General features: G+C 50.2%; 219 protein-coding genes, 2 tRNA genes, 3 rRNA genes, 1 other RNA gene, 2 pseudogenes, 2 riboswitches and 2 other annotated features (2 of these 231 only partly in view). Of the genes and pseudogenes, 37 read left to right on the top strand and 190 right to left on the bottom strand.

Annotation, left to right across the window (positions count from 1 at the left end; genetic code table 11):
• Both SLIP_RS04095 and SLIP_RS04090 read left to right on the top strand, forming a co-directional pair.
• Positions 1–4 carry the 3' end of a DUF169 domain-containing protein gene (locus tag SLIP_RS04095; RefSeq protein ID WP_013175013.1) on the top strand. The gene continues 788 nt to the left of window position 1, outside the view, so 4 of the gene's 792 nt are visible here — the last part of the coding sequence; its start codon lies beyond the left edge, outside the window; the stop codon is at positions 2–4.
• Positions 5–49: 45 nt separating this feature from the next.
• Positions 50–622 (top strand): nitroreductase family protein, encoded by a 573-nt coding sequence (locus SLIP_RS04090; RefSeq protein WP_013175012.1) that lies wholly within the window; start codon positions 50–52, stop codon positions 620–622.
• Between the two features lie 82 nt (positions 623–704).
• Here the strand turns inward: SLIP_RS04090 and SLIP_RS04085 are convergent, their stop codons facing one another.
• The 31 genes from SLIP_RS04085 to SLIP_RS03940 all read right to left on the bottom strand — a co-directional run bounded on the left by SLIP_RS04085 (position 705) and on the right by SLIP_RS03940 (position 31,345).
• Positions 705–2,072 (bottom strand): PFL family protein, encoded by a 1,368-nt coding sequence (locus SLIP_RS04085; RefSeq protein WP_041432700.1) that lies wholly within the window; start codon positions 2,070–2,072, stop codon positions 705–707.
• A gap of 254 nt (positions 2,073–2,326) precedes the next feature.
• Positions 2,327–2,611 (bottom strand): ACT domain-containing protein, encoded by a 285-nt coding sequence (locus SLIP_RS04080; protein WP_013175010.1) that lies wholly within the window; start codon positions 2,609–2,611, stop codon positions 2,327–2,329.
• A gap of 22 nt (positions 2,612–2,633) precedes the next feature.
• The gene (ileS, locus tag SLIP_RS04075; protein ID WP_049765082.1) at positions 2,634–5,360 is read right to left on the bottom strand and encodes an isoleucine--tRNA ligase; all 2,727 of its coding nucleotides are present in this window, start codon (positions 5,358–5,360) and stop codon (positions 2,634–2,636) included.
• 572 nt (positions 5,361–5,932) lie between these two features.
• Positions 5,933–7,651 carry a hypothetical protein gene (locus SLIP_RS04070; protein ID WP_013175008.1) on the bottom strand — a complete coding sequence of 573 codons (1,719 nt, stop codon included), beginning with the start codon at positions 7,649–7,651 and terminating at the stop codon, positions 5,933–5,935.
• Positions 7,635–8,312: an endonuclease III gene (nth, locus tag SLIP_RS04065; RefSeq protein WP_013175007.1), complete on the bottom strand. Its 678-nt coding sequence runs from the start codon at positions 8,310–8,312 to the stop codon at positions 7,635–7,637. The genes SLIP_RS04070 and nth overlap by 17 nt, the downstream gene beginning before the upstream one ends.
• Positions 8,313–8,362: 50 nt before the next feature.
• Positions 8,363–8,653, bottom strand: coding sequence for a DUF167 domain-containing protein (locus tag SLIP_RS04060; RefSeq protein WP_013175006.1), 291 nt, complete (start codon positions 8,651–8,653; stop codon positions 8,363–8,365).
• A complete protein-coding gene (locus SLIP_RS04055; protein WP_013175005.1) occupies positions 8,654–9,151 on the bottom strand; it encodes a DivIVA domain-containing protein in 498 nt (165 codons plus the stop codon).
• Between the two features lie 25 nt (positions 9,152–9,176).
• Positions 9,177–11,102, bottom strand: a complete 1,926-nt coding sequence (locus SLIP_RS04050; protein WP_013175004.1) for a peptidase U32 family protein — start codon at positions 11,100–11,102, stop codon at positions 9,177–9,179.
• Between the two features lie 34 nt (positions 11,103–11,136).
• Positions 11,137–11,412, bottom strand: coding sequence for a YggT family protein (locus tag SLIP_RS04045; protein WP_013175003.1), 276 nt, complete (start codon positions 11,410–11,412; stop codon positions 11,137–11,139).
• 31 nt (positions 11,413–11,443) lie between these two features.
• Positions 11,444–12,253, bottom strand: a complete 810-nt coding sequence (gene proC, locus SLIP_RS04040) for a pyrroline-5-carboxylate reductase (protein WP_013175002.1) — start codon at positions 12,251–12,253, stop codon at positions 11,444–11,446.
• Positions 12,253–12,693, bottom strand: coding sequence for a cell division protein SepF (locus SLIP_RS04035; RefSeq protein WP_013175001.1), 441 nt, complete (start codon positions 12,691–12,693; stop codon positions 12,253–12,255). The genes proC and SLIP_RS04035 overlap by 1 nt, the downstream gene beginning before the upstream one ends.
• Positions 12,694–12,704: 11 nt before the next feature.
• Positions 12,705–13,406 (bottom strand): YggS family pyridoxal phosphate-dependent enzyme, encoded by a 702-nt coding sequence (locus tag SLIP_RS04030; RefSeq protein WP_013175000.1) that lies wholly within the window; start codon positions 13,404–13,406, stop codon positions 12,705–12,707.
• Positions 13,403–14,353, bottom strand: coding sequence for an HlyD family efflux transporter periplasmic adaptor subunit (locus tag SLIP_RS04025; protein ID WP_013174999.1), 951 nt, complete (start codon positions 14,351–14,353; stop codon positions 13,403–13,405). Before SLIP_RS04025 ends, SLIP_RS04030 begins: the two co-directional genes overlap by 4 nt.
• 25 nt (positions 14,354–14,378) lie before the next feature.
• Positions 14,379–15,437 carry a two-component system histidine kinase PnpS gene (pnpS, locus tag SLIP_RS04020; protein ID WP_013174998.1) on the bottom strand — a complete coding sequence of 353 codons (1,059 nt, stop codon included), beginning with the start codon at positions 15,435–15,437 and terminating at the stop codon, positions 14,379–14,381.
• A gap of 68 nt (positions 15,438–15,505) precedes the next feature.
• Positions 15,506–16,219 (bottom strand): response regulator transcription factor, encoded by a 714-nt coding sequence (locus SLIP_RS04015; RefSeq protein ID WP_013174997.1) that lies wholly within the window; start codon positions 16,217–16,219, stop codon positions 15,506–15,508.
• A gap of 4 nt (positions 16,220–16,223) precedes the next feature.
• Entirely contained in the window at positions 16,224–17,045 is an 822-nt protein-coding gene (pgeF, locus tag SLIP_RS04010) for a peptidoglycan editing factor PgeF (protein WP_013174996.1), read from the bottom strand.
• Between the two features lie 202 nt (positions 17,046–17,247).
• Positions 17,248–17,739 carry an anaerobic ribonucleoside-triphosphate reductase activating protein gene (gene nrdG / locus SLIP_RS04005; RefSeq protein ID WP_013174995.1) on the bottom strand — a complete coding sequence of 164 codons (492 nt, stop codon included), beginning with the start codon at positions 17,737–17,739 and terminating at the stop codon, positions 17,248–17,250.
• Positions 17,740–18,094: 355 nt separating this feature from the next.
• Positions 18,095–20,110 (bottom strand): anaerobic ribonucleoside-triphosphate reductase, encoded by a 2,016-nt coding sequence (gene nrdD, locus SLIP_RS04000; RefSeq protein WP_013174994.1) that lies wholly within the window; start codon positions 20,108–20,110, stop codon positions 18,095–18,097.
• Positions 20,111–20,584 (bottom strand): transcriptional regulator NrdR, encoded by a 474-nt coding sequence (gene nrdR, locus SLIP_RS03995; RefSeq protein ID WP_013174993.1) that lies wholly within the window; start codon positions 20,582–20,584, stop codon positions 20,111–20,113.
• A gap of 196 nt (positions 20,585–20,780) precedes the next feature.
• Positions 20,781–21,029: a YlmC/YmxH family sporulation protein gene (locus SLIP_RS03990; protein WP_013174992.1), complete on the bottom strand. Its 249-nt coding sequence runs from the start codon at positions 21,027–21,029 to the stop codon at positions 20,781–20,783.
• Between the two features lie 161 nt (positions 21,030–21,190).
• Entirely contained in the window at positions 21,191–21,355 is a 165-nt protein-coding gene (locus SLIP_RS12710; RefSeq protein WP_013174991.1) for a hypothetical protein, read from the bottom strand.
• A gap of 26 nt (positions 21,356–21,381) precedes the next feature.
• Positions 21,382–22,152, bottom strand: a complete 771-nt coding sequence (sigG, locus tag SLIP_RS03985) for an RNA polymerase sporulation sigma factor SigG (RefSeq protein ID WP_013174990.1) — start codon at positions 22,150–22,152, stop codon at positions 21,382–21,384.
• A gap of 145 nt (positions 22,153–22,297) precedes the next feature.
• Positions 22,298–23,023, bottom strand: a complete 726-nt coding sequence (sigE, locus tag SLIP_RS03980) for an RNA polymerase sporulation sigma factor SigE (protein WP_013174989.1) — start codon at positions 23,021–23,023, stop codon at positions 22,298–22,300.
• 21 nt (positions 23,024–23,044) lie between these two features.
• Positions 23,045–23,923 carry a sigma-E processing peptidase SpoIIGA gene (locus SLIP_RS03975; RefSeq protein ID WP_013174988.1) on the bottom strand — a complete coding sequence of 293 codons (879 nt, stop codon included), beginning with the start codon at positions 23,921–23,923 and terminating at the stop codon, positions 23,045–23,047.
• Positions 23,924–24,237: 314 nt separating this feature from the next.
• Positions 24,238–25,293, bottom strand: coding sequence for a cell division protein FtsZ (gene ftsZ, locus SLIP_RS03970; RefSeq protein WP_041433387.1), 1,056 nt, complete (start codon positions 25,291–25,293; stop codon positions 24,238–24,240).
• Between the two features lie 14 nt (positions 25,294–25,307).
• Positions 25,308–26,549, bottom strand: coding sequence for a cell division protein FtsA (gene ftsA / locus SLIP_RS03965; RefSeq protein WP_013174986.1), 1,242 nt, complete (start codon positions 26,547–26,549; stop codon positions 25,308–25,310).
• A gap of 78 nt (positions 26,550–26,627) precedes the next feature.
• Positions 26,628–26,963, bottom strand: coding sequence for a small basic family protein (locus SLIP_RS03960; RefSeq protein WP_013174985.1), 336 nt, complete (start codon positions 26,961–26,963; stop codon positions 26,628–26,630).
• Between the two features lie 19 nt (positions 26,964–26,982).
• Positions 26,983–27,687, bottom strand: coding sequence for a DUF881 domain-containing protein (locus tag SLIP_RS03955; RefSeq protein ID WP_013174984.1), 705 nt, complete (start codon positions 27,685–27,687; stop codon positions 26,983–26,985).
• Positions 27,688–27,702: 15 nt separating this feature from the next.
• A complete protein-coding gene (locus SLIP_RS03950) occupies positions 27,703–28,437 on the bottom strand; it encodes a cell division protein FtsQ/DivIB (protein WP_013174983.1) in 735 nt (244 codons plus the stop codon).
• A gap of 101 nt (positions 28,438–28,538) precedes the next feature.
• Positions 28,539–30,917, bottom strand: coding sequence for a heavy metal translocating P-type ATPase (locus SLIP_RS03945; protein ID WP_013174982.1), 2,379 nt, complete (start codon positions 30,915–30,917; stop codon positions 28,539–28,541).
• 68 nt (positions 30,918–30,985) lie between these two features.
• A complete protein-coding gene (locus tag SLIP_RS03940) occupies positions 30,986–31,345 on the bottom strand; it encodes an ArsR/SmtB family transcription factor (RefSeq protein WP_013174981.1) in 360 nt (119 codons plus the stop codon).
• A 258-nt stretch (positions 31,346–31,603) separates the two neighbouring features.
• Between SLIP_RS03940 and SLIP_RS03935 the strand changes: the two genes are divergently transcribed.
• Positions 31,604–32,017 (top strand): arsenate reductase ArsC, encoded by a 414-nt coding sequence (locus SLIP_RS03935; protein ID WP_013174980.1) that lies wholly within the window; start codon positions 31,604–31,606, stop codon positions 32,015–32,017.
• Between the two features lie 71 nt (positions 32,018–32,088).
• On the opposite strand, the gene murA is transcribed toward SLIP_RS03935, so the two are convergent.
• The 12 genes from murA to mraZ form a co-directional block, all read right to left on the bottom strand.
• Positions 32,089–33,342, bottom strand: coding sequence for a UDP-N-acetylglucosamine 1-carboxyvinyltransferase (murA, locus tag SLIP_RS03930; RefSeq protein ID WP_013174979.1), 1,254 nt, complete (start codon positions 33,340–33,342; stop codon positions 32,089–32,091).
• A gap of 21 nt (positions 33,343–33,363) precedes the next feature.
• On the bottom strand, positions 33,364–34,749 hold the full coding sequence (gene murC, locus SLIP_RS03925; RefSeq protein WP_013174978.1) for a UDP-N-acetylmuramate--L-alanine ligase: 1,386 nt from the start codon (positions 34,747–34,749) through the stop codon (positions 33,364–33,366).
• A gap of 132 nt (positions 34,750–34,881) precedes the next feature.
• Positions 34,882–35,976, bottom strand: a complete 1,095-nt coding sequence (gene murG, locus SLIP_RS03920; protein ID WP_242649144.1) for an undecaprenyldiphospho-muramoylpentapeptide beta-N-acetylglucosaminyltransferase — start codon at positions 35,974–35,976, stop codon at positions 34,882–34,884.
• Positions 35,977–35,996: 20 nt separating this feature from the next.
• On the bottom strand, positions 35,997–37,091 hold the full coding sequence (gene ftsW / locus SLIP_RS03915; protein ID WP_013174976.1) for a putative lipid II flippase FtsW: 1,095 nt from the start codon (positions 37,089–37,091) through the stop codon (positions 35,997–35,999).
• Positions 37,088–38,458, bottom strand: coding sequence for a UDP-N-acetylmuramoyl-L-alanine--D-glutamate ligase (gene murD, locus SLIP_RS03910; RefSeq protein WP_013174975.1), 1,371 nt, complete (start codon positions 38,456–38,458; stop codon positions 37,088–37,090). The genes ftsW and murD overlap by 4 nt, the downstream gene beginning before the upstream one ends.
• A 15-nt stretch (positions 38,459–38,473) precedes the next feature.
• Positions 38,474–39,448, bottom strand: a complete 975-nt coding sequence (gene mraY / locus SLIP_RS03905; protein ID WP_013174974.1) for a phospho-N-acetylmuramoyl-pentapeptide-transferase — start codon at positions 39,446–39,448, stop codon at positions 38,474–38,476.
• Positions 39,449–39,486: 38 nt separating this feature from the next.
• Positions 39,487–40,866, bottom strand: a complete 1,380-nt coding sequence (locus SLIP_RS03900) for a UDP-N-acetylmuramoyl-tripeptide--D-alanyl-D-alanine ligase (RefSeq protein ID WP_013174973.1) — start codon at positions 40,864–40,866, stop codon at positions 39,487–39,489.
• Complete coding sequence (locus SLIP_RS03895; RefSeq protein ID WP_013174972.1) at positions 40,856–42,337, bottom strand: UDP-N-acetylmuramoyl-L-alanyl-D-glutamate--2,6-diaminopimelate ligase; 1,482 nt, start codon at positions 42,335–42,337, stop codon at positions 40,856–40,858. The genes SLIP_RS03900 and SLIP_RS03895 overlap by 11 nt, the downstream gene beginning before the upstream one ends.
• A gap of 61 nt (positions 42,338–42,398) precedes the next feature.
• Positions 42,399–44,510, bottom strand: a complete 2,112-nt coding sequence (locus SLIP_RS03890; RefSeq protein WP_013174971.1) for a stage V sporulation protein D — start codon at positions 44,508–44,510, stop codon at positions 42,399–42,401.
• A 72-nt stretch (positions 44,511–44,582) separates the two neighbouring features.
• Positions 44,583–45,083, bottom strand: a complete 501-nt coding sequence (ftsL, locus tag SLIP_RS11980; RefSeq protein WP_013174970.1) for a cell division protein FtsL — start codon at positions 45,081–45,083, stop codon at positions 44,583–44,585.
• 39 nt (positions 45,084–45,122) lie between these two features.
• Complete coding sequence (gene rsmH, locus SLIP_RS03880) at positions 45,123–46,046, bottom strand: 16S rRNA (cytosine(1402)-N(4))-methyltransferase RsmH (RefSeq protein WP_013174969.1); 924 nt, start codon at positions 46,044–46,046, stop codon at positions 45,123–45,125.
• Between the two features lie 17 nt (positions 46,047–46,063).
• Entirely contained in the window at positions 46,064–46,495 is a 432-nt protein-coding gene (gene mraZ, locus SLIP_RS03875) for a division/cell wall cluster transcriptional repressor MraZ (RefSeq protein ID WP_013174968.1), read from the bottom strand.
• 582 nt (positions 46,496–47,077) lie between these two features.
• On the opposite strand from mraZ, the gene SLIP_RS03870 reads away from it, so the two are divergent.
• From SLIP_RS03870 to SLIP_RS03855, 4 genes are read left to right on the top strand one after another with little or no spacing between them, the layout of a single operon-like run.
• A complete protein-coding gene (locus SLIP_RS03870) occupies positions 47,078–48,298 on the top strand; it encodes a GHMP family kinase ATP-binding protein (RefSeq protein ID WP_013174967.1) in 1,221 nt (406 codons plus the stop codon).
• A complete protein-coding gene (locus SLIP_RS03865) occupies positions 48,276–49,007 on the top strand; it encodes a phosphoribosylanthranilate isomerase (protein WP_013174966.1) in 732 nt (243 codons plus the stop codon). Before SLIP_RS03870 ends, SLIP_RS03865 begins: the two co-directional genes overlap by 23 nt.
• Positions 49,008–49,025: 18 nt before the next feature.
• Positions 49,026–50,057, top strand: a complete 1,032-nt coding sequence (locus tag SLIP_RS03860; protein WP_013174965.1) for a zinc-dependent dehydrogenase — start codon at positions 49,026–49,028, stop codon at positions 50,055–50,057.
• Positions 50,058–50,102: 45 nt separating this feature from the next.
• Positions 50,103–50,906: a class I fructose-bisphosphate aldolase gene (locus SLIP_RS03855; RefSeq protein WP_013174964.1), complete on the top strand. Its 804-nt coding sequence runs from the start codon at positions 50,103–50,105 to the stop codon at positions 50,904–50,906.
• Positions 50,907–51,046: 140 nt separating this feature from the next.
• Here SLIP_RS03855 and SLIP_RS03850 read toward each other — a convergent pair whose 3' ends face one another.
• From SLIP_RS03850 to SLIP_RS03765, 19 genes are all read right to left on the bottom strand, one after another.
• Positions 51,047–52,093: a CehA/McbA family metallohydrolase gene (locus SLIP_RS03850; RefSeq protein ID WP_013174963.1), complete on the bottom strand. Its 1,047-nt coding sequence runs from the start codon at positions 52,091–52,093 to the stop codon at positions 51,047–51,049.
• Between the two features lie 222 nt (positions 52,094–52,315).
• Positions 52,316–52,771, bottom strand: a complete 456-nt coding sequence (locus SLIP_RS03845) for a GyrI-like domain-containing protein (RefSeq protein WP_013174962.1) — start codon at positions 52,769–52,771, stop codon at positions 52,316–52,318.
• Between the two features lie 106 nt (positions 52,772–52,877).
• The gene (locus SLIP_RS03840; RefSeq protein ID WP_013174961.1) at positions 52,878–53,306 is read right to left on the bottom strand and encodes an ACT domain-containing protein; all 429 of its coding nucleotides are present in this window, start codon (positions 53,304–53,306) and stop codon (positions 52,878–52,880) included.
• A gap of 15 nt (positions 53,307–53,321) precedes the next feature.
• On the bottom strand, positions 53,322–54,620 hold the full coding sequence (locus SLIP_RS03835) for a phenylacetate--CoA ligase family protein (protein WP_013174960.1): 1,299 nt from the start codon (positions 54,618–54,620) through the stop codon (positions 53,322–53,324).
• Between the two features lie 59 nt (positions 54,621–54,679).
• Positions 54,680–54,901 (bottom strand): MoaD/ThiS family protein, encoded by a 222-nt coding sequence (locus SLIP_RS03830; RefSeq protein WP_148216509.1) that lies wholly within the window; start codon positions 54,899–54,901, stop codon positions 54,680–54,682.
• Positions 54,891–55,610 (bottom strand): tRNA threonylcarbamoyladenosine dehydratase, encoded by a 720-nt coding sequence (locus SLIP_RS03825; RefSeq protein WP_013174958.1) that lies wholly within the window; start codon positions 55,608–55,610, stop codon positions 54,891–54,893. Before SLIP_RS03825 ends, SLIP_RS03830 begins: the two co-directional genes overlap by 11 nt.
• Positions 55,611–55,637: 27 nt before the next feature.
• Positions 55,638–55,823, bottom strand: a non-coding RNA gene (gene ssrS, locus SLIP_RS12320) — 6S RNA.
• A gap of 87 nt (positions 55,824–55,910) precedes the next feature.
• Positions 55,911–57,689, bottom strand: coding sequence for an aspartate--tRNA ligase (aspS, locus tag SLIP_RS03820; protein WP_013174957.1), 1,779 nt, complete (start codon positions 57,687–57,689; stop codon positions 55,911–55,913).
• 16 nt (positions 57,690–57,705) lie between these two features.
• Positions 57,706–58,971: a histidine--tRNA ligase gene (hisS, locus tag SLIP_RS03815; RefSeq protein ID WP_013174956.1), complete on the bottom strand. Its 1,266-nt coding sequence runs from the start codon at positions 58,969–58,971 to the stop codon at positions 57,706–57,708.
• Between the two features lie 48 nt (positions 58,972–59,019).
• Positions 59,020–60,510: a coproporphyrinogen dehydrogenase HemZ gene (hemZ, locus tag SLIP_RS03810; RefSeq protein WP_013174955.1), complete on the bottom strand. Its 1,491-nt coding sequence runs from the start codon at positions 60,508–60,510 to the stop codon at positions 59,020–59,022.
• 111 nt (positions 60,511–60,621) lie between these two features.
• A complete protein-coding gene (locus SLIP_RS03805) occupies positions 60,622–61,179 on the bottom strand; it encodes a prephenate dehydratase domain-containing protein (protein WP_013174954.1) in 558 nt (185 codons plus the stop codon).
• A 1-nt stretch (position 61,180) separates the two neighbouring features.
• The gene (gene aroF / locus SLIP_RS03800) at positions 61,181–62,023 is read right to left on the bottom strand and encodes a 3-deoxy-7-phosphoheptulonate synthase (protein ID WP_013174953.1); all 843 of its coding nucleotides are present in this window, start codon (positions 62,021–62,023) and stop codon (positions 61,181–61,183) included.
• Between the two features lie 249 nt (positions 62,024–62,272).
• Positions 62,273–62,532, bottom strand: a binding site (T-box leader).
• 79 nt (positions 62,533–62,611) lie between these two features.
• Positions 62,612–63,232, bottom strand: coding sequence for an MBL fold metallo-hydrolase (locus SLIP_RS03795; protein ID WP_013174952.1), 621 nt, complete (start codon positions 63,230–63,232; stop codon positions 62,612–62,614).
• 12 nt (positions 63,233–63,244) lie between these two features.
• Complete coding sequence (gene dtd / locus SLIP_RS03790; protein WP_013174951.1) at positions 63,245–63,694, bottom strand: D-aminoacyl-tRNA deacylase; 450 nt, start codon at positions 63,692–63,694, stop codon at positions 63,245–63,247.
• Between the two features lie 86 nt (positions 63,695–63,780).
• Positions 63,781–65,955: a RelA/SpoT family protein gene (locus tag SLIP_RS03785; protein ID WP_013174950.1), complete on the bottom strand. Its 2,175-nt coding sequence runs from the start codon at positions 65,953–65,955 to the stop codon at positions 63,781–63,783.
• A complete protein-coding gene (recJ, locus tag SLIP_RS11975) occupies positions 65,955–68,810 on the bottom strand; it encodes a single-stranded-DNA-specific exonuclease RecJ (protein WP_013174949.1) in 2,856 nt (951 codons plus the stop codon). The genes SLIP_RS03785 and recJ overlap by 1 nt, the downstream gene beginning before the upstream one ends.
• A 162-nt stretch (positions 68,811–68,972) precedes the next feature.
• Positions 68,973–69,887, bottom strand: coding sequence for a cation diffusion facilitator family transporter (locus tag SLIP_RS03775; protein ID WP_013174948.1), 915 nt, complete (start codon positions 69,885–69,887; stop codon positions 68,973–68,975).
• Positions 69,888–70,078: 191 nt separating this feature from the next.
• Positions 70,079–71,458 carry a phosphomannomutase/phosphoglucomutase gene (locus tag SLIP_RS03770; protein ID WP_013174947.1) on the bottom strand — a complete coding sequence of 460 codons (1,380 nt, stop codon included), beginning with the start codon at positions 71,456–71,458 and terminating at the stop codon, positions 70,079–70,081.
• A gap of 200 nt (positions 71,459–71,658) precedes the next feature.
• The gene (locus SLIP_RS03765; protein WP_013174946.1) at positions 71,659–72,702 is read right to left on the bottom strand and encodes a mannose-1-phosphate guanylyltransferase; all 1,044 of its coding nucleotides are present in this window, start codon (positions 72,700–72,702) and stop codon (positions 71,659–71,661) included.
• Positions 72,703–72,922: 220 nt separating this feature from the next.
• On the opposite strand from SLIP_RS03765, the gene SLIP_RS03760 reads away from it, so the two are divergent.
• Positions 72,923–76,558, top strand: a complete 3,636-nt coding sequence (locus SLIP_RS03760) for a glycoside hydrolase family 130 protein (protein WP_013174945.1) — start codon at positions 72,923–72,925, stop codon at positions 76,556–76,558.
• Here SLIP_RS03760 and SLIP_RS03755 read toward each other — a convergent pair.
• From SLIP_RS03755 to SLIP_RS03580, 36 genes are all read right to left on the bottom strand, one after another.
• The gene (locus SLIP_RS03755) at positions 76,523–77,836 is read right to left on the bottom strand and encodes a glycosyltransferase (protein ID WP_049765080.1); all 1,314 of its coding nucleotides are present in this window, start codon (positions 77,834–77,836) and stop codon (positions 76,523–76,525) included. The two genes, SLIP_RS03760 and SLIP_RS03755, sit on opposite strands and share 36 nt — an antisense overlap.
• A gap of 23 nt (positions 77,837–77,859) precedes the next feature.
• On the bottom strand, positions 77,860–79,125 hold the full coding sequence (locus tag SLIP_RS03750; RefSeq protein ID WP_013174943.1) for a glycoside hydrolase 5 family protein: 1,266 nt from the start codon (positions 79,123–79,125) through the stop codon (positions 77,860–77,862).
• A 300-nt stretch (positions 79,126–79,425) separates the two neighbouring features.
• The gene (gene meaB / locus SLIP_RS03745) at positions 79,426–80,394 is read right to left on the bottom strand and encodes a methylmalonyl Co-A mutase-associated GTPase MeaB (protein WP_013174942.1); all 969 of its coding nucleotides are present in this window, start codon (positions 80,392–80,394) and stop codon (positions 79,426–79,428) included.
• Positions 80,395–80,399: 5 nt separating this feature from the next.
• On the bottom strand, positions 80,400–80,804 hold the full coding sequence (locus SLIP_RS03740; RefSeq protein ID WP_013174941.1) for a cobalamin B12-binding domain-containing protein: 405 nt from the start codon (positions 80,802–80,804) through the stop codon (positions 80,400–80,402).
• A gap of 26 nt (positions 80,805–80,830) precedes the next feature.
• On the bottom strand, positions 80,831–82,516 hold the full coding sequence (locus SLIP_RS03735) for a methylmalonyl-CoA mutase family protein (protein WP_013174940.1): 1,686 nt from the start codon (positions 82,514–82,516) through the stop codon (positions 80,831–80,833).
• A 308-nt stretch (positions 82,517–82,824) separates the two neighbouring features.
• A complete protein-coding gene (gene cobO, locus SLIP_RS03730; RefSeq protein WP_013174939.1) occupies positions 82,825–83,382 on the bottom strand; it encodes a cob(I)yrinic acid a,c-diamide adenosyltransferase in 558 nt (185 codons plus the stop codon).
• A 251-nt stretch (positions 83,383–83,633) separates the two neighbouring features.
• Positions 83,634–83,960, bottom strand: a complete 327-nt coding sequence (locus SLIP_RS03725) for a hypothetical protein (RefSeq protein ID WP_013174938.1) — start codon at positions 83,958–83,960, stop codon at positions 83,634–83,636.
• Between the two features lie 102 nt (positions 83,961–84,062).
• A complete protein-coding gene (locus SLIP_RS03720; protein WP_013174937.1) occupies positions 84,063–85,121 on the bottom strand; it encodes a hypothetical protein in 1,059 nt (352 codons plus the stop codon).
• A complete protein-coding gene (locus SLIP_RS03715) occupies positions 85,111–86,286 on the bottom strand; it encodes a glycosyltransferase family 4 protein (RefSeq protein WP_013174936.1) in 1,176 nt (391 codons plus the stop codon). The genes SLIP_RS03720 and SLIP_RS03715 overlap by 11 nt, the downstream gene beginning before the upstream one ends.
• A 470-nt stretch (positions 86,287–86,756) precedes the next feature.
• Positions 86,757–87,611: a protein translocase subunit SecF gene (gene secF, locus SLIP_RS03710; protein WP_013174935.1), complete on the bottom strand. Its 855-nt coding sequence runs from the start codon at positions 87,609–87,611 to the stop codon at positions 86,757–86,759.
• Positions 87,612–87,624: 13 nt separating this feature from the next.
• Positions 87,625–88,830 carry a protein translocase subunit SecD gene (secD, locus tag SLIP_RS03705; protein ID WP_013174934.1) on the bottom strand — a complete coding sequence of 402 codons (1,206 nt, stop codon included), beginning with the start codon at positions 88,828–88,830 and terminating at the stop codon, positions 87,625–87,627.
• 24 nt (positions 88,831–88,854) lie between these two features.
• Entirely contained in the window at positions 88,855–89,514 is a 660-nt protein-coding gene (locus tag SLIP_RS03700) for an HD domain-containing protein (RefSeq protein WP_041432688.1), read from the bottom strand.
• 21 nt (positions 89,515–89,535) lie between these two features.
• Entirely contained in the window at positions 89,536–89,793 is a 258-nt protein-coding gene (gene yajC, locus SLIP_RS03695; protein ID WP_013174932.1) for a preprotein translocase subunit YajC, read from the bottom strand.
• Between the two features lie 28 nt (positions 89,794–89,821).
• Entirely contained in the window at positions 89,822–90,940 is a 1,119-nt protein-coding gene (tgt, locus tag SLIP_RS03690; RefSeq protein WP_041432686.1) for a tRNA guanosine(34) transglycosylase Tgt, read from the bottom strand.
• Between the two features lie 131 nt (positions 90,941–91,071).
• Entirely contained in the window at positions 91,072–92,106 is a 1,035-nt protein-coding gene (queA, locus tag SLIP_RS03685) for a tRNA preQ1(34) S-adenosylmethionine ribosyltransferase-isomerase QueA (protein ID WP_013174930.1), read from the bottom strand.
• A gap of 198 nt (positions 92,107–92,304) precedes the next feature.
• Positions 92,305–92,886 (bottom strand): anti-sigma-I factor RsgI family protein, encoded by a 582-nt coding sequence (locus tag SLIP_RS03680; protein ID WP_013174929.1) that lies wholly within the window; start codon positions 92,884–92,886, stop codon positions 92,305–92,307.
• Positions 92,873–93,310, bottom strand: a complete 438-nt coding sequence (locus SLIP_RS03675; RefSeq protein ID WP_041432684.1) for a hypothetical protein — start codon at positions 93,308–93,310, stop codon at positions 92,873–92,875. The genes SLIP_RS03680 and SLIP_RS03675 overlap by 14 nt, the downstream gene beginning before the upstream one ends.
• A 123-nt stretch (positions 93,311–93,433) precedes the next feature.
• A complete protein-coding gene (locus SLIP_RS03670; protein WP_013174927.1) occupies positions 93,434–93,649 on the bottom strand; it encodes a DUF2905 domain-containing protein in 216 nt (71 codons plus the stop codon).
• On the bottom strand, positions 93,633–94,196 hold the full coding sequence (locus SLIP_RS03665; RefSeq protein WP_013174926.1) for an epoxyqueuosine reductase QueH: 564 nt from the start codon (positions 94,194–94,196) through the stop codon (positions 93,633–93,635). Before SLIP_RS03665 ends, SLIP_RS03670 begins: the two co-directional genes overlap by 17 nt.
• A 5-nt stretch (positions 94,197–94,201) precedes the next feature.
• The gene (gene ruvB, locus SLIP_RS03660) at positions 94,202–95,242 is read right to left on the bottom strand and encodes a Holliday junction branch migration DNA helicase RuvB (RefSeq protein ID WP_013174925.1); all 1,041 of its coding nucleotides are present in this window, start codon (positions 95,240–95,242) and stop codon (positions 94,202–94,204) included.
• Positions 95,243–95,268: 26 nt separating this feature from the next.
• Positions 95,269–95,874: a Holliday junction branch migration protein RuvA gene (gene ruvA, locus SLIP_RS03655; protein WP_013174924.1), complete on the bottom strand. Its 606-nt coding sequence runs from the start codon at positions 95,872–95,874 to the stop codon at positions 95,269–95,271.
• Positions 95,871–96,368 (bottom strand): crossover junction endodeoxyribonuclease RuvC, encoded by a 498-nt coding sequence (gene ruvC, locus SLIP_RS03650; protein WP_013174923.1) that lies wholly within the window; start codon positions 96,366–96,368, stop codon positions 95,871–95,873. The genes ruvA and ruvC overlap by 4 nt, the downstream gene beginning before the upstream one ends.
• An 84-nt stretch (positions 96,369–96,452) precedes the next feature.
• Complete coding sequence (locus SLIP_RS03645) at positions 96,453–97,019, bottom strand: BofC C-terminal domain-containing protein (RefSeq protein ID WP_013174922.1); 567 nt, start codon at positions 97,017–97,019, stop codon at positions 96,453–96,455.
• 150 nt (positions 97,020–97,169) lie between these two features.
• Entirely contained in the window at positions 97,170–97,931 is a 762-nt protein-coding gene (locus SLIP_RS03640) for a YebC/PmpR family DNA-binding transcriptional regulator (RefSeq protein ID WP_013174921.1), read from the bottom strand.
• 40 nt (positions 97,932–97,971) lie between these two features.
• Positions 97,972–98,694 (bottom strand): NAD(+) synthase, encoded by a 723-nt coding sequence (gene nadE / locus SLIP_RS03635; protein WP_013174920.1) that lies wholly within the window; start codon positions 98,692–98,694, stop codon positions 97,972–97,974.
• 31 nt (positions 98,695–98,725) lie between these two features.
• Entirely contained in the window at positions 98,726–99,496 is a 771-nt protein-coding gene (locus SLIP_RS03630; RefSeq protein WP_013174919.1) for a UPF0280 family protein, read from the bottom strand.
• 90 nt (positions 99,497–99,586) lie between these two features.
• Positions 99,587–100,006, bottom strand: a complete 420-nt coding sequence (locus SLIP_RS03625) for an NIL domain-containing protein (RefSeq protein WP_013174918.1) — start codon at positions 100,004–100,006, stop codon at positions 99,587–99,589.
• Between the two features lie 14 nt (positions 100,007–100,020).
• Positions 100,021–101,244: a homocysteine biosynthesis protein gene (locus tag SLIP_RS03620; protein WP_013174917.1), complete on the bottom strand. Its 1,224-nt coding sequence runs from the start codon at positions 101,242–101,244 to the stop codon at positions 100,021–100,023.
• 13 nt (positions 101,245–101,257) lie between these two features.
• Complete coding sequence (locus SLIP_RS03615) at positions 101,258–103,816, bottom strand: homocysteine S-methyltransferase family protein (RefSeq protein WP_013174916.1); 2,559 nt, start codon at positions 103,814–103,816, stop codon at positions 101,258–101,260.
• Positions 103,817–103,868: 52 nt separating this feature from the next.
• Positions 103,869–103,977: riboswitch (SAM riboswitch) on the bottom strand.
• A gap of 94 nt (positions 103,978–104,071) precedes the next feature.
• Positions 104,072–104,296: a Sec-independent protein translocase subunit TatA/TatB gene (locus SLIP_RS03610; protein WP_013174915.1), complete on the bottom strand. Its 225-nt coding sequence runs from the start codon at positions 104,294–104,296 to the stop codon at positions 104,072–104,074.
• A 117-nt stretch (positions 104,297–104,413) separates the two neighbouring features.
• Positions 104,414–106,411, bottom strand: coding sequence for an amylo-alpha-1,6-glucosidase (locus tag SLIP_RS03605; RefSeq protein ID WP_013174914.1), 1,998 nt, complete (start codon positions 106,409–106,411; stop codon positions 104,414–104,416).
• A 436-nt stretch (positions 106,412–106,847) separates the two neighbouring features.
• On the bottom strand, positions 106,848–107,405 hold the full coding sequence (locus tag SLIP_RS03600; protein WP_013174913.1) for a TetR/AcrR family transcriptional regulator: 558 nt from the start codon (positions 107,403–107,405) through the stop codon (positions 106,848–106,850).
• A 65-nt stretch (positions 107,406–107,470) separates the two neighbouring features.
• Positions 107,471–108,580, bottom strand: a complete 1,110-nt coding sequence (locus SLIP_RS03595) for an ABC transporter permease (RefSeq protein WP_013174912.1) — start codon at positions 108,578–108,580, stop codon at positions 107,471–107,473.
• Positions 108,577–109,497, bottom strand: coding sequence for an ABC transporter ATP-binding protein (locus SLIP_RS03590; RefSeq protein WP_013174911.1), 921 nt, complete (start codon positions 109,495–109,497; stop codon positions 108,577–108,579). The genes SLIP_RS03595 and SLIP_RS03590 overlap by 4 nt, the downstream gene beginning before the upstream one ends.
• Before the next feature lie 2 nt (positions 109,498–109,499).
• Complete coding sequence (locus SLIP_RS03585; protein WP_013174910.1) at positions 109,500–110,408, bottom strand: ABC transporter ATP-binding protein; 909 nt, start codon at positions 110,406–110,408, stop codon at positions 109,500–109,502.
• On the bottom strand, positions 110,401–111,396 hold the full coding sequence (locus SLIP_RS03580; protein ID WP_013174909.1) for an HlyD family secretion protein: 996 nt from the start codon (positions 111,394–111,396) through the stop codon (positions 110,401–110,403). The genes SLIP_RS03585 and SLIP_RS03580 overlap by 8 nt, the downstream gene beginning before the upstream one ends.
• A gap of 251 nt (positions 111,397–111,647) precedes the next feature.
• Between SLIP_RS03580 and flgG the strand changes: the two genes are divergently transcribed.
• Both flgG and SLIP_RS03570 read left to right on the top strand, forming a co-directional pair.
• The gene (flgG, locus tag SLIP_RS03575) at positions 111,648–112,433 is read left to right on the top strand and encodes a flagellar basal-body rod protein FlgG (RefSeq protein ID WP_013174908.1); all 786 of its coding nucleotides are present in this window, start codon (positions 111,648–111,650) and stop codon (positions 112,431–112,433) included.
• Positions 112,434–112,636: 203 nt separating this feature from the next.
• Positions 112,637–113,002, top strand: a complete 366-nt coding sequence (locus SLIP_RS03570) for a rod-binding protein (protein WP_013174907.1) — start codon at positions 112,637–112,639, stop codon at positions 113,000–113,002.
• A gap of 15 nt (positions 113,003–113,017) precedes the next feature.
• On the opposite strand, the gene SLIP_RS12545 is transcribed toward SLIP_RS03570, so the two are convergent.
• From SLIP_RS12545 to tyrS, 8 genes are all read right to left on the bottom strand, one after another.
• Positions 113,018–115,174: an HD domain-containing phosphohydrolase gene (locus tag SLIP_RS12545; RefSeq protein WP_013174906.1), complete on the bottom strand. Its 2,157-nt coding sequence runs from the start codon at positions 115,172–115,174 to the stop codon at positions 113,018–113,020.
• 173 nt (positions 115,175–115,347) lie between these two features.
• Positions 115,348–115,456: ribosomal RNA gene (gene rrf / locus SLIP_RS03560) — 5S ribosomal RNA — on the bottom strand.
• 272 nt (positions 115,457–115,728) lie between these two features.
• A 23S ribosomal RNA gene (locus SLIP_RS03555) occupies positions 115,729–119,646 on the bottom strand.
• A 224-nt stretch (positions 119,647–119,870) separates the two neighbouring features.
• Positions 119,871–119,945: transfer RNA gene (locus tag SLIP_RS03550), tRNA-Ala, on the bottom strand.
• 112 nt (positions 119,946–120,057) lie between these two features.
• Positions 120,058–120,134: transfer RNA gene (locus SLIP_RS03545), tRNA-Ile, on the bottom strand.
• Between the two features lie 310 nt (positions 120,135–120,444).
• Positions 120,445–122,178, bottom strand: a 16S ribosomal RNA gene (locus tag SLIP_RS03540).
• Together the 16S, 23S and 5S rRNA genes with 2 tRNA genes alongside form the textbook arrangement of a ribosomal RNA operon.
• 193 nt (positions 122,179–122,371) lie before the next feature.
• Positions 122,372–123,031, bottom strand: coding sequence for a sporulation protein YunB (yunB, locus tag SLIP_RS03535; RefSeq protein ID WP_013174905.1), 660 nt, complete (start codon positions 123,029–123,031; stop codon positions 122,372–122,374).
• Between the two features lie 64 nt (positions 123,032–123,095).
• Positions 123,096–124,289: a tyrosine--tRNA ligase gene (gene tyrS / locus SLIP_RS03530; protein WP_041433368.1), complete on the bottom strand. Its 1,194-nt coding sequence runs from the start codon at positions 124,287–124,289 to the stop codon at positions 123,096–123,098.
• 308 nt (positions 124,290–124,597) lie between these two features.
• Here tyrS and SLIP_RS03525 point away from each other — a divergent pair, with 308 nt between their 5' ends.
• From SLIP_RS03525 to SLIP_RS03515, 3 genes are all read left to right on the top strand, one after another.
• Entirely contained in the window at positions 124,598–126,991 is a 2,394-nt protein-coding gene (locus tag SLIP_RS03525) for a transglycosylase domain-containing protein (RefSeq protein ID WP_148216507.1), read from the top strand.
• A gap of 93 nt (positions 126,992–127,084) precedes the next feature.
• Positions 127,085–127,831 carry a guanylate kinase gene (locus tag SLIP_RS11965; RefSeq protein WP_013174902.1) on the top strand — a complete coding sequence of 249 codons (747 nt, stop codon included), beginning with the start codon at positions 127,085–127,087 and terminating at the stop codon, positions 127,829–127,831.
• 111 nt (positions 127,832–127,942) lie between these two features.
• Positions 127,943–128,137, top strand: a complete 195-nt coding sequence (locus SLIP_RS03515; RefSeq protein WP_013174901.1) for a hypothetical protein — start codon at positions 127,943–127,945, stop codon at positions 128,135–128,137.
• 221 nt (positions 128,138–128,358) lie between these two features.
• Here SLIP_RS03515 and SLIP_RS03510 read toward each other — a convergent pair whose 3' ends face one another.
• Positions 128,359–128,691, bottom strand: a complete 333-nt coding sequence (locus SLIP_RS03510; RefSeq protein WP_013174900.1) for a thioredoxin family protein — start codon at positions 128,689–128,691, stop codon at positions 128,359–128,361.
• A 39-nt stretch (positions 128,692–128,730) separates the two neighbouring features.
• Positions 128,731–129,228 (bottom strand): TIGR00725 family protein, encoded by a 498-nt coding sequence (locus SLIP_RS03505; protein ID WP_013174899.1) that lies wholly within the window; start codon positions 129,226–129,228, stop codon positions 128,731–128,733.
• 180 nt (positions 129,229–129,408) lie between these two features.
• On the opposite strand from SLIP_RS03505, the gene SLIP_RS03500 reads away from it, so the two are divergent.
• The 3 genes from SLIP_RS03500 to SLIP_RS03490 all read left to right on the top strand — a co-directional run bounded on the left by SLIP_RS03500 (position 129,409) and on the right by SLIP_RS03490 (position 132,224).
• A complete protein-coding gene (locus tag SLIP_RS03500; RefSeq protein ID WP_013174898.1) occupies positions 129,409–130,788 on the top strand; it encodes an ATP-binding protein in 1,380 nt (459 codons plus the stop codon).
• 177 nt (positions 130,789–130,965) lie between these two features.
• The gene (locus SLIP_RS03495) at positions 130,966–131,370 is read left to right on the top strand and encodes an NUDIX domain-containing protein (protein WP_013174897.1); all 405 of its coding nucleotides are present in this window, start codon (positions 130,966–130,968) and stop codon (positions 131,368–131,370) included.
• Complete coding sequence (locus SLIP_RS03490; RefSeq protein WP_013174896.1) at positions 131,367–132,224, top strand: eIF2B alpha/beta/delta subunit family protein; 858 nt, start codon at positions 131,367–131,369, stop codon at positions 132,222–132,224. The genes SLIP_RS03495 and SLIP_RS03490 overlap by 4 nt, the downstream gene beginning before the upstream one ends.
• A 32-nt stretch (positions 132,225–132,256) precedes the next feature.
• Here the strand turns inward: SLIP_RS03490 and SLIP_RS03485 are convergent, their stop codons facing one another.
• Entirely contained in the window at positions 132,257–133,081 is an 825-nt protein-coding gene (locus SLIP_RS03485) for a YkgJ family cysteine cluster protein (RefSeq protein ID WP_013174895.1), read from the bottom strand.
• A gap of 111 nt (positions 133,082–133,192) precedes the next feature.
• On the opposite strand from SLIP_RS03485, the gene SLIP_RS03480 reads away from it, so the two are divergent.
• Together SLIP_RS03480 and SLIP_RS03475 are read left to right on the top strand one after the other, a co-directional pair.
• The gene (locus SLIP_RS03480; RefSeq protein WP_013174894.1) at positions 133,193–133,603 is read left to right on the top strand and encodes a 4Fe-4S dicluster domain-containing protein; all 411 of its coding nucleotides are present in this window, start codon (positions 133,193–133,195) and stop codon (positions 133,601–133,603) included.
• The gene (locus SLIP_RS03475; RefSeq protein WP_013174893.1) at positions 133,603–135,381 is read left to right on the top strand and encodes an aldehyde ferredoxin oxidoreductase N-terminal domain-containing protein; all 1,779 of its coding nucleotides are present in this window, start codon (positions 133,603–133,605) and stop codon (positions 135,379–135,381) included. The genes SLIP_RS03480 and SLIP_RS03475 overlap by 1 nt, the downstream gene beginning before the upstream one ends.
• A gap of 101 nt (positions 135,382–135,482) precedes the next feature.
• Here SLIP_RS03475 and proB read toward each other — a convergent pair whose 3' ends face one another.
• The 19 genes from proB to mreD all read right to left on the bottom strand — a co-directional run bounded on the left by proB (position 135,483) and on the right by mreD (position 154,032).
• Positions 135,483–136,610, bottom strand: a complete 1,128-nt coding sequence (gene proB / locus SLIP_RS03470; RefSeq protein ID WP_013174892.1) for a glutamate 5-kinase — start codon at positions 136,608–136,610, stop codon at positions 135,483–135,485.
• An 85-nt stretch (positions 136,611–136,695) separates the two neighbouring features.
• Entirely contained in the window at positions 136,696–137,958 is a 1,263-nt protein-coding gene (gene obgE, locus SLIP_RS03465) for a GTPase ObgE (protein ID WP_041433365.1), read from the bottom strand.
• Positions 137,948–138,430 carry a Spo0B domain-containing protein gene (locus tag SLIP_RS03460; RefSeq protein WP_242649119.1) on the bottom strand — a complete coding sequence of 161 codons (483 nt, stop codon included), beginning with the start codon at positions 138,428–138,430 and terminating at the stop codon, positions 137,948–137,950. The genes obgE and SLIP_RS03460 overlap by 11 nt, the downstream gene beginning before the upstream one ends.
• 72 nt (positions 138,431–138,502) lie before the next feature.
• On the bottom strand, positions 138,503–138,796 hold the full coding sequence (gene rpmA, locus SLIP_RS03455) for a 50S ribosomal protein L27 (protein ID WP_013174889.1): 294 nt from the start codon (positions 138,794–138,796) through the stop codon (positions 138,503–138,505).
• The gene (locus SLIP_RS03450) at positions 138,783–139,133 is read right to left on the bottom strand and encodes a ribosomal-processing cysteine protease Prp (RefSeq protein WP_013174888.1); all 351 of its coding nucleotides are present in this window, start codon (positions 139,131–139,133) and stop codon (positions 138,783–138,785) included. The genes rpmA and SLIP_RS03450 overlap by 14 nt, the downstream gene beginning before the upstream one ends.
• A gap of 7 nt (positions 139,134–139,140) precedes the next feature.
• A complete protein-coding gene (rplU, locus tag SLIP_RS03445; protein WP_013174887.1) occupies positions 139,141–139,452 on the bottom strand; it encodes a 50S ribosomal protein L21 in 312 nt (103 codons plus the stop codon).
• Positions 139,453–139,466: 14 nt separating this feature from the next.
• Positions 139,467–139,544: a sequence feature (ribosomal protein L21 leader region), on the bottom strand.
• Positions 139,545–139,700: 156 nt separating this feature from the next.
• Positions 139,701–141,125: an Rne/Rng family ribonuclease gene (locus SLIP_RS03440; RefSeq protein WP_013174886.1), complete on the bottom strand. Its 1,425-nt coding sequence runs from the start codon at positions 141,123–141,125 to the stop codon at positions 139,701–139,703.
• On the bottom strand, positions 141,122–141,808 hold the full coding sequence (locus SLIP_RS11960) for a TIGR03936 family radical SAM-associated protein (protein WP_013174885.1): 687 nt from the start codon (positions 141,806–141,808) through the stop codon (positions 141,122–141,124). The genes SLIP_RS03440 and SLIP_RS11960 overlap by 4 nt, the downstream gene beginning before the upstream one ends.
• Positions 141,792–143,795, bottom strand: coding sequence for a TIGR03960 family B12-binding radical SAM protein (locus tag SLIP_RS03430; RefSeq protein ID WP_148216505.1), 2,004 nt, complete (start codon positions 143,793–143,795; stop codon positions 141,792–141,794). The genes SLIP_RS11960 and SLIP_RS03430 overlap by 17 nt, the downstream gene beginning before the upstream one ends.
• Positions 143,779–144,645: a M50 family metallopeptidase gene (locus SLIP_RS03425; protein WP_148216504.1), complete on the bottom strand. Its 867-nt coding sequence runs from the start codon at positions 144,643–144,645 to the stop codon at positions 143,779–143,781. Before SLIP_RS03425 ends, SLIP_RS03430 begins: the two co-directional genes overlap by 17 nt.
• 9 nt (positions 144,646–144,654) lie before the next feature.
• The gene (locus tag SLIP_RS03420; protein WP_013174882.1) at positions 144,655–145,242 is read right to left on the bottom strand and encodes a murein hydrolase activator EnvC family protein; all 588 of its coding nucleotides are present in this window, start codon (positions 145,240–145,242) and stop codon (positions 144,655–144,657) included.
• 62 nt (positions 145,243–145,304) lie between these two features.
• Positions 145,305–145,676, bottom strand: a complete 372-nt coding sequence (locus tag SLIP_RS03415; RefSeq protein WP_041432678.1) for a YkvA family protein — start codon at positions 145,674–145,676, stop codon at positions 145,305–145,307.
• Positions 145,677–145,778: 102 nt separating this feature from the next.
• Positions 145,779–147,788 carry an elongation factor G gene (fusA, locus tag SLIP_RS03410; RefSeq protein ID WP_013174881.1) on the bottom strand — a complete coding sequence of 670 codons (2,010 nt, stop codon included), beginning with the start codon at positions 147,786–147,788 and terminating at the stop codon, positions 145,779–145,781.
• 449 nt (positions 147,789–148,237) lie between these two features.
• The gene (gene rodA / locus SLIP_RS03405; RefSeq protein WP_013174880.1) at positions 148,238–149,374 is read right to left on the bottom strand and encodes a rod shape-determining protein RodA; all 1,137 of its coding nucleotides are present in this window, start codon (positions 149,372–149,374) and stop codon (positions 148,238–148,240) included.
• Positions 149,375–149,473: 99 nt separating this feature from the next.
• Positions 149,474–149,749: a cell division topological specificity factor MinE gene (gene minE / locus SLIP_RS03400; RefSeq protein WP_013174879.1), complete on the bottom strand. Its 276-nt coding sequence runs from the start codon at positions 149,747–149,749 to the stop codon at positions 149,474–149,476.
• Between the two features lie 12 nt (positions 149,750–149,761).
• Entirely contained in the window at positions 149,762–150,565 is an 804-nt protein-coding gene (gene minD / locus SLIP_RS03395) for a septum site-determining protein MinD (RefSeq protein ID WP_013174878.1), read from the bottom strand.
• A 17-nt stretch (positions 150,566–150,582) separates the two neighbouring features.
• Entirely contained in the window at positions 150,583–151,254 is a 672-nt protein-coding gene (gene minC / locus SLIP_RS03390) for a septum site-determining protein MinC (RefSeq protein WP_013174877.1), read from the bottom strand.
• 202 nt (positions 151,255–151,456) lie between these two features.
• On the bottom strand, positions 151,457–153,532 hold the full coding sequence (locus tag SLIP_RS03385; protein WP_423218575.1) for a penicillin-binding protein 2: 2,076 nt from the start codon (positions 153,530–153,532) through the stop codon (positions 151,457–151,459).
• Between the two features lie 2 nt (positions 153,533–153,534).
• Complete coding sequence (mreD, locus tag SLIP_RS11955; RefSeq protein WP_013174875.1) at positions 153,535–154,032, bottom strand: rod shape-determining protein MreD; 498 nt, start codon at positions 154,030–154,032, stop codon at positions 153,535–153,537.
• 241 nt (positions 154,033–154,273) lie between these two features.
• Here mreD and SLIP_RS12540 point away from each other — a divergent pair.
• Positions 154,274–154,456: pseudogene (locus tag SLIP_RS12540) on the top strand (hypothetical protein); the annotation flags it as partial.
• A 42-nt stretch (positions 154,457–154,498) separates the two neighbouring features.
• Here SLIP_RS12540 and mreC read toward each other — a convergent pair.
• From mreC to glgP, 14 genes are all read right to left on the bottom strand, one after another.
• A complete protein-coding gene (gene mreC / locus SLIP_RS03370; RefSeq protein WP_013174874.1) occupies positions 154,499–155,323 on the bottom strand; it encodes a rod shape-determining protein MreC in 825 nt (274 codons plus the stop codon).
• A gap of 45 nt (positions 155,324–155,368) precedes the next feature.
• The gene (locus tag SLIP_RS03365; RefSeq protein WP_013174873.1) at positions 155,369–156,391 is read right to left on the bottom strand and encodes a rod shape-determining protein; all 1,023 of its coding nucleotides are present in this window, start codon (positions 156,389–156,391) and stop codon (positions 155,369–155,371) included.
• Between the two features lie 23 nt (positions 156,392–156,414).
• Positions 156,415–157,104 carry a RadC family protein gene (gene radC, locus SLIP_RS03360; protein ID WP_013174872.1) on the bottom strand — a complete coding sequence of 230 codons (690 nt, stop codon included), beginning with the start codon at positions 157,102–157,104 and terminating at the stop codon, positions 156,415–156,417.
• The gene (locus SLIP_RS03355; RefSeq protein ID WP_013174871.1) at positions 157,076–157,693 is read right to left on the bottom strand and encodes a Maf family protein; all 618 of its coding nucleotides are present in this window, start codon (positions 157,691–157,693) and stop codon (positions 157,076–157,078) included. Before SLIP_RS03355 ends, radC begins: the two co-directional genes overlap by 29 nt.
• Before the next feature lie 11 nt (positions 157,694–157,704).
• Positions 157,705–157,977 (bottom strand): DUF4321 domain-containing protein, encoded by a 273-nt coding sequence (locus SLIP_RS03350; protein ID WP_013174870.1) that lies wholly within the window; start codon positions 157,975–157,977, stop codon positions 157,705–157,707.
• A gap of 133 nt (positions 157,978–158,110) precedes the next feature.
• The gene (locus tag SLIP_RS03345; RefSeq protein ID WP_013174869.1) at positions 158,111–158,749 is read right to left on the bottom strand and encodes a redox-sensing transcriptional repressor Rex; all 639 of its coding nucleotides are present in this window, start codon (positions 158,747–158,749) and stop codon (positions 158,111–158,113) included.
• A gap of 142 nt (positions 158,750–158,891) precedes the next feature.
• A complete protein-coding gene (locus tag SLIP_RS03340; protein WP_013174868.1) occupies positions 158,892–159,890 on the bottom strand; it encodes an inorganic phosphate transporter in 999 nt (332 codons plus the stop codon).
• A complete protein-coding gene (locus tag SLIP_RS03335) occupies positions 159,883–160,515 on the bottom strand; it encodes a DUF47 domain-containing protein (RefSeq protein WP_013174867.1) in 633 nt (210 codons plus the stop codon). The genes SLIP_RS03340 and SLIP_RS03335 overlap by 8 nt, the downstream gene beginning before the upstream one ends.
• Positions 160,516–160,605: 90 nt before the next feature.
• Entirely contained in the window at positions 160,606–161,865 is a 1,260-nt protein-coding gene (locus SLIP_RS03330) for a bifunctional folylpolyglutamate synthase/dihydrofolate synthase (RefSeq protein ID WP_013174866.1), read from the bottom strand.
• Positions 161,866–161,882: 17 nt separating this feature from the next.
• Positions 161,883–164,537, bottom strand: coding sequence for a valine--tRNA ligase (locus SLIP_RS03325; protein ID WP_013174865.1), 2,655 nt, complete (start codon positions 164,535–164,537; stop codon positions 161,883–161,885).
• A 99-nt stretch (positions 164,538–164,636) separates the two neighbouring features.
• On the bottom strand, positions 164,637–165,518 hold the full coding sequence (locus SLIP_RS03320) for an MBL fold metallo-hydrolase (RefSeq protein ID WP_013174864.1): 882 nt from the start codon (positions 165,516–165,518) through the stop codon (positions 164,637–164,639).
• A 117-nt stretch (positions 165,519–165,635) separates the two neighbouring features.
• Positions 165,636–166,316: an MBL fold metallo-hydrolase gene (locus SLIP_RS03315; protein WP_013174863.1), complete on the bottom strand. Its 681-nt coding sequence runs from the start codon at positions 166,314–166,316 to the stop codon at positions 165,636–165,638.
• Between the two features lie 42 nt (positions 166,317–166,358).
• The gene (locus SLIP_RS03310) at positions 166,359–166,556 is read right to left on the bottom strand and encodes a hypothetical protein (RefSeq protein WP_013174862.1); all 198 of its coding nucleotides are present in this window, start codon (positions 166,554–166,556) and stop codon (positions 166,359–166,361) included.
• A gap of 200 nt (positions 166,557–166,756) precedes the next feature.
• Positions 166,757–168,403, bottom strand: a complete 1,647-nt coding sequence (gene glgP / locus SLIP_RS03305; protein ID WP_049765002.1) for an alpha-glucan family phosphorylase — start codon at positions 168,401–168,403, stop codon at positions 166,757–166,759.
• A 243-nt stretch (positions 168,404–168,646) separates the two neighbouring features.
• On the opposite strand from glgP, the gene SLIP_RS03300 reads away from it, so the two are divergent.
• Complete coding sequence (locus tag SLIP_RS03300; RefSeq protein WP_013174860.1) at positions 168,647–168,823, top strand: 4Fe-4S binding protein; 177 nt, start codon at positions 168,647–168,649, stop codon at positions 168,821–168,823.
• Positions 168,824–168,912: 89 nt separating this feature from the next.
• On the opposite strand, the gene trmL is transcribed toward SLIP_RS03300, so the two are convergent.
• Entirely contained in the window at positions 168,913–169,371 is a 459-nt protein-coding gene (gene trmL, locus SLIP_RS03295) for a tRNA (uridine(34)/cytosine(34)/5-carboxymethylaminomethyluridine(34)-2'-O)-methyltransferase TrmL (protein WP_013174859.1), read from the bottom strand.
• A gap of 104 nt (positions 169,372–169,475) precedes the next feature.
• Between trmL and SLIP_RS03290 the strand changes: the two genes are divergently transcribed.
• Positions 169,476–170,459 carry a SpoIID/LytB domain-containing protein gene (locus SLIP_RS03290; RefSeq protein ID WP_013174858.1) on the top strand — a complete coding sequence of 328 codons (984 nt, stop codon included), beginning with the start codon at positions 169,476–169,478 and terminating at the stop codon, positions 170,457–170,459.
• Between the two features lies 1 nt (position 170,460).
• Here SLIP_RS03290 and SLIP_RS03285 read toward each other — a convergent pair whose 3' ends face one another.
• The 25 genes from SLIP_RS03285 to SLIP_RS03165 form a co-directional block, all read right to left on the bottom strand.
• Positions 170,461–171,381, bottom strand: a complete 921-nt coding sequence (locus SLIP_RS03285; RefSeq protein ID WP_013174857.1) for a DMT family transporter — start codon at positions 171,379–171,381, stop codon at positions 170,461–170,463.
• The gene (locus SLIP_RS03280) at positions 171,378–172,130 is read right to left on the bottom strand and encodes an ABC transporter ATP-binding protein (protein WP_013174856.1); all 753 of its coding nucleotides are present in this window, start codon (positions 172,128–172,130) and stop codon (positions 171,378–171,380) included. The genes SLIP_RS03285 and SLIP_RS03280 overlap by 4 nt, the downstream gene beginning before the upstream one ends.
• Positions 172,111–173,016: a branched-chain amino acid ABC transporter permease gene (locus SLIP_RS03275; RefSeq protein ID WP_013174855.1), complete on the bottom strand. Its 906-nt coding sequence runs from the start codon at positions 173,014–173,016 to the stop codon at positions 172,111–172,113. The genes SLIP_RS03280 and SLIP_RS03275 overlap by 20 nt, the downstream gene beginning before the upstream one ends.
• Positions 173,017–173,892: a branched-chain amino acid ABC transporter permease gene (locus SLIP_RS03270; protein WP_013174854.1), complete on the bottom strand. Its 876-nt coding sequence runs from the start codon at positions 173,890–173,892 to the stop codon at positions 173,017–173,019.
• Positions 173,893–174,045: 153 nt separating this feature from the next.
• Entirely contained in the window at positions 174,046–175,233 is a 1,188-nt protein-coding gene (locus tag SLIP_RS03265) for an ABC transporter substrate-binding protein (RefSeq protein ID WP_013174853.1), read from the bottom strand.
• A 418-nt stretch (positions 175,234–175,651) separates the two neighbouring features.
• Positions 175,652–176,431 (bottom strand): N-acyl homoserine lactonase family protein, encoded by a 780-nt coding sequence (locus SLIP_RS03260; RefSeq protein ID WP_013174852.1) that lies wholly within the window; start codon positions 176,429–176,431, stop codon positions 175,652–175,654.
• A gap of 48 nt (positions 176,432–176,479) precedes the next feature.
• Entirely contained in the window at positions 176,480–176,980 is a 501-nt protein-coding gene (locus tag SLIP_RS03255) for a DUF1097 domain-containing protein (RefSeq protein WP_013174851.1), read from the bottom strand.
• A gap of 151 nt (positions 176,981–177,131) precedes the next feature.
• The gene (locus SLIP_RS03250) at positions 177,132–178,433 is read right to left on the bottom strand and encodes an acetyl-CoA hydrolase/transferase family protein (RefSeq protein ID WP_013174850.1); all 1,302 of its coding nucleotides are present in this window, start codon (positions 178,431–178,433) and stop codon (positions 177,132–177,134) included.
• A gap of 3 nt (positions 178,434–178,436) precedes the next feature.
• Entirely contained in the window at positions 178,437–178,766 is a 330-nt protein-coding gene (locus SLIP_RS03245) for a hypothetical protein (protein WP_013174849.1), read from the bottom strand.
• Positions 178,738–179,046 (bottom strand): NifU family protein, encoded by a 309-nt coding sequence (locus SLIP_RS03240; RefSeq protein WP_013174848.1) that lies wholly within the window; start codon positions 179,044–179,046, stop codon positions 178,738–178,740. Before SLIP_RS03240 ends, SLIP_RS03245 begins: the two co-directional genes overlap by 29 nt.
• Positions 179,047–179,064: 18 nt before the next feature.
• On the bottom strand, positions 179,065–180,525 hold the full coding sequence (locus tag SLIP_RS03235) for a 4-hydroxyphenylacetate 3-hydroxylase family protein (protein ID WP_013174847.1): 1,461 nt from the start codon (positions 180,523–180,525) through the stop codon (positions 179,065–179,067).
• 428 nt (positions 180,526–180,953) lie between these two features.
• A complete protein-coding gene (locus SLIP_RS03230; RefSeq protein WP_041432669.1) occupies positions 180,954–182,378 on the bottom strand; it encodes a sigma-54 interaction domain-containing protein in 1,425 nt (474 codons plus the stop codon).
• 156 nt (positions 182,379–182,534) lie between these two features.
• Complete coding sequence (locus SLIP_RS03225) at positions 182,535–182,903, bottom strand: 4Fe-4S binding protein (RefSeq protein ID WP_148216500.1); 369 nt, start codon at positions 182,901–182,903, stop codon at positions 182,535–182,537.
• 12 nt (positions 182,904–182,915) lie between these two features.
• Positions 182,916–183,995 carry a hydrogenase large subunit gene (locus tag SLIP_RS03220; RefSeq protein WP_013174844.1) on the bottom strand — a complete coding sequence of 360 codons (1,080 nt, stop codon included), beginning with the start codon at positions 183,993–183,995 and terminating at the stop codon, positions 182,916–182,918.
• Positions 183,985–184,362: an NADH-quinone oxidoreductase subunit C gene (locus tag SLIP_RS03215; RefSeq protein WP_013174843.1), complete on the bottom strand. Its 378-nt coding sequence runs from the start codon at positions 184,360–184,362 to the stop codon at positions 183,985–183,987. Before SLIP_RS03215 ends, SLIP_RS03220 begins: the two co-directional genes overlap by 11 nt.
• A complete protein-coding gene (locus tag SLIP_RS03210; protein ID WP_013174842.1) occupies positions 184,298–184,795 on the bottom strand; it encodes an NADH-quinone oxidoreductase subunit B family protein in 498 nt (165 codons plus the stop codon). The genes SLIP_RS03215 and SLIP_RS03210 overlap by 65 nt, the downstream gene beginning before the upstream one ends.
• Before the next feature lie 40 nt (positions 184,796–184,835).
• A complete protein-coding gene (locus SLIP_RS03205) occupies positions 184,836–185,684 on the bottom strand; it encodes a respiratory chain complex I subunit 1 family protein (RefSeq protein ID WP_013174841.1) in 849 nt (282 codons plus the stop codon).
• Entirely contained in the window at positions 185,672–187,669 is a 1,998-nt protein-coding gene (locus SLIP_RS03200; RefSeq protein WP_013174840.1) for an NADH-quinone oxidoreductase subunit 5 family protein, read from the bottom strand. Before SLIP_RS03200 ends, SLIP_RS03205 begins: the two co-directional genes overlap by 13 nt.
• A gap of 64 nt (positions 187,670–187,733) precedes the next feature.
• Complete coding sequence (locus tag SLIP_RS03195; protein WP_169303743.1) at positions 187,734–188,384, bottom strand: YkgJ family cysteine cluster protein; 651 nt, start codon at positions 188,382–188,384, stop codon at positions 187,734–187,736.
• A gap of 35 nt (positions 188,385–188,419) precedes the next feature.
• Positions 188,420–188,887, bottom strand: a complete 468-nt coding sequence (rnhA, locus tag SLIP_RS03190; protein WP_013174838.1) for a ribonuclease HI — start codon at positions 188,885–188,887, stop codon at positions 188,420–188,422.
• The gene (locus tag SLIP_RS03185) at positions 188,868–189,146 is read right to left on the bottom strand and encodes a late competence development ComFB family protein (protein WP_013174837.1); all 279 of its coding nucleotides are present in this window, start codon (positions 189,144–189,146) and stop codon (positions 188,868–188,870) included. Before SLIP_RS03185 ends, rnhA begins: the two co-directional genes overlap by 20 nt.
• Positions 189,106–189,933, bottom strand: a complete 828-nt coding sequence (locus tag SLIP_RS11950) for an HAD family hydrolase (RefSeq protein ID WP_049765000.1) — start codon at positions 189,931–189,933, stop codon at positions 189,106–189,108. Before SLIP_RS11950 ends, SLIP_RS03185 begins: the two co-directional genes overlap by 41 nt.
• 42 nt (positions 189,934–189,975) lie before the next feature.
• Entirely contained in the window at positions 189,976–190,278 is a 303-nt protein-coding gene (locus SLIP_RS03175; protein ID WP_013174835.1) for an FmdB family zinc ribbon protein, read from the bottom strand.
• Between the two features lie 83 nt (positions 190,279–190,361).
• Positions 190,362–191,084, bottom strand: a complete 723-nt coding sequence (locus SLIP_RS11945; RefSeq protein ID WP_013174834.1) for a type II CAAX endopeptidase family protein — start codon at positions 191,082–191,084, stop codon at positions 190,362–190,364.
• A gap of 61 nt (positions 191,085–191,145) precedes the next feature.
• Positions 191,146–193,122: a glycoside hydrolase family 15 protein gene (locus tag SLIP_RS03165; RefSeq protein ID WP_148216498.1), complete on the bottom strand. Its 1,977-nt coding sequence runs from the start codon at positions 193,120–193,122 to the stop codon at positions 191,146–191,148.
• Positions 193,123–193,223: 101 nt separating this feature from the next.
• Here SLIP_RS03165 and SLIP_RS03160 point away from each other — a divergent pair, with 101 nt between their 5' ends.
• The 4 genes from SLIP_RS03160 to SLIP_RS03140 all read left to right on the top strand — a co-directional run bounded on the left by SLIP_RS03160 (position 193,224) and on the right by SLIP_RS03140 (position 197,446).
• Entirely contained in the window at positions 193,224–193,877 is a 654-nt protein-coding gene (locus tag SLIP_RS03160; RefSeq protein WP_013174832.1) for a DUF4912 domain-containing protein, read from the top strand.
• Between the two features lie 2 nt (positions 193,878–193,879).
• Positions 193,880–195,472, top strand: coding sequence for a glycoside hydrolase family 57 protein (locus tag SLIP_RS03155; RefSeq protein WP_013174831.1), 1,593 nt, complete (start codon positions 193,880–193,882; stop codon positions 195,470–195,472).
• Between the two features lie 64 nt (positions 195,473–195,536).
• Positions 195,537–196,421 (top strand): hypothetical protein, encoded by an 885-nt coding sequence (locus tag SLIP_RS03150; RefSeq protein WP_013174830.1) that lies wholly within the window; start codon positions 195,537–195,539, stop codon positions 196,419–196,421.
• A gap of 272 nt (positions 196,422–196,693) precedes the next feature.
• Complete coding sequence (locus tag SLIP_RS03140; protein WP_242649118.1) at positions 196,694–197,446, top strand: RpnC/YadD family protein; 753 nt, start codon at positions 196,694–196,696, stop codon at positions 197,444–197,446.
• Between the two features lie 88 nt (positions 197,447–197,534).
• Here the strand turns inward: SLIP_RS03140 and SLIP_RS03135 are convergent, their stop codons facing one another.
• Positions 197,535–198,635: an NAD(P)/FAD-dependent oxidoreductase gene (locus tag SLIP_RS03135; RefSeq protein ID WP_013174828.1), complete on the bottom strand. Its 1,101-nt coding sequence runs from the start codon at positions 198,633–198,635 to the stop codon at positions 197,535–197,537.
• Between the two features lie 72 nt (positions 198,636–198,707).
• Between SLIP_RS03135 and SLIP_RS03130 the strand changes: the two genes are divergently transcribed.
• Complete coding sequence (locus tag SLIP_RS03130; protein ID WP_013174827.1) at positions 198,708–199,139, top strand: hypothetical protein; 432 nt, start codon at positions 198,708–198,710, stop codon at positions 199,137–199,139.
• On the opposite strand, the gene SLIP_RS03125 is transcribed toward SLIP_RS03130, so the two are convergent.
• The gene (locus SLIP_RS03125) at positions 199,096–200,241 is read right to left on the bottom strand and encodes a CapA family protein (protein WP_013174826.1); all 1,146 of its coding nucleotides are present in this window, start codon (positions 200,239–200,241) and stop codon (positions 199,096–199,098) included. The genes SLIP_RS03130 and SLIP_RS03125 overlap by 44 nt on opposite strands.
• 205 nt (positions 200,242–200,446) lie before the next feature.
• Here SLIP_RS03125 and tsaA point away from each other — a divergent pair, with 205 nt between their 5' ends.
• The 3 genes from tsaA (at position 200,447) to SLIP_RS03110 (ending at position 202,230) form a co-directional block, all read left to right on the top strand.
• Positions 200,447–200,842, top strand: coding sequence for a tRNA (N6-threonylcarbamoyladenosine(37)-N6)-methyltransferase TrmO (tsaA, locus tag SLIP_RS03120; RefSeq protein ID WP_013174825.1), 396 nt, complete (start codon positions 200,447–200,449; stop codon positions 200,840–200,842).
• Positions 200,843–200,972: 130 nt separating this feature from the next.
• On the top strand, positions 200,973–201,644 hold the full coding sequence (locus SLIP_RS03115; protein WP_013174824.1) for a GntR family transcriptional regulator: 672 nt from the start codon (positions 200,973–200,975) through the stop codon (positions 201,642–201,644).
• A 322-nt stretch (positions 201,645–201,966) separates the two neighbouring features.
• Entirely contained in the window at positions 201,967–202,230 is a 264-nt protein-coding gene (locus tag SLIP_RS03110) for a hypothetical protein (protein WP_013174823.1), read from the top strand.
• Between the two features lie 89 nt (positions 202,231–202,319).
• Positions 202,320–202,459, top strand: a riboswitch (cyclic di-AMP (ydaO/yuaA leader).
• 278 nt (positions 202,460–202,737) lie between these two features.
• Here the strand turns inward: SLIP_RS03110 and SLIP_RS12300 are convergent.
• Positions 202,738–203,068: pseudogene (locus SLIP_RS12300) on the bottom strand (transposase); the annotation flags it as partial.
• Between the two features lie 207 nt (positions 203,069–203,275).
• Between SLIP_RS12300 and SLIP_RS03105 the strand changes: the two are divergent.
• From SLIP_RS03105 to SLIP_RS03080, 6 genes are all read left to right on the top strand, one after another.
• The gene (locus SLIP_RS03105; protein ID WP_013174822.1) at positions 203,276–204,397 is read left to right on the top strand and encodes an ABC transporter ATP-binding protein; all 1,122 of its coding nucleotides are present in this window, start codon (positions 203,276–203,278) and stop codon (positions 204,395–204,397) included.
• A complete protein-coding gene (locus tag SLIP_RS03100; protein WP_013174821.1) occupies positions 204,390–205,046 on the top strand; it encodes an ABC transporter permease in 657 nt (218 codons plus the stop codon). Before SLIP_RS03105 ends, SLIP_RS03100 begins: the two co-directional genes overlap by 8 nt.
• 4 nt (positions 205,047–205,050) lie before the next feature.
• Positions 205,051–205,674, top strand: a complete 624-nt coding sequence (locus tag SLIP_RS03095; protein WP_013174820.1) for an ABC transporter permease — start codon at positions 205,051–205,053, stop codon at positions 205,672–205,674.
• A gap of 133 nt (positions 205,675–205,807) precedes the next feature.
• Positions 205,808–206,611, top strand: coding sequence for a glycine betaine ABC transporter substrate-binding protein (locus SLIP_RS03090; protein WP_242649117.1), 804 nt, complete (start codon positions 205,808–205,810; stop codon positions 206,609–206,611).
• A gap of 95 nt (positions 206,612–206,706) precedes the next feature.
• The gene (locus tag SLIP_RS03085) at positions 206,707–207,957 is read left to right on the top strand and encodes a glycosyltransferase (protein WP_013174818.1); all 1,251 of its coding nucleotides are present in this window, start codon (positions 206,707–206,709) and stop codon (positions 207,955–207,957) included.
• Positions 207,918–208,640, top strand: a complete 723-nt coding sequence (locus SLIP_RS03080; RefSeq protein ID WP_013174817.1) for an HAD-IIB family hydrolase — start codon at positions 207,918–207,920, stop codon at positions 208,638–208,640. Before SLIP_RS03085 ends, SLIP_RS03080 begins: the two co-directional genes overlap by 40 nt.
• A 448-nt stretch (positions 208,641–209,088) precedes the next feature.
• Here the strand turns inward: SLIP_RS03080 and SLIP_RS11940 are convergent, their stop codons facing one another.
• From SLIP_RS11940 to SLIP_RS03035, 7 genes are all read right to left on the bottom strand, one after another.
• Entirely contained in the window at positions 209,089–210,768 is a 1,680-nt protein-coding gene (locus SLIP_RS11940; RefSeq protein WP_049764999.1) for a TIGR00341 family protein, read from the bottom strand.
• 45 nt (positions 210,769–210,813) lie between these two features.
• Complete coding sequence (gene mnmL, locus SLIP_RS03065; RefSeq protein ID WP_013174814.1) at positions 210,814–211,776, bottom strand: tRNA modification radical SAM protein MnmL/YtqA; 963 nt, start codon at positions 211,774–211,776, stop codon at positions 210,814–210,816.
• A 546-nt stretch (positions 211,777–212,322) separates the two neighbouring features.
• Positions 212,323–213,297: a methylmalonyl Co-A mutase-associated GTPase MeaB gene (gene meaB / locus SLIP_RS03055; RefSeq protein ID WP_013174812.1), complete on the bottom strand. Its 975-nt coding sequence runs from the start codon at positions 213,295–213,297 to the stop codon at positions 212,323–212,325.
• A gap of 127 nt (positions 213,298–213,424) precedes the next feature.
• The gene (locus SLIP_RS03050; protein ID WP_013174811.1) at positions 213,425–214,099 is read right to left on the bottom strand and encodes a phosphoribosylaminoimidazolesuccinocarboxamide synthase; all 675 of its coding nucleotides are present in this window, start codon (positions 214,097–214,099) and stop codon (positions 213,425–213,427) included.
• A gap of 17 nt (positions 214,100–214,116) precedes the next feature.
• Entirely contained in the window at positions 214,117–214,767 is a 651-nt protein-coding gene (locus tag SLIP_RS03045; protein WP_013174810.1) for a LysE family transporter, read from the bottom strand.
• A gap of 47 nt (positions 214,768–214,814) precedes the next feature.
• A complete protein-coding gene (locus SLIP_RS03040; protein WP_041432660.1) occupies positions 214,815–216,011 on the bottom strand; it encodes a vWA domain-containing protein in 1,197 nt (398 codons plus the stop codon).
• 38 nt (positions 216,012–216,049) lie between these two features.
• Positions 216,050–216,910, bottom strand: a complete 861-nt coding sequence (locus tag SLIP_RS03035) for an AAA family ATPase (protein ID WP_013174808.1) — start codon at positions 216,908–216,910, stop codon at positions 216,050–216,052.
• Between the two features lie 306 nt (positions 216,911–217,216).
• On the opposite strand from SLIP_RS03035, the gene SLIP_RS03030 reads away from it, so the two are divergent.
• Together SLIP_RS03030 and SLIP_RS12705 are read left to right on the top strand one after the other, a co-directional pair.
• Positions 217,217–217,765, top strand: coding sequence for an immunoglobulin domain-containing protein (locus tag SLIP_RS03030; RefSeq protein ID WP_013174807.1), 549 nt, complete (start codon positions 217,217–217,219; stop codon positions 217,763–217,765).
• Between the two features lie 615 nt (positions 217,766–218,380).
• A complete protein-coding gene (locus tag SLIP_RS12705; protein ID WP_049764998.1) occupies positions 218,381–218,992 on the top strand; it encodes a polysaccharide deacetylase family protein in 612 nt (203 codons plus the stop codon).
• 44 nt (positions 218,993–219,036) lie between these two features.
• Here SLIP_RS12705 and ligA read toward each other — a convergent pair whose 3' ends face one another.
• From ligA to SLIP_RS02960, 12 genes are all read right to left on the bottom strand, one after another.
• On the bottom strand, positions 219,037–221,043 hold the full coding sequence (gene ligA / locus SLIP_RS03015) for an NAD-dependent DNA ligase LigA (RefSeq protein WP_013174805.1): 2,007 nt from the start codon (positions 221,041–221,043) through the stop codon (positions 219,037–219,039).
• Between the two features lie 73 nt (positions 221,044–221,116).
• A complete protein-coding gene (locus SLIP_RS03010) occupies positions 221,117–223,246 on the bottom strand; it encodes an ATP-dependent helicase (protein WP_013174804.1) in 2,130 nt (709 codons plus the stop codon).
• Between the two features lie 139 nt (positions 223,247–223,385).
• Complete coding sequence (gene hisIE / locus SLIP_RS03005) at positions 223,386–224,048, bottom strand: bifunctional phosphoribosyl-AMP cyclohydrolase/phosphoribosyl-ATP diphosphatase HisIE (protein ID WP_013174803.1); 663 nt, start codon at positions 224,046–224,048, stop codon at positions 223,386–223,388.
• Positions 224,045–224,803 carry an imidazole glycerol phosphate synthase subunit HisF gene (hisF, locus tag SLIP_RS03000; RefSeq protein WP_013174802.1) on the bottom strand — a complete coding sequence of 253 codons (759 nt, stop codon included), beginning with the start codon at positions 224,801–224,803 and terminating at the stop codon, positions 224,045–224,047. Before hisF ends, hisIE begins: the two co-directional genes overlap by 4 nt.
• Before the next feature lie 68 nt (positions 224,804–224,871).
• Positions 224,872–225,600 (bottom strand): 1-(5-phosphoribosyl)-5-[(5-phosphoribosylamino)methylideneamino]imidazole-4-carboxamide isomerase, encoded by a 729-nt coding sequence (gene hisA / locus SLIP_RS02995; protein WP_013174801.1) that lies wholly within the window; start codon positions 225,598–225,600, stop codon positions 224,872–224,874.
• Entirely contained in the window at positions 225,597–226,202 is a 606-nt protein-coding gene (hisH, locus tag SLIP_RS02990; RefSeq protein WP_013174800.1) for an imidazole glycerol phosphate synthase subunit HisH, read from the bottom strand. The genes hisA and hisH overlap by 4 nt, the downstream gene beginning before the upstream one ends.
• A gap of 36 nt (positions 226,203–226,238) precedes the next feature.
• Positions 226,239–226,835 carry an imidazoleglycerol-phosphate dehydratase HisB gene (hisB, locus tag SLIP_RS02985; protein WP_013174799.1) on the bottom strand — a complete coding sequence of 199 codons (597 nt, stop codon included), beginning with the start codon at positions 226,833–226,835 and terminating at the stop codon, positions 226,239–226,241.
• Complete coding sequence (gene hisD, locus SLIP_RS02980) at positions 226,832–228,127, bottom strand: histidinol dehydrogenase (RefSeq protein ID WP_013174798.1); 1,296 nt, start codon at positions 228,125–228,127, stop codon at positions 226,832–226,834. Before hisD ends, hisB begins: the two co-directional genes overlap by 4 nt.
• Positions 228,124–228,783 (bottom strand): ATP phosphoribosyltransferase, encoded by a 660-nt coding sequence (hisG, locus tag SLIP_RS02975; RefSeq protein ID WP_013174797.1) that lies wholly within the window; start codon positions 228,781–228,783, stop codon positions 228,124–228,126. Before hisG ends, hisD begins: the two co-directional genes overlap by 4 nt.
• 18 nt (positions 228,784–228,801) lie before the next feature.
• Complete coding sequence (gene hisZ, locus SLIP_RS02970; protein WP_013174796.1) at positions 228,802–229,962, bottom strand: ATP phosphoribosyltransferase regulatory subunit; 1,161 nt, start codon at positions 229,960–229,962, stop codon at positions 228,802–228,804.
• Positions 229,963–230,262, bottom strand: coding sequence for a YerC/YecD family TrpR-related protein (locus SLIP_RS02965; RefSeq protein ID WP_013174795.1), 300 nt, complete (start codon positions 230,260–230,262; stop codon positions 229,963–229,965).
• A gap of 63 nt (positions 230,263–230,325) precedes the next feature.
• Positions 230,326–230,686, bottom strand: the 3' portion of a protein-coding gene (locus SLIP_RS02960) for an HD domain-containing protein (RefSeq protein WP_013174794.1). Its footprint extends 317 nt past the window's final position; only the last 361 of its 678 coding nucleotides appear in the window; its start codon lies beyond the right edge, outside the window; its stop codon occupies positions 230,326–230,328.

Below are 230,686 nucleotides of genomic sequence, written 5' to 3'. Positions count from 1 at the left end.
GTAACACTGGGCTCAAAAGTCACCTATCGATGGAAAGGAGGTAAAGAGCGTGAACCTATGGCAGGCTATTAAAGAAAGACGGAGTTGTAGGGAGTTCGCTACCACCCCGGTCGAAGACGAGAAGCTCGAGGCCGTTTTGGAGGCCGCCAGATGGGCACCATCCGTGCTCAACAAGCAACCTTGGAGGTTCACGGTTATCAAGAACCAGGAGCTCAAACAAAGACTAAAAGATTCTTGTAGCAAGACTATCGAATTCCTCCATCAAGCGAGTGGTTGGAAATGGTTGGGACGTTATAAGGTGGATTTCTTAGCTCAAGCTCCTGTAATCATAGCCGTCACTGCCGACCCGCAAGACGCAGGAGCCGACAAATTCCTCCCGGGAAGAGGGGAATCCTATGCCATGTCTTGCTGCGCAGCAGTCCAGAACATGCTCCTCGCGGCTCACGCTTTGGGACTGGGCAGTCTATGGTATACCCTTTATGACAAAGACGAAGTAAAACAGATACTAAATGTTCCTCCTCACATGGATTTGGTCAGCATGGTCGTTATAGGATATCCGGCTTCTCCTCCAGGTTCCGTACCCCGCAAGCCATTAGAAGAATTGATGACGGTCATACCGTAGAAGTGTGGGTAAAAAGCTGCGAATCACGTTGACCTCGTGGTTAGACTCAAATGCCTGGTCCGGAAAGGCCAGGCGTATTTGTTCAGTTGGTCAAAGCCTGAATGGGAGCGGGTATCCTTCCTCCTCGTTCTACAAAGCGAGCAGAGGAAAAACAGTTTACCTCCATCACCGGTCCTCGCCCCAGAAGTCCACCGAATTCCACCCATTCCCCTGCCTTCTTACCCGGTGCGGGAATAACACGAACTGCCGTTGTCTTATTATTTATCATGCCGATGGCGGCCTCATCAGCGATGATGGCCGCAATCGTTTCGGCCGGAATGTCTCCCGGGACAATCACCATGTCCAGACCCACCGAACATACAGAGGTCATAGCTTCGAGTTTATCTATGGTCAAACTCCCGGCTTCCACCGCTCTCACCATACCTAGGTCTTCACTTACCGGGATGAAAGCCCCTGAGAGCCCTCCGACATACGATGAAGCCATGGCTCCTCCTTTTTTTACGGCATCGTTCAATAAAGCCAGAGCGGCCGTACTGCCGGGAGCACCGCACTTTTCCAACCCCATGGCTTCGAGGATCTCGGCCACACTGTCCCCAGGAGCAGGGGTAGGGGCTAAGGACAGGTCCACAATGCCAAAGCTCACTCCTAGGCGCCGCGACGCTTCCCGCCCTACCAGCTCTCCCATGCGGGTAATCTTAAAAGCGGTGTTCTTTATCAGATTGGCCAGAGTCCCCAGGTCGGCCTCCGGGTGTTCCCTAACCACGTGGAGCACAACTCCCGGCCCGCTGATGCCTATGTTGATGCTGGCATCAGGTTCGCCTATCCCGTGAAATGCCCCAGCCATAAAAGGATTGTCTTCAGGAGCATTGCAAAACACCACTATCTTGGCGCAGCCAATCCCGTCGCGATGGCGAGTAAGTTCTGCGGTCTCCTTGATTACTCGCCCCATCAAGGATACGGCATCCATGTTTATACCAGCTTTCGTAGTGCCGACGTTAACACTTGCGCAGACCCTTTCCGTTCCGGCTAAGGTCCGAGGTATAGCGTGAATCAATGCCAGGTCGCCCTGCGTGAACCCTTTGTGAACCAAAGCCGAAAAACCTCCAATGAAATTGACACCTACTTCCTCGGCAGCTCGATCGACGTACTTTCCCAGAACAACCATCTCGTCTGGCGAAAAGCCCTCAGCTATCAATGCAATCGGGGTCACTGAAACCCGTTTGTTCACGATAGGAATTCCATACTCCCTTTCTATATCTTCCCCTACCTTGACCAAGCGCTCGGCCTTATTTACAATCCTGTCAAAAATCTTCCTACCCACATCGTGGACTGATCCGCCGCTACAACCTCTGAGGCTAATGCCCATAGTGATAGTCCTTATGTCCAGTTTTTGTGACTGCAACATATTCAGGGTTTCCATTACTTCTTCGGGGTGTATCATGTATTTCATACCACCCTATCACCTCTCGCTGAAGCTTTACAAGGAGACCAGCGTTTCCCCTCTTCCACCCAAGTTGTTGTATCCGGCTATCATGCGTTCTCCATCCCATGCCTTTGTAGCAGCGTGAGAAAAACTCTTCTGACACCTTCCATGCGTGGCCGCTAGACCCCGAGACATGTCATATCCCGCATTAGTTCTCATATTTTTTCAATAGATTATCTGTGTAAATCTACTGCCATCTGTGTAAATCTGTGGTTTCCTTGTCAAATCCTGTGCATGAACCGGAAAACATCTTCATGCTGCACATTCACAACCAGCCCTAATTCCTCCCCTTTTTGGGTCAATCTCTCTTTCAGATCCGCCAAGTCGATGTTGCTGTCCTTAAAATCGACCACCATCACCATGGTAAAAAACCCCTGCAATATCGTTTGGCTTATGTCCAAGATGTTGACGTTGGCATCAGCCAAAATATTGGCTATCCCCGCGATGATTCCTACCCTATCCTTCCCCACCGCTGTTATTATCAGTCTCTGTCCTTCTTCACCCATGGCGAGACCCCCCTACCTTTCTTCAACTCCTTTTCACTACCGCCAAACACCGAGGACATAAGGTCGGGTGTTCCGGGTCCGTTCCCACCTCTGGGGTAATCACCCAACACCGCTCGCATTTTTGCCCGCTGGCAGGTTCAACCGCAACCCACAAACCCTGAACGTCTTCTAGTTCGACGCTGCCTGCGGGCCTGTCGTCTGCCTTATACAAACCTACCTGAGACACGATGAATATGCTCCCAATGCTTTCTATAGACTCAAGAAGTTCTCGCCACTCTTCATCCGCATAGATAGAAACCGCCGCCCCCAAAGAATGCCCTATTCTCTTTTCTTGTCGCGCCACCTCAAGAGCCTTGGTAACAACTTCTCGAGCCTTTAATATTTTGTCCCATCGCTCCTCCAGAACCGGGTCTAAGTAACGTTCATCGACTAGTGGCCATTCGGTCAACTGGACACTAACCGGATCGCCCTTACCGCGCAGGTATTGCCATATTTCTTCGGTCGTGAAAGCAAGCACCGGGGTCAGTATCCTTACTAACGCCTGGATTACCTCGTAGAGAACAGTTTGCGCTGCCCTCCGCCCTTGAGAGTCTGGAGCAGACGTATACAACCGGTCTTTGATAATATCGAAATAAACCGCACTTAGGTCAACCGTACAGAAATTGTGCACCGAATGATAAACAACGTGAAACTCGAAGTCTTCATAAGCCCGGGTAACCCTTTGAATCAACTTATGCAACTTTAAGAGAACCCAACGTTCCAACTCCGGCAGGTCTTCATATTTTACCCTGTCCTGCTCAGGCTGAAAATCGTAAAGATTCCCGAGGATAAATCTGCAGGTATTACGAATCTTCCGATAAGCCTCTGCTGCCTGATTCATGATGTTTTCCGAGGCAGCCACGTCGCCCCGGTAATCGGCTGAAGAAACCCACAAACGCAGGATATCTGCTCCCATTTTTTCGATGATGTTCAGAGGGTCTACCACGTTGCCGAGGGATTTTGACATTTTCCTACCCTGCTCGTCTACTACAAATCCATGGGTCAAAACGATTCGGTACGGAGCCCTGCCGGTCACCGCCACCGAAGTTGAAAGGGATGAGTTAAACCAACCCCGATGCTGGTCGCTCCCTTCGAGGTACATGTCTGCTGGCCAGCGCAAGTCGGGACGGGTTTCCAACACCGCCTTATGACTTGACCCCGAATCGAACCATACATCCATGATATCTTTCTCTTTGTAGAACTCTTGGCTCCCACAATTTTCGCACGTATAGCCTCTGGGAAGAAGGTCCTTAGCCTCGGAAGCAAACCAGATGTCAGAACCGTTCTCTGCAAAGAGATCAGCCACGTGCCCTATGGTTTCATCATCGATAACAGCCTGCCCGCAACTAGCGCAGTAGAAGATAGGAATAGGTACTCCCCAGCTTCGCTGACGGGATATGCACCAGTCGCCCCGGTCCCGAACCATGTTGTATATACGGTCTCGGCCCCAAGCCGGTATCCACCGTACCGTATCTATCGCTTCCAAAGCCGCCTGCCGAAAACCGTCAATGGAAGCAAACCACTGCTCTGTTGCGCGGTATACAATAGGTTGCTTGCAACGCCAGCAATGCGGGTATTGGTGAGTGACTTCGCCTGTCTTCACTAGCATTCCGATATCCTTGAGATGAGCGATAATGCTCTTATTGGCGTCGTGACAGAACTGCCCGGCAAAGATCCCCGCCTCTTCCGTGAACACACCCCGGTCGTCAAGGGGCGATATCACAGGCAAGCCGTATTCTTTTCCAACCACGAAGTCCTCTTCCCCGTGACCAGGTGCGGTGTGGACACATCCGGTCCCCTGGTCTAAGGTTACGTGCTCGCCACATATCACGAGCGAATCCCGATTCATGAACGGGTGGGAACACACCGTATTTTCCAATTCCTTTCCTTTTAACGTTTGGAGGATCTCGTAACCATCCCAACCCACTTCTGCGGCAACTTCTTCCAGCAAGCCTTTGGCGACGACATACCGTTCCGCTCCTACTCGTACCACGACGTAGTCATAATCAGGATGGACTGCAATACCCGTATTAGCCGGTAAAGTCCATGGGGTAGTAGTCCAAATAACGACATAGGTGTTTGGTGAAACAAACAATCCTTTAGCATCCTTCACCGGGAATTTGACGTAGATCGAAGGCGATACCTTGTCTTGGTATTCGATTTCTGCTTCTGCCAAGGCAGTCTCGCAGTCGGCACACCAGTAGACCGGCTTCAGCCCTTTGTAGATATACCCTTTCTTGGCCATCTCTCCAAAAACCCGAATTTGCACCGCCTCGAACCTGGGTTCCAGGGTCAGATAGGGATTCTCCCAGTCGCCCCTGACTCCCAAGCGCCTGAACTCCTCGCGCTGAATGTTCACATATTTCCAGGCGTACTCCTTGCAGTGCCTTCTGAACTCCAACACGTCGGTTTTATGGCGATCTAGTCCCAAAGCCTTGATAGCTTGTTGTTCAATCGGCAGACCATGGGTGTCCCACCCAGGAACGTAGGGAGCATTGTACCCGGTCATACTCTTATACTTTACAATAATGTCTTTCAAGACTTTGTTCAGGGTATGGCCTACGTGAATATGGCCATTAGCGTAAGGCGGTCCGTCGTGCAGGATAAAATCGGGTTTGCCCTGCGTGTTTTCTTGAACCTTCTCGTAGAGCCGAATCTCGTCCCAAAACTTGAGTATCTCCGGCTCCCGTGAAGGCAAGTTGGCACGCATGGGGAAACCGGTTTGAGGCAAATTCAACGTGTTATCGTATTTTCCTTTTCCCAAAATCAATCACCCCTGTATGTAATTATTACCAATTAATATAGCAAAAAGCCTTTCACCCTGAAATTATAGGGACGAAAGGCCATCTTCCGCGGTACCACCCTAATAGCGCCTCACATGCCAGGCACCACTCTGTACGCCGATAACGGGGCGTCACCGTTCAAGCCTACTCACTATATTGCCCTCCAAGTACACTTAAGCGGGGTTACCTACGGAGAATGAAAACCAAACTGGTTAAAAACCTGTGGTTTTCGGTTGAAAGCTCCAGGGGGATATTCGCCCTTCGGACAGGCCCTGCCCGGCTTCCACCATCCCGGGTTCGCTGTTAACCCTTATCCGTGCTACTGTCCCTTTCATCGCCGTTTGTTTCTTCGCTTGTCAACCACCCGGTTGAAAATCAGCTATATTCTAGCAGACCGCACAACAAAAGACAACCGAGCCAAGCCCCGTAATTTTAAAAATTGATTTAGACGCTGATTTACGCAGATTTTTTAAAACAATCTCAGGTCTATAGTCGTCCTTCAGCCAGTATCACGGTTCAGTAATTCCACGATTTTGAGACTGGCTAGCCGCATGTTCTCCAAGTCATCCCAGTCATTGACGTCAGAAATCAGGCCAACATCCGTAACTTGCACGTAGCGGTTCCTGATCACGTGAAGGCCCAGTAGCAATCCGATTAAAAGGCAGGTATCCGGCTCTTTTTCCGGATCCTTTCCCTCAAATAAGAGTCGGAGATACAACATCCAGGCAGCATCAGCTGCACTATGTGGCTGGTATCCCACTCCTGGATTGAGACAAAAAGCATAGAAGCCGTTAGGGTACAGTCCTCTCATGTCCTTTTCCAATTCTGGGATCTCGGCTAACACCGCTCCCCTTGCCTTTTCAAATACGGCATCATGCTTCCCATCGCGCACTTCATCACGTATTAACCTGCGGTAAGATAACACTTCTGACGACACAGCCACTAGTGTTGAAGCAGTATACTCGGCTGCCGCTGCCCATTGTAAAATGTTTGTCGCCATATGTTCCTTGGAAAGCAAGCCTTTCTCAAAATCCCAATAGTTCTTTTCCGCAGCCGTCAACAACGAAATAACCCCTGGGGCTTCCCGTTGCAACTTGGTCTTAGCCCAACCGTCTATTATCTGTTCCAGTCTTCCCCATATATCGGCATGCTCGTCACCGGTCAAGCTGGAAGCCAACTGCTCAGCTTCGCCTGTCAATCTCTGTTTGCTTTCCCTCCATCTTTCCTCCAGTATGAGGTCCTGCCACGCCAATGTCATCATTACATCGCTGATCTCCTGTTTCATCTGATAAAGCAATTCCAAGGCTCCTCCTAACTTTTCACGGGGCGCCCGAGGATGAGTAAGAAGCCTTTCTACTTGTGCTGCTAGTTGCTCAAGGGAGTTAACCTGAGCTAAGGTTTCCCGCTGTAATCTCCCTACCACTTTGGATGAAAGTTCTTGTACCACGGAAAACAATCGAGCCTGCAAGTGCTCGCTCGCGCGATTGACCGACGGCTGTATAAGGACTTCGTACTGTCCTCCAATGCGCTCCATCTGAGGAACTGGCTTATCCCCTTCTTCCGCGCCCCATTCCTCTATCTGAGCGTAAAGCAACTCTTCCAAATACCGCAGAGCAATCTGGTGCTGACTGCGCAATTTACTCCAGGTTTCCTTAAGGTTTCGTGATATTGCCAATTCTAGTTCGTCTGAAACGCGGGCTACAAATACATCCAAGCTATCCAGAAAATCGGTTACGACAACTACCCGTTCCTCAACGCTCTTCTGTAATTGAAACAACTCACCTGATAGGCTGACTCCAGGTGACCAAAACAACTTTTTCTTTATCTCATTTAAACCGTCAAGAACCTGTTGACCAAACCTACGGCCACTTTCGCATAACCAACCGGTGTTCTTAGCCAAGTCAGATCGCGCGGTTTCGACCAAGGGATTTGTTTTTTCTGTAACCAGATAATTCAAAATTTCCTCAGCTACCGGCTGAAATTCAGTCATTGCTTTTTTTACGGTGGGCAGGACCCACTCCGGAATCGTAGTCCGCGACCTGGGTTGGCTCAAAACCGTTAACAAAATGGTAACCGTAAACCCGACCGTGAATACAATTATTGCCAAAGACAAAGATATCCTGGCCAACCAACGTGAAATGACAAAAAGGTTGATCAATACCAGGATCCAGATAAGCAGGATATAGTCACGATAGTTGAAATCATGCCGAACTTTCACTTTGCAGCCTGTCCTCCGCCTTATCGCTCTGACCGGAAACACCATATTGACAGTACAGCCGAATAGTGCATCGGTCACAATCGGGCTTGCGTGCCCGGCAAACCGCCCTGCCGTGAGAAATGAACAAGTGGTGAGCCCGAGCCCACCAAGATTCAGGTATAATCCTCTTAAGCTCAGCCTCTGCTACCTGAGGATCACGGGCATTGTGCCAACCCAGGCGCCGTGACACCCTAAGGACGTGCGTGTCAACCCCTAAACCCGGTTTAGCAAATCCCACGCTGACTACAACATTAGCCGTTTTTCTTCCCACCCCTGGTAAACGTAACAATTGGTCAAAATCCGTGGGAACTTCCCCTCCAAACTCTTCCATCAAAATCCGGGCCAAAGCGATGAGGTTCCGAGCCTTCTGCCGATAAAGCCCGCAACCTTTTATCATATCTTCCAAAATCCCTACTTCCATTGAAGCCAAATCTTTAGGCGATTTGACCTCAGCAAAAAGTCCTCTGGTGACTCGGTTCACCTGCTCGTCAGTGGTACGAGCAGATAACATAACAGCTACCAACAACTGAAATGGGTTCTGAAACTTCAGTCGAGTACCTGCTTGTGGGTAAACATCCGCTAACGTACGCAAGACGAGTAGAATCTTATCTGTCTTTGCCAACGAGTTTCACCACCATCGTTCATGTCGAGCATTGCTTTTTTTGATTCCCATTACCCGGGTAGCCCCGTTCTTTTTAAGAACTCTGTCTTGTCGATGCCGGTTATCTCTACCAGTTTGTGGCGTGAAGTTTCACCCTTTATAATAGTCACGTTCTTACGGGCAACACCGCTTATCTTAGCCAAAAACGAAATCAAGGCCTGGTTGGCCTCACCCTCCAAAGGAGCAGCAGTAAGCTTGATTTTAACAGCTCCCTCCACTTCGCCTATCACCTCGTTCTTAGAAGCTCTCGGCAATACCCGTACCTCGAACCGTATACCACGCTCGGTTTCTTGGATGTTCACCTATTTTCCCTCCTCGGCCCGAGATAACTTGTCCAGTACCTCCTTCATGTCCCGGCTGTAGAAGAAATCGGCAATATCATCCAGCCGCTTCCCGCTTTGCTCTAGTAGTTCCACCTGGGACAACAGCATTAACCTGATCTCTACCCGGAAAACGCCCAATCTCTTCAAAATATCTTCGTAAACATCGAACATCTCGGCTATGCGATGGCGCGCATTTTCCTTTATCGACTCCGCCTCTCTGTGAGCATTAGCTACTACTTCCTCGGCCGCTTTCTGAGCTAAAACGATGCTCTGCTGCAAGGTTTCCTCAAGTTTCTGGTACTTGCTCAATTCAAACTCTTTCTTTTTCAAATTCTCTTTCAGTTCCACGTTATCCCGGTAAAGCTTCTCGTACTCTTCTGCCAGCGTTACCAAAAAGCGGTTAACCTCTGATTCGCTATAACCCCTCCAGGTCTTTTTGAACCGTTGGTTGCGGATGTCCACCGGCGTTAAGGTCATCACTTTCCCTCCTCAAAGCTACCGGCTAATCTGCTTCTAGCCCGGCTAGTCGATGAACCAAAGGGTTGGTGGTAAGCCCATGGGCAAATAAACGCAAAAGCCGCCGGTAACCTTTTTCCCCTTCCCATCTCCCTTGCGCCAAATCCCGTAAACCGTCACGGTATATGTCAACCACCTCTAAAAGAGTGTCTAAGCGATAGTAGTGACCCTCGATCCTGATGCTGTTGATCCCCATATCTTTGATTAGTGGAAGATAACCGAACAAACACAAGTCGAGGGGGAAGAATATGTGAGTGCGGCACCGGTCATCATTTAAGATGCGAAACCTCTGTTGATATTCGTCCTCCAGGCAGTACTCGGCCCGGTTACACGCGGTCTTACAACCATCGTCATCACCTTCCGCCCATACCGCTTGGATCGGACAGTAATCCGTAATCATACCACACAAAGGACCTTGGACCATCAGTTCTATCTCCAGACATGATTTTCCCACCATGTTCTTAAGGTCCGCCAACTTCAGCTCAAGGGAAGCCGTCACCCTCTGCACCCCTTGGGAAGCCAAAAACTTAACTGAAGTCCCATTAGTAAGGTTGAGCCCGTACCCCGCCCATACTGTCAGACCAAGCTCCCGAGCTATCCTCAGGCTCCCGAGATCATGTACCATCACTGCCGATAAACCCTTCATTTCAGGAATCGATAAGAGGGTGATTACCCCGTCCAGATCCTTTTGGGTGACAATCCTCGGGGTTTCCAAAACTACAGATACCCCCTTATCGTTCCCCGCTTGGATCGCCCTCAATAGGGAAGCCTCATCCCAATTATCCTTGCTGTTCTTAAAACCGTCTCCTCCAATAATCACCGTGTCAACGCCGCGCCCGATAACGCCGAAAAACGCCTCCAGCCCCCCAACCTTAACACTTAGCGAAGGCACTGAACCGGGCGTAGGAGCCTTGAACTGCGGGTAATCGTCTCGTCCTAATGGGGTGACTTCTATTGAACTGGTAGGAAAGAAGGGTTCTCTTTCTCCCGAATATCCAATACAATCGGCGCCGGTTCTACTAAACAAGCTCCCTGTTGTAAATTCCCGTATCCGCCGGGAATACAACTCTTTTTCTGCCTCGCTTACCACCTCAGTCTCCCCAGCTTCCAAGGCATCTAGTGCTCTTCGGTAGCAGCGGACCAGAAAACCGGCGTACTCCGGGTCTCTCATCCTTCCCTCAATCTTGAAAGAGCGAACCCCGGCTTCGATCAACCGGTCGAGGTATCCGACCAAACAAAGGTCTTTATGAGCGAGGAAATAATGAACACCTTCCCATCGGTCAGGGCTGGGTAGAAACCGGTATTTCCATCGGCACGGTTTCCGGCAACGACCGCGGTTTGCGCTTTCTCCGAAGAAAAAGCTGCTCATATAGCACTGTCCGGTGTGCGATATACAGACATCCCCGTGCACGAAAAACTCCAGCTCCAGAGAGGTCCTTTGATGTATGTCTCTGATTTCATCCAAACTCAAGTTCTTTGACAGTATGCCCCTGGAAAAACCCTGTTCGTCTAAGAACCTTGCCGCTTCAGCGTTGGCAACGCCCATTTGGACGCTCGCATGTAACGGCAGCTTTAACCCTAAGCGCTGCAAAAGAAGAGGCACGGCCAGGTCCTGCACGATAATGCCATCACAGCCTGCTTCCTCGAGAAAAGCCAGGTAGTCGGCTAGCTCGTTTATTTCTGATTGAAAATACAAATTGTTAACCGTTACATACACCTTAACCCCGCGGTCGTGGGCAAACGATACCGCATCCATCAGTTGTTCGTCCGAAAAATTAAAATCAGGCCGCAAAAGACGCATGTTGAATCTCTTGCCGCCCAAATATACAGCATCTGCTCCTTGTTCAATAACAGTTTCTAGGCTTTCCCACTTACCAGCAGGCGCCAGCAACTCCAAACCCTTTTTAGACATCACTCCTGGCTCCTTACAAAAAATCTAAACCGTTCTACCTTATCAAATTTACCAAGACTGCATATACCAACCGGCGTACCAATTCTACAACCATAATGGCTATCAGAGGCGAAAAATCGAGTCCTCCAACAACCGGAACCAATCTCCGAAAAGGTGCCATCACCGGTTCGGTTACATCGTAAATGAATTTGAACACTGGCTGGTAAGGATCGTGCCGCACAAACGACAAAATACAACGGATGATTATCAACCACACCAATACTTCAAAAGCCACGTCTATTACTCGAATCACACTGATAGAGACCGGCAATAAAACCCACTCCTCTGAAGAATACCCAAGCCTATCTCCGCCCGAGCTCCATCGAACGCTCAAACGCCCTCCGAACAGCCCGAAAGAACGCCTTCCGCAAGCCGTTTTCTTCCAATTCCCTCAATCCGGCTATAGTTGTTCCCCCGGGCGAAGTAACGTCTTCCCTAAGCACGGCCGGATGTTTACCTGTAACCTCCATCATGGCAACTGCCCCTGCTATAGTCTTTAAAGCCATCAAACGGGCAAGGTCCCGGGGCAGCCCCACCTCCACTCCAGCATCGCTCATCGCTTCGGCTACTAAATATATGTAAGCCGGCCCGCTCCCAGACAGCGCGGTAACCGCATCCATGTATGATTCCGGAACTCGGCAGACCTCGCCTACAGCAGCAAACATCCTGGCTACTACCTCTTCGTGCTCAACACTTGCCCCGGTCCCGGCCGCTATTGCTGAAATCCCCCGGCCTACCAAGCAGGGAGTATTGGGCATGACCCTAATAACCGGCACATGGCTACCCGCTACTTCTTCGATCAAACTTGTAGAAATGCCTGCCGCAATCGAAACCAGCAGCTTGTCTGAAGTCAGCTTATCCTTCACTTCCTCCAGCACTTGCCTTATTTGACCAGGTTTAACCGCCAGGACAATAATATCCCCTTGTTCAGCCACCTCTTGATTGGAAGAAACAGGCTTCACCGAAAACTCCTGCCGAAAGAGGTTTAGCCGGGCTGGGTTTACGTCGAACCCCACGATAGTCTCAAAATCAAAACGCGACTGCGTCAGTCCCTTCACCAGAGCGTAGGCCATATTTCCACAACCGACGACTCCTAAAACCCGGTATTTCATCAGAAATCGGTCCCTCCAAAAGGCCCTGGGCGGGTGAATATGTATGAGGTACGTACTGCAGAACGGGTGTCCACAGAGATTTCTACATTACTAGGAGCAAAAAGAAAGATGTGATCTCCTATCTTTTGGATATGGCCATCCAAAGCGTAGGTTGTACCACTTACAAAGTCGATAATTCGCTGTCTCGATTCCGCAGGAGTTCTCTCTAAGTTTATGACAACCTGCCTCCTGCTCTTGAGATTGTCGGCAATAGTTTTGACTTCGTCGAAATCGGCCGGTTCGCACACGACCACTTTGATGGTCTTGGTTGAATGGATACTGACAAGATTCCCCTTACGGTCAAATTTCCTTTCTTCTGGTTCTATTGGCAGCTCTACCAACTCCTCCTTCGTCTCCGTCTCTACCCCAAAGAACTGCCAGAACTTGTCCACAAAACCCATGTTAAAACCCCCTATCTTCTTGCACCGAATATCGCAGTTCCCACCCTGACCATGTTGCTCCCTTCCTCGACAGCAACCTCAAAGTCCTGAGTCATGCCCATAGACAAGTACAACATTTCTGTGTTGCGGTACTGTCTCTTCTTAATATCTTCGAAAATAGAACGAAGTTTCTTGAATACTGGTCTCGCCAACTCCGGGTCATCAACCTGGGGAGCCACAGTCATCAAGCCACGAACCCGCACACGTTCAAGTCTTTCAACCGCATCTAAAAATGCTGGAACATCTGAGGGGAGTAATCCGTATTTGGAACGTTCGCCGGAAACATTGACCTCTAGCAGCACATCAACCTCGGCAAGCCCAAGCAACTTGGCCTTACCATCAATATACTCCGCCAATCTCCATCTGTCTAGCGAATGGATCAAGCAAGCCTTTCCTATGACGTCCTTCACCTTGTTGGTCTGCAGATGACCGATGAAGTGCCACTGGAGATGAGGTAGCTCCTTGTACTTAGGTAAAAACTCCTGAACCCGGTTCTCTCCGAAATGGGTGATTCCCAACTGCGCTGCCCGGGATATAGTTTCTAAATCTACGGTCTTACTGACAGCCACCAGAGTTATCTCCTGCTCCTGCCGGCCTGAGCGCTGAGCTGCTCGACGGATCCGTTCCCGGACTTCAGCAATCGACTGTTCCAATCCTCCCCCATCGGCCTTCATCGCCGCATCACCATCCCTTCCTTCACCAAGTCCGGAGTAGTGACTACATACTCACCAGCATCTAGTCCCCTGACCACGCTGTGACCTGCCTTCCTGGCAACCAGCTGAACCTCTTTAAAAACAACCGTTTCCTTGCGCAGGCAATAAACTCCGAGCCGACCCGCTTTGGTAGTGAGAGCCCGCGTAGGAACGATTATTCCCTCATAACGCCGTATAACCAGCTCTACCGGAATCGAACGACGGTCCGCCACCTCCATTACAAACCCGCTCATAATCAACCCGACCAAAGTATAGTCGTTTCCTCGCTCAATCGAAATTACCCGGGCAGTCCCTAAGTCCAGATTCTTATACCTGACTCCGACCTCCTGTCCATCGGCTAGAGGGTCTGCGGTGTCTTCCGTCTTAACCACCAAGCCGGTTGGCTTCAAGTTGTTCACGATTTTGGCAAAAGCATCGCCTTTGTGAAGTAAATTCTCAACTCCCCGAACAACATGGATGCTGTAAGCAAACATTTGAGGGTGAAGGTCTCCCAGCTTGGATGGAACCATTACCGTTTCCAACCCGTCAGTCTGGTACAATACTACTCCCGCTATCGGAGCCGTTACATCATAGCTCTCAGTTCCGCTTTCCGTATACAATCTCCCCAGAATCGCCCCGCGCCTGACCCGTTCCTTTTCCCGCACCAGGTTTTCGAAACGCCCGTCGGCTGGAGATCGCAACACCGTCTCTTCTTGGACAACCATAGCCGTACCGGTCAAAGTTTCCTCTAGAACCCCTTCTTTAGATTCTTCTACTTCCATCCGCATAACGGACAGTTTCCCGGTCACTGCCCTGTAAGCTGCCGCTACCGCCAACATCGCTGATATCAAAACCAAAACGAAAAGCAGTTTTAATATCAATCTCTTTTGTTTTTTCTGCTTTGCTAACCGGTCTAGACGTTCGCTCATAGCTGCCCTCTCGCTTCAACAACAACTATGCCACCCACAAGCTGAACCCGAAAGTTGAACCCTTGCCCAACTCACTCTCCACAAATACTTCTCCGCCGTGAGACTCAACGATATGTTTGACAATCGCTAGTCCCAGACCGGTGCCGCCCAACTCGCGCGAACGTGCCTTGTCCACCCGGTAAAACCTCTCAAATAAGCGAGGCAAGCTTTCTTGGGGTATCCCAGTCCCGGTATCAGTGATAGACGTAAATACCTGGTCGCCCCCACGTTTTACGCGTATTACTATCTTGCCTCCGGGAGAAGTATATTTGATAGCGTTGTCGATTAGATTAATCAAAACCTGGCCTACCAGGTCTTCGTCGGCTTTGACCGGAGGCAGATCGCGGTTGAATATTAACTCCAGGTGCAATCTCTTTTCGCGGGCCTGAGGGCCCAGAATGTTCATTACCTGAATAATGGAAGTGACTAGACAAACCGGTTTTAAGGTGAGCTTTCTTTCCCGGGACTCAATAGCAGAAAGGGTCAGGAGATCGTCGATAAGTCTGGTAAGGCGGTTGTTCTCTCCTTCAATAATGGTCAAGAAGCGGCGGCAGATGAGTTTATCCTCCAAAGCTCCATCGAGTAAAGTCTCTACAAATCCCTTGATAGCGGTGAGAGGGGTTCTGAGCTCGTGGGAAACGTTAGCAACAAACTCGGATCTCATCTGATCAAATTTGCGCGCATCGGTAACATCGTGGAATACCACCACTGCCCCTTCCACATCTCCCTTTTCACCGTTGATAGCTGCCATCTGTACCCTAAATAAACACTGTTCCAACGCGGTTTCCGTAAAAATCTGTCTCCCGGTTTCAAAAACGTCCTCTAACATCTGATTCAATTCCTGAGAAGATACCAAACTGGCGAAAGGCCTCCCTACTAACCCTTCATGTCGCGCTTTAAAAATCTCTTCTGCCGCCTTGTTGGCTAAAGTAACAATCCCGTCGCGGCTGACAGCCATCACCCCGTCAACCAAAGTAGTTAGAATAGCTTTCATCTTGTTCCGTTCCCGAAAAGTCTCTTCTCCCGTTTTTTCTCCATCGTGCATACAACAACACAGCCCCCCAGAAGCAGTTCCTGAAATGCCTATGTCGTTCAAGTATAGTTTTGTACCTTTTAAGACTCTCTCTCTTTAAACCTGTATCCGACGCCCCGTACCGTTTCAATGTACTGAGGCGAACTCGGGCTCTCTCCTAACTTTTGTCTAAGATGCCGGATGTGAACATCCACAGTACGGGTATCACCTGAGAACTCATACCCCCAGACCTTCTCCAGCAACACCTCGCGGCTAAATACTTTTCCCTGGTTGCTAGCTAACAACTTCAAAAGCTCGAATTCCTTTGGCGTCAGTTCTAGTCTCCGTTCGCCCACAAACGCCTCATGTTTATCCGGGATTACTATCAGGTCTTTGAAGACCAAGGTCTTGCGTCCGGTAGCCTTTTCGGCCTCCAGAATCCTTTTCGCTCGCAATCTTGCTTTAACCCGAGCCACCATTTCCCTGGGGCTAAAAGGTTTCTTGATATAGTCGTCAGCCCCCATCTCTAATCCCAGCACGGTGTCAAATTCCTCTCCTTTGGCCGTAAGCATGATAATAGGAGTACTACTAAAGTCCTGCATGCTTCTCAACCGTCGGCACACTTCTAGCCCATCCAGCTGGGGAAGCATTATATCCAGAATAATTAGGTCTGGTCGTACCAACTCCGCCTGGGTTAAGGCCGTAATCCCGTCGTAAGCCACTCTCACTTGGAATCCTTCTTTTTCCAGGTTAAACTTGACCAGCTCTACTATATGGACTTCATCATCGACCACGAGAATGCGCGCGTTATCCAAATTCTCACCTCTTATTGAAACCCAGAACCACAGCGAATCTTCCGGTCCTTCCACCAGATCCCCGGTACGAATAGAACAGTTCTTGGTTACATCTGGTACACATTCCACAAAGACCGATATTTTGATGATGAAGGCCCGCGTTTTCTAAGATAAAGAAATTCGTACGGTCGAGATACCAATAGTTTCTTCCCTGTTTTTCTTCCAGCAAAAACCGGCTGTCTTTTCCAAAAACTGTCCTGACTTGGGCTGCCAACCCATCGTCGACTTCATAGCAGCACCCACCAATTCCAGGCCCTATGAATGCTTTAATATCTTGAGGGTAACTTCCGAATTCTTTTCGCATAACCTCGACCGTGGCCGAAGCTATTTTGGCCATAGTCCCCTTCCAACCACCGTGGGCCAGACCTATCACCCTGCGTGTAACGTCAAACAAAAGAATAGGTATGCAGTCGGCATAGAACGTTGTCAAAAATACTCCTTCACAATCGGTAACCATGGCGTCGGTTTCCGGCAATGCAGAAGCGTATTCGAATACCCCTTTACCCTTGTCAGCTTCAGTGACAATTCTCACGTTAGCCTTATGCACCTGGCAAGCGCACACCATGTCCGCAAGAGAAATGCGCAAGACTGATGCCAAAAGCTCCCGGTTTGATAAAACAGCGGTCTGGTCATCTCCGACGTGAAAAGCCAGATTCAAAGAAGAGTACTCCCCCTGGCTAAACCCTCCGGTACGGGTGGTTATAGCTACGGTCAAGCCCTGCTTTTGCCACTCCGGCAAAGTAATGTAAGACAAGCCTTGAACAGAATGCAAGTGCCATGAGACCACGTGAACCTCGCGTCTCCTCTACGTAAACTCACTATACATTATACCATGTCTTGTCCCTTCCCTCTGTTTGCCGTGTCTGCCAACCAGCCTTGGGTCAAAGGCAAATCATCGAAATCGACCGGTCCCCCAGCAAAACCAAAAAAGGCCTCTATCTTCCAAAGAAGACAAAGGCCTTGTTGTCTTTAACTCGTTTCGATTATGTTCAGTCGAGCTTCAACTCAACGACTTCACTTTTAGCTAGAGACGCAGGTACATCTATAATCCTCTGATTCCTCGAGCCCCGGAACGCCAAAGACAAATCTCGCTGTGCCAACACAAAAGGACCGTCAACTACAACGTCTATCATTCTTAAAACAGGTATTTCCTGTATCTCTTCAAATGTGAAACCGGTATACATCCATACATCAATGTCAGGTTTTTCTCGCTTCAATATCGAGATTACCTTCTCCAACGCCTGCGCTTGCAGCAAAGGTTCTCCCCCGCTAAAAGTAACACCCCGGTGAAGCGGGCTTAGCTTGTTCAGCACCAGTTGGGCCAAAGCCTCCTCTGACACTACTTCTCCTCCTTCCAAAGGCTGTAGATCCGGGTTGTGGCAACCCTCGCAGCCACGTACACACCCCTGCAAGAAAACCGTTATCCTTATGCCGGTTCCGTCTACGACCGAATTGTCCACCACTGCCGCGTATCTGATCACCTTTATCCACCTCCAGCATGAACCCACACCTATTGAAGATCCGTGAGGACAACCCTTGGACGCTCCTTTGGCCAACCACAAAAGCATTAAAGTGGCTACACATAGGCTTTTTTGGGGGATTCTCTCTCGGCTAATTCTCCTTCGAGACTCTATTCTCTGGACAGCCCCACAATGACACTTACCGGTATCAACCACCAGAGAATCAAAATGAAACTATTGTCCGAGGAATGTTTGCCGGCTCGTTCCAACATTGTTCGCCTGTCTAACACGTCTTTGTGTTTGCAAATTCTAAGTAATAATTAATCTGTGTAAATCTGCGTTAATCTGTGTCCATCAGTGGCTATTTTCGGAACCGCTAGAACCGGTGGCTTTTGCGATCCCTTAGTTCGGCAACCTTAGCATCGTTGAAACGGTCGACCGTCGACAAGTACCCCGTGATCCGGCGAACCCTCTTGATCTCTTGACCCCCACAGTTAGGACAGGCGTCGCCTGGGATAACTCCGCGGTAATAACAGCTCTCACAGAAATCGATGGGGAAGTTTATACCTACGTACCCCATGTCGCAAGCCCGCATGTGCTTGATTACGGTCTCAATAGCATCGAGGTTGTGGACCGGAGGCGAAGGAAACTCTATATAACTTATGTGCCCGGCATTGGTGTATTTGTGATACGGTCCTTCCTTGCTTATCTTCTCGAAAATACTGATATCGTGGTTTACAGGTATGTGGAACGAATTAGTATAGTATTCCTTATCAGTTACTCCAGGTATTTCTCCGTACTGTTCCCGGTCAATGCTGACAAACCTTCCCGAAAGCCCCTCAGCCGGAGTAGCGAGCAGAGTATAATTTAAATCATACTCGTCACAAGCTTTGTCAATCATCCTTCGCATGTACTGGACGATAGATATGCCCATCGCCTGCGAGTCATCGGACTCACCGTGATGCTTGCCGTTCAATAATATCAAAGCTTCAGCCAGGCCAATGAACCCAACCGAAAGAGTACCGTGCTTTACGGCAGGCTCGATAACGTCATCATCTTTCAAATCCTCGGAACCTAGATAAAGATGTTGTCCCATCACAAAAGGCAGGTCTTTTACTTTAAGCTCTGATAACACTCGGTAACGGTGATATAGCTGCTCGCAAGCCAGTTCCAGCATCTTTTCCAGTTGCCGATAGAACTCTCCTATCAAGCCCTTGGCCTTTATCGCTAGGCGGGGCAGGTTAATAGTGGTAAAAGCGATGTTTCCCCTCCTTTCTGTGATAGAGGGGCCATGGCGATTGGCAATAACCCGAGTACGGCATCCCATGTAAGCTACGTTATTGCCGTACTGGTCGTTAAAAGACGAATCCATGAAACTGAAAGTCGGGTTCATGCGCGTGGCAGCCACTCTCAAAGCCAGCAAAAACAGGTCATAATTCGGGTCTTGGGGATTGAGATTGACTCCTTCCCTCACCCTAAAAATCACATTGGGAAATATCGGGTTTTCCCCCCGCCCCAGTCCTGCCTCATAAGCTAACAGGAGATTACGGGTTACCTTCCTCCCTGCTTCCGTGGTATCACAACCTAGATTAATCGAAGAAAAAGGCACCTGAGATCCCGCCCGGGAGTGCATGCTGTTCAAGTTATATACCAAAGCCTCCATGGCCTGGTATGTCTCTTCTTCACTGGCATTTTCTACAAACGGAGCCATATCCCGGTCAAAAAAGGGAAACGATTGACCTCCATACATGTCGTTCTGCGAACTCTGTAGGATAATCGCCGCTAAGGCCGTTGCCGATGCCGGACGTTTGGGGGGCCTGATGTAGCCATGCCCATTGTTAAACCCCGCAGCAAGTATGTCTCCTAAAGGCAGCTGCAAACAATTCAAGGTCTTCTTGTAGAAATCAAGATCATGGATGTGTATATCACCTTCCCGGTGCGCCTGGGAGAATTCCGGAGGCAATACCCGGTTGAGGTAGTATTGCTTGCTGGCCGCACTGGCTATCTGCAGCATCTTGGCACTCGGACTGTTACCTACATTGGCATTTTCGCGGCTGGTTTCCTTGAGGATTTCTTCGACCACGTCCATGAGATCCGACTTGGCTTCCCGGTACCGAGTGCGCTGATCCCGATACAGAATGTAGGCTTTGGCTGTCTTGGCATGCCCGTGTTCGATAAGGACTTTCTCAACAATATCTTGAACGTCCTCTACTGTGAACACTTCTCCTTGATACTTTTGTCCCAAAACCCGCATTACTTCTAAAGTAAGTTCCAAAGATTTTTGTCTGTCTTCCCCACCTACAGCCTGAGCTGCTTTGAATATGGCCTCCGTTATCTTTGAAGGATCAAAAGGAACCTCTCTCCCGTCTCTCTTCTTGATTTTGGTAAACACTTATCTTTCCTCCTCTGTAGACGTTCCTCGCTGCAGTTGCTCGATGGTCTGTATGAACCCGTCCAGATCTGCAAACTCGCGATATACCGAAGCAAACCTGACATAAGCCACTTTATCGAGGCTTCTAAGCTCGTCCATGACTTTTTCGCCAATAACCATACTGGTAACTTCACGGTCGTACTTGTCTCTCAGTTCCCTTTCAATATCTCCTACAACCCTCTCTATATCTTCCATGGTTACCGGTCTCTTCTCGCACGCCTTTAATATTCCAGCTGCTAGCTTGTCCCTGCTGAACTGCTCCCGATTCCCGCCTTTCTTAACGACGAGAAGTGGAGTAACCTCGATTCTCTCATACGTTGTAAAGCGGCGTTTGCAGTTAGAACACTCCCTTCGTCTTCGTATGCTCTCTCCGTCATCACTATATCGAGATTCGATCACCCGGCTCTCCATTTCTCGGCAATACGGACATTTCATCCGCTTTCCTCCCCCACATATTGTGTATAAACACATTTCGCACCCTATATCTTGTATTATATAATCACCTTTTCACTTTGAACAGGAAAAAATTGTCGATGTTAGCCTCGAGTTCAAGAAAAGAAACCCTGTTTTTGACAGGGTTTCTTTGTTGAATGAATCTCCATAGAGATATCAGGCGCATAGTAGTTTCTGATCAAGAAAGAAGATGATCTCCCAGCTCGACCAGAATAACATCTCGCCCTATTTTGCTTATTTTTTCCCAAGGAACAACCACGTTTTCTCTACGGGAAAAAAAGCCCAACCACCTGCTGGGGCCAGGTAAAACGATAGCCGTTACCCTGCCTTTCTCAATGTCAAGGTCGATGTCTATGATACAGCCCAGCTTTTTCCCGTCTAAAACGTTAATCACCTCACGGGTTCTGAGTTCTGATATCTTGACCAAGCGCCTCACCTCTATAATTTTCCTGTACCTGATTCTAATATATGAGAAACAAACCTATTATGTGATAACAAAGCAAAAAAAGAGCCGCCATCAGGCAGCTCATTCTTATCCCCAACCAGGCTTCTACAAACCCGGTTTTAACGCCTTCAATTCTCAGCAGTTCAGCAGTACCGTTGAAGATGTAACGCGTTGTCCGCTGTTACGTGGGTTTGTATTAGATTATAGGGAGAAAAAGCCTCCTCGTTACGCCAGTAATAAACCGCGAGCGGAATCACCAAGAACAGCATTGCGGCAACTATCAAGAGTGCTAGTAATTGCCTAGTCACGCTGAATCCTCCTCTCTTGACCCTTTTTAGATATATTTTTTCATGTGTTTTAGAGCAGCTTTTTCGAGGCGCGAAACTTGAGCCTGGGAAATGCCTATTTCCTCTGCTACCTCCATTTGAGTCTTCCCTTCGAAAAACCGCAAGGTTAAAATCAGCTTTTCCCTTTCGGATAATTTCTTCAAGGCTTCCCTAATCGAAATACCCTCTAGCCAAAGCTCATCAGTGGTTTTGTCATCGCTGATCTGGTCCATGACCAGAATAGGATCGCCCCCGTCGTTGTATATAGGTTCAAAAAGGGATACCGGTTCCTGAATAGCGTCTAGAGCAAAAACCACTTCTTCTTGAGAAACTTCCAAGCGATCTGCTATTTCCGCTATCGTAGGTTCTCTGGACTTTTCCGCCAACAGTTGTTCTCTCACCTGTAATGCTTTGTAAGCTACATCCCTTAAAGACCGTGATACCCTAACTGGGTTATTATCCCTCAAATACCTCCGAATCTCGCCTATGATCATGGGGACGGCATAGGTAGAAAATCTTACGTTCTGTTCCAAATCGAAGTTGTCTATGGCTTTTATCAAACCTATACAGCCTACCTGAAAAAGGTCATCTACATATTCGCCACGGTGGTTAAACCTTTGAATAACGCTTAAAACCAACCTTAGATTGCCCCGAATCAGCTCCTCCCGGGCCTGGCGATCGTTCTGCTTGACCCGTAAAAACAGGTCTCGCATGCGCTCGTTTTTCAATACGGGGAGATTAGAAGTGTTAACACCACAGATCTCGACCTTATTTAGCAAGTGTACACCCCTTCCCCTTACATTGTCTTGATACTTCTTTTAGAGATTATTTGCTTTTGTTTCGCTGTTTATTCTCGAATTCGAAGAAACAAAAAAGGCTTGAACCTCTCAAGCCCTCTTTGAGTCGCGCTTATCTTGTTACGATTTACTCTATTTTTCGAATTTCGCGGCGAAGACGTTTTAAGATACGTTTTTCCAGTCGAGAGATATATGACTGCGAAATCCCCAAGATGTCCGCCACTTCTTTTTGGGTCTTTTCGTAACCGTCCTCTAAACCAAAGCGCAACTGGATAATTCTCTTTTCTCGGGGAGGGAGCCTGAGTATGGCCTGAGACAAGAGCTTCTTCTCAACCTCCTCTTCTATGGTCTTGTATATCATATCACCATCTGTTCCCAGCACGTCTGAGAGCAAGAGTTCGTTTCCGTCCCAGTCCACGTTCAGCGGTTCATCCAGTGAAACCTCAGCCCTGGTCTTCAGGTTGCGCCGCAGGTACATCAGAATCTCGTTTTCTATACAACGGGAAGCATAAGTGGCCAATTTGATGTTCTTTCGGGGTTCGAAAGTATTCACTGCCTTAATCAAGCCTATGGTTCCTATAGAAACCAGGTCCTCGATATTTATACCGGTATTCTCAAACTTTTTTGCTATGTAAACTACCAAACGCAGGTTATGTTCGATCAGAGTACTCTTGACACCGTTATCACCTTGTTCTAACCTCTGCAACAGGGTGCTTTCCTCTTCCGAGCTCAAAGGTGGGGGCAAGATTTCGGTGCTGCCTACATAATAGACGTACCCGGCAAGTCTCCTCGCTATAACCTTCGCCGTCCACACTCTCAAGATACCAAGTAATCGGCCGAGCAAATTCCGCATCAACCCGTTTACCCCCTTTTCCTATTGCAGGATTTTGGATGGAAGGAGCATCTGAAATTTGTTGTCCGGGCTTAACTTGTCCCAGTGTATTCCTACCACAATGTTCTGCTGGTAAATAGGCCGCAAACCGGTATCTATCACCACGTTATCACAACGCAGCCCCGGCAATAGCCCGTGCTTCTTGCCGATAGAAGTGAATGGTATAAGCCGTAATCGGTTAGCCCAAACAGTTCCCGGCATAGCCCGCAAAAAGTCCTCGCCCTTAGCCACTCGGTCCAAGGCCTGTTTCACGTCCTCGGGCAAGCACGAACGCAACAGGCTGTATTCCATTACGATGACCGGCCTGCCTGTCAGTGGGTCACAAAGGTTGTTGCCCGTATCCAGGAACCCATCTCCTTTACAGACAAATTGGTCGAAAGATACCTTCACCGGGAGACACACCAGACGCGGTATAAACTTTTCCAGAAAATATTTCTCCCCTGCCCTTCCCAGGGTAAAAGCACACAGAATCCCCACCGCCAGCCACGCGTACGAAAATTGGAACCCCGATAAACTGCTTCCAATAAAATAAGACGAACCCATGACTGCCCCGGCAACAGCAAAGCTGACCCCATAGAAGCAGGCAAAGGCCCTCCAGAACTCCTTCCAGTTAGATGGGCAGAAAGCGAAAATCACTAGCAACGAAGATGCTATCCCCTTAACTGGTAACTGGTACCAAGGGCCAAGTTCGGGAAAGAGGTACCCTACGGCATATATTCCCCCAAAAACAGCAGCAGTCATAAGCCGCCGGTAGTTCACTGGTAAACCGACCAGTTTAGCCGTACTCCACAAGATAACAAAGTCCATTACGACATTTATCAAAAAGGTCAAGTCGGCGTATACGCACCTGCCCACCATCATCGAAAAGCACCTCTAACCGGTTCAAGACGAACCTTAGTCCGGGTACCTAATCATTAAATAACTATGAACATATGCCTGGATAAAGACCTCACTAATACCAGGAAAATTATACTATAGATGCTTATGGCAATATGTCATTATATGGTATTTGCCGATTATCCCCGCACGATAAAAACCCCTTGTTACAACAAATAGTAACAAGGGGTTCCTTGCTTCTATATTAAAGCCTTCTATGCAAGTACTCCTATCTTCTACATATGACACCGCTGGTTTTCACGAAGGTCTGTCTATACCGGTCAGGTCCCCTATCGCTCCTAACCTTTTCGCCGCAGGAAGGTCGGAATGTCGAGATCCGGAGGAGTGCCAAAGGATCTTGGATGTTCGTATCCCCCGATAGCCCCTCTGTTCACGTTCCGTTCCGTATCAAAACCCGTGGCTATAACCGTCACCCTTACTTCATCCTGGAGGCTGTCATCCACTACCGCTCCAAAAATTATGTTGGCTTCCGGGTCGGCCGCTTGAGCTATGATTTCCGCTGCCTCGTTGACTTCGAACAGCGTCAAGTTCGAATCCCCGGTGATGTTGAAAAGAACCCCTTTTGCCCCTTCAATCGATGTTTCTAATAAAGGGCTAGATATGGCTGCCCTGGCTGCCTCCGCTGCCCGGTTCTCTCCCCTGGCAATACCAATTCCCATTAGGGCCGAACCGGTTTCCATCATGATGGTCTTGACATCTGCAAAATCACAGTTGATGAGACCAGGAACCGCAATCAGGTCGGATATGCCCTGAACCCCTTGCCGTAAAATATCGTCGGCAATCCTGAAAGCTTCATTGATAGAAGTATGTTTATCGATAACCTGGAGAAGGCGATCATTTGGTATAGTTATGAGACTGTCTACCTTGCTTTTCAACTCTGCAATGCCCTTTTCTGCTTGCCCGCCCCGCTTGCGTCCTTCGAACTGAAACGGCCTGGTTACTACCCCTACAGTTAAGGCTCCTGCTTCCTTGGCCAGCTGAGCCACGACTGGAGCCCCTCCGGTGCCAGTACCTCCACCCATTCCTGCGGTTACAAACACCATGTCTGCCCCCTGCAAAGCCTTCTTGATTTCGTCGGCGCTTTCTTCTGCTGCTTTTTTGCCTATCTCAGGGTTCGCTCCTGCTCCTAATCCCTTGGTCAACTTCTCTCCAATTTGAATCTTCTTTTCCGCCTTGGACAGGTATAAAGCCTGGGCATCGGTGTTTATCGCAATGAACTCAACCCCTTTCAGCCCGGCTTCGATCATTCTGTTTATAGCGTTGTTGCCTCCCCCGCCGATCCCGATAACTTTGATATCGGCGTATTGTTGAATCTCCACATCCAATTCCAGCACCACTCGTGAACCTCCTATCTGAACAGATCTTTGAACCACAGAATAACTCTACCCAGCCAGCTTCCCAACAACAACTCCTCATCCAGGTTTACGTCAGAAGCAGAATTCTTCAAATCATACAACAGAGCACCTAAAACAGCAGCATATTGTCCCTGCTTAAACTCTCCGTTGATAAATCTCGTGTTTTCTGGCAAACCAACCCTAGCTGGGATATGTAAGTATTCTTCGACCGACCTAGTAATTCCTCTTAGATTAGAAGTTCCCCCAGTTAAAACTATTCCTCCAGGAGGAACCCCTATTACCCCTGCGCGGAATAGTTCCCCCTGTACTATCTCCAACATCTCTTCTATCCTTGGCTGAATTATGGAAGCAACAAACTTCTCTGATACCTGTCGACTTGCTTGCCCGTTAATATTAGATACCTCTATTATTACGTCTTCTCTTGCTGCATCCACACTGCTGCATCCGTGCTGTTCCTTAATACGGTTCGCTTCCTCGAGATTAGTCCTCAATCCAACTGCCAGATCCCTGGTTATATGCTCTCCTCCCACCGGGATGATCGAGCTGAAAACCAATCCTCCTTGTTCGTAGATCGAAATATCCATGGTACCCCCGCCGATATCCACCAAGACAACGCCCATTTCCTTCTCTGCGGGGGAAAGAACTGACTCGGCTGCCAAGAGCGTGTTCAGGGTCAGTTCTTTTACCTTCAAACCGGCGCGTCCCACGGCTTTCATAAGGTTCTGGACTGCGGTGGTCGCTGCCGTCACCAGAACAGCTTCTACCTCCAGCCTGCTCCCGGCCATACCCACCGCATCCGTTACACCCTCGTAACCGTCAACAATGAATTGTCGCGGTAACAAATGAATTATTGAACGATCAGGCGGAATAGCAATCATCTTAGCAGCATGAACCACGCGTTCAACGTCTTCCTGCACAATCTCGTTGCCAGGATGACCTACAGCCACTACCGCCCGGTTAGGAATTGTAGCAATATTGGCTCCAGAAAACCCCACGCGTGCACTGGCGATATTTATGCCACACATCCTTTCCAGATCATTGAGGCAACGGTCTATAGCCCTCGATGTGCTGTCTATGTCTATAACATTCCCCCTGCGCAAACCAAACGAAGGAACCTCGCATATCCCTAAAACATCAACAGCCCCGTCATAAGAAACCTGGCCGGCGGCCCCGGCTACTTTGGTAGTGCCCACATCCAATCCGACTAATATCTTCCGGTAGGATTTCTTAGCCATGAAAACCTCCACCAAAACATGACTAAGTCATTATTACCACACAGAATAAGATTTTCCTTTTTTTGGTGAAACTTTTTATCACCATTTTTTAAGGAGATATCGACGAATAATAGCCAGATTCTGGAATATCCTTACGCCAAATGCTACAACCGCTGCCAGATACAGCTCTACCCCCAAACGATCCCCCAGGTACGCCAACCCTGCGGCCAGCAGGATGTTGATAAAAAATCCACTCACAAAAACGATGTTGTCGAAAACATCCTCCATGTAAGCCCTTATGCCTCCGAAGACAGAGTCAAGGGCGGCTAAGATGGCAATAGACATATACTTTGCATAAAGAAAGGGTATAAAAACCGGCATCTGTAGCCCTATAAATATCCCGAACAACAGGCAAAACAGTATCAACACCCACATCGTTTATTCCGCCTTTGCATCATGATTTGGTCTGGGGTACTGCATACTGGAAATCGAGCGGACCTTTGTAGGCCGGTATCTCTATGGTTTGCATGACCTTAACCTGGCTCTTTATCCCCCACGTCTCCAATGTTTCCAGCCACCCGCCTTTCATTCGTATGGAACTTTCTAGCAGTTGGGGATCGCCAATAGCCTTGATCACAAAAGGAGGAGCAATTTTTGTAGTGTTCACCAAAATCGTCGGTCCCGCGCACCTTATTTCTGAGTTACTTACCAAACGCTGGTCGTTGACCGCTATAGCCTCAGCCCCGCCGGCTCTGAGCTCATTGACTAGCCGCAACAGATCCTCATCATGGACCAGATATAGGTTAGGATTATCCGTAGGCTGCAACGGCTGAGAACTGTCAGTCAAGGTTACGATTATCCCTGGGCCTTTTACCGGCACCAATCCGGCTAAAACATTCGCCCTCGTCAGCTCCTCGGTGAGCGCATTGATAGCCTGGTCTCGTTTGTTGGTTTGCGCCAATTTTTCTCTTAAGGAAGCCAGTTCGTCGGCTAACGCGTCTCTTTCTTTTGTAATCTTCTCCAGTTGTTCTGTGAGGTCCTGGGCTCTCGCCGTGGAGATATTGTTCGGATTAGCGGCCGTAGTCTTAAACTGAACAGCCAGCATAAACCCCAGGATGATGCAAACCAAGGCAATCGAAGCAATTGATTCCTTTTTCAATACTACTCGCCCCCACTACCTGTACTTCGCGACTGGCTGTCCCTTAAAGCGAAGATCCACGTAAGCTAAGGCCTCACCGGGGCTCAACTCTTGTTCCATCTCCAGCACTTGATCTATCATCCTTACCTTTTCCGACAGCCGATCGGTGTGGCCAAATCGAATCTCCGTACCGCGAAGAGTATAAATGTAAACCTGATTGTCTTTCCTGCAGTGAAACTCAGATATCTGGCTTAGCTGAAGCTCAGAGAGGTTATTTACAATATCCCGAACTGCACCTATCGCATCTTCATTCAATCTTTGTCCAATACTGATTTTGGGGGGAATTCCTTCCATTGTAATTACTGGGCATGACACGGTCTGAATCGATTCTGTTCGGTCGATAAATACCCCACAATCATCGATGATCCAAAAGGTCTCGCCTGCGGGCACGACCGCCCACGGTTTGCGCTCCACAACCTTGATCTCTATGCGATTAGGAAGATGACGGACCACTTTCGCGTCTTTGATCAGGGGATGTATCTTAACCGCTTGCTCAGCTCGAGCCGGGTCAATCTGAAAAATATTGGTGTCAGCTACTATTCCTGATAAAGCCTTGATTTCCCCTGCCATCACCACCTTGTTCCCTGTAACGGCCACCTCCTTAACCGAAAAAAGAGAGCTGTGGATCAGGGAATAAAAGGCGACTAAAGCCAAAAACAAAAACAAAGAGATGCTCATAGCTCTCTTTACCACCAATTTTCGAAGGGACATCGCTCACACCCCATCTGAATTATAACAAAAATCTACAGTGGCATAAACGATAAGAACAGATAATGATCCGCGGTTGCTTGCGAACAAACAACGCCTTAGTCTTAGTCTCGGGCCCGCAGTAACCTCATGCTGTTAAGAGTCACCAACAACGATGTCCCCGTATCTCCAGCCACCGCCAGCCACATGGTCAACCATCCCGGTATTACCAGCAACAAGATGATCCCTTTTAATAATAAGGAAAATGCTATATTTTGCCGAATGATACTCACGGCTTTTCGGCTCAGCTTCACCGTATAGGGTAACTTTAAGAGATCATCGGCCATTAAGGCAATATCGGCCGTTTCTAAAGCAGCATCGGTTCCTGCCGCGCCCATTGCGATGCCCACTGTCGACGCCGCCATGGCCGGAGCATCGTTCACCCCATCGCCTACCATCGCCACTTTACCATATTTGGCCAAAAGGTCTCTGATAACGTCCAGTTTCCCCTCGGGTAACAAGTCCGCTCTAAATTCGTCAATCCCTACCTCGCGACCAACAGCGCTTGCCGTAGATTCGTTGTCCCCGGTTAGCATCACCGTTTTCCTTATCCCTAGCTGTTTCAGTTTACTGACTGCCGCGCGGCTGTGTTCGCGCAAGGTATCCGCTGTCGCAATAAGCCCGAGGACTCTCTTATCATCTCCCACAATTATTACCGTTTTGCCACACGACTGCAACCTTGCAATGTCTTTTCGGGCTGCCGCAAGGCTAATCCCAAGTTCGGCAATGAAGCGTTCACTCCCGATGTGGTACCGCTTATCACCTATGTTTCCCTGTGCTCCCCGCCCTGGAACGGATCTAAACCCGCTAACGGCAGGCGCGTCAATTCCTGCGTCCTTGGCGTATTTCGTTATGGCCTCGCCTAAAGGATGCTCCGACCGCGCTTCAATAGCAGCTGCAACCTGGATTACTTCCTGAGCTGTGGCCGTTAGCGGAACCACATCAGTTACTCTCGGTTCTCCCACCGTCAAGGTGCCGGTCTTGTCAAAGGCAACAACAGAAAGAGTTCCGGCCTCTTCTAGGTAACCTCCACCCTTTATCAAGACCCCGTTTCTGGCCGCATTCCCCAACGCCGCCACTACAGCAACCGGAGTCGAGATGACAAGGGCACAAGGACAAGCGACCAGCAACATGGCCAAAGCCTCATACAGCCACTTGTTAAAAGGCTGGTGTAATCCCAAAGGGGGAACTATTGCAACCAGGATTGCTGCTGTTATGACGATTGGAGTATAGTAGCGGGCAAACCTATCTACTGTTTGCTGTGAAGGAGCCCGCTGGGTCTGCGCTTGTTCTACCAAACGGATGATCCTCGATACCGTGTTGTCCTGGGCAGCTCTGGTGACCTCAACCTCAAGAGCCCCCATTCCGTTAATACTTCCTGCTAAGACCTCATCACCGGGTTTCTTTTCCACCGGCACCGACTCTCCGGTTATGGCAGCTTGGTTGACAAAAGTAGTTCCCTCCAATATCCTGCCATCTACGGGCACACGCTCACCCGGGCGCACTATTACTACATCTCCAATCCGGATATCCTGCACTGACAGTACCTCCTCACGCCCGTCCCGCCGAACGACTGCCTCGTCGGGTGCGAGTTCCATCAAGGCTCTGATTGAACTCCTGGTCCTTTCGAAAGTGTAACCCTGTAAAGTGTTACCGAGCGAGAACAAGAATACCACCGCTGCCGCCTCTTCCAGGCGCCCTATAGCGACCGCTCCCGCGACGGCAATCACTACTAATACGTTCATGTCAAGTTCTCTGGCACTCCTGATGATCGCCCAACCGTTTCGGGCAGGTAAATATCCCCCAAACAAGATGGCGACCAAATAAGCAGCACTTACTATCGAATCGGGCAGACCGAGAAGACCGAAAAATAATCCTATCGCTACCATAGTTCCGGATAAAACCGTTGGCAACGCATACTTGCTAGTGGCAGTGTTTTGCCCGTCAAACCCTGACTTAAGGCGTCTATCTTCTAGCTTTGCCGTGTAACCCATAGCTTCAATGGTCTTTAGGATTTCCGGCAACGGTCCGCTGTGGTCAACCTCAACCTTGGAAAGAGCAAGGTTAACAACAGCTCGTTTTACACCGGGAATTCGCCTCAGACCCGTTTCCAGCTTGGCAGCACAATCCCCGCAATCGAGGCCGAAAATTCGAATAGTGCTGGTAATACCCTCGGCTAAAGCACCGGTGTTTGAACACCCCTCCGCCTTTGTTGTTGTGTATCCCAATTCACTCACTTTGGAGACTACCTGTTCAACCTCGATCAGAGCCGGGTCATACAGAAAAGCCAGCTTGCTGGACCTCACCAGCACCTTGGCGTTAATTACCCCGGGTAACCCTTTAACTGCCTGCTCTACCCTGGCCGCACAATCAGGGCAGTCTATTCCCCTGACATAGATGTCGGCCGAAAACGCAGCATCTGGAATTGTTACAGCTTTGTCCATGAGCCTGTCCTCCGTTCTAAAGATACTTAGCGCTACTTCGGCGTCTCATCATGGCATCGAGAACGAATTCACTCGGTGACGTGTTCCAACCCTTGCTGGAAAAGCTTTTCCACATGTTTGTCTGCCAGCGAGTAATAGACTACTTTTCCCTCCCGGCGAAACCGGACCAGCTTCTGGGTGCGCAGAAGCCTCAGTTGATGAGAAACAGCGGACTCGGACGCGCCGATCACCGCCGCCAAATCGCACACACACAATTCCCTTCTTGACAGCGCGTAAAGCAATTTGACCCTCGTGGGATCTCCCAAAGCCCTGAAGACTTCTGCTAGCGCGTGGCTTACCTCCTCGGTTATCATCTCGCTCCGTACTTTCCTTACCGTGTCTTCATGAATACAATCGCATTCGCAAAACTCTATTGATTCTCGCACCACCCTGTCCTCCCTCTGATTGGCCCCGAAACCCTTCGTCCTTTTTTGTTATGTTCATATGAACAATTATTCATATTACAATTACACCTTAGCCCCGCTTTTACTATTTGTCAATAAGGAATCTAAGAATTACATGAAGAAGGAAAGCTTGTCTTCTTGGAGAATACCATAGCAAGGTTAGTTTGACGCCCTAAGAAACCTTGATACCGTGGATCGGAAGGCACGCCACACGCAATTTCTCAAAAGGGAGGTTACTTAGTTTTGAGAAGCAAACCAAAGGTCTTGTTCCTGTGTACCCAAAACTCAGCCCGTTCTCAGATGGCCGAAGCTCTAATGCGCCACATGTATGGGGATCGTTTTGATGTCTTCAGCGCTGGAACCAACCCCGGGGTTGTTAATCCCTATGCCATCAGGGCTATGCAGGAGTTGGGGGTAGACATGTCCAGCCACCGATCAAAAAGCGTGGATGAGTTCATGGGCCAGGATTTCGATTACGTAGTTACTGTGTGTGACAACGCTCGAAAAAACTGTCCTTTCTTTCCAGGTAAGAATGTGATTCACCGGGCTTTCCGAGATCCGGCCGCAGCTAAAGGCACCAAGGAAGAAGTCATGGCGGTATTCCGGCAGATTAGAGATGAAATACAAAGCTGGCTCAAAGAACAGTTTGGGCAGTAAACAGCTCAAGAACCTGTACAGCAAGCGACGAATCAGAAACTGTTTGGGGGAGGGATTCGACCCTTTTGCTGCTACCCTTCATCCCTGTTTATGTCAGCCCCCAAACTCCTCAGTTTTTTCTCTAGGTTCTCGTAACCCCGGTCGATGTGAAAAGGTTTTTCTACTATAGTCTCCCCTTCAGCAGCTAACCCTGCCAACACCAGAGCTGCGCCAGCCCTCAGGTCTGTAGCTTCCACCCTAGCGCCGGTCAGTTTTTTCTTTCCTTGCACAACGGCTACCCTGCCTTCTACCCGTATATCTGCCCCCATTCTTCTCAATTCGTCCACGTGCATAAACCGATTTTCAAAAACAGTCTCAACTATAACGCTGGTCCCTTCCACTGTTGCCAACAGCGCCATCATCTGCGGTTGCATGTCGGTCGGGAACCCAGGAAAAGGAAGGGTCTTGATATCGACCGGCCTTAGTTTGTGCCCTCCTCGCACTCTTATCCCACCGTTGCACCGAATTACATTTACTCCTGATTCCATCAATTTGGCTAGTACCGGTTCTACGTGCTCTACCACCACATTGTCGATGAGAACATCGCCATTAGTTATGGCAGCTGCTACCATGAATGTGCCAGCTTCGATCCGGTCAGGAATCACATCGTATTCAACTCCTCCTAGGCTGCCCCCACCTTCTATGCGAATGGTGTCAAGCCCTGCCCCGCGAATCTTAGCTCCCATTCGGTTGAGAAAACTCTGCAGGTCCACTATCTCCGGTTCCCTAGCAGCGTTACGTATAATGGTGGTGCCTTCAGCCCCAACCGCAGCCATCATGATGTTCTCCGTCGCCCCAACGCTGGGAAAATCGAGCAGCACTTCCCTTCCTTTCAGGCAAGTCGCCTCAGCTTCTATATACCCCCTATCTTCGTTCACTTCACATCCCAGCAACCTAAAGCCCTTTATGTGCAAATCCATAGGCCGGCTTCCTATCGCGCACCCCCCGGGATAGGAAACCTTAGCCTTTCGAAACCTTCCTAACAACGCCCCCATCACTAGATTGGAAGCCCTCATCTTGCGGGTCAAAGCCTCAGGCAGTTCGCAACAATCTACTGAACGCGGATTAATAATTAGACTATCGTTTTCTCGTTTCACCTTAGCCCCTAGTTTCTTTAAAACCTCTTCCATTACCCGGACATCTTCTAAACTAGGCACGTTATGGAGGACACACTCATCGGTGCTAAGTAAACAAGCTGCCATTATCGGAAGAGTTGAATTCTTGGACCCGCTTACAGTAACACTCCCTTTTAAGCCTTTCCCTCCCTTGACCACAATCCTGGCCAATCGACTGCACCTCCGCTAAGCTCATGCTTGCGGGATCAGTTGACTCAATTCCTGCACCAGCTTAACTCCAGTCTGCCAGATATCCCCCGCGCCCATGGTAATTACCAAATCATCTGACTTCAACTGCTTGGCCACATAGTCGACTACCTCGTTTTTCGCCGGGATGTACACCGCATTGCATCCCTCAGCCACTGCTGACTTGTAGATAAGTTCACCGGTAACTCCAGGAATAGGTACTTCTCCCGCCCCGTAAACGTCAGTGATGATCACCATATCTGACCCTTGAAACGCCGGACCGAATTGGTGACCCAGCAATTTTGTCCTGGTATACCGGTGAGGTTGAAAGATAACAATAAGGCGGCTTCTATGAAACTGACGAGCCGCAAGAATCGTAGCCTTTATCTCGGTAGGGTGGTGGGCGTAATCATCGATTACGGTTATTCCGTTAAGTTTGCCTACAACCTCGAAACGTCTCTTGGCCCCCAAAAAACCCCCCAAGGCCCTCGTTATCCCTTCGAAATTAACCCCCACCTCACATCCTACGGCGATAGCAGCCATGGCATTAAGCACATTGTGAATCCCTGGTACCTTGAGATACACGTCTCCCAGCATCTGCCCCCGGCAATAGGCTTTGAAAGCCGAACCGATACCACAAGCTCTGATTTCGCGGCAGAAATAATCACTGTTGTCGTCAAATCCATAATAGACGAGACGAGCCCGGCTTTTCTGTTTGAGCCCTGCCAGAAATCTGTCTCCCGAAAACAAAACTGCAAACCCTTCAGGTAAAACCTGGTTTACAAACTGTTGGAAAGCGGACCGAATGTTTTCCTCTGATTGGTAATAATCCAGGTGATCATCCTCAACATTAGTCACGACGGCGACGTGAGGGTGAAGGCGAAGAAACGAAGCGTCACTTTCGTCGGCCTCAGCCACGAACAACTCTCCCCGCCCCAATTTAGCGTTGACAAGGCTTCGCTGCATCTGGCCTCCGATGATAAAAGTCGGATCCAAACCGTTGTCTTCGAGCACCAACGAGATCATGGAAGTAGTCGTGGTCTTACCGTGGGCTCCTGCTATGGCTATTCCTCGGTATTTATTCGAGAGTAACGCCAGCATCTCACCCCTTTTGATGACAGGAATGCCCAACCGTTTGGCAGCCTGAATCTCGGGGTTATCAGGCGGTATAGCGGAAGACACCACTACCAGCTCCGTTTTCGGCGAAAGAAAACCCTCGGCATGCCCTGTATATACCTTTATGCCTCTTTCCTCTAAGATTTTGGTCACTTCACTTTTGCGCAGGTCTGATCCGGATACACAGGCTCCCATCTCGTGCAAAACTACGGCAATACCGCTCATCCCTGCCCCACCTATGCCTACCATATGAATCCGTTTCCCTGTGACGGTCACTTCGTTTCATCTCCTTCAAGATACGGATTAACCTATTCTGCTAGATTTTCAATGTGATTTTCAATGTATAGTATGCGAAACTAATAGAAATGGTTACAGTAAACTTGTCCTCGCAAAATCCACAATAAATAGTCAATGCAAGCAACTAACAACTATATCAACTATCTGGGCGAGAGCTTCTGGTTTGCCTTGCGCTTTCATCTTGGCAGACATTTCTTTTAATCTTACCGGATTATTTCTCAATTCTTCTATCTTCTTAAACAGTACATCTCCGTCCAGAAACTCGTCAATTATCACCTCGGCTGCTCCTCTAGCTGCAAGGCTTCGAGCATTTTTTTCCTGGTGATTTTCAGCAGAATACGGGTAGGGAACCAGTATCGCCGGTAAGCCTACCACTGCAAGCTCAGATAGGGTAGCGGCACCGGCCCGGCAAACAGCCAAATCAGCAGCAGCCAAAGCGTACTCCATTTGCTGCAAATAAGGAAGAAGTCTCAGCCTCAAGGTCGCGCTTTCCCACACTGCAGGAGCTATGTTGTCTTTTATATTCTGATACCCGTTTTCGCCAGTTATCCATAATATTTGTACTTTTTCCATTATATATCGTTCAACCACCTGTAACATGGCTGAATTGATGCTTGCCGCCCCCAAGCTGCCTCCAAACGCCACCAAAGTAAAGACTGAGGGCGAAAAACCGAACTGCTCAAGTCCTTGTTTCTTGGTGGTTTCCATGATTTCGCTGCGAACCGGGAGCCCGGTTACTACCACCCTTCTGGCCTGCAAGTACTTTCTAGCCTCTTCAAAACTCAGCAAGACCCAGTCAGCTCTCTTGGCTAACAGCCTGTTGGCCAAGCCGGGAAAAGCGTTTTGCTCGTGAATAACCGTCTTAATACCCATAAGATTCGCTGCCATCACAACCGGGTAAGACACGTATCCCCCAGTTCCTACCACCACGTCCGGTGCAAAATCCCTGAGAATCGTCCAGGCTTGCCAGAATCCTTGCGGGACCTTTAGTAAGGAACGAACCGCTTTAAGCATTGAGTTCCGATTCAATCCCTCTATATCTATGGTTTGTAACCGGAATTCGGTTTGCGGGATAATCCTGCTCTCCAACCCTTTCTTAGTGCCTATGAAGAGCACATTAATAGAGGGAACCTTCGCTTTCACCCCTCTGGCGATCGCCAGAGCCGGGTATAGATGTCCTCCGGTTCCCCCCCCTGCTATCACCATCTTCAATTCACTCACCTCACTCAACGGTAACCGGCGTAACGAGAGATGTTCAATAAAAGTCCTACCCCTATTAGAATAAAAAGCAAAGATGATCCGCCATAACTAATAAAAGGTAGTGGTATTCCTGTCACCGGTAGGACTCCTGAAACCACTCCTATATTCACCGCCGCTTGAAACACAATCATGGTGGTTATGCCGGCTGCCAGCAGTGCCCCGAAATTATCTGGAGCGTTCAAGGCAATTCTATAACCTCTCCAGGCCAGCAACAGGAACAACATTAAAACCAGACTGGTTCCGAGAAAACCCAATTCCTCCCCCAGTATAGCGAAAATGAAATCCGTGTGCTGTTCCGGCAGGTAAAAGAATTTTTGGCGGCTGCGCCCCAGCCCCATCCCGAACAAACCCCCAGAGCCCAGAGCGTACAAGGATTGGATGGTCTGAAAACCGGAGCCACTCGGATCCTTCCAGGGATCAAGGAAGGCAAGAAACCGCTTGAGCCGGTAGCTCTCGAAAAAAATAGCAACTGCCACCAAAACGGCTCCGGCCATCCCTAATAGACCCATATGAGTCATCCGGGCCCCGGCCATGGCCAGCATGGTCAAAGCGGTAACCAGGATGATAAAAGTGGTGCCTAAATCGGGTTGCATCATAACTAACAAGCAAATGACTCCGATAAATAGCACATAAGGGAAAATACCTCGGGTTAGAGAAGACAATCTCTCCGTATTTTGGCTAAGGCTTGAGGCTAGAAACAGCACCAGGCACAGTTTGGCCATCTCAGACGGGTTAAACCTCAAGAACCCTACGCCCAACCAGCGGGTCGAGCCCTTTACCGAAGGAGTGAACAGAACCAGTATCAAACATACCAACGCCACTATTAGGGCTGGAACTGCTAAGTCCTTTAGCCGCGAATAGTTTATCTTGGTGACTACCCACATGACCGGCAAAGCAATTGCCACCCATAAAACCTGGCGTTTAAAAAAATAATAGGGATCGTGATAGCGCACGTTGGCGGTAACCGAACTGGAGCTAAAGACCATTATTACGCCTATAGCTATCAGCATCAGCGTGGTTATGAAAAGAACAAAGTCTGGAGGCCCTTGTTTCCTTCTCAAACCCGTTCCTCCTCCAGGGAATTTACCAGTTGGCAAAACAGATCTCCTCGCTCTTCGAAACTGTTGAACATGTCCCAGCTCGCACAGGCTGGAGATAGTAAGACTACGTCCCCGGGCCGGGCCAATTCTTTTGCTCTATAAACAGCCTCTTCGAAGCTTTTCGCCACATCTATATGCTGAAATCCCTGTTCCAGTACTTTTTCCCTGATTAGAAGACTGGCTTCACCCACCAACACCAGGTGCCTGACTTTATCCTTTATCACCCGGGACAAGACAGTGAAATCCGCCCCTTTGTTTCTTCCTCCGGCAATAAGGATCACCGGTTCCTGAAACGCCTGCAGGGCCTTAATGGTCGATTCTGGGTTAGTACCTTTTGAGTCGTTTACATAGAGCACACCATTGACTCGCCTGACTTCTTCCAGCCGGTGCCTCACTCCCTTGAAACTACGCAAAGTGTCCGCGATAGTATCTGGTTTAACACCCAGAGCTATGGCTATCCCGACAGCGCACAGCACGTTTTCAAGGTTGTGCTCCCCGCGTAGGGCAACATTCTCCCTCGGACAGATAACTACCTCATCATCGTACAACCGGGCCTTTATTTTACCATCTTCCACATAAACCCCGCGAGGCAACCTCCGGGCTGTAGAGAAAAAGATGACTTGAGACTTGGCTTCAGTTTTCAGTCTCCTAACCCAGGCATCTTCGTAGTTCAACACCGAAAAATCGTCCGGACCCTGATTGCTCAAAATCTTGGCTTTGGCTTCCACGTATTGTTCCATAGTACCGTGACGGTCGAGATGATCGGGGGTTATGTTTAGTACAGCCGCTACTCGAGGGTGAAACTCCCTGATCGTCTCCAACTGGAAGCTCGAAACCTCTACCGAGACTACCCCATGCTCTATCTCGTCAATAACCGATATCAACGGAACCCCGATGTTACCACATGCAGCGGTATTGACACCAGATTTGTCGAGTATCTCTGCTACAAAAGCTGTAGTAGTCGTTTTTCCGTTGGTCCCGGTTATTGCTACTATTTCTACTGCATCGTTTTTCAAATGGTAAGCCAGCTCGATCTCTCCTATGACCGGAGTACCCGCTTCAATCACCCTCCGTACCACTTCCGCGTCCATGGATACCCCGGGACTAACCACCGCCAAGTCATACTCCCCTGGCTTAATCGTCAGTTCTTCTCCTAGCACCTTTTTCACGTCGAATTCCGCCAGCTCTGCCAAAGCTTTTCCTAGCTGCTCTTCTGCCTTCTGATCATAAACCGTAACCCTTCCTCCTCTTCGGGCCAGCGTCCGGGCAACAGCTACCCCGCTTTTAGCCAAACCTATTACAATAAACTTTTTACCCCTGATTTTCATCGTACAAAGTCACCCCTACCCCAGGTTTCTAAAACCTAGTAGTCCCAGCACCACAAAAGCAAGCGATACTGTCCAAAAAACCAAAACCACTTTTGCCTCCGACCAACCCTTGAGCTCAAAATGGTGGTGCAAAGGAGCCATTAAAAAGACACGCCGGCCAGTCAGCTGAAAAGATAGCACCTGAACTATAACACTCAAGGCTTCCAGTACATATAGCCCCCCGATGACCAGAAGGGCTATCTCAGACTTAGTAATAGCAGCTAGAGCGGCAACCGCCCCTCCCAAGGCCATTGACCCAGTGTCACCCATGAACACACGAGCAGGATAATGGTTAAAGATCAGAAATCCGAGACAGGCCCCGGCTAGAGCACCCGAAAAAACGGCCAGGCTGAAATGAGAAGTTGCAATACTTATTACCACATACCCCAAAGCCACAAAAAAGGTTACTCCGGCCGCTAATCCATCTAACCCGTCGGTGAGGTTTACGGCATTGGCAGTGCTGATTAATACCAAAACTAGCAGTACCATATAAAAAGGTCCCAGCTCAACACCGAAGCCGGTAAAAGGAACTGCCACCTCGGTTCCTCTTCCCAGGACCACAACCAGTATGAATCCGAATATCAAGCTAATGAGCAGTTGCAGGCCAAGTTTTTCTCGCGCCCTTAAACCGAGGGATCTTTTCAGCACCACTTTAATGTAATCGTCCCAGAATCCCACGGCTCCAAAAGCCACTGTAACCAGCACACAAGCCAGCACCTCAAGACTATTCCCTGCCAGGATAAGGGAAGCGAATAAGACTGCCGTGATCATCATAATGCCCCCCATAGTAGGGGTACCGGCTTTAGCCAAATGACGTTTAGGCCCGTCATCCCTGATACTCTGTCCAGCTCTGAGTCTGCGCAGAAGCGGGATGACAAAGGGTCCCATCACCACACAGATAAGGATCGATATCCCGGCAGCTACCACCGTGTCTGTCACAATCCCATGCACCGACAAAACCTCCGCCCTGCTCCAATCGCTTAAATTGCTCAAACCTCTAACTCTTGTACTATGTCTTCCATGTGCATACCCCGGGAAGCCTTGATCAATACTACAGCCTCCGCCGGCAAGTCTGACTTCAAATAAGCGATTGCCAGTTCTTTATCAGAAAAATGCAGTATCCTCTCCTTGTCCAAACCGGCTTCTTTCGCCGCCTCCCCAATATGCCTGGCCAACTCCCCAACGGTTACCAAACGCTCTACACCAAGCTCAGCCGCTTTGTAGCCAACCTCTCGGTGCCCCTGTACCTCATAACTGCCCAATTCATACATATCACCCAGCACAGCAACTCTATAGCGGCCGGCTGCAACATCCGATAACACTTCCAACCCCGCTTTCATCGATACTGGGTTAGCGTTGTAGCAATCGTCGATGATGGTAATACCTCCCAGCCCAGTTTTGATGTTCAACCTCCGGCTGGAAGGGGAAAAAGAACGTATTTTAGACTGGATATCCGCCAGGTCTACCCCTAGGCGCACGGCAACCCCTGCTGCTGCAATGACATTATAAGCAAGATGCGAACCTGGGAAAGGCAGACAAAACTCTGCCGCCTGCCCGGCGAGGCTCGCTTTTATCCTGGTCTCCTCGCTGGAAGAATTCACATCCAGCAGGCGGTCATCACAGTTTGCACCCCACCCAAAGCGAACCTTTTTGACCGCATACTTTTCAGCCGCTTCAACCAGTAGAGGATTGTCACCATTAATGGCAACGAATCCCCGCTCGTCCACATACTTAAATAACTCGCACTTGGCCTGAGCTATTCTTTCCATGCTCCCCAGATTTTCCAAATGTACCGGTTCTACGTTAACAATGATGCCGCACGTCGGCAAAGCTATCGATGCTAACTCTTCTATCTCACCCAGGTTACGCATGGCCATCTCTACCACACAAGCTTCATACCTGTGGTCCAATCTCAGCAGGGTAAGCGGAACCCCGATTTCGTTGTTATAATTTCCTTCCGTTTTAAGGGTCTGAAACCTCGCTTCCAAACAGGTAGCGGTCAGATCTTTAGTCGTGGTTTTACCGACACTTCCAGTAACCCCAACCAGGTGTAGCTTGAACCTTTGCCGGTGCCAACGAGCTAGCATCTGCAAGGCCTTTTTCACATCCCTAACCAATATGAGCCCTCTCTCTCCCAGGCCCTGAGGCAAAGACACTGGACGGCTGACAACAGCAGCTAATGCTCCGTTCCTTAAGGCCTCCGGGACGAAATCATGCCCGTCATGTCTATCCCCTTTTAAAGCAAAAAAGACATCTCCGTGGCCCGAGCGGCGCGAATTGAGGCTCACGCCTGTTATTTCTATATCGGGCCTGCCTTGTATGATGTTACCTTCAATTGCCCGCGCAATATCCAAGAGTCTACTGTACACTTTGAAGACGCTCCTTTATGAACTCCTTCGCAACTTCCCGGTCATCAAACGGCAGTACCTCATCTTTTAACAACTGGTAGGTCTCGTGCCCTTTCCCCGCTATGATAACCATGTCTTCCGCCTGGGCCATATTGATAGCCTGACCTATGGCCACCCTACGATCGGCTATTACGGTGTATCTGCTGTTAGGAACCTTCTTAACTCCTGTAACTATGTCTTCGATTATAGCCAAGGGGTCCTCGCTACGAGGGTTATCCGAAGTTATTATACTAAAATCGCTGCACTCCGCAGCTATTTTCCCCATAAGCGGCCGCTTGCCTCTGTCTCTGTCCCCTCCGCAGCCAAAAACTGTGATGATCCGCTTCTTCGCGATAGCCCGGGCGGTCTTAAGGATATTCTCCAGTCCATCGGGAGTATGAGCGTAGTCAACAATGACCGTAAAGTCTTGCCCACACTTAACGGTCTCGAACCTTCCCGGGATTCCTGATACCTTCTCTAGGCCCCGCTTTATAACCTCGGGAGAAATGCCTTCTTTCAAAGCAAAGGCAGCTGCCGCCAAGGCATTGGAAACGTTGAACCAACCGGATAGGTTGAGACTTAACCGCAGATCTCCTTCAGGCCATTTTAGAGTAAAACAAGACCCCTCGGGTTCGACTCGAACCTCGGTGGCTCTAACCGCGGCTTCGTCCGTAATTCCGTAAGTCACAACCCGGCTAGGAGTAGCATCTCTGAACACAGTCCAAGAAGGATCATCCCGGTTTATGACGGCAAAGTGACCGTCTTTGTTCTTCAGTCTGCGAAACAGTTTTAGCTTTGCTTCCCTGTAATCGTCCATTGTACGATGGTAATCAAGATGGTCCTGAGTAAGGTTAGTAAATACCGCCGCGTCAAAGTCTAAACAATCGACCCTGCCCAAATCCAGGGCATGGGAAGAAACCTCCATAACCGTGTAGTCGCCACCTTCGTCCACCACCCGGCGTATAAATCGTTCTAGATCGACCGACTCGGGGGTAGTATGGGCCATGCTTTCCTGCTTTCCCCTCCAGCGGGCATAAAGGGTTCCTAAAATTCCCACTTGATACCCCGCCTCTTCTAAGACCGAAGTGATCAAATGAGTGGTGGTCGTCTTTCCGTTAGTCCCGGTTACCCCTATCAATCGTAATTGCCGTGAAGGAGCCCCATAAAAATTGGAAGCAACTATAGGAAGGGCTTTGCGAGTATCTTTAACCCTCACCACAGTCACCCCTTGTGTTCCTGCGACCGGTTTTTCGACAAGAAGGGCTATGGCTCCCGCTCCCACCGCTGGGAGAACGTAGTCATGCCCGTCAACCTTGAATCCCGGAATACAAACAAAAAGATAACCTGGCTCAATTTTACGAGAATCGTATTGGACCCCTTTGATTTCCTTATCCAGGTCACCCGAAGTCTCTATAACTTCGAGTCCGCTGATAAGATTCTCCAATCTCGCCATCTCTGCCTCCTCAAGACTTACCTCATACCTGATTTGGTCTCTGCCTGCAGCAGCTCGCTGTTCAAGGTGCAGGCCCAAACTCCACCACCACAACCGATCCCGACTTAACCACGGCTCCCGGAGCTGGGTTTTGTTTCGCTGCCAACCCGTAGCCCTGCGGTTCCATGTGCAAGCCAATTTTCGCCAGTATACGGGCAACCTCACGCATGGATTTCCCCTGTAAATCGGGAACGGTAACCTCTTCTTCTCCTGCCTGTTGATTCACTTCTGACAGATAAACTATAACCTTGGTACCCTTCTTGACTTTCGAGTAAGCCCGGGGAGCCTGGCTCCATATCAGGTCCCCTGAGCCCTCCACCTGCACTTCGAGCCCCTGGCGCTTTATAATAGTAAGGGCATCATCCAAGGTTAGGTTAACGACATCGGGGACAGATACCGTTTCTTTCGTCTCGCCTTTTTCAACCTTAGGCACACCTTGTAAAGGCACTTCAAGGTATCGCAATGAATCGCGCATGATCTCCCTGAAAACCGGCGCAGCCACTGTACCACCATAATAAGGATAACCCTGAGGAGCGTCGATTACAACTATACAGGCCAGCCTGGGGTTGTTAGCCGGAGCAAATCCTACAAAAGAAGCTACATATTCGTTAGGGAGATAACCTCCGGAAGGCGATATCTTCTGGGCAGTTCCCGTTTTGCCAGCCACTCGGTACCCTTCAATATAAGCGTTCTGGCCAGTTCCGTTTTGCACAACTCCCTCCAGTATCAAGGCCAATTCCCGAGCCGTGGCTTTAGATATAACCTGTCTAACCGGTTCCGGTTCGACTCTCTTTACCACCTTACCATCGGCATCTAACACCTCTTTCAGCAAGTGTGGTTTCATCATAACCCCATCGTTGGCAACCGTAGAAACCGCCGTTAAAAGCTGAATAGGGGTAACCGCATTGGCTTGCCCCATAGCCATGGTGGCCAAATCGATTTGTTTGGCACGGGTACGCGGAACCAGAATTCCTTTGGCTTCACCTGGTAGGTCAATCCCTGTTTTTTGGCCAAAGCCAAAAGCATTTAGATACTGGTAGTACTTGTCAAGCCCTAACTCTAATCCTAAACTGACGAACCCCACATTACAAGAATGCTCGACCACTTCAACAAATGTCTGCGCGCCGTGCGCGCGCCCCTGTGAGCATGATATCGTCTCCTTGCCCACTTTGATGGACCCTGGGCAGAAAAACCGGCTGTTAGGCCGCACTACCCCTTCTTCCAACCCGGCGGCTGCCGTCACGATCTTCATAGTGGAGCCTGGTTCATAGGCATACCATATGGCGAGATTGCGGCGATTAACCTCTGGGTACTGCTTGTAATCGTTGGGGTCGAAACAGGGACGGTTGGCCATAGCCAGCACCTCTCCGGTTCTCGGGTCCATGACTACAGCTATAGCCCCTTTCGGTTTCCTGGCTTCCCAGACCCTGTCCAGTTCCCGTTCCACTATGTACTGAATAGTTTCATCTATGGTCAACACCACGCTGGCTCCGTCTGTAGGCGGAATATACCTGTGAGTTGCCTCCGGTATCTCCCGGCCTACGGCGTCATGTTCTATGACAATCCGCCCCGGTATACCGCCGATTATATCGTTGTACTGCCGGTCTACGCCTTCTAACCCTATGTTGTCTATGCTGCTTATTCCCAAAACATGACAAGCCAAGCTCTTTTTAGGATAAAAACGTCTGCTCTCCTCTACTAATCCTATCCCAGGCAAATCCAGTTTCTTTAGCTGGGCCGAAGTCTTAAAGTCTACCTGGCGTTTAATCCACTCAAATCCTGACACCTTGGTTATCCGCTGGTAGACGTTTTCTTCTTCCAACCCCAGTATTTGAGCCAGAGTATGGGCTATTTCTTCAGCCCTTCCCGACTTGCGTACTTCGGCCGGATTAGCATAGACGGAGTCGGCACTCACTGATATCGCCAGTTCCCGACCATTGCGATCATAAACTACACCTCGCTTGGCCTTCACCGGAACGTCGCGCATGCGGTTTTCGAGTGCTTTCTCCGACAGTTCAGCGCCCCTGACAATCTGTACCCAAAACATCCTTCCCATCAGTCCCAAAAATCCCAGTATGAAGAATAAAAAAAGCGTGACAATACGCTTCCTGATGGCGAGGTTGGTAGTTTGCATGAACTCCATCCCCCAGTCAACGCCAGAAATATCACCCTTTGAACGACTAGTTCCCTTGCCCCAGGCAGTATTCTAGTCTATCATCCCCAGCGTCTTTTTGCTGGCACTTGACCCTAATTTTACAACTACCCGGTACAGTTTTTCCAGCGGCTTTTCTTTGGCCTGACCGACAGTCTTCGGACGGCTGAGGCTCTCGACTGGAACGACCGGAACTTCTTCCTTCAAAGCAACCACCTGAACTTCGTCCGGTTTGCACATGCCCAGCTTGGTAACTGCCAACGTCTCGATACGCGAAGGCGAACTCAATTCGGCAATTCGTAACTCCAAGTGCCGGTTTTGTTGATCCAAGTCAGCTATCTCCTGCTTTAACTCAACTATTTGATACCCCAAAACCGCTAGCTGACACCGGATGAAAACCGCTAGCAAGCCCAACCCGAACAAGGCGGCGATTATAGCTATCAAGCGAACACTCTGTAAGTTCCGTCGTTTCGTAATCCTCCTCACTTTAGTGACCACAGGCACCCCGGCCCTGACCGGGTATCCTTGCACCATTATATGATTGGCCTGGGGCAATTTATTCGACCTCCATTCGCGGTAGATTTCTATTGGTTTCTAGATCTTTTCGGCTATCCTCAACTTAGCGCTGCGGCTGCGAGGATTGCGCGCTAGCTCAGCTTCAGTTGGTGTAATTGGCCTTTTGGTTACTATCTTCAAGCGTGCCCGGTGATTGCAGGTACAAACCGGTTGGTCAGAAGGGCAAAGACATCCCAAAGACTCACGCTTGAAAAAAGTCTTGACTATCCGATCCTCTAACGAATGAAAAGTAATAACTGCTATTCTTCCTTCGCTGGCCAGTACCTCCACCGCCTGTGGCAACACCTCCTCGAGTGCCTCCAATTCCTCATTCACGGCTATGCGCAGAGCTTGAAAGGTGCGACGGGCCGGATGCTTATCCTTCTTGGCCTGGGCCGGGACCGCCCTCTTTATCACCTCGACCAGCTCGAAGGTGGTGTTTATAGGCCTCTGTTGCCTCTCCCTGACAATTTCTCGGGCAATACGCCGAGCGTATCGTTCTTCACCCAATTCCCTTATAATCAGGGCTAATCGTTCTTCAGACCATTCATTGACCAGATGCCAGGCTGATAATTGCTGGTCAGTATTCATCCTCATATCGAGAGGGCCTTCTTCTTGGTAGCTGAAACCGCGACTGGCATCATCCAGCTGAAAGGACGAAACACCTAGATCAAGAACGATGCCATGAATCTCGCTTATGCCGTGCATCTTGAGTATTACTTGGAGGCGCCTGAAGTCACCGTGAATCAAAATCAGCTTTGAAGAAACGTTAGCTAGCTTTTTTCTCGCCTCTTCCAACGCCTTCGCATCCTTGTCTATCCCGATAATAGTGGCCTTCTCTCCCAGTTTTTGTACCAGACATGCGAGATGGCCACCACCACCGACTGTACAGTCGACGTAAACGCCATCAGGTTGTAGCGCAAGCATCGACACTGCTTCCTCCAACAGCACCGGAACATGCATGAAGTTTCACCCTTCCCCTAGAATCCAAGTTCATCAAGGTTTTCTGCGATTTCAACATAAGATTCTCCTGCTGTCTGGAGGTAGTTTTCCCACAGTTCTCGGGCCCAAACCTCAACCCGGGTCCCTACTCCGACGATAACGATTTCCTTTTCGATACGGGCATACTCCCTCAGCGGTACCGGCAAGACCGTTCTTCCCTGTTTGTCCACCTCGCACTCCGCAGCTCCGGAAAAGAAAAAGCGAACAAAAGCCCTCACATCCTTACGGGTGAACGGCAGACTTCTCAGCTTCTGCTCTAACGTCCTCCATTCTGGCCACGGATATAGAAACAAGCAGTTGTCCAACCCTTTGGTCGCAACAAAAGTGTCACCTAAGCCTTCTCTGAACTTGGCCGGTACGGTCATGCGACCTTTTGTATCTAAGAAATGTTGATATTCGCCCAAGAACATTTGTTCTGCCCCATCTCGTTTGATTACAGGGAATGTGCTCCACTTTACTCCACTTTACTCCACTTATTCTAACACAAGCAAGCGACTCCTGCATTGTGAAAAGTAGCACATATTTTCTTAAAGCCCTCCCTCCCCCTAAGATCCCTGTCCAGACCGGGTTTTTGGCAGCTGCGCTTAGTTTCCTAGGACTATTTTGCTAATTTATCCATGACCATTTTTCTGCTCAGTAATCGCGTGACCTTGCAAACAAATTTGTTGCGTGTTCAATCCTCCAATAGATATAATTTTCATTAGAATTGTAGTAGGTAGGAAGTATCAAACCTTAAGTCCAAGTTATCACTTAAAAACGAAATACTGCCTGAGGAACGGTAGGACGGTAGTTACGGCGCTTGTCGGCGTGGTCTCTCCAGCGACGACGCGTTGTCAGCGGTTTAACCTGCACTCCAACCGGAGTGTTTTTTGTTTGTACTCCTCCTTTTCCTCGGGCTGAAGGAGGTGTGAAACCTGCTATCAGGCTACTGTTCTTTAGTCGGTCTATACCAATAACAACCCGTAATACGGTAGGAAGGAAGGAGTAAAACGATGCATGTACAGAATTTGGCTTTTCAGCCCCAAAAACAGAGAATCGAAATCAGCACCATCGGTGGCCCCTTCGATTGCCTGACCTCGGTTCTCGAAGAATTTGTACCAGGCGAAAGGAGTTTTATAAACTTTCCAGAAAGTTTCGGCGTGGCGCCGCGTGTGGTTTCAGAAGCAGTGGAAAGAGAAGTAGAAGTTAAGGTCCCGGCCCGCCTTCACATATCGGTCCTAGATATGAATCGGTTTAACCCTTACCGACCAGGAGGAGGCGGAATAGGCCTGGCTTTGGGTATATACTTTCAAGCCAGAGTACGAACAACTGTCGTTCCTGAAATCACAGTAAAAGGTGAACGCCCTCTCATCGTCAAGCACTTTGCTCATGTTTTCAAAGAAATCCTCAAGTACCCCGGGGGTTTCGATATCGAACTGTTTGATCACAAGCGACGTCACGTAGGGCTGGGGTCATCTTCCGGCACCATGTGTGCAGCCTGCATCGCTATCAACGAAGCCCTGGGGAGGCCTTTCAACAACCGGGAGTTGCGGCGAGTAATGGTATACAATGCTTGCGAAGAAAGCCCTACCGGCAATGATTACTTGATTCGCAACTTCGAGACCGGCATTGGAGCAATGGTGGGAGTCCACGGAGGCATGGCTATCGGTTCCGATGATGCTGAATTGATTTACCGTATTCCGCTACCTAATACGAAAGCTATCATCATCATACCCGATGTGCCTAGTTTGAAAGACGAATATACAGGTAAAGACACAGCTGCCGAAGCCGAAGTCGGTCTCTTGCTTAGGAGAGCCCGCTACCTCGATGCTCGCCAGTGCAACACGAAAGCGCACCTGATCCTGTTGGATCTCTTACCCGCCATGGTAAAAGGCGACCTCAAAGCTATTGGAGATGCTATACTTGACTTGACTTTCATCGGCTCAAAGCGGGCTGAGTGCGAGCAACACGGGCTGTATGGGGCACACATCTTTCATTATATCGGTCTTTTTCGCGAGATGGGGGCCGAAGTTGCCGGGATGAGTTCGGTCGGACCTACCACTTTTGCCCTGACTCAGCAACCGCTAGTATATAACAGAATCATGAAATACCTGCGCGATCACGGTTTTCCTAATACTCGAATTATAGAAACCGAAGTCGATAATTTAGGGGCTAGAATAATCGAGAATTCACAAGAGAGGAATTACCAAAATGAAGGGTGGCTGCAAGGTTAAAATATGTGGGATAACGTCAGTCGGTGATAGGAACACAGTAGCGGACCTCGGTGCGGATTTCTTCGGAGTTATTTTCGATGTTTCTTTTTCTCCGCGTTCTCAGACACTGGATTCGGCGATAAATCTCCTAACCGACCCTCCTATCCCGGGAATAGTTCTGGTCTATGATCCAGATTGGAAAGACCTTAACCGGTTACTGCAGGGCTGCCGGCCCTACGGAATCCAATTCTTAAGTCCGGCACCCCAGGCCCGGCTAGCCTCACTGAAAAAAGACTTTCCCGAGCTAGCCTTATGGCAGTCCTTGCATTTGCCGGAAGCTCATGGGGCTCATCATGAGGTTCAAATATCTGCTCGATTCGGCCTGGCTTCTCTGCTGGCAAAAATCAACGAATTACGGTCTCAAGGCATCGACCTCGTGGTGCTGGATACGGTTGCGGTCATTGCAGGCCGGACCAGGTATGGTGGAACTGGCCGGGTATCTGACTGGTCCTTAGTCCGGAATTTGGTGACTCAGGCCCCGCTTCCGATTTACCTGGCTGGCGGCATAAACCCCGGCAACGTCCGAGAAGCCCTTAGCACCGTTAATCCAGCCGGTATAGATCTATGCTCCGGAGTTGAGTCTTCCATCGGCTACAAGGATCCGTTGAAGGTACGCGATCTCTTGATTCAAGTTCGCCAGTGGGAAGAAGCCGAATTGCATAAAGCTTGAGAAAGGACGGGTTCTTGAATGAAAGCTTTCCTCGTTTATGGAATCAATGATTTTCGAGTAGAGGAAGTTCCCTCACCTGTGCCGGAACCTGGCGACATCGTGGTTAAAGTTCGGGCTTCCGGAATCTGTGCGACCGATGTCAAGACTTTGCTGGGCCAAGGCCTGCCCCAGAACTTGCCCACAATTCTGGGGCATGAGGTAGCCGGGGAAGTCATCGCCCTCGGAGAAGAAGTCTCAGGTATTGACCTGGGCGATAGGGTAACCATCTATCCCATCGCCGTTTGCGGCCAGTGTGATTTTTGCCGTCAAAACAGGCATAACCTTTGCCGCTACGAATTCGGTTTAGCCCACGGCATAGACGGGGGATTTGCCGAATTAGTACGAATTCCCCGCCAGATCGTACAGGCTGGGGGCGTAGTACAGATACCCGCAGACCTAACATTTGAGGCTGCCGCTATGGCCGAACCGCTATCCTGCGGGCTGGCTGCCCTGAAAACTAACCGGGTCAAGCCCGAAGATACAGTAGTCATCTGTGGAGCAGGTCCCATGGGTCTTATTCACCTCTTGCTGGCTAAATGGGTAGGAGCCAGGGTTATCATCATCGAGCCCTTAGCTCACCGAAGAAATCTGGCTTCGATGCTTGGTGCAGACTATGTGCTGGATCCGGGTGATCAGGACCCTGTTGAAGGAGTAAAAAGAATTACAGCTGGGGATGGTGCCAACGTGGTAGTTACCTCGCTGGGCAACCCACAAGCTATTCAATCAGCTTTGCCCATGGTGAGCAAAGGCGGAATATTCAATATTTTTGGGGGACCTCCAGCAGGCTACGCTATACAGGTGGATCCGCGTTGGGTACACTACCATGAGGTCACTATCACCGGTAGCTTCGCATCGACCCCTCAGGATTTTCGCCAAGCAGTTGATCTCATCGCCAGCGGAGCGATAGCTGCGGATTCCCTCATAACCCACAGGTTTACCTTGGATTCTATGACAGATGCCATAGAAAAAGCCAAGAGTCTCGAAATGATTAAAGGCATGCTTTTGCTGTAGAGCTTCATGTCGAACTCGTTGGTGAAAATTAAAGGAGGAACAATCATGAACGGATTAGACTATAGGATGAGGCGCATCCTCAACCCCGGTACTGGGCGCAGCCTGGTAATAGCCATTGATCACGGGTACGCCTTGGGACCGATTGCCGGGATTGTTGATGTTGGGAAAACCATCAGAGAACTCGATGCTACCGGTAAGGTCGATGCCTGGTTGCTGACCGGAGGCGTTTTCCGTTACGCTTTCGATCCTACCGGTAACCCCGGCGTTATACTTCGCATCTCCGGCGGTGCAACCATCGCAGGTCCAGACATCACCCGTGAAGGAGTGGTTTCATCGGTAAACGAAGGTTTGGCGCTGGCCGCAGATGCCGTGGCGGTCTCTGCTTTCATCGGTTCTCAATACGAGCACGAAACCCTTTTAGGTTTAGCAAGAACAGCAGAGGAATGCCACCGCTGGAACATGCCCCTTTTGGGAGTCATCGGCCTGGGCAAAGAAGTGGGAGAAAAGAAACATGATGCTCAGTTTATAGCCCTGGGAGCCAGGGTTGCCGCTGAGCACGGAGCCGACATGGTTAAAACCTATTACACGGAAAAGGACTTTGAAAAGGTAGTCTCTGGCTGCCCGGTTCCGGTGTTGATCGCCGGTGGTCCGAAATGCGACACCGATATCGACACCTTGGAAATGATATACGGTGCCCTGCAAGGAGGAGCTCGCGGCATCGTAATGGGCCGAAACATATGGCAAAGCCCGCACCCTGCTCAGTTGCTCGATGCAGCCTGGCATTTGATTCACGCAGACTTCACGGTAAAAGAAGCGGCCCAGCTCTTGTCCGATTCCATCAACTCTTAAGAAAACCTTTCCCGAAGCATGCTCCATCCGCTTGGAGCACGCTTCGGGTCTAAACTAGTGCTGATACTGTTCCCGATCACCGATCGGGCCAAGGTCTCAAATTATAAAGCCGTGTCACAGAAAAATCAGTCAGTTCTTCGCTAATCCTGAGGGACAACAAAAATAGGATTAGAGTATATCCAAGGGCGGAAACGTCCCCGCAGTTCATGCCAAACTTCCACACGGTAGACACCGGACATGTCTACCTTAAAAGAGTGGTAGCGTCCGTAACTCCGCCAGCAAACAGCCCCATCCCTAATAACATCGACTCTAGCCGGGAAAGCCGTCCGGGCATAAAGACTTAATTCTGGCTTGCAAGCAATCGACTGTCCCATCAAAGCCGTCTGGTGCCGGTCTTGAGCCCAAAATAAAAAACCGCGCGATGGCAGAAAAAAATCGTAAGCTATAAAACAACTCCCTTTCACTAAGCAGTCGTAAACTACCATCGCATCCGTTTCCAATTTTCCCACCAATGGCCGGTGACTGAGAATATGGGTGTTGACGCTGCGAAAGGCCAAATAATAATCGTCAATGCCCAGTTTGACCGGTCCCAACTTCAGGTTAACCCCGTGACAGTCGGACCCGCCGATGGCCACCACCATGCCTTGCCGTAACAGTTCGTCCCAGCGGGAAAGCACTTCCTGATAAGGACCAACCAAAGCTGCGTGGGGGTTCACCACTGTCAAATACGCGGCTTTCCCGACGCTTTGCAACCCATCCCGCCACTGACTCAAACGGTTCCATATCTCGATCCCCGTAAAGCCATTTGCGTCCCACTGAGTCCAGGGATAAGTAAGCCCTTTTTCGTAAAAAGGCGACCCCTTTTCTACAGGGTGAGCGATAAACCCGATTCCCCCTTTATTCCGTACCTCATCAATAATCGCCTGAGGATCCTTATCATTGGACGGCACGGGTTCAGAAACATTCAGAACTAAGTAATGGTTGCACCTGTAATTAAGCTCCATACCGACCAGTACCAAGACACCCTTATGATACCCTTCCTCTTCCTTGGCCCGAAGGGTGTTATGGTCGGTGATAACGATGAAATCGAGTCCCGCTCGCGCCGCAGCCTCAACCACCCTGTCAACGGAACCGGATCCGTCGGAATACTCAGTATGCAAGTGAATGTTTCCTACATACTCATACACGGTTATCTCTCCGTCACAATAAAACCGAACTGCCATACAAACGGGCCACAGATGGCCTTAAGAGCGAAACTGCATTACTAATAGAAACAAACCTTCTCGTTCTTCGGTGGATGACACGCCAGTATGGTATGATAGGCATCTGTTGCCCCCACGAGCGAAATCCTGTCTCATCTCAGCAATGCCTCTGTTGTCTGGTTGGTCTGGAACTCAATAATGCAAGAGTCAGCCCAGTACGGGAAAATATATCTCTGTTTTCCAAGCGGAAGGCGTCTCTTGCGAGCCTGGGCCAACAATATAGACTTCCCGGGGAGGACCTATGATCCGGTAGCCCTCTTCCTGTGCATAGTGCAATAGCCTCTCGTATCCCGCCTTTATCGTATCGTAGGCACCTTCATGAGTTATAACCAGATATTTGCCTGCTGGCAAGATTCGGCAACGAATATCTCCTTCGTTGGGAAAAGGGTTGGTTACAGGAACACAGACTTCAATATCGGCTCTTTCAGGATTGAATTCTTTATCGTAATAGATAGCCATGGGTTTTCCGGCCCCTATGCCCTTTTCTTTCACAAAGCGAACCAACCGGTTAATGACCTCCGACAGTTCATGTATAGGCATATCCTGCCTTATGCTTGCCACTCTAAGCTCTTCCAACCGGCGTACTTCACCCGTTCCCGCCAAAACCGATTCCCCCTTTCTCATAACTGTGGACCCACACAAAGACACCTAGCGTACCCCCGCCAGAACGCAAGAGTTCGACTGTTGCTTGATAAGTGTATCTCATCATCTATAAAGAATATATCTCGCTTGCCCCCAAGAACTTAATACCTTTGTCCTTAAAAAACGATGTGGTTTTTTCGACATCTTCAACTTTAAAGATAACCAGGGCATTGCGGGCAGTGGTACCGATAAACGCGTACAGGTACTCGATGTTGATGTCGGCCTCGGCCATGACCTCTAGTATCTCAGCCAATCCTCCAGGCCGATCCGGTACGCTTACGGCCACCACATCGGTTTGGCTCACGGTGAATCCCGCCTCTTTCAGTATACGATAAGCCTTATCCGGATCGTTGACTATGAGTCTCAATACCCCAAAATCCGAAGTGTCGGCTATCGACAAAGCCCGTATGTTGATACCCGCGTCACCCAGTACCCGGGTCACGCTGGCCAATCTCCCTGCTTTGTTCTCCAAGAAAACCGAAATCTGTTTGACCATAACCGATCCCCCCTCCTACAGGTTCCGCTTGTCAAGTACCCGCTTAGCCTTGCCTTCAAACCTCTCCAGAGACTTGGGCTCGACCAGACGCACCTTGACCAAAATACCAAGCGCGCTTTCTAATTCCTTTTGTATCGTTCGGCCTAATTCCTCCAGTTTTCTTACTTGGTCAGAGAAAAACCGCTCGGAAACTTCTACCCATACCTCTAACTCGTCTAAAGTTCCCACCCGATCCACTACCAGGAGGTAATGCGGCTCGACCCCTGCTATACTCAAAAGAACACTTTCGACCATGGATGGGAACACATTGACTCCCCTTACAATTATCATATCATCTGAGCGCCCCAAAACCTTCTTCATCCTCACATGAGTCCTGCCGCACGGACAGGGATCATAGGTCAGAGCTGTCAGGTCTCGCGTCCGGTACCTGATAATGGGAAAAGCTTCCTTGGTGATAGTGGTTAACACCAGTTCTCCTTCGTTCCCGGGTGAAAGAACCTCTCCAGTTCCAGGATCTATAATCTCCGGTATGAAGTGATCTTCAAAGATGTGCAGTCCATTTTTGCACGAGCATTCAATACCTACTCCGGGACCAATAACCTCACTCAAACCGTATATATCGTAGGCATCAATCTCCAGCTTATTTTCGATGTCCTTTCTCATGTTTTCGCTCCAAGGCTCGGCTCCGAAAATCCCGGCTTTCAACTTGAGATTCTTGGGCGACACGCCCATTTCGGTCATGACATCGTACATATATAAAGCGTAAGAAGGAGTACAAGTTAGAACAGTGGTCCCGAAATCTTGCATCAGCATTATCTGGCGCTTAGTGTTGCCGCCCGAACTGGGAATAACCGAAGCCCCGATCAATTCCGCCCCATAATGGATCCCCAATCCTCCCGTGAAAAGACCGTATCCGTAGGCATTTTGAATTATAGAATGACGGGTCGCTCCGGCACATGTCAAAGCCCGGGCCATAAGCTCCGACCAAGTATAAAGGTCTTTACGGGTGTACCCCACTACCGTAGGTTTTCCAGTTGTACCCGACGACGAGTGAATACGAACCACTTCCGACATCGGCACCGCAAACAACCCAAATGGATAATTGTCCCGCAAGTCTTGCTTAGTAGTAAAAGGGAGGTATTTCAAGTCATCTAGTTTCTGGATGTCGTACGGCTTAATACCTGCTGCATCCATCTTTTCTCGATAGCTAGGTACGAAGGCATAGACTCTGAAGACAGTCTCCTTGAGACGCCTCAGCTTCAATTCCTCAAGTTGGTTTCGAGGCATGCATTCCATTTCTTGATTCCAGTACATTAAACAACCCTCCTCGCAATAACCTGTTTTACCAAAGGATTTTCCATCTAGTTTTCTTCTTACCCGCCCACTGAAGGGAGCACCAGTACAACCTCTTGTCCATCCTGCAAAACATCAGACTGTTTATACCTGCGGCCGTCTACCACTGCTACCAAGTGCAAGTCATCCGGCAATCCCAGGCCGGCAACCAGCTGACCGACCGTTGCCCCCGCCGGCAGGTTTATATCCCCGCTATCTGGCACCACCTTTTTCTTCAACTCGCCTATCACCTTATATGTCACCTGCACAGATACCACCTTCGGTCTGCAAGATATCCTTAACGACCTCGGCCGCCATCATTAACCCGGCAACCGACGGAACCAGTACCATACTGCCCACTTCTCTTGTAACTACCTGGTCTAAACAAGGCTTCTCTAGCGAATACACCACTTTGATGCCAGATTCTATTCCTACCGCCCGGAGCCCGCGACGGACCCTCCTCGCCAACGGGCATAAGCTGGTTTCTTTGATATCCGCTACCCTTAGCAAAGTCGGGTCAAGCCTCCAACCGGTCCCCATACACGATATAATCCGGATCCTCTTTTGATAACAAGTCTTTAGCAACAATATTTTATCCTGAACCGAATCGATGGCATCCACCACGTAGTCATACTGTTCCAGGTTTATGGCATGGCTAGTTTCTTCCGTATACCGTACCGGAAAAACCTGGACGTAGATTGTCGGGTTCAGATCGTGAATACGCTCCTTCATAACCTCCACTTTTAACCGTCCAAGGGTCGAGTGCAAAGCCACCAACTGTCGGTTGAGATTGGAAGCAACCACCGTATCTTTGTCAATCAAAGTTAGATTCCCGATCCCGCAACGGGCTAAAGCTTCAGCGGCAAAGGAACCGACTCCCCCGAGTCCAATTACGGCCACACTTGCCCCTGCAAGTGTTCTTATTCCATCCTCTCCTATCAGCATCCTGGTTCGCGCCAGACTGTCTTCCATACTCTTTTTTCTACCTCCAGCAAAACAAAAAGCCCCACCGAGTCGTGTGTAACCGGTTATTTTGAACCTGCGTCCCACGCAGGTGGGTGCCCTCCTGGATGCTTTATGCTTCCCTCCCATCGAGGGCCTGCAAGCCACACCCAGAGTCCAGGCTCCCTATATTTTGGTGTTGGGCCAAAATTAACCGGTTTATCACGAACACAGCAGGGTCTAAAAGTTTTTCAACGTTACTGTTCTGTTTTCATGTACATCATATCACAGCCAGCGGTGCTTTTCAAGAAATCTACTGTCGCTAAGCTTTTACTCTGCTGTCTTTTGTTTGCTCCTCACCCTGATCCCCAGCTCTTTCAACTGCCGCTCCGAAACCTCGGAAGGTGCCCCGGTCATGGGACAAACCGCGCTCTGAGTTTTGGGGAACGCTATCACGTCTCGGATGCTTTCTCGGCCTGACAGCAACATAAGCAGGCGGTCTACACCGAAAGCGATTCCTCCGTGAGGAGGAGTGCCGTATTCAAAGGCTTCTAGCAGAAAGCCGAACTTCTGTTTTGCTTCATCCTGGCTCATTCCTAGCAGGGAAAACATTCTCTCCTGTAACTCCCTTTGGTGAATGCGGATACTGCCGCCGCCCACCTCGGTCCCGTTCAAGACCAGGTCATAGGCACGTGACCTAACCCGCAAGGGCTCCTGTTCCAACCGGGGAATATCCTCAATCCGAGGAGCAGTAAAAGGATGGTGGACGGCCACATACCTCTTTTCTTCATCGTCGTACTCAAGCAGCGGAAAGTCGGTAATCCAGACAAAACTAAGATCTTCTTCTCGAGCAAGCTTGAGTTTTTTGCCCAGTTCTAGACGTAAATTTCCCAGCACCCGGCAAACGACCTCTTCCTGGTCAGCCCCGAACAAAATCAGGTCCCCCGGTTCTGCCTTTAAAGCCGCCAACATCTTTTCCATGATTTCTTCGCTTATAAACTTGGTTATCGGGGACTTGAGTCCATCCGTCGTGACGTTTATCCAGGCCAGCCCTTTAGCCCCCAGCTTAAGAGCAAGCGCAGTAAGGTCATCTATTTCCTTACGAGAAAAGGAACCGCAAGTCTTGGCGTTTAAAGCCCTGACTACCCCACCTGAGGCAATGGCAGTACTAAAGACCTTGAAATCTACGCCCCGAACAATCTCAGTTACGTCAGTTATTTCCAGGCCGAAACGCAAATCCGGTTTGTCGGTACCGTACCTGGTCATAGCTTCCTGGTAAGTCAAGCGTAGAAAAGGAGTATCGACGCGCCTTCCCATGACCTCCTCGATTACTTCTGAGAGCATCGATTCTACCAGTTCAAAAATGTCCTCTTCTTCCACGAAGGATGTTTCGATGTCCAGCTGGGTAAATTCAGGCTGGCGGTCAGCCCGCAAGTCCTCGTCTCGAAAACACCTGGCTACCTGAAAGTATTTTTCCATACCTGCTACCATCAATATCTGCTTGAACAACTGCGGAGATTGCGGCAAAGCAAAGAATTCCCCAGGATGTACCCGGCTCGGCACCAAATAATCTCTAGCCCCCTCGGGCGTGCTTTTAGTAAGAATCGGAGTCTCAATTTCTAGGAAGCCTCTCTTGTCGAGGAAATCCCGCATGGCCTTTATAACCCGGTGCCGAAACACCAAGTTGTTTTTCATTTCAGGCCGGCGCAGGTCTAAATACCGGTATCGCAGCCGCAGGTGTTCATCCACTTCGATGCCGTCTTCGATGTAAAACGGCGGTGTCTTAGCCCGGCTAAATATCTCGGCCTTATCGACATAGACCTCGACCGTCCCCGTTTCGAGATTAAGGTTCTCCGTGCCTTCGGGCCTCATCCTCACAACACCCTCGGCGCCAATCACGTGTTCGGAACGCATCTCTTCTGCCAAGCGAAACGCTTTCTCGTCCACGTCGGGGCTAAAAACCAACTGTACTATCCCGGAACGGTCCCGCAAATCAACGAAAATCAAGCCCCCGTGATCCCGTCGCGTGTCGATCCATCCGTTCAGAACCACCCTTTGCCCCACCAGAAGCGGCGCGATTTCCCTGGCACTGTGGGTTCTTTTCAACACCTTTGTTTCCTCCCTGCTATTTAACGAGTATTTTCCTGACTTCGTCGATCAAGTCTGCTTGCCCTATTTCATACTGCTCTTTTGTTTGCATGCGGCGTATGGTATACGTCCCTCTGGTGGCTTCGTCCTCTCCGATAAGCACCACGACCGGGACCTGCAGACGGTCAGCTTGCCTCATCTGGGCCTTTAAACTCCGCCCCATATAGTCCCGATCAGCCTTAAGCCCGGCTCTTCGCAGTTCTCTCAAAGCTTGGTCAGCTGAAGCTTCGTACTCACGCCCGGTCACGGCTATATAAACCTCTATGTCCGGTGAAAACACAGGTAATGCGCCGGCTTCCTCTACGCCCGATAACAACCGTTCCAGACCAATGGCAAAACCTATACCGGGAACGTCCGGCCCTCCAACCTCCCTCACCAGGTGGTTATACCTGCCTCCTCCGCCAATCGCGTTCTGAGCACCTATTCCCGGCACCAGCAGCTCGAAAGCGGTGTTGGTGTAATAATCCAATCCCCTCACCAACCGGTCGTCAACAGTGTACGATACCTCGTATCGGTCTAAACTCTGAGTTACGGCTGTAAAGTGCTGGCGACAATCATTACACCAGTAGTCAGCAACCCTGGGAAGACCGGTAACTGCCTCGCGGCAACCCTGGTTCTTGCAGTCTAACACCCGCAGAGGGTTAAGCTCAATCCGCTTACGGCAATCTTGACACAACTCTTTTTTAATAGGTTGCAAAAAACTGACCAAAGCCTGACGATATGAAGGACGACAGGTTTCACACCCAACCGAATTGAGACGCAGATCGTATTGCGGCAGGCCAGCCTTAAAAACCATATCCACCATCATGACTATAAGCTCGGCATCTACAAACGGATTGTTGCTACCAAAAACCTCAGCCCCGAATTGGTGAAACTGTCTGTAGCGCCCAGCTTGCGGCCGGTCATAACGGAACATTGGCCCTAGGTAATACCACTTGACAGGTTGGGGCTGGTTATATATCTGATGCTGAATAAATGCCCGAGCACAAGAAGCCGTGCCCTCCGGCCGGAGAGTCAAGCTCCTGCGCGCTTTATCGGCAAAAGTGTACATCTCTTTTTGCACTATGTCTGTGGTTTCGCCAACTCCCCGCTGGAAGAGCTCCGTATGCTCAAAAACCGGAGTCCTGATCTCCCGAAACCCGTATAACTCAGCGGTTTCGCGCAAAAGTCCCTCCAACCACTGCCATTTCCTGGACTCATCAGGTAAAATGTCGTAGGTGCCTCGCGGCCCGGTAATGCTCATCTTTGCCACCACCGAAGGGAAAAATCCCCTAAAAATCTAAAACCTATTCTAGGTCAAGGCCCCTAGCTTGTCAACTTTGTTGCGGATCAAGCGTGACAAAGACTCTACGTAACTTAACGGGTTCTTGGGGCTATATAAGGAGGTCAAGGTCCAACTGCCGGGATTCACGAATTTACTAGCAGTACCGGCGCCTAATCCCAGAATAGTCTGCCTCTCCTCAATCATCAGGATGTTGTACAGGCAATAGCAGCCCGGTAAAGAATAGCCCAGGTTCTCCATGTTGGCAGCCATATAACGCTGGCGGTAAAGGTAGTAGGGTTCGTAGCCGGTGCCGGTAAGACGGTTCCGAAACATTTCGATCCCTCTCTCGACTTGCTCGATTTGCTCCCTGGCACCTACCCCGCGCTCGGTTTCAGCCAAGACTGAGCCTCGTTTCACCGCCAGAACATGAACAGTCACGTTTTCCGGCTTTAGTTGCAGAATCCGATCTGCTGTGTTCGTGTACTCTTTCATCCCTTCACCCGGAAGCCCAACTATTAGATCCATATTTATTTGTCTAAGACCCTCGTGCCGTGCTAGTTCGAAAGCACGTACCACCTCTTCTACCGAATGGCTTCTCCCAATGGCCCTCAGTGTCGCGTCGTTCATAGTTTGCGGATTAATAGAGATTCGAGTCACTCCAGCTTCTCGTAACAGTCTCAACTTTTCTGCAGTCAAGGTGTCGGGACGGCCGGCCTCTACTGTGATCTCCCTGGTGGCGGCCGAAACAAAATAACGGTTAAGCCATTCCAGCAACACTTCAAGGTCGTTACAGGCCAGTACTGTAGGAGTTCCCCCACCCACATAGATGGACTGGACCTTAAATCCCAAATCCTTGGTTACCTGACCGAACACCTCCACCTCCCGGCCTAATGCCTCCATAAACGGTGTTACCTGGCGAGAATAGTCGGTCACCGTTGCACCTAGAAACGAACAGTAATGACAGCGGCTCGGGCAGAACGGGATCCCAACGTAGACGCTGAGATAGCGGGAAGCAGCATCGTTATCCATGAGGTAGGGCCTTTCTCGCAACGCAATCTCAGTCAACAACTTCGCTTTGTCCCGTCTGATGGCATATTGATTTTCTAGCCTAGTTTCTACCTGTTCTGTCGGGAGGTCTTCATCCAGCCAGCGCTGAACAAGCTTGGTCGGGCGCACTCCGGTGAGGATACCATAGGGATTGCCTTCCTTTCCCGTATGCCGGGCCAGAAGCCGGTACGTTATGAGCCGTATTTGACGCCGGACTTCCTTCTCTACGTCTTCACTGTTTTTCTCGTCGCCGGCCTCAAGCATTATTCTCTCCCGGATGGTGCCATTCCTGTCCTCTACTGTAAGGGCGACTTCCACCTTTCCCTTTGACTGGCTGCGAACGATTCTCATCCGCCCTTCAGCCTGTCCCGAGTCCTCAACTTCAATTTTCCACCCAGGGTAGTACAATCTCACCACATCGTGGAGCCAGGCTGTCATGGTTGGAGGATCAGTTTGTAGCAACAGTTTCATCTAGTGTTTCCCCCATTGCCAGAATGTGTTCTGATTGTACCTGATTCACACTAAAACATTAAGATATTTACCCCTACCTCGTACTTTCCTGAGTGGCCTAACTCTTCTCCCCTATTGCGGCTCTCGTGGCTTGATATGGACAAAGCGGGTAACATTGGAATCACTGTCCTGAATCCCCTTGGCTATGACGTGCATACCGTAGATATCAGCTGCTAATGCCGACCCTACGGCCGCGGAGTTTTCACCTGCGTGCCGGGCCATCTGGATTGCCAATTCGGTGTTGGCAACCGCTACCAGCGTTACCCATGGCAGGTGTTCGCGTAAAAACCGCCGGCACTGGGCAAACACCTGGGCCTGGCTGAAGACCAGATTAACCCGGTCAATGGCTAAGGGTTTGGTCGAAAGCAAACAGTGTTGTATTGTGAGGCAAATCTCACCAGCCACGACTACTGGAAACTCTCTGAGCCCAGCTTCGGTTTCGGGGATTCGCCCGGCGATCGAGTTTTCAACCGGGACCATGCCCCCACTAACACCGCTTTGCACGACAGACTCGAAGACTTCTGGGATAGACTTTAAGCCTAGCAGATCTACACCATCTCCCCAGTAACAGCGGGCCGCTTCCACGGTAAATGTACAGCGGGAACCCAGTACGGCATAAACAGGTTTCATTTCACGACACCCGCCTTTGCCGAATGGAGGTTAACGCTCTTATGTCTTGCATCAACTGCGCGAACTGGCCTGGGGTTAAAGACTGCTCTCCGTCAGATAAGGCCTTGGACGGATCAATATGGACCTCGATCATCAAACCGTCAGCACCGGCAGCAACCGCAGCTCTCGCCATGGGACCGACAAGATCGGCTTTACCAGTAGCGTGGCTTGGATCAACGATTACAGGAAGATGGGTAAGAGTCTTAACCAAGGCCACAGCGGAGAGGTCCAGCGTGTTCCGCGTCCAGGGTTCATAAGTCCTTATTCCCCTTTCACACAGTATGACCTGGTCATTGCCCCCGGATACCACGTACTCGGCTGCCATCAGCCACTCTTCAATGGTCGCAGACAGACCCCTCTTCAGTATAACCGGTTTTTCAACCTTTCCCAGTCTTTTCAGTAACCCGTAGTTATGCATGTTACGGGCTCCGATTTGCAATACATCGGCATAAGCGGCAACCTCTTCTATGTCAGCTGTATCCATTACCTCGGTTACGACCGGCATTCCCAAAGCCTGACCCACTGAAGCCAAGATTCTCAGTCCCGTTTTACCTAAGCCCTGGAAACTGTAAGGCGAGGTTCTGGGCTTGTAAGCCCCGCCCCGCAGAATATGGGCCCCCGCTTTCTTGACCTGTACTGCAGTCGCCCATAAGGTTTCTTCGTCCTCCACCGCGCAGGGGCCGGCGATAACTGTCACATCATGGCCTCCTACAACGCAGTCTTTAACGCGGACTAGGGGATGACGCGTTTCAGAATTTTTCATGACTTTGAGTTCACCGCATGTGCGTTGACTCTTGCTCTCCATAATAATCCTCCTTCACAAGTAAGTGGTAAACCATTCGGTTTCAAAACTCCAAAAATCAAAGTCAACCTCCATCTTTCATCACCTCCTTCGAACCTTTCGTAAGAAATATAAAAACCTCTCGTCCTCGAAAGGGACGAGAGGTTTTCTTTCCTCCCGCGGTACCACCCTACTTGGCCTGGATCAAGCCCGCTCGCCAGGATACGGGATGATGTAGCCCCGGTTACCCTTGCAATCAAAAAAGCCTTCCGCCCATGGGACGGAAAGCTTACTTTCCGCGGTACCACCCAAATTGAACTCGGTCCGCTCTTTGCAGGATACGGGATCTGCCATCCGATATCCCCTTCCTTTTAACGGTGGAAGTCTCCGCCTCGACCTACTTGCCGCTTGGCGGTTTCAGCCGGGAGTTCAGAAGGGAACTTCACTCCCTTTCCTCCTAGAGATGCTTCCAGTCACGGCATCTCCTCCCTGTAGGATTCCGTGGAGCTACTTTCCTTCATCATCACTTTTCCGGTATTAGATTACTTTGAATGAATCATACCATGCAAAGCATCCTCTTGTAAAGAACTTCGTGAAAGATTTGAAACAATATCACAAAAACGGGTTGTGCTTGCGTTCAAATCCTACCGTCGTGGCCGGTCCGTGCCCCGGATAAACCTTCACGTGGTCCTCGTAACACATTATCTTGTTGTTTATGGACTCGATCAAAGTCTTGAAAGACCCCCCGGGGAAGTCGGTCCTGCCAATCGAGCCAGCGAACAACGTGTCTCCAGCAAAAATGATGTCACCGGTTTTAAGGCAGACGCCGCCCCGAGTATGTCCTGGAGTGTGGATGACTTCAAGTTCTATCGTGTTTCCGATCTTAATTATGTCACCGTCCTTTATAAACCTATCGGCTGGAGGACTGGTTATGTTTCTGCCCATAAACATTGAAAAATTGGAAACCGGATTAGTCAGCATACCCGCATCTTCTTCATGAATCAGGATTTCTGCCCCGGTAGCTTCTTTGACCTGACGGTTAGCCCCAATATGATCAATATGCCCATGGGTATTGATTATATATTTTATTTTCAGTTTAAGGCTTTCAATAACCTGTACAATCGAAGGGCCATTCCCCCCTGGGTCTATGACAGCCCCCTCCCGAGTCTCTTCACAGCCAATAATGTAACAGTTTGCTCCGATCGAACCTACTTCTAGCCACTTCAGAATCAACCCAATCCCTCCTCAGAATACTCTTTCGCTGTCAAGTAATATGGTACAGGGGCCATCATTGTGAATCTCAACCATCATATGTTCACCGAATTCACCGGTTGATACCTCGACCCCTCTGTTCTTGACCTCAGATACAAAAGCGTCTATTAGTGGAATTGCTCGGACGGGATCAGCGGCCTCGCTAAAACTCGGCCTCCTTCCTTTGCGCGCGTCACCTAAGAGCGTAAACTGAGACACCACCAGCACGGACCCGCCTATATCCAGCAAAGACCTGTTCATCTTACCCGCATCATCCTCGAACACTCGCAGGTTGCAGACCTTGTCCGCCAAATACCTGGCATCTGCTTCGCTATCTTCCTTTTTGACCCCGAGCAGCACCACAAGTCCGTGACCGATGCGCCCCACTTCTCTGTCTTCTACCAGAACCCTTCCTTTGACCACTCTCTGTACTACGGCCCGCACATCAATCACTCTCCCGTGTCTCAGGCGAGTCTTGGCCGAATCCTTTGTTGCTTGGTGCGTAATATTTCTCGCACCGAATTGAATATCTACGAATGAACAACTCTCTTAACCTCCATAACATCTTTAACCTTGGCAATCCGTTGCATTATCGCATAGAGATGACTCGGGTCTTTTATCTCCAATTTCAAGTTTATGGTCGCCATTTTACTCTTTCGGTCCGCTCGCGAAAACACTGAGTTAATTGGTATCTTAGCTTCTGCTACCACGGCCATGACATCCATGGTAAGACGCGAGCGGTCGAAAGCGGTTATTTCGATTTCTACGGTATAAATAGCCTGGTTGCTGGAGTCCCATTCTACTTCGACCAGTCTTTCTGCCTCTTTATGGTCGCGCAGATGAGCGTGGATGTTAGGACAATCCACCCGATGAACAGACACCCCTTTCCCCCGAGTAATGTAACCTATGATCTCATCCCCCGGCAGCGGGTTACAACAGTGAGCAAGTCTTGCCTCCACGTTCCTGATGCCTTTGATACTGACCCCGACTCCCGTTTCCACCTTGCCCACAGTTTTGGGCTTCTTCAAGCTACGAGCAAGAAGATCATCCAACTGCTTCTGCTTGAAAAATTCCTCCTTCATTTTGCCGATGATCTGATTGGCCGTCAGGGCTCCATCGCCCAGAGCAGCGAACAAATCTTCTACTTTGTTGAGACTGAACTTCTGCCCTATCTTCTGCAGGCGTTCTTCTTTTAAGAACTCTTTAGGATCTAGGTTGTTTTTCTGGAGTTCGCTCTCTAACAGGTCTCGGCCTCTTATAATATTCTCTTCTCGCTTCTCCTTTTTGAACCACTGCTTAATCCTGCTCTTGGCCTGAGAAGTCTTCACAAAATTCAGCCAGTCCCGACTCGGACCAGTTGACTGTTTCGAAGTTATTATCTGTACGATATCACCGTTGTTTAGCTGGTGATCAAGAGGCACAATACGGCCGTTAACCTTAGCTCCTACACATCGGTGCCCGACTTCAGTGTGTACCCGGTAAGCAAAATCTACAGGGCAGGACCCTCGAGGAAGTTCTACAACATCGCCCTTGGGCGTGAAGACGAACACCGTGTCTGCAAACAAGTCTATGCGCAGAGATTCCATAAACTCGCGGGTATCCTTGACCTCTTGTTGCCATTCCAACATCTGCCTCAACCAAGCCAGCTTTTCGTCGAGGTCGCTGGTTTTGGTTTTCCCTTCTTTGTACCTCCAGTGCGCTGCTATCCCGTACTCAGCCGTCCGGTGCATCTCCCAGGTCCTTATCTGCACTTCGAACGGTTCGCCCCCACGCCCGATCAGGGTGGTGTGCAAGGATTGATACATGTTAGGTTTGGGCATAGCGATGTAGTCTTTGAATCTCCCCGGCAGTGGTTTCCACAAGGTATGGATTATCCCAAGAACCCCGTAGCAGTCACGGACCGTATCCACCAGCACCCGAATGGCGATCTTGTCGTAGATCTCATCCAGGTCCTTTCCTTGTTTGAGCATCTTGGTATAAATGCTGTAAAGGTTTTTAGGACGCCCGGCAATATCAGCTTCTATTCCTATCTTCTGCAACTCTGCCCTTATTCGCGCTATCAGCTCGTGTACGTATTCCTCTCTCTCTTTGCGTTTTGCTTTTAGCCGCCGGGCTAGCTCATAATAGGTATCAGGTTCCAAGTATAGAAAAGATAAATCCTCCAACTCCCATTTGAAACGGAATATACCCAATCTGTGAGCCAAAGGAACAAATATTTCCAAAGTCTCTTCAGCGATCTCTACCTGTTTTCGCTCAGGTTGATAAACTAGGGTTCTCATGTTGTGCAAGCGGTCAGCCAGCTTTATAATAAGCACTCGAATATCCTTGGCCATCGCCAGGAACATCTTGCGCAGGTTCTCGGCCTGGGCCTCTTCTTTAGACATAAACTCCAGCTTGCCCAGCTTGGTAACCCCATCTACGAGCAGAGCCACCTCTTCCCCAAACTGAAGCTTGACTTCTTCCAGGGTGACCTCTGTATCTTCAACCACATCATGCAAAAGAGCAGCTATCAAAGTAGCTGCATCCAATTCCAATTCGGCGAGGATTATGGCAACCGCCAAAGGATGGCACACATAGGGCTCCCCAGAAATCCTGGTCTGGCCAGCATGGGCCTTCTCTGCGAAAGCATACGCCCTTTCGATTTCGGTTATATCCTCCGGTGAATGGTATTTCTCGATTCTGTTGATAAGCTGGGCAAGTTCCATCAAATCACCACCCGCGCCCTTCGACACACCTCGCACCATCGGAGAAAACTCTTTCGGGTCGCGTACCCCTCGAGAAAGTATAAGGATTCGGTAATATTCGCTTTACCACTTCCGTCGTCCATGAAAACTATTTGAACCCTCCCATTATTCATAATGGTGCGGCATACGTCCAACTCACGGAGAATTTGCAGAACCGCCTTCAACTCCGTTGTTTCTAGCTTCCTTCCCATGTACTCGTTCAGTTCTAACATCATTTTCTGATCAATGGCTACCTCGGTCCTATCCAGTTCTTTGACATACCCCAGAAAAGAATTAACTGAATCTGGACCAGGGAAAATCCGTTCCAAATAACGCCGGTTTGAAGCCAAATCCTCTTCCGTAAAGCAGAAAAACAACCCTTCTTCCGGACGACTGGCCTGACTCATAAAACCCAGCGCTTCGCTCAGCCCAAAGGGAGAATCGGCAAACAACACCTCTTTTACTTCCGACAAAAACGGTAACGCCAATCCAAACTTACCGTCGGAAACCAGACCATTTCCTAACCCCTGACGAAACCTATCCCTAGCCTGCCAACGCTTCTCTATATCATCTATTCCCGCTTCTGATATCAAACCCACCCGTTCACCACAAAGACGGTGAACCGTAACCGCACGGTTGGCATAAATGAACGCCCTTTTTAACCTTTTTGCCGGTTCTACCACCTGCACCGCATGGTCGAAATCACGAGAATCAGGCAAACAGATCGTCACTTCGAGGTGATTCCGTCCAAAATTTGCTAAGTCAGTGGCTTGCCCCTCCGGCATGACAAAGCACAGTAATTGCAACCGCTCAGGAAGAACATAGTTTTCTATATAGTATTTAAAAAGTACCTCGGTTGTCAAAAACAAGCGGTTCTCGCCCGCTAACAGCATCCGTATTACGTTATTTCTCATCTCCCGGGACTGTCTCCCACTAAGTATAGCTAAAGCTCGACGTGACAAGAAACTTTGCATAGATAAAAGATGCCTGTCCAAACACCGCAAAGTGGGGTAAACCAACACTACCGGTCTACCGCATCTGAGTTCATTTTCAACCTTTTGTCCCAGCGATAGCAGAACAGGTGGCGGCGGTGACACTCCTACGGCAGGGGCCCGGGCCTGTGAATCATCGGCTGCCCAACTAGGCTTCATATCCCTGACCTTAAGTACAAGCCTCGTATCTCCATTATAAACATCAAGCTCCGGTTGGAATACAAGGTCAACCAAAAAACTCGAATAATCCACCTCTTTTTCAATTTTGGCGTTGAAAGCGATGGCCTCTATTTTCCTTTTGCCATTGTCGACCCAAAACTTCGCGTGTTCCGAGTTCTTTCCCACCCACATCAGATCGGATAAGTGGGACCGGCGCAAAAGCAAGTTGGGTACTGGGTTTCCCTCTCCAAAAGGTTCTAACATCGCCAGTTCATTTAAGAGTTGACAGTCTATGTCATCTAGGGCTACTTCACAATCAATCTCCAACCTCTGCACTAACCCTGCACTCCCGGTCATCGAAGCCGCTACTCTATTGATTTCTTCACGAAATTCGTGGAAACGAGCCCTTTCCAAAATTAATCCAGCCGCATAGCGGTGCCCCCCGAACCGGTTCAAAATATGAGAGCACTGACACAGAGCCTGATAAAGATCAAAGCCATCAACACTCCGTCCCGATCCTTTCCCGTAGTCCTCGTCCCAGGAGATCAATATGGTAGGACGTCCGAACTGTTCTGTCAGCCGCGAAGCTACAATCCCTATTACTCCTTGATGCCAGCCATCTCCGGCCACTACAAGTACCCTCTGCGCTTCAATATCTGCGCTGTCTGCTACTTCTTTAGTGGCCTGCTGTAGTATTTGGGCTTCAACCTCCTGTCGTTGACGGTTTTGTTGAATCAGAAACCTGGCGAGATCCAGCCCTTTCCCGGGGTCTTGAGTAAGAAGTAATTCTACTGCAACATCTGCATCTCCTATCCTGCCAGCAGCATTAAGCCTCGGCGCCACCACATACCCAATGTGCCAGGCCTTAAGACTCTTACCGTTCAACCCGCTCTCATCCAAAAGAGCCCTGAGTCCGGGTCGTTCCGTTTTTGCGACGAACTCCAATCCAGCCTTAACCAGCAACCTGTTTTCACCCAGCAGAGCGACTATGTCGGCAACGGTAGCCAAGCAAACCAGGTCCAGCCACTTAGTCTTATCGTACTCGGGCGCAGCTATATCAGCCCAAGCAGTGACTAGCTTAAACACGACTCCAGCCCCGGCCAGTTCCTGTAGGCCCGGTTCTTGAACAAGCTTGGGATTAACTATGGCCACAGCTGGCGGCAATTGCTCCGGCGGCTGATGATGGTCGGTAACCACTACATCAAGTCCCAAACCAGCGGCTAATTCGATTTCCCGGCAGGAAGAAATCCCGCAATCAACGGTTACCAGTAGTTGGTATTGCTTTTGCACGGCTTCCTTAACCGCTTCCTCATTGAGACCGTAACCCTCGGAGAAACGATTCGGGATGTAATAGCTGTTTTCCACTCCCAGATAATCTAGGAACTCTTTCAGCATCACCACACTGCAGATTCCGTCAACATCGTAATCACCGTAAATGAGTACCTTTTCGCGGTATTGGCGTGCCTTTTCCAACCGATTTACCGCAGCGGCTAAATCGGGCAACAAAAACGGATCACATAAATCGTCCAAACCACCATCAATAAACAGGCGCGCTTCTTCACGCGTTCTAATCCCACGCAAGTAAAGCAAACGCGCCAAAACCTCAGATATCCCCAAACTTTCTTGTATTTCCCTTATCACTCGGTTTTCTGCCGTTTTCACTGTCCAAATCGGAAACTTTCTCATGACTTACCTCGCTCAGTCCCAAGCCTGTCCCCAGGGTAGTACTAATTGAAATTCTACTATGTTTACAGGTGGCCCGCCATGCAGAAATTAGAAACCCGGGATATACCCGGGTTGGCACAAACAACCATATCAAATTGCAAAGTAAAATTCATCTCCGCTTTATTAGGCATGACTTCTGGTTAAATCTGCAGCTTGGCAAGCTTCCTCGCCTTCACAACAGCACACAGGCTCACAGTGAATCAACACATGCGAGTGGGGTATCTCCCTCATAATGTGATCCTCTATCGAGTCGCAAAGGTCGTGAACCTCTTGGATGCTCGAATCGGAGTGAGCTACCAGATGAAAATCAATATGCTTTTCGCGTCCGGACCTCCTTGTACGTAAATCGTGGTATTCCACAAACTTGTCGCTGTAGTTTTCAATAATCGCCTTTATCTCACTGACTTCGTCTTCCGAGAGAGCCGTGTCGATCAAAGGTACAAACGCTTTGGACGTCAGTTCAAAAGCGGCCCTGATAATTAACATAGCAACGAGAATGGCAGCAATCGGGTCAAGCATTGTCCATCCTGTGAAGTGTATCAATAACAAGCCCGCAAAAACCCCAGCTGAGGTGTAGACATCGGTTCGGAGATGAATGGCGTCCGCCTCTAAAGCTATGGAATGAGTAGCTTTTGCTACCCGCATCAAATAAGAAGAAACCAACAAATTTACCAGGGCGGAAAGCCCCATAACCCCGATTCCCCACCCCAGGGCCAAGGGTTCACCGCCATGCAAAATTTTTTCGATTGCCTCCTTGATTATCAAACAAGCAGCTATAAATATAAGTAGACCCTCGATCGTACCGGAGATGTTCTCGATCTTGCCGTGGCCGAAATTGTGCTTCTCGTCAGGCGGCTTTGAGGCTGACTTCACCGCGAATAGAGCTATAAATGATGCCAAAAGATCATTAGCCGAATGAATGCCCTCAGAAATCACACTCACCGAGCCTATCAGAAAACCAACTACGAGTTTAGCTGTAACCAAGAATGTGTTACTGATAACCGAAACCAAAGCCGCCTTGACTCTCTTTTCCATCATCCACAACCCCCTGTATATCAAAAAACGGGACCCCACCTTTTACGATGAAGTCCCGCGGATTTCACAACCGCTGCCCGCTAGGGCCCGGCTTCGAACGCCTGACCAAAACCAGTTCCAATTATTAAGTTTTATGTTACCACACCCCGCAGTTCCTTACAAGCAACAGCAAGACTAAACGTCCAAAACTTTTTCTAGCTAGTTAAACCGCCAACATCGACCTCTAGTCCCAGATTCTTAAGGTAACCGAATAGCTCTTCCTTGATGTTCTCCAAAGCTCTTGGCGTGCTTCCTTCACACCTCAGTATCAATTCAGGCCCGGTATTCGAAGCTCGTACCAATCCCCAACCGTCCGGGAACAGTATCCGTGCCCCATCTACGTCTATGACCTCGTACTTCTTCTTGAAGTGTTCCAGTACTTCATTAACGATTCTGAATTTTTCCTCATCGCTGCTGTGCACCCTGATTTCCGGTGTGGCATAGTACTTGGGAACATCTGCGAGCATTTCGGTTATGGTCTGATTGCTGTTAGAAAGTATCCGAAGCAACCGAGCTGCTGCATATAAAGCATCGTCGTAACCGTAATACTCGTCAGCGAAAAACATGTGCCCAGACATCTCGCCCGTGAACACGGCTCCTATCTCTTTCATCTTGGCCTTAATCAATGAATGTCCCGTTTTGTAGATAAGGGGCCGGCCTCCCAACCTCTTGATTTCATCGATAAGGCTTTGCGAGCACTTGACCTCCACAATGCAGTAACATCCAGGATACTTCGGCAATATTTCCCGCCAGAAAAGTATCATCAACATATCTCCCCAGATAATGTTACCTTCGCGGTCAACAACACCCAACCGATCCCCGTCTCCGTCAAACCCCAGCCCGAGATCGGCCTCTATCTCCTGAACCTTTTGGATAAGGTCCTGGCAGTTCTCTGGCTTCACCGGATCAGGATGATGGTTCGGAAACTCAGGATCCGATTCGCAGTAAAGTTCATACACGTTACAGCCCAACTCTCGAAAAACGCGCGGCGCGAAGAAAGAAGCGGTACCATTCCCACAATCCACAACAACACTAAGTTTCCTCGGCCCTAATTTCACCTTGTCTTTTATCATATCGATATAAGCCTTAGTAATATCTGCTATCTCCAGCCGCCCACCCGGTTCCGTAATCGACTCTCCCCTTTCCACCATCCGGCGCAGCTCCTGTATTTCTTCACCATAGATGGTAGTCTCACCTAACAACACTTTGAACCCGTTGTAGTCTCCCGGATTGTGACTGGCAGTGATCATTAATCCTGCCTTAATTCCCAAGTAGCGGGCAGCAAAGTAAAACATGGGCGTCACCACCGTACCGATATCCACAACCCGACAACCGGAAGCCTGCAAAGCTTCGACCACTAGATCACGGTAACGGGGTGAGGATTTGCGATTATCTCGCCCAACCAAAACCTCTTTAAACCCCCGGCGGTCCGCACATACCGCAAAGGCCCGGCTGATACCGATTACCAATTCATCGGTCAGCTCTTTATCAACTATACCCCTGATGTCATACTGCCTAAATACATTACCGTTCACAGGTCACCTCTCCTTTCAGGCAATCCTTGCATGTATCTTGAATCCCTTTGTGCGAGATCTTGTCGGCCTTGTGCGATTCGAGAGCCTACACACGGTACATGTCGAACATGTGTTGGATACATAACAGAGGGCCATATGACATCTTTCGTTATCAATACTATGGAATGAAAGCGGTTGTCATGGCCCGTTGACGGACAAAGTTAAAGCAGGTGATTCTTCCCCATTTCTGACAAGATGTCTACCAGTATCCGCACTTTCTGGGCCTCTTCTTTGTGGCACACCATCACAACCTCAGGGGTTTCCACAACCACCAGATCCCGAACCCCCAGTAAAGCTACAGTCCTATGGTTTTGTTTGACTAAGCAATTACCGGCATTGACCGCGATTATATCTGGTCCTAGTAGAACGTTTCCGTCTTTATCTCCTTCGAATAAATCCGCCAAGGCTTTCCAGCTCCCAACGTCACTCCATCCAAAGTCACCAGGTACAACTGCTACCCGATCACTCTTTTCTGCAATACCATAGTCAATACTGATTTCAGGTAAAGAGTCATAGCTAGCAAGGTAGTCCCCAAACCCCTTTTCAATGAATCGGTAAACCTCCGGCAAATGCCGGGCAAATTCCTGGGCAAAAACATCGATTCGGCCCACGAAAATCCCTGCGTTCCAGAAATACCCGCCGCTATTGATGTAGTGCTCTGCTGTCACCGAATCCGGCTTTTCCTTAAAAGACTTGACCCTATAAACGCCCGCGATCCCTGATATGTCGTGACTATCAGCTTGTATATAACCGTAACCTGTTTCCGGATAAGAAGGCTTGATACCGATAGTTACTAAATACCCCGCCTGCGCCGCTTTTACGGCCTTGTCGAGCACCCACCGAAATGCCGCAACATCGGAAACAAAATGGTCGGAAGGAAACACCGCGATTACATCCTCGGGTCGAGAATCAAAGTACCTGGCAATAGCCAAGCCCACGGCCGGAGCAGTGTTCTTGCCTTGAGGCTCCCCTATTACCTCGACACCGTCGTAATTCCCCGACCTGACGACCTGCTCGACCGTTTCAGCTTGATCTTGGCTGGTAACAATCATGACTGTATCAGCACCAACCGCCATTGTCCTGTCGATAGTCTGCTCAAGCATCGACTTGTCCCCGAAAAACTTACAAAACTGTTTCGGCCTTGCTTCCGTACTTTCCGGCCACAGCCGGACTCCTCTTCCCCCTGCCAATATTAGACAAATCAAATGATTCCCTCCCGCATGTAATAACATTTATTAAACATTTTAGTACATAGAACCAAGCTTGCCAAATCGCCTTTACGCACATTTACAAATTACCCTCGTTTTGTCAACATTATCATCACCCATTCTAGGAAAAATAATATATATTACCAATACTCTAGAGCCCAAAACTCTTCACTAATATAGCCCTACCAGATCTACTTAGCCGAGGAGGTATACCGGGATGCCAAAATCAGTCACCCAATCCGTCCTTGAAGAATTCGCAGCAAAGGATATGTTTGGGGTACAAAGCCTAGAGAATGTCGACCTGGTAGTCGGATTTCCCTTGTATCGAAACTCCGCATCATTCAAACATGCGCTTGAGACGATAGATAAAGGTCTTTCCTCTGTGTCTCAAATCCGTCCCTTGATAGTGTGCTCCGCTGAAACTGCAACCTATAAAGACTTGGTTGAAACCGTGAAACAAGTCCGAATCAATACCCCTGTTCTCACTTCTGCCCCATTTGCTAACGACGCAAACCGTGAGGACAGGGTAAGAACGGTATTAGAAATCGGCAAAGAAATAGAAGCTGATGTATTGTTGTTCTCTTCTTACCTCTCTTGTGAAGAGCTCGCTAAATTCGAGCCAGAACAGGTCAAGCAAATAATTGACCCTATCCGCTCGGAATATGACCTGGTCATTGCTTCCCTTCGTAAAGACCCCTGTTACGAATTAGCCGACAACATCTTTGTAACTCCTTTGGTAGAGACATTCTACGATTACAGGTTGAAAAACACTTTGAGTGGGATCTATGCCATATCTCACGACTTGGTCGAAGATTATTGCGCTCAATCTACTTTGTGGGAAGATATAAGCTATGGCTACGGCTTCGATCCGTGGCTTGTAACCCGAGCTGTTTGCTGGAAAAAACAAATTTGTCAAGTTGCACTCAGCTCAAACCCACGAACCGAGTCCTTGGAAACCACTAACAACCTTATCAAGGATGTCGCTGCAACAATCTTTGCATGTATCAAGCGTGACGAAGAGCAATGGTTAAATAAAGATAAGCTGATCATCAAAACCCCAGATATTCTAGGCAGCTTCTGGCCGAACCAAACATGCCCTCCTGAATTCGACGTCGAAAATATGCTCCTTTTGTTCCGGCGAGGTTTCAGCCAGTATAAACCTGTCTACCGTTCGTGTCTACCGAGAGCCGCGTACGAACACTTAGAAAACCTTTCTTCATTCCCCGGTTCGAGACCGGTTTTCCCTCATGATATGTGGGCTGAAATCGTTCACAACTTTTTGTTCCACTACTGGTTCTCTCCTCCTACTTCCAGAGAAGACATTCTCTCTGCCCTTGCTGCTGTTTTTGCCGGTTACGCAGCCAGTTTTTTCGCTCATCTCCGTTATTTTCAGCATCTCATGCATGAAAAAACGCCAGGATACCATGTTACAGATGTTTTCCCTTGGGATCAGACTACGGTCATTAATGCCTTCTACCGATCTCGCCCCCGGTTCATAGAAATGTGGAAAAAGGCATCCATGGAAACCAATCCTCCTTTAGTCCCAGCCCACTATATGGAATTCGTACCCGGAATCCCTATAGTCCTGCCTAAGAAAATCCCGGGAAAAGGCGGAAAAGTCATTTCTACCGAACCTCTGTTCAACCGTGTACAAAAGCGCTACGTTGACCTATTCAATCATTTTGTACATCAATCTTTAGGTGCCCCTGAAGACGCAACGTCTCAAGAAATTGCCGCCTATATCCAATCTTTCGTGCAAAAAGTCGATAAAACCATGGGAATTTTGTTTCCCGGTGACATTTACACTGAAGAGGGTACCCGGGAAGTCGTAGATCACCTGTTCAAACTTCTTCCTCACCCTAAAATGTTTTCCATAAGCACCAGACTTTTTCGAGAGGCGCTCCTGCGCTTTCCCCCGCGCAACTTGTTGATACCTGCTAGCTGTCAAAGCTCGCGCGAGCTTCTAAACCGAATAGACGCCCGAGATGCCGTCACTTTGGCCAACTTACTTGAAACCCGAAACTTTACAGATATGTCACTGCTTTGGATCCTGGACAATTTGAAGCCAGATGATATGGAAGAAGTCGAAATCCGCCCTATCGTCGTCGGGCCTGGAACTCTAGACGGTAAACTGAGGTTGGGAAGCTTTTCAGACTTCAATAAATTGACTACTCGAATAGTTGTCCGGCCTCTGATTCGGGGTATGGGAGGAGATTATCCTAGACTCAGGTTCTGCCTATCAATAGCAAGATATATGGTAATGGCTGAAAATTACTCGGTCTTGTGGCAGCTTTATGCCAAAGAAAGAAAGAACCTTGGGAAAAAGATAAAAAATTCGCTTGTAAGCCGCTACGAAACAGGGGCATTTACTGCAAACAACCTGTTTGAAAACTTCCACCACAGAGCCCTGGTTAGGCACTTCCGTAGTTTAGCGCAACGGTTAGCCGAAAACGGCCGTTACGAAGAAGCTCAGGTTCTCCGGCTGATGACAGACAGCTACGGGCTAAGCCAGGTTCTTGACGATGGAACCTTTATCCCCTGTTCCGCTTGGAGCTGGTCTAGCTATAGTTATAAAGGAGGAAGAGGCATCCCTACCCCGATGTCTAATCACGTCGAAGAAAAATGGTTCAATCATGACCTGCTAGAAGAGATATATGCTGAACTCGGTTACCATTCGGATGAAATCTGGCAAGGCATGGTTCAACTAATAGGAGAAGGGAAAGCAGGTAACAATATCTTGGACGCTCATTTGGGAATACGTCCAAAAGACGTGGTAGTCGTGGCTCAGGATACCCCTGTGTTCCCTCCAGCCCAGCCCTTGGTCAGATATCCCGACAACCCAATTCTCGAACCCATAGCAGACCATCCTTGGGAAAGCAAATACGTCCTCAATGCTGCCGCACTGCGAATAGGCTCTCGGGTCTACGTCCTTTACCGAGCTTTCGGTGAGGACGAAGTTTCCCGTATTGGTTTAGCCATAACCGACGGCTACAACGTCTTGGAGCGGCTGCCAGATCCTATATTTTCCCCTCAAGACAGCAAAGAAAACAAAGGCTGCGAAGACCCGCGAGTAGTCATAATAGACGACCGTATTTTCATGCTGTACACCGCTTATGACGGTGTAATCGCCCAGATAGCGGCAGCTTTTATTCAGGTTGGCGATTTTTTAAACAGGCGTTTCGACAGGTGGCAGCGACTGGGTCTTGCTTTTGAAGACATATGGGACAAAGATGCGATACTCTTCCCCGAAAAAATAAACGGTAAATACGTGATTTATCACCGAATCGAACCGAGTGTTTGGGTATCTTACCTTGACAAACTAGAGTTCCCAATTCCTAAAGATAGACATTCCATCATTCTCGGACCCCGTTCCGGCAGAATGTGGGACTCACTCAAAATAGGAGCAGGCACTCAGCCTCTTAAGACCAAGTTCGGTTGGTTAATGATTTATCATGGAGTCGATCCGAAGCGAGTCTATCGCTTGGGCGTACTGCTGGTTGATCTTCGTAACCCCGAACGGCTTCTGTATCGATCGCCGAACCCCATCCTTTCTCCGGAAACCGGGTACGAAATGGGAACTGTAGGAAACTGTTGGGTTCCAAACGTGGTATTCACTTGTGGTGCAGTTCCTGAGACTGACAAAGAAGTACTGGATGAAAACGACCGTATCTTAGTGTATTATGGCGCCGCCGATACCTATGTATGTGTAGCTACGGCCACGGTAGGAGACCTGATTCCGAAGCTCATACGCGAGCGAGTCCTAGCTGACGAAAAATTAGAATTGGCGTTTATGCCGGAATACTATTCCCGACTGTGGCTACGTGTCCCTGACCTCCGTTACGATCATCACTAGTGAGCACACGCCTGTACTGGCTATCTCGAGTTCGAATTCTGGAGAAAGGTTGATGCTCTCTCCTTCTTTCAAAAGTACTTTCTGATTTTTCAAACTTAGACTGGCTGCGCCTTGTACCACCATCCACTCTTGTTTTACCGGAGTAGATGACGTCCACTTTAAATTTTGCCCTGGCTTTATGGTCAACCGCCGTATCCGATAGTTTCCCTCATCGCATATTAACTCTTCCTTACCCCATACGCTCTGAGCGCGACTTCTCTTAGCGGTTTCCAACTCAAGCACCTTTTCGTATACCTTGAGATAATCGTTAACCATCCTCTCTTGGCTGAAACGTTCCTCAACCCATTGGCGGCAGGCGATGCGTTCAATAGCCGGAATCTTCGTCAAAGCCTCGACTGCTTCCTCCACCGACTCGACCAAGAATCCGGTATTCCCATCCCTTATAACCTCTGGCATGGATCCCCGCGCAAAGGCCACAACCGGGGTACCGCAGGCCATGGCTTCAACCACGCTTAAACCGAAAGGCTCGGCAAAGGCAATCGGGTGAACCAAGGCATATGCCCCTCCCAAAAGGCGGTCGCGGTCACCAGGCCCCACAGATCCTACGTAATTTATGAACTCCCCGTCCAAATGCGGGGCTACTTCCTGCTCAAAGTAACGATCATCCTGAATAATTCCAGCCATTACTAGTCTCATCTTGAATGTCTTGGCTATCCGAATCGCTTCCGCAGCACCCTTGTCAGGATGAATACGGCCAAAATAAAGTAGATAGTTTCCCGGTTCCGATTGAAAAGTAAAAGATTCGAGATCTATGCCGTGGTATACAGTGGCAATATAGTTCAAAGTGGGGTGACGGTCCGCGTTACTGATCGACACGTAATAACTTCTATCAGCGTATTGCTGGTAAACCGGTAAGATTCGAGGTGAAGAAAAACCGTGGATTGTGGTCACTATCGGCGTATCAACCAACCGGCTGTAGGACAAAGGCAAAAAATCGAAGTGGTTGTGTATCAGATCAAATTGATTAGCCTGCTCGAATAGATGAGCTATGTGGAGGCATTCCCATACCTTAGGCTCAATGCTCTTATCTTCCTCATAAGGAGCCGGGCAAATATAGTCGAGTTTACCACGTGTTTGTGAATCCTTAGTGGCAAACAAGGTCACATCGATACCTTTTTCCACCAAACCTTCGCACAATAGCGAAACTACTCTTTCCCACGGTCCATAATGGCGTGGAGGAGTCCTCCACGCGATGGGAGATAACAGAGCAATTTTCATGGCCAGTTCCCCCTCGTTCATCGCTAAATTGCCGAAAGTCCTGTCCAAGCCTTGTATTTCCTGTACAATCGCTTAAGATTTGCCTGTGGATCGAGATAGAAAACTTCCGGTTTCTCCTCATCTAACCATGGGCGCCTGTAACGCACCTCCATGGCAACGGTCCTGACCTTTCTGCTTCCAGCAAACTCCCGCGCCACCTCGGCCGCCAGTTTAGCTGACCCGTCATACCTGAAAAGACCGAAAAACCTCTCATGTGGGTTTTCCCGCAACGGCGGATGATTCCACAGGCCAGGAACGTAATCTCCGAAGCACCAAGCCACAGCCCCTATCATCCCCTCCTGTTGTAACCTTTCCAGTGCGTGCCTGTAGTAAATTGCCCCTGTTTCTTCATCCCACAGCCGGCCCCGAAGTCTATCCGATTCATCACCTTTCAAGAATGGCGGTATCACCGGATAGCTCGGTATACCGAACTCTTGAAACAACACGGGTTTTTCTCCCAGCCACTCCGTCACAGCACCTAGGAAAGGGAGTACCTCGTAGTCCAGGGGATCATCGACCCATTTCAGATAAAAGGGGTATCCGTGCATGGAAAGGAAATCACAAACAGTCGCAGCTTCGCCGGGTCCCAAAGCCCGGTCTTCTTCCAGGTCCTCAGCATGCATCCCGAAAGTAACCATGCACCCTCCTCCATTTGCTTTCAAGGTTCCAGCCATAGTCTCTAACCAGGATCTCGCTGTCTCTCGATCCGGGGGAACAAAGCAATTAGAAGACTCATTGCCCAGATCGCAAGCAAACAGAGCACGATGCCCCTCCATGGCCCGAGCTACCTCCCTGCAGAGCAACTCTTGGGCGTTACTGATAACCTTATCGGTGTAAACGTTTTTAAGCCCGCGAAAATGCAATCTTCCTCCAGTATATACGGGAAACCGTTGCCGAATACAATCCTCGTCTAGTACCCACTCCGGCAACCAGTTTACCCCGCTCATGTGGCCACAGAATAACGTGGGCATCAAAGAAATTCCAGTATCGCTGGCCAAGTCAGCCACAGCTATCAGTCTCTTCAGGTTCTCTACAGATACCTGCTTAGGAGTGGGCTGAAAGGCCTCCCAAACCAAGAAGATCCTCACCAAGCCCAGGCCATATTCTGCTATCCTCTCGAAATCTTTTTTTACTTCGTCTAAGTCAAATCTTTCCCACCAGTACATCGCTTTAGCCCGAGGCCAATAATTAACCCCCATCAAGAACTGGCCAATGTTCGTCGCATCCACAATAACCCACTCCTCCCGCATTTGTAGCGCAGCCTCCTTCCTAAAAGGCCTCCATAACTGCGCGAGCAAATGTCAAAAAGGTGTTTGTTTTTCTTCTGATACCGGTTATGTATTGTTTATAATACATCCTCCGTGTTCATCAGCCCGGCACTCAGCTGACCGAAGTTGTCACATGACAGTAGGTCCCAAAACGCTAGTCGGTAATCAAGATTCGAGCTGAGTGCCGGGTCCGTGGCCAAAAATAGAAATGCCCGGAGAACTCGGCTTTCGTACTCCGGGCAACACCGTAAAACCCACCCTCTTAAAATTATCATTCTCGTTTTAGCCTAGGGATCCGTTCATAAACCTTTTGGCCACCTGTTCAGCTAGCGTATACGGGTCAGCTTCTTTAGCTACCAGCTGTTCTACCATCTGGCTGAATTCTCCCGTCCTTACCAGCTTGTCTAAAATCGGCTCCAGTATATAACCCCTCAATGCCTCGTTAAGCTCGTATAAGGCCTTCCTTCTCTGCCGCTCACCTAAAATGTTGTTCTCTATCAGCATCTTGTAGTGTTCCTCTATCTTCTCCGCCAGTACCTCTACGTCCTGGGCAAATTGATGCGGGTCGTAAATGTTCTTGGTCATTATAACCGGCGGCCTCCAGCCTCCCGGAAACGACGGCGACATGTCTAGCATCATGTTCACTTCAGCATACAGCTTCCCGGCTCCCTCCCGGTCCGCCTTGTTTATCACAAATATGTCCGCTATCTCCATTATCCCCGCCTTTATCGCCTGTATCGCATCCCCCATCCCCGGTACCAGCACCACTATCACGGTGTGAGCGTGGTTGATGATGTCTACTTCCTGCTGCCCCGCTCCTACTGTCTCGACTATTATCATGTCTTTTCCCATCGCATCCAGTACGTGTATACTGTCCCCTATCGCCTTCGACAATCCCCCCATCGCTCCCCGCGATGCTAAACTCCTCACGAATACCCCAGGGTCCTCGGCGTGCCGCTGCATCCGGCACCTGTCCCCCAGAATCGCCCCTCCGGTAAAAGGACTGGTCGGGTCCACTGCCAGAACCCCTACCGTCTTCCCTTTCCTCCGCACCGAAGCTATGATACCGTCGGTCAGCGTGCTCTTGCCTGCCCCCGGAGAACCGGTAATCCCTACCACGTGGGCCTTCCCCGTGTATGGAAATACCTTCTTTACCGTCTCCTTGGCCCCTGGTATATTGTCCTCAAGATTTCGAATCAGGCGGGAGGCGATACGAACGTCTCCCGCCAGCACTTTCTGAACATTTTCCATTAGCTTCACGCCCTCGGTTTGATGTTTTCGTTAATCCATTTTATGATGTCTTCCAGTTTCGCCCCTGGTGTGAATATCTCGATTATACCGTTGTCTTTCAAAAACTGAAAATCTCTGTCGGGAATAATACCGCCACCGACTACCGGTATGTCATTGACTCCCGCTTCCCGTAGCCCCTTGACTACTGCCGGAAACAAGTGATTATGGGCACCCGAAAGACAACTCAAACCGACCATATCTACGTCTTCTTGAATAGCTGCGGCTACGATCTGCTCAGGAGTTTGGTGACAACCGGTATATATTACCTCATAACCGGCATCCCTGAACGCCCTTGCCAGAACTCTAGCCCCGCGGTCGTGTCCATCCAAACCCGGCTTTGCTACCATAACGCGAAGTTTTCTCTCTGCCATCAAATATTCCCTCCCTCAGCACCATTCTAATACAGTCCAGGATCGCGGTACTCGCCGAACACCTCGCGGTAAACGTCGCAGATTTCTCCAACGGTAGCTCTCTCTTTCACAGCAGCGATACAATAAGGCATTACGTTTTCACCCTTGATACACGCCTGCTTCAAGTCTTCCAAGCACTGTTTGACTGCCCGGTTATCGCGTCTGCGCCGTACTTCTTGTGTCCTTTTAACCTGCTCTTGTTCCAGCGCGTCATCGATCTCCACGATGGGAATGTCTATGACCTCGTTTTCCTTCACATACTTGTTAATGCCCACCATTATCTTTTCACCGTTGTCGATCTGCAGCTGGAACTTGTAGGCGGCATCCGCAATCTCCATCTGCGGGAATCCTTTTTCGATGGCAGCTATCATTCCGCCCATTTCGTCTATCTTGTGGATGTATTCCCAAGCCTTCTCTTCCATTTCATTGGTTAGAGCTTCCACGAAATAAGAACCTGCCAACGGGTCGATAGTATTGATAACACCGGTCTCCTCAGCGATGATCTGCTGAGTCCTGAGTGCTATTTCAACCGCATGATCCGACGGCAAGCACAAAACCTCGTCCAGCGAGTTGGTATGCAGGGACTGAGTTCCACCTAGGACCGCCGCTAGCGCTTCGCAAGCTGTCCTTATTACGTTGTTGTATGGCTGCTGAGCCGTCAATGAACAACCAGCGGTTTGGGTATGGAACCGCATCCACCAGGACCGCGGGTTCTTGGAGCCGTAACGTTCTTTCATGGCCTTAGCCCAAATCCGGCGGGCAGCCCGCATCTTGGCGATCTCTTCGAAGAAATCAATATGCGAATTGAAGAAGAACGACAGCCTCGGAGCAAACTCGTCAACATGCAAGCCTTTGCGCCTGATGACGTCTTCAACATATTCCATGCCGTCCCTCAGAGTGAAGGCCAGCTCCTGTATTGCAGTCGCTCCTGCTTCTCTGATATGATACCCGCTGATACTTACTGTATTCCATTTAGGAACATATTTGGTACCGAATTCGATAGTGTCACTGATGAGCTTGACCGAGGGCTCAGGCGGGCACATTAGAGTCTTCTGAGCAATAAACTCTTTGAGCATATCGTTCTGAATGGTACCGCCAAGCTTTTCCAGAGGAATGCCCTTCAGCTCGCCTGCAGCCAAATACATGGCCCATATCGCGGTTGCTGGGGGATTGATGGTCATAGAAGTGGTGATCTTATCCATAGGAATGCCGTCGACGAGCACTAAGAAGTCGTCGAGCGTGTCGATGGCGACCCCGACCTTCCCACACTCACCTTTGGCTTTAGGATGGTCAGTATCATAGCCCATTAAGGTAGGAAAGTCAAAAGCAGTAGAGAGTCCGGTTTGCCCTTCCTTGAGCAGCATGTGCCAGCGCTGATTGGTCATCTTCGCGTCGCCCATACCGGAGAACATTCTCATCGTCCAGACCTTACCGCGGTATCCCGTAACCTGGTTGCCGCGCAGAAACGGGAACTGCCCCGGATAAGCTACATCCCGAGCAAAATCCATATCCTTGATATCCTCGGGCCCGTATATCCTCTTGATTTCGAGGTCCGAAACCGTACTAAACCTCGGCTTGCTTTCGGGAGCCTTTTCAATAGCTCTCCGAACCTCGTCCTCCCACTTTCTCCTCAGTTCAGAGGAAGAATCAAGTACTTCCTTGGCAAAATACATTTAACTCCCTCCCCAAAATAATGTAATCTCAACACCTAAATCGCATCTGCCCGGCTTGTCATTTCTAGATGTATCTTCGCCAAGTCGGCTTAGTGTATATTTTCAATTGTGGACAGGTACAGCACTAAGCTACCTGGTCAGATAACATGAAACAAGTGCGGACGGTATTTCTGGCTCTCTCCTCCTTTCTAAAGTTCATAACTGCTGGTAATCTCCCCTAAGCTCGGTCCGGCCTTTTTCACCCCCTCACACATTACAAAAATCGCATCCTGAATTGATGCAACAGGTAAAATACAAGTAGCCAAAAACTAATATTCAAAGCCTTTCCTAGCCGGAGCCCCTTGATGATACGGGTGTTTAATCTCCACCATCTCTGTTACGAGATCTGCTAGTTCTATTATCTCCGGTGGAGCATATCTACCGGTCAAACCGAGGTCCAGTTCTGGCGGCTTGGTCTTTATCAGTTCTACAACCTCTTCTAGGGGTACTAACTTGAAGTCGAGAGCTACATTTATCTCATCAAGAATAACCATATCGAATTCGCCAGAAGTTATAGCTTTTTTTGCGACTTCCAGTCCCTGCCGTGCCAGCTCGATATCTACAGGAGACGGGTTATCCTTCATGACAAAACTGTCTAGCCCGCTTTGATAAATGATCAGGTTGGGCAAAAATTGCTTGGTACTCAGTACTTCTCCGTAGTCCCTACCTTTCATAAACTGAACAACAAAAACCTTACAACCATGACCGAGCGCCCGCAATGCTAATCCCAAAGCTGCCGTGGTCTTGCCTTTCCCATTGCCGGTATAAACAAATACAATTCCTTTGTTATATTTCTTCAGAACAGCCTCTTTTTCCTCCTCATACACTGTGTTTTATCACCTCCTTGTATGGAGGTAAAACAACGCCGTTCGACTATGCCCGGACCCCTTTTCTTGATCATTCCGTATTCGCCGACAAAAAAGTTACCGCAAGTAATGACCTAGCCGCACATAAATCCACCGTAAAGCACGTAAATACCCTCTGTCGCTCAACGAAGCTTTGTTTGGTTAATAATTATTCTGTTCGCCAACAATCTGAGTACATTTTAGCTATTATTCTTTTCAACTGTCAACGGTAATCAGCATGCCCCGGTCAAATTCTTCTCTTCGCCGGGTCGGAGAAGTGAAAACTCGTATTGTTTTCCGCCTCTAATCTCGATAGTCAACTTGTCGGCAGTGTTCTCCACAATACGACCTTCGGCACTACGTTTACATCCGTAATCGTGAAAGGTTACCTGGTGGGTAGGCCGTTCGGACTCTTCTAGGGTGCCAAAGAACCTCTCCTTTTCCGCAGGAGTAAACTCCCTGACCAGCACCCGGTTGCAGCGCGCAGCCTTCTCTCCCGTCTCGTCCCGAACGATCACCTTGTAGTTGGCGTGAAACTTAATCGGAAGCTTGATCTCCATGATATTCAATTCCTCCCTCGCTCAGCTAGGCTTTCTCTTTTTAGATTTAATTATAGCACACACATCTCATTAAGTTCCACTTATTTATATCCACTTTATACCTTAAACAATCCGCTTAGCCTCTTCCTGAATTCCACGATCGACCTTCGGCTCGCGGTTCTCTTTGTGAAGCCTCTGCCAAGCCTGTTCCGTTAACAAAAACGAGACTACTGCCTCTGCTCCTTGGTTGCCGTTGATCCCGTATTCGGTCAACGCGTCATGACAGCCACCCGTTTTAATGTTGTAAAGAGATATGCGGTTACGGTTCTTGCCCCAGTACCAAGCACGTGCAAGGTCAGCCATCCAAAGATAATCGTCCCTTCCAGTAATCTGATAAGCTTCCATCGCAGCCAAAGCTATGGAACAAGCGTCAACCGGTTGCTGGTCATAAAGAGGCATTTCGCATCCCCTGACCCACCATCCCTTATTACCAACGATGTCAAGAAATCCTTCTTTAAATACAGTTCCCCCTAAGAACCTCATCGTATCCTCTGCTACTCTCAAGGCCTTCTTGTCACCCGACATCCGGTAGTAAGCAAACAAAGCATGGGGGAGTATAGCATTACAGTATGTTAGTTTGTTTTCGAACCAGTTCCATCCTGGACCGCGGTGAGACATGTACAGGCTGATAAGAGATTGACAGTACTCCTTAGCAACCAGCTCCACGTAAGCCCGGTATCCCGGCAATACATTAATACCAAAACTTATTCCAACCAACCCGTAGGCAACTGACCGCGGGAAGCTTAACTTATTTAGGTTGGGTAGAGCCTTCATGACCATTTCCATCGACAATCGATGTACTTCCTCTATATCGCATTGTGCCGCTACGCTACAAGCCAGAAACGCCCTTCCAATACTGTCTTCAGAATCGATGTCCGGAATAAACTTTTGCCCAATTTTCCAGTTACACCAGGTGCCGTCCTCTCTCTGCGCACTATACAGAAACCTGGTGTAAGTCAGAGCATACTTTTTCCGGTCTTCTTCCTCCATACTCAAAGCAACCAGGAGTGCCCTCGCATTATCATCAACGGTGTACCCGCTACTTATGTCAGGTACACCGTTGACCGAAAACTGTATTATACCGTTTTCATCGGTCATTGTCTTCACATGTCTATAGTCCATGCCCCACCCTCTCGCCGTCCGCAACTCCCTGACCGGCTCCGGCAATCTGATTGGCCAGTCTAACGTACTGTTCACCGATGCGAGGCCACTCAATAGTTTTTCCAAATTCCCGGGTTTTTGCTTCCATGTCTCTTCTTAGTTCTTCATCTGACAAAACGCGATCCACGAGATCCGCTATTTCCTCCGGATTAATCTCCTTACACACCAGGCCCTTGCCGTCAGACAACATTTCCAAAGCGTGTTCGTAGGGAGTCGCAACTACAGCCCGACCGCATCCCACCGCGTAAGATAAAGTCCCGCTCACCGCCTGGTCCCGGTTAGGATAAGGGCTTAAGTACAGATCTGTCATGTACAGGTAATCTCCCAGCTCATCCAGCTCAAGGAACCGGTTAACGAACTTAACGTGATTCTCTAGTCCCAGATCTGCTACCATCCTCACCAACATCTGCCTGTACCTGTCGCCCTCTCTCTTAAGGAGCATGGGATGAGTTCCACCCGCGATCAGATACAGCACGTCAGGGTACCTGTTGATTACCCGGGCTAAAGCCAGAAGCCCATTTTCCAGACCCTTTCCAGGACCGATCAATCCGAAGGTCGTTATCACGCGTCTTCCTTCCAACCCGTACTTTTTCTTAAGCTCGCCCCTGTCCTTTTCTTCAAATACAGGGACCCCGTGATGAATGACCGCTATCTTCTCGGGAGCTATGCCATAGACCCTGGTCAGCCAGTTGGCAGAACGCCGGGTCATACATACTACCGCAGCCGCCTTCTGCCCCAGTCTTGACAGAATACTTCTTTGCGTAGCAGAAGGTCTTGGCAAAACCGTATGGGTTACCAAAATGTACGGCTTGCGAAGGTGAAAAGTGAACTTGAGCACATATTCACCATCTGAACCCCCGAAAATACCGTATTCGTGTTGTATCAGCACAGCTTTTATTTCCGGATTGTAGTTTACCAATTTAGCAGCGTCTATATAGTCCAGTTTTCGTTCCTGCCTGATCTTATAGACCACCTCTGGCGGATAAACATAGGAATAAGCGCTGTCTGATACGGCTATGACCTTTACCTCCTCACCGGCCGCTATGAGGTTGTCCCTCAGATCATTAGAAAAAGATGCAATCCCACATTGTTTAGGGGGATAAGTACCGAGGTTGATTAATGACATCGACACCACTCCTTTCTTGGACAAGACTTAACTTACGCGGTACCGCATTAACTTATAAAACAAGCTAGGTAAGTCTTACTGGACAAGAGTTCTTGAATAATCAATAATACTATCCCCCGTTATAGAAGTAATTACCCAAAAACCCCTATCTATCATATGCTTCCCATAGGGCTAAATATGATTCTTTGCCAAAAGCTTCTATAAATCGTACACCTGACTAAAGCGAGCAAAAGTGATGCATCTTGACGAGGATGCACTTCCGAATTCCGTTCCAGATCCGCAGTGCAATCGTTTAAAGATGAGATTCACATGAAGCTATATCGGTAAGAATTTCATGTTTGTCTTTATTATAGCAAGTGATTAGACTGGAAGCAAGAACCCAACAACCCTTTCACGAATAGCTCAAAAAGAAAAAGCGCCCGAACAAATCGGACGCTCCGAAGCTTTGTTCTTCAAAACCTGGCAAACTCTCAACGACTTCCACTCATCTTTAAGTCGTAATAGATGGGACTCGCAACAAATATGGAAGAGTAACACCCGCTGATCACCCCTATTAACAGAGCCAAGCTGAAGACTTTGATAGTCTCTCCTCCAAACACCAGCAATGCCAACAATACAAATACTACAGCGAGCACGGTATTGATCGAACGGTTCAACGTCTGCATGATGCTCTTGTTAATGGTTTCAGCCAGGTCTCCTTTTTTCTTGAAACCTAGATTTTCCCGAATCCGGTCAAACACCACGATGGTATCGTTAATCGAATAACCGAGAATTGTAAGGATAGCCGCAACAAACGCCCCGTCCACCTGGAGTCGGAATAAAGAAAAAACACCAAGTACCAGTACAACGTCGTAAAGCAGAGCAACTATGGCCCCAACTCCAAAAGAAAACTCAAACCTAAAGGAAATATACACCAACATAAGAACCGAAGCAATTAATATCGATAATACAGCTTTCATGGTAAGTTCTTTTCCAATGGTAGGTCCAACCGATTCCTCGCTGGGTACGTCAACTTTCCCGACCCGCTTTTCTAGCTGGGTAACGAGTTTATCTCGATCTTCCTGGGTCAGCATCCGGGTACGGATAAAGAATTCCCGGTCCCCGCTCCTTTGGATGGAGCTTTCACCTAAGTCTAAACTATCCAAAACACTTCTTACCTGCTGAACCTCAACCGGTTGCTCAAACTTAACCCTGAGCAATGAGCCGCCTGTAAAATCAATACCCTTATTCAGACCGCGGCCCGGCCACAGTAAAGAGACCAGTCCTGGAATTATCAGGAGTAGTGACAACAAATAAAACCACTTTCTGTGCTCTATAATCTTCATGAGTAACCCCTCCTCATACTCCATAGTACTTGGGATTACGGAAAGACTCCGCCGCCCACTTAAGCAACCATCTCGTGAACACCACCGCAGTAAACATACTGGTCACGATACCAATGGCAAGAGTCACGGCAAATCCCTTGATCGGCCCTATGCCAAAGTACATAAGGATTACCGCTGCTATCAAAGTAGTGAGGTTAGAATCGAATATAGTCCAAAATGCCCGCTTGAACCCGGCATCTACTGCCGCCAGAAGAGTTTTCCCAGCGCGGAGTTCGTCTTTTAGCCGTTCGTAAATGATAATGTTAGCATCCACTGCCATACCTATGGACAGGAGAAATCCGGCAATTCCCGGCAAGGTAAGCGTGAACTTGCCCAGAGCCATTACTCCCAGGACCAGCATCGAATATACTACCAGAGAAATGTCTGCCAGAAAGCCCGGCAGCCGGTAATACCCGATCATGAATATTAATATCGCCAGCAAACCGATTATCCCGGCCTTTATACTCTTGGCTAATGAGTCGCTGCCCAAGGTTGGGCCTACAGTCCACTTTTGAGCCATCTCCAACGTAACTGGCAAAGCCCCGGACCTCAACAGTACCGCCAGGTTTTCCGCATCCTTAGCCGATTCAAACCCTCCGCTTATTTCGGCCTGGCCGCTGGGAATCTCGTTTCTCACCACTGGCTGGCTGATGATTTCTTTGTCCAGTACAATGGCTATTCTCTTGCCCAGGTTCTCTTTTGTAGCCTTGCGAAAAAGCTCGGCCCCTTCCTTGTCGAAAGTCAGGTCCACCTTAGGCTGGCCTTCTTGGTCAATACCCGCCTTGGCGTCCTTGAGGTTCCTACCCGTTACCCACACTTTGCCGTTTTCGTCGATAAACTGCAGCTCCGCGGTCTTGCCGATAACCCTTATCGCCTCATTTGGATCCTTAACCCCTGCCAGCTCAATGATAACCCTACGATCTCCCTGGGTCTGGATAACCGGTTCTTTCACCCCGAGCCGGTCCACCCGGTTACGCAAAACCCCGACGGTTTTCTTCAGGGTGTCATCCGTTATTTTCTGGCCCGGCCTCTCTTTGGCCTCCATTACTACGTGTACCCCGCCCCTGAGATCAAGACCGAGGTTGAGGTTGTGAATGATCGGCTGGTAAGCTACATAGGCTACTATCCCAACAGCTATCAACATCGCTATCAGTTTTATCAAACCGGTTCGGTTGCTCACTTCACTTCCTCCTTCTCAGACACGCTAAAGCAGCTTGGCCCCGTTTATTATGAGTTCGAACTCACAGCCCAGGAAATCAGCTGCTCTCCTACACATAACCATCCGGCTTAAAAATATCTCAAAATACTCCATGACCGGGCATATGTTAATGTCTATCACCAGGTCCATCGTAATGGTCATGTTTTCCTCGTTGACCCTGAGCGAAGCTTCTTCTACAGCATAATTAACACGGTCATGGATATCGAAGGTTGATATATCGGGGTTTCTCACCCGAGAACGGTGGACATGAGACTTATCGGCCAAGATTAAGGCTGCAGCTACCCGGTTTATGGGATGCCCACTGCCCTCGTCATGGTTCCCGATAGCCGCCGCCACTACAGATATCTCCTCAGCCGGCATGCCCATAGCCCTCAGTATGTGCAATGACATCAAGGCCCCGCTCTGGCTATGCCCAACCCGGTTGATCACATTCCCTATATCGTGCAGATACCCGGCTATGGCGGCTAATTCAGCTTCTCTCTCAGAGACTCCCAGCTTCTTCAATATGGTGTAAGCTCGTTCTGCCACTAGAGTGACGTGATCGTATCCGTGATCCGTGTACCCGAGCACCCCCAGATGTTCGTTCCCTTTCCTGATAAAGGCATCGACGATCGCGCTCTGTCTTACCTCCTCCAATGTCACCATATGTCCTCTTCCCCTGTTGTTTTACTCTTGCTTATAAGCTATCGCCTTTTTAAGCACCTCTAATTCCACACCCTCCGCCACTCTAAGTATTATAGTTGTATCTTTAACCTTTCTTACCTCGCCCAGTATCCCGCTGATGGTAACCACCTTGTCATGAACCTTCAAATCCTCGATAAACTGCTGGTGCTTTTTTTCTTGCCGCTGCCTAGGTAAAACGATGAGTAGATAAAACGCGACTAAGAAAGTTAGTATATACGCGGCCAACCCTTTCCACTCCAAATCTACCCCTCCTAAAGATACTCTCGGCCTAGTTGCCGCTCGGCTCTGAATACCTGGTCAAAAACCTTTCGCAAAAGACCAATAACCTGTCCTCCTGAATTGCGCTTCTTATATTCTCCATCAATTTAATCAAAAAGTAAATATTGTGGTAAGTCAAAAGCCTTAAAGCCAAGATCTCTTCGGCCTTGAACAGGTGGCGAAGGTAAGCCCGAGTGTAATTATGGCAGACATAGCACCCGCATTCCTCGTCTAAGGGTCGAAAATCATCACGATACTCCGCGTTTCTAATCACCAGTTTTCCCCGCGAGGTATAAGCAGTACCGTGCCTCGCCAATCGGGTAGGGAGCACGCAGTCAAACATGTCCACTCCTCTTTTTACGCCTTCCACCAAGTCCTCCGGCGCGCCTACTCCCATGAGGTAACGCGGTTTATCTTCTGGTAACACTGTGTTCATGACCTCGATGATGCGGTACATGTCTTCCTTCGGTTCCCCTACTGACAAACCGCCTATGGCGTACCCGTCAAATCCCAAGGATACCAACGACGCGGCGCTCTCAATCCTTAAATCCTCATATACGTTGCCTTGCACGATGCCGAATAAGGCCTGGTCCTCTCTCCGGTGTGCCTGCAAACATCTCTCTGCCCACTTGGTTGTCCTACTCACAGCTTCTCTCGCTTCTTCATACTTGCACGGGTAGGGCGAACATTCGTCAAAACACATAATTATATCCGCTCCCAGGTCTTCTTGAATAGAAATAACCTTCTCTGGATTCAGAAAGTGGCGAGAACCGTCGATATGGGAATTGAAATACACACCATCGTCGGTTATTCTCCGCAAGGGGGCCAAGCTAAAGACCTGATACCCGCCGCTATCGGTAAGAATTCCCCTGCGGTAGTTCATAAAACGGTGAAGCCCTCCTGCCATATGTATGATCTCGGTTCCTGGCCTGAGATACAGGTGATAACTGTTGGCAAGGATGATCCCTGTTCCTATCTCGTACAGTTCTTCCGGAATCAGGGTCTTAACCGTTGCCTGAGTTCCGACTGGCATGAACATGGGAGTTTCGAAAACCCCGTGGGGAGTGGATAGAACCCCTAAGCGAGCTCCTGTTGCCGAACATTTCCTGTTTATGACAAAACCAAACATCTTACACCCCACACTCATATCTTAAGAATCCAAGGCACTACTTTATATGTCGCTTGATAAATCGAGAAACTAACTTATCGAGAGAACATCACTGCTGCTTTTCTCAAAAAAGCCGGTCGGCGATTACCGGGCTAAATAACATACATCGCATCCCCGTAACTAAAAAACCGGTAGCGATTCTCTACTGCGTGACGGTAGGCGGCTAACGTAAGATCTATTCCCGCAAAGGCACAAACCAACATCAGTAACGACGACTTCGGGAGATGAAAATTAGTTATAAGCTGGTCTACCGCCCTGAAGCGGTACCCCGGATAGATATAGCAATCCGTAAACCCCTGGCGGGGTACATAGCCACGCTTCTCCTCATACGCGCTTTCCAGGGTCCTCACTACTGTAGTGCCAACTGCTACGATTCTTTTACCCGCAGCCCGGGCATCGTTCAAGCGTTCAGCTTCCTGTTCTCCCAATTCATAGTACTCTTGGTGCATCCGGTGCTGGCGTATATCCGGGCTTTCGACTGGGCGAAAGGTTCCCAGGCCGACGTGCAAGAGCAACTTGACCACTTCGACTCCCTGTTGAGTAAGCCTGGTCAATAATTGTTCGGTAAAATGGAGACCAGCCGTAGGTGCTGCGGCCGAACCTGGGCGGGCAGCATAAACCGTTTGGTATGTTTCCTTATCCTGCTCGGTAGGAGGGCGGCTAATGTATGGAGGAAGCGGAACCTCCCCCTCATTCTCAAGAAAACCGTACCAGTCGCTTACCCCCTGAAATCTTATAACCCGACCTCCGGCAAAGCCTAATTCCTGAATAATTTCGGCTTTTGCTCCACAGGTAAACTGAATCACCGCCCCGGGTTTCAAGCGACGGGCAGGGCGTACCAAGGCTTGCCAATCCTCACCAACCTTGCGCAGGAGTAAGATTTCCACATGTGCTCCCGTTTCCTTGATACCTCTGAGACGAACCGGAATAACCCTGGTCTCATTGAGGACCAGAACATGCTTTTCTCCAAGGTATTCGGCGAGTGCAAAAAAATAACGGTCTCGAAATTTCTTTGTCTCCCGCTCCACCACCAAAAGCCGGGAGTGGTCGCGAGGCTGAACCGGGTATTGAGCTACCAGTTCCGGCGGTAACTGGTATTGATAAGTTTCTAGACTGTATATGTCCATAACTTTAACCCTTATCACCCCTGGCTACCAAAATACAATCCTCTATGCACCCCAGATATACGCAGCCCCCCATGACACTTAAAAGTGTCACTGCTAGAAAATGATAGCAACCGAGAACTCAGAGCAGCTTTCATTATCGAACTCACCGAACCCAGGGTTCTAAAGGGGTCTGCGCCCACTAATAGCCGGATAGCCCAGTTACTCGTCCGGTTTGCGCGTAACACAAATCTCAACCGACGTGTGGGACCCGCCGTTTTCCGCGAACCAACTCTCTAAACGCCCATTTAGAGGCGGAACAAGTTTCCTTAAAAGCCGATCTCCAGTTTGGTTTACCGGAACCGCTATCAGTACTACTTCATGCCTCGGCGTCTCGATCAGACCCTCGGCCAACGACTTGTTCAGTAGCGCTTCCAGAGCTGAACCGGCATCTCGTCCCCTTACCGAGACTTGGTTCAGAATCCTGGCCCCGTTTTCATCAGTAGAAACGGGGTTCACTACCAACCCGAACCTGTTGATCCCTAGTTTAATTCCTGGGCCACTTTCAATACTCATGTAAACTGCAGGGCTTAGAAACGCCGCTATCTGCAACATTAAGACAAACAAAACCACAACGGCTACCCCGTACCAGACTACATCTCGCCCCCATTCCCGGTACTGAATCTCAGTTCCGACATCCGGTAGGTACTTTCTTGCTCGTACTCTGCGGAAACGGCCGCTTCTTGTCAGTATTACGGCACCGCTTTCGCTGCTTTCGAGCACCACTCCCTTAATTACAGCCATATGTATTTCTCCTTTTTACTGGCAAAATATAAGGCAACAAATGTCTCAGGTCGTGCGCGACAATCAAGGATATCGCTACCAGATAATGCCCGTGCCTTCTCACGTAAGGCAGAGGCAGATCCACCCTTTGCGCCAGCCAGGATTCAAATTGCGAAACGTCACTGATCAAAACTGTCGAAAGTAACTGTATTTGTTCAGATAACCTAAAAGCCGCTTCCTTAACCGCTTCCAGCACTGCCCAATTTTGCGGGCTCTCCTTGATCAAGACATCATAGTCAAGACCAAATTCTTGAAGTGTTAATCGCAGCCGGTTAATCTCTTTCTGGCGAGCCATCACCGTCTCCACGCTGTTATCATCTGTCATGGTCGTAGGCCGCTTATCCCGGCCTTTGACCAACACCCCAAACCGCCTTATTGGAGCCATCCTGTTGCAACCCCTCTCATCTCGCCCCGCTAGAGACGACCCCTGTGCCTTCAGTTTTCGGTCCGAACTGATCAAAAAAATAACCAGGACTGTTCGTCAACTAGAGTACTCATCCTAACAAACCTAACGCCGCCAGAACAAGTTTAAAAGAAAGGTCAGTATCAAGCTAAGGACGATACACGTAACAACTGGAAAATAAAACGTAAAGTTGCCCCGGTGGTAGTAAATGTCCCCCGGCAAACGGAAACTTCCTCCGAATTTAGCCGCCCCCAAAAATACCATCCCCAATACCACAAGTATTAAACCGCTTACGATTAATAACTTAGCCATTCCTTCCATCAGCAAAATCCCCTTTCTTTGATGGTTGGAATCGCTCGACTTCGCTAAAAAGACAACCACAGTACTGCTGTCGGTACAGCCCCAAAGCTCTTGATCTCGCTACCGTTTCCTTAAAGCCCTCTCTGAAATCGAAATACACAAAAGGAACGCCGTACTTATCTGCCATTGACTCTCCAGTTTCCCTAATAAGGTCATGCTTCTGAAAAGGGCTTACTAACAAAGTAGTACTGAAGCCCTCAAATTTGCCTCTCCGGGCTATCCGGGCGGTTTGTTCCAAGCGAAGGTGGTAGCAGAAAAAACACCGACGACCCTCGCGGAATGAAACCCTCTGCCAGTAGTCTTCGAAACTGTACTCGTCATTCTTAATTATCATGAGCTTATCCAGTTCAGCATACCGATAAAAAGATTCCCTTCGTTTAGCGTACTCGGTAAAAGGATGTATATTAGGATTGTAAAAGTAGCCCCAGAGCTCAAACCCCTTTTCCCGCAAGAAAGGAACCGGGTAAGTAGCACAGGGTCCACAGCAAACATGCAACAGCAACTTCAACGGTTTCACTCCTCATTGATCGCAAAAAGTCGGCCCCCGTGATCCTCGGAGCACTTGTAACCCAGGTGGCGGTACCCGCTGGGAGTTACCATTCTCCCTCGGGGCGATCTTTGGATAAAGCCGATCTTCAGCAAATATGGCTCGTAAACGTCGAGTAAGGTATCGGGTTCTTCGGAAACGGCGGCGGCTAATGTATCTAACCCCACCGGTCCTCCATTAAATTTTGAAATGATAATATCCAGTATTGTCCGGTCGATTCGGTCCAGTCCTCGTTCATCGATTTCCAATTTGGATAAAGCCATGGCCGCGATTTCTGCGTCAATCGTTCCCCCTGACTGAACCACAGCGAAGTCTCTGACCCTTTTTAAAAGGCGGTTAGCTATTCGAGGAGTCCCTCTAGCCCGACGGGCTATTTCCCTAGCTCCGCCCTCATCGATACTGATACCCAGCAAAGCAGCCGATCTCGTTATGATCAGAATTAATTCATCTTCCTCGTAAAAATCCAAACGGCAAAGAATACCGAAACGGTCCCGCAGGGGTGAACTCAAAAGTCCAGGACGAGTCGTCGCCCCTATTAACGTAAAAGGTGGCAGATCCAACCTTAGAGTTCGAGCACTCGGTCCCTTACCGATTACGATATCGATGGCAAAGTCCTCCATGGCAGGGTAGAGTATTTCTTCTACCACTCGGTTTAACCGATGAATTTCGTCGATGAAGAGCACTTCCCCCGGTTCCAGGTTAGTTAGGATAGCAGCCAAATCGCCCGGGCGCTCGAGAGCCGGTCCTGAAGTCTTTCTAATCGGTTTCCCCATCTCGTTGGCAATAACACTGGCTAAGGTGGTCTTTCCCAGCCCGGGAGGACCTGAAAGCAAAACATGGTCTAAAGGTTCCTTCCTTTGTAGAGCCGAATCGATGAAAACGGCGATATTTTCTTTCGCCTTCTCCTGCCCTATATATTCTGCAAGTCTTGACGGCCGCAATGAAATCTCGATATTCGTCTCGATGAAGTCTTCTTCTACCCTCCCAGGTGACACCAATCTCTTCATCTCCGTCCTCCCCGTCCAATCATAAATCAGGACTTTGCGCTTGCTCCTTTCAGCCTAAGAACTTTCCTCACGTTTTCTTCTACCGCCTCTCCTAGCTCGTTTTTGGCCTGTAATTGAGATAAGATTGGAATTAGCTCGCTGCTCTTAAAACCTAGGGTTTCCAATGCGCTGATGGTATCGGTCCAGCTCGAGCGTAGATTCTCGCTCGCCGTCGTAGCTATTAAATCAGTTTTGGGCCACTTGTTTTGCAGCTCAAAAATCAGCCTTTGTGCCGTTTTACGCCCAATCCCCGGTACACTCGTCAGGCTCTTTTCGTCCTGAGCCAACACCGCGCGGTATAGCTCTTCCGTAGTCATAGAGGATACGATCCCCAAACAAGTCTTCGCTCCCAAACCAGGAATGCTCAATAACGTCCGGAACAGCTGGCGCTCATCTTCGTCCAAAAATCCGTAAATTCTAAACTCGTTTTCCAGGGTCTGCAGATAAGTGTACAGAAAGACTTCCTGCCCTATGCAAGTCACACGGTTGAGGACACGCGGTGGTACCGTCACTTCGAACCCTACTCCGTTCACGTCCAAGTACACGCAGTCAGTGCCTGTGTCTACCAAGATTCCCCTTAAAAAAGCAATCACAACTGGGTTCCCCTCACTTTCGCCAGCCGGGCAGCGTGGATATGACATATCGCTACCGCTAAGGCATCGGCTGCGTCGTCAGGTTTTGGTATTTCTTTCATTTGCAGTATGGCTTTAACCATCGCTTGAACCTGTCGCTTGTCTGCGTTTCCAAACCCAACGACCGCCTGCTTAACCTCTAAGGGCGTGTACTCGTAAATAACAAGCCCTCTCTCGGCAGCAGTCATCAAAACTACCCCCCGGGCTTGACCTACGGTGATTGCGGTCTTGGCGTTGCGGCTGAAAAACAGTTCTTCTACCGCCAAAACCGAAGGCGAATAACATTGGATAACCTGTTCAATTCGGTTATGTATCTCTAGTAACCGAATGGCTTGGTTCGTACCCGATGAGGTTCGGACTACACCGTAGTCGATCAAGCGGGCTTTCCCACCTATGTCTTCAAGCACGCCGTATCCAGTCGTCGCCGTTCCCGGATCAATACCTAATACTATCATCTTCCCTCCCCATTTCAATAATTATCTTACCATACAACTGGTACTGGGGGGACAAAAAAGCCCGGCTTGCCGGGTTATCGGTGATTACTCATACTCATCTAGGCTTTCCAAAACGTCATTTAAAGCAGTTTCGTTATTGAACTCCATCTTCCCGTTCAATACATCTTCTTGAATTTTTTCTGGCAAGTCTTCGACCCGTATCTTGGTCACGCGCGCCACCTCCTGGTTATTCCCTGAAGGTCCCTTATAAACAGCCAGGTATCCCTTATATGCGCCCAAGTGGCAGAGATTCTTATCCTTAGGACACCAATCGTCAATCCTCTGGTAAATCACGAGCGACCCATTGTCCTCGAACCACACGAGATACCCATCTCGCACCGGATATAATTCCCTAACCCCGCTCAGCGATTTCCCAATCAGATATTTCTTCCCTTTGAACTCACTGGTAGTCACATGACCGCAGCGGGTATAGACCTGTTCCAATATCACCGGGGTTTTATCCTGAACCATGAATTCTTTTTTGCTGTCTATTGCGGCGGGCTTGAAATCGAAATTCTTGAAACGGGGCCAGTTGTGGGCAAGCCCGTAGCCCAGTGCAAAACTTAACAGCAAGGTTCCTGCAAGAACTGCACCCCGGTAAGGCCTGATCATACTCTCACCTCCATCAATGTCTATTCTTCCCAATTGAGGATAAAGTATTCAGACAAAAACAAATGGCAGGAGTTATCCCCCGCCATTTCCTAGATGCTGCATTTCCACTGTCACGAAGACCCGTTGTCCCTTGGCCAGCTAACGCTCCCTCTACTGGAGCTGTACTTTCTCCATAATATCGTCGGGAATTGAAAAGTTGGCATAGACCTCCTGTACGTCGTCGTGGTCTTCAAGGATATCCACCAGCTTCAGCACCTTTTTCGCTGTCTCCAAATCATTAACATCCACTATGGTTTCCGGAACCATAGCCACTTGCGCGCTGTCAAATCTTATTCCGTAATTCTCCAACTGCTCCTTCACCGTGCTAAAATCTTCAGGCGAAGTAATAACCTCTAGCACTCCTGAGTCTTCCCTCACGTCTTCGGCCCCTGCTTCAATGGCAATCAGCATAAACTCATCTGCATCCATTCCTATGTCCTCTGAATTCAAGGTTAGAAGCCCTTTTTTCCTGAACATCCAGCTAACACACCCGGCTTCCCCCAGGTTGCCCCCATGTTTGGAAAACAGGTGTCTGATGTCGGCAGCTGTCCGGTTTCGGTTGTCAGTCACGATAGACAGCATCAAAGCGACTCCGCCCGGTCCGTATCCTTCATAAGTCACCTCTTCGATATTGCCGCCTTCTATTTCACCTGTTCCCCGTTTGATGGCACGGAGTATGTTTTCATTCGGCATGTTAACGCCCTTAGCTTTCTGAATCAATGCTTTAAGACGAGGGTTATTATCAGGATCCCCTCCTCCGTCTCGAGCAGCTATGATAATCTCCTTGGCTATCTTAGTAAACACTTTTCCCTTTTTTTCATCCGAACGTGCCTTCTTGTGTTTAATGTTCGCCCATTTAGAATGACCTGACATGCCCTAGAGCCTCCCCTTAGCACTGTGTTTGTAACCCCGATTACAGTTCGGGAATCGGGGGCAATCTCCGCTTATGCTCGGACAGCTTCTGCATGGTCCTGATCTTCCGTACAATTTCATCCGTACCTTCACCAGTTAAAAGGTAACGGTCCAAATCCTCATAGCGGATGCCCATCTCCGCTTCGTCCGTTTGATTCTCGTACAAGCCAGCCGAAGGAACCTTATTAATGATACATTCCGGAACCCCCAAGAACTTGGCCAGTTCTCTCACCTGTGATTTAACTAAAGCCCCGATGGGCATAAGGTCTACTCCCCCATCACCATACTTGGTAAAGTACCCGACTTCCAGCTCATCACGGTTACTCGTGCCTACCACCAAATATCCCAAAGCCTGGGCAAAATAATAGAGAGTTATCATGCGTAAACGCGGTTTAATGTTACCCTTAACCTGACGGGCCTTCTCCTCATTCCCTATCTTAACAAAAGCCTCATACTGCCCGAGCAGTAACTGGTAAGCATCGTCCAGTTCCACCATGATGCAGGGAATAGACAACTCGTCCGCTACCAGCTTCGCGTCCAACATGTCCTGAACACTGCTTTGACAAGGCATGATTATTCCGAGTACATCGTCCCCGAAAGCACGGCGGGATAGAGCTCCTACTACTGCCGAATCGATTCCCCCGCTAAGGCCGAATACGACCCCTTGGGCACCTGCTTCTTGGACTCTGGTTTTAAGCCATTCCGTCAGTAGGTCAACCACCATTTCACTGTCCAGAATAACTCCTCCTTCTCCCTCATCTCCGGTTAGCTTGCTTTGACAGAGGAATTATCTCCATTTCTCCCCATGCAGCTAACTTATCTTTCTTTATAACAATTACCCCCAGTACTCCGTCAATCCCTTTAGCATACTCCAGGGCCTTGACCAAATCACTCTCGCCCTGCACTAGGTTTCCGGCTCCGGTAGCGACCGCGTCTGCTAAAGCCGCACTTTTGGCTTTAATTACCGCCGCGTCAGCCCGCCCTAGGCTCACCGATGGGCCCACTGTCGCGGAGGAGGTACACACACCAACCGGCATCTCTGCGCCCCCTACCTTCAAACCTATACGGTTGCTGAAAGGCGACTCGCCGGCAAAAATCCCGATGATCCTGTCGTGTTTGCCACTCAAATAGATGTCTCCACCGTTTTCGACCACAACCTCCCGCACCCTGGATTCCAGCTCTTTTCCTACCGCTTCTGCAATAGCACCTGCTACGGCTGCCATAGGCCCAACCCCAGCTACAGCGGCAGCCCTTATCATACTCATAGCTACGGGAGGCGCTCCCGGCAAAGCCGGAACCGGAGCAAAAGACGTCCTAAATTCTGGTGACAAGATAATATAGCTTTCCAGATCTCCTCGAAGTTTAATAACTGTCCTTTCTGCGAGCTCTACCAGTCCATCATTAAAGCTTTCTCTATCTACTCCTATTGCTAGATCGGTCTCCTTCAGCTTTACTTGGAAGTAAATGAGATCCGAGGCCTGGTAAAAAATCCGGTACTTTCGCCGGCTGTAATCGTTTTGTACCACTGCCCCCGCTCCTGCCTAGACTTGTTGCTTTCCTTGTTGCTTTAATTATATCTGATGTGTCAATTTTTGAACTACCAGTCACCCAGAGGACTATGCTACTTCAAAGTGCAGCTTCACTGCCCGGGTCGGGCAACAATCTAAGCACATACCGCATACCACGCAGCGGCTGTTGTCGAAAGATACCTCCATTTTTTCACGGTCGGTAATCTCTAGAGCCCCGGTTGGACAGAAGGAAGCACAAGCACCACACTGGATGCAGATTTCTTCATGCCAAACCACGGTTTGGCTTAGAGGCTCCACCCTAACCCCCAAGTCCTTCAGATAATTAACTCCTTGCTCAAACTGTTCTCTGGTTCCGACGAGTTCGACTACTAGGTATCCTTCTTTCTGTGGATTGATATCCGCTTTTAAGATGTTTATCACGAGGTCATAATCCTTGACTAATCTATAAATGATCGGTTGTTCCGATTGAGAGGCGGAGAAAAAGCAAACCACCCTGTTCTTTATCACTTTTCTTCCCCCTTTTATCTTAACCCATTGTACCCGTTTACATTGCGCTCAGGCAGTGAATGAAAAACGATGTCTGCATCGGCCGAAGGTAACGGTGCGACAGGTTGTGTCAGTTCGAACCTTCCGCTCTTTATCCATTCTTTGAGTATTTCAGCGATCTTCCGCGCTCTGGGATAGCTGGACATAGGAGTGGTTGGAACCTCTTTACCCCTAATGGTAACCTTCCCGCTCTTCAGATCCCTATAGTTTACATAGCCGAGATCAATGGGCTTGCAGTAGGGGTAACCTTCGCTGTAATCCACCACGGGACACAAAATCTCCTCATCCTTCACTGCCGTGTACCGAACCATTTCTTCGTCTAAAATGGGGATAGGTATACCTAGACCTACGTACATGCTGGCTCCGTACCCTATGAAACTGGCTCCAACCAGCCACTCCGGGCTCATCTGTTTAAGATCGCCGATCACGGCCAAAGTACCTGCTCCTCCTAAAGGAACGCCGTTTTCAGCTCTGGGAACATTGGGATGGTGTTGGGTTCCGTACCAAGCCACATAGCCTATCCCTCCCCCTAGGAAAATCCGGGTTCCGATGCCTATGGTTCGGTAATAGGGATCGTTCAACAGGGGGCTTAATTGCCCGGCACTAGAGTAACTTGCATTTCCCAGATTGGGCTTGAGTATACCCATATAAGTATAAATAGTGCGATTACCTAAGTTTACCGCACAGTTGTAATTCTGGTAAGCGTTTCTCGGATTATACAGATACGCTTCGTTTAGATCATCTAGGGTTATCATCGTTTCAATTTTCTTGCGCGGATAACAGTCGGTTCCATAACTTACGGCTTCTAGTCTTATCATTTTCCTAGCCACGAGGTCGTGAATGACGTGACCTCCCCCGTACACGAATTTGCCCGGGTATACTTTGTTTTCCGGATCGTTTTCTGGAAGCTGGGTTGCACCGATGTAAGCGTCAACCGCAGCAATCCCAGAATATGCTTCTACCCCGTTAAGCCAAACCCGTTTCATCCTTATGCGGGGATTCGAATGACCGAAGTTAAGAAAAGCCCCCGACGAACACATAGGACCAAACGTCCCGGTAGTAACTACATCCACTTCTTCCGCGGCCTTGGTGTATCCTTTCTCTTCAACTATACCGATCATCTCTTCCGCCGTTACTACCACCGCTTTTCCCCGGCGAATCTTCTCATTGATTTCTTCGTAAGTCTTTTTCACCGCCATACAATCCTCCCCTTTAGTCCAGGTTGCAAAGTTTTCTGGCTTTTATAACTGCTTCGCGCGCATCACGGGCATAGGCATCAGCCCCAATCCGCTCAGCATACTCCTGAGTCAGTACCGCTCCGCCAACCATGACCCTGCAGCCGAGTCCCTTCTCGCGCAATCTCTCGATAACCTCTCCCATGCGAGGCATAGTGGTCGTCATCAAGGCACTCAGGCCAACGATGTCAGCCCGGCTCCTGACTGCTTCCTCCACGATGCGCTGGGCCGGAACGTTCTTGCCAAGGTCTATCACCTTGAACCCGTAATTCTCCAGCATCAGGCTCACGATGTTCTTACCTATGTCATGGATGTCTCCCTCGACGGTTGCCATGATAATTGTACCGAATTGTTGCTGGGCCTGTTGTGTCAAAAATGGCCTGACTGTCGCAAAACCTTTCTTCATTGTTTCGGCCGAAAGCATTAGCTGAGGTAAAAAGTACTCCTGCTTTTCGTAAAGCTCACCTACTTTCTCTATTCCCGGTATCAAAGACTTGTTGACTACCTCCAAAGCAGCGATTCCAGCTGCCAAAGCTTCTTTCACCAGTCCAACTATTAGGTGTTCCTCCCCTTTAACCACCGCTTCCTCTATCCTAGCAGCTATATCGGCCCCCTTGGAACCCTCTTCCTGTTTAATCTTTTCATCCCCGGCTACAACAGGAAGTCGGCTAGCATCGTCAACTCCTCCCGGAGGCTTGCCAGCTACAAGCAAGGGAATGTTGCACTTCTCACATACCCACGATCTAGGTCGAGCAGCCTCTGAGGGCAAAGATGTTCTATCTTTGAACTCACCTACGAACTTCCGGGCGGAAATATCCCGGTTAAGGAGCACCCCAGACGCCAAAATGACCTCCCGAATACGCTGGTCAAACGGGTTGATTATCGGGAGATCTAAACCGCTACCCAACGCCATAGCCAAATAGGTCGAGTTAAGGATTTCTCTAGCCGGCAGTCCATGGGAAACATTACTGATGCCCAAAACCGTAGCCAGTCCTAGTCTCTCACGAACCATCCGCACGCACTTGATGGTTTCCATGACCTGGGCTTGTTCTGCCCCGGCGGTCTTAACCAGGCAATCGATATAAATATCCTCTTCGCGCAAACCGTATAACCGGGCCTGCTCTAATATGCGAACCGCTATCTCGAACCTCTCCCCGGCTGTTGACGGGATCCCCTTCTCGTCCAAACATAATCCCAGTACCGCTGCCCCGTACTTTTTAGCCAAAGGCAATATACGCTCCAAAACCTTTTGTTCGCCCGTAGTTGAATTGATTAGAGGACGGCCCACAAAGGCCTTTAAGGCAGCCTCTACTGCCGCCGAATTGGCTGAATCTATTGATATCGGCACGTCCACCGAGCTTTGCACCGCAATTACCGCCTTTTCCATAGCCGACGGTTCATCGATACCTGGGACCCCAACATTTACGTCTATCAATGGCGCCCCGGCTTCCACCTGCTTCCGGGCTTCTTCGGCCACCATGGCCATGCTGCCCTGGGCAATGTCCTGACCCAGTTTCTTGCGAGCAGTAGGGTTAATCCGTTCCCCAATAAAATGAAGCGGACTATCCTCAGACAATACTACGTACCGGCTGCGCGAGGCCAGAGCACGAACCCGTTTAGGCCTTCTGGTTACCGGGGGAAGGCCCCGCAAGATTTCAGCCATAGCCCTGATATGGGCAGGAGTAGTCCCGCAACACCCGCCGATCAAGTTAGCTCCAGCTTCCCGCAAGCTCAGGGCATAAACAGCCATACTCTCTGGAGTCTCCGGGAAAATAGTGCGCCCGTTTTCTAGCTTAGGAAGACCAGCATTCGGCTCCACTGACAGAAAAATTCCGGTAACCCGAGCCATCTCTTCGATAACCGGGAGCAATTCTTTGGCCCCCCCCGAGCAATTAGCGCCGATAGCCGTTACTCCCAAAGCTTCCAGCACCAGTGCAGCCCCAGCCGGAGAAGTTCCCATCATGGTCCGCCCGTTGGGCTCGAACGTCAAATGGGCCAATATCGGCAGGTCAGTATTCTCACGGGCCGCAATCACGGCGGCCCGGAGTTCACCTATATCAGTCATGGTTTCAATCGAAACCAGGTCAGCCCCGGCTTCGGCCCCAGCTACCACCTGCTCGCGAAAAGCCTCGTAAAGCTGGTCAAACGTAGCATCCCCAGCAGGTTGCAGCAGGCGACCGGTAGGGCCGATATCGATAGCCACCAAGGCCCCGCTGCCTGCCACTTTCTTGGCAGCCTTAACCGCAGCCTTGTTTATTTCGGCCACGCGGTCTTGTAAGCCGTATTCAGTCAGCTTGAAACGGTTAGCTCCGAATGTATTAGTCTGGATTATGTCAGCACCTGCTTCTATATATTGGCCATGTATTTCTTCCAGTACTTCCGGGTGTTCCAGCCCAAACAACTCCGGGCAATCCCCTGGGCGCAGGCCTCTCTCTTGAAGCATAGTCCCCATGGCCCCGTCGAGAATGATTATCCTTTCTCTTAACAAAGATGCCAGGTCTTTGATCAAGTGCTTCACTCCTTTTACCCAAAACATAAAAAAGCCTCTTCCCAGGAAGAGGCATATGAACTCGCGATTGGTCTGCCTCCTCTTATCTCCCAGGAATCACATCCTGCAGGAATTGGCACCATACCTCGGATAACCAAGGCGGTTGCCGGGTTTCATAGGGCCCGTCCCTCCACCTCTCTCGATAAGAGTTGGATGCCTTATTCAACTTAACATTAGAGAAAAATCTTCTTTAGGACCATGGTTACCATCCCGAGCCGCAACGGCCACGACATAGAGCACTGTCTACGTAGAACTTGCACTGCTGTTGTCCTTGCTGTCCTTTTCATCCAGGGAAACCGCTTCTCGTATTTCGTTTTGTATTCCTGTAGATGCCTTCTTGAACTCATTCATAGCCCGGCCGATGGCTTTACCGGCCTCAGGTAATTTCCCCGGTCCAAAAATGATTAGAGCTATAGTCAGTATCAGTATCAATTCCCACGGCCCGACATTCCCGATCAAGCCAAACACCGTTAGATCCACCTCCTTTATCGGCAACGGGCAGTTCCGCGTGATGCCCGTGTCCTGTCCTGGCTTTCATATGCCATTCTACTCCTTTTTTATAAGCGGTGCAATTCTTAATTTCTTTTAGTCCTGGATATCGATTTTATGCCTTCCTTTGACCCCTATAACCTCTTCCGCATAGACCCGGAGCACCTCTCCTACTGACCAGGCCTGGGCAAAGCAACCCCTGGGAGAATGCGGAAAATCGCCATCAAAAATCTCAGAAACGTTACCAACGCATCCGTCCTCAAGATGGATCAAAAGGGGTTTTACCATTTTCTTTATCAACATCAGGCGCCCGCTGTAGTCAGCGTAAATCCTGCTCACCGCCGTGACGAAATGTCCCCACGGCCACACCCAAACGGTTCCCTGGTGATAAGCACGGTCGCGCTCGTGCTCGTTTCCACTGTAGGTGCCCACATACCCCTCGGAAAGAGGAGACAGAGTCCTTAGCCCGTACGGCGTGTACAGCTCTTGCCATAATTTTCTTATTACACTCTTTTCCTGTTCCGAGTTCAACAGACGGGTTGGCAGGCTAACCGCGATTACCTGATTGCACCTTAATGTGGCGTCTTTGTCAACTTCTCCCACGACATCATAGAGGTAACCGCCTGGCTCAAACCAGAACTCCCTGACGAAAGAGCTCCTGACCAGGTCAGCCAGTTTTGTGAACTCTTTGCCCGATCTCGGTCCTTCAAACCGGGATGTCAAGTAAGCCAAAAACCGTGCAGCAAAATGCCACAACGAGTTTATCTCCACGGCTTTCCCCCTTCGCGGGGTTACCGGTTGCCCAGCGATTCGGGCATCCATCCAAGTCAGGGCCATCCCTTCCTCTCCCTGGGTGACTAGCCCATCTTTATCTACCTTGATGCCGTACCTTGTTCCCCGACAGTAGTCATCAACTATAGCACAAAGGCAAGGGTACACTTCGTTCACAAAATCCCAGTCCCCCGTATATTCAAGGTACTTATACACAGCCCAAAATAGCCACAAAGAAGCATCAACCGTGTTGTAATGAGGACATCCAGAATCATCGGAGAAGCAATTGGGTATCAGGCCTTCTTGAACACAGTCCACAAAGCCTTTAATTATCTCTCGTGCATCTCGGTAACGCCCCGTCACCAAGGTCAGCCCTGGCAAGGCGATCATGGCGTCCCGTCCCCAATCCGTAAACCAGGGATAACCCGCAATTATGGTCTTCTTACCCGTGTTCCTGCGTTCCACAATGAAATCGTCAGCCGCCAAAGTCAGCACCTTTATGTGATTATCGGTCTGCGGTAAGGCGCGGCCTAATCTCTTCATACGGTCGAGCGATTCGTTTCTTTGTTTAAGTACCCACTCCTGGTCAATGGCCAAGTCTTCGGTAGAAGCCCTTAGAGCCCAAGATAAACTCCTGTTGCTCTCTATCTCGAATTTCGCCGGGCAGTACAAGTCTTCCACCGCATCTAGACCGCGTTCCGCCTCCAGCTCGTAGAACAGGTCATAGTACCAGAACCCCGCCCGCTGGAGTCTACCCCGGTCGGCACTCAAATAAAGTTTCGGTGCTCCTGGATAGGCCTCGATCATAACCCTGTTGTCCTGAATGCTGGTAAGAAACGGCCACTTGTTTTTGCGTACAGTCCAGTGGTAGTCGCGGTTTGTGACCAGCGGAAAGAGACAGAGTCTAAAATTAAGATTGTCCGGGTTGAGGACGTGGTACAGAATTAATACCGTGTTTTCGCCCCGCACCATCATGATCTCTTTTCGAATAAAAATGTTCTCCAATCTGTAAATATATGTAGGAAAAGGAAACCGGTGAAACTCATACAGAAACTCAAAACCGTGCCCGGAGTAACCGCCCACGGTCTGACTGCAAAAAAGGCTGTACTTTCTGCTCTCAACGCAAACCTCTTCTTCCAGCTTGGCCAAAAGGAGGCGCCGCTCTACCGGAGGGTTTAATGCAGCCACCAGTAACCCGTGGTATTTTCTGGTATTGATACCGGAGACGGTGGAGGAAGCAAAGCCTCCAATGCCGTTGGTCAGAAGCCACTCTCTCTTCGTTCCTGCAGGAGGCCCAAGCTGGGGCCCTGCGAAAACGAGCATGCGCCTACCTCCTTGTGCGGTAATAGCGTCAAGAAAACAACCACTGGCTTGCTGCGTAGCCGCCGCCGGGCAACATCGTCGATAACCTACGTTTATAGATTTCCCTGTAACCACGGCGACCAAACCCGCATCCGAAAGCAAACCCCGTCAACCCTGCTCCTAAAACTAGCCACAGATGTACACTGATTCGCACTGATGAACACAGATGATTTTTTTGCTCAAAAACATTTCCCGGCAAACCCTCATGACACCCGGCAGTGTCACCACTAGAGACTGAAAATTCACAGAGGCTTCCTAACAACGCGGCAGTCAATAATACCAATTCTATAATCATCTGTGAACATCTGTCAAAATCTGTGTGCATCTGTCGCTATTTTTGGAGCAGCTGTGTCGGTTATGCCGGGTGTAACACCGCCAGGTTCTAGGGAAGTATCTCCTAGAAAAGAGCGAGGAGAAATAAGTTCACCAGCTGGGTAGTCGTATCTTCGAAGGTTAAATTATTGTCCACTATGAAATCGGGGTTGACAACCGCTTGCACCGAAGCGATCATGGCCGCCGCGACAACGCGCGGGTCAATACTTTTCACTTCCTCCTTAGGGCTACAGCGGACCAGTTCCCTGACCAGCCACTCCAGCCTTTCTGTCCTCAATCTATCTATTTTCTGCCAGAGGAATGGGTAGTGTTTTCTCAAATCGTCTAAGCTTTGGCGAGTAATAACGGAACTGGCCTGCCTGGTAAGGTACCTTAGAATTTCAGTCACGGCCTTTCTCGGGTCTTCCTCGCCTTTTATTATCTCTTCCGCTTGCGAGGCTATCCTTAATATCAAAGCTTCCACGGCTTTCTCGATAACTTCTTCTTTGCTGGCAAAATACCGGTATACCGTACGCTTGCTCATCCCCGCTCGGGCAGCCAGTTCTTCCATGGTAACCTGCCCCAATCCCTTGGCCCGCACCAGGTCCAAGCAGGCCGCAATCAGTCTCTCTCTAGTATCCAAAGGTGCTCACCCCCTGTTCTCGTCAGTCCCCTGGCAGACACTTTTCAAAAAGACATGAACAAACCTCAGGCGATTCTCTTCTTAAACTTCAGAACGCTTACAAGCAAGAACACGGCCGAGAATACCAACAAGCAAGCAACCTGACCCTTCAGGTACTCAAACCCTATCCCTTTCAACACTATCCCTCGGATGATTACCAGATAGTAAGTCAAAGGAATTACATCGCTGAGATAATAAATAAGCTTGGGCATGGCGGCTCGCGGGAACATAAAGCCCGACAGGAGAATGCTAGGCAACATAACAAAAAAAGCTAACTGAAAAGCCTGCATCTGGGTCCGTGCTACGTTCGATATCATTAGCCCCAGCCCTAACGAAGCCGTGATAAAAAAGAGGGTAAGAAGATAGAGCTCCAGCAAGCTCCCCCGTATGGGCACACCGAATACCAGCACCCCCACCAGCAGAGCCACGGTTATCTGGATGTATCCGAGTACGATGTACGGAAGGATCTTGCCGATCATCAGCTCATACGACTTGATGGGGGTCACCATTAGCTGTTCCAGAGTCCCCCGTTCCCTCTCCCTCACTATGGCCACTGCTGTCAGGATGACCATGGTCATAGTCACAACAATACCGAGGATAGCCGGGACCATATAATAAGCGGTAATCCCGTCCGGGTTGTACCATGGTCGCACCCGTACATCGTAGGGCGGACTGGTGAGCTTAACCTTTTGCACCAAAACCTGCTGTGATTTGAGAAGACCGATGGCGTTGGCCACCGCCACCGCCTGGTTGGCCACCATGTTGTCACTGGCGTCAACTATGACCTGCACCGTGCCTGATTCCCCCCGCTTGAGACAACGAGCAAAATCCGGAGGAAAAATAATGCCGACCTGTGCTTCCCCGCTGTCGATGGTCTTGTTCACCTCATGGTAACTTCCGGCTGCCTCAACTACATCAAAATAGCCCGAGGCCACAAAAGACTGGAGTAGATCACGGCTTTCAGGTGACAAGGATTGGTCGAATACAACCGTGGGGACGTGTCGTACCTCGGTCTGGATGGCATAGCCGAAAAGCAAGAGCTGAACCAGCGGAATCAGGAAAACCAGGGCCAGGGTCATGCGGTCTCTTCGGATCTGCAGAAACTCTTTATAAAGAACGGCTGCAATACGGCTCACCTAGCACCCTCCTCACCCTCAGGGTTACGCACCAGGTACATGAATACATCTTCCAAACTCGGGATAATCGGTTGAGGAACAACCCCGGTGGTGTTTCTTAAGAATTCAATCCCAGCCTCGTCTGACAAGAGAACGTGCAAAACCGTCCCGTGTACGGAGCAGTCTTTGACATACGGCAATCCCTCAAATTCCTTGGCCCGTTGGATGGCATTCGGCGCTTCCAGCTCCACCAAGGTACCGGGCAGGGTACCTGCCTTAAGGGAATCCGGGCTCCCGACCGCTATAAGCTTTCCATTAAGCATAAAACCTACCCGATCGCAACGCTCGGCTTCGTCCATGAAATGAGTGGTGAGTATCACCGTGGTACCGTCATAAGCCAGGTTTTGAATAATGTTGAAAAAGCTGCGGCGCGCTGTCGGGCTGACCCCGCTGGTCGGCTCGTCGAGGAAAACAATCCTGGGTCGACTTATCAAAGCACACCCCAGAGCTAAACGCTGTTTAGCCCCGAGATTCAAGGCTGCTACTGATTCCCCTGTCCGGCTTTCAAGCCCGGTCAAAGCCAAAATCTCTTGAATGCGTTCCTTCCTTTTTTTGTGCGGTATCCCGTAGATGCCGGCGTAAAACTGGAGGTTTTCGACAACGGTCAGGTCCTCGTACAAACTGAACTTCTGAGACATGTACCCCAGGTTCTGTTTGATAGTCTCTGCCTGGCGGGTGAGGTCGTAACCGAGTACTGTCCCCGACCCGCTAGTAGGCTCCAGTATGCCGGTCAGCATCCTGATAAGCGTAGACTTACCCGCGCCGTTAGGCCCCAAGAGCCCGAATATCTCTCCGGCCTGAATTTCGAGGTTAACGTCGGACACAGCCACAAAATCCCCGAAAGCTTTGGTTAACCCCTTGGCAGTCACAGCCCACACCGTTAAACTGCTCCCTTTTCCGCAAACTCGACGAACACGTCCTCCATCGAAGGCCTGATTTGCCGAACCGACCTCACCTTTTCCCCTCGTTCGGCGATGTACTCCTTCATCGCGGTCAGCGACTGTTCAACATCGTCGACCGCCAGGTGGAACCTGTCTCCAAAAAAGGAGTACTCTGTGAGTCCAGGCATGCCCCGAAAAAACTCGGGATCTCTTGTGGCCAGTCTTACTTCCAGGACATGATAGGGGTAAGCCTTCTTCCATCCTGTCGGCGAATCGACCCCAACGATTCGGCCCCGGTTCATCAGAGCAACTTTAGTGCACAGTTCGGCCTCATCCATATAAGGAGTAGAAACCAAAACCGTAATACCCTCTTGATTCAGGCGATACAGTATCTTCCAGATCTCTTTCCGTGACTGAGGATCCACCCCGAGGGTAGGTTCGTCCAGTACCAACAAACGCGGCCTCGTGACCAGGGCACAGGCTAGAGCCAGTTTCTGTTTCATCCCCCCTGAAAGGTCGTCGGCCAACCTGCTTTCGAAACCCTCTAATCCGGTGATACTAAGTATTTCTTCGGCCCGCTGCCTAATAAGAACTCGCGACAGCCGGTACATGGCTCCAAAAAACTCGATGTTTTCCATCACCGTAAGATCCGGGTAAAGGCTGAAACGCTGCGGCATGTAACCGAGATCTGCCCTAACCCGATCTATCTTCCCTATGCTATGGTTCATCAGGTACACCTGGCCGGAATCCGGCCTTATCAAACCGCACACAACCCGCATCAAGGTGGTTTTGCCTGCCCCATCAGGCCCTACCAACCCGAACAAATCCTGTTCCTGCACCCATAAGCTCACATCGTCAAGAGCCAGGGTTTCCCCGAAGCTCTTACGCACGTTTTCAAGCCTAATCACGGCTCTTTCCCCCGTCAAACACCACATCTGCCGGCATTCCCGGCTTTAACACCCCGTCCTTGTTATCAACGCTGATCTTCACCGCAAAGACTACGTTCGTCCTCTCCTTCTTGGTTTGTATCATCTTAGGAGTATACTCGCCTCGGGAAGCGATATAAGTCACCCTACCGGTGAACACCTCCGGGCTTCCACTTACCGTGATCTTGACTTCTTGTCCCAGCCGAATAGCGGGCAAGTCGTCGGTCGGGATATATACCTTTATCCACAAATCGTTGAGATTAGCCACCGTAGCCAGGGATGCCCCCGCCTGCACGTATTCCCCTGGCTCGTAGTTCCTGTTTAAAACCACCCCGTCGATAGGAGAAAATACCTTGAGATCCCTGATCATCGCCTCCGTGGCCTTCAACACAGCCTCGCAGCGTTTTACCTCTAACTCGGCCTGGGTAATTTGCTCCGATCTGGAACCCGCCTTGAGCAGCCTCAGCCGGGCTTCAGCAGCTTGCAGTTTTTGTTTTTCTATGGCTTGAGCAGTTTGAAACTTCTCTAGCTCGTCTTTGGTTATGGCCCCAGCCTGATACAGTTCCTCCCGTTTCGTTAAGTCCTCTGTCGCTTGTTTCAGGCTGGCTTTGGCTATTTCCACATTGGCCGCCGCCTCAGCTATCTCCTCTTCCCTGGCGCCGGAAGTGAGATCCCTGAGTTGGGCCTTCGCTTTCAACACGCTGAGAGCATCACGCTCCCTTTGGGCGACAAGGTCATTGCGTGAAAGCTCTGCTACCAACTGTCCTTTCTGGACATGGTCCCCTTCTTTCACCGTCACGTACTCAATAACCCCGGCTGCCTTGGCCGTCAGCTCGGCAGTGGTAGCCTCAATGGTTCCGGAAGCCTGGATACCCGTATTCTGCGGCGATGAGTAATAATGTTCATATGCCAGAAATGTTCCTACTCCCAAAGCTGTCACCAGCAAGAGCAAAATCAACCGTTTCTTCATGTCCCTTTTACCCGCCTCTCCCTACCCAATGACTTGAACTCTATTGAAGCTGGTATACTATTGGCATTATCCTGGTTTACTTAGTTTTAACCATAGCATTTTAGCTAGGTAAGGTCAATCGTATTTTGTCCTTGGCAAACCGTAAAGCTGGGAGCTGTTTTTAACGATATATATTTAAGCAGGCCCTTTCGGTGAACACACATGCCCACAGGGTTTGTTTTTAAACCCCTATCACATAGGAGGTTATGCCAATGTTGAGGGCTCTTTATACCTCTAGTACCGGAATGTTTGCCCAGCAACTCAATATCGACAACATCGCTCACAACATCGCCAACGTGAATACTACCGGCTACAAGAAATCCCGGGTTGAGTTTCAGGACCTTATATACCAGATGCTGAGGCGCCCGGTGGCTAACGATACCACCGTGCAGCCTTCCGGGCTCTGGGTGGGGCTAGGAGTTAAGCCGAGTGCAACTCAGACCATATTCTCCCAGGGTAATCTAACCCCCACCGATAACCCGCTGGATGTAGCGATACAAGGGCAAGCCTTCTTCCGAGTGCAGTCACCTACTAACGAAGAATACTTGTACACCCGGGACGGTTCCTTCAAGCTTGATTCCGAAGGCAACCTTGTGACTACTGATGGTTATTACGTAGTGGGTGTTGATACCATAGATCCCGAGGGTTACGATGTCACCATAGCTCCTGACGGTACCGTCACTTATAAGATGCCGGGGCAGGATGAGCCGGTTGAAGCAGGACAGGTCGAGCTGGCAAAGTTCACCAATCCAGCCGGATTGGAAAAGATAGGAGGCAATCTCTATCGTCCCACTGCCAGCTCCGGTGAGGCAATAGATTGGGATCCGGAGGCAGACACAACCGTTTCTCTTCACGCCGGTTACCTGGAAGCGGCTAATATCCAGATCGTAGAAGAAATGGTGAACCTGATTACCGCCCAGCGGGCCTACGAGATTAACTCCAAAGTCATTCAATCCGCAGACGAAATGCTGGGTATGGCTGCCAATCTCCGCCGATAGTTTGGTTTGGGTTAAGCCACGGATGAACACAGATGTCCGCTGATTAACACTGATGGAACCTGCATTCCTAATAAAAACCACCGGGAATAGAGCCGATTTTGTGGATTCGCAAGAAAGGATATCGTATCCATGGTTGAAATCAATAGCCGTGTTGCATAGAACTGATCGAATCGTAACAGGTCAATAGGAGGCGCGAGTCTAAATTGGACGCAATTGCCGCTGTTAGAGGGCCAAGCCTAGTCGAGTTCCCTCCGAACGCAAAAACCAGGACCAGTAAGACTCAGTTCCAGCAGGCATTGAACGAAGCAGCCAAGGATTACGACAACGATAAAAACGATGAGAAGTTGAAAGAGGCTTGCCAGGAATTGGAGAGCGTTTTGGTCTACCAGATGATAAGGGCCATGCGCTCGACCGTTCCAAAGGGCGGGTTAATAGATGAAGGCTTCGGCGGTGAGGTTTTTGAATCCATGCTGGATGAGGAGTTTGCTCGCCAGATGGCCAAAACCGGTAGCACCGGACTGGCCGATTTAATCTTCCGCCAACTCACGATTTGCCGAAAAAGTCGATGAACCGTTATTGTATGGTCACTGCAGCTCCAGCACGTCCGCTACCTCGAGCAGGGCCCTCACGACCTCCGGATCATAGAGCTTGCCCGCATTGTTTTTCACTTCTTCCAAAGCAGCTTCTAATCCCAAAGAAGGGCGGTAGGGCCGGTGAGATGACATCGCCTCCACCACGTCGGCTACAGCTATGATTCTGGCTTCCAGGCATATTTCTTCGCCCCTGAGCCCACTCGGATACCCGGATCCGTCCAACCTTTCGTGATGCTGCGTCACTATAGAAGATATGTCCCAAGGGAAAGGTACTTCAGCCAGTATCTCCGCTCCAACTTGACTGTGCAATTTAATGAATTCAAACTCGGAAGGACGCAGCTTCCCTGGCTTAGTCAGTATTTCAATAGGAACGGCAAATTTACCGATGTCATGGAGCAAAGCCGCTAACCGCAGACCCTCGATTCTGTCCTCTGGCAGGCCCATGTACCTGCCTATTGCGGTGGCAATCGCAGCCACCCGTCTCTGGTGACCAGCAGTATAAGGGTCCCTCTGTTCGACCATGCCTACCGCTAGCATGGTTATGGCGTCAAAAATCCTGCTGCGTTGCTCTTCGTTCTGTATCCGTTCGGTGACATCCATCAGATTACCGATAATCGCTGGGCGGCCTTTAATCATCAACCTGGCTCCCATACACTCGAGCCATATCACCTTACCGTCCCTCCTCACCCCCCGAAAAATATAATGAACACTGGAGACTTCCCCGGACAAGCGGTCTTTTAACTGTTTATCCACTAGCCACCGATCGCCAGGATAGACTATAACATCGAGCGGATTCTTGTTCAGTAGCTCTTCTTCAGCATAACCGAATATCTCAGCCATGCGCTTATTGACATAAAGAAACACCCCATCTTGGAGTATATAGATGCCGGTCAAGGACTTGTCTACCATGGCCTGGTAAAGCGCTTCCGATTCTCGCAGAGCTCGTTGTGCCTTTTCTCGCTGCAACCCGCTCTCCATGATGTTGACTATGGCTGACAAAAGCTCCAGTTCTCCGTCCGTCCATTCCCTAGCCGTCTTGCTTTCTACCAACAAAACACCCCACCGGTCATCCTCGCCCAGTACCGGGACCCCAGCCAGCGATCGAATACCGCATCTGGCGAAAACAACTCGTTCGCTTTCTGTTAGTTCTTTTAGACTGCTGAGTTTCACCGCCCTGCCCGTAGTCACTTCTCTCCATAAAACTGGCACATCTTTCTCCTTCAATATCTCAAAACCGCCATCATCGAATTCCTCGTCAGCCGACCACTTGCTCTTCAACACCATTTGTTTTTGTTTTGAATCAATCCGCCACAAACCGACCTTACATTCCCCAAAGCTCTCCCCGATCATTTTCAGCGTGGATCGTATCGACTGGTTCAAGTTCCTTGACAAAGCAAAGTCTGCTGCAGCATTGCTGAACAGCCGCTCGTAACGGTGAAGACGGGATATCTCTTTTTCGGCCTGCAGCCTTTCGCTTACGTCCCGTATAGAAATAACCAAGCACTCATCCTCATCGATTTCCGCTCGGAAAAGAGATATCTCGGCCGGAAATTCGGCAGGGGTTTCTCGAAATGCGGTAAGGGTATATACCCCCTCTGTTCTTTCGTTTAGCAGCTGGAGACCACCAATCCCAAATACTGCATTCATCAACTCCTCTATCGAAGTCCCTATTCGCAATTCACAACCTTGTCTCAGCATCTCGCTAGCTGCCTGGTTAAAATGCAACAAACTCCCTTTTGAGTTCACGACCAGGTAAGCATCACGGGTAGACTCTAAAATGTTACGTGCCCGGTGCTCAGCCTTCAATTTCATTAAATCCCAGAACAACCGGGCTCCGACATGGTCTATGACCTTGATATAAGGGGGTTTCGTACGGTAGATCTCGTTCAGAACCTCCTCACTACCCGTTAGCTCTATTATCATCTTCACATCTGGGTTGGAGTAAAAGTCCGTAAAAACAGTAGTAGTCATTAATCCTTGGGCTCGCGCGTATAGCATCCCGGGAACATCAGACCGCAAATCAGCCACTCCAACAATCCTCGCCTGGAATTCTTCCAGCCGCAAATGATCAAAAAGCTGCAGTAGCTCCAAACACCCCTGTCCTCCGCCTATTATAGCAACCCCTATTTCGTCAGTCCTCTTTCCCATCGACACACCCCTACTAAAAATGCTCTTATTTGTGTACAATTCCACACCTTTGTCCTTTTTTCCTCTATTGTGCCAATTATAGCAAGCCCTGACGTAACTTTTCCTTTTACTCCTCATAGCATTCGACCCAAAATCAAAAAACCCAGCGTTTAGGCTGGGTTTTAGAAAATAGATCCTGGCAGCGACCTACTCTCCCGCGTTAGCAGTACCATCGGCGCTGGAGGGCTTAACTTCCGTGTTCGGTATGGGAACGGGTGTTTCCCCTCCGCTATGGCCACCAGGAATTTTTATTTCAATTTTCAGAGCCACAGATACACACTGATTAGCACTGATTTACACTGATTATCTTGAAAATTACGACTGACCCTTCTTCTAGCAGGCCAATCTTTATGTTCCACCAATCTCGACTCTGTGTAGACCGTCAGATTAACACTGATTAACACTGATATTTTTATTTGTATTTTTTATTTATCTGTGCTCATCTGTGTAAATCTGTGTTCATCTGTGGCTTATTCTAGGCTCTCTCAAAACTGCACAAGAGATTTTAAAGCGCCTAGGTCAAGCCCTCGACCTATTAGTACCGGTCGGCTCAACACATTGCTGTGCTTACACCCCCGGCCTATCTACCAGCTAGTCTTGCTGGGGTCTTACCCCGGCACTCAACCCGACACCTAACATCTCGCTTGCCTCTTCTACCAGCATCCGCTGATACAATCCTCGCTTCCTGCTAAGTGCCTGGTTGAGTGCCGGGTGGGAGAACTCATCTTGGGGTCGGCTTCGCGCTTAGATGCTTTCAGCGCTTATCCGTTCCAGACATAGCTACCCAGCTGTGCCCCTGGCGGAACAACTGGTACACCAGCGGTCTGTCCATCCCGGTCCTCTCGTACTAGGGACAGCTCCCCTCAATTCTCCTGCGCCTGCGACGGATAGGGACCGAACTGTCTCACGACGTTCTGAACCCAGCTCACGTACCGCTTTAATGGGCGAACAGCCCAACCCTTGGGACCTTCTCCAGCCCCAGGATGCGATGAGCCGACATCGAGGTGCCAAACCTCCCCGTCGATGTGGACTCTTGGGGGAGATAAGCCTGTTATCCCCGGGGTAGCTTTTGTCCGTTGAGCGACGGCCCTTCCACTCGGTACCGCCGGATCACTAAGCCCGACTTTCGTCCCTGCTCGAAGCGTCCCTCTCGCAGTCAAGCTCCCTTCTGCCTTTGCACTCTACGCGCGATTTCCATCCGCGCTGAGGGAACCTTTGGGCGCCTCCGTTACCCTTTAGGAGGCGACCGCCCCAGTCAAACTGCCCACCTGACACTGTCCCTCCCCCGGCTCACGGGGGCAGGTTAGAACTCCAGCAAGCCAAGAGTGGTATCCCACCAACGGCTCCACAGAACCTGGCGGCCCTGCTTCCCAGCCTCCCACCTATCCTGTACATGACCTGCCAAAATCCAATATCAGGCTACAGTAAAGCTCCACGGGGTCTTTCTGTCCTGTCGCAGGTAACCGGCATCTTCACCGGTATTACAATTTCACCGAGCCCCTCGTCGAGACAGCGCCCAGATCGTTACGCCTTTCGTGCGGGTCGGAACTTACCCGACAAGGAATTTCGCTACCTTAGGACCGTTATAGTTACGGCCGCCGTTCACCGGGGCTTCGGTTCAGAGCTTCTCCGGCACTCAATGGTCTCTACTTCACGCTCTCCCGTATGCGCTCCCTAAGCCATCTTCTGGCCTGTCCCGAACGCTTGAGATTCCTTTCCCTTCTCCTTGCGTCCGCATCGCTCGCATACGCTTCATAGTATGCTAATCTCCTTCTGTGCCCACGTGTCCACTTGTTCCTGCCTTCATTGTGCTCCTGTATCCGCCGCTTGAGGTCTGACGTGTATCCTAGATACGTCTTTCCCTCTTCGCTTACTAATACATACACGTAGTACACTTTATCTCCTCCTGGTAAAGACCATTGAGTGCCGGATAACCCTTCCCCTTAACCTTCCGGCACCGGGCAGGCGTCAGCCTCTATACTTCATCTTTCGATTTTGCAGAGACCTGTGTTTTTGGTAAACAGTCGCCTGGGCCTGGTCACTGCGACCCCCTCGTGCCACCATAAGTATATTACGGCTACACTATCGGGGTACCCCTTCTCCCGAAGTTACGGGGCCGATTTTGTCCGAGTTCCTTAACGAGGGTTCTCTCGCGCGCCTTAGGATTCTCTCCTCGCCTACCTGTGTCGGTTTGCGGTACGGGCACCCCAAACCTCGCTAGAGGCTTTTCTTGGCAGTTTGGGTTCAGCGACTTCGCTACTAATATTCGCTCCCCGTCACCCCTCAGGCTCTCCGCAAGGCGGATTTGCCTGCCTTGCACCCTACGGGCTTGGACGCACTTTTCCATCCGTGCGCTTCGCCTACCCTCCTGCGTCACCCCTTCGCTCAATCGGTCTGAAGGTGGCATCGGATTCTCAACCGATTCTCCATCACCTACGCCTTTCGGCCTCGGCTTAGGTCCCGGCTTACCCTGGGTGGACGAGCCTTCCCCAGGAAACCTTAGGCTTTCGGCGGACAGGATTCTCACCTGCCTTCTCGCTTACTCATGCCGGCATTCTCTCTTCTTACCAGTCCACCATTCCTTACGGTATGGCTTCTGCCCAGTAAGAACGCTCCCCTACCACATGGAAGTTGGAGGCCGGAAGTCGGAAGTCGGATCATTCATCTCTGTTCCAACTCTTTATCAAATGGTATAGTTTCTTCCCTAACAGAGCATACCCACTCCTTAGTTCCTCATGGGCCCTTCCATCTACATATCCCAGGTCCTTCATTCATGTCTATATAAACCTGTACCTCGTTTACTGAACCCATAGCGTTCCTAAGAAAGTGCTTGAACTCTTTTGCAGAATCCTTGCGACCATATCCTTCCGCTATATTGGCCGGTACTGATATCGCCGCCTTCCGAATCTGTCGACCTAGTTCGTATCTCTCACTCGCTGGCATCTCCTGGCTCTTCCGATGTACCATCATTGCCAGTTGGTACCCAAGTTGGTATACCTCTAGGTCTTCATATCCTCTAATAGCCATATGCTCTGTCCTCCAGGTCTCTTTAGCCCCTCTTCCTACTTCCTACCTCTGGCCTCCAACCTCCATATCCGCAGCTTCGGTTCCAGACTTGAGCCCCGTTACATTTTCGGCGCAGGGTCACTTGACCAGTGAGCTATTACGCACTCTTTGAATGATGGCTGCTTCTAAGCCAACATCCTGGCTGTCTTCGCAACCCCACTTCCTTTCCCACTTAGCCTGGATTTGGGACCTTAACTGGCGGTCTGGGCTGTTTCCCTCTCGACTATGAACCTTATCACCCATAGTCTGACTCCCAGGGTTCACTTAACGGCATTCGCAGTTTGGGAAGGTTCGGTAACCGGGTAAGGCCCCTAGCCCAACCAGTGCTCTACCTCCGCTAAGAAACCCCTGAGGCTAGCCCTAAAGCTATTTCGGGGAGAACCAGCTATCTCCGGGTTCGATTGGCATTTCACCCCTACCCACACCTCATCCACTGGCTTTTCAACGCCATCTGGTTCGGGCCTCCACGATGCTTTACCACCGCTTCACCCTGGACATGGGTAGATCACCCGGTTTCGGGTCTACAGCAGCAAACTATTCGCCCTCTTCAGACTCGCTTTCGCTTCGGCTCCACCCTTAATCAGGCTTAACCTCGCTTGCTACCGTAACTCGCCGGCCCGTTCTACAAAAAGTACGCCATCATCCGGCACTCAACTCGCTGCCCACTCCACTCTTATCCCTTACTTACCCTCCCGGGTCCATAACTCCCTCTTAATCTGCAAATGAGCACTGAGTTGAGTGCCAGACTCTGACTGCTTGTAGGCATACGGTTTCAGGTTCTATTTCACTCCCCTCCCGGGGTGCTTTTCACCTTTCCCTCACGGTACTATGCGCTATCGGTCGCTAGGTAGTATTTAGCCTTAGGAGGTGGTCCTCCCTGATTCCCACCGGATACCACGTGTCCAGCGGTACTCGGGGTATGCTCTAGAACCTACAACTGCTTTCCGAATACGGGACTTTCACCCTCTGTGGTCAGGCTTTCCAGCCTCGTTCTCCTAAACAGCCTTCGGCTCCGGTAAATCTGCAGCTCTACCTCGAACATCCCCTCTACCCCGTACAGGCAACGACTGCAGCCTTTAACACCTGCACGGTTTAGGCTCTTCCCCTTTCGCTCGCCGCTACTAAGGGAATCGCTCTTGCTTTCTTCTCCTCCGGCTACTAAGATGTTTCAGTTCGCCGGGTCTCGCCTCTCCTACCCTATGTGTTCAGGTAGGGATGATACCTGTTCCCAGGTACCGGGTTCCCCCATTCGGGTATCCACGGATCTTCGCTCGCTTGCAGCTCCCCGTGGCTTTTCGCAGCTTGCCACGCCCTTCTTCGCCTCCTAGCGCCTAGGCATCCACCGTACGCCCTTACTACGCTTGACCTAAAACGCGCTAATTCTCTCTTGTGCAGTTTTCAAAGAACCAACATCAATTTGAATTTAGAATTAAGAATGCAGAATGTAGAATTATATTTTTTCCTTCTTGAGTCTGACTTATGTCTGATTCGTGCTCTGTCCGTACCTCGTGGCTTTCCCTATTCAATTCTTAATTCTTAATTCTGAATTCTTAATTGTTAATTGTTACTTGCTAATTCTTAATTCATAACTTGGTGGAGATGAGGAGATTCGAACTCCTGACCCCCTGCTTGCAAGGCAGGTGCTCTCCCTCTGAGCTACACCCCCAAATATGGAAGTAAGATGCCGGAAGTTGGATGTTGGAGAAACTATTGATATTCCTCGACAACGATTTCTTCCAAAATTCCAACCTCTAACCTCTTACTTCAAACTTCCATCTTGGTGGGCCTAGGTGGACTTGAACCACCGACCTCACGCTTATCAGGCGTGCGCTCTGACCAGCTGAGCTATAGGCCCCAAAACTTACCGCTTTATAAACTTTGTAATTTAGAATTTAGAATTAAGAATGCAGAATTATATTTTTTGCCGTCTTTCACTCAATTCCTGTCTCGTCCGTATCCGGGTACCTTGCCTCATTCAATTCTTAATTCTTAATTCTTAATTCTTAATTCTTAACTCTTAACTCTCAATTCTTATTTATAAACCAAAACAGCGGAAGCCTAGCGATCGACCTAGGAGAATGGAAGTGGGAGGCGGGAAGTTGGAAGTGAGACAATCACTCAGAACTGTCTTCTCCTGTTCTTCCCTCCACTTCGTTGCTCCTTAGAAAGGAGGTGATCCATCCGCACCTTCCGGTACGGATACCTTGTTACGACTTCACCCCAATCACCAGCCCCACCTTCGACGGCTGCCTCCCGGCACTCAACTGGCGAGAACTCGCTCCGAAGATGCTTCCTGCTTTCCTTCAGCAACCATCTCCTAAAGTCTTTTCCCACCACTTGAGTGCCGGGTTGGCTCACCGGCTTCGGGTGTTGCCAGCTTTCGTGGTGTGACGGGCGGTGTGTACAAGGCCCGGGAACGCATTCACCGCGACGTTCTGATTCGCGATTACTAGCGATTCCGACTTCATGCAGGCGAGTTGCAGCCTGCAATCCGAACTGAGACCGGCTTTTGAGATTTGCTCCACCTCGCGGCTTCGCTTCTCTCTGTACCGGCCATTGTAGCACGTGTGTAGCCCAGGGCATAAAGGGCATGATGATTTGACGTCATCCCCACCTTCCTCCGGCTTGTCACCGGCAGTCCCGTTAGAGTGCTCGGCTTCACCCGTTAGCAACTAACAGCAAGGGTTGCGCTCGTTGCGGGACTTAACCCAACATCTCACGACACGAGCTGACGACAACCATGCACCACCTGTCTCTGCGTTCCTTAAGTTTCCCTAAGGCACCCCAGTGTTTCCACCAGGTCCGCAGGATGTCAAGCCCTGGTAAGGTTCTTCGCGTTGCATCGAATTAAACCACATGCTCCACCGCTTGTGCGGGCCCCCGTCAATTCCTTTGAGTTTCAGCCTTGCGACCGTACTCCCCAGGCGGGGCACTTATTGCGTTAGCTGCGGCACAGAAGGGGTCGATACCTCCTACACCTAGTGCCCATCGTTTACAGCGTGGACTACCAGGGTATCTAATCCTGTTTGCTCCCCACGCTTTCGCGTCTCAGCGTCAGGGCCAGTCCAGGAAGCCGCCTTCGCCACTGGTGTTCCTCCTGATATCTACGCATTTCACCGCTACACCAGGAATTCCACTTCCCTCTCCTGCCCTCAAGACTGCCAGTATCAGATGCCACCCCGCAGTTGAGCTGCGGTATTTCACACCTGACTTAACAGCCCGCCTACACGCTCTTTACGCCCAGTAATTCCGGACAACGCTCGCCCCCTACGTCTTACCGCGGCTGCTGGCACGTAGTTAGCCGGGGCTTATTCATTAGGTACCGTCATCCCCACACACTATTCGCATGCGGGATTTCGTCCCTAATAAAAGAGCTTTACAACCCGAAGGCCTTCGTCGCTCACGCGGCGTCGCTGCGTCAGGGTTCCCCCCATTGCGCAATATTCCCCACTGCTGCCTCCCGTAGGAGTCTGGGCCGTGTCTCAGTCCCAGTGTGGCCGTCCACCCTCTCAGGCCGGCTACTGATCGTCGCCTTGGTAGGCCGTTACCCCACCAACTAGCTAATCAGACGCGGGCTCATCCATAAGCGGTAGCTTGCTCCAGAGGCCACCTTTACTATCCAGTACATGCATACCGAATAGCTTATGCGGTATTAGCACCGGTTTCCCAGTGTTATCCCCCTCTTATGGGTAGATTACCCACGCGTTACTCACCCGTCCGCCGCTATCCGGCACTCAGCTCACTGCTCACTCATCCCCTAATTACCTGCTCCAATTGCCTCTCCCTCTACTTCCTACATCCCCCGAATGAGCACTGTGCTGAGTGCCGGACCGCTCGACTTGCATGTGTTAGGCACGCCGCCAGCGTTCGTCCTGAGCCAGGATCAAACTCTCCATCTAATCCTTGCTTATCTTTGCCCCAGAATTACTCTGGCCATCCTCGTATTCATAAGCACTAGGCTCCGCTGTTCAGTTTTCTAAGATCTCCCCGCGCGCCTCGCCGCGCGCAAGATTTATATTAGCATGCGGTGTTGGGGCTGTCAATAGCCTTTCTTAAACCCTTCAAGAAAATGTCTGCGAATACTGCAATCATCTATGGACTCAAGGATTGAACAGCCGAACGCGTTATCGCATTCGGCTTCTCTAGACTCACATACATACCGGGGACATCCCCAACTATTATCGTCTCCGCTACCGGAATCGTGGTAGCCACTTTCACCTCATCACTCGAGAAAGGAACTACCACTTTTAGTTTACTAGATACTTTAAGATAAATCAAATGTCTAGATTGGTTAATTCCAGCACTCTGAAACTTGCTAATGATGTCCACATTCACGGTGCCTGCCGGAATCACTTTGACCCGAACTTTTGGGCCATAACCGGCCAGAAAAGTAGAACCAAACATCTGCCCGAGTGGTATGCCAAGCGATGTCTCGCTCAACTGGTCCAATGCTTCGGCGATTTCCAGGCTGCTTTTCGCCATCAGTTGACTTATTTTTATCGTATTCGGCTGAATTAACACCACTCTTCCCCGATCATCCGTACGCACTAAGACCAGATCTCGGTATTCGATGTCTCGTACAACCCGTTCGTTGACCGCTTTGTTTATACACTCAACCCCCATCAATTGGGCTTTGGTCCTGGCTATCTCGGATAATGTAGGTCCTATGTTTCTATCTACTATGATTATCACCAAAATCAGTACCCCTATTACTACCGGGATAACCCATACCGGCCGCCTCCTGCCATACACAAAAAAATTCACCTCCCGCACCCTCAATATATGAAAAGTGTGAACGGAAGGTGAATACTTCTCACTAAACCCGAATCCGGACAAACCTTCTCTTCCCAACCTGAATAACCTGCCCATCCTCAAGGGCAAGATTTGCATCCTCATCCTCAATCCGCTTGCCGTCGACCTTCACCGCTCCTTGTTTAACCATACGCTTGGCTTCACTCGTAGAAGGGCACAAACCGGCTTCAACCAGGAGCTTGCCTACCCAGATGGGATTCGTGCTGATAGTAAACTCTTCAATATCATCGGGTATTTCTCTTTGCTGAAAAACCAACTTAAACCTTTCCTCTGCTCTGTAGGCCTCTTCCTGACCGTGGTACATCCTCACGATTTCCCGAGCCAGCCGCATCTTAGCATCCCTCGGGTTCATACGCCCTGATTTTATCGCGGTTTCGATCTCCGTTATCTCCTCCATAGGAACCCTGGTAACTAACTCGAAATACCTAGTAATCAGAGAGTCTGGTATCGACATGGTTTTGCCGTACATCTCATTGGCATCTTCATTTATTCCTATATAATTTCCCAGGCTCTTGCTCATTTTCTGGACTCCGTCGGTTCCCTCTAATATCGGCATCATCAGGGCTATCTGCGGTTCTTGCCCATACTCCTTCTGTAAGTCGCGCCCAACCAATAAATTAAATTTCTGGTCAGTACCGCCTAGCTCCACATCTGCCCGCAAAACGACCGAATCATACCCTTGCATTAAAGGGTACAAAAATTCGTGCACACTGATCGGTATCCCTTCCTTGAATCGCCTGGAAAAATCCTCTCGTTCCATCATTCTGGCTACCGTGTACTTGCCGGCCAGATTGATCACATCCGCAAACCTCATCCGGGACAACCATTCGCTGTTGAAATAAATGTAAGTCTTACTCTTGTCTAGTATCTTAAATATCTGCATCTCATAGGTACGCGCGTTTTGTATTACCTCTTCCTCGCTCAGTTGCTTGCGAGTTTCAGATTTACCGCTCGGGTCCCCTATTCTTCCTGTAAAATCACCGATAATCAAGTGCACCTCATGGCCCAGATCCTGGAACTGCCGCAGTTTGTTCAAAACCACACTGTGCCCGAGGTGAATGTCAGGTGCAGTTGGGTCCAACCCCAGTTTTGCCCTCAGCGGTTTCTGGTTTCTTATAGAATTTTCCAACTTCTTTAGAAATTCATCTTCGGGTAGTATCTCAGCTGTACCCCTTTTCAAGAGTCTCAGCTGTTCCATGGCCTTCTGGCTGACGTCATCCAAAGCGATTCCTCCTCAAACCACTGGGATTTCGCGACTCTCACCCATGATAACACAACGTTTTGCGTTGAAGCAATAAACCTCGACATCTCCATTCTGGCCCCTCGCTTTACTTCAAAAAGAAATGAATCCCCGAAGCACGTGTAGACATGAAGAAGGATTTCAGCCAGTTAACTATAATAATTATTCTTATACGCGGAGATGGTTGGAATCTTGTTGAACGAACAACAGTTTGCGGCGTGACCCCCCGGGCCTTCACGAGGTCGTATGCCCGGTGGCATTGGTAGATGGGTCACCGAAACACAGTCGATTGGGAGGCGTTGTACTTGCAGACTAACGATAAAATTCGCCGAAAGAGAAGACGACCCCCATGGGGAGCTATACTCATAGTGTGTTTCCTAGTCCTGATGGGGTCATCAGTAGGAGTTGTGCTAGGAGCCATCCGCAGCCTTCCAACCTGGGACCCGAACAAGCTCATGGGTTCTGAGACTTCCATCATTTTCGACGACCAAGGCCGTCAAGTCACCAGGTTGCATGCTGCGGAAAATCGAATCAATGTAGCCCTAAAAGACATACCTCCTCATCTCATCAACGCCGTGATAGCAACCGAAGACCAAGATTTCTACAAGCACCACGGGGTTAACCTCAAGCGTATCGCGGGGGCCATGATGGTCAATCTCGTTCGCCATAGCAAGGCCCAGGGAGCCAGCACCATAACCCAACAGCTAGCCCGTGTATCCTTCCTATACCCGGAAAAGACTTATGAACGGAAAATAAAAGAAATACTGCTGGCTTTTCAGCTTGAATCGAAGTACTCAAAAGATGAGATCTTGGAATTCTATTTGAATAAGGTGTATTTCGGCAGCGGCGCTTACGGGGTTCAAGCTGCGGCCCAAACCTATTTCGGGAAAAACGTGCAAGATTTAAACCTTAGCGAATCGGCCATGCTGGCCGGCGTCATCCAGAGTCCGGGACGCCTGTCGCCTTTTACCAACTACGACTTAGCCAAAAAGAGGCAGCAGGTTGTTCTTAATAACATGGTTCACTGCGGCTACATTAGCCAGGAAGAAGCCGATAAAGCGTATGACCAGCCTTTATCTTTCAAGAAAAGCTTGTCATCTGACTCGCGTTACGGTTACTTTGTGGACTCGGTGATAGAAGAAGCTGACCAGATCCTGCGCGGTTATTACGAAAACCCGCAGTATGCTATATATAATGAAGGACTTCGTATATACACCACCATGGATTCAGAAGTGCAGAAACACGCCGAAGACGTCTACGCTGACTCCAGTTTCTTTCCCTCTGGCAAAAGCAAAAAAGGCCAAGAGGTCCAGTCAGCCATGGTGCTTCTCGACCACCATACGGGTGAGATAAAGGCCATCATTGGCGGACGTAAGTATGAACAAAGGAGGGGTTTTAACCGGGCAATCGATTCTCTTCGCCATCCCGGCTCCGCCTTTAAGCCGGTAGTTGTTTATGGACCTGCTCTTGAACAGGGGTATATGCCCTTCTATGTTCTAGACGATTCTCCCGTAACCTTCCCTACCCCCAGCGGCCCCTGGTCTCCGCAGAACTATGACGGCAAGTACCGGGGACTCATTACCATGCGTACTGCTGTACAATGGTCGGTAAACGTGTATGCGGTTAAGCTGTCCGAGCTTGTCGGCATCAAAAACGGTATAGATTTCGCCGAAAAATTGGGGATAACCAGTTTGGTTAGAGCGGGCCAGAAAAATGATATGGGCCTCTCGACGGCTTTGGGCGGTCTTACCAAAGGGGTGAGTCCGCTCGAGCTTACCGCGGCCTACGGGTGCTTTGCCAACAACGGGGTGTATGTCAAACCCCATACCATTATTAAGATAACAACCGCTGAAGGACACGTGATATACACCCACCGTCCCCAATACCGCCGCGTAATGAAACCCACCACAGCCTGGCTCATGACCAGCATGCTGCAGACCGTTGTCCAAGCAGGCACCGGTACTCGAGCCCAAATACCCGGGGTCCCCTGCGCAGGCAAAACCGGTACCAGCCAGGATCTTCAAAATGCTTGGTTCGTCGGCTACACCCCTAACTACACCTGCGGGGTATGGATGGGTTACGACCAGCTGGAGAGGATGTACAACGTGGCCGGTGGCACTTATCCAGCCCGCATCTGGAAATCGGTGATGACAAAAGCTCTAGAAGGGGAGCCCCGCCAGGCTTTCGTGACACCGAAGGGCATAGTCTCGGTTCAGGTCTGCAACAAGTCCGGGTTACTCCCTTCTCAGCTTTGCCCGGACAAATGTATCATCTCTGACTACGCAACTGAAGACAATATTCCCGACAAAATCTGCGACCGGCATGTTTTGTACAACATATGCCCCGACTCCGGAAAACTGGCCACCGAGCATTGTCCTTTCCCGGTACCGAAAGCTTTTGTCAACGTTCCTGCAGACAGCCGGGACCCAGACAAACCACCGACCGAGTACTGTGATATTCACTCGTCTGCCCCCACATCTTCGGAGATGGTACCCATATGCAAAGACCCGCGCCACGGTAACAAATTGTACAGAGCAAACATCCCCGGGCCCAATGAAACCGGAGGCTGCCCTTCTTCGGTCGTGGTCGAAGAAGCACTGCCAAAGGGCGTCGATCCTCCGCCGTGTCCCTTGCCTGACCATCAAGTACAGGCGCGATAGCAAAGTGGGGCTGTAAATTAAGAATTAAGAATGAAGAATTGAGAATTATAGGATTGACTCATTGCTAGGTGCGTAAGGAAAGGGGGTGATACCGTGGCAAAACAATCAGGGCTGTTTGTGGTCCTCGCGGGGCCATCTTGTGTGGGTAAAGGTCCTCTTCATAATGCCCTGAAGAAGTTTTACCCGGAGCTAGAGGGAAAATTGCGAAAGCTAACCCTGTACAACAGCCGCTCCCCGCGTCCGGGAGAACAAGAAGGAATCGATTACTTTTTCCGCACTCGTGAATACATAGAAGCTTTAAAAAATGACGATGGCTTCTTGGTCTTAAACGTGCGCGGAGACTTGCAGGCATTGGACATCGAAAGTCTGATCTCAATACTGAAAGAAGGAATCAACGCCTTTTTCGAAGGCAATCCTTTTGTTCCGACTGAGCTTTGGAAATCGCCGCGTTTTGCAAGCATACCCAGGATAAGCGTATTTCTTTCTCCCCTGTCCCGAGAAGAAATTATTTGTCTCCGCGAGCAAGGAATCAACTTGCGCGAGTTCGTAACCGATGTCATGCGCCGCAAGCTGCTGCGCCGCACGAAGAAACAAAAAGGGTTGCTTTCCTTGAAGGACCTTGCTAATATCGAAGCCCGAGCCGAAAGCGCCTATTCAGAAATGCAGCTAGCCTGGCAGTTCGACTACGTTATTCCCAACCACGACGGGGAAGACAGCGAGCATTGGGACCAGTTCTATTACCCTGTCGGAGACGCTCGCAGGGCTTTGCTGGCTTTTGCCTCCATACTGAAAGGAGAGCACCCCATAGGAGTCGAAAAGTGGGAGCCTGATTTATTATGAGGAAGCAAAAAATCATTATCAGCAGCAGGAATCATTTGCGCCAACGTAGAAACTACCTTATTAGAAACTATCACACAGGCTTAGAATATACTCTTGATCGGAGGTGAAAGCATGGCAGTTTTGAAAGAAGCGAACATACCCATCGGGCGAAGCGTCTTCATCCCGAAGAAAGACGGGCTTACATTGGCCGATATAGAGGTGGAAGCCAACGGCCAGTACCAGATAGTCGAACGCCCGGAGTGCTTCGTCATCAAGAACGCCGAATGTTGCAGAAGCATTCTAGCAACAGTGAAAACAAAAGACTAGATTTGCGCGAACGGACTAAGTTATAAGCGAGGGTAGAGTTAAGCCCCGGGGCAGTTTGTCCCGGGGCTTAACTCTGGTCCGGAAATTAGGCGCTGATTTACGTAGACCCTTATGACAGCCAGCGGCGTTATCACTAGAGGAATGGAAACGCGCCCGTGTGTCGAGTGTTTCCGGAAGTGCTAACCGGGCGAAGCGACTATGACGAGCCGCCTCTACCTGCTTCACGCGTGAAATATCACCCGGTTGATCATCCGTGCCAGTTCATCTCTCTCCCTGTATCCAGTTATCCGTTGCTGTTCATGACCATCCACAAAAAGAATCGTTTCCGGTACTGCATATACCTCATACCATGCTGCCAAATTTCTGTTTTCGTCAGCATTTACCCTCACCACCTTGAGACGCCCGTCGTAATCCCGGGCTATGGCTTCCAAGACCCGGTTCATCAACTGGCAAAAGCCGCACCAAGGAGCGCGAAAAACAACCAGGACCGGCAATTGCGAAGTCAACACCTCTTCCACAAACTCACTGGTCCCCACGTCTATAATGGCTGACATACAGGCCCCTCCCTCGCCTCACATGAGCAAATCACTTGCCTACGCCGTATTGTCTCTCCTGCGCTTATCTTCAAGCAAATCTAAGATTTTAGCCACAGCCTCCTCCGGCGTAGCAGCATTCACAACCCCGATATCCTCACCCGTCCCGTTTGTAGCTTTCCAAGTTTTCAGCCCGACCACGGGTTTACCCGCTTTCCGGGCAAGCGAGATCTCTGACAAAGTTCCGAAACCTCCCGCTATAGCAATTAGCGCATCGGCAGCACAAGCTATCACCGCATTTCTCGCATCTCCCAATCCTGTGGGTATCGCGTAAGTCAGGTACCGGTTGCCCTCTAGCCGGTCTCGACCTGGCAGAATTCCGATGACGACTCCTTTTTCTTCGCTCACCCCCCGTGCTACGGATTCCATCACTCCCCCCATGCCTCCGCAAACAACGATCAAACCTTCACGGGCCAAAGCTCTACCAACCCTGTAGGCCAAATCAGCCGTCTCCCTGTCACAGAAAGCAGCCCCAACAACCCCAATGTAATCAGCCATATCACAAAATACTCCCTGTCTACATGATAGGTCTAATCTTGGCTAAATATTACCAGATACATGCCCTTCTGTATACATCTTGAACCGATATCCTTGACAATAGGCGTTTATTAGCTTTTATAATCTTGATAAATGGAGGGGTTGTTCGGCCCCGACTGACGAATAAAAGGAGTGGATTTCGTGACCATAACGTACCCTGCTTTGCAACGACTTGTTGTCTATCGCAACCTCCTCCAGGACCCGGTCGTCGACAAAACCCTACAGTTAATCAGCTCACTGCAAGGTTTTGAGAGCCAATCTCGAAGCGAATCGGAAAGCTTGTACTGCTCGATCGTGCACATGGTCCTTGCAAAGGCTGGCGATTTCGAGCTCGCAGTCGACTCATGGCGTAATTACATTCTTAACCTCATCGTCGAAGACGAAAACGTTTTCAGCCTCGGCTGTGAGAACAAAGCGCCAGAAGCTGGCTCACCGGTTTGGGATCTGGCTCGGCGTGATATCTCTATATTAAAGGACTTATACAACCTTAATTGGAACGAAGTAGCGCGCGAGGTCGGTCTCGATTCCTCGTGGTGGGATCACTGCTGGCAACCGCAACCCGATACTTATCCTTTTCACAAGCACCGGGTATCCAAAATGACCATCCTTCACCAGCTTTTTTCGGGTGAATCGGACCCACTGATAATCCTTGAAGCCCTGGCCGGGTTTTACCGTGCCGTAGGGTGCGGGCAGATGGGAAAATACCCGGGATTTCGCTGGGACCAAGGCCTTCGAGGCATAAGGAACCCAGACCCGATTGAACTCGATGAACTGGTGGGAATCGAAGAGCAAAAGAAAATGTTGTTAATGAATACCGAGATTTTCCTTCGAGGTAATAAGGCTAATAACGTCTTGCTCTATGGCGAAAAAGGGACTGGCAAGTCTTCATCGGTCAAGGCTTTGCTTACCCGTTACGCACCTGACGGTCTGCGCATGATCGAGTTGGGCAAGGACCATGTTTGCTACCTCGCCGACATTGCCGATACCGTTAGAAACCGCGGCTTCCGTTTCATCGTTTTCATTGATGACCTTTCGTTTGAAGAGTTCGAGGTAGAATACAAACACGTAAAGGCCGCGATTGAAGGGAGCCTGGAAGGCACTCCCGGCAATCTTCTCCTGTATGTAACCTCTAACCGCCGGCATCTGGTCAAAGAAACCTGGCGAGACCGCCAATCGATAGATGAAGAAATCCATGTTTCCGAATCCCATCAAGAAAAGCTTTCTTTGGCCGATCGCTTCGGCATAACTATCCGTTACCAGGCTCCCAGTCAGGAACAGTATCTGCGCATAGTCGAGCATTTAGCCAGAAGGAACGGCTTAAGCCTGCCCTCAGAAGAACTGAGGCGCAGAGCCATCCAATGGGAAATGAGGTATCACGGGAGATCTGGAAGAACCGCCCATCAGTTTGTTACTTATCTTTTGGGGCAAAGGCATTTAGACGACCCCCAAACTGATGAAAGACAAGAGAAGAGTATTGGCGTCAGGGCACAAACAAGAATTGAAACGTCCCACATCTGCTGAACCCGGCAAGAATAAAGTTGCAGGTCCCTAAATAAAGCACCTAGAGCAAAATATAAAGATAATGCAAAAAAGACCTTTCTAGGTTTGTCCCGCTCGAATCGTTTCATCGATGTGGCTTGCAAGAAGAAGAAAACGGCTCCGAAGTCGGATAACTCTTAAAGGAGTAAGTGAAACGAAATGACTAGAGTTGACGTGGTTACATGCTTTATCGAGTTTGAAGGAAAAATCCTGCTCTTGCGGCGGAGTCAGGCCGTCGGTTCATACCAGCAAAGATGGGCAGGCATCAGCGGTTACATTGAACCGGGCAACACTCCCCTGGCACAGGCCAAACTGGAAATCGAAGAAGAGCTCGGACTGGATCCGGAGAAGCTGATATTGGTAAAACAAGGTGAACCCATCGAGGTTGTTGACCGCGAACTGGATAGGACCTGGATAGTACATCCTTTTCGTTTTCGCGTTTCCGGTGAACTCGCATTGAAAACAAACTGGGAACACGCCGAATACCGATGGATAGCGCCCCAAGATATCGTCAGCTATGACACTGTACCCCAGCTAGATGCCGCCTGGGAGTCGGTGAAATGAAACGCGTTTTGCGGGAGATCGAAGATATACGACTCGACCAGGTGCACGGAGCCAGCGAGCTGGCTCTAAAGGCCCTGCAGGTACTGGGCTCGGCTGCTCTCGGCAGCAAAGCTAGAACGGCACGGGAATTCGTTGAAGAAATAAATTCTTATGCCCACCTTTTGCGATCAGCCAGGCCAGCCATGGTAGCCATAACCAACTGCGTCCGCTGCTTTGAGCAATTTATGAAAAAAACCCTTGCCCACTGTTGCGACATTGAAGAAGCACGCTCCGGGGTTTTGACAGCGGTAGAACGGGTTACCGATGCCGTCGTTTCCGCTCGTTATCGCTCGATCGCTCATGCAGCTGAACTCATCGGAGACGGAGCCGCGGTTATGACATGCAGTTTCAGTTCTACGGTAATCGAAACCTTTGAGAGAGCCAAAGAGCAGGGCAAAATCTTCAAGGTTTCCTGTCTGGAATCCTCTTACGGTAACCACAAATACGGCGAGCTAATGGCTGCCCGACTTGAGCAGTCGGGAACAGCCGTTGAGGTCATGCCCGACCGCGAAATAGATGACATGCTTACAGGTATCGATATGGTGTTGATAGGTTCTGATGTCATCCTTCTTGATGGCTCAGTGGTCAACGGCTATCCCAGCCTGTCGGCGGCCAGAGCTGCCGCCCGTGCCCCGTTTCCAGTCCCCGTCTACTGCATCGGTGATTGGACCAAGTTGCACCCTTCAAGCCAGCCGCCTGTTTATGACCCGGGCCTAGACCTGATTCCCTCCGCCTTCATCCGTGGCATAGTAACTGAAAACGGTATTGTTGCCCCTTCCGGGCTATCCATCTACCTGCATGGCCTTTCCTGTTAATGGTAACTGTTCTGGCCTGTTTTGTCCTCGGTTTAGAACGCCAACCACAAACCTATATGTTCCCACTTTTCGTCTCCAAAAAAGGTCGCAGAAACTTCTACTAACGTCGTTGCAATTGAGGTCGTCAACCCCATCACATCCAGAAGGTCAAGCCCCTTACCCGTCTCGCAGGCATGTGGATCCGATACAGCGGAATGGGAGCGGCAGGTAAACGGTCTCACCGGGTAGACCATACAGTCATTCTCGGCGGACAGGAACGGGCAAGGCAGTCTTTTCTGAAAATACGCCGCCAGCAATTCTTCATCCTTTTGGCGATCTCGCGGCCTTTGGTTTTCTCTGATGTAATATGCCAGCTGCTCCCGCACCCTGACCCGAATCGCGTCCAGTTGCTCCTGGCTCAAAAGTCGAACCGCATATCTCTTGATCAATTCCGCCTCTAAAAAACTGGTCCCCACAAGGTAGTAGCAACAGGCAGTACAACCCCGCCGGCACGATACGAAGCGTTCAAACAACGCAACGAAAGAATCGTATCTTCTATAGAGACCCTCGAGGTAACGCAGCCCCTGACTTAGAGAGCTTATACCTCGCACCCACGGCCGATCCAAGTACATCAATAATTCTGTAGCCTTTTCGCGGAAAGTACGGGAATCGATTAGTGCGGGCTCCCCGCTTTCATTCGCCCACAATAGGCGGTATTCAACCCCTTTGGGGCCACAGCAGTCGCCGTACCGCCGGATGCTGCCACAAGGGCAAGCATCCCCGTCACTCAGCTTCATGACTGGGCAGGCACGCAGATAATCTTCTATTACTCGTTTTATAACATGACTTCTCCCACTCTGTCTTTGTTTCTTCTTCACCACGCATCCCCGTTTACCATGATACTATGAATTTCTATCCACCGTTGCGGTAAAATATAGTTGTAGTCGATTCCATTTTAAACTTGATCTTCCTTCTCGGAGGGATGCTTTTTGGCCAAGCTTTTGACAGCCCCCATGATGGGCAAATGCATCGCCTGCTACTCGTGTATGTTGGCCTGTGCTCGTGAAGTAATGAAAAGCTTCAGCCCTTCCGTTGCAGCCATCCAGATTAGAACTCGGGGCGGGTACCAAAGTAAACTAACCGCCGACATCTGCAGGGGCTGTAGAGTCCCTCCCTGCGCTGAGGCTTGCTCATACAGTGCGCTCGTTCCCCGTAAAGGCGGTGGCGTTAGGTTAATCGAAAAAAAATGCAACGGGTGTGGGGACTGCATAAAGGCTTGCCCAGTAGAGTACATCCGGATGCATCCCGAAACCAACAAACCGATTATGTGCATTCACTGCGGAATATGTGCTAAGTTCTGCCCCCACGACGTGATCAGACTGGAAGAGGTGGAAGACTGATGCTGGATGGAAGATATATGCGGGTCTTAAACATCGACTTGAGTAGTGGAAAGATCGACATTGAGGACAGAGAAGACCTGTACGAATACCTGGGAGGATTAGGTCTTGCAACTAAACTCCTAGAAGAAAACCTGAGGTACGACCTGGACCCGCTGGCACCAGAACAACCCATCATACTGTCCATCGGGCTCTTGTCCACCATCTATCCTGTAGTTACCAAGATGGTCTATATGTTCAGGTCTCCTTTGACCGGCAATCTTGGTGAAAGCTATGCCGGAGGGAGAGCAGCCCTGGCCTTGCGGTATGCCGGCTATGACGCTGTGGTCATCAGTGGGAAAGCCGAGCGGCCGGTATACCTGGTCATAGGGCCACAAGTCGTTCACATCCGCAAAGCCGACCCCCTCTGGGGCACCGGGGTTGAAGAAGCAGGGAGGTACCTCCGTGAACTGGAGCCGGGGCGCGGTTTTCGGAGTACGCTGAGGATCGGTCAGGCAGGGGAAAAGCTGGTCAAGTTTGCCGGAGTCAATGTCGATACTTACAGACATTTCGGGAGGCTGGGAGGAGGCGCCGTTTTTGGCAGCAAGAATCTCAAAGCCATAGTGATTCATGGCGACCGCCACTATCCGATTCCCAAGGAGGTTTTCAAGAACTACAAAGAAGTGTACCAGGAAATCTACGAGAAAGTAACTGAAACCGACCTCATGGAAAAATACCACGACTTAGGCACTCCGGTAAATATACTGCGTCTCAACGCCATGAATGCCCTGCCCACCCGCAACCTGCAGAGCAGCACTTTCGAGTATGCGGAGGAATTGTCGGGAGAAGCTTTTGCTCAACACAACCTGGTAAGGCAGGTGGCTTGTATAGGTTGTCCGGTCGGGTGCATACACTTGGCCTTACACCGACACCGCTTCGGAGAGCCCCAAGAGTGGGAATCGACGGTGATGAGTTATGACCATGAACCGATATTTGCCCTGGGTACTTTTCTCGGCATGACCACGAGAAGCGATTTCCTTGCTCTCTTGGAGAAAATAGAGGGATACGGGCTTGATGCCATTTCTACCGGAGTTCTTCTGGGCTGGGCGACCGAAGCCTTTCAGCAAGGTCTTATAGATGAGCACCTGCTCGGCACCCGCCTCGAATTCGGCTACCTAGACGGTTACCTCACGGTGGTGGATAACCTGGTCAAGAGATCCAACCACCTGTACCGGGCCATGGCTGAAGGAACAGAATTCGCAGCCAGGCAGTATGGCGGGCTTGACTTCGCCATGACCCTAGGAAGACATGAAATGACCGGTTACCATACGGGTTATGGAGCCGCGTTTGGGCAGGCCGTTGGTCTGCGCCATTCTCATTTGGATAATGCCGGGTATTCTTTTGACCAGAGCGAGGACTATGAAGAAGGAGAATGGCTGGTAGATTCCATCCTTGAAGAAGAAAAACTCCGTTGCCTGACCAACTGCTTGATAGTCTGCCTCTTTGCCCGAAAAGTATACGATGTCGAAACCATCACCAAGGCTTACCGGGCTATTGGGCTCAATGTATCCCAGGAACAACTGGTCGAGCTGGGCGAAAGGATATACGCGGCCAAGCTTCGCATCAAAGAGAAACTGGGATTTGATTTCCGGGAATTGCGGTTTCCCAGACGCTTCTTCGAGACTCCCAGCCTGCACGGGCAGTTGAGTGAGGAAAAGATGCTGAGCCTGCTCGACCTGTTTCTGAAGAAGGTCGAAAAAATAAAGAACAAGCACAACCTCGAAAGACAGCCCGGGCAGTAACCCGCTCCAAAACAGCCACCAGGTCTACCAATGGTGTCATGGCAGCTTTATTGGTGACATATGGGGAATAACAATAACCGGCAGCCCGCACCGTCTTTCAGTTATGCCTCGTACACGGTCAGATTGTTGCGGTGGATAACCTCGTCGTAATCTTTATGCCCGAGAATGCGCTCGATCTGCGAAGTTTTCTTACCGGCAATGAGCTTGATTTCTTCGGCTGAGTAGTTCGTTATACCCCGGGCAAACTCGTGTCCTTCCAAGTCTACCAGGGAAATCACGTTGCCCCGTTCGAAAATCCCCTCTACGCCGGTTATGCCACTCGGCAAAAGGCTTTTTCCCCGGTGTAAGACCGCTTCTTTTGCCCCGTTATCGATATAAACCTTTCCCTGACAGGCACTCCCGAAAGCGATCCAGCGCTTGCGCGCCTGCATCCGGCTCTCTTTGGGAACGAACAGAGTCCCCAAAGGTTCCCCTGCTATTATCCTGCGCAGCACGTTTTTTTCCGCTCCATGAGCCACTACCATGGGTATCCCCGCTGCCATGACGATCTTGGCTGCCAGGAGCTTGGTGTACATCCCGCCGCTCGCGAGTTTTGTACCGCGACGGTGGGACTTTTTTTCCATCTCGTCGGTGATTTCGTACACTTCAGGTAACCTCCTGGCCTTCGGGTTTTGGCGAGGGTCATCATCGTACAACCCGTCAATATCGGAAAGAATTACTAGGAGATCAGCGTCCACCGCCCCTGCCACCAAAGCCGAAAGGGTGTCGTTGTCCCCAAACTTGATCTCGTCCACTACCACCGTATCGTTCTCGTTTATGATCGGGATGACCCCCAGTCCCAGCAGGGTGAGTAGAGTATTACGGCTGTTAAGGTATCGCAGTCTTTCATTGAAATCGTCCTTAGTCAAGAGGACCTGGGCCACGGTTTTGCTGTATTCCGAAAACAGCTTTTCATACATGTGGACTAATGTACCCTGTCCTACTGCCGCCATCGCCTGTTTCATAGGTAGGGTACGGGGGGGCTCTTTCAATCCTAGCCTTGCAACCCCCAGCCCGATCGCTCCTGAGCTGACCAAGAGCAGCTCTTTGCCCTGGTTATGTATGTCCGCCATCTCCCTCACCAGGACTTCCATCCGCATTAGGTTCAGCTGGTGAGTAGGATGAGTCAAGGTGCTGGTCCCTACCTTAACCACGATGCGCTCGCACCTGGCCAGGTCACTTCGCTCCACAACGCTTCACTCCTTCCGAAGAAACTTCTATAATGATATCTTAAGTAGTCGCCGCTAGAGCACGAAAACACTTGCATAGAGAGCTTTACTCCACATATTCGAACTCGAAGTCTCTGATCCTTACCAGGTCTCCCGGTTTGATTCCTTTATCCCGTAAAGCTTCTTCCAGTCCCATTCTCTCGACGACACGCTGGAAACGCTCCAAAGCCTCTTCATTGTTGAGATCGGTCATAGCTACCAGCTTTTCGATCCTGTCCCCGGTGACTACAAACACCCCGTCGACCACTTCGATATGGAAAGGCTTTTCCTCATAAAAACGGTGTATGACCCTCTCTTTTTCCTGGGGTTCCCGGAGCGGTGTTACCCTGACCAGGTGGTACAAGCGCTGCAAAAGCGGTTCTATCCCCTCACCCGTAACCGCCGAAATCGGGAAAATCTCCTCCTCTGGGAAACTCTGCCGCAGCTTTTCCAGCTTGTCAGGCGCGGCTTCTATGTCCATCTTGTTGGCCGCTAAGATCCGGGGCCTAGACGCCAGTCCCAGGTTGTACTGCTGGAGCTCGTGTAACAAGACACGGAAATCGTCACAAACGTCGCGCCCCTCGGTTTCAGCCACGTCCAAAACGAAGACCAGAACCCTTGTCCTTTCAATGTGCCGCAGGAACTCATGTCCCAATCCTGCTCCTTGGTGTGCTCCTTCGATAAGTCCCGGAATATCGGCGATAACAAAGCCATCTCCGTCCGGCATCCGCACCACTCCAAGATTTGGAACCAGAGTTGTAAACGGATAATCAGCGATCTTAGGCCGGGCCGCTGAAAGTCTTGAAATCAGAGTAGATTTTCCGGCATTCGGGAACCCGACTAGACCAACATCTGCCAAGAGCTTGAGCTCTAATACCAGCCACTTTTCTTCCCCCGGTTCTCCTTTTTCGGCAAACGAAGGGGCCCTGCGCGTAGGAGAAGCGAATCTGGCGTTACCCCGTCCTCCTCGCCCTCCCCGAGCCACGATTGCCGATTGCCCGGGTTCGGTCAGATCGGCTATGACCTCCCCACTGTCGGCATCTTTGACTACAGTGCCACACGGCACCCGGATTAAAAGGTCTTCACCGCCGCGGCCATGCATGTTCTTGCCCTGGCCGTGCTCCCCTCTAGCTGCTTTGTAGTGGCGTTTGTACTTAAAATCCATTAAAGTCGACAGGCCCTCATCGGCTACTAGGACCACGTTTCCGCCTCGGCCACCGTCACCGCCAGCTGGACCGCCCATGGGCACATACTTCTCCCTGCGAAAAGCTACTGCCCCGTTTCCGCCGTCACCAGCTTTGACATAGATCTTGGCCTGGTCAACGAACACCGGCAACACCCCTATCATACGTCAACTCCAACCTTTTCCCCCTACCGCTAGCGAGCAAGCATATCAAGCAATCAGTCGCCAATACCGAAACCTCCACCAGACTTCCCGAAAAAGACCTACCAATTTCTTCTACAATTGAATCCAAATCATAGACCAAGTTTTCTCCAGAAAGCTGGTCTTCGAAAGTTTCTTCTATTCGGACAAATTTTACGTCCACTTCAAAGGCTCGAACCTTCTGCCAAAACCGGTAGAGAAAAAGACCGAGCTCCGGTTCATGCCCCTTTAACAACATCCGCTCAGTTTCGATGAATCGTAAAGCCTCTTTCAAATACTCCCGGGCTCTTGCCGGTTGTCCTAGTTCTAGCAGCCCGCTTATAACCTGAAGGTGATTGAGATAATCATGGCGCTGACAATCCAGGAACCATATGACCTCTTCGGCCTTCATTCCGCCACCCCGCTTCTTCTTTCTCAAGCAAAAACACCCCTGGATCTTATCCAGGGGCACTTCGGTGCTTCGGCTGTTATGGATTAACCTCATCTCCACCTACATCGTAAGCGAGTCTACAGGATAAACGCTGACTTTCTTTCTGTCCTTGCCTTTGCGCTCGAACTTCACGTACCCGTCAACCAGGGCAAACAGGGTATCGTCTCCGCCGATGCCCACGTTATTGCCGGGATGGATCTTAGTCCCGCGTTGTCTTACCAGGATATTCCCAGCCCGGACTACCTGCCCGTCAAACCTCTTGACACCCAACCGCTTGGATTCGCTGTCACGGCCATTACGGGAACTACCCACTCCCTTTTTATGAGCAAACAATTGCAGGTCAATCTTGAACACTGTTAACACCTCCTTGTCTTACCACCCTTACATATTCGGGGTAACTGGTCTCTAAGGCCACCAGGCCTTCTTCCAGAGTAGTCAGTATGACCTGAGCCTTCTCCATTTCCGAACCCGCTAACCCGGCAGGCAGACTGCAGATCAAGAACCCGCGCTCCTTTTCAAACCGGGGGCGGATACTTAGATGGCGGATTAGCCCTATAACCGCGGTTTGCGCCACCATGGAAACCCCAGCACAAACTATGTCCTGTCCTTCCGGCGCAAAACCCGCATGACCTCTTACCTCAAAGCCGGTGATCTGTCCTTTACTATCCCGGAACAGCTTGACCGTAACCATTCCCTTTTCAAAATACGATCTCGTCGATCCTTATTCTTGTAAACGGCTGACGATGGCCCTGCTTTTTCTTGTAGTTCTTTTTGGGCTTGTACTTGAAAACTACTATTTTTCTGCCCTTGCCATGTTCGAGCACCGTTGCTCTGACCCTTGCTCCCTGTACGTACGGCTGACCTACTTTGAACATCGCTTCGTTCTTGGCCGCAAGCACCGTCTCGATATCTACCTGGCTGCCCACATCCGCGTTCAGCTTCTCCACCGTCAAAATCTTCCCAGGTTCTACGCGGTACTGCTTGCCCCCAGTTTCAATAATAGCATACACCAAAAATACACCTCCACATTCTTGAGACTCGCCGGTCAAAAGGCAGGTCAAACGACCGTTTATCGGCCCGGACCGGGCGGTTGCAAAAACGTGCAACCACAAAGAGATTACCACAGTCATGCCGCTCCGTCAAGGGAAGCGCTTTTGCTTACAAATCACCGAGACGCATCAAGAATCCCTGCCAATCTGGAAAACGAAATTAAGATAAGACAACGCAGTTAGTATGCCCTCGAGTAACTCATTTTTTTTTACCGCGAGAACAGTTTATATGTAGCCACGTCGTAGCCGGGCTCTTCCTCCAACACGATTCTCTTGCCCAGCCGCTCTTCGATATAGATCATGCTGTTCCTATCACCTGAGAGCTCACGAATAACCTCGGGATTGGCCTGACACAGGATGGTGTTTGCCAGTATGTAATCCATGCTGACCAGCTTGCGCCGGATCTCGTTGGCGACCGAACCCACGGCTGGCAACCGGCCTTCGCTCCGGCACCAGCGACATCCTTCCGTGAACAACTGGCGCAACCGATGCCGGGACTTCTGTCTTGTCATCTCCAGTATCCCGAGTCTGGTAAACCCCATAACCCGGGTGTGGGCCTTGTCTTTACTCAGTTCCTGTTGCAGCCGGTTCAAAACCTCCTCTTGGTGTCCGGGCTTTTTCATGTCTATGAAATCGATGAGGATAATTCCCCCGATTCGGCGCAACCGAAGTTGACGCGGGATCTCTGCTGCCGCGTCCAGGTTGGTTCTCAAAGCCGTTTCCTCAAACTCCGAATTACTGGTATACTTGCCGCTGTTAACATCGATAACGGTCAAAGCCTCGGTTTCATCTATCACCAGGTAACCCCCATGGCGCAGCCAGACCCTGCGCCCCAGAGCGTGTTTCAGCTCCTTTTCCAGCCCGTATTTGTCGAAAAGGTCACCCTCTTCATACCTTAGCAAGAAAGCAAAGTCCGGGTGTTTGTCTTGTAACAGTTCTTCCAGCCTAAGTTTTTCTTCGTAATGGTTTATTAAGACCGCCTTGGTATTCACATCCAGATATTCTCTCAGGCTGCACTCGATGATTCCCAAGTCCTCGTAAATAACTCCTGGACCACGAGTGCTTTCGTAACTCCTCTTTATCCTTTCCCACAAATCAAGCAGTTCTCGCAATTCGGCTAATATCTCTTCGTTAGGGGCCTCGGCCGAATTGGTCCGGGCTATGACTCCAACTCCTTGAGGTTTGGCTTCCTCAAGCAACCTTTTCAAATCTCGCCTTCGGCTATCGCACGTGATCCTACGTGAAACCGATACCCCTTCCTGGTTAGGCAGCAAGACCAAATGCCTGCCCGGAATAGATATGTCCTGGGTGACCCTGGCTCCTTTTTCGGCTACCGCCTCTTTTTTTACCTGCACTAAGACGGTTTGACCTTTTTTCAACATAGAAAAAACACTGCCCCTGTTTCTGAACCTTTCGTTTTCCCCTGTGTACAAAAAAGCGCTTCGGTTAAACCCCAGGTCAACAAAAGCACAGGAAAGCCCCCGTACCACGTCCTTCACGATCCCTTTATAAATCTTGCCGACTTTCGACTCGGGGTTTTCCCAGAAAACCTCTACCAGTTTTCCATCCTCGGTTATCCCGACCCTGGTCTCCCAGGGATAAATCTCAATAATAATATGCCTGTCCAAGCTCACACCTTCTCCAGGTCAAGTGGCGAAGACAAACTGCCGTCAGGCTGCCTCCAGTAATTGGCCATTCGGTATACATCGGCAAAGGCCCCTGCTAAGCCGCGATCCTCCAGGCAAAGGACCAGTTCATCCGGTCTAATGTTGTCCTTGCTACCGGACGACACCAGGGCTAGTATCACCAGCACCCCTTCCTCTTTACCCAGGCTCAGCCTGTATATGCCTGGCCGCAGGTCTTTCTCCTCGGTCGCCGAACCTCGTTTGGGCACCATCAGTTTCTCCCCTCTCATGACATCCTCCAGCGTGGTCCTAGCTCTTTCTTCCTCAACCCCCGGCTTCAATACCAGACAATAAACAGCGGCATTGACCTGCGCCTGCAAACTCGGGGCCTTGTCGCTGATAATCTTTGCCTGCCTCACCTCAAACCCGGTCGGAGCCACCCGGTTCACGGCTTCCATAAACTGCCCCGGAGGTATCTCTCTGGTCAGCTCCAGATCGAAATATTCGCGAACGCCCCATACCCCCACCGGCAACACCGTGCCCAGCGATAGCTTGATGTGCGGCGAAAACCCTTCAGACAAAGCGTAAGGAATTTGCGCCCGCCTGAGCACCCTCTCGACCAGGCGTATCAACTGCAGGTGAGAAAGATATTTGATCTCTTGGCCCTTTTTGTACTCAACTCTTAGGCGCAAATCCTTCTTCTCCTCTCAGGTCCAGCTCCACTCCGAGTGTGGGACAAACGCCACAACCTACACATTTATCATAGCGGCAGTCAGGGGTGGATATCCCCAGCCTGCTCCGTTCATGTTCCGATATCAGATACTCTTTATCTACGCCGGAATCGATAATGTCCCAGGGAAAAACCTCGGTATATTCGCGCCGTCTGGCTGTATAAAAATCCGGGTCTATGTTATCCTCGGCAAAAGCCTGCGACCATAGGTCGGCACGGAAGAATTCTTTCCACCCGTCAAACTTACATCCCAGGCGGTAAGCCCGGTAAATGGCCGAAGCCAGCCGCCGGTCACCGCGTGCCATTATCCCTTCCAGATAGCTGGTCTCAGGGTCGTGGAAATCCAGGTGCACCCCTTTCAGCCCTTTAACTTTGTTCAAAAGATACCTTCGCCTGGCTTCCAGTTCGGCTGGTTTGAGCTGGGGTTCCCACTGGAAAGGAGTGTGCGGTTTCGGCACGAAGTTGGAGATGCTGGCAGTAATGTTGAGCCGCTTTACTCCTTTCGCTCTTCCCGCCCCTCTAACCCGGCTCAGCAAGTCCAGGATACCATCCAGGTCCTCGTAAGTCTCAGTCGGAAGCCCGATCATAAAATACAGCTTGACCCCGTTCCACCCGGCCGTAAATGCTGCTTCTACTGCTGCCATCAAATCTTCTTCGCTTACGTTCTTGTTAATCACCCTTCGCAAGCGCTCGGTCCCGGCTTCGGGCGCAAAAGTCAGAGTAGTTTTTCTAACTTTCTGTACTTCGCTTGCCAGCTTCACCGAAAAAGCATCGGCTCGCAGTGAAGGCAAAGAAACCCCTATGCCTCTGGCCCCGTGTCGTTTAATCAGAGCTTCGACTAAACGTTCAACATTCGAATAATCGGCGGTGCTGAGAGAGGCCAGTGATATCTCTTCATACCCGGTGTTTTCTAAAACAGCCTGGGCCTGGTTCGCTAGAGTAGAGAAGCTTTTTTCCCGGACCGGTCTGTAAGTCATACCCGCCTGGCAAAACCGGCACGCCCGCTGGCATCCTCGCATTACCTCCAGTACTGCCCGGTCGTGCACGATATCTAGAAAAGGGACCACCGGGTTCAAGGGATAGTAAGCTTGGTCCAGGTTCTGAACCACCCTCTTCTTAACCCGGGACGGAATCCCTTCCTGCAGGGGTCTCGTCTCTCTCAAAGTCCCATCATCGTTGTAACTTACCTTGTACAAGCCAGGAACGTAAACCCCTTCGATTGTAGCCAAAATGCTCAAAACCTCTTTTCGTGGGCGGTCCCGGTTCTGGTTAAGAACCGCCAAAAACTCCAGCAATACCTCCTCGCCGTCGCCGATGAGAAAAGCGTCAAAAAAAGGGGTAACCGGTTCGGGATTAAAGCAGACCGGCCCTCCGGCAATTACCAAGGGATCCCCTTCTCTTCTACTTCCAGACCAAAGAGGAATGCCCGCGAGTTCCAACATATTCAAGACATTGGTGAAAGAGAGTTCGTATTGGAGCGAAAAGCCGACCACGTCGAACTCCCGCACCGGGCGAAAACTTTCGAGTGAGTAAAGAACCCAACCCTCCCGCCGCATGACCTCTTCCATGTCCGGCCAAGGCGCAAAGACCCGTTCCAAAAGATAATCGGGCTGCGAGTTCACCAACCCGTACAGTATCCTTCCGCCTAGATGCGACATGCCCACTTCGTACACGTCCGGGAAAGCCAGAGCTATCTTGACCGAAGCCTTGTCCCAGTCTTTCACTATGCTGTTGTATTCACCGCCCGTATACCGGGCTGGACGGTTCACGCTCAGCAGAACCCGAGACAATTCTTCCCGGCCGACTTGCTTCTTATTTCGGACTTCTATATTATCCAAATTTAACTTTCCCCCAATTTCAACGTGTTCAAACCCTTGTCTTATTATAAAGCATAACTTCCTCTGGGCATACGCGAGATGCAGAAAAGCCGTGCTACCCACGGACCACATCTCCTAAACTAGCCGAAGGACCTTTTTCGAACCATGCTTCAATCAACTCGCCCTCGGTGAGGTAGCCTTCAATTCGCTCCTCGTCATTAATTAGAACAACAACGGTATAAGTGGCAGGAGAAACAGCATGGATAACGTCTTTGAGGCGGGTCGAAGAAACAGCTACCAGGTGATAGGCAGGCAGCATTCCCTTACGGGCCAGTTGGCCCTTCTTATTGACCAGGTAACGCACAAAACCATACGTGAGTAACTTGGCTTCAAGTCTTGCTGCCCACCAAAGGAATAAGCCTAAAAAAAAGAAATTGGCGCCTTGCTCCGAATACAATAACAGGTATCCCCCGTAGCCGCAAAGTAAACCGCCCGCTAGTTGTCCGAGCGTAGCCACGTTGACTGTGGCTTTACGCCAGCCCCACTTCAACGAAAGCACGGCCCGAAGCACCCTTCCCCCATCCAGAGGAAGGACCGGCAGAAGATTAAACAAACCCAAAGCCAGATTAGCCTTGATCAAGAAAAAAAGCTGGGGTCCACCCCACCTTACTGCCAACCAGGCCAATCCCGCTAACAGCAAGCTGGTGCAGGGACCGGCCAGAGCAATGCAAACCTCGTTTTCCGGGTTGACGGCGACGAAGTCTTCTGTTTTAGCCTGCCCGCCAAACGGAAAAAGCTCCACCTCCGTGACCCGCACGCTCAACCGTGAAGCGACAACCGTGTGAGCAAGTTCATGGAGAACTACCGAAACAAAAACAGTAAGCACTTCCCGGGCCAACCCTAGGGATATGTACGCGAGCAACAGCAGGAGCAACACAGGGTGAATCCGGAAAACTATTCCTGCTATCCTTCCTATCTTCATAACCGAACATTACTGAAAAAGCGGTTCCGGATTCAGCGGTCCGTCTTGATTACGCAACTCAAACTCAAACTCGTCCTGGCTCTTTCCTAGAGTCTGCCCACTAGTAACCTGGTCCCCGATATTGACGAACACTTCTTTCATACCGCGGTAAACGGAGATGAGATCCCCTCCGTGATTGATGAGTATCTCCCGGTTATCCTCTTCTTCTGGGCTTATCTCTTCCACGGTTCCTCCTAAAACGGCCTGAATAACCGAATTCTCAGGCATTTTGACTACTACTCCTGGGCTGAACTCCTGTTTTTGCGTTTTAGAATCCCAATACCATCCAAAATGGCGGACTATTCTTCCATCTGTGCAAGGAGATTGTACCACCCCTGTAGATGAAACCGGCTCGGGTTCAGGCGCTAACCTGTCTTTTAGGTCACTCTGCTTAAACCAACCCCATAACTTCTGGTTCAGGGCATAGTCGTCTTTCATTATATACTCCAAAACCGGCTCGACCCGGTACCAAGCCGGGCTATGGAAATTCAAAATGCTCAATACCCCTATCAAGAGCAATAAAACCAGCAATAACCTTACCCGAAAGCTCCCCAGCATACCCTGCTCACCCCTGCTTCTGTAATAAAATATAAGAATCAAAAGCAGGTTTTAGTACAGTTTCACTCCTCAATACGGTATTCTACATCAATAACATCTCGCTCACGGTTCTCGTTCCAGCCTCGCCCTTTTATCCCCCCAGGTAGCAAAAACAACAACGCGTCCAGCAGTTTCATCAGCTTGGCGAGCTCCCGAGCACTTCCCTGCCAGCACTCGGCAAGAACGTTCATCCCGGCGGAACTCAATAAACGCCTGACCCCTATCAACAGCAACAGGATATCATCGACCTGCCCAACGAGAGGGAAAACATCAGGAATAAAGTCAAACGGGAATAGTAAATAAGCCAACAGAACCGCGAACACCAGTTTCTCTCGTAAAGGTACCCTGGATTCCCGCATTAACCGGTAAAGCAGTCTAAAAAGATTCCCTAACATAAAAGCTCACCTCCCATGCAGCCAATCCTTCTTACCCTCTGCCGCAAAAACGAGCCATTGACAGCCTTAAATTCCCACTGAGGACACTGCCCGCCCGGCGTTTCACGCTCTTTCTTCGTAATGCGAAAAATGCATGGAAAAAGCAGCTTTGCCCTGAGAAAGGGACCGGATAGCGGTAGCATAACCGAACAATTCAGCCAAGGGCACAAAACTCTTGATAATCCGAGTACGATGATACGTCTCCATAGACTCCAGCCGGCCTCGTTTACTGCTGATATTGCTGAGAATGCTCCCCGTGAATTCGTCTGGGGTGGTTATTTCCAGCTTCACTATGGGCTCGAGCAAGCGCGGGCTAGCTTTGGCCAGAGCTTCCTTAAGTGCCAGTTTACCGGCCGTTTTAAACGCCAATTCCGAAGAATCGACCTCGTGGAAAGCCCCATCCAAGATAGTCACTTTCAGGTTTACTACCGGGTAGCCTTTAAGCGGGCCTTTTTTTATGGCCTCGCGGATCCCCGCTTCTACCGCTGGGAGGTATTCCCGAGGAATAGCTCCTTGAGCAATACGGTTTTCAACAAAGAAGCCTTCGGCCGGTTCGACCTGCAGCTTTACGTGAGCAAACTGGCCTCGTCCTCCGGTCTGTTTAGCATACTTGCATTCACCTAACGCCATCCGGGTAATGGTCTCTTTATAAGCTACCTGTGGTCTACCCAGCTCTACTTCGAGCTTGAACTCCCGCTTCAAACGCTCGGTAATTATCTCCAGGTGCAGCTCTCCCATTCCCGAAAGAATAGTTTCTCCAGTCTCGTGGTCGGTTGCAACCCTAAGTGTGGGGTCTTCAGCAGCGATGCGGGCCAAAGCCTCGGCGATACGCGACTGTTCTCTCGCCTGAGCCGGGTTTACTGCGATCTGGATGACCGGCTCAGGGAAAGATATGGGCTCCAGAACCAGAGGAGCCTCCGGCCTGCAGAGTGTATGCCCAGTCGCCACTTGTTTGAGCCCGATGACCGCCGCGATGTCTCCAGCTTCTACCGCAGGAACTTCTTCCCGGTGATTGGCGTGCATTTTTAGAATACGGCTCACCCTTTCCTTCTGCCGGGTGGCTGAGTTCCAGACATAGGTCCCTGCTTCTAGCCGGCCAGAATATACCCGAACATAAGCCAGGTTTCCAACATGACGGTCTGCCACGATCTTGAACACCAGTGCAGCTAGGGGGCCATCGGCATCCTTTGATAACTGCTCTTTTTCCCCAGTTTCCCGCTCGGTTGTAGGGTTGGCAACATCCAAAGGGGACGGCAGGTAGTCCACGACAGCGTCCAGCAAAAGCTGCACTCCCACATTTCGGTATGAGCTTCCGCACAAGACCGGCACCACCCGGCCAACCAGGGTGTTGGTTCTTATTACTTCACGCAGTAGTTCCTCAGGGACGGGCTGGTTGTCGAGAAAAAGGTCGAGCAACCGGTCGTCGGTTTCTGCCAAGTATTCCACTATTTGCATCCGGCAAGTGGCAGCCGTTTCCCGCTGCTCGTCCGACACGTCAGTTTCCATAATACTGGTACCTAATTCGTCCTGCCAGACCACGTATTTCATTCTTACCAAGTCAATTACTCCCCGGAACCCGGCTTCACTGCCTACCGGGATGTTGATAGGCACAGGGCAAGCCCCCAGAACCTCCTTGATTTGCGTCACCACGCGGAAAAAATCCGCTCCCGGAACGTCCATCTTGTTGATGTAGGCCACCCGAGGTATCCTGTAATTATCGGCCTGGCGCCATACCATTTCTGATTGGGGTTCAACTCCACCTTTAGCACAGAATATGACTACTGCACCATCCAGTACGCGCAAACTACGTTCCACTTCTCCCGTGAAATCCACGTGCCCGGGGGTGTCGATGATGTTGATCACGTATTCCCGCCAGCGGCAGGTTGTGGCCGCCGAGGTTATAGTTATTCCTCTCTCCCGTTCATAAGGGAGATAGTCCATCACGCTATCGCCGTCATGAGTTTCGCCCATGCGGTGGGTCTTGCCAGTATAAAAAAGGATGCGTTCGGTAGTAGTCGTTTTCCCGGCATCAATGTGCGCGATTATGCCAATGTTTCTAAGGTTTGCCGTCATTCTTTAGGTCTTCCTTTCCAGTGTTTGCTTTCGATGGGACGTTTAATGCCCACAAGCATGCAGTCTACCATATAATCTTGCGACAGTAAAGAGAAATATCTTAGCAAAAATGGGCCCAGGGGCCAACAGGTACTAGAGGCGGGATAACTACCAAGACATATTGTATTCTTACTGGGGTTCCCATCTATTTCCAAGAATCCCGGATTCACCGGGCATTGCATCAAAAAGTCTTAATATTTATAGACTGCCCCGAAAATGGGTTCGTGCGGAGTGTTAGCCAGGCAAAGCGACGTATGACGAGCTCCGGCGCACAACTGAACGACAATTTAATGAAAGAAAGGTCATTGGGACTTCCGTTGAGTGCCAGACAACACACGGCCGTGTTTTCATCCTCTAAGTGGTGGCGCCGAAAGGCGCCATGAGAGTCTAAGATGCTGGCCAAAACACTTTTAGAACATGGCCCGATTGCCCTTCAGGTTAACACTGAGAACCAAAGCCACCCCCATGAAATTGGCCAGCATAGCGCTGCCTCCATAACTCACGAACGGCAGTGGTATCCCGGTAACCGGCATCATACCAATGGACATGCCGATGTTCTCAAATACGTGGAACAGCCACATGGAGGCGATTCCGATGACCAAAAGGGTGCCGTATAAGTCCTTCGAAGAATAGGCGATCTGAACCGCCCTATATATCAGAACACCGTACAAGGCGATTAAGAACGACGCCCCTAAAAACCCCATTTCCTCCCCGATGACGGCGTAGATGAAATCAGTATGACGCTCTGGCAAAAAACTATATTGAACCTGGGTCCCGTGGAACAAGCCTTTACCGAAGAAACCCCCGGATCCAATAGCCACCAATGACTGTATGGTATTCCACCCGACCCCTCTCCCGCCTTGCCCGTCATTATAAGGATTCAGGAAAACGGTCAACCGCAGCAATTGATAGTCTTTTAGAGGCAACCACATTCCGAACTGGAAGTGAAGAAACAAAGCAATTCCTACTAAACCTATGCCTGCAAGTATGATCTTGATCAAAAGCTTAGGATTGGCACCAGCTACAAACATCATCCCCAGCATCACCGCCAGGACGACTAGGCCGGTGCCTACGTCCGGCTGAAGTAAGATAAGACCAAAGGGCACCAACACGTATAAAAAACACGGTACCAGGTCTTTCAAGGTTTCCAGCGAGCCCTGTCTCTTTTCTAGAAAACTGGCAAACCCCACTATAATAAGTATTTTGGCGATCTCCGCCGGCTGAAGCCTAAAGCTTCCCACCCCGATCCAGCCCTGAGTACCACGCACCTCTTTACCGAAAACCAAAACCGCGACCAACAAGACTAAAGTCAGAATATAAACAATCCGGTCATACTTACTCAGCTGGCTATAATCAACGCGAACCATGAGCAGCAATATGAAAAAGCCGAGAGCTATCGCCAACAGTTGCCGCTTGACATAAGATAGGGGATCACCAGATATAGTAGCATTGGCGCTGGTAAGCGCGATGATCCCCATGAGCAATATGGCTAACAAGCTGACCAAGAACGGCTTGTCAATTGCCCTGTATACCTTTGTCAGTTCCATATCCCGGCCCTCCCTCCCACTAGCTTGATTCTAACTGGATTATAGCGGTTGGGCCTGCAGGTGTCTATAAAAGGGTCAAGCCAAATCCTGCCGCGGAGTTCAATGGTTAACCACCCGGCGTACTCTGATGACCGGAATGTTGGCTACCAAAGCCACCGAATTATCGGAACTGCTAAAACTTACCTCTAGGGCATTCTCATCTATCTCCATATATTCGGATATCACTCGAATAAGATCTTCTTTAAGAGCACTGAGGAAATCTACCGGAGCCGTATCCGTGCGATCATGAACCAGGACCAATCTCAGCCTTTCTCGAGCTATGTTTTTGGAATTCTCCCTCCCCAACAATTTATTGAGAATATCCAAAAAGGCCATGCTCCTTCCCCCTTACCTGGCTGCTAGTTTGAACATCCTCCTAACCCTATCGAACAAACCCCCGTTATAGTCCAAAACCATAAAGGGAACTTCCTCCCCTTCCAATCTGCGGGCAATCCGGCGGTAGGCCTCGCCAGCCCGGGAAGTGTAATCGAGTACGGCCGGTTCTCCGCGATTGGTTGAAACTACTATTATTTCATCTTCAGGCACCACCCCGATAAGACTGATCGCTAATATATCTATAATGTCCCCTATATCCATCATATCGCCCCTGCGTACCATTTTGGGCCTGATACGATTAACGATCAACTTGGAATTCGTAAGCCCGGCAGCCTCCAATAAACCGATGATGCGATCGGCATCCCTTACCGACGAAACTTCGGGGGTAGCTACCACCAAGGCATCGTCGGCTCCGGCGATGGCGTTCTTGAATCCCTGTTCAATCCCAGCAGGACAATCGACCAAAACATACTCGAATTCTTCCTTGAGCTCACTGGTCAGAACCTTCATCTGGTAAGGGCTTACTGCCGTTTTTTCTTTGGTCTGGGCTGCTGGTAACAGGTACAAACTGTCGAAACGCTTGTCCTTTATAAGAGCCTGCTTCAGTTTACATTTGCCGTTGACAACATCTACTATGTCGAACACAATCCTGTTTTCTAACCCCATTACAACGTCAAGGTTTCGCAACCCGATGTCTGTATCTACCATCACCACTTTTCTGCCCATCATGGCAAGGGCAGTCCCTAGGTTAGCAGTAGTGGTAGTTTTCCCAACTCCACCTTTGCCGGACGTGATAACCAATACCTTACCACCCATTTCCCTTCCTCCATTCTTCATATTTTAAATTTTTCAATAACCACTTTGCCGTCTTTGATATGCGCGATCTCGGGTTCCTCGCTCCACATCTCACCAGCCCCGTCAGGAGACCGGGTGATGTGGTCAGCAATACGCAACTGGGTCGGCTGCAACTTCAGGGCCGCTACTACCGCCTCGGTATCTCCGCCTACCCCTGCGTGCGCCATCCCCCGCAAAGAACCGATAACTATGATACTGCCCCCGGCTATCACCTCGGCCCCAGGGTTGACATCGCCCATCAGGACGATGTTTCCAGAATGCTTGATCCTTTGCCCCGATCTAAGATTCTGGCGAATGAGTACTGTCTCTCGAGAAAACGCAATTTCTTTTTCTTTTGTCAATACCTTAAAGAGGGGACTTTTCTTCTCAGCTGTTGCCTCATCAGTCGATTCGTGCTGAGTATAGCGGCCCAAGATTCCCTTCAGGTGTAAGCCTTTCTGCGCCAATATCTCCCCGAGTTCCCGTAACTCGTTGCGGGTAAGGATTTTTTGCCCGATATCCAACTCTACGGGACTTCCTCGTAATGCTTCGTCGATACTTTCGACCTTCTCTTTGAGATGTTTCTTCAGACTTAAAAAGTCTTCAGACGGGTCGAGACGGATAACAATTCCCCTCTGATTTCCGCCGACCAAAACTTCGCTTCTGCTCATGCCTGTCCCCTCCACCCAAAATCTCCCTGAACGCTCCTACCGCTATATTCTATAAATCCTATTTTTTTCCTTTGCTGAGCTGCAAAAAAAATGAGAGGATAACGTCTAATCCTCCCACTATGAGTCAAAACAGTTGAACTATTTTCCCCCATCCTTCGTCAAGCCGTTCGACAAAGGCGCCTATGTTAACACGGTTAACAGGCTACTCTCCTCCCTCTGGAACCGTTTGTCCTTCGAACTGGGCAGTGGATGTCAGGTGGTCTTTCACGCCGAAGTATTGCTCAAATAAGTCGCGGGCGATGAGCCCCGCCGAGCTGCTGCCGTGCTGTCCGTATTCAACCACCCCCGCAAACCCGATTTCGGGGTCATCGAACGGGGCAAACGCAACAAAAATGCCGTGGAATTCCTCGTTGCGCTTGTCTCCCTTTCGCCCCGTTTGTGCAGTTCCGGTTTTGGCCGCCACCTGAATATTCGACGGGAACTGGGAGAACAACCCATAGGCAGTGCCCCCGGGCTTAGTAACCTGAAGCATTGCCTTGCGTACCTCGGCCAATGTATCAGGTGATACATCTACCTCTTGCACCACTTCCGGGCGATTCTCTAACAAAACCTTGCCCGAAGGAGAAACTATCTTCTTAACGACAAACGGCTTCATGCGTTTACCGCCGTTGGCAATGGTGGCCACATAGTTAGCCAGCTGCAAAACCGTATAGCTATTGCTTCCCTGTCCTATAGACATGTTAAAGGTATCGAACGGTTGCCAAGTAGTGTTGAATCTGTAATCTATCTGGTAATTAGCTTCCACCTTTGCCAATTCCGAACGCTTTGCGGCGAGCAGGTGTTCTTTTTCTTTTTCGGTTGATGCCTCCTTTAACAGGCGATCGTATTTGTCATTTAAATCCTGACGTATTTTATCGTATTTTCGATCGATGAGAATAGAGTTCACCTCTTTTTTCCACTCGGGAGTCGGCAAAAGCCCCGCCTTTTCGTAAGGAAGGTCTATTCCTGTCTTTTGGCCCAACCCGAATTCTTTGGCTATCCTTATTAATTCAGCAAAACCCGCTCTTCTACCCATTTCCTGAAAGTAAGTGTTGCAAGATTCAGCCATAGCCTGATAAAGGTTTACCGGCCCATGGACTGCCCAACATTTGATATAAGGTTTCAGCCAATACCGACCGGTACAAGTCACCCGTTCTGAAGGAGTCATTTCTCCCTTTTCCATAGCCGCCATTGCGGTAATCCCCTTGAACGTAGACCCAGGTGGATACAGGGCCTTAATCGCCCGGTTGGTGGCTGCACCTGGGTTCATCGGGTCGTATTCTTGCCCGCTCGGAAAATAGTACTGTTCTGTAGCTTCATCCATGAAGCCGGTAAAGTCGTTAGGGTTAAAAAAAGGATAACTGGCCATGGCTAATACTTCCCCGGTCTTGACGTTAATTAGCACACACGATGCTACCCTGGCTTTGGGGTTGTAGTTTTTCTGATCGTACTTCAAGGTTTCCTCTATACTCTTCTCCATGACCCTCTGCAGTTTCGCATTAATGGTAAGGATAACGTTGTTGCCAGCCCTCGGTTCTAGGGTGACAAGCTCCTTGACCGGCCTTCCTTTTACGTCTACTTCGACCCTTCGAGTCCCGTCGTACCCCTTGAGATAGTTCTCGTAAGCTTTTTCTACCCCGTCCTTGCCGATTAGATCCCCCATGCTATAGCGTTCTTTGTCCAGTTGCGCGAGCTCGTTGGGGTCTATACTCCTAACGTAGCCTAGCACATGCCCCGCCAAGAATCCCTCCGGGTAGTAACGCAAAGGCTCTACGTTCACCGTTACTCCCGGCAGGTACTTGCGTTGTTCTTCCAGCCTAACCACAGTTTGCCAATCAATGTCCCGGGCCACTGTAACCGGCTCGTACAACCTGTACTTCTGCTTTTCAATGAGATCATTAATGTATTTCTCAGTCACCTCGGGGTACTTTTCCCCAAGTATCTTCGCCAAACGCTCAATTACTTCGGGGTTATCGGTACCTTCAGGGTAAGTGATAGAGACGGTGTAAACCAGCTTGTTTTTAGCCAAAACCGTGCCGTCAATGGAATAGATTTCTCCCCGCGGAGCTTTTATACTGACCGGGCGAATGCGGTTGTAGCGCGACATGGTTTCGTAGGTTTCATATTGGAAAAACTGGACTATAGCCAGCTTAATCAAAAGCAAGCCCAACAGCCCCCATGCCACATACCAATAACCGCGCAGCCTTGCCTTCAAGTCACCTGTTCTCAATTCTTTCACCTCTAGAAGGAAACCTTAGACCAGTTTTGCCTGGACGTTTTATAATACCAAATATAAAACGGTATCGACAAAATCCCGTTGTATATAACCTGACCCACAAACTGTATCCCCACTGTTCTGGCCGCGTTAAACTCGCCCGTGCTAATAAAAAGCAGGATAGACAAACACATGGAATTCACTGCCGTGGCTGCCACGGCGCAGAACAAACCCACCAGATAATTGTCCTGAAATACCTTCAATTCCCATTTCCCAAGCAAGTAAGCTGTAAGTGCTAAAGACAGGGCATTGAGTCCTATGACCCGTCCCACATACAAGTCTCTAAACAGCCCGCACACAAACCCGTACAAACATCCTCTGCGTGACCCATTCAAAAGTGCGTAGAAAGCCACGAAAAGCAGTATAAGGTCCGGTCCACTCTTCCATATCGGATACTGTACGAAAAAGCTGGTTTCTAAAAACAATGACACAACCGGCAACAACACTAAAACCAAATAACGCAAATCTCTCCCCCCTTCAATCTAATCAGCACTTTATCTAACGTTCCAATTCGCCGACATTCTTCGGTTTACAAGCCGGGGCACCACTTTCGCCAGGCTCTAGCTCCGCCGCCAGCATGCCCACTAATATAAGCAAGCTCCCGACTCCTTGCCTCAACGTAAAAACCTCACCCCCGATGAAATAGGCGTAAAAAGCCGCAAATACCGGTTCCATAGTAAATATAATCGAAGTGTGAGTTGAGGAAGTCACGAAATGGCCTTTGCTTGGGAAGTTGGGGACCGGGTTCTCTTTATGGATGAAGGTCGTATCATAGAAGAAGGCCCGCCTCACGAGCTGTTTTCCAATCCGACGAACGACCGTACCCGGTCGTTCTTAAGCAAGATCCTTTATGCGAAGGACTGGAATGGCCTCAAGGCCCCATCATGATCGCGGTAGGATGGGTTAACCCCTTCCCGCCGCCTGCTTTGTTCATTGATTCGCCTTGGTTTTGGTGATTACAAAAACCTCTTCCAGGCTGTTGAGATTGGCGGCGGGCTTAACTATCGCGTACTTCAGAAGTCCATTGGACTCTTTCGCGACTTTCAAAACCTTCCCCACCCTGATTCCTTTAGGAAAAACTTGGCCCAGGCCCGAGGTAACAACTGTCTGTCCTTCTTCAAGCGGCGCGTCGTAAGGAATGTCAATCATTTTCACCTGGTTGCGCTCACCAAGGCCCTCGACCAAGCCTTGCGTACGGGTCTCCTGAACCAAAGCCCCTACTGCCGACTCGCGGTCGGTGATCAACATAACTTCTGCAGTATGAGCACTAGTAGCAATAACCCGCCCTACTAGCCCATCCGGGGTTATAACAACCATATCCTTATTAATACCGTCCGCCTCACCTCTATCAATGCTCAAGCTCCTGTACCAGAGTTCAGGACTGCGGGCTATGACTCGAGCTGCCAACAGGTCATAACTGTCAGCTGTTTTCTCCTTGAACTCTAACATATCCCGCAACCGCTGGTTCTCATGAAGGTATTCAAGCAACACCTGGTTCTCATACTTTAGCCGGCCCAGTTTCCGACTGAGCTCCAAATTCCTTTTTGCCAGCATTTCTTTGCTGCCAAAAGCCGTTTCTATGCCGCCGATATAGTCCCTGACCTTATACACCGCCACTTGGAGCGGAGCATAAGCATCCCTCAGCAACTTCTCGGCTAACGATATATCTTGTCTATCTCCGATCGTAGCACGCATCAGACCTAAGATCAGAACAAGGAGCACCAGAAAACCCCAAAAGGCCTTGCTCCTCAACACAAGAAAACCACCAACCTTGCCTTTCGCCCTGAAAGTATCCGGCCGTTAAAAATTCTTGCGGGGTGAAATTAAGACCTTCCGCAAAACCTCAATGTTCTCAAGTACCCGTCCTGTTCCGAGAGCTACTGCATCCAGAGCCTCTTCGCACACATAGACAGGCATGTTTGTTTCCCTGCTCACCAGTTTATCTAGGCCCCGCAACAGCGAACCGCCCCCCGCCATGACGATGCCCCGATCCATTATGTCTGCTGCTAGCTCAGGCGGGGTTTTCTCGAGGCACACCTTTATCGCTTCGATTATCGCCTGAACCGGTTCTGATAACGCTTTCTGAATCTCATCTGAAGACACTTGAATGGTTTTAGGTAAGCCAGAAACCAGGTCTCTCCCTCTGACGTCATAATATTCCACCGGGCCCTCCCACACAGCAGAACCTACATTTATCTTGATATCCTCAGCCGTTCGTTCCCCAATCAGCAGGTTGTAATTCTTCTTGAGATGCTGAATAATCGCGTCGTCCATCTCATCGCCGGCTATGCGCACGGATCTTGAAGTCACGATCCCTCCCAATGAAATGACCCCTACCTCGGTCGTGCCGCCTCCAATATCTACTATCATATTACCGGTCGGCTCATGTACTGGTAATCCGGCTCCAATCGCTGCAGCCATCGGTTCCTCGATGAGATAGGCCTCTTTGGCCCCGGCCTGTATAGCCGCTTCCCTGACCGCTCTCTCCTCTACCGCCGTAACCCCAGTAGGTACGCTGACTACTACCCTGGCTTTGACCAAAAAATTCTGGTGTCCGAGAGCCTTATTGATAAAGTACCTCAGCATGTTTTGGGTTATATCAAAATCGGCAATAACCCCATCCTTCATGGGCCTGATAGCTATGATATTGCCTGGGGTTCTTCCTATCATCTGTTTAGCCTCTTCGCCCACAGCCAGTACCTGTCCGGTGTCGCTCTGTATAGCCACGACAGAGGGCTCCCTCAGGACTATCCCCTTACCTTTCATATGCACCAAAGTGTTCGCTGTCCCCAAGTCTATGCCCAAGTCCTTCGCAAAAATCACCTGTCTTCACTCCTCGCTCAAACCTAGATGATTCCCCGACCCCTCATACTAAGGTAGTCGCGGTCTCCGATTATGATGTGATCTACAATCTCGATCCCAATTATCCGGCCCGCTTCCACCAACCGCCTGGTAACTTCGATATCCTCCTGGCTTGGAGATGGATCTCCGCTGGGATGGTTATGGACCAAGATAATACCGGCAGCACTCTTTTTTACCGCCGGCTTAAAAACCTCCCGCGGATGAACTATAGAACTGGCAAGTCCCCCGATCGAAATGGTTTCGATGGAGATTATTTGATTCTTGCGGTCCAGATATACAGCCCGGAAGTGCTCCCGGTCTAGGTATCTCATTTCTTCCATAAGCTTATTCTTTACGTCTTCGGGGGATCTGATAACCTGACGGTCACGAACATCCGCCGCTAATCGCCTTCCCAACTCCAAAGCCGCCTTTAATCGAGTGGCCTTGGCTGCCCCAATCCCTCTTACGGCGCTCAGCTCCTCACATGAAGCATCTCGAAGTGAGCGCAACCCCCGATAAGTGGCCAGAAGATACTCAGCAAGTTGAACCGCGGTCTTCTCCCTAGTTCCACTTCCAATGACAATAGCCAGAAGTTCAGCCGTAGACAAAGTCTCTTCACCGTGTGCGAGTAACCTTTCTCTAGGTCTTAAGTCGAGAGGCCAATCCTTAATAGTTACGTGGTAATCCAATCCCATGTTCCCAACCCCTGGCCAGGATATCGATTCCTACCTGCTTTAACATGCAGTACAATCTAGCCACAGGCAAACCCACAACATTATAGTAGCAACCTTCAATCCGGTCTACTAGCAGTGCCCCTAAACCCTGAATACCGTAACCCCCGGCTTTGTCATAAGGCTCACCCGAATCCACGTAGACGAGGATCTCCTCCCTACTCAAGTAACGAAAATAAACCTCTGTCGTTTCTGCTCCTTCCAAAGACAAGCCCGATTCACAGTCTATAACGCAGATTCCGGTAATTACCTGATGTCTCTTGCCGCTCAAAAGCGCCAGCATTTCTATGGCGTGGTTACGGTCGCACGGTTTGCCCAGTATACTTTCTCCTATCACTACAACCGTATCGGCACCTACGACCACTCCCGAGTGCAACCTCCGTGCTATCGACCAGGCTTTGGCTCGAGCGAGTTCTACGGCCTGCTGGTCCGGCTTCAGTCCTTCTTTTATATTTTCCACTATTTTGGGGGCCTGGACCTCAAACTCAAGGCCCAAGTTCTTTAAAAGGTGGTAACGACGGGGTGACTCCGAAGCCAAGACTATCCTTTTCAAACCTTAACCCCTCACAGTCTTCGGAAGACCAGATAAGCTATGGCAAACCCTACCACTGTAAAAACGTTGATATTAAACATGAAGCCGAAATGTACAGTGAAAACCCTAAGATCAAGGGCTAAGGCTGGCACCCCTATGCTTTGGGTCCTTGCAAGAAAACCCAGGGAAGGCCAGGCTTCCACGATAAGGCCCCCTAGCCAGTTTCCCAGGATGCCCCCTAAAACTAACAATAATACAAGAATCGGCCATCCCGGATAAGCTCGGTTCCCCTTGCCCAGCTTCAATCGCTCAGCCTCCATTCACTTTGATCAGTTTAGCATTTGCCCCTGCCCAACACAAGCAACGGACGGCAAGCACAGCGCTATACATCTTCAAGGGACAAAAAAAAAGCCTTGCGGCTATGTCGCCAGCCCGACTTCATTTTAGATTATAACCGAACGAGAGATTAAAGCTCAAAACCTCCAAATTCACCGACAGGTCGACATTTCTGAGTACTACCGAATCCGGTACCTTCAGCACCCGCGGGGAGAAATTCAGTATCGCCTTGACCCCGGCCCGGATCAATTTGTCCGTGACTTCCTGAGCAGCAGCTGCCGGTACTGTGATTATGCCGATATCTATGTTCTCCCTAGAAACCCGATCCTCCAAGAAAGCTAGAGACTCCACTACTAGGTCACCTAACTGCTGGCCTATCCTCTGTTCACTCACATCCAGCACCGAACGAACCTTGAACCCGCGGTCCTCAAATCCTTTGTAAACAGCTAAGGCAGAGCCCAATTTGCCCGCGCCAACTATCATAACGTTCCACGTGTGGTTGAGTCCCAGTATTCTCATCACATGGCTGTAAAGTTCCTGTACGTTATATCCTACGCCTCTAGTCCCGAATTCTCCAAAATAAGCCAGGTCCTTTCTCACTTGTGCCGAACTAACCCCTACTCCCCGGGCAATCTCCCCCGAAGAAACAGTAATAACTCCCTCGCTGATCAGTTGAGCCAGATGCCGAGAATAAATGGAAAGCCTCTGCACAGTGGCCTCCGGTATTTTGTAGGCCTTCATCTTGCCACTCCTTCAACCTTTAGTAGCACAACAAAGCAGTTTGAGGTTCTCTGCTTCTTAACTGCGATGTCCTTTTTAATTATAAATATTGAGCCATCTTTTTCAATAAGGCATGTGCAGAAAATAACAAAATCCCGCAATATTAGCGAAACAGAGGGAAAATACCGAGCAGCTTATAAATCATGTAAGATACGACTCCCGAGGAAGGTATAGTCAGCAACCATGCAGTTATGATCTGTTGAGCGATTCCCCATCTTACTCCTTTAAACCGTTTAGCAGCCCCCACCCCCATTATCGAAGAAGATACTACGTGGGTAGTACTCACCGGAGCATGCAAGAGAGTGGCGCCGTAAATCACACAAGACGAGGTAAAATCGGCCGCAAAACCGTTAATAGGTTCAATTCGAAAAATCTTGCCACCCATGGTCCTTATTATTTTCCAGCCGCCAGCTGCTGTTCCCAAGGCCATAGCCATGGCACAGGCTATGATTACCCACAATGGTACGTCAAACGACCGTAGATATCCCGCCGAAACCAGTCCCATAGTAATGATTCCCATGGTTTTTTGAGCATCGTTTGAACCATGAGAAAAAGCGGCCATACACGCCGACAGCACCTGCAATCGCCGAAAATTGTTGTTGATTTTGGCAGGGGAAGTATCCTTGAATATCCAGAAGAGAATAGTCATAATGACCGACCCCAGGGTAAACGCAACGACCGGTGACAAAATCAACGCTGCTAATATTTCTTTGAACCCGCTCCAGTTGACGGAGGAAAAACCGAGTCCTGCTACAACTGCCCCGACTACCCCTCCGATTAAAGCATGAGAAGAACTGCTTGGTATCCCGGAATACCAAGTAAAAATATTCCAAAAAATAGCCCCTGACAAGGCGGCAACTAGAACTTGCCCGGTCACCACCTCAGGAGCCACCAGACCTTTACCGATTGTCTTTGCTACCCCAGTACCGCTTAGAGCTCCTAGAAAGTTTAACCCTGCGGCAACCATTATGGCACCGCGAGGGGTAAGCGCTTTGGTCGAAACCGAAGTAGCGATAGCGTTGGCCGTGTCGTGAAAACCGTTAACGTAGTCAAAAAGTAAAGCTAACGCGATAACTAGCAGCAACAAAGCCAGACTAAACATACTTTACGGTAACCCCTTTAAGAATATTGCTGAGTTCCTCGCAGTAATCGAGAGTAGTCTCCAGGTGTTCGAATACTTCTTTCCACTTTATGATATCGATGGCATTCTCGGCGTTCTCAAATAAAAGAGCGATACCATTACGATACAGCCTGTCTCCCTCGTGCTCGTACTCCCTTATCCGGTCACAAGCCTCAAGAACTCGTCCCTGGTTCTCCTTCAAATTACGGAGACATATGACCGCTTCCTTTATCTCGTCACTGGCGTCGACCAAGACATCTACCAAACCTTTAATGTTCGTATCCTGGGGTTTACCAGTCTTGTAGATGACTATCTTCTCCATGGTCCCTTGAATATGGTCAATTATCCGGTTCAGCCCTTTGGCCAAGCTGTAAATGTCCTCCCGCTCGAAAGGGGTAACGAACGAGTTGTTGAGCCGGTCTACTATCCGGCCAAAGAGTTTATCACCCCGTTCTTCAGCCCGGTTTAGTAACTCTAGCTTCGCTGTGGGGTCGCCATTTTGATTTACGTATTCCTGAAGTATCCTTGCCGCTTGGCAGATAGTCTCTGCGCTGGCTTCAAAACAACCGAAAAACAAATCGTCGCGGGGCTTTACTTTAAATGCCACTCGACAGCCTCCTTATGACTATTGTATACAAAATTTCCCCTTATAATGTTGATTATAACATTACGCAAAGCGACGATTGTTAAGTTCGTGTTAATTTCTCGTAAAGTACCTCCGCACCCTGTCTACAAGGTAAAAAGAACCTGTAACCAGTATATACTCCTCTCTCTGTAGCTCGTTAACCGCCGTCGACAGGGCTTGCTCGATATCCTCCGCTTCTACCACCCTGGGAAATAACCTGTAAGCTATAGCTGTTTTTTCTCGCCACTTTTGAGCCCTATCCGATTCAGGCCTCGTGACTACGCACATTCGGGTTCGGGAGACTAGACTACCCAGAATAGCTTCACCATCTTTATCATCAAGCACCCCGCAAACTAAAATACGAGACTTGCCCGGCAAAACCGAATCTAGAGCCCTGGCCAATGCCTTTGCGCCGTCGGAGTTGTGGGCTGCATCTACCACCACCATAGGGTCATCGCTCAGCTTTTCCATTCTTCCCGGCCAGGTCAATTCTCCTAAAGCCTGCTTCACCGCACTTACAGGCAGGTCCCACCCCCTGGCCACGAGTCGGCTCAAAACCATCATCGCTGTCTTAAGATTTTCCAACTGATAATCGCCAGCAAGACTCAAAAAGACCTCTCCCGGATCCACATAAGGAGCGGAAACCTTGACCGTCTGTCCTTCCAAAGTACTGATGCCGGTCGGCTGCACAGTAACATGGTGCCCTGCCCTATATAAAATAGCGTCCTTTTCCCGGCATTCAGTTTTTATAACCTCCAAAGCCTCCGGCCTTAGCGGCCCGATCACCACCTCTATGCCGGGTTTTATAATACCTGCCTTGTTATAAGCTATCTCGACTATAGTATTACCCAGATACTGGGTGTGATCAAACTCCACCCGGGTAATGACCGCCAGCAGGGGATGCACGATATTAGTAGAATCGTACCTCCCCCCCATCCCTGCTTCCAGTACCGCTATATCTAACTGCTGGTCAGCAAAAAAAGCAAAGGCTACCGCTGTCAACACCTCGAACTCGGTGGGCCGTTCGTAACCCTCTACCAACAGTTTGCCCACCGCCGCTTCGACCTTACGCAGACAAGTCAAAAAATCCTGCCCCGAAATCGGCTTGCCGTTAATAGTAATCCTTTCCTGATAGGAATGAATGTGGGGAGACGTGAAGCTCCCCACCTTGTAACCCGCTGCTTTCAGCACTGAAGCGATTATGCAGGAGGTGGATCCCTTCCCGTTAGTCCCGGCAACATGAATCACCGGCAGCCCCTCTTGCGGGTTATCCATCCTTTCCAACAACCCTCGAATGCGTTCCAGCCCTGGTCTTATGCCGGTCCCGGCCACTCTGGCTAAAACAGTTTCTATCTCTTGGTCAGCATCTCCAATCGTCTTACTATTCCCTCCCTCTTTGTTTCGAGCTCTTCCCGCTTGGTCCTTTCCTTGGTCACGACGTCGGCCGGTGCCTTTTGCAGAAATGCTTGGTTTGACAGCTTCTCCACTACCTTGCTTAAGTCCGATTCTACCTTGGTCAGCTCCTTTCTAAGGCGGCCAACCTCGCGCTCGCGGTCGACGACTCCTTCGATGGGGATATATACCTCGATCTCTCCCATCGGCGAGCTCAACATCTGGTCCAGCTCGTCGGGCCTTTTCGAGTCAATCCTTACCGATTCAGCATGAGCTAGTTGCTGAATGTAGCTCGACCCTCGCCGCAGCACCCTGGCTTTATCCTCGCTTCCAGTGTACACAAAAACGTTGACCTCCATACCCAGCGAGATGTCAAACTCGCTTTTCAGGTTCCTTATTGCCCGGATAACGGTCATCACTGTCTTCATATCTTCTACTGCTTCTGGCCAAACAAGTTTTTCGTTCTTCTGCGGCCAAGAGTCCACCATGATGCTTTCGGCAGTTCTCGGTAAGTGTTGGTAAACCTCCTCGGTCACAAAAGGCATAAACGGGTGCAAAAGCCGCATTTGATCCGCTAAAACCCGGTGCAAAACGTTCTGGACCACCTTTTTATCTCTCTGGTTAGCGTTCTGGTAGAGTCTGGGCTTGGCCAGCTCTATGTACCAATCGCAAAACTCGTCCCATACGAAATCGTACAGTACCCGTGCAGCCTCGCCCAAGTCATAGGACTGAAGAAGCTCAGTCACCTGCTCGATTTTCTCCTGCAAGCGGGAAAGTATCCACCGGTCAGCCAGGGTATAATCTTTTTCTTCTAAAGTGATATGCTCGAAATCATCCAGATTCATTACGACGAACCTGGCTGCGTTCCATATCTTGTTGGCGAAATTCCTGGTGTTCTCTACCTTCTCCCAATGGAAGCGGATATCATTACCCGGAGTGGAACCGGTTATCAAGGAAAACCTCAAAGTGTCTGCTCCGTACTTGTCTATCACATCAATAGGGTCAATGCCATTGCCCAAGGACTTGCTCATTTTGCGCCCCAGGGCATCGAGGATAAGCCCGTGAATGAGCACGTCGTAAAAAGGCACCTCTCTCATGAATTCCAAGCCTGAGAATATCATGCGAGCCACCCAGAAAAAGATTATGTCTCGCCCTGTTACTAAGACATCGGTCGGATAAAAGTACTCCAAATCAGACGTAGGAGCAGGCCATCCCAGAGTCGAAAAAGGCCATAAGGCCGAACTGAACCAGGTATCGAGCACGTCTGGGTCTTGCACAAGGTTGCTCTGCCCACAGTTGGTACACCGCTGCGGTTCCTCTTTAGCACATATTTCCTGGCCGCAGTCCTGGCAGTACCATACCGGAATGCGGTGCCCCCACCAAAGCTGGCGGGATATGCACCAGTCCCGGATGTTCTCCATCCAGTTAAGGTACACCTTGGTAAACCGGGAAGGCACAAACCGGATTCGTCCCTCCACCACTGCCTTTATAGCCGGTTCAGCGAGGGGCTTCATCTTAACAAACCACTGCTTGGAAACCAGCGGTTCAACCACGGTCTCACACCGGTAACACTGACCAACTGCGTGTTCGTGCTCTTCGACTTTGACCAAAAATCCTTTTTGCTCCAGGTCTGCCACCAGCCGCTGACGGCACTCATAACGGTCCAGCCCCTGGTAGGGACCGGCAGCTTCTGTCATCGTCGCATCCATCCCGATTACACTGACCCGCTCCAAGTTGTGCCGCAAACCCATCTCGAAATCGTTGGGATCGTGCGCTGGAGTAACTTTGACCGCTCCTGTCCCGAAGTTCCGATCGACATATTCATCGGCCACTATCGGCAGCCTTCGCCCGATTATAGGAAGGATCGCGTATCTGCCGACAAGATGTCGGTAACGCTCGTCGTCAGGATGGACAGCCACTCCCGTATCCCCCAGCATGGTTTCGGGGCGGGTAGTGGCTACTACGATCGATACCTCCGAACCCTCTATGGGGTACCTGATGTACCAGAGGTTACCTGACCTGTCTTCGTGCTCCACCTCAATGTCGGAAATAGTGGTTTGACACTTCGGGCACCAGTTGATTATGTAGTCTCCCCGGTAAATCAGACCTTTTTCATAAAGCCTGACAAAAACCTCTTTAACAGCCTCAGAACAGCCTTCATCCATGGTAAAACGTTCCCGCGACCAATCACACGAACATCCCAGCATTTTCAACTGGCTGATGATCTTGTCCCCGTAAGTGTTTTTCCATGCCCACACCCGTTCTAGAAATCTTTCTCGCCCCAAATCGTATTTGCTCAGCCCTTCCTGAGCCAAACTCTCCTCTACCCTGGCCTGAGTAGCAATCCCCGCATGGTCGGTTCCGGGCAACCACAAGGTGTTATAACCCTGCATCCGCCGCCATCGCGCCAGTATGTCTTGCAAAGTATTGTTGAGGGCATGACCTAAGTGAAGCGAGCCCGTAACATTCGGTGGCGGAATCACCATTGAAAAACGAGGGCGGGAAGCATCAACTCTCGGGGTGAAGTAGCCCTTTTCCGTCCAATACTGGTACCACTTGCTTTCTACCTTAGCCGGTTCATAAACACTTGGAATTTCCCGTCCAGGTTCCATAGATTTTCTATCCTCCTCAAAAAGTTTTGAAAACACTACAAAGGATCCGATTTTATCTAAATCTAACGAAAAATCGCGTCTTCCGCAAGAGGTCAGCCATCACAAACATTCCTGGACTCTTCTGACGAGAAGGTTCACGCAGGTTTTTATGTTCTCCGGGGTGTATATAAGGAGATTTCCCCGGTAGTATCGTTCGAGAAGGATCTCCTCCATCTCTTCCCAAGCAGTTCCCGCCTCAATCAGTTCCCGTATCACCGCAAAAGCCTGCTCGGTCTGAAACAAAGCCCGCTGCCAGAAGTCGTCAATTGCGCTGCCGCTCCAAATCCTCTCGTGAGGTAACGCCAACACTTTAGCCGGGAAGCCCATTAACCTTCGAATGCTCTCTACGTACAACTCATATCCCTGGAAGAATATGGGGAACAGCTCGGTATCCGAAATCTGAAAACCAGCGGCATCTGAGATAAAGAGAATCTGGTCTTCCGGCAGATACGCTGACAGGCTGCAGGGGCTGTGTCCAGGAGTTGCTATTATTTGAAGTTTTACCCCTTGCCCTACATCTAATACCTCCCCTTCGTCCAGGAAGCAGTCGATTTCGATCTTATCTACAGCCGGAACCTCCACCGGACCTGTTAGCTCACCTTCTTCCCTCAACACTTCTACCATGGCCGCGTCCTGCTCAAAAAAGTTTGAGACAACTTTCTTCTTTCCCAAGGCCTTGGCTGCTTCTGGACTGGCAGCCACCGGAGCCGCAGGGAACAAGGTTTTCAGGCGTGGGATTCCGCAGACGTGATCAAAATGAGCGTGCATAGCCATTAGGCAGATGATTTCAGGCTTCAGTGCAGCCTGTTCCCACTGCTCTTCAAAACTAATGACGGACCCAGTTACCCCGCACTCTACCACTGCTGCCGACGTCTTCCCTACCACAAACATGTTGAAATGCCTGTTGCCCAGGCAGCGAACACGGTCAGATATCACCCGCACTTTCAAACCCTCCTCGCCCTGATTCTGTCGGCTGCCGGGCCGTTCTTTCTCTGGTCTTACTCTAAGGTCTTACTCTAAGCTCATTTTATCACTTGGTAGGCAAAAAGTACCCTCAAGTTAAAATCGTTTCAGGTATCCTTCTATGTAAGCTCTGACTTCCTCTCGAGGCCTATAAACCCCAAAATGTCCTTCGCAAAGCACGTCGGCCTCCAACTCCAAGAGACGGAGCATCGACTCCCGCCATTGGCGGCGGTCCGAACCCCAAGAACGGCTAAAAGGTCCGTGAATGTCCTGCCCGAACAATATCCTCTCGCCGCCTTTATCGACATATACCGAAATACTGCCCGGTGTATGCCCAGGGGTATGCAGGCAATGGAACTTTTGCCCGCCAATTTCTAACACAGCCTCTTTTTCTCGCAGCACCAGATCCACCTTTACCGATCGGTACTTCAACCCGTACAAATAATCGGCAGTCAATTGGGATAAACCTTCCTCTATTGCCGGCAACTCGAGCTCATGTGCGATTACCTGCAAACCCAGTTTTTCTTTGAGTTCGTACAGACCCCCTACATGATCTATATGCCCGTGAGTAGCAATCAGACTGCTTACCTTTCTCGAAGGCCATCCGAGTTCCCGAACATTATCGATGATGCTACCCACGCTTGCCCCCGCTCCCGCGTCTACAATTACCATCCCGTCACCCGTTTCCACCAAATAGACACAACAATCTTCCGGACGGGTGATGTCGGGGCCTCCTATCATATAGACTTCCTCTGTTATCGTTTGTACCTTCGCCATGTCATCCCTCCATCTATGAACGTCTCATACGATGACACAAACCTATACCTCCTGCAACAGCCTCTGGTATTCCTCTACTGTGAAGAGGTGAAAAAGAGGCTTTTTCCCCTCTCGCCCTGGGATTTGCCACATTACCCGTACCAAACTCCCGCCTGCTTCCAACCCTACAACCTGTCCGGTAGTTCCGCCAGGTAAGCCCGCAAATTCACTCACCAGCCGTACCTTTTGCCCTATTTTCACCTTCCGCCCCCCTTATTCGAATGCGCCTGTCAATGTCGGCTATAAATCATCCCCGCTGCTCTAAGCACCATTCTACACCATAGAGGTCATGCTTACACTTTCTTCGTTGTATAAAAAAAGCTAGCCGCCGTTCTTTCCACGAACGCGGCCAGCTCCTAAACACACCTGAAGCTTAAGCTTTACACCCTTGCCTGTTAACCTCAGCAGTACAGTCGTTGGTAATACTCTTTCACCATTCTTTCGGTTGAAAACTGGTATTGAGCCATTTCAATGCTAGACCTCATCATCTCCTGCCATTTTTCCCGGGAACTATAGTACGTGGGAATGACTTCTTCTACCAGGACCCGGTAAAGACATTCCATGTCGTGTTGGTCTTGATCCGGACCTTCGTAACCGTCAGCAAACTGCCAACCGTTTACCCCGTGCCGGCACCCTTCCGGCCACCACCCGTCAAGAACACTGAGGTTCAAGACCCCATTCATAGCTGCTTTCATCCCCGAAGTCCCACTCGCCTCTTGCGGCCGTCTTGGATTGTTGAGCCACATGTCACAGCCCCTGGTTAAAAGGCGCCCCAGTTTCATGTCGTAGTTTTCAAGAAACACCACGCTGTTTGGATACCGGCGGCAGGCTGCCACCAGGTTACTTATAATCTCTTTTCCTTTTTCGTCCTGGGGATGAGCTTTGCCGGAAAACACCAGCTGGAGCTTTCCGCTGGTCAATAGCGGCTCTATAACCTCGGGTTTCCCGAAAACCAAGTCGCTCCGCTTGTAAGGAGCCGCTCTTCGAGCAAAACCGATAAGCAGTTTATCTGGGTCCAACCAAACACTGGTTCGCATTCCGATCTCACGGACCAGTTCGCGTTTAGCCCGCTGGTGCTCGGCCCACAGATCCGCCCCGCTTTCCCAAGCTTTTCGAATACCCTCATCCTGCCAGGTGTATCGGTGAACGCCGTTGGTGATATGAATTATAGGAGCTGCTCCCTCCACATCACTCCACATGCGCCTGGCGGTGTGGCCGTGTAGTTCGGCAACAGCGTTAGCCACTCGGGCTAGGCGAAGCCCGGCTACGGTCATACTGAACGGGTCTCCACCAAGTCGCTTCATTTGCTCATAATCAAGGCCATTGTATGCCCCCATATACTGTAGAAGAGAGTGTTCATGGCATTCATTGCCAGCCGGAACTGGAGTATGGGTGGTGAACACTATCTGTTCTCGAGCTTTGCGCCAGGCTTGTTCGAAATCCAGGCCTCGAGACATGTTCTCGCGAATAAGCTCGATTCCGGCAAAAACCGCGTGTCCTTCGTTGAAATGGTAAACGTCGATTTCCATCCCTAAAGCGCGTAAAGCTCTAACCCCGCCGATGCCCAATACCATTTCTTGGGCTACCCTGGCCTCATCGTTGCCCCCATACAGTTTGAAATTAATCCACTTTTCTCGTTCCGTGTTTTCAGGGACATTGGGGTCAAGCAAGTACAAAGGGGCGTTTCCGTACTTGTCCACCATCCAAACCCTGCACCAGGTTTCCTGCCCGCGAATATCGAGCCTAATCTTCACACCTGTATCCTTTAGAAAATCATACGCATAGGTCGGGAAAACATCATAAGGTTTTCCGTCACTACCTATGAGCTGCATGGTATAACCCTGCCGCCACAACAGCCCTATGCCCACTAAGGGAAACCTTAAGTCAGCAGCGGACTTGAGGTGGTCTCCTGCCAAAATCCCTAGCCCTCCTGAGTAAATGGCCAACTCTTCATGCAGGCCAAATTCCATGCAAAAGTAAGCAACTCGCGGTGTTCGTTTTTCTAAACTCACCACGATTTCTCCTCCCCCTCTAAAACATATGTCCATCCATATCTATTCTGAGAAAACCGCTTACGCTTTGGGACCTAAGCCATAGTATAAGGGACAGGTACGCTTTAATACAGTGAAAAGTATTACCAACTAAGCCAGCCCTCGACTCTCACAAACAGGTTAAAGATGTCTACATTTACACCCCTTGACGCCCCTGCTATGGTAAAATTGACAACTGAAAAAACCGTATTATATAATTTGCTTAATTGAAAACCGGGTACATAGAAAAGGAGGGAAAAAATGGCCTACTACATCACTGACGAATGCATTAGCTGCGGGGTTTGCGTAGATGAGTGTCCCGTTGGAGCAATAAGCGAGGGTGACGATAAATACGTGATCGACCCAGAACTGTGCACCGAATGCGGAGCCTGCGCTGAAATTTGTCCCGTGGAAGCTCCTCAACCAGCCGAAGAATGATCTAGGCTTCTACCCGCGGCAACACCGGTCAACCATACTGGAAAAGAAAAGGCCCCCAAATCGGGGGTCTTTTTGTATCTTTTTTGGGGCTACCGCAGCCCAGGGAAGCCCTGCTGGCGCAAAGCCTCAAACAGCACTACTGCTACAGCATTCGATAAATTGAGGGATCTTCCTATGTCGACCATCGGAATCCGAATAAGGCTCTGGGAAAAGCGCTCCAAAAGCTCCCCCGGCAGTCCTTGGGTTTCCTTACCGAAAACGATGAAATCTCCCTTTTTATACCTGACATCGGTATAACGCTGTTTGCTCTTGGTTGTCGCCAAGAAATAACTTCTTCCAGGATAAACAGCGAGCAAATTGTCAAAGCTATCCCATACCTTCACTTCTACTTTATCCCAGTAATCGAGCCCTGCCCTTTTTAAATATCGGTCCTCCAAGGAAAAGCCCAGGGGCTTTACGAGATGCAGCGTAGTCTGGGTCAGGGCACAGGTCCGAGCTACGTTGCCAGTATTCTGCGGGATTTCTGGTTCTACCAAAACCACATGCACTTTTATCACCTGTTCACTTTTCTTCCTATGATACCAAAACTTTCGAAGAAACAATAAACCTCTACCGGGACATGCTAAACAAAAAAGTAGGAGGAATACCGTGTATGAACAGCCAGGTGCGCAAGTATATCCCCGTCGGCCTCTTGGTCCTGATCGCCGTCATCGTTGTTGTCGCCATCGCCCAAGTGTCTCGAGGACCGACAAAGAAACCAACACCGGAACGAGTAGTCCCCTTAGCCCCCGAAGTAGCCAAGTACAAACAAGAACCGACCATCTCTTTGTACCGGCACAAGCTGGGAGGAACTGTTCAGTGGCTGCCCCTAGAAAAATACCTAGAGGGAGTCGTAGCTGCCGAAGTTGGTACCAACCCTCCTCTAGAAGCACTTAAAGCCCAGGCTATCGTAGCCAGAACCCTGACTCTAGCCCTTATCAATTACCAAGGAGGAACCCCCGAGCACAAGACTAATGCCTGTGATCTCCATACCCATTTCCAAGCCTATGATGAAAGCCAGGTTACGGATAAGATTAGGAAGGCGGTATCCGCTACCCGCGGTCAAGTACTAACCTATAACGGCAGGTTCATTTATGCTGAATTCCACTCGTGTTCTGGAGGAAAGACGGCGAGCATAGAGGAAGCTTTCCCCAAACTGGCCGAAGCAGCCTCAGCATACATCAAGCCGCTGGCCTCCCCTGGAATGAAATACGCACCTGCTAAAGAAAGGAAATGGACGGTCAAAATACCGAGATGGGAGCTAAAAAACATCCTCGGACCCGAATCCGGATCCCTTGATGATATAAAAATCAGTAAGCGCGGTCCCTCGGGGAGAGCCTTGGTTATAACTGCTGGAAAAGCTAGTATCCCTGCTGTCGACCTGCGGACTCAGCTCGGCCCTGACCGGCTCAAATCCACCATGATAACGAGCATCCGTCCACAAGGAGACTACGTAGTCTTCACCGGTAAGGGATGGGGACACGGAGCGGGCATGGAGCAATGGGGTGCCTACGCCATGGCTAAAAAAGGAAAGTCCGCCGCCGATATCGTCACCTACTACTACCCCGGAACCCGGCTCGTAACTCTCTGGAAATAATCTAAACGTGTTCGTTCTTTGGTGATGGCACAGGTGCGCACTGAAGGTCTGTGCTATTAAAATCTTGGGATTGGTTGAGGTAAGCGGTATAAATCCCGGCCAATATCAAGAACCCACCTAGCAACTGGTATGCCCGCAGAGCCTCGTGGAAGAAAATAAAGGCTAAAATACTGGCCATAACACTCTCGCCTAAGACCGAAACGGCAACGATAGGAGCCTTGACGAACTTTAGAGCCCAATTCAAAACAGTGTGGCCAGCAATCCCGGGAACCAGGGCCAGCCCGAAAAACAGCAGGTAGTCGCTTTTAGGGTAAGGGTAGAGTGGAAAACCTGCAATCGAAACAGCAGCCAATAGCACCAAGGCGGCCGTTCCGTTAACGATCAAAGAATAAGTCCAAACGTCGACCCTGGCCCTTACCCGACGGCCAATGATAAAGTATCCGGCAACAAAAACCGCACTGATGAGGGCCAAAAGGTCGCCGAAAAGCCGGCCACCATGCCAGTCTCCCCCAGCGATAAGAACACTTCCCATCAAGGCCACGATTATACCGAGGATAGCTTTGAAGCCGACTCTCTCTCTAAGAAAGAGGAACGAAAAAGCCAGAACGAATATTACCTGAAGGTTAGTAAAGAGGACTGAGCTCGAGACAGAAGTGTAATCCAGCGAAGTGATCCAGAATCCGAAATGCAGGGCCAAAAAAAAACCGGCTCCTAGGCAATAGGCTATATCGTTTCTAGAAATCGACAGAAAACCGTTCCGCCTGTCTTTGAGCCCTATCAACCCGGCCAAACCGGCTGTCAACAACACTCGGTAAAAAGCTATTACTAGGGAAGGAGCAGTGCAGTAGCGGATCATGATGGAAGCCGTAGAAACCGATAGAATACCTAAAAACAACACCGAATATATTAGCGAGAGGCTCATGCTCCAACCCCCAAGTAGGACTGAATAACCCTGGCATCGTTGCGGATCGAAACCGGGTCCCCTTCAGCAATCTTTTTTCCGTAATCCAGGACTGCAATACGGTCACAAACGTTCATGACCACGTTCATGTCATGCTCGACCAACAGAATGGTAATACCCATATCCCTGATATCGCCCACCAACTGCATCAGCTCTTCCTTTTCCCGATTGTTCATCCCGGCAGCCGGTTCATCCAGTAGGAGCAGACAAGGATTGCGGGCCAAAGCCCTTGCGATTTCCAGGCGACGCTGTTCCCCATAAGCCAGGCTCTCCGCGTACTCCATTCTTTTTTCATAGAGGCCAACCAGGTTCAATAGTTCATCCGCCCGCTGTTCAATCTTTCTCTTATTGCCCCAACCCAGAGCTTTACTGTCAGCAGCTTCAGGAATGATAACCCCATGCATGCCAACCTTTACGTTATCCACGACTGACAATTTCTTAAACAAACGTATATTCTGAAAAGTCCTGCCCACACCGAGCCTACTAATCTTATGGGGCGCAAGGTTGTGAATAGGTCTTCCTTTAAAAAACACCTGGCCTTCCGTAGGTTTGTAGATACCGGAGATCAGGTTGAAAAGTGTGGTTTTGCCTGCCCCATTTGGACCAATGAGACCGAAAATCTCGCCTTTTTCTATTGCAAGACTTACCCGGTCTAAAGCTCGCAAACCGCCAAATTCGTGGGATACATTGTCAATTTTCAGTAACCCCATGGGGTTTCACCTCTTTTCTCGCCCACCGTTTCCGGATTTCATGCCATCTGACATCACCCAGAAGCCCGTTGGGACGGAAAATCATCATGATAACCAACAGTGCCCCGTAAAACAGGAGGCGATACTCCTGAACTACCCTCAACATTTCTGGAGCCAGGGTGAGTACAAATGCTCCGAGAATAGTACCCGGGATACTCCCCATTCCTCCTAAAACCACCATGTTCAGTATCTCAATCGACTTCATAAAACCAAAATCCTGCGGGTTGATGTAGGTTATGAAATGAGCATAGAAACACCCGGCTATCCCCGCCAAGAAAGAACCAACCGCAAACGCCCCTATCTTGTAGAGGGTGGTATTAACCCCCGAGGCCTCGGCTGCAATTTCGTCCTCACGAATGGCGTACAACGCAATCCCCACGCGAGACTTGAGTAACTGCCAATTAGCGATGATCACCGCCAACGCTACTGCCCACACGTTCACGAAACCGGTATGAGAAGGAATACCGGACAACCCTATAGCCTTACCAGCGACATCCAGGTTCAGGAACACGACTCTGACTATCTCGGCAAACCCGATGGTTACCATTGCCAGATAGTCTCCTTCCAGCCTCAAGGTAGGAACTCCGATGAGCACCCCGAACATCCCAGCCACTACTGCCCCAGCTACGAGACACGACCAAAACGGAGCTCCGGTGTGAAGCGACAGGATAGCAGAGGTGTAGGCTCCTATGCTCATGAAACCGGCATGTCCCATCGATAGTTGTCCGGTTACGCCGGTGATAAGATTCAGCCCGAGAGCCAGAATGATATTGATGCCAAAAAGTATCAATATACGCAGGTAGTATGCATCGATGTGCTCCACTATGAAAGCTTCCACTTCGTTCACCTATACCTTCTTTGCAATCGGTTTACCCAGGATCCCCTGGGGACGTACAATCAACACCAGTATCAATATACCAAAAGCTATGGCATCCCGGTAAGAAGACGAAAGATAGGCTACCCCGAATATCTCCATTATCCCCAGAGATATGCCGCCCAGCATCGCTCCCGGGATAGAACCTATGCCTCCCAATACCGCGGCGGCAAAAGCTTTGAGACCTGCCATCAAACCCATATAAGGCCATACCGCATTATAGTATAGGCCCACCATGACTCCTCCCGCCGCCGCCAAAGCCGAGCCCAGCGCAAAAGTAAAAGAAATGACCCGATTTACGTCAACTCCCATCAACGCCGCCGCATCCAGGTCTTGGGAGCAGGCCCGCATGGCTTTACCCAGCCTGGTCCTGTGAATAAAAAGCTGAAGCCAGATCATAAGAACAGCGGTTACGACCAGGATGATGACCTGCAAAGAAGAAACCTGTATCGTTCCCACGTGGAAACTTGCGATCTTCACCGTATCCGGGTACCTTTCCGTTTCCGGGCCGTGCATTAACACCATCAGAGTCGAAAGGAATATAGAGACCCCAATGGCACTGATCAGAGCCGACAGCCGGCTAGACCTCCCGCGCAGGGGCCGGTAAGCTATCCGTTCGACCAGAACTCCCAGTACCATACAGAAAATCATTGCCCCTGTCATGGCAACAAACACGTTCACCTGCAAGACCGTGACCAGGAAAAGCCCGGCGAAAGCACCGAACATGTATATTTCACCGTGGGCAAAGTTGATGAGCTGAATAATGCCGTACACCATTGTGTAACCCAGAGCAATCAAAGCATATGTGCTGCCCAGAGTAAGCCCGTTAACCAACTGTTGCCAGAACACCTTAATCACTCCTGTCCAAGGGCAAAGAACCCGGCCATGCCCGCCTGTACTCTCACAAACACAGTTTAACACTGGCCCCAGCCAGTGTTAAACCATGTTTGAGTAAGCCGAACCGGCACTATTATAACTGGATTCATCCCGAGCCCAAAGCATTTAGTCAACTTTTACCGGTATCTTATCCAGCAAAACAAACTCGCCGTTCTTCACCGTAATAAGACATATCGGGCTCTTGATAGGCTCACGGTCAGGACCAAAAGTTGTATTGCCCGAAACCCCCGGGTAGTCCTTGGTCTGGGCCAGCTGTTTCTTGAAGACCGCCGGGTCGGTACTTTTGGCTTCGGTCATAGCTTTGGCGATAATCATAACAGCGTCGTAGTATTGAGCCGAGAACATGTCCGGCTTTTCCTTGTACCTGGCCTCATAGTCCTTCAAAAACTTCGCAGTCTCTGGACTCGGCTGGTCTGAGCTGAAGCCGCAGTAGTAAATAACCTTCTGTTCTACTGCATCTCCGCCCAGCTTAATCAGGTCTTTGCCGTACAACCCGTCACCGCCGATCAAAGTAATATCAAGCCCCTGCTTCTTCGCCTCCCTCTGAATTAAAGCAGCCTCCGTGTAATAACCCGTAAAGACGAGAACATCAGGTTTGGCCTGTTTAATCTTCGTAACCTGAGCCGAAAAGTCGGTATCACCGTCATTGATGGTTTCTTCTATGATAACCTTGCCGCCCTTGGCTGCTATCGCTTCCTTGAATACTGGGGTCAAAGCCGTGCTGTAACCGTTGTTGAGCGACGTGATTATAGCTATATTTTTCCATCCCTTGGTGTTAATCATCCAGTCGACAACCGAAGGTACCGCAAACTTGTCGAGCAGGGTGTTCCGGAAAATGCAGTCCCCGTATTCGACGACTCCGGTGCCGGTAGCGCCTGCCGAGAAAAGAACTACGTTGTTCTTCTGGCATATCTCGGCCGCAACCTTGGTCAAGCCGGTACAAGGATCGCCGATAATGGCGTTAACCTTATCCCGGGAGATGTACTTCTGAGTGATGTTAGCAACCTCGCTGCTCTCCCCTTTGTTGTCTTCATAGATGCCTACAACCTTCTTGCCGAGGATGCCGCCTTTAGCATTAAGTTCGTCGATGGCCATCTCCATTCCTTTTTTGCCGGGGATACCATAGTTAGCCACCGATCCCGTTAAGGCCCCTAAAAAACCTAACTTGACCACCTCTTCGCTCTTGGAAGCTGGTGTACCGGTAGACTCGGTCTTAGATCCTCCACAACCCGCAACAACCAGTGCCAGCATGGCTATGGCCATGAATAATGCCAACAATTTCTGTTTCTTCAATTCTCTCCCTCCTCAAATGTTACTCAAGCCTTCCCGTTTGAAACCTTTCACTATGCACCCCCGTTTCAGAAAATAGCATATCGAATAATATATTCCGCGCGTCTTGGCCAATTCCTGCTACTACGAAAACGGAGCCACAGATTCCCGTGGTTTAGTTTTCACCAGTAATCGGAAGGTTTGGCATTTGAGCAGGACGATTAAACGATACTAACGAGGTTGTTCTCTTCGGAAGGAAGTAGAATAGCACAGACAGAAGACCAGCGACGCCGAGGGCGCAATGCTGGTCTTCTTAAATGGAATGTAAACCGGGGGTGAACAGAGAATATTCTCTCTTCCTTAGATTTGTGATTACAACTTATTTTGCAAGTCGCCGTTGCACATCTAAGTATTCTTATTAACGGAGATAGAGTAAAATGACCTAATCGTAGTATGCTGGTGCTTTCTTATACTGTTGCCAGGCTACGGGATCATGACCAGTTACTATTTGGACGCCTCTTTGATCCCTCAGGAACCTGAAAGTCTGTATCGTTTGGATGCAGAGGCTAGGACTCCAGCCGAGACCCGGAAGGACATCCTCGTCGATGTTTTCCGTAGTATAACAGGCATCTCCGGTCAGCATCATTGGACCAGATTTTTCAAGGTTGACCAGTAGCGATTGATGGCCGGGAGTATGTCCTGGCGTGAAATAGATAATGATTTTCCCATCTCCGAAGAGATCGAATTTGTTGTCCCGCCACCCCTCCAGGATAAACCAGTCAACGTTCTTATCAAAATCGGCCCGGATGTATGCGCCTTTCATAAAGAAATCTGGCACATAAGCGTAGTACAACTCATCTCTTTGGACAACGTACTTGGCGTTGGGGAAGTGACCAACACCACCCGCGTGATCGAGGTGTAAATGAGAAAGTACCACGTATTTTATGTCTTCCGGCTTGACGCCGACTCTTTTGATCTGGTTTACGACCCATTGATCCTCTGTCATAACCGGATCATACGCAGCAATTACGTCGCCCCAGTGTTTTACCTTGTCAATAGCTACCTCCAAGGCATTGCCAGTGTCGTATAGAACATAGCCTTGAGGGTGTTCGATTAAAAAGAACGGAACGGGGACGTCGAAAGGCTCGAGCAGACCGCGCCCTGCTGTAAAGTACTGTTTTTGGCTCTTCAAGATACCGCACTCAAAAAAGTAAAGCTTCACTTCAATCACTCCTCCTCGTCAAATTATCAAAACAAGTCCCTAATAATCTCATTGGCTAGAAACCTCTTTACCGCTGAACAGATTCGGTATTTGAACAGAAACGAGACCAACAAGAACGCCGACAGCCAACGAGACGGCGACGCAAAGCGCAACGAACACCGGCGACTGGTTCGGGCCGACCGCGTTACCGAAATAGCTACCGAAATAAGCTGCAAAACCTAAGAACTGTGCAGGTGCTAGTTCGAATAGAGGGAGCTTCATCATCAAGACAATCACTAGGGCAGCTAGTCCCACTAAGACAGACAGTGCCGGTAAACTAAACCCACGAGCTAGCCCCTGCATCGCAAGGATGCAGATGCATCCCCACACAGTGCCACCACAAAGGGGAACCAGCGATTTCAGCACACCGTTTTTGTCTGCACCTGCAACGAAAAATACGGCCCAGGCAATAAACGACACCCAAACAACGATATGAAGCGCAGAACTTGTTGCGACAGCAAAGTACGTTAATAGGCCAGCAAGAACTCCAACCGACAAAGCTAAGGGCATTCCTTCACCTCCTTTTGCTTTGAATGAACGGCTTACTCAACTAATTCTCACCTCCTTCTGACTTACACATGGCAAAAGAACCAAAAACCCTGGAATCAACTTGGACCTGCGAAGCTAATCAAGTCGTTTAAACTCCAGTTGTTCCTGTAAGCTAAATCGAATAGCCCATTAATTGTGAAAACTTTTCCCTCAATTCGTCTCTGAATGCAGGATGCGCTATTTCTATAAGAGAACGGGCTCTGTCCCTAACGGTTTTGCCTTTCAACTTGGCTACACCGAACTCGGTTACGACGTAATCCACATCATTTCTTGAGGTGGTCACCGCTTGCCCTGGTGCTAAGGAAGGCACTATTCTCGATGCCTTGCCCTGCGCAGCCGTAGCAGGCATTGCTATGATGCTTCTCCCTCCGGAAGAGCGGGCAGCACCTCGAACAAAGTCAACTTGCCCTCCGACGCCACTGAACTGGTAAGGCCCCAACGTGTCTGCCGCAACTTGTCCGAGTAGATCGACTGCGAGAGCCGAGTTGATAGACACCATGTTATCATTTCTGGCTATAACAAACGGGTCATTTGTATAATCTACGGTGTAACACTCGATCAATGGATTGTAGTCCAGCCACCGGTAGAATTCCGCAGTACCCATGGCAAACGTAATTACTATTTTGTTGGGGTGCAGGGTTTTTCGGCGACAGTTAATAACCCCTTTCTTGACCAGGTTCATTACCCCGTCAGACACCATTTCGGAGTGAATGCCGATGTCGTTCTTGTCGCCCAGGAAGCTCAAAACGGCATCGGGTATGGCGCCGATTCCCAACTGCAGACAGTCTCCGTCTTTTATCAAGGACGCTACGTTCTCCCCTATAGCCCTTTCGACATCAGTTATCTCCGGCGGGGAAAGCTGGTAAAGCGGCTCCTCGCTCAGGACGAAATAGTCTATGTCCGTCACTTCCAAAAAAGAGTTACCCCCAGTGCGCGGCATATTAGGATTGACTTCTGCGATTACGGTTTTGGCACTGAGGACGGCTTGACGGGTGTAATCCACGGAGATACCCAAACTGACAAAGCCGTGACGATCGGGAGGCGACACGGTAACCAAGGCTACGTCTACCGGCAGCACGTTGTTGCGAAACAGGCCAGGGATTTCATGGAAAAAACAAGGGGTATAGTCACCGCGCCCTTCTTTGAGTGCGTTCCGGGTAGCTGCGCCTACGAAGAGGGCGTTGTGTCGAAAGGATTTTACATATTCTGGCTGGCAATAACGTGCCTTGCCCATGGCCACCATGTGTACCACTTCGACGTTTTCCAGTTCGCCCGCTCTTTCGACCATGGCGTCTACCACCAGTTTGGGCTCCCCGCAGGCATGGCCCAGCACCACCCGGTCGTTGGATTTTATGAGCTTAGCCGCCTCTTCTGGGGTCACTATGCGCTTTTCGTAATATTCTTTCCAACTCACCAATCATTCCTCCTCACCAGTAATCTGCGACAACAGTCGCGGCAAGAGGTCGTTTTGTGGTATTTCGTAGTAGTTCAGAAGGTTCGGGCCCACGACGAATCTCCCTCGGGGTGTTGGCTCGTCCTTCTGTTCGTCTGTATCACTGCAACAGGCACTACATCCACAGATTACCAGTTCGATGTCGGCCGGGTCGTCTCTTCCGAAGACGACCCTAAAATCTTTTCCGTTTTGTTCGTGAAGGGACTTAACGATATCGGAGACCAACTTCACGCGATCATACGCTTGGTTACATCCGCCGCAGTACCTAATCTTTATGGTTGTTGATGATCCCACCGGTACCACCCGACAATATATCACGTGCGATTTTTATGAGTTCTAGGGAATCATCTGACGGCTCAATCATTACCTTTTCTATTTCGGGAAATCTCGAAACGATCGCCTCTTTTATCACCGTTTCGACGGTTATTTGGGCAGCGCTGCAGTCTTGACAAGCTCCTTTCAACCTTATGGACACGCAATTATCCACCACGTCGACGAACTCGACATCACCCGCGTGCATTTGCAGGTACGGAGTGACCTTTTCAGCCAGGAGCTTCACTAAAGTTTCTTTCATGCTCATACTCCCATCTCTTCAGAACAGACCGTCGGGGTCGATGCCGCACAACCTTCGCGCCAAGGCTTTCTTTTGCTCAAGGTTGGCAAGCCTGCTGATCATGATTCTCTGCGCCTGCGGAGAACCCGCTCCGTGTAGAGATTCCGTCAAGTAGCCCACGGCAACGGCACCCAACGTCATAGTTTCAATCAGGCGCAGCATACGCTGCCTGTGTTCTGTAGGATACTTGGGATCGCCAACCATAAGCTTCCTGCACCACTCTCCAACCTCGGGTGAATTGAAGTCGGCGTCAGATGGCATGGTTACCACTAAACCGCCCGCGATATCCTGGGCCAGCCTGGCAATTTCGTAGGGGAACCGGGTAACGTTTTGCTTGCAGACATTGGCCAGCATCATGTCGATAAGGTAATTGCCGGACGCTGTCTTGCGTCCTTCTGCAGAGCAGGCTATTCCGCACGCATATAACGTTTCGTTGAGATGTACCATTTCCACAATCTTGTCCTTGACGTGGGAAGCTTTAGCGACCCCATTGTAATCTGCTATGGCCGCGGTTGCTCCTATTAGCACGTCACCGTTACCAACCTTGCACCCTCCATACGACTGACGATGGTACCCGGCAAATCGCTCCACCAGCATGCCAGTAAATTCGATTTCACCACACATGAACACGCGGTTCCACGGTACGAATGTGTTGTTGAATATTACTACGGCTTCCTGTCCTCCGTAGTTGACGTTGCCAACGTCAACCTTCGTGGATTCCAACTTGCGGGTATCGCAACTCTGGCGACCGTAAATGTATATGAGGCTCGGGTCATCAGCAGGTACGGCAAAAGCCACGGCATAATCTGCATCCTCCGGTCGCATTGTCTGCGTTGGCATGACCAGTATTTCGTGGGAGTTCAGAATGCCCGTCTGGTGCATCTTAGCGCCTCTAACCACAATTCCATCTTGCCTCTTTTCGACCACGCGGACGAAAAGGTCGGGATCGGCCTGTTCGGAAGGACCGACCGAGCGGTTTCCCTTCGGGTCTGTCATACACCCGTCGACCGTCCAGTCCTTTTCTTCCCACTCCAGGACATAGTTGCGGAAGCGTTCGTGATAATTGGTGCCGAGCTTGGCATCCATTTCATAGGTGGTGCTCCATACGGCGTTGAGGGCATCCATGCCCACGCAGCGTTGGAAGCAAGACCCCGTCATGTTGCCCACCAGACGCAGCATCTTAACTTTCTTAATAAGGTCCTCAGTATCCTGATGCAAATGGCAGAAACGATTGATAGTACGACCTGTCAGAGCCGATTTGGCTGTCATCAATTCCTGATACTCCGGGAGCTCTGCCAGCTTGTAAGTCATGGCACAGCAGTTGATAGACGGTCGTATTAACGGATGGTCTACCGGGTTTTGGATCTTCTCCCCCAGAACGTAAATGTTGCGCGGTCCTAGATCCCTCAAACTCTGAATGTATTCGGCGGCTGTCATCATATTTAATCACCTCCATCTCAGAAACGCTGTTTTCTTTGACAGCCTTTGAGAACGCCTTTTCTCAGTGCTTGATGTTCACCCCCTTGTCTCGTCTTTTTCTCCAAACTCCGGGATTCCGCATGCTCACTAATAGTAGGTGCAAAAGGCATGCCAAGCGCCAAATGCCCATAAGAACGCGTTTTCTTCTAATAAAAAGAAGTTAGCGTGGAAATCATAACGGAAAGGCAGTTGGGAAAGTCATTATTCTAGGCATGGAAAGACACAAGAAAAGTCTAGCGTGTGCACGTTTGCGACTCTGACCTGTGCAGAGCTGCACACTTGAAGGTCTTAGCTGGCGCTTTAAACTTGTGGGATACTCAGAAGGCCCCAGGTACTGGCTCGCGAAAGGCCGGCATTCTGCTTCGAGCAAACTTGACTTAGGAAGGATGTCAATTGATTCCGTACTTCCTCATCTTCCTTAACAAGGTCGTGCGGTGAATACCAAGAGCTTTAGCGGTCTTGCGGAGATCGAAATTACATTGGCGAAGAGTCTGCTCGATGAGCTGTTTCTCAAACGAGTCCACCGCATGCGAAAGATCCTTTTTCTCTTTGATCACTGTGCTGCTTACCTGGAAGGATCCATTTCTCGTTTTGACACAACGCGTCCCCAATTCGTTCTCTACCAACTCTCTAGTAATCTTGGACTGAGGATAGAGAACGACCAGTCTCTCCAGCAGGTTTTCTAGTTCCCGGACGTTTCCTGGCCAATTGTGATCCAAGAGCGCTTGCAGGCCAGAAGGACATAGCTTTTTGTCGATTGAGAAGCGTCTCCGGAATTTGTCAAGAAACATCTCGGCCAGAGGATGAATATCTTCTTTACGCTCTCGCAAAGGGGGGATATGGATCGGGATGACGTTAAGCCTGTAGTAAAGATCCTGTCTGAACTCTCCCTTTTCGACCATTTCCTCCAGGTTCTTATTAGTAGCAGCGATAAACCTGACATCTACTCTGGTAGAAGTTACGCCTCCTATGGGAATGAACTCTTTTTCCTGAAGCAGGCGTAGGAGTTTTGCTTGGCTACTCAGCGGTATTTCGCTAATCTCATCCAGAAACAGGGTTCCTCCGTCAGCAGCCTTTGCTAAGCCCACCTTGCCGGATTTGGTCGCTCCTGTAAAAGCCCCGGGCTGATAGCCAAAGAGTTCAGATTCAATCAGTTCATCAGGAAGCGAAGCCACGTTTACTTTCACAAAGGCTTTGCTTCTGCGTTGACTACTCTGGTGAATAACCCTGGCCACAACCTCCTTGCCTACGCCCGATTCCCCTATTAGCAGAACTGTGGAGTCGGTGGCTGCAGCCCGGATAGCCCTTAAAAGCACTCTCTGCATGGCCTTGCTTGTAGCCACCATGTTCTCTATAGCTGAGAGAACGTGGGGGGTGCTTTCAAGAGTGGCTAAGAACTCATTTTTTTCGTTTGTTGGACATACCGTGGTTGCAACCAAGAGTATTTCGCCTTCCTGGTTGAACACCGGGTTGCCAGTAACGATTACCTTTTTCTTACTACGCAGTATTTTCTGCTGTATAGTTAAAGGGGCTTTATTCTTCAAGACCAGCAGAGTCACCGATTTGTCGATGAACTTTGCCTCTTCGAGTTCGCGCATATGTCGGTTAATAACTTCTTCTTCTGCTATCTGAGTCAACTCTTCATAGGCACGGCTGACTCCCAAGGTGAAGGCTGCTCCGTCCGTCAAATAAACACCAACCTGTCCATCGATGGTTGACAACAGGTCCTTCATACTTACTCGGTGCTTTTTGTCTATTCCAGGTAACCTGCTGGTGTCCACCATGGCGCCCTTACCTACCCTTCTTGTTTTCATTATACGGTTCACTGCAAATTGATGTCAAAAAGTGTGCCAAGTCTGCTATGGTTACTAAACGGGGTAGGATATCTATCGCTATTCTACTTCTCCTCTAGCGATCAGCCTTGACCTTCTAAAATTAAACCGTCATACAGAGATGCGTTTCAACCAAGCTTAGGCCATTCTCTCCGCCCGTTTCTTAGTCCGGGTAACCTCCCAGACCATCGTTCGCATCTCGGTCACCGGCTTGCGCCACTCTGAGGTTATCTCGAAACAGCCGGTAGGACAAGCCTCTACACAGTTCCCGCAAACGATACAACTGTACGGGTCGTATTTGTACAGGTGTTCCTTGGGTTTCACCTCAATCGCCCCGGCGGGGCACGCCTTTTCGCAAGCCCCGCAAACTATGCACTTGTCGATATCGAGCATCAAAGTTCCCCGGGCTGCCCGGAACGGTTCCCTTGGCTGGTAAGGGTAGCCCCTAGTTGCCGGCCGGGAAAAAAGGTTTTTGAATACCTGAATCAACATCCCCGGCACTCTCATCAACTCCTTAGTCTATCGCTCGGTACAGGCAATGCAGGGATCAATGGAAATGACTATCACCGGAACATCCGCCAATTCGCAACCAGGCAACATTTCTAAAAGGGGTGGAATATTCGCGAAGGTGGGAGTCCTCACCTTGAATCTATCCAGGTTACGATTGCCACTCCCCCGAATATAGTACATCATCTCTCCTCGCGGCTGCTCCATACGTTTTATAACTTCGCCCTGAACCCTTCCCTTCCATTCAGTCTTTATTCCCCCGGCCGGCAATTTGAAGAGTGCTTGCCGGATCAAGTCCAGGGAGACAAACACCTCGCGCACGTGAACAGAGGTGCGGGCGTAAGCGTCTCCATCCTTATCTAACACCACTTCAAAATCCACATACTTGTATGGACCTTCACCCAGAAGCCTTACATCGGTTCTTACCCCGCTGGCCCTGGCCACGGGGCCCACGGCCCCGAACTTGACCGCATCTTCCTTGCTGAGGATTCCCTTACTGACTGTTCGTTTTTTGACCGTGTAATCGTTCAGCATGGCCCGGGTTAGCGGTACGAGATCCCTTTCTACCTCGTTCACTTCTTTGAATATAGCCCGAACCATGTCCGCATCTATGTCTTTCCTCACCCCGCCGATGGTGCAGTTGCCCATAATCACGCGCCCGCCACTGATTGCCTCCATCAGATCTAAAACCCTTTCTCGCACCCGCCAAAACTGCATGAACAAGCTCTCAAACCCCAGGCCGTCGGCCAAAAGCCCGAGATACAATAGATGACTGTGTATGCGGGTAAGCTCGGCGGAAACGAGGCGGATGAATTCTGCCCGGGGCGGCGACTCGACGTTCAACAGCTCCTCTATACAGGCACAGTAGCACCAACTGTGGATAAAGGAGCAGATGCCGCAAACCCTTTCCGCCATAAAAATGTTTCTGACTACATCGTTTAGTTCCGCCCCTTTCTCCAGTCCCCGGTGAGTGTAACCCAAGGCCGGTCTCACCTCAACTACCCGCTCGTCTTCGACCTTCAGAGCCAGCTGTAGGGGTTCGATCAGGACCGGGTGCTGGGGTCCGAAAGGAATTATGGTGCTAGCTTTCATCAGATTTCATAGCCCCTCTTACTCGTACTTCTTTGATAAAAGGCCGCTTTGGGCTGTCGTGGCTCAGAAGCATGTATGCCCCGAAATCTACCCCCAACCCGTCAAACTTCAGTCCGAACAAGTCTTGGATCTCGTTTTCAGCCAGCCATGCCCCCGGGTAAAAATGGTCAATGCTCGGGAAAAAGCCTTCCCGTTCCACCTCTGTCTTGAAAGCCACCATCTCCAACTCGTCTTCAAAAACGTAAATAAGTTCCAACCACTGGCCGGTGTCCACCCCGGTAATCGAAATCAGGCGAGCTCCCTTACCGGACAGCTGCCTCACCCTGTCCAGAAGTTCCTGTCGGTTCAACTTCTCGATGGTTTGCATCCTTGTCCCTTCTTTTCTCCTCCAGTTTCTTCAAGGCCAGGAAAATGCCGTCAATAATGACCTCTGGCCTGGCCGCGCACCCGGGAACATACACGTCCACAGGCACCACCTTGTCCACTCCTCCCAAACAATTGTAGCTCTGGTGAAAGACATTGCCGGAGGTAGCACAGATACCTACCGCCACTATGACCTTGGGATGATTCATTTGGTCGTAGACAGTCTTCAACACCCTCTTGGCCTTGTGGTTGACAGTGCCCGTAACCAAAAGCACGTCAGCGTGCTTCGGGTTTCCGACGTTTACAATACCGAACCGCTCCAAATCATACAAAGGAGTAAAACAAGCAAACACCTCAATACTACAACCGTTGCAACCCGCAGTGTCAAAATGCATTACCCACGGGGACTTTGATCGTGCACGATGAACAAGGCTCAAGACGTTCACTCCTTCAAGTAGCCTGGTGCGAGTACGGCTATTAACCCCATACCCTCCAAACCATGTTGCTCGTGGATAACAGGATACCGGCTGTCCAGGCTACTTTAATCATCCAGTTCCAATTCATTCGCGGGGAAATGTTATCCACAACCAACTCCAAGAAATAGGCGGCCAGTGCCACCAAAACCCCGGCCCACCAAGGATTAGCCCAAAACAGGAACACGACGAAGAGAAAAACCACCGTCTCCAGCCAGTGGGACAGCTCGACCACTGCCAGGTACCGACCCGAAAACTCGGTGTTAATCCCGCGCACTATCTCCTGATGCGCGTGTAAAGCAGTGGATATATCAAACGGAGATTTGCGGATTTTGATGGTCAGGATTAAGAGAACTGCCAAAAACAACAAAGGATAAGATAACAACAAAGGCGACGGATTGACGAAGGCCCCCTGGACGAGAAAAGTCCCGTTTTCTAGGTAAAGCGCAAACGCAACAAACAGTAAGACCGGCTCTGCCGCCAGCACCTGTATCAGTTCGCGGGTGCTTCCGATGTGGCTGTAAGGAGAACGGGTAGCAAACCCCGCCAGTACATAAGCCACCTCGGCCACAGTCATAGTGAAGACGAATACCAGAAAATCCAGCCCGGTAGCCAGCATAACCAGGCCGAGCAGCATCCATACGAGATAGGCACAGATAAAAAACACCTGGGGCTTGTTGGTATAAGTGCTGGTTTTGGCCCACAACTTGACGAGATCGTAAAACGGTTGAATTACAGGGGGACCTTGACGCCCCTGCATCCTGGCCGTGAGCTTGCGGTCAACCCCCAAGAGTAGTCCGCCCAAGACGGGGGCTAAGATAACTATAAGCAGTACTTTTACTAGAGCACCCATAAAACGATAACCCCTAGCATCAGTACGAGAATAGCCCCTCCCATCCAGCCCAATCGCCTCAAAAGTCCTTCATTTATAAAACCGGTGAAATAGTAGCCTGCCAACGCCATTTCGGTCCCTCTTTCCATGCTGCTGACGAAACAACGGTTTTCTTCACCAGGCATGTTCTCGCCGCAAAGGTAAACTGAACTGGTAGTTTGAAATTCGGGCCTGAACAGAAGCCAGGGCAAGACCAAGGTAGCCACCAAGGCTCCTCCCATAAGACCGAAGGGAAAAACTCCTTCCGGCAATCCCGTTGCCGCCAGGTTAGGGTGGAAAAAGCTCGCCCAGCTGAACAGTATCACGTTTCCGCCCAGGGCAGGTTGAAAAGCTAACGGGTAGAACCAAACCAAGGCGGGGGCAACCAGCCGGTCAATTACGGTTGTCACCCCAAAAGAAAGCACAAGAGTAGCTAAACCTAGAATACCCAGAGAAACGGCGTAGTATCCTGCCCCACGGCTCGAAACATGTGTTGTAGCCCGTTTAGCAACCCTACCCGGTGACGCGGCCAGGATCCGGCCCATCCATTTGCTCCAAAAAACGGTCGTCAGGGCACTGCCGGCTACGAATAACAGTAAGACCAAAGGCGAGATCGCAGCCGAAGCCATGGCCGCCCACTTGGAGAACAGCATCCCGAACGGCGGCAAGAACATGGCAAAACCCCCGCCAACCATCAGCAGAGCCAGCAAAGGCAGCTTTTCTCCTAATCCCTCCATGCTCTCTATGTTCCGCGAACCTAGTCGGTGCTCGATAACTCCCGCTCCCATGAAAAGAACCCCTTTGGCTAAGGCATGGAAGATGATCAACAGAACCGCAGCCGCCACTGAAAGCGGAAGATCGATCCCACAACAAGCGAAAATAAGCCCGAGATTTGCTACCGTCGAGTAGGCCAAAACTGCCTTGGAGTCACCGTTACCCGCCGCCATCAAAGAAGCGGCAAAAAAGCTGAAAGCGCCGATCAAGGCTATGAACGTCGCAAGAGCGGTACCGTCGTAGGCCGGGGCCAGCCGCACCGCGAGGTATACCCCGGCCTTGACCATGGTGCTGGAATGAAGCAAAGCCGATACCGGTGTAGGAGCTACCATAGCCCCCAAAAGCCAGTTTTGAAAAGGAAACTGAGCTGACTTAGTAAAGGCAGCGGTCATAAACAGAGCCAGGGCCAGGAGAAAAACGGGGGAGACAAGCCCCAAGTCGCTCGCAGCTATGTCCGCCAGAGACAGAGTCCTCCCGGTAAATCCGGCCAGCATCACGGTTATACCAGCAATCATGGCCAGCCCACCTACGGAATTGAGGTAAAGCGCGTGTAATGAATTACGGCGTGCTTCTTCGGTATCGTCGTGACCGATTAGCTGAAAGGAACAAAGGGTAGTGGCTTCCCAGAAGAAATACAGCCAGAGAACGTTGTTGGCAAAAACCAGCCCATTCATGACCGCTAAGAACGAGACAAACCAGAAAAAGAAACGCCGGTTACGGTCTAACTCGACGTGTTCTATACGCTCTTCCATGTACGGAAGAGCATAGACGCAAATAAGGGATCCGATAACTGATACGACCAAGAACATGACGACCGACAAGCGGTCAACGGCAAAAGTGCCGACAGCTCGGGAGTCTGGACCCAAGAACCCCTCGACGTACGCCACCAATGCTAGCTGCAATATGGCCAGTATCCCGATGGGTAGATGCCGGTTTTCGATTCCAACGTAAAGGATGTAGAACAAGAGGAGAATATCGAGGAAGGTGACCGCTTTTTCCCACCCGTGGAAGGAAATAAAGACCGGGGTTAAGGGCACTTTAGCATACAGCCAATAAGCTGCAAGTCCGAGTATTAGCGACATGGTGACAACGAGAATCCTGCGCCAGTTTGTATCTTTGATTATATAACTCGCCAAAGCAACTGAGAAAGGCAAGAACACGGACATTAACAAAAACGTTTTCAAAGCAGACAATACCCGTACTCCTTTCCCCCGGGAGTACGGAAGAACCGGCAAATGTCAGCCAGAGCAATGGATGTCACCTGCCGAGGTTAAAAACGGTCAGGGGTATATCCGAATAGTCGTGGGCTTCGAGAAACGCCCTGGCCCCTTCGGTCTCCCGCGAGCTGTCTAAGAGGCTACGTAAACATGCTTCATAGCTGGACATTCCGTAGACCTCGCCTCCGAGATCTATGATTCCCAGACCGTTAAGGTAGAGCTGAGTCGCAGCCATGCCGGCCAAAGCAATAGAGTAAATGAGCTCTTCCGTTTCTCCCAGGATATGCGTGCACAGGTAAAAGCGGCAGATGAGGGTCCTGGCCGGGTATACTGAACAGCAGTCTTCCACCAGAAACGTGCAGGGAGAAGACCGTAATCGCGGTAGGTTCAGCCTCAGTTTTTCTTGATCAAAGTACCGGATGGCAAACTCCAGAGGCGATAACCGTAGGTAATCGCTCATTTTTTTCAAGGATACCAGGTCCGGGATAACATAAGCCTGTTTACAGCAGTTGACCCGACACCCTTTGCATGGAGAGTAGTTGTCTTGCGCGTACTGTTTGAAAACGCTGTCGTCGTCGGCCAGGGGCTCCCAGGCTTCCAGGAGATCGGCCAGTGTAGCCTTTTCAGCCACCACTTTAACCCCTAGACCTAATCTTCCATTTTCGTAGTCTTTATATACACTAACCTTCAAAACAACCGCTCCCAACTTGCAACCGTGCCTGTTAGTCAATCCCGACCACTGATCTCTTTAATAGCTTGGCGCGCCAAGGCATCACACCTTTCGTTCCAAAAGTCGCCTGAATGCCCGGCTATTTTGATAATCTTCACCTTGTTTTTCTTGGACAACCGAAGCAACTCTTGCCACAGATCCTGGTTGGCTACCGGATCGTTTTTCGCGTTCTTCCAGCCGTTTCTTTGCCACTTTTCAAGCCAACCCTGATTAAAGGCGTTAACCAGGTAGGCGCTGTCGGAATAAACTTCTACGTCCCAGCCTTCGACCTTTAAGGCCTTCAGAGCTTCTATAACTGCGGTCAACTCCATCCGCTGGTTGGTCGTCTCTGGGTCCCCTCCTCTTAGCTCTTTGTGCCGGTCTTGGTAAAGTAACACCGCACCCCACCCGCCTGGGCCCGGGTTCCCAGAACAGGCGCCGTCGGTATAAATAACAACCGTACGCTTATTCTTCTGGTTGACCATGGTTAGGATGCTCGCTCACCTGGTTTACGGCCTCTGCCAAGGCGGTTATGACATCCAGCTGAAACTGAGGAGTAAGAAACTCGGCCTTGACATAGACCTCACCCTCGGCCGTCACCACGTACCTGGGTTTCAGCCGGTTCAAGGCGTAAGCAGCTATGTCGGCCCGGCACCTTTCACACCGACATGCCCCTTCCTTATGGGCAAGGACGCTGTCCAAGTTATTCCACACCAAACTTTCTACTACATTTTTCACTTCCACCGAATTCTACCGCCTTCCCAAAGATCTGCCTGAGCTCACGCAAATCCCTTATATGCCAGTCGCACTCAGGCACAGGCTGATTCGCCTGGGGAAATATCCATACCGCCTTCATTCCCGCCCTTTTCGCCCCGATGACGTCGGTTATGGTATCGTCCCCAACGTGTACCGCTTCATACGGATTGACCCCTAGTCTCTGCAAGGTATAACGGAATATCCTGATGTTCGGTTTGGCCCAGGTAACTTCGTCCGAAAAAACAGTAAGGTCAAAATACCCCAGAATGCCATCGGCCGCCATCAGTTTTCTCAATATGAGGCCAGGGGTTGCCCCGGTATTACAGATAACCGCTAACCGATATCGCTCTTTCAACTCCTGTAATACATCTCGGGCACCATCGTTCAATTCCGGGGGTGCCTTTAACAGGGCCTGGGTGTACGCCCGGTAGAGCTTTTCATCTAACTCCGGGTCCAGCTTCAACCCGAGTTCCTTCTTGATACACTCCACATGCCCACGCGGAGTTATTTCCAACCCGTTGATTCTCTGGTAAAAATATGCCCGCTGCCAGCAACGTTTGAAAGCCCTGGTTATCGCCCGCCGATCCGACGATAAACCGCCTTCCTGCAACACCTTTTGCACCAGTTCGATACGCTTTTCCGTAACGTCGTTGGCTCCGGGCCCTTTATACAAAGTATTCCAAAAATCGAACGTGATGGCCTTGAACAAGGTCCCACCTGCCTTCGTATCTTCCTTTACAGATTCGACAAGCAGGTGGCCTCTCCCTCCTACCAACAAAAAAGCCCCCGCCAAAAAGGGGGGAGCCTTGCCTTTTAGCTAGCCCATCTCAGCGATCCTCTTATCGGTCTCATCGGACTGTTTCACGAAACCACCGACATCTCCGTCCAACAAGGCCTGGTTATCCTTTTGCCTCTCCCGGTTAAGCTCGCGCAGGCGGTCTTTTTCTCTCGAATCGGTGGTATAGAAACCCGGGCCTTTGAAAACTATACCTACGTTCCGGCTGATCAACCTCTCAACCTTGCCTCCGCAGGTCGGGCACTCCTCTAAAGGGGGAGCAGTTATCCTTTGGACGATCTCAAACTTACCACAATGCTGACATTTGTAATCGTAGACTGGCATAACTTCACCCCTCTCTCGTTATTCTTAATTCACTTTCCTCTCTAATTATTGGAATCCGCCCGACGGTTGTCAAGTGCCCGCAGTCAACCCGCGAGTATCTTGAAGTAGTAAGCGAGCCCCATGGCCCCGTTCCACAGCCCGTGGGCCAGCCAGCAAGGATATATCGACCCGCTCTTTTCGTATACGAAAGCCAGAATCGCCCCTCCCACCGACAACGGAATAAACCGCCACAGGTCAAAGTGGGCGGCTCCGAAGAACGCCCCTGATAAGAGAATCCCGGCCGTCACTCCGGTGTACTTGCGGAAGACGGGATATACAAATCCCCGAAAATACAGCTCTTCGGCTAAAGGAGCCAATATGCTTATTACCACTAACAAGAGAACGAATTCTTTCAGGCTGCCGACCCGTTTTAGCACCCACTCGAACGCCTGAGGAGGGATCTCGGGAAATACTCGTTGCAAAATCAGCCCCATGACCAGGATAACCGCAAACAGCAAGATGCCCCCGCCAATCCCCCACTCGATCAGCGTTTTACCCCTGGTAGGTGTTAAGCCTATTTTATTCGGCGAACACCTGCGAACTACCAGGGCCAGAACCAGTACCGCTCCCACCATGACCACAAATTGAATCAAATAAGTAAAAATAAACTCGTTTATCAAGGTCGCTGAAACCCAGCCCTTGTAAACCAGGTAAGCCATAACCTGGGGCCCCCACCACGGATAAGACTGCACTACCAAGAAGGTAACAATCAGCACCGCAAAAACCTCGAACAAACCCCAACGAACGTCCTCTCCCGGAAATCTCACCCTCGGCCCGCCTCCACTCCGTTTTCATGAATACATTCTCTCCCCGGCATCAAAATCCTTTTCAGTGCAACTCTTTCCTCAATCTCGCCCGCTTTGCCAGGTAAGAGATTACTACCTGCACGAAGGTGGAATGGGACCAAGTAAGAGGGACTACCGACAACGGTTCGCCGGTATAGGGATGAACCTGCTCCGGCAGCGAACACGTACCTACCGCCTTGGCTGCGGCCCACTCGATGAGCTCACGGGCCGGCTTCAAATCACCAATGCCTTCCGCTCTCCGGATATACCAGTCTGCTAGCCACAAAGTAGTGATTATCCAAGGATTCCCAGGTACCTCATGCAGATTGTCGGCTACTCGGAAGTAATAATCCCCAGGGTAACGAGCCATCCCGCCGACGGAGGTCTTGACCCATAACCCCTCCTTTAAGGTATGAATAGTTTTCACTACTTTCTCGTCCCCCGGCGCAAAAGCTCCAAACGCGTATAGCCCGTGCAGACTGGAATCGAGGGTGAGATCCGTCATCATCTCATCCTGTTCGCTGATTAAAAGGCCCCGGGCAAACCGTCCCAGCTGTTCCGAATACAACCACCTCACCATCGCCTGCTTTAGTTCAGCCGTTCTTTTCTCGCATTCGTCAGCCAGGTCCATCGCATTGAGAGCCCGGGCCATCAGAGCTCCTGCCTGCAAAGCCCCATACACCGCCCCGCAGGTAAAAGCGAAAATGCCCCAACGCTCCTCCCACAGGTCCCAGCTCGGCTTGGGCAAACCCGTAACCGCATCGGTGTAATCCAGCATGAACCTGACGGATGGCCTGACCAGGCTCTCAAACATCGACCTCGCAAAATCCTCATCTTGATAAAGCCGGCAGTGCTGCCCCAGAGCCCATATCACAAGCGCGGTCTCGTCTTCTTGGATAGGCAAACAGGGCTGGCCGTGCATGAGCCATGGATGCCAGGTACATCCCGGGCTTCCGTCCGGGTTGTAGCGCTGCAGAAAATACCCTTCATCTGACAGCAGGGCACCACAAAACGTGTAAAACTTACGGGTCTCTTCAGGGTAACCGGCCAGGTCCAAAGCGTGAGCGACCATGGCCCCGTCCCGCGGCCATAAATACATGTAGTGATCCCGTGCCACCAGAAACGTATCGGCATCGGAAGATGCAACCACCGCCCCTCTCCTGTCCATTTGAGCCTTAATAGTAAACAAGCTCTGTTTAAAAACCCGCTGTACCTCCGGACTCAGATCCTGATAATCTCGTTCCTGTCTCTTGATCCAGCGGCGGTAGTACCTGATTATCTCTTGCAACCAAGTTTCCGGATGTTTACTCATAAAGCGGTCATTGGCTCTTCTCAAGGCGGCAAGAGAGTGACACACGATGAGCCAGTAGTAGACCAGGCCTTCCTCCCCTGCTTCCAAGTTCAAGCTTACGGAGAGAGCACTGTCAACAGGCCCATCAGCAACCGGGTTCAGTGAAAGCATACCGTCCTCCGCATCCCGGTAAGTACCTTCTTTTCCCCGGTACCTCTTGACTCCGGTGCTGTATTCTTTAGCCGTACCCTTATCGGTTCGGCAATTGGCCAGGATATAACATCCTTTTTTGTAGTGGTATATTCCTCCGGTTTGAGGATCATAAACGGCCGAATCCCCGGCTTCAATTCCTTTGATGGATAAGTCCTGGTAAAATACCAGTTTTATTTCACGGGGGTAAACGCTTCGGTTTTTTACCGCGATTTTTTTCATGTAGAAATCTTCTGCCCAGTGGACGGCATCGTTGATAACAAGATCTACCTGCTGTTCGGGATTGGATGCCCGGATGTCCGTAACCGGGGTTTCTTCTGTGCAGGAAATCTCTTTACGCCAGCAGTCTTCAAAAAACCAAGAAAGTTTCCCGTCTGTATAGACGCCAAAATTAGTGCGATTCCTATCTCCATGGTTTTCGAACCCCCCATAAGGCCAATAAAGGTCCCGAATATTAAGTTCATTATCAAAATTTAACAACAAACTGCCATTGCCCAACACTACTTGTCTCACCATCATCCCCCGCGCTCATTTATTATGAGGTATTTGGGAATAATAAGCCCGTTGCAGTAATTATTCCTCGTTTCGTTTTTCAATATTGATCACCTAGGAGGGAAATCATGAATCCGGACGTATTATTCTTCCTTTTTCTTCTCTTGGCTTTCATATCCTTATTGGCTGTAGGGCGGCGGCAGAACAAACCTTCAAAGAAACCGGCACCACGCCCTTCAGACCTCAGTTTTGAAGCCTCGGACGAGCTGGGTGTGCCGGTTGAAACCAGACCGCGGCCTGCCTTTGCCGTGGAACTGCCGCGCTATTACCACGATGTGCGGTTGACCCTCTTGGTCAGGGATCCGGAATGGCTGTATGCTTACTGGGAAATAGCGCCTGACCGCTGGGAAGCCATCCGGCATTCTTATGGTGACCTAGCCACTTATGATAACATCTGCCTTCGAATCCTGGAACTGTCAGATCCTCGGTCTCACTTCGATATCCGGGTCAAAAGCCTGGTTGGGGACTGGCACATCCACGTAGGCAAACCTAATACCCCTTATTACGGTATACTAGGGCTGCTTACGCCCTCCGGCTTTCTCCCTATTACCGTATCCAACGCGGTCATGACCCCCCGCAATGACATTTCAACTCTGGGAGACGAAGAGTGGATGATGGTAAATGACTACGAGCAAAGAATAATTGAAAGAATAGGTGCCATCCCGTTCGACGCCACTTCGCCTTCATTCTACGATTTTGAGCCCGGCTGGAAAGGAGACTGACAGTGATCAAAGGTTACTTATTGCTATTGCTTCACGCTCACCTGCCTTTTGTCCGTCATCCTGAGAGCGAACACTGTTTGGAGGAACGATGGCTTTATGAGGCCATAACCGAAACTTATATACCCTTAGTCCAGGTGCTGACCAGATTAGCGGAGGATGAGATCGATTTCCGGCTAACGATATCTCTCAGCCCAACCCTCATCACCATGCTCAATGACGAGCTTCTGATGAGGAGGTACAAGAAACACCTGGAAAAACTGGTAGAACTCTCGGAAAAAGAACTGGTACGAACCCGGAACATGCCCGATTTCAACTATGTCGCCCAGATGTACGAACGCCGTTTCACCAATGCTTACCGGTTTCTCTTCCACAGGTACAAAGGCCGGCTGATCCGTGCCTTCCAGGAGCTCTTGGCAACGGGTAAGGTGGAGCTGATAACTACGTGTGCCACCCACGGTTACTTACCCCTGATAGGCATTCAGAAAGAGCAGGTACGGGCCCAAGTAGCAGTCGGGATCCAGGTGTTTCGCGAAACATTCGGGCAGCCTCCTCGTGGCCTCTGGCTTCCCGAATGCGGGTACAAACCCGGGGACGACCTGGTTCTTAAAGAGTACGGTGTTCGTTATTTTTTCACCGACACCCACGGCATCATGTACGCTTCGCGCCGGCCCCGCTATGGGGTCTATGCCCCTCTTTACTGCCCTGGGAGCGGAGTTGCGGCTTTTGGCCGGGATGTCGAGTCTTCCAAACAGGTGTGGAGTGCCAAAGAAGGCTACCCCGGGGACCCTGACTACCGCGAATTTTACAGGGACATAGGCTATGACTTGGACTTCGATTACATCAAGGAGTACGTCCACCCGGAAGGGATCCGCTTGGATACGGGGATCAAATATTACCGCATAACCGGCAAAGGCGAGTACAAGGAACCTTACCAACCGGACTGGGCCCGGCAAAAAGCGGCTATCCACGCTGGCAACTTCATGTTCAACCGGGAACGCCAGATCGAGTACCTAGCGCAAATTTTGGACCGAAAACCAATCGTGGTTGCCCCTTACGACGCTGAACTCTTCGGTCACTGGTGGTTCGAAGGCCCCGATTTCCTCAACTATCTCCTGCGCAAGATACCTCACGATCAACAGGTGTTCCGGACGACTACTGCTTCCGACTACTTGGAAGAATATCCGATGAACCAGGCAGCGGTACCTAATGCTTGCAGTTGGGGACATAAAGGCTACAACGAGGTATGGTTGGAAAAGTCTAATGAATGGATCTACCGCCACCTCCACAAAGCAGGTGAGCGCATGGTCGAGCTGGCCAACCGATATCCCAGTTCGGATGACATCATCAGGCGTATGCTTAACCAGGCTGCTAGGGAGCTTTTACTGGCTCAATCCAGCGACTGGGCTTTCATCATGAAGACAGGGACAATGGTAGAATACGCTGTGCGCCGCACTAAGGAACACGTAAACAACTTCACCAGACTATATTACCTGCTTCAGGAAGGTCGCCGCGATGACGAATGGCTTCGAGAATTAGAAGCCAGGAACAACATCTTTCCCAATATCGATTACCGGGTATACGTGTCAGGGAGTTAACCTTTTGGGGACCGCGCAAATTCACCACCACGACTGTTAAACCACTTCCCGGGAGGGATAAAAATTGAGAATGCGTTCACCCGTAGTTTTAATGTTAATAATCCTTCTAGCCCTGAGCTTGACACTACCGGGGTGCTCGGGCTCACGCAACTCTGAAGCGAAAAAGCCGGGGCCTGTTATCGGGCAAAAACCGCAGGCTCCCGGGGCTCTGTCCCAGTTCCTTACTGACCTCGAACAGATAATTGCAGTAGTCGATAGCAAGTACAAATCCGGCAACAAACCGGCGTCTCTTGTCCAAAACACGAAGTTAGAACCTGAAAAAAGCTCTGAACAGGAAAAAACCTCGACAGCTCAAACCAAGTCCAAGTCAAAAGAGACCGGAAACCAATCCAAGAAGTCCCAATCCGGTTCTCAAAGCAGCAATTGGAGTAAGGAGGACCAAACCCTCAAGAACATGCACAAGAACTGGAATATGCTGGAACCGGAAGCAGTCAAAGCCGGGCTCAGTACTTCCAAGCGCACCCAGTTCGAGGATCGCCTCGAAAACCTCACCGCCGCGGTAGCCCAAAGAAACCCTGAAATTGCCCTGGAGGCGGCTATCGAGCTTTATAGTTCTTACGCCGATGTGGTTGAGGTCTTCACTTCCCCTGTTCCCCCAGACTACTTTCGGGTCAAATACGAGGCTATGGCTGCCACGCTTAAAGCAAGCCAAGGCCAATGGACCCCCGCCAGCCAGCATGCTGCCCGTTTGCGGGAATACTGGGACCACCTCAAGGCCCAAGCCCAGGGAGCAGACCAAAGCATCATCAGCCGCACCGAATTCTCAGTCCAGGACCTGGAACAAGCCATAAAAAAACAGCAAGTCGAGCTCGTGATGCTGAAATCGGAAATTCTCATGAATAACCTGAAGAACCTCAAAAATGAATTTGTTCTGAGGCAGCAGTCATAACCGGATTGAGTCAAGTGATGGCTGAATTCACCCGGAGCTGGTCCACAGACAGAAACTCCTCGCTCGGCGCCTGCACCGACGAAGCTACAACCGCATCTTTACCGCTTGCTGGCCTTAAATATTTATCGGTATAATGAAAGCGAGGAGGGGTAAAGACGCTGGAGACTAGAATAAGCCGCCAAACAAGCGACATAATCCTTAAAGCCACAGCTGAAGCTTTCCGCGGGCAGACCCTGGAAGCTATCGGACTTGATCTTCCGCCCATAGTGGATATGCTGCCCACCGTACTCCCGGTAGCTGAAGTCAAGGAAGAGCGCATAGACTTTCTCTTTCGCCTGGCAGATGGAAGCCTTTTACACCTGGAATTTCAGACGACAGCGGTGTCAAGAAACGATTTACATCGCTTTGCCGGGTACGACCTGAAACTGCTGGAACGATACTGGCAGACCATCAGAACTGTGGTTATATATTCGGGCCGAGTAAAAGAAGCATCAGATGGTTTTGACTGTGGCTCGCTGGCATACCGGGTAAAAAACGTCTACCTACACCGACTGGATGGAGAAAAAGAATACCGCTACTTAAGCGAAAAAATTGAAAGAGGGGAAGAATTAAGCAAAAGTGAGGTAGTGCGCCTCATCTTTCTTCCCTTAATGGAACATGAAGAAAGTGAAGGGGAAGTAGCATTGAAGGCGGCGGAGTTGGCGAAAAAGATTAAGGATGAAAAGCAGAACCTGGTATTTGCGGCGATTATAGCCTTGAGCGACAAGTACATGACAGAAGCAGAAAAAAGGCGTTTATTGGAGGTGGTAGCGATGACCCAGATTGAACAGTGGATAAGAGAAGAAGGAAGAAAAGAAGGAAGAATCGAAGGGAAAATTGAAGGAAAAATCGAAGGAAGAATCGAGGGAAAGATAGAAACTGCGCGGGCGGCTTTGAAGAAAGGTTTTTCGCCCGAGGACGTGGCCGAGATAACCGGTCTTCCTCTCGATGAGGTGTTGTTGCTGAAACCCGAGACAGGAAATTAAGTCTTCAAGGGAACCCGGCACAAAGCCGGGTTTGTCTATTCCTGCACACTCTTTCTTCAATCCAATTGTGGTATCTGCGGAAAACGACCTAGTTAAACATCGCCGCCACATACTCCGCTATCGCCAGTGAAGAGGTTAATCCCGGCGATTCAATACCGATAAGGTTGATCCAGCCGGGATAACGCCGACTGCTCTCTTGGGCAATTACAAAGTCCCGGAAACTTTCGCCTGGTCTTTGTAACTTCGGCCTGATCCCGGCGAAGTCCGGAGTCAGGTCCCGCTTCTGAATGAAAGGCAAGTACGCAATTGCCGCGTCGTAAAACTCGTCTATATGAGCCTCGTCCACACCGTAATCGATGTCGTCAACGTAGTACGCGTTCGGCCCCAGACGGATTCTATCTTGCATATCGAAGCTAAGATGGATGCCGAGACTGTTAATTCCAGGCACCGGGTAAATAAGGTGTTTGACTGAGAGTTTTTTCCTGATCCTGAAGTACTCTCCTTTGCATGGATGTAACCGGTAACCGCAGCTCTCAGTATCGAGTCCTAGTAATTGTGCCACTTTTTCTGCCCCTAAACCGGCACAGTTTACAACACTTAAAGCCTGAATGACTTCTCGATTGCTGTGTAGCTTATAGAGGCTTCCCGTGTACTCAACCGCCTGTATTTCTGAATCGAACACGAAATCGACCCCCGATTGCCTGGCTTCGAAAAACAGGCTCTGCATAAGACGGTGAACATCAACCTGACCGCTGTCCCTGACGAACAAAGCTTCAACAGCGCTGATATCCGGTTCCATTTCAGCTACTCGTTCCCGGGTCAAGCGTTCAACCAGGATGCCGTATTCTTTCCCCTGTCGCTCGAGAACATTCAGTTTATCCAGCCCTGCTTCGTCGGTGGCGATTATCAGCTTCCCCGTACACCGGCAGGGTATGGAGCGCTTGGCACAATACTCATACAGGCGATTCTTCCCTTCCAGACACAGACGTGTTTTCAACGTGTCGCCCGGGTAGTAGATCCCGGAATGAATTACCTCGCTGTTGCGGCTTGAAACCTCCAGCCCATACGTACGGTTTCGCTCAACTACCGCCAACGTTTTGCCCGGGTATCTAAGACCCAGTTCCCTCGCAACCGCCAGGCCTACCACCCCGGCTCCAATTACTAGAACATCGACTGTGTCCTGGGTCATGGTTTACCTCCTCAATCTGGCTCGGTTTGGTCCTATATGCTATATTGTATTAAAAAAGATGGGAGTCTCGATATGGAAACGGGTCTGGCTATTCTTGCAGTTTGCCTCCTTTTGGTTTACTCCGTATATTTTTTCTACATTATCAGATCGAAGCCAGAAGAATTTGAAAAAATGTTGTTATCCGGTCTAGCCGACTGGATGATATCGCATAAAGAGAAGTCGCGCCGGCACCTGCATTTGATGCTGGGAGGCAGCTTTCTAGTCGAAACTCTTTATTTCGTGCTGGTTTTTCTGGTCATTCAAAACCTGCTCTTCCGGGTCTTAACCGGTTTGTTTGTCGGGTTTGAGTTCATGCATTTGGCCTTGCTTTTAATATCCATGAACCAGTTCTTCCGGGGGCGGATTCCGTTGAAGTATCTGTTTAACTGGAAGATAGAGCGCACCAGCGCTTGGCTTTTCTTTACTCACTCCCTGCTTGTGCTGGTTCAATTGGCATGGTGGTAGCCTTTTCCGGATTCAGGGTCACCACCGCGCGGTCTTCGTTTAGTGTAAGCTTCGTGCCCAGGTCCTGGGAAAGGGCGCTTATCCTCTCCAGAATCGGCTTTCCCTCTTCCCCGGATGCCACTACCGGTTGGCTTTCATTGATGAAAACTGGTAGTACCGTGACTTCCTCTACTCCTCCCCTGGAAACCTTGAACCTCAGCATCATGCCTTGCTTGGTTGCGAGCTTCTGGTTCTGGTCGAAAATAAAATTTCCCAGGCTGTAAGCGATAATCCCGCGCCCGTATCTTTCCACCCCTTGTATCACATGAGGGTGGTGCCCTAGTATAATGTCAGCCCCCGCATCGATAAACTCCCGGGCCAGCCGGCGCTGCTCATCCGTCGGCCTGTCGCTGTACTCGGTTCCCCAGTGCAGGGACAGTACCAGGATATCGACCTTATCACGAACGGCCGCTATGTCTTCTTTTACGTCAGCTTCCACCAGAGGAGCCACCCCACCCACGTCCTGGGTAGCCTGAAATCTTCTTTGATACTTGGGATGAAAGTATATGTCCGCCATCTCGGTGTAGGCCAGAAAGGCTATTTTGAGTCCCTGTTCTTCCAGAATCACAGGGCTTCTGGCTTCGGTAATGTTTCCCCCTCCTCCTACCGTCCTGATTCCCGCCTCGCCCAGCAACCGAAGGGTGTCTTCAAAAGCCGGGGTATCATAGTCGAGAGCGTGGTTGTTGGCTATGCTCAAGACATCAAATCCCCGCCGGGCCAATTCGGCTGCCATGCTTGGTCGGGCTCGAAAACATATCCCTTTGCCCGGTAGAGGCCTTCCCCTTTCTGATAAAGGCGATTCCAGATTACCAAAAACGAGGTCCGCTGCCTTGAGGCTATCTCCTAATCGAGCAAAAGGATACCCCTCCCCTTGGCTGGCAATCAGGCGTTCAACCTTCCGTGCCAACATCACATCACCGACGGCTAGCATCTCTCCAGTTTTCGGTTGAAAAATGCCTTTTGGGACATCTGTCCCCGTACCACTTACCGGCTGGGCTTCTTTGCACCCTGCCATCGTGACCAGGAACATTATTAGCAACACCAGTCGACATCCTCGCTTCACCCTTTTGCCTCCATTCGGTCGGAAAATCGCTACTGACTAGGTTCGCGTAACTTGGAAGAATTCCTTTTTAGCCGCTATTAAAATCACTATTCGTCTTATGTCGCTCGCCTGGCTAAACACTCACTTGTGGCTGCACATTCTAGGTGCAATCAGTGTAAATCTATGTTAATCTGTGTCCATCAGTGGCTATTGGGGAGGCAATGGCGTGAACCTTGTCCCGATTGGAACGATACGTTCTCCTTATCTCAGCCGCGAAGCTGCTCCCAAAAGCGGGTATGAATCGGGCGACGAATGCATAATAGAAGTTTTCGGCGACTTCGCTGCCGCCCTGGATGGAGTAGAACAATTTGACCGCCTGGTGGTCCTTTACTGGCTACACCAGGCCCGTCGCCAGACTCTACGGGTCTACCCGCGTGGTCAATCCGAACTCAAAGGGGTATTCGCTTCCCGTTCGCCCGACCGTCCGAACCCTATTGGTTTTTCCGTCGTCAGGCTAATCGAGAAGAAAGGCAACGAACTACGGGTAGTCGGGCTGGATGCCGTCGACGGGACCCCAGTCTTAGATATCAAGCCCGCCCTACCAGCAGAAAACAGATTATAGCCGTCCTTTGCTCCAGGTTATCGATTAGGAAAGATAAGTTTTGCGTACCGCCCCGGTGATGTTATAATGCTGTTGCCGGTTTGTATGTTCGTTTTCTGCTTTTACCAGCTTCCCACAGGAGGTTTAGATAATGAAATCTTCAATTCTCTCAGGCTCGAACAATGGCCGAAACAAGAATAAGAACGAGCGTTCCACTTCCGATATGCCGCGTTATGAACAGATAGCTCTCGAGATTGCTTCGAAAATTGCACGTAAACACTATAAGCAAGGAGAAAAACTTTACGGTCGTTCCGCATTAGCTGGTCAATACAATGTTTCGCCGGAGACAATCAGACGGGCTGTCGCGCTTTTGCAGAGCATGAATGTAGTAGTTGCCCAGCCGGGACGCGGAATAATTGTAGGAACCGCTGAAGCAGCCGAAGCCTTCATTAAAGAATTCGAATCTCGTTACATTGTACAAGACATGTGTAATCAAATAGTACAATTGGTGGAAGAAAGAAATAGACTTAATCGAGAAATAGATGAGATACTCAATAAACTGGTCGCCTATACCACGAGAATGGCGGGGCGGTTACAAAAAATCGAAGAAATCCAGGTTCCCAGGGGATCATACCTGGTCGGTAAGAGTCTGTCTGCAGTAGATTTCAGGGCCAGGACCGGAGCCACAGTCTTAGCCGTAGAACGTAACGGTGAGCAGATTTTCTCTCCTGACGTTTCCTTCATCATACAAGAAGCAGACATACTTGTCTTTGTAGGCCCTCCGGAAAGTAAAAATAAGGTGTATGACCTCGTTAACACGTAAGACGCTTCACCCTCTTCACAAATAAACCAAAGACCCTGGCGACACTTAAAAGTCTCACCACTAGAGAACGAAAACAGTTTAGAACGACGTTTCGCAGAGGAGTGTTAGCAGACTCGCTCCAAGACTCCTCGCCTGCAACACATCGGCTCTGTCTAAACATGGCTAATGGCATACGCATGGCATTTCGGCTCGGGCCCGAATTTTTTTATGGCGCTTCCACCAACTTCATAATTACTTTAAGGTTGTCAGATGTCTTTGTTTGGGATATAATTTAAAAACAAAGCAACTATCGCAAACAGCTTGTGAAGGGGGAGTATCGGCTATGTCCTTGGCTAAGCATCGTGTGTTGTTGTATTTCGTCTTACTTGCTTTGACGGTTGTTTTCACGGTTTCTGGTTGTGATCAAAATGAAAAGCAGTCCCAGACCGGCCCACAGACCAAGCCTAAGATTGTTTTTGGGGACTGTAGCTGGGACAGCATACAAGTTCACAACCGTATTGCTGCTTATAAACTTGACTTGATTGTAAGAATGGGGTTACCCTCTAGGATAGGAGGAAATGAATGGAAGATTAGGGTAAGAAGTTGACTGGGACTGTCGAGTCTTGAAGGAGGTTTTGCCAAGGCCAAAATTCATAACCCCTACATGGGGTAAAAATTATATATCGGCCGCGAAGCCCATCTTGTATGCTGAATTCCGGGTCGCCAGGCCCGGAAGCGGGGGACCCAACGTTTTGGGGTGAATCCGGCAGTTACTGCTGGTAGGGCGCCCTGGCCCGAATCCGTCAGCTAACCTCGTAAGCGTAAAGGGAGAGGGTGGGGTTCATTCTTGAGTCTCACTTTCACAATTTTGCCCCTTTAAGTCTCCCCCTGAGTTTCCTGTGACTTAGGAAATAATGAACCTTTGGTGGAAGCAACCTTATGCGCCTATTCAGTGTACGGACGTGTTAATGGTGCCCTCTCGGCGGGCATGATAAAACCTGCCCTGTAGGATGTAATTGCCTTTTTACAGATTATTTATCCTAACGAAAGACGTGCTATAAAAAGTCAATAGACTAAAGCAAAAATATCTTGGACAATCACATAGGGATCCTGGTTATTTTTGCTGCTTTGGCCGGGACCATCGATAATTCGGGTCATATGGTCGGTTATCTTTCCAGAGGAGAGTAAATCAGATGAACAAGCCGTCTGGCAACAGCTCCGGTAGCAACACTCGGATGCTTTCCCTGACGGCATTTTAACTCATAATAGGCTTTCAATTCCGGGTTAAAGCGACGGGCCGAAACAGCAGCCAACCACAGGCTGTTTCTAAGCATAGGGGAGCCACGTTTAGACATCCGATTACGGGTGCCCTCAAACAGACCCGAAGCCCTGACGGAGGCATCCACTCCGCCATAGGCCACGAGGGCCCGGGCGTTGGGAAAACGTGCTCATTCGAGTCCTCTCGTATGGGGGCTTCACTCTTTCGTGAGGGATAGCATTGCCTCCCAAAGAGGTGATCGAAGCCCCCTGCCTCTACGAGAATATTTATCCAAGTTGCCCCAGGATTCCTGTGTGGTTGTCAAGGATCAGGTCTATTGGCTTGGAGCTGACTAAAACTAACTCTATAGTACACAAGGAGGTAGCTGTATTAAGTGGTTAAATTCAAAGCAGTGAGCAAGGACTACAACGGCCACATAGCAGTGAAAAACTTGAACCTTGAGGTGGAAGAGGGCGAGCTTGTTGTTCTGATAGGACCCAGCGGATGTGGCAAAACAACCACCCTGAAAATGGTGAACCGGCTTGTCGAGCCAACGGAAGGAGATATTCTGGTAAACGGGAAAAATGTTCGGGATGTAGATCCGGTAGCCCTAAGGAGACAGATAGGCTATGTCATTCAGCAGATCGGTCTCTTTCCCCATATGACGGTAGAAGAAAACATAACCGTGGTACCGAGGTTGTTAGAATGGCCTGCCACAAAGAGCAGGGCCAGGGCACACGAATTATTGGAAATGGCAGGTATGGACCCTGACGTATACGCCAATCGCTACCCCAATGAGCTTTCCGGCGGGCAACAGCAGCGAATCGGAGTTCTGCGGGCCTTGGCTGCGGACCCGCCTTTGATTCTGATGGATGAGCCTTTCGGGGCCCTAGATCCCATTTCCAGGGAAGCCCTTCAAGACGAGCTTAAAAACCTGCAAAAAAGGTTACGTAAGACTATCATCTTTGTCACTCACGACATAGACGAAGCACTAAAACTGGCCGACAGGGTGGTGGTGATGAAGGAGGGACAGGTCATACAGGTCGCTACGCCGGAAGATCTTCTGCGCAAACCTGCAGACGATTTTGTAGCCTCCTTTGTCGGCAAAAACAGAAGGGGCAATTACGCGCTGTTGACGGTTGAACAGGTCATGCATCTCAACCCCGTGACAGTCCTGCCGTCAATGGGACTCGCCGAATGCCTGGCCCTCATGAAGCGCAAGCGGGTAGATACCGTGCTGGTGGTCGATGAAGAGGGGGTTTTGGTAGGTGGGGTAAGCATAGAGGACCTGGACCGCGAACACCAACGTGTTTATAGAATTGGCGAAATTGCGGATCACAATCTGGTCACGGTGCTAAACTCTACTTCCGCCAAAGACGCCTTTGACTTGATGGTCGGTGGCAAATTGAAGTACCTGCCGGTGGTAGACGCACAACGTCATCTAAGAGGCCTGGTGACTAGAACCAGTATGGTCAACGCAATGGCATCGGTGGTTTGGGGGGATGAGAATGATTAGCTTCAGCCAATTTCTAAGTATGAATTCAACGACCATTATTACGGCAACGGTACAACACCTCTACTTGGCCCTGGGATCAGAATTGATCGGGTGCTTGATCGCCATCCCTTTTGGCATTTGGCTAACAAGACGAGAAAAGCTGGCTGATTACGTCCTTGCAGCGACGGGCAGTATTCAGACTATTCCCAGCCTGGCGCTTCTGGGGTTTGTACTGCCGTTGTTGGGGATAGGCCCCCTTCCCGCGATGGTCGTCCTGGTCCTGTATTCGCTCCTGCCGGTTATACGGAATACCTATACCGGTATAAGAAATGTTAACCCTGTGTATATTGAGGCCGGAACAGGCGTGGGGATGAACTCGCGTCAGCTGCTATGGATGGTTAAGTTTCCGTTGGCCTTACCTATTATTATGGCCGGTGTACGTATTTCCACCGTCTATCTGATTAGTTGGGCTACCCTGGCCGCCTTCATCGGAGCGGGGGGACTTGGAGACCTCATCATTACTGGGATACAGACAGCGGATGCCAACTTTATCATCGCTGGCACTGTTCCCACCGCCGTTTTAGCCATCGGGGCGGGGTGGATACTGGGTAAAGTTGAGATGTTCTTGACCCCTCGGGGAAGCCAATTAGTTCCAGATGAAGGGAGGTGAAAACATGTTTAATATCTGGTTACTCAGTATCCAACACCTTGAACTGACGCTGGCAGGAGTTGGTCTGGCCATCTTGATCGGGGTTCCAATAGGATACCTGATTACCGGGAACCGTTGGGCAGCCCAGTTAGTAGTGGGGTTTACGGATGTTATGCAGACTATACCGGCCCTTGCTCTTCTGGCTTTGTTTATGTTGTGGTTGGGATTAGGGGATACTCCTCTGATTATGGCACTACTCGTGTACTCGCTTCTCCCAATTGTGAGGAACACTTATATCGGAATAATTGGGATTGACGGGGCGTTAATCGAAGCTGCAAAGGGAATGGGTATGACAAGGTGGCAACTTCTACGCATGGTTCAGCTACCGTTGGCTCTGCCGGTAATCATGGCCGGCATCAGAGTAGCTACGGTTACAGCCATCGGTATAGCTGCCATCGGTGTATTGATCGGTGCTGGCGGGTTGGGGGCTCCTATTTGGAGGGGAATGCAGCAAATGAACACCGCGATGATCCTTTCAGGAGCTGTTCCGGCTGCTTTGCTGGCTGTTGTTTCAGACGCTGGCTTAAGCAAACTGGAGCGGTTCATAGCTCCGAAAGGTCTTAGCAACACTGTTGCTCAAAACATTTAGAGGAATGGAGGAAAGGGCTATGAAGAAACAATTTCTCAGAGGACTCTGGCTGTTATTAACGGTGTTTTTGGTTGTAGGCTTGACAGCCGGATGTGAAAGTCGATCAACATCGGATTCAGGTAAGGGGGGCGTAGTGACTGTAGGTTCAAAAAACTTTACCGAAAACATAATAATGGGAGAAATGATGGCCCAGGTTATCGAAGCCAAGACCGACCTTAAAGTAAACCGCAAACTGAATCTGGGGGGAACCCTGGTTTGTTGGCAGGGTTTGAAAAAAGGTGAGCTCGATTTCTATCCTGACTATACGGGCACCGGCTTGATGGCTATTCTAAAAAGAGATGTCATAACAGATCCCGATGAGGTATACAGGATTGTGCAGGAAGAATACAACAAGCAGTTCAAGATAAAGTGGCTGGAACCATTTGGTTTTAACGACACTTACGCTATTGCGGTAAGAGAGGAATTTGCCGAGCAGAATAACCTCAAGACCATATCGGACCTCAAACCTTATGCCAAAGACCTCATCTTCTGTGCGGAACAGGAGTTTTACAACCGGAAGGACGGCTTCCCCGGCTTTTCAGAAACTTACGGACTAACGTTTAAGGAAACGAAGGCGATGGAAACGAGCTTGAAGTACAAAGCGGTTGCTGACAAGAAAGCCGATGTCATTGATGCCTTTTCAACCGATGGAGAATTGATTAGCTACAGAATGACAATTCTGGAGGATGACAAACATTTCTTCCCGCCGTATTACTGTGCACCCGTAGTAAGGATGGATACTTTGGAAAAATATCCGGAATTGGAGAGCGCACTGAACTCTCTAGGCGGCAAAATCAGTGAGGCTGATATGCAACAGATGAACTACCTGGTCAAAGAAAAAGGAGAGGATCCGGCCAAGGTAGCGGCGGATTTTCTGAAGAATAAGGGAATTCTTTAGGTGGCCTTTTCGGGAGTCAGGGGCACAACTGTCCGCAGTATTTCAACGGGCATTAGACGTCGACTTAATACCGCGGATAAGGAGGAGTTGGGGAGATGGCACGAAGAGCTATGATCATTTCGATTCACGGTGACCCTTTGGCCGAATTAGGGGGAATCCAGTCAGGTGGCCAAAACATTTACGTTCGTCAGGTGGCTTTAGGTTTGCAACAATTGGATTGGGAAGTAGATGTTTTCACCCATTGGCAGGATAACAACGTAGAACCACAGGTAAGGCTCGGCCCAAAGGGCTCGGTTATTCGGTTAGCAGCCGGGCGAAAAGAGTTTATCCCAAAAGACGAGCTATACGGCTATGTGCAGCACTTCGTTAGAGAACTCAAAGAATATTTGAACTGGAGCAAGAAGAGATACGACATTATTCATTCCAATTACTGGCTCTCCGGTTTGGCTGGCCTTAACCTTAAGGAATATCTCGGTGTTCCCCAGGTGCATACCTCTCATTCTTTAGGAAGCATTAAAGCCAGTGAAACTGGGCTGAAGGGGATAGGCCTACTCCGACGTCTGGAGGCTGAAAGAAAAATTGTTGAAGGGGTCAATTGTGTTGTGGCCACGGCACCGGAAGAAATGGAGCGGCTTATTAAGGACTATGGAGCCTGTAGCGAACGGATTGCATTGGTGCCGTGCGGTGTAGATCCCATGCTGTTTCATCCCGGAAAAAGACATGAGAGCAAAGCCCAGCTGGGTCTAGAGGATAAAAAGGTGGTAGTTTATGTGGGTCGCTTTGATGAGAACAAAGGCCTAAATACCCTTTTGACATCTCTTGAAATGCTGAGCAGGGATAACTCCAGCTTTATAGAGGATGTTCGCGTACTAATCATCGGAGGAGATCCGCAGTCCAGGAAGTACTTGGAGGAAGAGATCTGTAACCGGAGGCTAGACGGTTGGGTTCTGACAGTGGGGGCGCAACCGCACGAAAAATTGCCCCTCTACTATAGAGCGGCTGAGGTCTGTGTCATTCCCTCGTATTACGAAACTTTTGGGCTGGTGGCCTTAGAAGCCATGGCATGTGGCACACCGGTAATTGCCAGCCGCGTGGGTGGATTGAAATTCACTGTAGTTGACGGCATCACGGGCTATCTTGTCCCACCACGTGATGCGCAGGGTCTGGCAGCAAGGTTGGGAGAAATGTTGCACGATCCGGCATTGGCAATTAAAATAGGACGGGCAGCTGCCAACCACGTACGGCGCCAGTTTATATGGCCCAAGGTAGTAGAACATCTTTCTGCGCTTTACCATGAGGTGGGAGAATGGAGTCACGGCAAAAAGACAACCCTTTCCTCATCTTAGCAACAGACCTGGATGATACCTTGGTAGGGGATCCGAAAACACTGACAGAACTCAACTCCTGGCTAGCTCTGCGGCGACGAGAGATATTTCTGATTTATCTCACCGGCAGGCATAGTTTTTCCGCCTTTAAACTCATAAATACCGAAGCCCTTCTGATTCCAGATGTTCTGGTCGCAGATGTCGGCACGGTCATTCGCTACCGGCCTGAATTTCGGCGGGATCGAACATGGGAAAGCGGGTTTAGCGAGGGCTGGGATAACAAGAAGATAGAAGAGATAGTGGCAGGTATTCCTGGTCTTTCTCCTCAAGGCATTCGTTCGCCTTGGCGCAGGGCTTATCGTTTACTAAAAGAAGAATCTATGCCACTACTGATAAATGCCTTGAGTGGCCTTGCTGTACGCGTAATAGTGAGTGACCGCAATGTAGACATTATCCCTGCCGCGGCTGGTAAAGGCCCGGCATTGAAATATCTTGTTTCCCGCTTGAACCTGCCATCAGAGAAAGTGCTTGTTTGTGGAGATGGTGGAAACGATCTTGATATGCTGCAGATGGGGTATCGGGGAGTAATAGTTGCAAACGGTGAGATACTGCCTTCGTTACTACCTTCAACGGTTTACAGGGCAAGTAGGCCCCATGCGGGGGGTATTTTGGAGGCTCTTCAACATTACGGGATTATCACTTAAAGACAAACCGCTCCCTCAACGCTGCGACGGATCTTCGCCGCTACTCTTCCAGGTACCTCACGGCTCCCATGGCCTTCGCCCATGTGCGCGGGGTTCGGTCTCCCCTTTCTCCTCCTCGGGCCCTTTTGGTCGACGCGGCAGGATTCACTTTATATAGCTTATATTGCGGTCCGGCAACTTGCTCGCCCTCAGGCTCCGGGGAGTACTTTAGTCGATGGGCTTCTGCGCAAGGATTTCCCTTTACGCAGGCATTCTGGCGGGGGCGTGCCTTGGCGCTTACCCCGACCGGAAAGTGCGTGCTTTCCTGGGCACGCCGCACTCAAAGATTCACCCCTGGGCCGGCTACAGGTGCCGGCTCAGGGGTTTTTACTTACTGAAGGTCTTAAATCAGATGGAGCCTCTTGGTCTCTTCCCGCCGAACCAGGACTTGTCGCTCGATTTTTACCTGCTATTCTTCCCTATCTTTGGCATTATTAAGAACCTTTTCGTCGAAAACAACATAATCGTCCGCCGAAACGTCGCCCGCCACTATTGACCTCACTATCAGCCTCAAGTCAGGCTCAACATCGGTTTGAAGTCTCCTTTCGATTTTCTTTACCGTTCTGGGCGAAATGGTAAAGGGAGTTCGGGTTACAGCAAATACGAACAACCCCTCTTCGTCCCGTCTAAACTGCACTTCGTTTAGGACAGCCCCTTTAACATTTTTCTCTAACTCTGCAGTTAAGACCTCTTCTAACTTCTGGAGCAATTCCACATCCGGTCCCTCTAAAAGTTGAGCTTCCTCCGTCTTTTCGTAGAGAAAGCGCTCATCATCTGCCTCCTTTGTGATGACTGAACGCACAAGCAGCCGTGCATTGGTTGATAATAGCGGTTTAAGTTTGTCCTCTAGCTCGCGAACCTGTCTCGGAGTAATTGGATCAGGAGCCCTTACCGTGGCCGTAATTATTTGGTTCTCACCCTCGCCGTTTCTTAGAATATCGACCAACTGCACCCCAGGTATGACATTTAACTCTTCCGACAACGCTTTAGAGAGCCGGTTCATGTATTCGTTTTCCCGGGCAACCTGCTTCCGCCGAAGTAGTTCTTCCTCACTAATAAAAACAGGTCCGTTTTGGTCGGCGTCCTTCGAAATCAACGAACGAATAATCAACTCGCAGTGCAGGTCTAGGTCCTTTTCCAGCCGCTTCTCCATCAACCCGACTCGCTCAGGTGAAAACTCCTGAGGTGTAAGCACAACAGCTACAACCTTTAGCTCGTCTGCAGTCTTCTCATACAGCACATCAGAAAGACGAGCTCCTGCCATTTGAGCCAGTTGCTGATTCAAAGCCGTTCTCAACTGTTTGCCAAACGTCTGCTCACCAATGGCCTGTACCAGGGTCTGGGTCATAAAAACGGTCATTATTGTCAATATCACAACACTTAGTCCAAAGCGCTTTATTAACCCTGGAATTCTTTCATTTTGGACTATGGAAAGCTCGGCTACCCCAGCAGCGCTGAAAACGACTGTGGCCGCGAATTCAATGGCAACCAAATTGGCCAAAAATAAAAGAAACGCTCCTGAAGCCAGCTGCCATTGACCAGCCGCCAGACACAATCCTAAAGTCGCAAGCGGGGGCACCAAAGCTGTAGCCATGGCGACACCTGGCAAAGCCGCGCTCATTTTCTCATCGAGAATGGCATAGGCCCCTGCCAAACCCGAAGCCAGGGCAATGACGATATCATAAGTTGTAGGATGCGTTCTTGCAAGTATTTCGTTTGCAAAATCGGGGCGAAGCGGTATCATACCGAAAAGACCGGCTAAACCAACGACCAGCGCTGCGCCAGCTAACTCAGCTACTACCGCCTTTCGTAGCAAGGTGTTGTCTCCTGTCGATATTCCCAGAGCAATTCCAAAAATCGGCCCCATGAGAGGCGCTACCAACATCGCCCCTATGACAACTGCTGAGCTGTTCGATAAAAGACCGAATGTTGCTATAATGGCGGAAAGAGCAGCCATTATGTAGTATCTCCGGCCTGGGACAGAAAGTTCTGCTATGTTGTTGCATATTGCGCCTCTTTTTTCTTTCATCCGCGAACGAACAATGTCTAACCTTGCCTTAAGTACCCTGAACAGAGCTCTTCCCCCCAACTACCTGCATGTTCTTTTCTCCCCGCTGTTAGACAGTTTCAGCGCTTAAAGCTGGCCCCGGAACTTGCGCAGGGCCTTCCCGTTGAGGTAATCGCACCTGCAACCCTGGAAGCTCTGGCGGCTTTTCATTCGCTCAATGATCATGTCTCTTATTTTCCACCAGCTTACACCCCAATTACAAAATAATGTATTCTTGGCAGGCGCCCTACCGATCAGCCGCTGGATTACCACATCTGGATGGAGGTACTCGAGAAAAGCGATCACTCGTTCCACGTACTCATCTAGGGAGATTATCTGTACCTCTCCCCGCTCGTACATCTCTCCCAACACGGTGCCCTTGAGAATATACAGGGCGTGCAGTTTTACATACTGCACCCCAAGTGCAGATAACACTTTAGCGTTTTCGACGACATCTATTTCCTCGTCACCGGGCAGATTCAGGATGAGGTGAGCACAGACCGCGAAATCCCTTTGCTTAACCCGGAGGACCGCGTCGATAAACTCGGCCAGGGTGTGGCCGCGGTTAATTTTAGCCAGGGTCCGGTAGTTGACGGTCTGCAGGCCCAGCTCTATGTCCACCGCTAACTCCCGACCTCGGGTTATTTCTGCCAACCGATCGAGATAATCGTCACTGATACAGTCGGGACGCGTGGAGATGGAAAGCCCGATTATATCCGGATCCCCAACCGCCGCTTCGATGTTCTGGGCAAAGGTTTCTAAAGGTAAATAGGTGTTGGTAAAAGCTTGAAAATAGGCGATGAACTTGCGTGACCCGTAGTTTCTCCCGATATATGCTTTGTTACGTTCCAGCTGTTCCTTTACTCCTATCCAGTTGGGCAAACACTCGAAGCCCGACCCTTCCTCGCCGCAGTAGATGCAGCCCCCCCATCCCAGGTTCCCGTCCCGGTTAGGACAGCTTCCCGCCAGGTTAACGGGTAGCTTGTACACCTTTTGGCCAAATCTGGCTTTCAAGTGCTCGGAATACGCTCTATAGGGCAAATCCGGCATCCGTGTCAACCTCTCTTTCACCTGTACTTCCTTAACAAGGAAACATTCTAACTGTTTTGAACACATACCTTCATGACCCCTAGCGGAGTTACCACTAGAAAATGAAAATGCTGCTGTGGAGAAGTGTTAGCCGGGCGAAGCGACGTATGACGAGCTCCGGCACTCAACCCAGCGACAATTTAATGAAAGAAAGGTCCTTGAGACTCCCGTTGAGTGCCGGACAACACACGGCGAAACTGAGGGCTGCGAAGCGGAGTGCAAAACAGGAGGTTTTGCACAGCGAGGGACTGAGTTCCGGCACTCAGGATGAGTGTAGCTTGGAAGCCCTTTCCGATTTCCCGGAGCATGCCATTCCCTGAGTGCCGGACGAATCCTGAGCGGTACGCTTCGCACCGAAGCGAGCCGATGTGTTGCAGGCGAGGAGTCTTGGAGCGAGCCGGCTAACACTTCTCTCGCGCCACTCTCATTCACGGAGCATACCTAAGCAAGACTGATCAAAAATAATAGGGTGACTCTCATCACCCTTCCCGACCAACTCACCCGTTTTTAACAAACACTGACCTTCCCGTTCATATACCGTCGGGCAACCTCCTCAGCCAAAGTATACGGGTCAGCTTCTTTAGCTACCAGCTGTTCTACCATCTGGCTGAATTCTCCCGTCCTTACCAGCTCGTCTAATATCGGCTCCAGTATATAACCCCTCAATGCCTCGTTAAGCTCGTATAAGGCCTTCCTTCTCTGCCGCTCACCTAAAATGTTGTTCTCTATCAGCATCTTGTAGTGTTCCTCTATCTTCTCCGCCAGTACCTCTACGTCCTGGGCAAATTGATGCGGGTCGTAAATGTTCTTGGTCATTATAACCGGCGGCCTCCAGCCTCCCGGAAACGACGGCGACATGTCTAGCATCATGTTCACTTCAGCATACAGCTTCCCGGCTCCCTCCCGGTCCGCCTTGTTTATCACAAATATGTCCGCTATCTCCATTATCCCCGCCTTTATCGCCTGTATCGCATCCCCCATCCCCGGTACCAGCACCACTATCACGGTGTGAGCGTGGTTGATGATGTCTACTTCCTGCTGCCCCGCTCCTACTGTCTCGACTATTATCATGTCTTTTCCCATCGCATCCAGTACGTGTATACTGTCCCCTATCGCCTTCGACAATCCCCCCATCGCTCCCCGCGATGCTAAACTCCTCACAAATACCCCCGGGTCCTCGGCGTGCCGCTGCATCCGGCACCTGTCCCCCAGAATCGCCCCTCCGGTAAAAGGACTGGTCGGGTCTACTGCCAGAACCCCTACCGTCTTCCCTTTCCTCCGCACCGAAGCTATGATACCGTCGGTCAGCGTGCTCTTGCCTGCCCCCGGAGAACCGGTAATCCCTACCACGTGGGCCTTCCCCGTGTATGGAAATACCTTCTTTACCGTCTCCTTGGCCCCTGGTATATTGTCCTCAAGGTTTCTGATAAGCCGGGATGCCATGCGGACATCGCCTTCGAGAATTCTCTTTACCTCTTCCATTACCTCCACCCCCTCGCAATAATACAGCACCCGTCTCGCGTGCGCGGATTAAACTCAAAATAATCGCAAATGCCGACCGGCTTTTCTTTTATTTATTATAATACGAAAATCTCGGTTTTGGGTAGACTCACACAACAATATCCGTTAGGTCGCAAGCACTAACCTGCTGACCGTTTTTGAAGACCCGCATGTTGTCCCCCGATATGTCATCTATAACCGCGATTTCATCGCCTATTTTCCCGAATTCAAATTTAATGTCAACCAGGTCTAATCCGCGAGAGGCCAAATCATCCCTTACTATCGTCGCTACCTTCCGAGCGATCTCCTTGACCTGAACTAGTTCCTCTTCTGTGAGCAGCCCGAGTTTGACCAACGCCTCATCGTTGATTAATGGATCGCCGCGTTCATCGTCTTTGAGAGTGATTTCGACAAGGCCATCCAGAGGTTGAAATTCCTCAACATAGTCTCCATAACGTTCAATAAAACTCCCGTAAGCCTTGAACCGACAAATAACTTCCAGCCCCCGGCCAAAGGTCTTGGCCTTTCTGACAGCCATCGTGTTCTTTTCAATATCCGCTTCGATGTAATGGGTAGGAACACCTTCCTTCTTCAACAAATCAAAAAAGTGGCGGGACAATTTTAATGACGCTTGCCCTTTACCCTTTAGGGTTCCGAGTACAAAGTTGGACCCAGGGGCTATACGCCCGTCTTCACCTGTAACATCGTCTTTGAAATATAGCAGGTAGCGCCCATCCTCTAACTCGTAAACGCGCTTCGTTTTCCCTTCGTATACCAACCTCATCTTTTGGCCCCCCCTATCTAATACCAAAACTGCCAAGCACTGTACAGGAAATACGCAGCCATTCCCCATAAGAAAACCCCAAAAATCAACAGCAACCGTCGGTACCATTCCCCGCTCAACCATCGCCGCCCCTGGGCCATCACCGCCGAGACGATTCCCAAAGTTATGATGTCGGCCAGATAGTGCCCACCGAAAAAAAGAGCAAGCCCTAGGGAGCCAAATCTGCTGGCCAAAACTATATAACTCACGCCGACGGTAGCCCACCACATAATCCAGTAGGGATTACCGACCGTGGCCCCTATTCCTGCCACCACCGGGCCTAACTCGTTCCGTTCTTCAGCCATAAGTGCCGTCATTTCATCTAAACTCGCTGTCCTTGCATCCCTGATCAGGAAAAAGCCCATGACTCCAAGCACAACCGCTCCTATAGCCGCTACCGCACCCGCCAGGCTCGATCGTGCTAAGACGGCTCCTGCCCCCAGCCCCAAAGCCAGTACCAGCAATGCCTCTACCAGCCCGTGCCCGAGACAAACCTTCATCCCTGCTTTGACCCCATTACGGGTCGCCCGAACCATGGTTACCAGAGTCAAAGGACCCGGAGTCATAGCCCCTGACAACCCTACCACAAACGCGGTTGTGACTATACCTATTAAACCGATTGCCTTCATCCTCCCGTCCTATCGCCATCTATATGACCTGCTCAGCACTTTTGAGTTCAAACCACTCGACCCTTCAGGCACTTGATGGCCTGCTCCAAACCGTTCAGAGTCAGCTCGTACATAGGGAACACTTCTCTGATCAGCTTTATGGTATACGCGCCCTCGGTCCACCGCCAGTAACTGGCTGGTATCGGGTTCAGCCAGACGCTGTACTCGAACCTATCCTTGACCCTTTGTAACCAGGCAATCCCCGGTTCCTCGTTGTGAAGATCCCAGTCTATGATTCCCCCCGGCATCGTCAGTTCACTGGGAGCCATGCTGGCATCACCAACCAAAATAACCCGATAGTCAGAATCGAGGTTGGAGAGCACGTCACTCGTCTTTATACTGTCCCGACGCAAACAGCTGGGATGAGGATAAAGCCAATCGTAAATACAATTATGGAAGTAATATACCTGAAAATCCTTAAAGTGCGAAGACCGGTGCATTGCGGTGAATAACTGGTTGCAGAGCCGGCTGTAAGCCAGCATCGAACCGCCGGAATCCATGAGCAGCAGCACTTTTATGGCGTTACGGCGAGGCCGGTTCCACACCAGCTTCAAACGGCCCGCATTTCTACCCGTCGCTTCGATGGTGGCATCGATGTCCAGTTCAGTCCTCGGTCCTTCAAAGCGGGTAGTGAAATGGCGCAATTTGCGCAACGCCATCTGGAACTGCCGCGTGTCCAGGGTTTCATCATCGGTAAAATCTGCCCAGCGTCTCTCAGCCGCCACCTTGACCGCCGAACGGTTGCGCGATTCTCCTCCCAGCCGGATTCCGCCGGGATGGTAGCCGGAATGGCCGAAGGGAGACGTACCCCCTGTTCCTATCCAACGGTTTCCTCCGTGGTGTTCTTCGTTCTGTTGAGCCAAGCGTTCTGCCAGCATCCTCTTCAATTCTTCTATATCATACTGGCGTAAGGTGCCGTCAAACTTCACTCGGTGATTTTCGGGAAGCTCCCTATCAAGCCACTTCCATATCTTATCTGGCAAAGACTCCGGTGTCTCTATACCGTCGAAATAGCTGGCAAAAGCCCGGTCGAATTTATCATAATAGGTTTCAGACTTGACCAATACCGCCCGGCAGAGGTAGTAAAACCCGGTAAGGCTGGAACCGGCCAGCCCCTTTTCGAGGGCCTCCAGCAACGTGTACCACTCATTGACCGACACCGGCACCCCGTGGGCTCTTAACTCATAAAAAAACTCGGTGAACATAACTATCACCCGATCCCAAAACCGTAATTCACCCTGATTCAACGGGAATAAAACGAAGGTTTACGACCGCCCCGCGGGTTACGCAAATTCCACAGCAAGGTTTCGACATCTTGGTTCTTTTTAAGCAAGACCCCGAGAAACGGGATTTCCTCTCCGATCTTGCGCGGGTTGATACCGCCGATAACCAGGGCCTGCAGCCAGTCTAACAGCTCGCTGGTGCTGGGTTTTTTCTGTAGGTTGGGCAGGCTTCGGATCCAGTAAAAAGCTTCGAGACACTGTTCCAAAAGTTTGCGATCGAGATCAGGAAAATGCACTTCCACGATCTCCTTCATGCGTTCCGCATCCGGGAACTCAATATAGTGGAAGATACAGCGCCGCAAAAAAGCGTCCGGAAGTTCTTTTTCCGCGTTGCTGGTAATAACCACGATCGGCCGGTGCTTGGCAACCACAGTCTCCTTGGTCTCAGGAATGTAAAAACTCATCTGGTCAAGTTCCCACAGCAAGTCGTTGGGGAACTCCAAATCCGCCTTGTCGATCTCATCGATCAACAGCACCACCTGTTCATCGCTTACAAAAGCCTCTCCCAGCTTGCCCAGCTTTATATACTGCCTGATATCGCTAACGTCACGATCCCCGAACTGGCTGTCATACAAACGCTGAACGGTGTCATAGACGTATAACCCTTCCTGAGCCTTGGTCGTAGACTTGATGTTCCAAATTATTAGCGGTTTGCCCAGCGCATCGGCGATGCTCTTCGCCAGCATAGTCTTGCCGGTACCAGGCTCTCCCTTGATGAGCAAAGGCTTACCTAAAGCGATGGCAACGTTCACGCTGTTCTGCAGCTCTTCGCTGGCAATATAGGAATTTGATCCTCTGAATCGACTGAACTGGTTTTTCATCTTGGGCCTTACCTCTTCTCCCGTAATATTCCTCTTATTAGGCCATGGTAACAAAAACCTACCCCCCCGTCAATCGACTGAAAGCCACAAGCCTGCGTCCGGGCTACCTGTACAAGCCCTGTTGGCCCAAAATCGATACGCGTGCAAGTTCCATGCCCTTACGTCTAAACCCAAGCTCTCCTCTGCCGGTTTGCGAAGAAAAACCGATTCCAGGTAAGGATTATTAATGGTTGCTCGACGTATATCAAACGTGTAGAATGAGACTCATAGCTGTGGTAAGCTCGAGTTTGAGGGAGGCAGGCCATTGTGTTTGGAATACCCAAGTGGAACATTGCTCTCATCGTGGTGCTTTTGGCAGGAATGTTTGGTTATGCGACCTATTTCGACGTCTCTACCCCGGAAAAAACGGTGGAAAAGTTCTATCAACTACTCGGCACAGGAAAATACGACCAAGCTGCCGAGTATTTGAGCGTGAACTGGGCTTATTCTGTGCTGTTTCCAAAATACAACAATACCGCTCCAAGCGAACTTTTGAAACGGGAATCAGCTATACGCAAGGAGATGGGCCAAGCGCTGGCCCAAAACCTGCCCGAAGCCGGTACAGGTGAACTAAAAGTCACAGCCCGGCCGTCATTAACCCGCAGTGGAAGCAAAGCCGCTCTGGTGGTGTGTGATTACCGGGTACCTAACAGTAAGGTACAGGGCCAGCAGTTGGCCCTGCTGGTTAAAGAATCCGGTCGGTGGCGGCTGTTTGAGCTCTCGGACGTCACTGGCTATGACCTTAGTTTTCTTAAAGACGTGAACATGGAAGATTTGGACAGCAAAATGAACAGTTTTTTCCAGGCTAAGGGATAACTCAACCGTAACGTTACGTACAATTCTGGTTTTTCTTTGGACGGGTATGCACTCCATTATTTCCCTGGAGGATAAAGGCAGTGATTGTCGAAACAGCTTAATACAGTATAAAAGCACATCCGGGATGGGGGTAAACACGTGTCGACAAGGCCCAAGAAAAAAGCGCACCCGTCCAAGGTTTCAAGGAAAAAAACTCGGTCCCGCCAGCGCAAGACAGCAGTGCCCGCCAGCGTAGCCAGTATCCGCTTGCGCCTCTATTCGTATATTTTTTTGGCCGTGATCCTGGTTTTTGGCTTGACCATTGGTGGCTACGCCTGCTGGTATCCAACCGGTCACACCCCTTCCGACACTAGCGATACCCCCTCCGGTGTTGCTCAAAATGGTAATAATCGTGAAACCGAGACCCAAACAAACAGTCTTCCTTCTGGAACCATGCCTAAGATATCTTCATCTTCGGACGCATCAACGACGAACCTTGACTCGACGGGCAATTCAAACGGTAACCCTGTTTCAGGTGCCAGTGAGGAGCCCCCCTCTGCCAAACGCTTGGTCTGGTACTATGTCCCTGGCAAGAATCACCAGCAGCCATTTATTCCCCAATCGGCGCGGGAGTTGATGGCTAAGTACAACGGAATTTACCTGGGAAGTCCAGATGCCAAGCGAATCTACCTCACTTTTGACGCCGGGTACGAAATGGGCTACACCGCCACCATACTTGACACCTTGGCCCAGTACCAGGTAAAAGCGGCGTTCTTCGTAACCAAGCCCTTTATCACGTCCCACCCCGAGCTGGTCAAACGGATGGTAGCGGAAGGTCATGTGGTAGGCAGTCACACGGCGACTCATCCTGATCTGACCACCATATCCGAAGAGAAAATAGACAAAGAATTGGAAACAACTGAAGCCGCTTTCTTAGCTGCAACCAGACAGCCGCTTGCCCGGCTGGTAAGACCGCCGAACGGAACCTACAGCGAAAAAGTGCTGGCAACCCTTCATTCCCTCAATTACCGGCCAGTTTTTTGGAGTATGGCTTTTCGGGACTGGGATGTCAAGAATCAGCCTACGCCTGCTAAGATATTCCAAGACGTTACCGGCAACATCCACCCCGGGGCCGTCATACTCCTGCACAACGTTTCCTCCAGCAATGCCCAGGCCCTGCCTAACATAATCGTGGAGCTGAAAAAACAAGGGTATGAATTCGCCCCTTTATCTGACTTTCTTCAGTGAGCGTAACCCGAGAAGTTGCGGTCGTCATCAGCTCTACCCCTCGTTTATGCCTTTGCCTGTCTTCCTAAGAGTTGCAAGAACTGGTTTTCATCCAAAACCGTGACACCCAAAGCCACAGCTTTGTCGTATTTTGATCCCGGATCCCTACCAGCCACGACGAAGTCGGTCTTGCGGCTTACGCTATTAGTCACCTTGCCCCCGCGATCCTCGATGGCTTTCGTCGCTTCATTCCTGGTCATCGACTCCAACGCACCCGTCAACACAAAGGTCTTGCCCGCGAACTGGCTGTCTTGTGCCATAGAAAATTCAGGCTCAACCGTGTTAACCCCTGCTTTTTTCAGTTTGTGGATGCTGTCCCAATTCCTAGGCTCAGCGAAAAACGCCGTTACGCTCTCCGCAATCTTCTCCCCGATTTCCGGGATAGACATAAGTTCTTCGCGGTCTATGTCCGAAAAGCGTTCTATATCCCGGTAGTGCTCCGCCAGTATCCTCGCCGTCTTGAGCCCTACGTAACGGATGCCGAGGGCGTTCAGCAACCGATGCAGCGGGCGCCCTTTGCTCTGCTCCAGAGCCCTAATCAAGTTGGCGGCCGATTTCTGTCCCATCCTTTCCAAACCTGCCAGCTCTTCGGCTCTAAGATAGTACAGGTCAGCTACATTGCTCACCATTCCCCTGTCTACTAGCTGTTCCACTAAGGCAGGCCCCAAGCCCTCGATGTCCATAGCTTCCCGCGAAGCAAAAAAGATCAGGCTCTCCTTCAAACGGGCCGGGCAGTTTATGTTGTCGCAACGATATGCAACCTCTCCCGAGAACCTGACCACCCGCGAACCGCAGGCTGGGCACTTGTCCGGCATCTTGAATTCGATCTCTTTGCCGGTCCGTTTCTCCGGTAGTGATCTTACCACCTCAGGTATGATATCCCCGGCTTTATGAACCACCACCATATCGCCTACGCGGATATCTTTTTCACGAATCAGGTCGTAATTGTGTAAACTCGCCCTGCTCACCGTAGTACCCGCCAGGCTGACCGGCTCCATGACCGCGGTGGGAGTTATCACCCCGGTGCGCCCGACGTTGAGCTCGATGGCAACGATCTTTGTCTCTTTTTCTTCGGCCGGAAACTTATAGGCTATGGCCCAGCGCGGGCTTTTGGCAGTTGCTCCCAAAAGCTGTCTCGCCGGCAGCGAATTAAGTTTGACCACTACTCCATCTATTTCGTACGGAAGTTCGTGCCTTCTCCCTTGCCATTCCTCACAGTATTCCAATACCTCGTCCAGAGAAGCACACCAGCGGAAGTTTCTGTCTACCGGGAAACCCAACTCGGACAGAAACTCTAACGTTTCCCGCTGGCTGTCTATTTCTTTCCCTTCCAAGTGTAAGATATCATAAACCAGAAGACCCAAGGTGCGCCCAGCGGTCACTTTCGGGTCAAGTTGCCGGATGGATCCTGCCGCCGCGTTACGGGGATTAGCAAAAGTCTTTTCCCCCCTGTCCTCCCGTTCCCGGTTCAAGCGAGCAAAAGCCTCTTTCGGCATGTATACTTCTCCCCGCACCTCCACCCGCGGCAAAGGATAAGTCAGCCGCAACGGCAAGGACTTTATGGTGCGGATGTTGGCCGTAACATCTTCCCCTACAATCCCGTCTCCACGAGTAGCACCGCTCATCAAGACCCCGTCCTGGTATACCAAAGCTATCGACACCCCGTCGATCTTCAATTCACAGACGTAGGCAACAGCCTCATCCCCCAGTCTTTCCTTCAAGCGCCGGTTAAAATCCCGCAGTTCCCTTTCATTGAAAGCATTGTCCAAGCTCAATAGAGGTACCCGGTGCTGAACCGGCGTGAACCCTTTGAGCACCTCTCCGCCTACCCGCTGGGTGGGAGAATCAGGGGTAACGAGGTCCGGATAAGCCTGTTCGAGCTCGACCAACTCCCGGAACAAACGGTCATACTCAGCGTCACTGATTAAGGGCTGATCCAACACGTAATAGTGATAGTCGTGCTTTCGAATCTCTTCCCGCAACTTTTCGGCTCTTTCCCTAGGGGTTTCCACACCTGTCCCTCCTAGCCAAAGTTCCTCTGCACTACACCATCCTGAGGATGCTGTCACAGTCTGCTACAGTCTATCACCAACCGTCAGATCCCTCTACCTTCACCATAGGTGCTATATCGGTCCTCAACATCTTGGTCCCAGCTACGACAAAGTCGACTATGGCTATCTCCCCGTCCTCCAACACATCAATCACTATACCTTGCCCAAACTTACGGTGCTCTACCACGTCTCCCGGGGCCAACTCCAGCTTTGGGTCTGTGGTTTCCGGGAGTATCTCCGTAAACCCGGGGTCCGCAGCATGGTCTGAAATGAAAAGCCCTCTAGGTATCTCGCCAAGGAAACGGGAAGGCAGGTTTCGCATCTCATAACCCCACAAAACGCGGCTGAACGCGTTGCTCAAGAACAACCTTTCCTTAGCCCTGGTGATACCGACATAACACAGCCTCCGTTCCTCTTCGATCTCGGCTTCGGTTTCCGCTTTAGCCGAGGGGAAAATACCTTCTTCCATCCCGGTCATGAAAACCACCGGAAATTCGAGACCTTTGGCACTGTGGAACGTCATCATCGCCACCGCATCGGAAACATCCGTCGTATCTGTATCCTGAACAAGAGAAACCTCGGCTAAAAACTCTCCCAGGTTTCCACCCCGCGTTCGGTCGAATTCTAAGGCTACCGATTTCAGCTCGCGCAGGTTTTCTATCCTCTCCTCTGCCCCCAGCGGATCCCTTCGACAAATGTCTTCGACATATCCTGATGATTCCAGGAGCTGTTCTAAAACTGCCATTACCGGCTCGTTTTCTCCCAAAACCTGCACAAACTTGATTAGCCCGTAGAACTCCTCCAAGGCCTCAGCTACCCGGCGCGAAATCCCCGGAATATCCGCAGGATTAGCAAGGGCTTCCAAAACCGGTAAGGCAGAAGCAGCAGCAAATTCTTCTATCCTCTTCAGGGTGACGTCCCCAACCCCCCGGCGGGGAAGATTGATGACGCGCCTAAAACTCAGCGTGTCAAAAGGGTTTACTGCCAGTTTCAGGTAGGCCAGTACATCCCTAACTTCTTTTCGCTGGTAGAAGCTGCGGGCGCCTACAATATAGTAAGGCACCAGCCTTCTTTTTAAAACGTCTTCCAGGTAGCGGGACTGAGCATGGGTGCGGTAAAAAATAGCCATATCCCGGTAACGGTACCCCTGCCGGACCAACTCCGCAATAGTTTCGGCAACGAACTGTGCTTCCTCCTGGCCATCTACAGCCCGAAAACGCCTCAACTTCTCCCCGACGGGATTATCGGTTTTCAGCACCTTTTCTTCGCGTTCGCAGTTATGTCTTATGACCGCATTGGCTGCGTCCAATATAACCTTGGTAGACCGGTAGTTTTTTTCCAGCTTGATGATTCTGGCCTCCGGATAATCCCTCAAAAATCGCTTGATATTTTCCGGTTCGGCCCCTCTCCAACTGTAAATGGATTGGTCCGGGTCCCCTACTATGAAGAGGTTACGGTGTTCTTGCGCCAGGGTATGACTTAAAACGTACTGCGCATAATTTGTATCCTGGTATTCGTCGATCATTATGTACTTGAACCGATCCCGGTATTTACCCAGCACGTCCTCGTTTTCCCGAAATAGGCGTATGGTCAATAAAATTAAGTCCTCGAAGTCAAGGCCGTTCATGGCCTTCAACCGGGCCTGGTAAAGGCGAAAGGCCTTTTGGTAAACTTCCCTCAGATTAACTGGCAAGGTCGAACTTCCGAGATCCTTTTTTTCCGAGGCCAGGCTGTTTTTGGCTTGATTTATAAAATAGGCTATTACTTCCGGCTTGATTCGGTATTCATTCAGGTCTTGTAAACACTCCTTGACCAAAGCTCTCTGTTCGGCCTCGTCCACAATGCTGAAATCCCGGCTGTAACCCAGGCGGTCTATCTCCTGACGCAGGATACGGTAGCAGGTAGCGTGAAATGTTTGTATCCACTGGCCGGTAAAACCCGGAATCAATCGTTCTACCCGTTCTTTCATTTCGCGGGCGGCCTTGTTGGTAAAAGTTATGGCTAGGATGTTCCTGGGACGAATACCTGTATGACACAAATAAGCCAGGCGGGTCGTTAGTACCCGGGTCTTCCCGCTGCCTGCTCCTGCCAGAACCAAACACGGACCATCCACATGTAAAACCGCTTCCTTCTGCTCTTGGTTTAATCCTTCCACTAGCTTCATCGACCTCATTCCCCATAGGCAAATCATAAAAACAAAAACCGGTCTATACTCCCAGATCAATTAGGGACCAGTGTTGTGCCTCCTACATCTATACACCAAGCCCGTTCATTTAACCTGTGCCTGACCGGTAAACGCTTTTTCAGCGACGAGAGCGTAGTTCGGCAAAAACATCCTTTAGCTCAACACCGTGGTAGACCATCAACACCAAAAGATGATACATGAGATCCGCCAGCTCGTATACCAGTTGCTCCTCCGAGTTGTTCTTAGAAGCGATGACTACCTCCGCGCTTTCTTCCCCCACCTTTTTTAAAATCTTGTCCTGACCCTCATTGAAAAGATACGAGGTGTAGGAACCTTCGGGTCTAAGTCTTTGCCTGGCTTGTATCACCTCGTAAAGTTCAAACAAGATGGAGGGGGTTCCAGGCCGCCGCGGGTAAACCTCTTCCGGGTCGAACAACCGTGGTGAAACAAGGGTTCCATCCCAATCCCGGTAAAAACAGGAATAGTGCCCGGTGTGGCAGGCAGCACCCTCTTGGTCCACCGTAATCAAAAGCGAGTCCTGGTCGCAGTCATAGGCGATATTTTTTACCCTCTGGACATTCCCCGAGGTTTCTCCTTTCATCCAAAGGCACTGGCGGCTGCGGGAATAAAACCAGGTATACCCGCTTTCCAGAGTCTTGAGCAAAGACTCCCGGTTCATGTAAGCCAGCATCAGCACCTGCTGGGTCTTTTCGTCCTGTATTATGGCCGGGATTAATCCCTTTTCATCAAATTTCAGCTGTTCTATAAAGCCTCTACTCATCGTCTAACCACCACTCCCTTAGCCTCCAGGTACTCTTTAGCTTGCTTCACCGTGTACTCGCGGTAATGAAAGATGGAAGCGCATAAAACAGCATCGGCTTTCCCTTCAAGAATCGCCTCTGCCAAGTGTTCCAGGTTCCCAGCACCTCCGGAGGCGATGACCGGTATCTTTACCGCTTCGCTCACCGCTCTCGTCAATTCAATATCGTACCCGTCGCGGGTACCATCCTTGTCCATGCTCGTAAGGAGTATCTCCCCTGCACCCAAAGACTCCACCCTCTGCGCCCACCACACAGCATCGATGCCCGTAGGAGTGCGTCCCCCGTTTATGCAGACTTCCCACTGTCCGGGCCCTGCTTCGCGAGCATCAATAGCCACCACGATGCACTGGCTCCCATATTTTTTCGCGCTCTCCATAACCAAAGACGGGGATTTCACCGCAGCAGTATTGATAGATACCTTGTCCGCCCCCGCGTTTAGCATTACCCGGATATCCTCAGGGGTTCTTATGCCACCGCCTACGGTAAACGGTATGAACACGTTTTCCGCAGTCCTCCTAACCACTTCCACCATTGTCTTCCTGCCTTCATAAGAAGCACTGATATCCAGAAACACCAGTTCATCGGCCCCTTCTCGGTCGTAAAAAGCCGCCAATTCCACTGGATCTCCGGCATCTTTCAGATTCAAGAAATTCACGCCCTTTACAACCCGGCCTTCGTGAACGTCCAAGCAAGGAATTATTCTTTTGGCCAGCATTCATCCCCACTCCCTATGCTTCTTCTCATGCGGCCAGTAGTAGTACTTCTTTAATACTATCTAGTCCTCTACTCCTCGACCAAGCTTAAAGCCTTTCTCAGGTCAATAGTACCATCATAAATGGCTTTACCGATTATGACTCCTTCAACGCCTAGCTCCTCCAGTGTTAAAAGCTTCTCAACATCTTCCAGGCTTGAGACTCCCCCCGATGCTATGATGCGTAAGCCGGAATTCCGGGCAATCTCCTCTGTGGCCTCGAAATTAGGTCCCTGTAACAAACCATCCTTGGTCACATCGGTGTAAACTGCCCGGACGATTCCCAGTTCTTTCATAGACCGAGCAAGATCTACAGCCTTCACCTTTGCCACTTCCACCCAACCCTTAACCGCAACCATACCATCGCGGGCATCAAGCCCCAGCACAATCCTTTCCGGTCCAAAACGCTCCAACAATTCCTGAGCGAAACTAGGACTCTCTACCGCCTTGGTCCCAATTACAACCCGGGCCGCCCCCACGGCCAGGACCTGTTCAACATCCTCGAGGCTACGCAAGCCGCCGCCCACCTGAAAAGGAATCTCGACTGAGTGCGCTATCTCTTCGATCACTTCCAAGTTGCGCGGGCCACCGGCAAAAGCGCCGTCCAGGTCCACCACGTGTAACCAGCGGGCTCCCAACTCTTGGAAAGACCGCGCAACCCGTGCCGGCTCGCTCGAATAAACGATTTCGTTCTCCCTTTTACCCTGGACCAGGCGCACGCAGCGTCCTTCCCTGATATCTATGGCCGGGAAAATAATCATGGCCGCCACTCTCCAAAATTCTTTAGCAGCTTCAGCCCCAGGGTGCTGGATTTCTCAGGGTGAAACTGGGTCGCAAAAACGTTACCGTCTACAACCGCGCAGGTGAAAGTGATGCCATGGTCGCTGGTGGCCGCTTTGACTTTCTCATCATAAGGCACCACGTAATACGAGTGAACGAAATAAAAATAAGACTGGTCAGGAATCCCGTCGAACAGCGGAACCTTCTGACAATACGACACCTGGTTCCAGCCCATATGCGGCACCTTCTCGATGGACGGCAGACGCGTAACCCGCCCGGGGATTATATCCAAGCCCCGGTGAAGACCGTCTTCTTCGCTTTCCGAAAACAGAAGCTGCAGGCCCAAACAGATGCCCAAAAAAGGCTTGCCTGCCCTCACGACCTCGGAAATAGCCTCATTCATACCCGAACTTCTCAGGTTCCTGGCAGCATCGGCAAACGCCCCTACTCCGGGCAGCACTACCCTTTCGGCTTGAACCACCTTATCCGGGTCAGACGTGACCTCCACCGCAAACCCCAGTTTCTCCAAGGCTTTGTGAACGCTGCGCAAGTTGCCCATCCCGTAGTCTATGACCGCTATCAAGTAACTTCCCCTTTCCCCTGAATGAGTCTAGAAGCCTTAAAGCTTACCTTTAGTCGACCAAACCCCTTCGACCCGGGGTTCGTACTCTATCGCTTCCTTCAAGGCGCGGGCAAACGCCTTAAAGACTGCTTCCAGGATATGATGGCTGTTGCTTCCCCGGATCAGGTCTATGTGCAGGGTTATCCCGGCGCTGTTTACCACCGCCCGGAAGAACTCCTCCACCAGTTCAGTGGCGAAGGTGCCAACCCGTTCCCCCGGCACCGGCACGTGATAAGAAAGGTAGGGGCGACCGGAAAGGTCAACTACCACCCGGGCCAAGGCTTCATCCATCGGTATGGTAGCCGAACCGTAACGGCGTAACCCCTTCTTGTCCCCGATGGCCTGCTTCAAAGCCAGTCCGAAACACAGGCCGATGTCTTCTACCGTATGATGATCATCAACCTCGGTGTCGCCTCGGGCCCATACCTTGAGATTGCACAAACTGTGCATAGAAAACAGGGCCAACATGTGCCCTAAAAAAGGCATTTCCGTGTCTATCTGGTAACTCCCGGTGCCGTCCAGCTCCATTCGTAAAAGAATCTCGGTTTCGGTGGTTTTGCGGTGGATTTCGGCACTCCTTATTTCATCACTCACTCGACGGTATCCTCCCTTCGTATCCTGACCGAATTGGCATGGGCAGTCAGGCCTTCAATCTCGGCCAAAGTTACAATATCCTGCCGGGCCTTTGCCAAACCGGTCTCGGAATAGTAAAGCACACTGGTTTTCTTCAAGAAAGTATCTACCGTCACCGGCGAATAGAAACGCGCGGTACCACCAGTGGGAAGGATGTGATTAGGTCCAGCATAGTAGTCGCCGACCGGTTCCGGGGTGTACCTGCCCAAGAATACGGCTCCCGCATTCTTAATATACCCTAACCATTCGAAGGGATGCTCAACCATCAACTCCAGGTGTTCCGGTGCCACCCGGTTCGCCACTTCGCAGGCTTCTCTCATGTCCTTTACGATTATAACCGCACCCTGTTCCTGTAAAGACCTTTCTATTATGTCACGGCGGGACAGCGAAGCCAACTGCCGCCCAATTTCCCTTTCCACCTCATCCACCAGCTCTTCGCTGTCCGTAACAAGCATGGATCGGGCCAGAACATCGTGTTCAGCCTGGGACATCAGGTCAGCAGCCACGTAGGCAGGTTCCGCCTTGTCGTCTGCGATTATCAATATCTCGCTGGGACCCGCCAGCATATCGATATCGACATCTCCGTACACCATTTTCTTAGCCAAGGTCACATATATGTTGCCAGGACCGGTAATCTTATCCACCTTCGGTACAGTTTCCGTTCCCCAAGCTAAGGCAAAAACGGCTTGGGCTCCACCCATCTTGTAAATCTCTTTGACCCCCAGCTCCGCTGCCGCCACCAGAGTGTAAGGGTTAACCCGCCCGTCCGCTGCCGGCGGTGTCACCATGACTATCTCTCTTACCCCCGCCACCTGGGCTGGAATTGCGTTCATGAGAACAGACGAAGGATAAGCCGCTGTTCCCCCGGGAACGTATATGCCTACGCGATCTAAAGGTCGGTAAATCATCCCCAAGATGTTGCCGGTTTCGTCCGGTTCCATCCAAGAGTTATGTAACTGCCTGCGGTGAAATGCCCTAATGTTAGCAATTGCCGCCCGCAAGGCAGAAATGTACTCCTCGCCTACGGCCTTGTAAGCCTCGATTATCTCCCTTTCATCAACCCTAAAGTTGTGAGGTCCTATGTCAGCCCTGTCAAACCTGCGCGTAAACTCATAGACCGCTTCGTCTCCACGGGTTTTCACTTCTTTCGCGATGTAAGCTACCCGTGTTTCCAGCTCCTGTAACCCGGAATACGGAACCCGCAGGAATTCCTCCAAATCTGCGGTTCCTGCTTTCATTCTCCTGATAATCATTGTCTCACCTCTCTGTTCTTTACCAGGTATCTTATCCTGTCGATGAGGGGTTGCAGCTTATGGTACTTAACTCTGTAGCTTATCCGGTTCACGATCAAGCGGGCCGTGGACTCCATTATCTGGACCAGTTCCACCAGGTTATTCTCAGCCAGAGTCCTGCCAGTGGAAACGATATCCACGATCATATCTGAAATGCCCATAAGGGGTGCCAACTCGATGTTTCCGTGGAGCTTTATGATGTCGACCTGTAGGCCCTGCTGCCGAAAAAACTCGGCAGCCACGTTGGGAAACTTAGTAGCCACCCGGCGGTAACTCAACTCTTCCAAGCTGATATCCTTCATTTGGGCCGGGACCGCAACCACAAAACGGCAATACCCGAACCCTAGGTCTACCATCTCAAACACGTCTTTGCCCTGTTCCACTATTATATCCTTCCCCACAATACCCAAATCAGCGGCCCCATGTTCGACATATGCGGGAACGTCGGTTGGACGACATATTATATAGCGCAGGCCCTGCTCCGAAAACTCGAACAGAAGACTGCGCGAGTCCTCCTTGATGTCAAAAGTCGGAAGGCCTAGATCAGCCAGCAAGTTAAGACTTGGTTCAATCAATCGCCCTTTAGGCAAGGCAAAAGTCACGGTATCGGCTAACATCTCATTCTCCTCTTCACCCTACTTATCATCGACCCATACCAGTTCCCAGCCGCGCTGACGGCCTTGGGCCTCGACTTCATCTCGAGACCGGCCGTGGACATCGAGACAGACAACCCGCCCTTCCTTCCTCAACCGGCGAGCAGTCTCGGCCACCTTTGTCAGATCGCTGCCTGCCACCAGACAACAAGGCTCTGTTGGTGCAGACATTGACCCCAGGGCCAAGAGCACCCTCTCTACCCCCACGGCGAAGCCAGTAGCTGGATTAGGCCAACCGTAGCGTCCCATTACATTATCGTATCTCCCGCCTCCCAACAAAGGATACCCCAGGTTCGATGAATAACCTTCAAAAACCACCCCGGTATAGTAATCCAGCCCCCTCAGTACACCCAGGTCGATTACCACCCGGTCTTCAACGCCAAAAGCCCGCAGAGCCCGGAACAAAACCTTGAGCTCCTCGACCCCGGCCATCACTTCCGGCCACTCCGAAAAATCCGGTAAACGTTCCAGGATTTCCAGGCCCCCGTTTAATACCGGCAGCTCTATAAATGTTTCCTTCAACTTGCTGTCCAAGTGCAGATCCGATAGCTTCCTTTCAAGCCCGACCAAGTCCTTGTTCATGACCAGTCTCTTAATCTCATTCTCGTCTTCATGAGCGAGCCCACTTTTTCGCAATAGCTGGTTGAATATCTTGACGTTGTTCAAGCTCAACTGGAACTCTTCCACCCCCAAGCAAGTCATTAGCTCGACTGCCAGGGCAATTACTTCCGCGTCTGCCCTTTCCCCTCCTGCTCCCAGCATCTCTACCCCTATCTGCCAGAACTCATTGTACTTGCCATGTTGAGAAAGGCTGTGACGAAAAACATTGGCCCGGTAGAAGAGACGTAGCGGCAACGGATCTTTTCGCAGCTTGGTCGAAGCCATCCGGGCTATGGGAATAGTCATATCCGGGCGCAAGGCCAAAAGTCGGCCGTCCCGGTTTTGGAACAAAAAAAGCTCTTGCTGATCCACGTTCATATCAGCAACTTGTATGACTTCCAAATATTCTACCGTAGGAGTAATTACCTCCTGATAACCCCAGGAGGCAAAAAGGTCTGCTGCCTTTTTCTCGATTATTCTTTTCAGTTTGGCCTCTCGGGGAACGTGATCCTTGAAACCTGGAGGGATCTCTTTAGCCTTCATTTAATCATTCTGCTCCTTCAACCTTTGTAAAATGAGCTGGTAGCCGTTAGCCCCGTAGTACAGGTATCTTTTCACCCGGCTGATGGTAGCGGTGCTGGCCCCGGTTTGTTCGGCAATGCCGTTATAAGTATGGTGCTCCTTGAGCATCCGGGCCACCTGCAGCCTCTGAGCCATAGCCTTTATTTCTGAAACTGTGCACAGGTCATCCAGCAGCCGGTAGCCCTCGTCTTCGTTTTTTAAGGCTACTAAGGCTTTAACCAGTTGGTCGGTCTGGTCGTCTCTCCAATTCGGCTCATACATGAGTACTCCCCCTTAAAACATAGTTATAAACATAAAACCATGCACAAAAGAGCCCAAACCTGACTACAACAGCTTAACGTCGTTTATAAGAAGTTCAAACTGGCAGCCGAGAAACTCGGCCGCCCGTTTGCACATCAGCATCTTGGTCAAGAATATCTCAAAGTATTCCATAACCGAGCAGGTTCCGGTATCGATCCTAAGCCTTAGAGTAATGACTTTTTTCTCGTCATCGACCAGAAGAGCCGATTCCTTGGCCGCATAATTGACCCGGTCCCGGATGGTAAAGCACGACGACTCCCGCTTGCGTACCCGGGTTTGGTGCACGTCCGACTTGTCAGCCAGTATCACTGCTGCTGCCACCGGGTTAACCGACTGGCCGTCGGCATGTTCCTCGTGGTTGCCGATGGCTGCCAGGATTACTGCT

Source organism: Syntrophothermus lipocalidus DSM 12680, from assembly GCF_000092405.1.
GTDB lineage: Bacteria > Bacillota > Syntrophomonadia > Syntrophomonadales > Syntrophothermaceae > Syntrophothermus > Syntrophothermus lipocalidus.
This window is presented reverse-complemented; position numbering and strand designations above follow the sequence as displayed.

Coding starts and splice junctions, on each gene's coding strand:
- SLIP_RS03515 (WP_013174901.1), top strand. CDS start 127,943: ATGGCAGTTTTGAAAGAAGCGAACATACCCATCGGGCGAAGCGTCTTC.
- SLIP_RS03230 (WP_041432669.1), bottom strand. CDS start 182,378: ATGAAAACAAGAAGGGTAGGTAAGGGCGCCATGGTGGACACCAGCAGG.
- SLIP_RS12545 (WP_013174906.1), bottom strand. CDS start 115,174: ATGGGAAAGAGGACTGACGAAATAGGGGTTGCTATAATAGGCGGAGGA.
- rodA (WP_013174880.1), bottom strand. CDS start 149,374: ATGGAACTGACAAAGGTATACAGGGCAATTGACAAGCCGTTCTTGGTC.
- radC (WP_013174872.1), bottom strand. CDS start 157,104: ATGGGATTGGATTACCACGTAACTATTAAGGATTGGCCTCTCGACTTA.
- SLIP_RS03340 (WP_013174868.1), bottom strand. CDS start 159,890: ATGTTTAGTCTGGCTTTGTTGCTGCTAGTTATCGCGTTAGCTTTACTT.
- SLIP_RS03345 (WP_013174869.1), bottom strand. CDS start 158,749: ATGAAGGCCTACAAAATACCGGAGGCCACTGTGCAGAGGCTTTCCATT.
- SLIP_RS03415 (WP_041432678.1), bottom strand. CDS start 145,676: ATGTTAGGGAATCTTTTTAGACTGCTTTACCGGTTAATGCGGGAATCC.
- SLIP_RS03700 (WP_041432688.1), bottom strand. CDS start 89,514: ATGGTGACATTGGAGGAGGTAAGACAGAGCGCGATCGTCGATGCCTTT.
- tyrS (WP_041433368.1), bottom strand. CDS start 124,289: ATGGAACAGCTGAGACTCTTGAAAAGGGGTACAGCTGAGATACTACCC.
- hisA (WP_013174801.1), bottom strand. CDS start 225,600: ATGATTATTTTCCCGGCCATAGATATCAGGGAAGGACGCTGCGTGCGC.
- hisG (WP_013174797.1), bottom strand. CDS start 228,783: ATGTTAGCCGATACCGTGACTTTTGCCTTGCCTAAAGGGCGATTGATT.
- SLIP_RS03615 (WP_013174916.1), bottom strand. CDS start 103,816: ATGTTTTGGGTAAAAGGAGTGAAGCACTTGATCAAAGACCTGGCATCT.
- SLIP_RS03620 (WP_013174917.1), bottom strand. CDS start 101,244: ATGGCGGTGAAAAAGACTTACGAAGAAATCAATGAGAAGATTCGCCGG.
- mraZ (WP_013174968.1), bottom strand. CDS start 46,495: ATGTTCTTGGGCGAATATCAACATTTCTTAGATACAAAAGGTCGCATG.
- hisIE (WP_013174803.1), bottom strand. CDS start 224,048: ATGAGTAGAGGCTTTATAGAACAGCTGAAATTTGATGAAAAGGGATTA.
- SLIP_RS03895 (WP_013174972.1), bottom strand. CDS start 42,337: ATGGCGAGATTGGAGAATCTTATCAGCGGACTCGAAGTTATAGAGACT.
- SLIP_RS03490 (WP_013174896.1), top strand. CDS start 131,367: ATGAAACGCGTTTTGCGGGAGATCGAAGATATACGACTCGACCAGGTG.
- SLIP_RS04030 (WP_013175000.1), bottom strand. CDS start 13,406: ATGAAGGCCGATGGGGGAGGATTGGAACAGTCGATTGCTGAAGTCCGG.
- SLIP_RS03285 (WP_013174857.1), bottom strand. CDS start 171,381: ATGAGCCTCTCGCTAATATATTCGGTGTTGTTTTTAGGTATTCTATCG.
- murG (WP_242649144.1), bottom strand. CDS start 35,976: ATGGTGATAGCAGGGGGGGGAACCGGAGGACATCTATACCCGGCTCTG.
- aroF (WP_013174953.1), bottom strand. CDS start 62,023: ATGGAGAGCAAGAGTCAACGCACATGCGGTGAACTCAAAGTCATGAAA.
- SLIP_RS03865 (WP_013174966.1), top strand. CDS start 48,276: ATGAAGGGTGGCTGCAAGGTTAAAATATGTGGGATAACGTCAGTCGGT.
- SLIP_RS03315 (WP_013174863.1), bottom strand. CDS start 166,316: ATGGCGAAGGTACAAACGATAACAGAGGAAGTCTATATGATAGGAGGC.
- SLIP_RS03945 (WP_013174982.1), bottom strand. CDS start 30,917: ATGGACAAAGCTGTAACAATTCCAGATGCTGCGTTTTCGGCCGACATC.
- SLIP_RS03775 (WP_013174948.1), bottom strand. CDS start 69,887: ATGATGGAAAAGAGAGTCAAGGCGGCTTTGGTTTCGGTTATCAGTAAC.
- SLIP_RS03605 (WP_013174914.1), bottom strand. CDS start 106,411: ATGCTCGTTTTCGCAGGGCCCCAGCTTGGGCCTCCTGCAGGAACGAAG.
- rnhA (WP_013174838.1), bottom strand. CDS start 188,887: ATGGTCAACCAGAAGAATAAGCGTACGGTTGTTATTTATACCGACGGC.
- SLIP_RS03325 (WP_013174865.1), bottom strand. CDS start 164,537: ATGGAACCTGGACGGGAAATTCCAAGTGTTTATGAACCGGCTAAGGTA.
- SLIP_RS03760 (WP_013174945.1), top strand. CDS start 72,923: ATGCCAAAATCAGTCACCCAATCCGTCCTTGAAGAATTCGCAGCAAAG.
- hisZ (WP_013174796.1), bottom strand. CDS start 229,962: ATGAAGGCTAAAGAGATCCCTCCAGGTTTCAAGGATCACGTTCCCCGA.
- SLIP_RS03425 (WP_148216504.1), bottom strand. CDS start 144,645: ATGAAGATAGGAAGGATAGCAGGAATAGTTTTCCGGATTCACCCTGTG.
- hisD (WP_013174798.1), bottom strand. CDS start 228,127: ATGATTATCAGGAGAATGAAAGCAGGAACCGCAGATTTGGAGGAATTC.
- tgt (WP_041432686.1), bottom strand. CDS start 90,940: ATGTTTGGTTTTGTCATAAACAGGAAATGTTCGGCAACAGGAGCTCGC.
- SLIP_RS03100 (WP_013174821.1), top strand. CDS start 204,390: ATGATTAGCTTCAGCCAATTTCTAAGTATGAATTCAACGACCATTATT.
- ileS (WP_049765082.1), bottom strand. CDS start 5,360: ATGCGTGCCAACTTGCCTTCACGGGAGCCGGAGATACTCAAGTTTTGG.
- SLIP_RS03135 (WP_013174828.1), bottom strand. CDS start 198,635: ATGACCCAGGACACAGTCGATGTTCTAGTAATTGGAGCCGGGGTGGTA.
- SLIP_RS03130 (WP_013174827.1), top strand. CDS start 198,708: ATGGAAACGGGTCTGGCTATTCTTGCAGTTTGCCTCCTTTTGGTTTAC.
- SLIP_RS03825 (WP_013174958.1), bottom strand. CDS start 55,610: ATGGAAGACAGTCTGGCGCGAACCAGGATGCTGATAGGAGAGGATGGA.
- SLIP_RS03450 (WP_013174888.1), bottom strand. CDS start 139,133: ATGGTTACGGTCAAGCTGTTCCGGGATAGTAAAGGACAGATCACCGGC.
- glgP (WP_049765002.1), bottom strand. CDS start 168,403: ATGGACATATGTTTTAGAGGGGGAGGAGAAATCGTGGTGAGTTTAGAA.
- meaB (WP_013174812.1), bottom strand. CDS start 213,297: ATGGAAGAGGTAAAGAGAATTCTCGAAGGCGATGTCCGCATGGCATCC.
- sigE (WP_013174989.1), bottom strand. CDS start 23,023: ATGCGGAATTTGCTCGGCCGATTACTTGGTATCTTGAGAGTGTGGACG.
- SLIP_RS03975 (WP_013174988.1), bottom strand. CDS start 23,923: ATGATGGTGGGCAGGTGCGTATACGCCGACTTGACCTTTTTGATAAAT.
- SLIP_RS04035 (WP_013175001.1), bottom strand. CDS start 12,693: ATGGGTTTTGTGGACAAGTTCTGGCAGTTCTTTGGGGTAGAGACGGAG.
- SLIP_RS03095 (WP_013174820.1), top strand. CDS start 205,051: ATGTTTAATATCTGGTTACTCAGTATCCAACACCTTGAACTGACGCTG.
- SLIP_RS03050 (WP_013174811.1), bottom strand. CDS start 214,099: ATGAGGTTGGTATACGAAGGGAAAACGAAGCGCGTTTACGAGTTAGAG.
- SLIP_RS03080 (WP_013174817.1), top strand. CDS start 207,918: ATGGAGTCACGGCAAAAAGACAACCCTTTCCTCATCTTAGCAACAGAC.
- queA (WP_013174930.1), bottom strand. CDS start 92,106: ATGGACATATACAGTCTAGAAACTTATCAATACCAGTTACCGCCGGAA.
- SLIP_RS04055 (WP_013175005.1), bottom strand. CDS start 9,151: ATGACCTTAACGCCGGTGGACATCCGCAACCAACGGTTCAAAAAGACC.
- SLIP_RS03860 (WP_013174965.1), top strand. CDS start 49,026: ATGAAAGCTTTCCTCGTTTATGGAATCAATGATTTTCGAGTAGAGGAA.
- SLIP_RS03750 (WP_013174943.1), bottom strand. CDS start 79,125: ATGCGGGAGGAGTGGGTTATTGTGGATGCGACGAACATTGGCCAGTTC.
- SLIP_RS03950 (WP_013174983.1), bottom strand. CDS start 28,437: ATGTCCCTTCGAAAATTGGTGGTAAAGAGAGCTATGAGCATCTCTTTG.
- ruvB (WP_013174925.1), bottom strand. CDS start 95,242: ATGAAGAGATTGGTGTCACCTGGGAGGGTAGAAGAAGACTTCATCGAG.
- SLIP_RS03855 (WP_013174964.1), top strand. CDS start 50,103: ATGAACGGATTAGACTATAGGATGAGGCGCATCCTCAACCCCGGTACT.
- SLIP_RS03475 (WP_013174893.1), top strand. CDS start 133,603: ATGCTGGATGGAAGATATATGCGGGTCTTAAACATCGACTTGAGTAGT.
- SLIP_RS03890 (WP_013174971.1), bottom strand. CDS start 44,510: ATGCAAACTACCAACCTCGCCATCAGGAAGCGTATTGTCACGCTTTTT.
- SLIP_RS04050 (WP_013175004.1), bottom strand. CDS start 11,102: ATGTCTAAAAAGGGTTTGGAGTTGCTGGCGCCTGCTGGTAAGTGGGAA.
- SLIP_RS03870 (WP_013174967.1), top strand. CDS start 47,078: ATGCATGTACAGAATTTGGCTTTTCAGCCCCAAAAACAGAGAATCGAA.
- SLIP_RS12705 (WP_049764998.1), top strand. CDS start 218,381: ATGGCTAAGTACAACGGAATTTACCTGGGAAGTCCAGATGCCAAGCGA.
- SLIP_RS03580 (WP_013174909.1), bottom strand. CDS start 111,396: ATGAAGAAACGGTTGATTTTGCTCTTGCTGGTGACAGCTTTGGGAGTA.
- SLIP_RS03225 (WP_148216500.1), bottom strand. CDS start 182,903: ATGAGAGTGCCGGGGATGTTGATTCAGGTATTCAAAAACCTTTTTTCC.
- SLIP_RS03495 (WP_013174897.1), top strand. CDS start 130,966: ATGACTAGAGTTGACGTGGTTACATGCTTTATCGAGTTTGAAGGAAAA.
- SLIP_RS03040 (WP_041432660.1), bottom strand. CDS start 216,011: ATGTTCACCGAGTTTTTTTATGAGTTAAGAGCCCACGGGGTGCCGGTG.
- SLIP_RS03675 (WP_041432684.1), bottom strand. CDS start 93,310: ATGGCTCCAATAAGGCGGTTTGGGGTGTTGGTCAAAGGCCGGGATAAG.
- SLIP_RS03525 (WP_148216507.1), top strand. CDS start 124,598: ATGGGTCACCGAAACACAGTCGATTGGGAGGCGTTGTACTTGCAGACT.
- SLIP_RS03010 (WP_013174804.1), bottom strand. CDS start 223,246: ATGAAGCTAGTGGAAGGATTAAACCAAGAGCAGAAGGAAGCGGTTTTA.
- SLIP_RS03505 (WP_013174899.1), bottom strand. CDS start 129,228: ATGGCTGATTACATTGGGGTTGTTGGGGCTGCTTTCTGTGACAGGGAG.
- meaB (WP_013174942.1), bottom strand. CDS start 80,394: ATGGAAAATGTTCAGAAAGTGCTGGCGGGAGACGTTCGTATCGCCTCC.
- SLIP_RS03840 (WP_013174961.1), bottom strand. CDS start 53,306: ATGGTCAAACAGATTTCGGTTTTCTTGGAGAACAAAGCAGGGAGATTG.
- ruvC (WP_013174923.1), bottom strand. CDS start 96,368: ATGATAGTATTAGGTATTGATCCGGGAACGGCGACGACTGGATACGGC.
- SLIP_RS03205 (WP_013174841.1), bottom strand. CDS start 185,684: ATGGGTGCTCTAGTAAAAGTACTGCTTATAGTTATCTTAGCCCCCGTC.
- SLIP_RS03160 (WP_013174832.1), top strand. CDS start 193,224: ATGAATCCGGACGTATTATTCTTCCTTTTTCTTCTCTTGGCTTTCATA.
- hisF (WP_013174802.1), bottom strand. CDS start 224,803: ATGCTGGCCAAAAGAATAATTCCTTGCTTGGACGTTCACGAAGGCCGG.
- SLIP_RS04085 (WP_041432700.1), bottom strand. CDS start 2,072: ATGAAATACATGATACACCCCGAAGAAGTAATGGAAACCCTGAATATG.
- pnpS (WP_013174998.1), bottom strand. CDS start 15,437: ATGCACGATGGAGAAAAAACGGGAGAAGAGACTTTTCGGGAACGGAAC.
- SLIP_RS03805 (WP_013174954.1), bottom strand. CDS start 61,179: ATGAAACCTGTTTATGCCGTACTGGGTTCCCGCTGTACATTTACCGTG.
- SLIP_RS03115 (WP_013174824.1), top strand. CDS start 200,973: ATGAAATCTTCAATTCTCTCAGGCTCGAACAATGGCCGAAACAAGAAT.
- SLIP_RS04080 (WP_013175010.1), bottom strand. CDS start 2,611: ATGGGTGAAGAAGGACAGAGACTGATAATAACAGCGGTGGGGAAGGAT.
- fusA (WP_013174881.1), bottom strand. CDS start 147,788: ATGACGGCAAACCTTAGAAACATTGGCATAATCGCGCACATTGATGCC.
- SLIP_RS04025 (WP_013174999.1), bottom strand. CDS start 14,353: ATGAGCGAACGTCTAGACCGGTTAGCAAAGCAGAAAAAACAAAAGAGA.
- SLIP_RS03085 (WP_013174818.1), top strand. CDS start 206,707: ATGGCACGAAGAGCTATGATCATTTCGATTCACGGTGACCCTTTGGCC.
- SLIP_RS03755 (WP_049765080.1), bottom strand. CDS start 77,836: ATGAAAATTGCTCTGTTATCTCCCATCGCGTGGAGGACTCCTCCACGC.
- SLIP_RS03645 (WP_013174922.1), bottom strand. CDS start 97,019: ATGATCAGGCCTTACCGGGGTGCAGTTCTTGCAGGAACCTTGCTGTTA.
- murD (WP_013174975.1), bottom strand. CDS start 38,458: ATGAAAATCAGGGGTAAAAAGTTTATTGTAATAGGTTTGGCTAAAAGC.
- SLIP_RS03785 (WP_013174950.1), bottom strand. CDS start 65,955: ATGGAACTTGCCCAGCTTATCAACAGAATCGAGAAATACCATTCACCG.
- SLIP_RS03140 (WP_242649118.1), top strand. CDS start 196,694: ATGCTGCCCACCGTACTCCCGGTAGCTGAAGTCAAGGAAGAGCGCATA.
- nadE (WP_013174920.1), bottom strand. CDS start 98,694: ATGGTGGTTGACCTACTGACGGAATGGCTTAAAACCAGAGTCCAAGAA.
- SLIP_RS03960 (WP_013174985.1), bottom strand. CDS start 26,963: ATGTGGGTGTTGATACTGTTTTGCCTGTTGTTCGGGATATTTATAGGG.
- SLIP_RS03165 (WP_148216498.1), bottom strand. CDS start 193,122: ATGATGGTGAGACAAGTAGTGTTGGGCAATGGCAGTTTGTTGTTAAAT.
- flgG (WP_013174908.1), top strand. CDS start 111,648: ATGTTGAGGGCTCTTTATACCTCTAGTACCGGAATGTTTGCCCAGCAA.
- nrdR (WP_013174993.1), bottom strand. CDS start 20,584: ATGAAATGTCCGTATTGCCGAGAAATGGAGAGCCGGGTGATCGAATCT.
- SLIP_RS03735 (WP_013174940.1), bottom strand. CDS start 82,516: ATGTATTTTGCCAAGGAAGTACTTGATTCTTCCTCTGAACTGAGGAGA.
- SLIP_RS03715 (WP_013174936.1), bottom strand. CDS start 86,286: ATGTCATTAATCAACCTCGGTACTTATCCCCCTAAACAATGTGGGATT.
- secF (WP_013174935.1), bottom strand. CDS start 87,611: ATGAAGATTATAGAGCACAGAAAGTGGTTTTATTTGTTGTCACTACTC.
- SLIP_RS03235 (WP_013174847.1), bottom strand. CDS start 180,525: ATGATGACAGCCGCCGAATACATTCAGAGTTTGAGGGATCTAGGACCG.
- SLIP_RS03300 (WP_013174860.1), top strand. CDS start 168,647: ATGGCCTACTACATCACTGACGAATGCATTAGCTGCGGGGTTTGCGTA.
- SLIP_RS03175 (WP_013174835.1), bottom strand. CDS start 190,278: ATGCCAGTCTACGATTACAAATGTCAGCATTGTGGTAAGTTTGAGATC.
- ftsA (WP_013174986.1), bottom strand. CDS start 26,549: ATGGCTAAGAAATCCTACCGGAAGATATTAGTCGGATTGGATGTGGGC.
- SLIP_RS03110 (WP_013174823.1), top strand. CDS start 201,967: ATGTCCTTGGCTAAGCATCGTGTGTTGTTGTATTTCGTCTTACTTGCT.
- minC (WP_013174877.1), bottom strand. CDS start 151,254: ATGAGCAGAAGCGAAGTTTTGGTCGGCGGAAATCAGAGGGGAATTGTT.
- minD (WP_013174878.1), bottom strand. CDS start 150,565: ATGGGTGGTAAGGTATTGGTTATCACGTCCGGCAAAGGTGGAGTTGGG.
- SLIP_RS03725 (WP_013174938.1), bottom strand. CDS start 83,960: ATGGAGATCAAGCTTCCGATTAAGTTTCACGCCAACTACAAGGTGATC.
- SLIP_RS03510 (WP_013174900.1), bottom strand. CDS start 128,691: ATGTCAGCCATTATAGACGTGGGGACCAGTGAGTTTGTGGAAGAGGTG.
- SLIP_RS03680 (WP_013174929.1), bottom strand. CDS start 92,886: ATGGCTGTAATTAAGGGAGTGGTGCTCGAAAGCAGCGAAAGCGGTGCC.
- SLIP_RS03640 (WP_013174921.1), bottom strand. CDS start 97,931: ATGTCAGGTCATTCTAAATGGGCGAACATTAAACACAAGAAGGCACGT.
- SLIP_RS03255 (WP_013174851.1), bottom strand. CDS start 176,980: ATGCCCTTAGCTTTGTCGGTTGGAGTTCTTGCTGGCCTATTAACGTAC.
- SLIP_RS03835 (WP_013174960.1), bottom strand. CDS start 54,620: ATGTACTGGAATCAAGAAATGGAATGCATGCCTCGAAACCAACTTGAG.
- SLIP_RS03420 (WP_013174882.1), bottom strand. CDS start 145,242: ATGCTGGGGAGCTTTCGGGTAAGGTTATTGCTGGTTTTATTGCTCTTG.
- SLIP_RS03720 (WP_013174937.1), bottom strand. CDS start 85,121: ATGGACTATAGACATGTGAAGACAATGACCGATGAAAACGGTATAATA.
- SLIP_RS03740 (WP_013174941.1), bottom strand. CDS start 80,804: ATGGCAGAGAGAAAACTTCGCGTTATGGTAGCAAAGCCGGGTTTGGAT.
- hisS (WP_013174956.1), bottom strand. CDS start 58,971: ATGAGCATTACCGGGCCGCGAGGCACCTACGACATTTTACCTGATGAG.
- minE (WP_013174879.1), bottom strand. CDS start 149,749: ATGGCCTTTTTGGATATTCTCAATAAATTGTTGGGGAGGGAGAATTCC.
- SLIP_RS03280 (WP_013174856.1), bottom strand. CDS start 172,130: ATGGGGTTACTGAAAATTGACAATGTATCCCACGAATTTGGCGGTTTG.
- hemZ (WP_013174955.1), bottom strand. CDS start 60,510: ATGAAACTGTTGCTACAAACTGATCCTCCAACCATGACAGCCTGGCTC.
- SLIP_RS02965 (WP_013174795.1), bottom strand. CDS start 230,262: ATGTATGAGCCGAATTGGAGAGACGACCAGACCGACCAACTGGTTAAA.
- mnmL (WP_013174814.1), bottom strand. CDS start 211,776: ATGCCGGATTTGCCCTATAGAGCGTATTCCGAGCACTTGAAAGCCAGA.
- SLIP_RS03215 (WP_013174843.1), bottom strand. CDS start 184,362: ATGCAAACCATCGAGAAGTTGAACCGACAGGAACTTCTGGACAGGGTG.
- SLIP_RS03035 (WP_013174808.1), bottom strand. CDS start 216,910: ATGAAAAACCAGTTCAGTCGATTCAGAGGATCAAATTCCTATATTGCC.
- proC (WP_013175002.1), bottom strand. CDS start 12,253: ATGAAATACCGGGTTTTAGGAGTCGTCGGTTGTGGAAATATGGCCTAC.
- rsmH (WP_013174969.1), bottom strand. CDS start 46,046: ATGCATGTTCCGGTGCTGTTGGAGGAAGCAGTGTCGATGCTTGCGCTA.
- SLIP_RS03240 (WP_013174848.1), bottom strand. CDS start 179,046: ATGAAAGAAACTTTAGTGAAGCTCCTGGCTGAAAAGGTCACTCCGTAC.
- SLIP_RS03430 (WP_148216505.1), bottom strand. CDS start 143,795: ATGTGGTCCGTGGGTAGCACGGCTTTTCTGCATCTCGCGTATGCCCAG.
- SLIP_RS03290 (WP_013174858.1), top strand. CDS start 169,476: ATGAACAGCCAGGTGCGCAAGTATATCCCCGTCGGCCTCTTGGTCCTG.
- recJ (WP_013174949.1), bottom strand. CDS start 68,810: ATGAGAAAGTTTCCGATTTGGACAGTGAAAACGGCAGAAAACCGAGTG.
- SLIP_RS03670 (WP_013174927.1), bottom strand. CDS start 93,649: ATGGAAGGAATGGCTAAGTTATTAATCGTAAGCGGTTTAATACTTGTG.
- SLIP_RS03045 (WP_013174810.1), bottom strand. CDS start 214,767: ATGAAGGCAATCGGTTTAATAGGTATAGTCACAACCGCGTTTGTGGTA.
- SLIP_RS03220 (WP_013174844.1), bottom strand. CDS start 183,995: ATGAAAGCTAGCACCATAATTCCTTTCGGACCCCAGCACCCGGTCCTG.